Origin of the sequence: Streptomyces sp. NBC_01429, assembly GCF_036231945.1 — a bacterium.
Taxonomy (GTDB): Bacteria; Actinomycetota; Actinomycetes; order Streptomycetales; family Streptomycetaceae; genus Streptomyces.
Genome location: NZ_CP109599.1, coordinates 6,423,766 through 6,651,521, shown reverse-complemented (window position 1 = coordinate 6,651,521; position 227,756 = coordinate 6,423,766). Strand labels below are relative to the sequence as shown.

The window sequence follows — 227,756 nt, the reverse complement described above, 5'->3', positions numbered from 1 at the left end:
GGGCCGACGTCATCGACGGACTGCTGGAGAACGTCGTGATCGACGAGAGCGAAGGCGCGGTGGGGATGCTCCGCGGCCAGGACATACAGGAGACCCTGGTCGACGGGACCGCGTCCCCCGGCACCGAACCCGACCCGCTGGCCGGCCCGTTCGCGCACATCGTCGTGGACGAGGCCCAGGAACTGACCGACGCGCAGTGGCGGATGCTGCTGCTCCGGTGCCCGTCCCGGAGCTTCACCATCGTCGGGGACCGCGCCCAGGCCAGACACGGGTTCACGGAGTCGTGGCGGGAACGGCTGGAGCGGATCGGGCTCGACCGGATCAGCCTGGCCTCGCTGAACGTCAACTACCGGACGCCGGAGGAAGTCATGGCGGAGGCCGAGCCGGTCATCCGGGCCGTGCTGCCGGACGCCAACGTGCCGACCTCCATCCGCGGCGGCGTCCCCGTCGTCCACGGATCCGCCGCGGATCTGGGCACCGTCCTCGACACGTGGCTCGCCGCACATGCCGACGGGACCGCCTGTGTCATCGGCGATCCCGCGTTCCGGCCGACATCGCGCGTCCGGTCACTGACCCCGGAGCTGTCGAAGGGGCTCGAATTCGACCTGGTCGTCCTCGTCGACCCGGAGTCGTTCGGCGAGGGCGTCGAGGGAGCGGTCGACCGCTATGTCGCGATGACCCGAGCGACCCGGGAACTCGTCGTCCTCACCAGTTCCTGAGAGTCCCTGACGCGTTCCCGGCGCGTTCCCGGCGCGTTCCCGGCGCGTTCCCGGCGCGTTCCCGGCGCGTTCCCGGCGCGTTCCCGGCGCGTTCCCGGCGCGTTCCCGGCGCCGCTCGGAAAGAACGGCGCGTGACCAGAACGCGCGTCACTTCTTGGCGGCGGCCCAGGCGTGCTGTATCACCAGGTCGGCCTTGACCTCGGAGAGCTGGACGGCGACGGCCGACGGGGCCGTGCCGCCCCGGCCGTTGCGGGAGGCCAGGGCGCCGGGGACGTTGAGGACCGAGCGGACGTCGGGGGTGAGGTGCTCGGAGATCTTGGCGAACTGGTCGTCCGACAGCTCGTTCAGCTCGATGCCCAGCACCTCGCACTCCTTGACGCACTCCCCCGCGACCTCGTGCGCGACCCGGAACGGCACACCCTGCCTGACCAGCCACTCGGCGATGTCGGTGGCGAGGGAGAAGCCGGCCGGGGCCAGGGCCTCCATCCGCTCCCGGTGGACGGTCAGGGTCGCCATCATGCCGGTGAAGGCGGGCAGCAGGACCTCCAGCTGGTCGCAGGAGTCGAAGACCGGCTCCTTGTCCTCCTGGAGGTCCCGGTTGTACGCGAGCGGCAGGGCCTTCAGCGTGGCCAGCAGCCCGGTCAGATTGCCGATCAGCCGGCCGGACTTGCCGCGCGCCAGCTCCGCGATGTCCGGATTCTTCTTCTGCGGCATGATCGACGAGCCGGTGGAGAAGGCGTCGTGCAGGGTGACGAAGGAGAACTCCTTCGTGTTCCAGAGGATGATCTCCTCGGCGATCCGCGACAGGTTGACGCCGATCATCGCCGTGACGAAGGCGAACTCCGCGACGAAGTCGCGCGAGGCGGTGCCGTCGATGGAGTTGCCCACCGAGCCGCGCTCGAAGCCGAGGTCGGCGGCGACCGCCTCGGGGTCGAGCCCGAGCGAGGACCCGGCCAGCGCGCCGGAGCCGTACGGGGAGACGGCGGTGCGCTTGTCCCACTGCCGCAGCCGCTCCGCGTCCCGGGACAGCGACTGCACATGCGCCAGCATGTGGTGCGCGAACAGGACGGGCTGCGCGTGCTGGAGGTGCGTACGGCCCGGCATCGCGACCTCGGAGTGCGCCTCGGCCAGACCGACCAGCGCGTCCTGGAGGTCGGCGATCAGACCGCCGACGATCCTGGCGTGGTCGCGCAGATACATCCGGAAGAGCGTGGCGACCTGGTCGTTACGGGACCGGCCGGCCCGGAGCTTGCCGCCGAGGTCGGCGCCGAGCCGCTCCAGCAGCCCGCGCTCCAACGCCGTGTGGACGTCCTCGTCGGCGATCGTGCCGGTGAAGGAGCCGTCGGCCACGTCCGCTTCGAGCTGGTCGAGACCGGCCACCATGCGGGTCAGCTCGTCGGCGGTGAGCAGCCCGGCCTTGTGCAGCACCCGGGCGTGCGCGCGGGAGCCGGCGATGTCGTACGGCGCGAGCCGCCAGTCGAAGTGGACCGACGCCGAGAGGGCTGCCAGGGCGTCCGAGGGCCCGTCCGCGAACCGGCCGCCCCAGAGCCGGACATCACCGTTGTTGCTGCTCACTGCTGCGCTCCTTGGAGAGATCAGGGGAGAGTGCGGCCGCCTCTCCCCGCCACGGGGGATCGAATGTATCGCCAGCGGGCCAGCTCGTGCTTGACGGTGACGTTCACTGCCAGGCATAACCATGCATTGCTCCGCATGATTCGTCAATCTCGGAGAACTTTCGGAGATCTTCCGGGCCCGGTTGAACGTAGGGGCGCGCCGCCTCGTACCCCCCACCGAACGCAGGCGCCGCGTTGGTCAACCGAGGGAGAGCCGTCCGGTCACCGCCGGACGGACCCCTCGCTCCTCCCCTGATCCGAGTGAGGTTCCGCATGTCCAGGGCTCTTCCGAAGTACAACAAGCGCCGTGTCGTCATCGCCGGCGGCGCCGCCGCGGTCGTGCTGTCCGGAGCGGTGATCGTCGGCAACGCCATGGCCGGTGAGGGGCAGAGCGGCGAGACGAAGGCCGCCTCGCCCGGAACGGTGAGCTGCCCGGCCGTCGCGGCGAGCCTGCCCGCGATCCCCGCCTCGGCCCAGGCCGAGATCGACCGCAACCTCGCGCTGCTGGAGACCCAGATCGCCGAGGCCAACCAGCGGCTGATCAACACGGTCGGCCAGGGCGGCCCCAACTTCGTCCAGAACGCGATCGTCGGCCCGCTGAAGGACAAGCGCGTCGCCACCATCAACCGCATGGCCACCGCGATCGGCCGCACCGCCGCCAAGCCCGAACTGCCGGTCGACTCGCTCGCCACCTGCACCCTGAGCACGGCGGGCGGCGGCGAGCAGACGCCGAGCGCCCCAGCCACGACCCCGCCGGCCGCCGGCGAGGGGAACAACGGGAACGCGGGGAACGACGGCGGAACGGGCAACGGCGGGGAGACCGGCAACGACGGCGGCGGGAACACCGGCGCCGCCGGTACGGTCAACTGCCCGGCCGTCGCCCCGAGCCTGCCCGCCATCCCCGCCTCGGCCCAGGCCGAGATCGACCGCAACCTCGCGCTGCTGGACACCCAGATCGCCGAGGCCAACCAGCGGCTGATCAACACGGTCGGCCAGGGCGGCCCCAACTTCGTCCAGAACGCGATCGTCGGCCCGCTGAAGGACAAGCGCGTCGCCACCATCAACCGCATGGCCACCGCGATCGGCCGCACCGCCGCCAAGCCCGAACTGCCGGTCGACTCGCTCGCCACCTGCACCCTGAACAGCTGAACAGCTGACGGGCTGACCAGCAGACGCGGGGACCGGCCGGCCGACCGGCCGGTCCTCGCATCGTGATGCGCGCTCCGGTCCGTACACGATGGTCCGCGCGCTCCGAAGATCCGCGTGCGCGCGGCGACCGGCTGAACGCGGGCCGCGTTCGGCGCAGTGCGGGGGCTGCCGGGAGGCCGGGTCCGGGCCCGCCGCATACGGTCCTGCCCATGCGCACCGCTCTCGCACTCGCCGCCGCCCTGCTCACCGTCGTCACCGGCACGACGGCCGCCCGTGCCGCCGTGCCGGAACCCGCCGCCGGAGACTCCACCCAGCTGATCACCGCGGAGGCTCCGGACGCCTCCGCGACGACCGGCCGGCTGACCTGGTGGGACCGGCGCGACGACCGGTGGGTGGCGGCGGGTTCGGCCCCGGCGCGCTTCGGCGCGGGCGGGCTGGTCGACGGCGCGCACCGTACCCAGGGCACCTCGACCACCCCGACCGGGGTGTACGACCTGCCGTACGCGTTCGGCATCGCGCCCGAGCCCGCCGGGACGCGGTACGGCTACCGCCCGGTGACCGAGAGGTCCTGGTGGTGCCAGGACAACCGCTCGCGCGCGTACAACCGCTGGGTGGAGGGCCTGCCCGCGGACTGCCGTGCGGACGAGGCCGAGCACCTCGCCGACTACACGGCGCAGTACGACCTCGCCCTGGTGATCGGCTTCAACTACGACCGGCCGGTGCGCGGCCGGGGCGCCGGGATCTTCCTGCACGTCAACGGCGCGGGCGCGACCGCCGGTTGTGTCTCCGTACCCGAGGAGTCGATGCGCGCCGTCCTGGCCTGGGCCGATCCGGCCCGGCACCCGCGTATCGCCATCTCCGTGCGGGAGCCGACCGCTTCGTAGCCCGACGGCACGGACGCGCGCGCGTTCCGGCCATCACTCCGAGTATGCGAACGCCGTGGTTGAACCCACCGCCGCTCAAATCCGTATCGCCCGGCACGGAGGAAGAGTTGAGGTGCAGTTCCCGTGGCGATGATGCACAACGGCAGGGCCGCTCGGCGGCAGACCATGCGCGCGATCCGCCCGCAGCGGTCGGGGGCGCTGCCCCTGCTGGTGGCGTGCTGGGCAGGGGCGGCGGCCGTCATGGCGCTGTGGTGGCAGAACACCCTGGTCGTACGGATGGACCTGGCGGAATGGCTGACCGGGGCCGGCCGGCTGACCGGGCTGCTCAGCGGCTACGCGATCGCGATCGTCATCCTGCTGATGGCCCGCGTCCCGGCGCTGGAGCGGCGCGTGGGCTCCGACCGGGTGGCGCGGTGGCACGCGATCTGCGGAAGGTACTCGGTCAGTCTGCTGATCGCCCATGTCGGGCTGATCATCGGCGGCTACTCGGTCCAGTCCGGCACCGGGTTCGCCGACCAGACCGTCAGTGTCGTCACCGAGTTCCCCCGGATGATCGAGGCGGCCATCGGGACCGTGCTGTTCCTGGTGATCGGCTTCGTCTCGGTGGGGGCGGTGCGCCGCAAGGTCCGCTACGAGACCTGGTACTACCTCCATCTGCTCACCTACGCGGCGGTCTACCTGACCTTCTGGCACCAGCTCGCCACCGGCGCCGAGTTCGTGGGGAACGCGACGGCCAGGACGGCCTGGTACGTGCTGTACGGCGCTGCGGGCGCCCTGTTGCTCTGGTACCGCGTGCTGACCCCGGTCCGGCTCAACCTCGGCCATCGGATGCGGGTCGAGTCGACCGTGTACGAGGCGCCCGGAGTCGTCTCCGTACTGATCACGGGGCGCCGGCTGCACCGGATCGGCGCCCAGCCGGGCCAGTTCTTCCGCTGGCGGTTCCTCACCGACGGACTGCGCTGGAGCTCCAACCCGTACTCCCTGTCGGCGCCGCCGAGGCCCGATCTGCTGCGGATCACGGTCAAGGCGAACGGCGAGCACAGCGAGGCCCTGTCCCGGCTGGAGCCGGGCACCCGGATCTGGGCGGAGGGCCCCTACGGGGCGATGACGGCAGCCCGGCGCAGTCAGGAGAAGGTGCTGATGATCGCGGGCGGCGCCGGGATCACGCCGATGCGGGCGCTGTTCGAGACGCTGCCCGGCGAGCCCGGCGATCTGACGCTGCTCTACCGGGCCAGCAAGACCGAGGACCTGGCGCTCTGGCGCGAGCTGCGCGAGATCGCGTCGGCGCGCGGGGCGCGGCTGCTGTACGCGGTCAACGGGCCCGACGGTGTACGGCCCGAGATCACCCCGGCGCGGCTGCGCGAGCTGCTGCCGGACATCGGTGACCACGACGTCTATGTCTGCGGGCCGACCGGACTCGCCCGTCAGTCGTACGAGGCCCTGCGCGAGGCGGGCGTGCCCACCCGCCGTATCCACCACGAGTCCTTCGAGATGTGAGGCAGTCGATGAAGAGGAAGCACCCGCTCCGGCGGATCATGATCGGTGTCGCCGCTACCGCGTCGGGCGTCGTCCTGCTGCTCGCCCTGAAGCAGCCGGGGGGCACCCCGGTGGCCGGGGCCGCCGCTCAGACCGGCACCGGGGTCTCGGCCACGGCGGGCGGTCCGAGCGGGGCCCCGGGCGGGCAGACGGTGCTGGGGGACGCGGTGGACACCCAGTTCGGGCCGGTCCAGGTCCAGATCACCCTGAACGACGGCAGGATCGTCAAGGCGGAAGCGGTCCAGGCGCCCAAGGCGGACGCCCGCAGCCAGTCCGTCACGGCGGACGCGGTGCCCAAGCTGAACCAGGCGGCGCTCACCGCGCAGAGCGCCCAGGTCGACGCCGTCTCCGGCGCCAGCTACACCAGCAAGGGCTACCAGGAATCCCTCCAGAGCGCCCTCGACAAGGCGGGTACGGGGGCCGGGGCGGGTGCGGCCACGGGTACGGAGGCGCCGGCCGACCCGAGCGAGGGCGCGGACACGAGCGCGGGAGCGGACGGGGACGGGAACGGGGGCGCCGACACCGGTGGCACGACCGGCGGCACGACCGAGACCGCCGCGCCGGAGGCCGGGGCGCGGACCGTGCTGGGTGACGCCGTGAACACCCAGTACGGCCCGGTGCAGGTACAGGTCACCGTGGAGGGCGGCCGGATCACCCGGGCCGAGGCCGTCCAGGCGCCCAAGGCCGACGCCCGCAGCCAGTCCGTCACCGCCGACGCCGTACCCAAGCTCAACCAGGCGGCGCTCACCGCGCAGAGCGCCCAGGTCGACGCCGTCTCCGGCGCCAGCTACACCAGCAAGGGCTACCAGGAATCCCTCCAGAGCGCCCTCGACAAGGCGGGCCTGTGATCGAGTCCGACAGCGCGACCGCCGCTCCGGTGCGCCATGTCGAGGAGTCGATGGGCACGGTCTTCTCGTTCGACATCCGTGGGGTGACGGACGAGGCGCGGGTCCGCGCCGGGCTCCAGGCGGCCGTCGCCTGGCTGCACCGCGCCGACGAGATCTTCTCCACGTACCGCCCCGACAGCCAGATCACGCGGCTGGGCCGGGGGGAGCTGGAGCTGTCGGCGTGTGTGACCGAGGTGCCCGAGGTGCTGGAGCTGTGCGCCGGGGCGGAGCGGGAGAGCGACGGGTGGTTCACCGCCGGCTACGCGGGCGGTCTGGACCCGACGGGCCTGGTCAAGGGCTGGGCGGTGGAGCGGGCCGTCCGGATGATCACGTCGTCCGGGGCCGGCTCGGTGTGCCTCAACGGCGGCGGCGACATCCAGCTGACCGGCGGCCCCTGGCGCGTGGGCATCGCCGATCCGCTGCGCCCCGGGACGCTGGTGACGGTGGTGGCGGTCCAGGACGGCGGTCTCGGCGTGGCCACCTCCGGCCCGGCCGAGCGCGGCTGCCACATCGTCGACCCGCACACCGGCGCGGCCCCGGCCGACGGACTCGCCTCGATCACCGTGGTCTGCCCGGACGGGCTGACCGCGGCGGACGTGCGGGCGACGGCCGCGTACGCCATGGGCGGGCGGGCCCGCGACTGGCTGGAGGCGCTCCCCGGCACCGAGGGCTTCGCCGTCACCTCCGACGGCGCCACCTGGGCGACCAGCGGCTTCCACCGTTACACCGCCGAGGCGCGCGCGTAGCCCGGCGCCCGCGGGCGCCGGGCGGGCCGGGCGGGCCGGGCCGGGCGGCCGGCGGAACAGCCGCTCAGCGGTCGTTCTGCGCCAGCTTCAGCATGTGGTCGGCGAGCGCCTGCCCGCCCGCCGGGTCACGGCTGATCAGCATCAGCGTGTCGTCGCCCGCGATGGTGCCGAGGATGTCGCTCAACTCGGCCTGGTCGATGGCCGAGGCGAGGAACTGGGCCGCGCCCGGCGGGGTGCGCAGCACGACGAGGTTGGCCGACGCCTCGGCGGAGATGAGGAGTTCACCGGCCAGCCGGCGCATCCGCTCCTCCTTCGCCGACTCGCCCAGGGGCGCGTGGGGGGTGCGGTAGCCGCCCTCGCTGGGGACCGCGTAGATCAACTCGCCGCCGGTGTTGCGGATCTTCACCGCGCCCAGTTCGTCCAGGTCGCGGGAGAGCGTCGCCTGAGTGACGCTCAGCCCGTCGTCCGCGAGCAGTTTCGCCAGCTGGCTCTGCGAGCGCACCGGCTGCCGGTTCAGGATGTCGACGATCCGGCGGTGGCGGGCGGTTCTGGTCTGCGGCACGGACTGCCCGCCGTGCTCGTTCTCCTGGGCCTCGGTCATCGTCGTCTCATTCCCCTGATCGTCCTTCCGCGTACGCCTCGTCGAGGATGCCGGGCAGCGCCCGGAGCAGCGCGTCCACCTCGCCGTCGCCGATGATCAGTGGCGGCATCAGCCGTACGACATCGGGGGCGGGCGCGTTCACGAGGAACCCGGCACCCTGAGCCGCCTGTTGCACCTGGGGCGCGAGCGACTCGGTGAGCACGATACCCAGGAGCAGCCCAGCGCCACGGACGTGGGAGACCAGCGGGTGGCCGAGGGCCTCGGCCTCGGCGCGTACCCGCTCGCCGAGGCGCTTGACCTCGTCGAGGCGTCCGTCGGCCGCCAGTGTGTCGAGTACGGCGAGTCCGGCGGCGCAGGCGACGGGGTTGCCGCCGAACGTGGTGCCGTGCTGGCCGGGCTTGAGGAGATCGGCGGCGTCCCCGAAGGCGAGGGTGGCGCCGAGGGGCAGGCCGCCGCCGAGTCCCTTGGCGAGGGTGACGACATCGGGCTCGATGCCCTGGTGGGCCTGGTACTCGAACCAGTTGCCCGTCCGGCCGACGCCCGTCTGGACCTCGTCCAGGACGAGCAGGGTGCCGGTCGCGCGAGTGATCTCCCTGGCCGCTTCGAGGTAGCCCTTGGGCGGTACGACCACCCCGTTCTCGCCCTGGATCGGCTCGATGATCACGAGCGCCGTCTCCTCGGTGACGGCGGCCCGCAGCGCCTCGGTGTCTCCGTACGGCACGTGCGTGACCTCGCCGGGCAGCGGCAGGAACGGCTCCCGCTTGCCGGGCTGGCCGGTGAGGGCGAGCGCGCCCATGGTGCGGCCGTGGAAGCCGCCCGTGGTGGCGACCATGTGGCTGCGGCCGGTGAGCCGGCCGATCTTGAAGGCCGCTTCGTTGGCCTCGGCGCCCGAGTTGCAGAAGAAGACGCGTCCCGGCCGGCCGGAGAGCTGGATCAGCCGCTCGGCCAGCGCGATGGGCGGCTCGGCGAGGAAGAGGTTGGAGACATGGCCGAGGGAGGCGATCTGGCCGGAGACGGCCTCGACGACGGCGGGGTGGGCGTGGCCGAGGGCGTTGACCGCGATTCCGCCGACGAAGTCGGTGTACGGGGTGCCGTCGGCGTCCCAGACCCGGGCGCCCTCGCCGCGTACCAGGGCCAGGCCGGGCGTGCCGTAGTTGTCGGCCATCACGTTCTGCCAGCGCTGCGAAAGCTCCTGGTTGCCGCTCACTTCGTGCTCCCTTCCGGTCCGTCCGGCACGACCATCGTGCCGATTCCCTCGTCGGTGAAGATCTCCAGCAGGATCGAGTGCTGGACCCGTCCGTCCAGTACGCGCGCGGTGGTGACGCCGTTGCGCACGGCGTGCAGACAGCCCTCCATCTTGGGCACCATGCCGCTGGACAGCTCGGGCAGCAGCTTCTCCAACTGGCGGGCGGTGAGCCGGCTGATCACGTCGTCGCTGTTGGGCCAGTCCTCGTACAGCCCCTCGACATCGGTGAGGACCATCAGCGTCTCGGCGCCCAGGGCGGCGGCGAGCGCGGCGGCGGCCGTGTCGGCGTTGACGTTGTAGACGTGTCCGTCGTCGGCGCTGCGCGCGATGGACGAGATGACCGGGATGCGGCCGTCCGCGAGCAGCGCCTCGATGGCGCCCGTGTCGATCTCGGTGATCTCGCCGACCCGGCCGATGTCGACCGGTTCGCCGTCGATGAGCGGCCGGTGCCGGGTCGCTGTGATGGTGTGCGCGTCCTCGCCGGTCATGCCGACGGCGAGCGGGCCGTGCTGGTTGAGCAGCCCGACCAGCTCGCGCTGGACCTGGCCGGCCAGCACCATCCGTACGACGTCCATGGCCTCGGGTGTGGTGACCCGCAGTCCGGCCTTGAACTCGCTGACCAGGCCGTGCCGGTCGAGCTGCGCGTTGATCTGGGGGCCGCCGCCGTGCACGACGACGGGCTTGAGACCGGCCTGCCGCAGGAAGACGACGTCCTGGGCGAAGGCGGCCTTGAGTTCCTCGTCGATCATGGCGTTGCCGCCGAATTTGATGACGACGGTTTTGCCGTGGTGGCGGGTGAGCCAGGGCAGCGCCTCGATGAGGATCTGCGCCTTGGGCAGCGCGGTGTGCTTGCGGGCGGTCATGAGCTGTACGCGCTGTTCTCGTGGACGTAGTCGGCCGTCAGGTCGTTGGCCCAGATGACGGCCGACTCCGTACCGGCCGAGAGGTCGGCGGTGATCCGTACCTCGCGGTAGCGCATGTCGACCAGGTCGCGGTCCTCGCCCACCGAGCCGTCCTTGCAGACCCATACGTCGTTGATGGCGACATTGAGCCGGTCGGGGTCGAAGGCGGCGGCCGTGGTGCCGATGGCGGACAGGACGCGGCCCCAGTTGGGGTCCTCGCCGTGGATGGCGCACTTGAGGAGGTTGTTGCGGGCGATGGAGCGGCCCACCTCGACGGCGTCGTCCTCGGTCGCGGCGTTGATCACCTCGATGCGGATGTCCTTGGAGGCGCCTTCCGCGTCACCGATCAGCTGGCGTGCCAGGTCCGCGCAGACGGTACGGACGGCCTCGGCGAACTCGTCGTACGCGGGGGTCGCGCCGGAGGCGCCGGAGGCGAGCAGCAGCACGGTGTCGTTGGTGGACATGCAGCCGTCGGAGTCGACGCGGTCGAAGGTGGTGCGGGTGGCGGCGCGCAGCGCGGTGTCCAGCGCCGGGGTCTCGATGTCGGCGTCGGTGGTGAGGACGACGAGCATGGTGGCGAGGCCGGGGGCGAGCATGCCCGCGCCCTTGGCCATGCCGCCGACGCTCCAGGCCACTCCGTCGCTCTCGCCGCCGGCGACGGCGGTTTTGTGCACGGTGTCGGTGGTCTTGATGGCGATCGCGGCCTTCTCGCCGCCGTGCGCGGACAGCTCGGTGGCGGCCTTCCCGATGCCGGGCAGCAGCTTGTCCATGGGCAGCAGCAGGCCGATCAGACCGGTGGAGGCGACGGCGATCTCACCGGCGCTGTGCCCCTCCAGCACGGCCGCCGCGTGCTCGGCGGTGGCGTGGGTGTCCTGGAAGCCCTTCGGTCCGGTGCAGGCGTTGGCGCCACCGGAGTTGAGGACGACGGCGGTGACGGCGCCGCCCTTGAGCACCTGCTCGGACCAGAGGACCGGGGCGGCCTTGACGCGGTTGGAGGTGAAGACGCCCGCGGCGGCGCGGCGCGGACCGTTGTTGACCACGAGGGCCAGGTCGGGTCCGCCGTTCTCCTTGATTCCGGCCGCGATGCCCGCCGCCGTGAATCCCTTCGCTGCGGTGACGCTCAAGGTGCCACTCCGATCGTGGAGAGTCCGGTGTCCTCGGGGAGTCCGAGGGCGATGTTCATGCTCTGCACCGCGCCGCCGGCGGTGCCCTTGGTGAGGTTGTCGATGGCGCTGATCGCGATGACGCGGCCGGCGTGCTCGTCGTACGCGACCTGGACCTGCGCGGCGTTGGAGCCGTACACGGACGCGGTGGCGGGCCACTGCCCCTCGGGGAGCAGCCGGACGAACGGCTCGTCGGCGAACGCCTTCTCGTAGGCGTCCCGTACGTCCTGGGCGGTGGTGCCGGGGCGTGCCCTGGCGGAGCAGGTGGCGAGGATGCCGCGCGGCATGGGGGCGAGGGTGGGGGTGAAGGACACGGTGATCCGCTCCCCCGCCGCGGCGCTGAGGTTCTGGATCATTTCGGGGGTGTGCCGGTGGCCGCCGCCGACGCCGTACGGCGACATGGAGCCCATCACCTCGGAGCCGAGCAGATGCGGCTTGGCTGCCTTGCCCGCGCCGGAGGTGCCGGAGGCGGCGGTGATGACGGCCTCGGGCTCGGCGAGACCGGCCGCGTACGCCGGGAAGAGCGCGAGCGAGACGGCCGTGGGGTAGCAGCCGGGCACGGCGATCCGCCTGCTCCCGGCCAGCGCGGCGCGCCCGCCCGGCAGCTCGGGCAGCCCGTACGGCCAGGTCCCGGCGTGCGGGGAGCCGTAGAACCGCTCCCAGTCCGCCGCGTCCCGCAGCCGGAAGTCGGCGCCCATGTCGACGACGAGCACATCGTCGCCGAGCTGCTCGGCGACGGCGGCGGACTGCCCGTGCGGCAGCGCGAGGAACACCACGTCGTGCCCGGCGAGCACCTCGGCGGTGGTCGGCTCCAGCACCCGGTCGGCCAGCGGCGCCAGATGCGGCTGAAGCCCGCCGAGCGGCTGGCCCGCGTTGGAATTGCCGGTGAGGGCTCCGATCTCGATCCCGGGATGACCGAGCAGCAGCCGGAGCACTTCCCCGCCCGCGTATCCGCTCGCCCCGGCCACGGCGGCGCGAAGAGCACGTACAGCCATCGAAAAATCCTCCTCGGTAATGGCATGACTATACGTACGTACGCAGTTTTATGCAACGGGTGGCGCGGGGGCGCCCCGCGGACATCGGGGAGCGGTTGATCTCCACCCCCGATGTCCACCCATGGGTCCAGGTGCTCCGGGCCTCGTCGCAGCAGTCTTGGGGCATGACAACGACCGAGTGGATCACCGATATCGCCCTCGTCCTCATCGTCTTCCGGCAGCTGCGGGAAGGCCGGCTCGACCTCAAGTCCTTCCTGATCCCGCTGGGGATCGTGGCCTTCGTGGCCCACTCGTACCTGGACAGCGTTCCCACCGCGGGCAACGACCTGGTGCTGATCGGGGCCCTGATGAGCGTGGGTGCCGCGCTCGGCGTCGCCGGTGGCGTCTACACCCGGATCCGGACGGTCGGCGAGCACGTCCTGATCAAGGCCGGTGCGGTGTCGGCGATCCTGTGGGTCGTGGGCATGGGGGCGCGGATCGGTTTCCAGATGTGGATCGAGCACGGCGGTGGCGCCGACGACGTCGCCCGGTTCAGCATCGCCCACCAGATCACCAGCGACCAGGCTTGGGTGGCGGCGTTCGTGTTGATGGCAGTCACCGAAGTGGTCACCCGGCTGGCCACGATCTTCATACGGAGCCGGACCCGGACGGCGACCCGCCCCGTGCCCGTCTTCGACCGTACGGCCTGACCGTGCGTAATGTTCTGCCCGTGTCCGCGACCGAGAGCGCCCCGCCCCCCGGAAAGGCCGCGACCCGGGGGGCGGGCCCGCGGCCGGTTCCCGGACAGGATCCGCGGGTGCAGTGGGTGCTGACCCTCGCGGTCGTCGTCGCCGGAATCCTGACGATCCGGCCCATGGGCCTCAGCGGCCGGGGGCTGGCCGTCGCCGTCCTCTTCGTGATCAACTCCGCGGCGCTGCTGGCCCGGCGGCTGCCCGAGAACAGGGTCCCCAAGCACCTCGCTCTCGTCTGGCTGACCCTCGGCATCGTCGCCGCGGCCGCCCTGATCGGCGTCAGCCGCAGCGGAACGGGCTACCTTTTCGCCTTCTTCCTCGCCGGTCACATCGGATACCGGCTGGAGACCAGGCCCGCTCTCGTTCTCGCGGGGATGTGCAGTCTGCTCTGCGGCGGTGTCCTGTACTTCCACCTCGGTCCCGGGCACCACCTGCTGCCCTGGGCCCTCGGCCTCTCCACCGGCGCGCCGGTCCTGGTCGGCATCATCAACCGCGGTCAGCGCCGGGCCGTACTCGCGGCGATCGTGGCGGCGGAGTCGGCCGAACGCGCCGCCCGGGCCGAGGCCCGGACCGCCGTGCTGACCGAGCGCGGCCGGATCGCCCGGGACGTGCACGACGTCCTGGCGCACTCGCTGGCCGGGATCAACATGCAGCTGGAACTGGCCGACGCGCTGATCGACACCGGTGACCTGGAGAAGGTCCGGGAGGCCAACGACAAGGCCCACGGCCTGGTCAAGGAGAGCCTGAAACAGGCGCAGTGGACCGTGCACGCGCTGCGCGAGGACTCGCTGCCGCTGCTGGAGAGCCTGACCGCGATGCTCGAATCGTCGGGCCACCGTGACGCTCTCACCGTCACCGGAACCGTCCGTGAGGCGCCGGCCCGGGTGACCCAGAATCTGCTGCGGATCGCCCAGGAGGCGCTGACCAACGCCGCACGGCACGCTCCCGGGGGAGATGTCGGTGTGGAGCTGACGTTCGCCGTCTCGTCGACCACACTGAGGATCCGCAACCGCCCCGCCACCCGTGAGGTGAACGCGGGCGTCGGCAGCGGAATGGGGTTGATCGGCATGCGCGAACGCGTCGCCCTGCTGGGCGGAACCGTCACCACGGGCCCGGTCACCGAGGGACCGGACCAGGGCGGCTGGCAAGTGGAGGCAGTGATCCCGGGATGAGTGGACCGACCGAGAAACCGCAGCGGTTGAGGGTGATCGTCGCCGACGATCAGGCCGCCGTCCGGGAGCCGCTCGCCGCGGTCCTCGGGCTGTCCGAGGACATCGACGTGGTCGCGGCCGCCGCGGACGGGAGCGAGGTGCTGACGGCTGTCGCCTCCGGGCCGGTGGACGTCGTGCTGATGGACCTGCGCATGCCCGTGATGGACGGGATCGAGGCGACCCGTCGGCTGGGCGAGGAGTACCCGGAGGTGGCGGTGGTGGTGCTGACCACCTTCGCCGACGACGAATCGATCCTGGGCGCGCTGAGCGCGGGGGCCCGGGGCTACCTGACCAAGAACGCGGGGCGCCAGGACATCATCCGGGCGATCCGGGCCGCCGCCGCCGGTCAGTCCGTACTCGACCGCGAGGTCCAGGACCGGCTGCTCGCCACCGTCAGGACCAAGGCGCCGGTGCCGGGACAGTCCCTGCCCGAAGACCTCACACCCCGCGAACGCGAGGTACTCACGCTGATCGGCCGGGGCCTGCCCAACCGGGGCATCGCCGAGAAGCTCTTCATCAGCGAGGCCACGGTCAAGACCCACATCAACAACCTCTTCGCCAAAGCGGGGATCCGCGACCGGGCCGACGCCGTCCGTCGAGCCATCGAGGCGGGCCTGGCCTGACCTGCGCGCCCGCGTGCCCGCGTGCCCTTTGGAGCATGAGGCCGTTAGGGGTGTCGCGGACGCACTCGGCGTCCCGGCCGGAAGGATGCCCCATGTCCATGAAGCGCGTTGCCCGCCGCCTGCTGGTGCTGACGGCCACGGCGGCCACCGGTACGGGCGCGTTGAGTGTTCCGGCCGTCGCGAGCACGAACATCCTGGCGGCCGGCAATGCCGGCTACGACACCACGATGATCAACGAGGACCCTGAGGTCACGGCGGTCGGCGCGACGGCTTACGGCAGCGGGGTGGGCGGCGGTCCGGTCCAGCTGCCGGTGGACAGCCCCCAGAACCGCGGCGGCGGGGGCAGCCTGCTCTTCTCGGATCGCCGGCTGAAGACCGACGTGACCGCGGTGGTCTGGGAGCGATGAGCCACCGGCGGCTGCAAGGAGCCTCGGCCAGGACGACGAAGTCGCGGCCCCGCGAGCCCGGAGCCCTTGGGACGGCCGGAGTCCTTGGGACGCCCGGAGCCCTTGGGACGGCCGGAGCCCTTGGGACGGGCAGCACGGTGGCGGGCGGCCCCTTCAGCCCTTGACGGCCGCCGCGATCCGCAGCGCGGCCTGGTCGGGCGTGAGGTGCGTGGTGTCGACGACCTCGGCCTCGGCGTGCAGCCATGTGCGGGCCGCCTCGGCGTAGGGCTCCAGGTATTTGAGACGGAACGGGGAGTCGGGACCGAGAACGGTGTCGCCCGCGATGCGCCCGCGAAGGGTCTCCTGGTCGGCGTGGAGGACGAAGTGCCTTACCGGAATGGCATGTTGGGCGAGGCCCGCGCTGATCTCGCGCCAGTACCGCTCGACCAGGACAGTCATGGGCATCACCAGAGTGCCGCCGGTGTAGTCGAGTACACGGCGGGCGGTCTCGACCACGAGCGGCCGCCACGGCGGCCAGTGCTGGAAGTTGTCCGTCCCGGGCAGCCCGGGGGTGATGTCCATGAGTGTCTCGCCGACCTTCTCGGCGTCGAACACCCGGGAATCCGGGATCAGCTGCTGCACGAGTGCACTGGTCGTCGTCTTGCCTACGCCGTGGGTGCCGTTGAGCCATACGATCATGGGGCCCCACGCTAGCGCGGCGCGGGCCGCGGGAACGGGCACCGCGGAGCAGCGGCACGGCGTCGGTCTTTTTCCGGACGGCATTCTTTCCGGACGGCATTCTCCGGGACTTGTTCCGGACGGCTTTCTCCCGGACGGCTTTCTCCGGACAGCCCCTAGGAGGCGGCCTGGCTCAGGGCAGGGTCGGTGCGCCAGACGACGGCGAGTTCGGACAGCGGTACGCCCAGTACCTCGCTGAGCCGGACGACGGTACCGAACGCGGGCGTGGGCAGCCGGCCGGTCTCGATCTTGCGGAGGGTCTCCGGCGAGATCTCCGCCGCCAGGGCCACTTCGACAGGGCTGCGTCCGGCCCGGGCGGAGCGCAGCGCGGCCCCGAGGCGTCGGCCCGCCTCGATCTGTTCGGGGGCGAGCGGATAGCGAACCATGCGCACATGCTAGAGCGGCGGATGTCCGGCGGCAACCATCCCGCGCTCTGGTATAAATATACCTGTCGGTCGCCCCTGGAATCGAGGATCGCAGTGATCGAGCACAAATCCCCCCAAGACATCGAACGCATGCATGTCACCGGCCAGTTCCTCGGCCAGGTACTGGCCGAACTCGGCAACCTCGCCGCGGTAGGCGTCAACCTGCTGGACCTGGAGCACCACGCGCGCCGCCGGATCAAGGAGCGCGGCGCGGAGTCCTGCTACTGGGACTACGAGCCCTCGTTCGGCAAGGGTCCGTTCCGTAACGTGGTGTGCCTCTCGGTCAATGACGCCGTGCTGCACGGACTGCCGCACAGCTACACGCTGCGCGACGGTGATCTGCTGACCATGGACATGGCGGTGGTCATCGACGGCTGGGCCGCGGACTCGGCCCACTCCGTCGTCGTCGGCACCCCGGCCGCGGAGGACCTGCGGCTGATCGAGGCCACCGAGGTCGCCCTGGAGGCCGCGATCAAGGTCGCCCAGCCGGGCAACAGGCTCGGCGACATCTCGGCGGCCATCGGCAGGGTCGCCGCCGAGTACGGCTACCCGGTCAACCTGGAGTTCGGCGGCCACGGCATCGGCCGCACCATGCACGAGGACCTGCACATCCCCAACGACGGTCGCCCCGGGCGCGGTTGGAAGCTGCGACCCGGCCTGACGATCGCGATCGAGCCCTGGTTCGCCGCCGGTACCAACAAGATCGTCTTCGACCCGGACGGCTGGACGATCCGCTCGGCCGACGGCTCGCGCACCGCTCATTCCGAGCACACGGTCGCCATCACCGAGACCGGCCCGCTCGTACTCACCCGGCGCCCCGGGAGCGACAGGGAACGGACGGACCGGCGGGAGTCATCGGCGCCCGGACGCTGACGGCATCCGGCTTCAGAGGCCGCCTGCCGGAGCGCCCAGCTCACAACGACACAGATGATCAACCATCTGATTCTCCCGGGACTGGCCGAGCCGCCGCGGCTGGGCGAGGGTCTTCGCAAGAGGGTTCTCGTGCCCTCGAACCGCTGCCGCGCCGGGCGCCGCGGCGTACTTTCGGGAGAAGGAAGAATCCATGCGTGCCCTTGTGGTCGATCACAGCGAGGCCGGCCCCGTCCGGTTCGCCGATGTCGACGAGCCGAAGCCGTCAGCCGGTGAGGCACTGGTCGAGATCCGGCACATCGGTCTCAACCTCGGCGAGCTGAAGTACGCGGAACAGTGGCCGGCGGGCGCTGTGCACGGTCACGACGCGGCCGGCGTCGTCGTGCGCGCGGCCGCCGACGGCTCGGGACCGCCGGAAGGCACTCGTGTCGCGCTCGGGATGGCCCCGTACGCCTGGGCGGAGCGGGTAGCGGTCAGTCCTGAGTGGCTCGGCACCGTGCCCGAGGGCGTGGAGTCGGCCGACGCCGCCGCACTGGGGGTCGCCGGGGTCACCGCGCTGCGCGTGCTGCGGAGGAGTTCCGTGCTGGCGCGCCATGTTCTGATCACCGGCGCCGGCGGCGGGGTGGGGCACTTCGCCGTCCAGCTGGCCGCCCTGGCGGGCGCGCGGGTGACGGCGCTCGTCGGCTCTCCGGACAGGGCCGCCGGGCTCCGGGAACTCGGGGCCGGGCGTGTCATGTCCGACCTCGCCGATATCGAGGACCAGTTCGACTTCGTCCTGGATACGGTCGGCGGGCCGCGTCTCGCCCAGGTGTGGGGTCTCCTCGCCGAGGGCGGCGCCATCCATCTGGTCGGCCTCGCCTCGGGCCAGGACACCACGTTCCCCCAGGGATCCCTGTTCGGATTCGGCGAGCCCCGCACCATCAACACGTACGGCGACATGTCGCCGACCAGTAAGGACATGACGGATCTGCTGGGCCTCATGGCCGCCGGGAGACTGTCGGCGCGGATCGGGCTGCGGGGCGACTGGAAAGCGGTGGACGACGCCATCGGCGCGCTGTTCGCGCGGAAGGTGCACGGCAAGATCGTCCTCAATGTGACCTGACGACACCGCGCCCGTTCCCGCATGACGGCATCCGCGAATACGCGGGGGCCCGCCGGGGGTGGGACGAGAATGGACCCATGGACGTGCTCGCGGAAGCCTTGCGTGTCTCGGGCGCGCGGGGAGCGCTCGGCTTCATGCTGGAGGCCGGGGAGACCTGGGGGCTGTGGCTGGACGACTACCCGGGGGCGGCCCTGCACGTGGTGGCCCGCGGAACGCCGTGGTTCCACATCGCGGGCGAGCGCCCCGTACAGGCGCGGGCCGGGGACGCCGTCCTGCTGTCACCCGGCACCGCACACGGCATAGCCAGCGGTCCCGACGTGACGATGGGCGCCTGCGACGTGGAGTCGGCGGCCCGGGCCCGCGCCAACGGCAGCGTCTACCGGCTGGGCCTGCCACCGGCCCGGACGGAACTGATCACCGTGCACTACGAGCAGGATCCGGCGGTGAGCACCCCCGTACTCACCGCGCTCGCCCGGCCGATGCACATCGAAGCGCGCGAGAACCCCGGGCTCGAAAGGACCATCGAACTCCTCACCACGGAACTCGCACAGCCGCGGATCGGCACCACCGCCGCGGTCAACAGCATCGTCGACCTCCTGCTCATCCAGTTCATACGCGCCTGGCTGGCCCGCGCTCCGCGGGAACGGTCCGGCTCGTGGCTGGGCGCGATGCGCGACCCGGTCGTACGCGACGCCCTGGCGTGTATCCACGCTGAACCGGAACGCCCGTGGACCACGGAAACCCTGGCCACCACGATCAGCGTCTCCCGGGCGACGCTGTCCAGGCATTTCCGGGCCGCCCTCGGACAGACACCGGGCGCGTATGTGACGCAGTGGCGCATGGACCTGGCGTCCCTCCGGCTCCGCGACACCGACGAACCGGTCGAGGCGATATCCGGCGCGGTCGGATACGGATCCCCGCACGCCTTCAGCCGGGCCTTCCGCCGGGCGCGCGGCATGGCACCCGGCGAGTACCGCACCCACCTCCGCGCTCGGACGGGCCTCGGCCGGTAGAGCCACGGGGCCGGTAGAACCACGGGCCGACGCGGTGGCCGATGCCCCATCGGGGCCACCTGCCGGTCCGCCCACGCGGTCCGACCACGAGAGACGACGAAGGGCAAAGAGGGTTTCCCTCTCCTTGCCCTTCTCAACGTATAGCGCACCGGGGGGCTTGCGGCAAGGCCCCCGTCGTGGAGCAGAATGACCGGCCACGGCCTGGATCTGCGGAAACAGCGGATTCGAGAGGTACATGCGCTTCTGTTGGCGTATGCCGAGACCCGACGCGCGGGCGCGGGCGCGCGCCGATGGAGCGCGCGGGACGGCCGGCCGACATCCAATCTCGTGTGAATGGGCGTTTTGATGATTGACGTGATCGTGGTCGGCGGCGGACCGACCGGCTTGATGCTGGCCGCAGAGTTGCGGCTGCACGGCGTGCGCGTGCTCGTACTGGAGAAGGAGGCGGAGCCGACCGGTTTTGTCCGCGCGCTCGGCCTGCATGTGCGCAGCATCGAGGTGATGGACCAGCGCGGACTGCTGGAGCGGTTCCTCGCGCACGGCCGGCGGTACCCGGTCCGCGGTTTCTTCGCCGCCATCGACAAGCCCGCGCCGGACCGGCTGGACACCCGCCATCCCTACGTCCTCGGCATTCCGCAGCCCACGACCGATCGTCTGCTGGCCGAGCGCGCCACCGAGCTGGGCGCCGAGATGGAGCGCGGCCGCGAGCTGGTCGGGCTGAGCCAGGACGACCACGGGGTGACCGCCGAGCTGGCCGACGGCACGCGGCTGCGCTCGCGCTACCTCGTCGGCTGCGACGGCGGCCGCAGCACGGTGCGCAAGCTGCTCGGCGTCGGCTTCCCCGGTGAGCACTCCCGGGTCGAGACGCTGCTGGGCGAGATGGCGGTGGCCGAGGATCCGGCGACGGTCGCCGCCGTCGTCGCCGAAGTCCGCACGACCCAGAAGCGGTTCGGCGTCGGGCCCTTCGGGGACGGGGTGTACCGCGTCGTCGTGCCCGCCGAGGGGGTGGCCGAGGACCGCTCGGTCCCGCCGTCCCTGGAGGAGTTCAAGGAGCGGCTGCGGGCAGTCGCCGGCACCGACTTCGGCGTGCACTCCCCGCGCCGGCTGGCCCGGTTCGGCGACGCCACCCGGCAGGCCGAGCGCTATCGGACCGGCCGGGTACTGCTGGCGGGCGACGCGGCGCACATCCACCCGCCGGTGGGCGGGCAGGGGCTCAACCTCGGCGTCCAGGACGCGTTCAACCTCGGCTGGAAGCTCGCCGCCGAGGTCAACGGCTGGGCACCGGACGGTCTGCTGGACAGCTACCACACGGAACGGCACCCGGTGGCGGCCGACGTACTGAACAACACCCGCGCGCAGATGATGCTGCTGTCCACCGAGCCGGGCCCCCTGGCGGTGCGCGCGCTGCTGTCGGAGCTGATGGACTTCGAGGAGGTGAACCGGCACCTCGTCGAGAAGATCATCGCGATCGGGATCCGCTACGACTTCGGCGAAGGGGATCCCGAAGGGGCGGACGGAGACGGCACGGGGCACGGCACGGGGCACGAGCTGCTCGGCCGGCGGATACGGGACATGCGGCTGAAGCGGGGGCGCCTCTACGAGCTGACGCGCGGCGGCCGCGGACTGCTCCTCGACCAGACCGGCCGGCTATCCGTGGCGGGCTGGGCGGACCGGGTCGACCATGTCGTCGACGTCAGCGAGGAACTGGACGTGCCCGCGGTGCTGCTGCGGCCGGACGGCCATGTGGCGTGGGCCGGTGAGGACCAGCGGGAGCTGCTCGACCGGCTGCCGAAGTGGTTCGGCGCCGCCACCGGCACCTGAGAACGAGCCCCGGGACGGGGTATGAGCGCACGCGGCGCCGGGACGCGGTACGGCCCCGGCGCCGTGGCCTTGGGCTAGATGCCGAACGGTGCGGCGTAGTGGACGGTTCCGCCGGGCAGCGGATGGTCGGCGTCGAGGGCGAGGGCCATCATGGCCTCGTCCGGGACGTCGATGTCGAGCCCGATGCCGTACGCGGAAGCGCGCGTGAAGCCGAACCGCGGGTAGTACGCCGGGTGCCCGAGGACGGTGACGAAGCGCTCGCCCCGCTCCCCGGCGGCCCGCAACGAGGCACGGACCACGGCCGAGCCGGCGCCGGTCCTCTGGTACTCGGGCCGCACGGCGACGGGGGCCAGGCACAGGGCCGGGGTGTCGCCGATGCGGCAGCGGGTCAGCAGCGCGTGGCCGATGATCCCGCCGCCCGGGTCGGTGGCGACGACGGACAGCCCGTCGATCCACGCGGGGCCGGCGCGCAGGGCGTCGACGAGGTCGGCCTCCAGTGGAGTGTCGAACGCGGCGAGGACGACGGCGCGAATGGCGGGGATGTCGGCGCCGGTCTCGGCGCGCGTGATCCAGTTGATACTCATGGTGGACGAGGTCCGTTTCGTGTGGGTCCGTCAAGGTGTCGCCCCGCGAGCCGAGGCTCCTGGCGTGCGGCGAGGAGTGAGCCCCGGGGGGTGAGGTCAGGCCATGTCCCGGAGCGTGAGAGTGGTCCTGGCAGCGCACCCGGCAGCGGCCCTGAGCGCGGTCATCTGCCTCACCTCCCCGCTTCCCCTGATCCGGATCGGACACGAACGCCGCAGAACCTATCACCGGCTGTCACTCCGTCCCAGCGGCGGCTCGTCGCGGGTGCGCCGCCTCGTAGACTCGACGGATGAGCGCTCCCGATGCCGACACCCGTCCCGAGACTCGCCCCGAATACGACGGGACCGAAGAGCCCCCTGAGTACGACGAGTACGAGGAGTACGACGCGCACGAGGAGCCCCGCGAACACCACGAGCCCCACGAGCCCCACCGCGCGGAACCCGCGAGCGGCCCGGACGGCCCGGGCGGCGGGGGTGACGCGGGCGACGCCCTCGCGGTGCTGCGCCGCGTCTTCGGTTACGACTCGTTCCGCGGGAGCCAGCAGGAGATCATCGAGCATGTGGTCGGCGGCGGCGACGCCCTCGTCCTCATGCCGACCGGCGGCGGGAAGTCGCTCTGCTACCAGATCCCCGCGCTGGTGCGCAAAGGCGTCGGTGTCGTCGTCTCGCCCCTCATCGCGCTCATGCAGGACCAGGTCGACGCGCTGCGGGCGCTCGGGGTGCGGGCCGGGTTCCTGAACTCCACCCAGGATCTCGACGAGCGGCGGCTCGTGGAGAGCGAGTTCCTCGCGGGCGAGCTGGATCTGCTCTATCTGGCGCCGGAGCGGCTGCGCGTCGAGGCGACCGTACGGCTGCTGGAGCGCGGCACGATCTCCCTGTTCGCGATCGACGAGGCGCACTGCGTGGCGCAGTGGGGGCACGACTTCCGCCCCGACTACCTCGCCCTGTCCTCGCTGCACGAGCGCTGGCCCGATGTGCCCCGTATCGCGCTGACCGCGACCGCCACCGAGGCCACGCACGCCGAGATCGCCTCCCGGCTGAAGCTCCAGGACGCGCGCCATTTCGTGGCGAGCTTCGACCGGCCCAACATCCAGTACCGCATCGCGCCCAAGGACGACCCCAAGCGGCAGCTGCTGCATCTGCTGCGCACCGAGCACCCCGGCGACGCGGGGATCGTCTACTGCCTGTCGCGGGCCTCGGTGGAGAAGACCGCCGACTTCCTGGTGAAGAACGGGGTGGACGCGCTGCCGTACCACGCGGGGCTCGACGCCCGGGTACGAGCGGCGAACCAGTCGCGCTTCCTGCGGGAGGACGGCATGGTCATGGTCGCCACGATCGCCTTCGGGATGGGCATCGACAAGCCGGACGTACGCTTCGTCGCCCACCTCGACCTGCCGAAGTCCGTCGAGGGCTACTACCAGGAGACCGGACGCGCCGGACGGGACGGGCTGCCGTCCACCGCGTGGCTGGCGTACGGGCTCCAGGACGTCGTCCAGCAGCGGAAGATGATCGACACCTCCGAGGGCGACGACGCGCACCGGCGGCGGCTGGGCGAGCACGTCGACGCCATGCTCGCGCTGTGCGAGACGGTCGAGTGCCGGCGCGTCCAGCTGCTCGCGTACTTCGGCCAGCAGAGCACGGCGTGCGGCAACTGCGACACCTGCCTGACCCCCGCCGAGTCGTGGGACGGCACGGTCCCGGCGCAGAAGCTGCTGTCGACGGTGGTCAGGCTCAAGCGCGAGCGCAACCAGAAGTTCGGCGCCGGGCAGATCACGGACATCCTGCTGGGGAAGAAGACGGCCAAGGTCATCCAGTTCGACCATGACGCGCTCAGTGTGTTCGGTATCGGTACCGAGCTGCGCGAGGCGGAATGGCGCAGCGTGGCCCGGCAGTTGCTGGCGCAGGGGCTGATCGCGGTCGAGGGTGACTACGGGACCCTGGTCCTGACGGAGGGCAGCGGCGAGGTGCTGGGCGGGCGGCGGCCCGTCGCGCTGCGGCGCGAGCCGGAGCGGGCGGCGAAGGCCGCGCGCGAGAAGACGGCCAAGGCCCGCTCGGCGCCGGTCGATCTGCCGGCCGAGGCCGTGCCGGCCTTCGAGGCGCTGCGGGCCTGGCGGGGCGCCTCGGCGAAGGAGCAGGGCGTGCCCGCGTACGTCATCTTCCACGACGCGACGCTGCGCGCGATCGCGGTCCTGGGCCCCTCGACGCTCGCGGAGCTGGGCACGGTGACGGGGGTCGGCGAGAACAAGCTGGCGAAGTACGGGGAGCAGATCCTGGAGACGCTCGCCGCCGGTACCGAGTGAGGCGCGGTACGGGTACGGCGTGCCGCGCCGTACCCGTACCCCCCTCGTACCCCCCCCCGTACCGCCCGCCCCCGCCCCCGCCGGTCAGACCGGCGCCGGCTGCTCCGCCGCGTCCAGCCGGACCACGGTGTTGGTGACCCTGGCCCGCTCGGCGGCCCACACCACCCGGTGGGTGGCGAGGCTCTGCGCCGCGTCGGAGAGCAGGACCGAGCCGTCGCCGGTGGCGACGGCGGTCAGGAACGCCTCGGTCAGCGCCTCGTCACCGCCGCCGTGGCCGTCCGCCGCGGACGGTCCCGACATCTCCGACGCCTCCACCGCGTCCACGGTGCGGTCCTCGCCGGTGCGGAAGTCGACGATCCGCAGGGTGTGTCCGTCCCCGTCGACGAATCCGTGCGTGCCCATCAGCCGGGTGCGCCGGTGTTCCATCGGGGTGAAGGCGCTCATGGTGAAGGAGCAGGTAGCGCCGGAGGGGAACGACATGTTGACCACCTGGTGGTCGACCACGTCGTTGTCGCTCGCGTAGACGCACCGGCCGTAGGGCCCGGTGCGCAGCGCGTCGAGCACGGCTTCCTCGGTGTGTTCCTCGGTGACCGCCGACAGGGGCCAGAACTCCGCTTCCGGGTCGCCGAGGCAGTCGAGGTAGAGCCGCTTCGCCGAGTAGGGGCAGGTCGGTTCCAGCGGGCAGTCCAGGCAGCGGTTCGCGGCGCCCTCGGGGCGGTCCTCGGGGCGGAAATGGGTCAGACCGCCGAACGAGGCCACCTGGTCGGGGAGTTGGCCGAAGAGGTGGATCAGCCAGTCGATGTCGTGGCACGCCTTGGTCAGCAGCATGGGCGCCGAGGTGTCCTGGCGCCGCCAGTTCCCCCGTACGAAGGAGTGGGCGTGGTGCCACCAGCCGACCGGCTCCAGGTGCTGGACGCTGACGAGGCGGCCGATGGTCCCGCTCTCCAGCAGCCGGCGCAGGGCCAGGGTGTACGGGGTGTAGCGCAGCACATGGCAGACGGCCAGCATGATCCCGTTGCGCTCGGCCGCCTCGCTGATGGCGAGCGCCTCCGGCTCGCCGGTGGCCATCGGTTTCTCCAGCATGATGTGGTAGCCGAGGTCGGCCAGGCGTACGGCGGGGCCGGTGTGCAGCTGGTCCTGGGTGGCGATGATCGCCGCGTCGGCGAGGCGCGGCGACCGCGACAGCTCCGCCCAGCCCGGGTACACGTGCTCCGGGGGGATACCGAATTCAGCGGCGGCGGCCTCCCGGCGGAACGGATCCGGTTCGGCCACAGCGACGACCCGTCCCAGGCCCGACGCCACCGCGTGACGCGCGTAGGACTGCCCGCGCAGGCCGGCGCCGACCAGGGCTAGAGTCACCGAAGACATGGGGGTCCCTTCCAGAAATTACACCGGAGTCCCTCATTATTAGCTGTAACCAGGCCGACCTCAAGGGTGTGTGATGACCGAAAATCCGGCCGGCGGGGATCTCTCCCGGCTCCGCCGGCTCAACGCGCTGGCCGCGATCGGGGTGCTGCGCGGCGAACCGGCACTGACCCTGACCGAGATCGCCCGGCGCACGGGCCTGTCGCGGGCCTCCACCGAGGACGTCGTACGGGAACTGCTGGAGCGCGGCTGGGTGGTGGAGGTGGCTCCGGCGCCCGGCACCGTGGGCCGCCCCGCCCGCCGCTACCGCTTCCGGGCCGACGCCGGCCGGGTGCTCGGGGTCGACATCGGCGGCCACAAGGTGCTGGCCCTGGTGGCGGATCTGGACGGCGAGGTGCAGCACAGCGCCCGGGTCGCCGTCACCCCGTCGATGGGGCGCACCGAGCGGCTGGCCGCCGTGGACCGGGCCGTACAGGAGGCGCTGACCGGCTCCGGCACCCCCGCCTCGGCCGTGTGGGTGACCGGGGTGGCCACCACCGGGCTGGTCGACGGTACGGGCCGGGTGATGCTGTCCGAGGCGCTGCCCGAGTGGACCGGTCTCGATGTGGCCGCCCATGTCGGGGGGCTGGTGGCGGGCGCGATCCTGGTGGAGAACGACGGCAAGCTGGCGGCGCTGGCGGAGTCCTGGCGCGGGGTCGCCCGGCACGCCAAGGACGTGGTGTTCCTGCTGGCCGGGCTGCGTACGGGCACCGGCCTGATCATCGACGGCAAGCTCCACCGGGGCTTCGGGAACGCCGCCGGTGAGATCGGGGCGCTGCCCGCCGCCGGCTGGGAGCGCGCGCCGGGCCATCTGCGGTCCTGGCCCGGCGGCCGGCCGGCCGACGATCCGCACGCGGCGCCGGAGGACGTGTTCCGAGCGGCCCGCGAGGGGGATCAGAAGGCCCTGACGGCGGTACGGCGCTACGTGCGCGAGCTGGCCGTAGGCGCCTCGGCCCTGGTGCTCACCCTCGATCCCGAACTGGTCGTGTTCGGGGGCGGGTTCTCCCGGTCCGCCGATCTCATCGTGGAGCCGCTGCGGCGCGAGCTGGACCGCTGGTGCATCCGTACCCCCGAGGTCAGGATCTCCGCCTTCGGTGACGAGGGCGTGGCCCTGGGCGCGCTGCGGCTGGCGCTGGACCATGTCGACCGAGGTCTGTACGAACCCGGTGAAATCGCCGCACCGGAGAGCTTCCTGACGGCGCCTCGCCAGGGGCGGCGCCGCTCGGCCCTGTGACCCAATCGAGTCTTGACTTACTTTCCCTGGACTCCATCATTAGGCATTAACTTTCACGGCCCCGGACAGCGCATCGCTGTCCGGGGTCGGCCGTTGGTGCGTGGCGCCTGGTGCGCCTCGTTCATGAGGAGGTCCGGGCATGGGGAAGCTGGCGCGTGTCGGTGCGGCTCTGCTGGGGGTGGTGCTGTCGGTCTCCGGGTGTTCGGGCGGAGACCCGGCGGGGAGCGACGGCGACGGGAAGGCCGTGCTGTCGTACGCGATCTGGGACAAGAACCAGAAGCCCGTGATGGAGAAGCTGGCCAAGGAGTTCACCAGGACCCACCCGGACGTGACGGTCAAGGTGGGGCTCACCGCGTGGAGCGAGTACTGGGCCAAGCTGAAGACGGCCGCCACCGGCGGTGCGGCCCCCGACGTCTTCTGGATGAACGGCCCCAACTTCCAGCTCTACGCGTCCAACGGGGTGATCAGACCGCTGGACGAGAAGTCGGCCGAGGGGGACATCGACCTGTCCGTCTACCCCGAGCAGCTGGTCGATCTGTACACCTACGACGGCAAGCGCTACGGCCTGCCCAAGGACATGGACACGGTCGGGGTCTGGTACAACAAGGCGCTCTTCGACGCCAAGGGCGTCGCGCACCCGGCGGACGACTGGACCTGGAGCGACTTCAAGAAGGCGGCGGCCCGGCTCACCGATCCCGCGAAGGGGGTGCACGGCGCCGCGGCGCAGCTGACCAGCTTCCAGGAGTACCAGTACAACACCATCGCCCAGGCGGGCGGTTACGTCATATCCCCCGACGGCAAGAAGTCCGGGTACGACGATCCGAAGACCATCGAGGGCCTGCGCTTCTGGACGGATCTGATCGAGAAGAAGCAGTCGCCCGACCTCAGGACCATGACCGACACGGCCCCGCTCCAGCTGTTCGAGGCGGGCAGGATCGCCATGTACTGGGGCGGTTCGTGGAACGCGGGCGAGTTCTCCACGAACGAGTACACCAAGGACAAGGTGGATGTGGCGCCGCTCCCCCGGGGCGAGAAACGGGCCACCGTCATCCACGGGGTGGCCAATGTCGTCTCGGCCAGGACCGCCCACCCGCGCGAGGCCGAGGAGTTCGTCCGGTTCCTCGGCTCGAAGGAGGCCGCCGTCGCCCTCGGGAAGGCCGGTCCGCTGCCCGCCTACACGGGCACCCAGGACGGCTGGGTGAACGCGCATCCCCAGTTCGCGCTGCGCACCCTGCTGGACTCGGTCGACTACGCGGTGCCCTACCCCGTCTCGAAGAACACGGCCGCCTGGAACGAGGCGGAGCTGACCCATCTCACCAAGGCGTGGACCGGCGAGCAGACCGTCGCTGAGGCATCCACCGCTCTGGCCGGGGCGATGAACGACCTGCTCGCCAAGGAGTGAGATGACGTTTCGCTCCAGCCGTGAGTCCACGACCGGCGGCGGCCCCGGTCCCGGTCCCGATCCCGCACCAGCACCAGCACCCGGGTCCGCCCCGGCCCCGGCGCCCGCCGCGGTACCCCGGCCGGCCTCCGGGAGAACCCTTCTCGGCCGGGCCCTGCCGCGCCGGGACCGCGTGGCGGAGGCCCTGTGGGGGTACGCGTTCATCGCGCCCGTCGGCCTCGGTCTGGCCGTCTTCTACCTCTGGCCCGTCGTCCAGACCGGCTACTTCTCGCTCACCGAGTGGGGCGCCTTCGGCGGCCACACCTGGACGGGCCTCGACAACTACCGCCGCCTCCTGAGCGACCCGCAGGTCGGCACCTCCCTGCTCAACACCGTGACGTACACGGTGCTGGGGCTGCTGGCCATCCCCCTCGCGATCGTCTTCGCCGCGCTGCTCAACCGGGAGGGGCTGCGCGGGGTGGGCGTCTACCGGACGCTGTTCTTCCTGCCCGTCGTCACCATGCCGGTGGCCGTCGCCATGGTCTGGCGCTGGCTGTACAACGGCGACTACGGGCTGATCAACCACGTACTGTCGCTGGTCGGCATCGACGGCCCCAACTGGATCGCGGACCCGGACACGGCGATGTACGCGCTGGTCCTGGTGGGGATCTGGAGCAGCGTCGGCTACAACCTGATCATCTTCCTGGCGGGGATGCAGGCGATCCCCCAGGAGTACTACGACGCCGCGGCCATCGACGGGGCGGGTCCGGTGCGGCAGTTCCTGAGGATCACCGTGCCGCTGCTCTCCCCCACCGCGTTCTTCGTGTCGGTCATCTCGGTGATCGGCTCGCTGCAACTCTTCGACCTGGTCTACGTGCTGGCCGGCTCGGGGCAGAGCGCGCGCGCGAACCCCGCTTTCCCCCGGCTCCAGACGGTCGTCCAGCTCTTCTACGACCGGGCCTTCGTGACCAACGACCGCGGCTACGCGGCGGCGATCGTGATGCTGCTGCTGGCCGTCATCATCGCCCTGACCGCCCTCCAGTTCCGGCTCCAGAAGAGGTGGGTGCACTATGGCTGAGTCCCGGCCGCGGGCACGGACCAGGTCCCACATCGGGGTGCACGCCGTGCTGATCCCCGCCTCGCTGGTGATGATCGCGCCCTTCGTCTGGCAGCTCATCACCTCGCTCCAGACGCTCTCCGCCGCCACCCGGGTCCCGCCGTCGCTGCTGCCCGCCGGCCACTGGGAGAACTACGGCAAGGTCTTCGAACTGCTGCCGTTCGGCGACCAGTTCCTCAACACCGTACTGATGGCGGCCGGTCGTACGGCCGGGCAGATCCTGTTCTGCCCGCTGGCCGCCTACGCCTTCGCCCGGCTGCGCTTCCCCGGGCGGCAGACGCTGTTCGGGCTGTTCCTGTGCGTGCTGATGGTGCCACCGCAGCTGTTCATCATCCCGCAGTACCAGATCATGTCGTCCCTGGGCTGGCTCAACTCCCTCCAGGCGCTGATCGTTCCGGGCATGTTCAGCGCCTTCGGAGTCTTCCTGCTGCGGCAGTTCTTCCTCGGACTGCCGCCCGAGCTGGAGGAGGCGGCCCGCCTCGACGGCGCGGGGCCGTGGCGGATCTACTGGTCGATCATGCTGCCCCTGGCCCGTCCCGGGGTGATCGCGCTCTCCGTGCTCGCCCTGCTCTGGTCCTGGAACGATCTTTTCTGGCCACTGGTGGTCAACACCGATCCGGAAAAGATGACACTCTCCGCGGGGCTGGCGACGCTCCAGGGGCAGTTCCAGACCGACTATCCGGTGCTGATGGCGGGCTCCCTGCTGGCCTCGCTGCCCGTGATCGCCGTCTTCGTCTTCCTCCAGCGCCAGTTCATCCAGGGGATCGCGCACACCGGCGTCAAGGGCTGACCCCGCGCGGCCCGCCCCGCCGCATTCCTCCGGCCGTCGCGGCGGCCGGACCCCCCACCGGACCGGATCCCGAGGGACCACGGTCCCGACAGGAAAGGAACCAGCTCATGAAGAGACAGAACCCCGGCCGACTCGTCCTCAAGGGCCTCACCCTGATGGGCCTGGTGGGCACGCTGCTCGCCGGCGCCTCCCCCGCCTCCGCCCGGCTCGCCGGGACTGCGGGCGAGAGCGGGACGAGCGCCGCCTCGGTGACGTACACCCAGACCACCGAGAACTTCGCCAACCCCGAGCGCGGCCTCTACCGCCACCAGGGCGACTGCGACAAGAGCGACTTCAGCGCCGCCACCCTCCAGGGCTACCGGGTCAACGACTCGGTCTCGCTGGTGATGTGCGTCTTCTATCTCGCCGACTTCAAGAACAGCGCGATCAGCCGGACGGCGCTCGACCGGCTCCAGCGCCAGTTCGACACCGTGCGCGCCGCCGGACTCAAGACCATCGTCCGGTTCGCCTACACCGACTCCACCGACGGCGCCGACGCCACCAAGGACCGGGTCCTCTCCCACCTGGACCAGCTCGCGCCCTATCTGAGCGCCAACAGCGATGTCGTCTACCTCGTCCAGGCCGGGTTCGTCGGCGCCTGGGGCGAGGGGTACTACACCAAGAACTTCGGCGACGCGGGCAATGTCACCACCGCCGACTGGGCCAACCGCAAGGCCGTCGTCGACAAGACCCTCGGGGTGCTGCCCTCGACGCGGATGGTGCAGCTGCGCACGCCCAAGTACAAGCGCACCATGTACGGGACCACCGCGCTGCCCGCCTCCCAGGCGTACAACGGCTCGTCGGCCGCCCGGCTCGGCCACCACAACGACTGCTTCCTCGCCAGCGCCGACGACTACGGGACGTACGAGAACACCGCCGTCGAATACCCCTATCTGGCCGCCGAGACGAACCACCTGCCGATGGGCGGCGAGACCTGCGGCACCAACGCGCCCCGGACGAGCTGTCCCACCGCGCTGTCCGAGCTGAAGATGTTCCACTGGTCCTACCTCAACACCGACTACGAGCCGAACGTCATCAACGGCTGGCGCAGCGGCGGCTGTCTGCCCGAGATCACCCGTAGCCTCGGCTACCGCTTCGCCCTCCAGAGCGGTACGTACCCGACCACCGCGAGCCGGGGCGGCACCCTGCCGGTGAGCATCACCGTCAAGAACGACGGATTCGCGGCGCCGTTCAACCCGCGCGGCCTCGAACTGGTCCTGCGCAACACCGCCACCTCCCAGGTGTACCGGCTCGCGCTGACCGGCGACCCGCGCACCTGGCTCGCGGGCAGCACCACGACGATCGACCGGAGCGTGACCCTGCCCAGCACCCTGCCGGCGGGCAGCTACAGCCTGCTGCTCAACCTGCCCGACCCGGCGGTGCCGCAGAATCCGCTGTACTCGATCCGGCTCGCCAACGCCTCCACCTGGGAGGCGGCCACCGGCTACAACAACCTGCTCCAGACGGTCACCGTGAGCTGACCGGCTCCATGAGCTGACCGGCGTCCACGTCCGACCCGCTGAAGTCCCCGGCCGCCGGGGACTTCAGCGGCCGAGCGTCCCGTCGCAGGCCGTCCGCAGCCGCCGTACGCCCTCGGTGATCTGCCCGGCTCCCGCCACCGCGGCGAAGCTCAGCCGCAGATGGGCGGCGGGCGGCTCAGCGCCGAAGTACGGCCGGCCCGGCGCGACCGCGACGCCCGCGCGCAGGGCGGCGGAGACGACGGCCTGTTCGTCGGTGCCGTCCGGCAGGCGCAGCCAGAGGTGGTAGCCGCCGGCCGGGATGTGCGGGAGCGCGAGTTCGGGCAGCGCGGTGCGCAGCGCGGCGGTCATGGTGTTCCTGCGGTTCGTCAGCTCGGTGGAGAGGGAGCGCAGATGGCGGTTCCAGGCGGCGGATCCCACCAGTTCGAGCGCGGCTTCCTGGAACGGGCGCGGTACGAAGAAGGTGTCGACCACATGGATGGCGCGCAGCCGCTCCAGGACCGGGCCGCGCGCGACCAGCGCGGCGACCCGCAGGCTCGGGGAGGTCGCCTTGGTGAGCGAGCAGACGTGCACGACGACGCCGTGGGGGTCGTCGGCGGCCAGCGGTCCGGGCAGCGGGCCCGCGTCCTCGTGGACCAGCCGCCGTACGAAGTCGTCCTCCACGACGAACGCCCCGGCCTCCCGGGCGATCCGCAGCACCTCGGGCCGGCGGGCCGCCGAGAGCACGGCGCCGGTGGGGTTCTGGAAGAGCGGCTGGCAGATGAAGACCTTGGCGCCGGAGGCGCGGAACGCGGCGGCGAGCAGCTCGGGCCGTACCCCCTCGGCGTCCACCGGCACCGGTACGGGGCGCAGCCCGGCGGCGCGGGCGATCGCCAGCATCCCCGGGTAGGTGGGTGATTCGACGAGGAGGGGCGCGCCGGGCGGTGCGAGCGCCCGCAACGCGGTGGTCAGCGCGCTCTGGCCGCCCGCCGTGATCAGTACCTCGGCGGCGGTGCGGGTCTCGCCGATCCCCCGGGCGAACCAGTCGCGCAGCTCGGGCAGGCCGTCGACGGGCGGCCGGCCCCAGGCGCCCGGCCGTCTGCCGGCCCGCGCCAGGGCGGCGCCCATCGCCTGCTCGGGCTGGAGCGAGGGGTGCAGATAGCCGCCGTTGAACTCGATGACGCCGGGCGCGGGCTCGGCGAGCGTGACGAGCACCCCGGAGGCGTCGACGGCGCGCGGTACGGGTTCGGCCGAGGCGTCGGCGCTGAGGGTGACCTCCTGCCAGGAGGTGTCGCCGGGCGGGGGCGTCCCGGGTCTGGCGGGGGCGCGGAAGGCCCCGGCGCCGGGGCGGGTGGTCACCAGTCCTTCGGCGGCGAGCCGGGCGAGGGCGCGGGAGACGGTCACCGGCGAGACCCGGAAGCGCTCGACCAGAGCGCGGCTGGACGGCAGCTTTCCACCGGGTGAGTAGCGGTTCAACTCCGCCCGCAGGGAATTCGCCAGTTCGGACACGCTGCTACGCTCTTGCATGACAGCACAGAATAGCGCTACCGGCTCCGGTTCGATAGCAGTCGGCGAGGCTTCCGACAGCGGTCGCCGGGACGGCGGCGGCACCCTGCTCGCCGGGCTCGGCGTCCTGTCCTTCTCGCTCACCTTCCCGTCCACCGTGTGGGGGCTGGAGAGCTTCGGCCCCTGGTCCCTCGTCGCCGTGCGCGGCGTGCTCGCCGCGCTGCTCGCCGGCGGTTTCCTGCTGGCGCTGCGCGTCCCGCTCCCCGGGCGCCGCCACTGGGGCGGCCTCGCGGTGGTCGGCGGCGGCGTCGTGGTGGGCTTCCCGCTGCTGACGACGCTGGCGCTGGAGACCTCGACCACCGCGCACGCGGCCGTCGTGGTCGGGCTGCTGCCGCTCACCACCGCCGCGTTCGGCGCGGTGCGCACGGGCCGGCGGCCCTCCCGGAGCTTCTGGGTCGCCGCGCTGGCCGGCGCGGCCGTGGTGATCGCCTTCGCGGTCCAGCAGAGCGGCGGCGCCCTGTCCGCCGGGGATCTGTATCTCTTCGGCGCGCTGCTGGTCTGCGCTGCGGGCTACACGGAGGGCGGCAGGCTGGCGCGGGAGATGCCCGGCTGGCAGGTGGTCGGCTGGGCGCTGGTCGGCTGTCTGCCGCTCTCGGTGGCGGGCGCGGCGGTGGCGCTGTCGTTCGAACCGGTGCGCCTGACGGCCCACGGGGTGATCGGGCTGGTCTGGGTGGCGGCCGGTTCGCAGTTCTTCGGACTGTACGTCTGGTACCGGGGCATGGCGGCGATCGGTATCGCCAAGGCCAGTCAGCTCCAGCTCGCCCAGCCGGTGCTGACCCTGGTCTGGTCGGTGCTCCTGCTGGGCGAACACCTCACGCCCGCCGCGCCGCTGGCCGCCGTGGCGGTGCTGGTCTGCATCGTGGTCACCCAGCGAGCCCGCACGTAGTCCGCGGCGGCCGCTGCTCAGGGCGGCGGCACTCAGAGCAGCGGCGTTCAGAGCAGCGGCCGGGCCCGCTTGCGGTAGTGGTCGGCCACCACCCGGCTCATCGCGCCGATCGGGTCGGCCCCGACCTCCTTCGCGGAGAAGTAGCAGTGGCCGCGCACCCCCGGGTACTCCTTGGCGAGGGTGAGATGACGCGACAGCTCGGCCGGGTCCTGCCAGGCGGCGGGCTGGGCCGGGTCGCCCGCCTTGTAGAGCGCCTCGCCGATGTACAGGTCGACGCCCGTGCCGCGTACCACCCCGTCCCACCAGCGCAGCAGCTTCGCGTAGTCGCAGGCCGCGAAGCCGATGTTCCAGTACAGCTGCGGCACGATGTAATCGATCCAGCCCTTCCTGACCCACGCGCGGGTGTCGGCGTACAGGTCGTCGTACGTCTGGACGCCGCCCCTGGTGTCCGAGCCGAGCGGGTCGGTGGCGGCGTTGCGCCACACGCCGAAGGGACTGATGCCGAACCGTACGGCCGGCTTGGTCTTCTTGATCCGCTCGCCCGTCTCACGCACCAGCCGGTCGGTGTTGTCCCGCCGCCAGGCCGCCCTGCTGGAGAATCCCGCGCCGTGGCGCCGGTAGGCCGCGTCGTCGTCGAAGCTCTCGCCGGCGACCGGGTACGGATAGAAGTAGTCGTCCCAGTGGACGGCGTCGATGTCGTACCGCTCGACCGCGTCCAGCATCGCGTTCTGGACGAACGTCCTGACCTCGGGCAGGCCCGGGTTGTAGTAGAGCTTCCCGCCGTACGGGACGACCCACTCCGGGTGGACCCTCGCCGGGTGGGTCGCGATCAGCCGCCCGGGGTCGGTGTGGTTGGCGACGCGGTACGGGTTGAACCAGGCGTGCAGTTCCAGACCGCGCGCGTGCGCCTCCCGTACGGCCGTGCCCAGCGGGTCCCAGCCGGGGTCCTTGCCCTGGGTGCCGGTGAGGCACTGCGCCCACGGCTCGTACGGCGAGGGCCACAGGGCGTCGGCGGTCGGCCGGACCTGGAGGACGACGGCGTTCAGGCCGCGCCTGACGGCGGTGTCCAGGTGCTTGATCAGTTCGGTGCGCTGCGCGGCGGCCGTCAGCCCGGCCTTGGACGGCCAGTCCCGGTTGGCGACGGTGGCGATCCACATCCCGCGCAGCTCCGGGCGCGGTGCGCCGGGCCGTCCCGCCCCTGACCGCGCCTGCCCGACCGCGACCGCCGCGTCCCCGGCCGTCAGCAGGGCGGCGGCCATCCCCACCCCGGCGGCCACGAAGCCCCTCCTGCCGATCGGCCCCGCCCGCCGGCCGCCCGGACCCACCCGCTGGTCACTGCCTTGCTCCATGCGCCGTCCCTCGCCCGGTCCGTGCGGCCCGCCACCGGTTCCGGCGGCCCGCCCTGCTCTCTGGTCATGCCCGCCCCGGCCCACCGCCCACACCCCCCGGCGGAGTAACGTCCTGTCCCGGGCGGGCGCCGGAATCACCCGGGGGACCTGCCGGGACACGGACCAGCGAAAGGCACGATGTGACCGACACCCTGACCGATATCGTCCGCGTCGGAGTGGTGGGCTGCGGCCAGATGGGCGCAGGCATCGCGGAGGTCGCCGCCCGCAGCGGCCTGGAGGTCATGGTCGCCGAGACCACCGGCGAGGCACTGGAGATCGGCCGGACCCGGCTGCACAACTCGCTCTCCAAGGCCGCCGAGCGCGGCAAGATCACCGAGGAGGAGCGGGACGCGACGCTCGACCGGCTCAGCTTCACCACCGACCTCGGGGAGTTCGCCGACCGCGATCTCGTCATCGAGGCCGTCGTGGAGAACGAGCAGGTCAAGAACGAGATCTTCCGGGTGCTCGACCAGGTGGTGACCCGGCCGGACGCGATCCTCGCCTCCAACACCTCCTCCATCCCGCTGGTCAAGCTCGCCGTGGCGACCTCCCGCCCCGACCAGGTGATCGGGATCCACTTCTTCAATCCGGCCCCCGTGCAGAAGCTCGTCGAGCTGATCCCCGCGCTGACCACCTCCGAGGAGACGGTTCTGCGCGCCGAGGCCGTGGTCCAGGGCGTGCTGGGCAAGCACGCCATCCGCGCCCAGGACCGCTCGGGCTTCGTGGTGAACGCGCTGCTCATCCCGTATCTGCTGGCCGCGATCCGGATGTACGAGTCGGGCATCGCCAGCCGTGAGGACATCGACAACGGGATGGAGATGGGCTGCGCCCATCCGATGGGCCCGCTCAAGCTCGCGGATCTGATCGGTCTGGACACCGTGGCCTCGGTCGCCGACTCGATGTACGAGGAGTACAAGGAGCCGCTGTACGCCGCCTCCCCGCTGCTCCAGCGGATGGTGGACGCGGGCCGGCTCGGCCGCAAGACGGGCGCGGGCTTCTACGCGTACTCCGCCGTCTGACGCACCACCGTCGCTCCACCCGTACGGCCAGTGCCCCTCAGCGCCGCCCGCGCCGGCGCCGGGGGCGCTCGGACGGTTCGTACAGGCCCTGGGCGATCAGGCGTTGCTGACGGACACGTTCCAGGAACGCCGAGACGCCGAAGGTCGCGCCGATGCCCGCGCCGATCGCCACTCCGACGAGAGCCTCGGCCGGTCCGTCGACCGGCAGGACGGTCACGAGCGAGGCGAGGGTGAGCGGGGCGGCGGCGACAAGTCCCGTCCCCAGCGGGTGGCGTGCGACGAAGAGCTGGAACCGGGTCGGGGGCGTGTGCCCGCCGAGGAAGCGGTCCGTCTTCGCAAGGCTCTCGTTCACCTTGCGTCTGGTCAGTGGCATGGGGCGAGGATATCGGTACGGAAGGGCCCTTACCGACCCCTGCGCTACTCCCGGTAACCGCGATTCGCACGGCGTGTGCGAAGGGTGCGCGCATATGCCATCCACACACCCTGATGCCCTGTACCCAGGGGTAGTTGACTCGGTTTCACTCGGCCGGTGAACCACCGGCACCTTGGGACACTTCCCCGAACAGGAGCGGATCCGTGAACACCGACCCCGACCATTCCGCGGTCGCCGACGCAGAGTTACGCAGGAGTCTCGACGTCGGTCAGGCGAGGACCGACGGCAGAATGGCGTTGCTGGCGCAGCGCATCGACCAGACCGACAAGGACGTGGCCGATCTGGCCGTGCGCGTCGCGGCGCTGGAACAAGCCCGTTGGCCGCTGCCCGCCGTGGCGTCACTCTGCGCGCTCGGCGCGCTCGCGACGACGGTCTGGCAGGCCGTCGGCCGCTGAGGCCTTCGCCCGCCACGGCCTCAGTGGGCTACCCCAGGCGCAAGTGATGGAGCATCAGCAGCCCGGCCGTCATGTTGGCGGCCGGGATCTCGCCTTTGGCGATCATGTCCGGGATCAGTTTGAGCGGCACCCACTCCCGGCGCGAGGACTCGAAGTCGTCCTCGGGATGGCCCATGTACGTGGCCTCGTCGGACCAGTAGAGATGGTGCCGGGCGTCGCTCAGACCGTTGGACGGCTCGACGGTGAGCAGATGCCGGAGCGGGCCCGGGCGCCACCCGGTCTCCTCCTCCATCTCCCGCGCCGCCGCGGTCTCGATGTCCTCGCCGTCCTCGACGACCCCCGCGGCCAGCTCCCAGCCCCAGCTGTCGGTGATGAAGCGGTGCCGCCAGAGCATCAGCACCTCGTTGGCGGAGTTGACCGCGGTCGCCACGGCGACCGGGCGGAGCCGGATGAGGAAGTGGTCCAGATGCCGGCCGTCGGGGAGTTTGACGTCCGCCAGATTCACCTGGAACCAGCGGTTTTCATAGACGGTTTGTTCGCTTAGTTTCGTCCACTGCACGTTTCTGCCACCTTCCGACAAGTTGATGGCAATATCGCAGCAGCAGAACGAGCATGCGGGAACGCGCGGGGGGCTCACGAAGGGGCTCACGGAGACTTACAGCGGTACGCGCAGCGCCCCCTCGATCAGTTCCGCCGTCTCCTCGGCCACGGCCGAACCGCTGGCCACCAACTGCTCCCGTACGGCGCGCAGCCGGTCCCGCAGCCGCTGGGACTCCATGCCCATGGCCCGCTCCGCCATCTCCGCCGCGGTCCTGGCTGCCCGGTCCGGCTCGCCCTGCCGCAGCTCGATGTGGCTGAGCATCGCCAACCGGTGCACCCTGCCCCGGTCGTGCGCCGGAGTGTCCACGGCCGCCGTCGCGTGCACCCGGGCTGCCGCCAGATCACCGAGACTGAGGAGCGCCTCCGCCACCTGTACGTTGACCAGCCCCGGCTGTACGTAGCCGGTCTCGTCCGGCTCGCCGGCCGGGCGGATGCGCTCCGCCTCCGTCTCCGCCCGCCGGATGCAGCCCAGCGCGCCGCCGCCGTCGCCGAGATGGGCGTACGACTTGGCCTGCATCGCGTACAGATCGGCGGCGAGCGCCGGGGTGATCTGCCGGCCCGCCGTGCGCAGCGCGGCCTCCGCGAAGGCCACGGCCTGGCGGTACTCCCCCAGATACAGCGACTGGTTGACCAGCAGCGCGATGACATAGGCGCCCAGCCCCCGGTCGCCGCTGGCCTTGGCCAGCCGCAGCGCCTGGTGGAAGTAGCGCTGCGCGAGCCCGTGCGCGTCGGAGTCGTAGGCGCAGATTCCGGCCACCGCCACCAGTCCCCCGGTGGCGCGGTGCAGTTGACGGCCCAGCGCGTCGGTGTACCCGCCGCGCAGCAGCGGCGCGGCCTCCGCGTTGAGGAAGCGGACGATACGGGCCCGGGTCGCGACCCCGCCCGCCCTGCGGTACATCAACTCGTAGTGCGCCCTGGCCGATCGCAGCAGCTCGATGTCGGTGGGGCCGACCCGGTTGGACCCGCTGCGCGAGACGTCGGAGTCCTCGGGCGGGTTCTCCCACTCCCAGACGGGCATGACGGCGGGCGTACCGGTGACCGTGGGGGCGCCCACTATGTGCGGCCGTTGCTGTTCGTCGCTGCGCCACAGGGCGGTGGCGCGCTCCACGAAACCGGAGAGCGGTGTGCCGTGCGGGACGGGCGCCTCGCCCGCCACCCCGAGCCCGATGTCGTCGAGGGTGAGCGGGCGGTGCAGCCGGTCGCTCAGCACCACGCAGATCAGGTCGGGCACCTGGCCGCGTGGCCGCTGGCCCTTCAGCCACCGTGATACGGCGGTGTGTTCGTACCGCAGGGCGATCCCCTTGGTACGGCCCGCCTGGTTGACCCGGGCGGCGAGACCGGCATGGGAGATGCCCGCCTCGTCGAGCAGGGAATCGAGCAGAGAATTGGGCTGCATGTGCCCCTCCGGTGGCTCGGCCGAACCAGAGTAGTGGAACGGGAAACGCACGGGGTGTGAACGTAATGCCCGCTTCCGCGGCACGTGCACCCTGCCGCGGGCCCCTCCGGGGACGATTGACTGAATCGCCTCCTGAAAGAGGCGGCCGGGCCGTCGGCTCCCCCTCGTACAGTGCGACGGCCCGCACCCCGCACCGTCCGCCCTGCCGGAACCTGCCCGACGCTCCGACGGCAGGGCGGACGGGACCACGTGTCCGGCGCTCCTCCCCCGCCGTCACCGTCCCCGCCCCTCGTGGCAGGGGCGGTGGGAGGAGGCCGGGCGGGTGGGTCCCAGCACCGGCTCGCCGGACTGCGGGGGCACACGATCGCGCTCGTCGGTCGCGGGGCGGTCGTTGCGCAGGACGAGGAGCGCCATGTCGTCGGTGACCCGGCCGCCGGTATGGCGCAGCAGCGCGGAGTGGAGCTGGCGCACCACGGCGGCCGGCGGCAGCGGCGGTCCCGAGGCGGCGCGGGTGAGCGCTTCCGGCAGGCCGAAGAAGCGTCCGGCGGAGTCGCGGGCGTCCTCCGCGCCGTCGGTGTGCAGGACGAGCGTCTCGCCGGGCAGCAGCCGGCCGCAGCGGTACGGCGGCAGGCTGGCGGGCAGCGGTACGGTCCCCAGCGGGGGCAGCGGCTCGCCCGCGGCCAGCCGGGCGGCGCCTCTGCCCAGCCGATAGGGCCACGGATGGCCGCAGTTGAGCGCCCGCACCTCGGCGTCGGCGCCGATCTCCAGGAGCAGCAGGGTGACGAACTCCTCGGCCGACAGGCACTCCTGCTCCGCCGCGCCCGTCCCCGCCTGGCCGGCGGACGGGCGGCCCCCAACTGGTCCCGCAGCTGGCGCTGGTGGGCCCGGTCGAGGCGGCGCAGGACGCCGTCGAGGCCGGTCTCGTCGTACGCGGCCTCCCGGAAGCTGCCGAGGACCGCGGCGACCATGCCGATGGCCGGCAGCCCGTGGCCGCGCACATCGCCGATGACGACGCGGACGCCGTGCGCGGTGGCGACGGCCTCGTACAGGTCGCCGCCGACCTCGGCGCCCCGGGAGGCGGAGATCTGGCGGGCGGCGATGGTCAGCCCGTCCAGCCGGTGGGGCAGCGGGCGGATCAGCGTCTCCTGCGCGGCGCGCGCCACCGCCCGTACCTCGCCCAGCTCGCGCGCCGCCCGGCGCCGTAACCGCACCAGGAGATAGACCATCACCAGCACGAACGCCACGCAGGTCACCACGCGGGCGGAGAAGTTCTCGCGCGTGGTGGTCGGGCGGGTCAGCTCCCAGGTGACGACCAGGGCGAGCAGTCCGCCGGGCACCGCGCACTCGACGAAGCCCCAGGAGGCGGACGCCTCCTCCAGTTCGTCCCTGTACGGGTCGTGGGACGCGTCGTCCTGTGTCCTGGTCCGATTCATCCGCCGGTCCCCCTCGGCCGTCCGGCCGTACGGGCCTCCCGTCGGCACCACGCCGGGCTCGCGAACCGCCGTGCCGCTCCCGGGGCGTGTGGCGGAAGTCCCGCTGTCGTCGGTCGCCATGACCCGGCCATGACTCCCTCCTCCACCTCGCGGTGCCCGGCACCGGACCCGCTCGCCGTCCGGCCCGATCCGAAAACGCGAGCCTCTGAGCCGCGCGGCATATGTCGACCGACCTGGCCGGATTGATTGTGTCGATCACCGGAGCCCGTTGGCGAACCACGCCCGGCTTCCTCACTCGAACGAGTGAGGGGCGCGTCCAAGAATCAGGACGCGCCCCTCACCGGCGGGTTCTCCGTCGAACAACGCACCGAACGGCCAGGTCGGACCGTGGGCGCCGAGCCGAAGCTCAGGCGCCCCGCAGCACCGCCCCGGTCCGCTCGGCGGCCAGTGCCACCGCCGCGTCGCGCGCGGCCGTCGCCTCGTCGACCGTCAGTGTGCGGTCCGGCGCGCGGAACCGCAGGGCGTACGCGAGGGACTTGTGGCCCGCGCCGATCTGCTCCCCGGCGAACACGTCGAACAGCCGCAGGGACTCCAGGAGTTCCCCCGCGCCCTCGTGCAGCGCCCGCTCCACCTCGGCGGCCGGCACCTCGGCCGGGACGACCAGCGCCACGTCCTGGGTGGCGACCGGGTAGGTGGAGATCCTCGGCGCGCGCAGCGCGCCGGCGGACGCCTCTTCCAGCAGGTCGAGGTCGATCTCCATGGCGCTGGTGCGCTCCGGCAGGCCGAGCGCCTTGACCGCCCGGGGGTGCAGCTCCCCGGCGTGGCCGACGGGCGTCTCCACGCCGTCGATCACGACGGACAGCGCCGCGCAGCGGCCCGGGTGCCAGGGCTCGTACCGGCCGGCCCGCACGGTCAGCTCGACGCCGGCCTCACGGGCGACGGTACGGGCCGCCTCGACCGCGTCCGCCCACACCGAGGGCGTGCCCTTGCCCCACCAGCCGGCCCGCTCGCGCGCGCCGGTCAGGACGACGGCCGCGTGGCGCGGCTGGCGCGGCAGCGCGGTGTCGAGCGCGGCCACCTCCTCGTCGGTCGGACGCCGGTCGACCGGCAGCCGTAGCGGCACGGTCTCGTCCCCGGTGGGCCGGAAGACCAGGCCGGTCTCGAAGAGCGCCAGATCGTGCGAGCCCCGGCCGTCGTTGCGGCGCAGCGCGGTGATCAGGCCCGGCAGCAGCGTGGTGCGCAGCGCGGGTTCCTCGTCGGACAGCGGGTTGACGAGCGTGACCGTACGGCGGCGCTCGTCGGCGGCGGGCAGCCCGAAGGCGTCGAGTACGGCGGTGCCGGTGAACGGGTAGTTCAGCGCCTCGACATAGCCGGCGCCGGCCAGCGCGCGGCCGACCCTGCGGTGCAGCCGCTGGCGCTCGGTGAGGCCGCGGCCGGACGGCGGAGTGGGCAGCGTGGAGGGCAGGTTCTCGTACCCCTCCAGCCGGATGACCTCCTCGGCGAGGTCGTTGGGCGCGCCGAGGTCGGGGCGCCAGGACGGCACGGTGACGACCAGCTCGTCCTGCCCGTAGACGTCGCAGCCGATCTGCTGGAGCCGGCGTACGACGGTCTCGCGGCCGTAGGTCACGCCCGCGACGCGGTCGGGGTGGTCGGCGGGCATGGCGATGGTGTGCGGCGCGGACGGCGCGAAGATCTCGGTGACCCCGGCCTCGGCCGAGCCGCCGGCGAGGAGCACCAGCAGGTCGACGGTCCGCTGCGCGGCGGCGGCCGTGGCCTGCGGGTCGGTGCCGCGCTCGAAGCGCTTGGACGCCTCGGAGGGCAGCTTGTGGCGGCGCGCGGTCCTGGCGATGGAGATCGCGTCGAAGTGCGCGGCCTCGATGACCACCTCGGTGGTGCCCTGGGCCTCGCCGGTCTCCGGGTGGGCCGTGGTGTCGGCGATCTCGGTGTGGGCGCCGCCCATCACGCCCGCGAGGCCGATCGGCCCCCGGTCGTCGGTGATGACCAGGTCCTGGGCGTCCAGGACCCGGGCGACGCCGTCGAGCGTGGTGATCTTCTCGCCCTGCTGGGCGCGGCGGACCCCGATCGGCCCTTCGAGGCGCGCGCGGTCGTAGGCGTGCAGGGGCTGGCCCAGCTCCAGCATCACGTAGTTGGTGATGTCGACGGCGAGCGAGATCGGCCGCATCCCGGCCTTCTGGAGGCGGCGGCGCAGCCAGATGGGGCTGCGGGCCTCCAGGTCGAGACCGGTGACCGTACGGGCGGTGAAGCGGTCGCAGCCCCGGGGGTCGGCGATCTTCACGGGGTGGCCGTAGGCGTTGGGCGCGGGCACGTCGAGCAGCGCGGGGTCGCGCAGCGGCAGTCCGTAGGCGATGGCGGTCTCGCGGGCGACTCCGCGCATCGACAGGCAGTAGCCGCGGTCGGGGGTGACCGCGATGTCGAGGACCTCGTCCACCAGCTCCAGCAGGGCGATGGCGTCGGTGCCCGTCTCGTGCTCGGGCGGCAGCACGATGATGCCGCCGGTGCCGTCGTCGCCCATGCCCAGCTCGTCGCCGGAGCAGATCATGCCGTGCGAGGTCTTGCCGTACGTCTTGCGCGCGGAGATCGCGAAGTCGCCCGGCAGGACCGCGCCGGGCAGGACCACGACGACCTTGTCGCCGACGGCGAAGTTGCGCGCGCCGCAGACGATCTCCTGCGGCGCGCCGGTGCCGTTGGCGGCGCCGACGTCGACGGTGCAGAAGCGGATGGGCTTCTTGAAGCCCTCCAGCTCCTCGATGGTGAGGACCTTGCCCACGACGAGGGGGCCCTTGAGGCCGGCGCCGAGCTGCTCGACGGTCTCGACCTCCAGACCGGCGGAGACGAGCTTGGCCTGCACGTCACGGCCGGTCTCCGTCGCCGGCAGGTCGACGTACTCCCGCAGCCAGGAAAGCGGGACCCGCATCAGATCTCCATCCCGAACGGCCGGGTGAACCGGACGTCACCCTCGACCATGTCTCGCATGTCTTCGACGTTGTGGCGGAACATCAGCATCCGTTCGATGCCGAACCCGAAGGCGAATCCGCTGTACTTCTTGGGGTCGACGCCGCAGGCGGTGAGCACCTTGGGGTTGACCATGCCGCAGCCGCCCAGCTCGATCCAGCCCTCGCTGCCGCAGGTGCGGCAGGGCCGGTCGGGGTTGCCGACGGACTCGCCGCGGCAGACGTAGCAGACCATGTCCATCTCGGCGGACGGCTCGGTGAACGGGAAGAAGTTGGGCCGGAGCCTGGTCTTCATGTCCGGGCCGAAGAGCGCCTGCACCATGTGGTCCAGGGTGCCCTTGAGGTCGGCCATGGTGAGGCCCTCGTCCACGGCGATCAGCTCGATCTGGTGGAAGACCGGGGTGTGCGTGGCGTCCAGCTCGTCGGTGCGGTAGACCCGCCCGGGGCAGACGACGTAGACGGGCAGCTCGCGCGCCAGCAGCGAGCGGGCCTGCACCGGCGAGGTGTGGGTACGGAGCACGACGCCGGACTCGTCGCCCTCGGTGCCCTCGGGCCCCTGGACGAAGAAGGTGTCCTGCATCTGGCGCGCGGGGTGGTCGGGGACGAAGTTGAGCGCGTCGAAGTTGAACCACTCCACCTCGGCCTCGGGCCCCTCGGCGACCTCGTAGCCCATGGCCACGAAGACGTCCGTGACCCGCTCCATGAAGGTGGTCAGCGGGTGGCGGGCGCCGGCCGGGATCCGGTCGTACGGCAGTGTGACGTCCACCGCCTCCTCGACCAGGACCCGGGCGTCGCGCTCGGCCTCCAGCTCGCTCTGGCGGGCGGCGAGGGCCTTGCTGACGGCGCCGCGCGCCTGGCCCACGCGCTTGCCCGCCTCGGCCTTGGCCTGCGGGGGCAGCGCGCCGATCTCGCGGTTGGCGAGGGCGAGCGGCGACGTGCCTCCGGTGTGCGCGGTCTTCGCGTGGGCGAGCGCGTCGAGGTCACCGGCGGCGGCGAAGGCGGCGAGCGCCTCGTCCCGCATGCGCTCGATCTCTTCCGGTTTCAGTGCCTCGACCTCGACCGGGTCGTACGACTTGTTGGGTGCGGACATCTCTTCCCGTACTTCCGATTGGCTGGCGAAACGACCCTGCTCGATCACTGGGGGCGCGGAGGTGCCAAAGGTCGAGTCTAAAGGTCGTACGAAGGTGAGGGAGCCCGTGGGCGGCCCGGACCGGTCAGGACAGATGGGCCGGAGTGCCGACGGGCAGAATAAATCGGAACTCGGCACCGCCGCCGGGTCCCCGGCCGACGGTGATCGTTCCGCCGTGGGCCTCGACGATGCCCTTGACGATATACAGGCCGAGCCCGGTCCCGCCGCGCTTGCTGCCCCGCCAGAAGCGGGTGAAGACGCGGCTCATCGACTCCTCGGGAATGCCGGATCCCTCGTCGCACACGGTGACGGCCGTTCCCTTCTCCGTCCGGGCCGCGTGCTGGATCTCCGCGGCCGCCACCTCAATGGTGACGGTTCCCTCGCCGTGGCGCACCGCGTTTTCCAGCAGGTTGCCGAGCACCTGGTCGATCTTGTCGGGATCGGCCCACAGATCGGGCAGCGGTTGCAGGATCCGCACGAGGAAGCGGTCGGGCGACTGCCCGGAGGCGGTGTGCGACTGCACGTGGCGCGCGACGGCCGTGCCGACGTCGACGGGCTGGCGGCGCAGCTCCAGGCGCCCGGAGTCGATCCGGGAGATGTCCAGCAGCTCCGCGATCAGCCGGGTGACCCGGTTGGCGTCGGCGTCGACGGTCTCCAGCATCAGCCGCTTCTGGTCGTCGGTGAACCGCTCCCACTTGGCGAGCAGGGTGGCCGTGAACCCTTTGACGGAGGTCAGCGGGGAGCGCAGCTCGTGGGCGACGGTGGCGATCAGCTCCGCGTGGCTGAGTTCGGTACGGCGGCGCGCCTCGGTGCCGCGCACGCAGACGACCAGCCGGCGGACCGGACCGGTGGGGTACGCGCGGACGTAGCGCGCGGAGACCAGCACCTCGCGGCCGCCGGGCAGCAGGAGGTTGCGCTCGGGCTGGCCGACCCGGGTCGCGAGGCCGCCGTACGGATCGGTCAGGGCCCACCAGCGGCGGCCCTTGAGGTCCTCCAGCGGCAGGGCGCGCTCCAGCGGGTGGCCGAGGGCGTCGGAGCGGGGTATGGCGGTGATCCGGGCGGCGGCGGCGTTGAAGCAGACGACCCGGCCGGTCTCGTCGGCGACGATCAGCCCGTCGGGGAGGTCGTCGGGGTCGATCCCGGGCAGGCCGTCGGACTGGTCGGTCCCGGGGGCGCTCGCGAGGCGGCCGTCGGGGTCGTCCCCCGGCCCGTCCGAGCCGTTCCCGGGCGCGCGAGGTAAGGCTCCCCGGACAGCGGCGGATCCGCTCGCACCGACGGTCATGCCCGCACCCCACCTCTTCCGCGTAGCTCAGTGGGTCCCCGAAAGCGCAACAGTACTAGCTGTACGTGACGGAGCGGACCCCCTCAGCACGTACCGCGGACCCGCTGGGCGCGTGCGGAGGCGTAGAGACATACGGCCGCGGCGGTCGCGAGGTTCAGACTCTCGGCCTTTCCGTGGATCGGCACCCGTACGACGGCGTCGGCGAGAGCGCGGGTCTCGGCCGGCAGCCCCCACGCCTCGTTGCCGAAGACCCAGGCGGTGGGAGCGCCCATGGTGCCCGCGTCCAGCTCGTCGTCGAGGTCCTGGTCGCCCGCGCCGTCGGCGGCGAGGATCCTTACACCGGCGTCCTTGAGCCCCTGGACGGCCAGCTCGACGGGGACACCGACGGCGACCGGCAGGTGGAACAGCGAGCCGGCCGAAGCCCGAACCGACTTCGGGTTGTACAGGTCGACCGAGGCGTCGGTGAGGACGACGGCGTCGGCGCCCGCCGCGTCGGCGCAGCGCAGCACCGTACCGGCGTTCCCGGGGTCGCGGACGTGGGCGAGGACGGCGACGAGCCGGGGCCGGCTCCGCAGGATGTCCTCGAACGGCGAGTCGAGGAAGCGGCAGACGCCCAGCAGCCCCTGCGGGGTGACGGTCTGGGACACCTCGGCGAGCACCGTGTCGGGCGCGAAGTGGATCCGGGCGCCGGTGGCGCGCGCGGCCTCGACGATGTCGGCGTGGCGCTCGGCGGCCTCGGTGGTGGTGAACAGCTCGGTCAGCGTGGGCTCGCCGCCGTCCGCGCGGTGGGCCACCGCCTCACGTACGGCCTGCGGCCCCTCGGCGATGAACCGGCGTTCCTTGCCGCGGAAGGCCCGCTTGGCGAGCCGCCGCGCGGCCGTGACACGCGGGGAGCGCGGGGAGATCAGCTCGGGGGTGGCCATCGGCGGCGGACTCACTTCTCGTGGCGGGGTACGGGGTGGAACGCGCCGGACCCGCAGGCGTGATGCCTGCGGGTCCGGAGGGAGAGCACATGCTGCCTGACGGGTCAGGCGGCGGCCTTCGGAGCGTTGACGTCGCTCGGGAGGGCCTTCTGGGCGACCTCGACCAGCGCGGCGAACGCGTTGGCGTCGTTGACGGCCAGCTCGGCGAGGATCTTGCGGTCGACCTCGACGTTGGCGGCCTTCAGACCCTGGATGAAGCGGTTGTAGGTGATGCCGTTGGCGCGGGCGGCGGCGTTGATCCGCTGGATCCACAGCTGACGGAAGTCGCCCTTGCGCTTCTTGCGGTCGTTGTAGTTGTAAACGAGGGAGTGGGTGACCTGCTCCTTCGCCTTCCGGTACAGGCGCGAGCGCTGGCCGCGGTAACCGCTGGCCGCCTCGAGGATTGCCCGGCGCTTCTTGTGGGCGTTGACTGCCCGCTTGACGCGTGCCACGTGTTAACTCCTTGTAGCGGGACCGTGGTGGTACTCACACGGTCCGGAAACGAATGGGTCCCGGTCCTGCGCCGCGCCCCCGGTCACCGGGGGCGGCGGCGTCACTTGCCGAGAAGCTTCTTGATCTTCTTGGCGTCGCCCGGGGCCATCTCGGCGTTGCCGGTGAGGCGACGCGTCAGCCGCGACGACTTGTGCTCGAGCAGGTGGCGCTTGCCGGCCCGCTCCCGCAGCACCTTGCCGGAGCCGGTGATCTTGAAGCGCTTGCTGGCACCGCTGTGCGTCTTGTTCTTCGGCATGGCGCCGCTCTCTCCTCGTCGGTGGCGCTCCCAGCCGGTCGGATTCGACCGGCGCGCGGGCGCGTCAGATCTCTGGTGTGTGGTTCCGGGCGGAGCCGGGGGTCGCCTGGGTGGCGACCCCGCGGATCACGCGTCGGAAGATGCCTCGGCGGGAGCTTCGGCGGCGGCTTCGGCCGTGGCCTCGCCCGTCGCGTCCGCCGACTCCTCGGTCGCGTGGCCCTGACGCTCGGCCTTGCGGGCGGCCTGCGCCTCGCGAGCCTCGGCCATGGCCTCGGTCTTCTTCTTGTGCGGGCCCAGAACCATGATCATGTTCCGGCCGTCCTGCTTCGGGTTGGACTCGATGAAGCCGAGTTCCTCCACGTCCGAGGCAAGCCGCTGGAGCAGTCGGAAGCCAAGCTCGGGACGGGACTGCTCACGACCGCGGAACATGATCGTGATCTTGACCTTGTCCCCCTGCTTGAGGAACCGGACGACGTGACCCTTCTTGGTGTCATAGTCGTGCGGGTCGATCTTCGGCCGGAGCTTCATTTCCTTGATGACCGTGTGCGCCTGGTTCTTGCGCGCCTCACGGGCCTTCATGGCCGACTCGTACTTGAACTTCCCGTAGTCCATGAGCTTGCACACGGGCGGACGGGCTGTCGCCGCGACCTCGACCAGGTCCAGGTCGTACTCCTGTGCGAGTTCCAGGGCCTTGGCGAGCGGCACAATGCCCACCTGCTCGCCACTGGGACCGACAAGTCGCACTTCGGGAACGCGAATCCGGTCGTTGATGCGGGGCTCGGCGCTGATGGATCCTCCTCGGTAGCACCACACGACTGTCTGGCAGACAGCCGCGTAACGTCTGTTGACAGACCAACCGCGGCGGAACATAGAAAAGGCCCCGGACGGCACACAGGCAGCAGCTCCTTGAATACCGGAGCACCGCCGTGCACGAATCACGGGGCGCATCGGGCGGTTCCATCGTCCGTACGGAACGATGGGCACCACCTGACCGGTGACCCGCCGCCCGCGGAGGGCAGCCAGGTGGGAGATCGGAGCCTCCACTTGTGGGCCGGGCACACGCGTGTCCGGCCGGTCGTTACTCCAGGTTAGCAGCTCCCCCGGGCGGGCGCTAACCCGCTGCGTCCGGCCGGCTCCGCGCTCCGCCGCCCCGCTCCCGGGGACGGAAGCGCCCCGGCGTACGCCTATCGTGTGACGCATGAGCGACGCGACGACCCCACCCGAAGAATCTCCCGGCTACGACGCCATGGCCCGCGACATCGCGGAGGTCCCCGCCGTCGAGGTGATCGTCACGGTCGCGGTGAATCTGATGAGCGCGGCGGCCGTGAAGCTCGGGCTGACCGAGGAGGGCGACGCGCACAAGGACCTGGACGAGGCGCGCAAGCTCGTCCACGCGCTGGCCGGGCTGATGGACGCGAGCGCGACGGAGATCAGCTCCTTCCACGCGGCGCCGCTGCGCGACGGGCTGAAGTCGCTCCAGCTGGCCTTCCGGGAGGCGTCGCTCGTACCGGACGAGCCGGGTCAGGGCCCCGGGGAGAAGTACACGGGTCCGGTCTACGGCTGACGGCGCACGGCCGAGCGGGCCGCTCGGCTCCGCTCCGTCACCCGCGTATCCGTCACCCGCGCACGTAAAGGGGCTCGCCGGGCGGCGTGGCCTCGGCCGGCAGCAGTGCCAGGTCGAGTCCGCGCACCAGGCGGGCCCTCAGCACGTCGTCGGCCGCGAGCGCCTCGGCGATCCGGCGCGCGGTCTCGGCCTGCGGCGCGGCCGGGTCCAGGACGAGCGCGAGGATGCCGTCCGCGCTGCCCGGCCCGAGATACGCGCGCAGGACGGCGGTCTCGGCGGCGACGGCCGACCGTACGGCGGCGGTGACCGCCGGATCGTCCAGCGGGTCGGCGCTGGCCCGGCCCTCGGCGAGGGCCAGCAGGCCGGGGCCGGTGAGCTGGTACGTGACGGGCCCGGCCAGATCCAGCACCAGGGTGTCGGCCTTCTCGTGCGCGGCGGCTCGGAGCGCCTGGTGCAGCGGTACGGCCACGGGCCTGGCCCCGGCGTCCCAGCGGGTCAGCGCCTCGGTGGAGGTGAAGGCCGGCAGCGCCCGCCGGTCCCCCGACCGGAGCGTGGGCACGGCCATGTCGCTGTTCTTCTCCCGGCGCAGCCCGTTCTCGTCCTCCTCCGTCTCGCCGAGCACGGCGACGATGGGGACCAGCAGCCGGGCGTCCTTGAGCGCCGCCAGCACCCGCCCCTCGGCCCCCTCGGCGGTCCGGTCCTCGGCCCAGGCGGCGAGGGCCGCGGCGAGGGCGGGATCGGCGGTGCCGTCGTCGTCGGAGAAAGCGGATGCGGGGATGTTCTTGAGCGCCACGGGACGAGAGTAGACGGCGCCGGGGAACGTAGGGTCGTCGGGTGGATCTCTCGGTCGCCGCTTACGGCATGGACAGCGGGCGGGCGGTGGCGCACGGCGCGGACCGGGAGTACGTCACGGCCAGTGTGGTGAAGGTGGCGGTCCTCGCGGCGCTGCTGCTGCGGGCGCGGGACACCGGCGGGTGGCTGAGCGGCGAGGAGGAGCGTCTCGCGGCGGCCATGATCGAACGTAGTGACAACGACGCGGCGACGGCGCTGCGGGCGGCGGCCGGGGGTGTGGCGGGGCTGGACGCGGCGCACACGCGGCTGGGCATGACCCGGACGGCGGCGGCGCCCGCCTGGGGGCTGACCCGGACCACCGCGCACGACCAGCTGACGCTGCTGAAGGCGGTGTTCGGCGTGGATCCGGCGCTGGACGAGCGGTCGCGCCGCTGTCTGGTGAGGCTGATGGGCCGGGTGGTGCCGGGACAGGACTGGGGTGTGTCGGCGGCCGGCGGGGGCGGCGGCTGGGCGCTCAAGAACGGCTGGCTGCCGAGGGGCGCGGACGGGCTGTGGGTGGTGCACTCGGTGGGGCGGGTGCGGGGGTGTCTGGTCGCGGTCCTGTCGGACGGCCATCCTTCTTTGGAGGCGGGCATCGCCCGGGTCGAGGAGGCGGCGGTCGAGGCGGTCCGGGCCGTGGGGGCGGTCACCGGCGGTGCGGACGGCGCGGGCGACGCGGACCGGGGAGCTTGAGCGGCGCCTCAGCCCAGGGAGCCGGGTACGCCGATCCTTCGGACGCCGCGGCGCCACAGCAGCACCGCGCCGACGAGCAGCAGCGCCCCCGCCGCGCCCGCCGTGGGCGCGATCCAGGCGGCCGGTTCCGGGTCCTCGCGTGCGACGTCGGGGCCGTGGCCGAAGTACCGCTTGCCGTAGCTCGCGGCGCCCGCCGCCTCGCTCCTCAGGTCCGTACGGGGCAGCTTCGCGCCGGCCGCGATCGCGGCGGCGGGGTCGACCATTCCGTACCCCCTGGCGTCGTCGCGGCCGTCCTTCGGCGCGTCGCGCGCGGTGTCCGCGAGGAGCTTCTTGATCTGCGCGGGGGTGAGATCGGGGTGGGCCGAGCGGATGAGGGCGACCGCGCCCGAGACGAACGCGGCGGCGGCGCTGGTGCCCCAGCCCTCGTAGTAGCGGCGGTCGGGATCGGCGATGACGACGTCCACCCCGGGCGCGCTGACGGTGGCGTACCAGCGGCGGGTGGAGAAGGCCGCGTGGGTGCCGTAGCGGTCGACCGCCGTCACGGCGATCACGCCGGGGTAGGCGGCCGGGTACGAGATGTTGTCGCCCTTCTCGCCCCCGTTGCCCGCCGAGGCGACGACCACGGCCCCCTTGGCCAGGGCGTACTGGACGGCCGCGTCCTCGCCCGCTTCCGGGTGGGCGGACTCGCTGTCGTCGCCCAGGGAGAGGTTGATGACGTCGGCGCCCTGGTCGGCGGCCCACCGTATGCCCTCGGCGAGTGCTCCTCCTTTGGAGGAGCGTGCCTTCGCCCTGGCCGGGTCGGTGCCTTCGAGGATGACGCGGACGGGCAGGATCTTCGCCTCGGGCGCGATCCCCAGGACGCCGTCGGACCGGTCGAAGCCGTGGCCGTGTCCCGCGATGATCCCGGCCATGGCGGTGCCGTGCCTGGCCCAGGAGCGGTCGCCGCGTACCGCGCCGAAGCCGATCAGGTCCTTGCCCGCCAGCACCTGTCCCTCCAGGTCGGGATGGGTGTCGTCGACGCCGGTGTCCAGGACGGCGACCGTGATGCCCGTGCCCTGGGCGCTGCGCCAGGCCGCGTCGGTGTGCATCGCTTCCAGCGCCCACTGCTGGATCCGGATCGCGTCGGCGTGCGCGGGGGTGGCGGGGACGAGGAGGAAGGACGCGGCGGCGAGAACGGCGGCGACGCGGTGGCGCCGGCGCCCGGCGGTCCTGCGGGGCATGGGAATCCTCGTCCTCGGGGGCGTCGGGGGCGTGTTCCGGGTCACCGGGGCTCCGCCGTGGGGGCGCTGACGGCCTTGCGGACCCCTCGTTCGATACGGTCGGCGATGCCTTTCGCCTCATGGCCGAGCCCCGACTGCGCGGGCGCGGTGGTGGCTCCGGAGGCCATGGCCTCGCCGGCGGACTGCGGGGCGGTGACCTTGCGGCCGTCCGCGAAGCCGGAGACGCCGTACACGACGACGGGTGCGTCGGTGAGGACGTTCACCGACCAGCTGGCGCGCTGCGGGTCGCCGAACCCGGCGGCGGGGGTGCCCTTGACGGGCAAGGCGCGGGGCATCAGATCGGCGCGCCGGTCGAGTTTCTCGTCCCGGAAGCGGGCGCGCAGGGCGTCCATGGCGGCCGCGTCGGCCTTGGTGAAGACGAGTCCTACGGTGGTGACGCTGCTGGAGGTGGCGTCGACGTAGGTGGCGCGCAGCACCCGCTCGCAGCCGACCGGGCCCACCGTCCTGAGCAGCAGGGGGTCGAGGGCGGCGGAGCAGTCGCTGTCGGGGGCGACACCGACCCGCGTCCAGTCGCGGTCGGCGCCTCCGGGCCCGGCGCCGCCGCCGTCGAGGGTGCGCGGGAAGAGGGTGTCGACGGGGACGCTGTGCCAGAGGGAGCGTGCCGTGCCGAAGGTGTCCTGGGTGGCGGGTTCGGCCGCCGAGTCGCCGGTGAGCCAGGTGCCGGTCGCGGCGCCGCCGATCAGTCCGAGGCCGAGCACACCGCAGACGAGGGCGGCGGCGGTCCTGCCGGGGTGCCGGGGCTGTACGGGCACCAGGCGGGCGTGTTCCTCGGGTGTCCCGGCGTTTGCCGGGGCCCAGGCGTAGGAGGGGTGCGGGGCCGGGAACGGCGTCTCGGCCGTGCGTATGGGAGGGACCCGCTGCGCGGGAGCGACCGGTGGAGCGGGAGGGACAGGAGGAGCGGGGGGGACCGGCGGAACGGGGGGCGCCGCAGGTACGGGAGGTGCGGGGACGGCGGGAGGTGCGGGGGTGGGAGCGCTCTCGTGGCCCGTACGGCCGCCTTCGGTCGACGCGGGCGCGGGCGCGGGGCGCGGCGGGCCGTACGCGCGCTGCCGGCCCGTCGTGACGGGGGGCGGGCCGAACGAGGTGCGCGGGCGCGGCGGAGCGGTGGCGCCGCGTGGATCGGCCACCGGGCGGCGCTGGTCGGCGGCGGGGCGCGGAGGTGTGGCGGGAGGTTTGGGGACCGAGGCGGGAGGCGCGGCGGCGGAGTGCTGCGGGGGGATCCGCAGCGGGCCGGTCACCGGGTGCGGACCGTCCGTCCGCCTGGCGGTGGCCGCCGGTCCGCCGGCGCGCGGGACGTCCGGCGCCGGTTCGTCGGGCGCGGTGGCGTCCGTGGCCGGTGGAGCCGTGGGGCGCGGCGGCACGGGCGCGCGGGGTGGTACGGCGGCGCGTGGTGCCTCGGTGCTCATCCGCCCCCCTGTGCCGCTGTCCTGACCGATCGGTTCACCGCATGACCGATCACCTTACGGAAGAGGCCCGTTCGACGCGGCGTGTGCGTCACTCTACGGGCTGGAGGGGGCCCGGCGGGAACGTCCGCGGAGGCCGGTGGTGATCTGCCCCGAACGTCCCCCTACCGTGCGGTAGCAGGCTCTGGCAGGCTGCGGGCCATGAATCCGCGCGCCACTGACCGGGCCAGGTACGACCGGGCCACCGCTCATCTCGACGCACCGCTCGCCGTCGTGGATCTGGAGGCGTTCGACGCGAACGCCGACGATCTCGTACGGCGGGCCGGCGGCAAACCGATTCGGGTGGCGAGCAAATCCGTACGCTGCCGCGCGATGCTGGAACGGGTCCTGGCCCGCGACGGGTTCGCGGGGATCATGTCGTTCACGCTGGCCGAGTCGCTGTGGCTGGCGCGGGCCGGGTTCCAGGACGTGCTGCTGGCCTATCCGTCGGCGGACCGCGCGTCCTACGCGGAGCTGGCCGGGGACCCGGAACTCGCCGCCGCCGTCACGGTGATGATCGACGATCCGGCCCAGCTGGATCTCATCGACGCGGCGCGCGAAGGCGGCCGGGAGGAGCTGAGAGTCTGTCTGGAACTGGACACGGCCCTGCGGCTGCTCGGCGGACGGGTCAGGATCGGCGCACTGCGTTCCCCGCTGAGCGAGCCGGCCCAACTGGCCGAGCTGGCCAGGTCGATAGCCCGCCGCCCCGGATTCCGGCTGGTCGGGCTCATGGCGTACGAAGGTCATATAGCCGGGGTGGGGGACACCCTGGTGGGACGCCCGTTGCGGTCACGGGTGATCAGAGCGATGCAGTCCACCGCCCGCCGCGAGCTGGTGGAGCGGCGCGCGGCGACGGTCCGCGCGGTGCGCAGCGTCGCGCCCGCCCTGGAGTTCGTCAACGGTGGCGGTACGGGCAGTGTCCAGCACACGGCCGCGGAGGACGCGGTGACGGAGATCGCCGCCGGCTCGGGCCTCTACGTTCCGCGGCTCTTCGACAACTACACATCGTTCACGGGCCGTCCCGCCGCGCTGTTCGCCCAGCCCGTGGTGCGCAGGCCGGGCGTCGGGGTGGTGACGGTGCTCGGCGGCGGTTATCCGGCGTCGGGGGCGGCGGGCCGGGACCGGCTTCCCGTGCCGTATCTGCCGGAGGGGCTGCGCTTCGACGGCCAGGAGGGCGCCGGTGAGGTGCAGACCCCGCTGCTCGGCTCGGCGGCCGACGATCTGCTGATCGGCGACAAGGTGTGGTTCCGCCACGCCAAGGCCGGTGAGCTGTGCGAGCGCTTCGACACCCTGCGGTTGGTGGAGGGCGACCAGGTGGTGGCGACCGTACCCACGTACCGGGGCGAGGGGCTGACGTTCCTGTGAGCCCGGTCTCGTGAGCCGGCGCGGGTCAAGAGCCGACGGAGCTGCCCACGCCGCCCGAGCCGTCCTCGATCTGCCGGATGCCCTTGGTGATCGTGTCCATTCCGCCGACCGGCGGTCCGTCGGGGCCCGCGTCGAAGGCGAAGCGCACGATGATCAGTGACTCGGAGCCGACCGCCGAGGGGAAGACCAGCGACTGGACGTAACCGCCGGGCCCGGCGCCGGTGGTGACCCGCCACCGCACCAGGTGTCCGGTGCGGCCCGCGACCACGGCGGGCCCGGAGGTGAGCGTCTTGTGCGACGTGATGCCGCCGTGGCGGCTGATGCCGAGGCCGTCCTTGCCGTACGCGGCCTCGGCGGCCTTGGAGATGTCCTCCTCGGCCAGGTCCTTGGCGGACGTGCCCTCGGCCCCGCTCGCCGTGCGGGAGGAGACCGTGCCGTGGCGGCAGGTGCCGCCCGATCCGGGGCAGTCGACCAGGTCGACCGTCTTCATGGTCGGGGCGTCGTCGGCTCCGTAGTCCGGCTCCTCCCAGCCGTCCAGGATGGGCAGGGTGATGCCGTTCAACTGGTCGACCAGGACGGTCGGGTCGTCGGCCGGTACGGCGTCGGGCTCCGTGCCGGAACCCGCGCTCGGGCTCTTCCCGTCCGTGCCCGGGGAGACTCCGGGCTCGCCGCTCCGCGCGGCCGCTCCGCCGTCCGCCCGGTCGTCGCCCCCGGGTGTGAGCACGCCGGTGACCAGTGCGGTGACGACCAGAGTGGCGACGAGCGCGCACGCGCCGACGATCCACCAGGTCCGGGCGGCGCCGCTCGGCGCCGCGGCAACCGTCTGTTGGCCCACCGCCATCGCGTACGGCTGCTGTCCCTGGCCGTACTGCCCCGGGAACGGGGGCTGGAACGAGGGCTGGACCGGGTACTGCTGGGGCTGTTCGGGCGGGACGGCCCCGCCGAGCGGGCGGGCGTGCGCGGTCCAGGCGGTCCCGTCCCACCAGCGTTCGGTGGACGGGACCGTCGGATCGGGATACCAGCCGGGCGGGGTCGTCATGCTCATGCCCTCAGCGTAGGTCCTGCCCGGCCCCCGCTGGCCAGGGCCCTACACCGGGGTGACGTACGCCCCCGCGATCCCGCCGTCGACCAGGAAGTCGGTGGCGTTCACGAAGGACGCGTCGTCGCTCGCGAGGAACGCGACCGCGGCCGCGATCTCCTCGGCGGCGGCGAAGCGCCCCACCGGGATGTGCACCAGCCGGCGCGCGGCCCGTTCCGGGTCCTTCGCGAACAGCTCCTGCAACAGGGGGGTGTTGACCGGCCCCGGGCACAGCGCGTTGACCCGGATCCCCTCCCGGGCGAACTGGACGCCCAGCTCCCGGGACATCGCGAGCACTCCGCCCTTGGACGCGGTGTAGGAGATCTGCGAGGTCGCCGCGCCCATCCGCGCCACGAAGGAGGCGGTGTTGATGATGGAGCCCCGGCCCTGGCGCCGCATGTAGGGGATCGCGGCCTTGCAGCACAGGTACACGGAGGTGAGGTTGACCTCCTGCACCCGCTTCCACGCGTCGAGGCCGGTGGTGAGGATCGAGTCGTCGTCGGGCGGCGAGATGCCCGCGTTGTTGAAGGCGATGTCGACGCTGCCGTAGGTGTCGTACGCGGTCCTGAACAGCGCCTCGACCTGCTCGGCGTCGGTTACGTCGACCTGGACGAAGGTCCCGCCGACCTCCTCGGCCGCGGCCTTGCCCGCGGTCGCGTCGATGTCGCCGCAGACGATGTGCGCGCCCTCGGAGGCGAGCCGCCGTGCGGTGGCGAGGCCGATGCCGCTGCCGGCACCGGTGATGACCGCCGTACGGCCCACGAGCCGGCGGCAGACGATGTCGTTCTGGGGAGCGGTCATGGGTTCAGGCCTCCGTGCTGATGAAGACGTTCTTGGTTTCCGTGAAAGCGGTGAGGGCGTCCGGCCCGAGTTCCCTGCCGAGTCCGGACTGTTTGTAGCCGCCGAACGGTGTCCCGTAGCGGACGGCGCTGTGCGAGTTGACGGACAGGTTCCCGGCGGCGACGGCGCGCGAGACCCGCAGCGCGCGGCCCACGTCCCGGGTCCAGATCGACCCGGCGAGTCCGTACTCGGTGGCGTTGGCCAGCCGGACGGCGTCCTCCTCGTCGTCGAAGGGCAGCACGACGGCGACCGGCCCGAAGACCTCCTCGGTGGCCACCGGGGAGTCGGCCGCCGCCGCGGTGAGGACGGTCGGGGCGAACCAGAAGCCGGGGCCGTCCGGCGCGCTGCCCCGGATGCCCTGCGCGCCGTCGGGGACGTAGGACCGTACCCGCTCCAGCTGGGCCGCCGAGATCAGCGGGCCCATCTGGGTCTTCTCGTCGGACGGGTCCCCGACGACGACGGACTCCACGGCGGGGGCGAGCAGTTCCAGGAACCGGTCGTGGACCTCGCGCTGGACGAGGATGCGGGTACGGGCGCAGCAGTCCTGCCCCGCGTTGTCCAGGAAGGACATCGGCGCGCCCGCGGCGGCCTGTTCGAGGTCGGAGTCGGCGAAGACGATGTTGGGGCTCTTGCCGCCGAGTTCGAGGGTCACCCGTTTCACGAGTGAGCTGCTCCTCGCCATGATCCGTTTGCCGACCCGGGTGGAGCCGGTGAATACGATCTTGGCGACGCCCGGGTGGTCGACCAGCGCCTCGCCCGCGACGTCACCGGCGCCGGGCAGGACCTGGAAGAGGCCCTCGGGGAGCCCGGCCTCCAGGGCGAGTTCGGCGAGCCTGAGCGCGGTGAGCGGGGTGGTCTCGGCGGGCTTGAGCAGGACGGCGTTGCCCGCGGCGAGCGCGGGGGCGGTGGCCCAGGCGGCGATCGGCATGGGGAAGTTCCACGGAGCGATCACCCCGATGACGCCGAGCGGTTCGAGCAGGGTGAGGTCGACTCCTCCGGCGACGGGGATCTGGCGGCCGGTCAGCCGCTCTACTCCCCCGGCGGAGTAGTCCAGCAGATCACGGACGTTGCCCGCCTCCCAGCGGGCGTTGCCGATGGTGTGACCGGCCTGGCGGACCTCGGTCCTGGCCAGTTCCTCGCTGTGTTCGTCGACGACGACGGCGAACCGGCGCAGGGCCCTGGCGCGGTCGGCGGGGGCGAGCGCCGCCCATCCGCGCTGGGCAGCGGCGGCCCGCCGTACCGCCGCGTCGACCTCGGCGGGGGTGGTCGCCGCGATGGTGGCGACGGTCTCCCCGGTGGCCGGGTTGAGGATGTGGTGTTCGGCCACGTGTTGTTCCCGCACGTCGTCCCTCACAGACGTTCGAAGGAGCGGCGAAGCTCCCAGTCGGTCACCGCGGCGTCGAATGCCTCCACCTCGACGCGCGCCATGTTGCGGTAGTGCGCCACCACTTCGTCGCCGAAGGCGGCGCGGGCGACGGGGCTGTCCTCCCAGAGCGCGGCGGCCTCGTGCAGGGTGGTGGGGACCTGCTCGTAACCGGCGCTGTAGGCGTTGCCGGCGCACTCCTCGGGGAGTTCGAGTTCGTGCTCGATGCCGTGCAGTCCGGCGGCGATCAGCCCGGCGACGGCGAGGTACGGGTTGACGTCCCCGCCCGGCAGCCGGTTCTCGAAGCGCATGGACCGGCCGTGTCCGACCACCCGCAGCGAGCAGGTGCGGTTGTCATAGCCCCAGGCGACGGCGGTGGGGGCGAAGGAGCCCGGCTGGAAGCGTTTGTACGAGTTGATGGTGGGCGCGTACAGCAGGGAGAAGTCCCGCAGCGCGGCGAGCTGGCCCGCGAGGAAGTGGCGCATCACGGGCGACATGCCGCCGGGGCCGTCCCCGGCCATGACATTGGTGCCGTGCGTGTCCTGGAGCGAGAGGTGGATATGGCAGGAGTTGCCTTCGCGCTCGTTGTACTTGGCCATGAAGGTGAGCGAGACGCCCTCCTGCGAGGCGATCTCCTTGGCGCCGGTCTTGTATATGGCGTGCTGGTCGCAGGTGACGAGCGCCTCGTCGTATTTGAAGGCGATCTCGTGCTGGCCGGGGTTGCACTCGCCCTTGGCGGACTCGACGGTCAGTCCGGCGGTGGCCATCTCGTTGCGGATCCGGCGCAGCAGGGGTTCGACCCGTCCGGTGCCGAGGATGGAGTAGTCGACGTTGTACTGGTTGGCGGGGGTCAGCCCCCGGTAGTCGCTGTCCCAGGCCTGCTCGTAGCTGTCCTTGAAGACGATGAACTCCAGCTCCGTGCCGACGTGCGCGGTGAAGCCGTGTTCGGCGAGGCGCTCCAGCTGGCGGCGGAGGATCTGGCGGGGCGCGGCGACGACGGGCGAGCCGTCGTGCCAGGCGAGGTCGGCGACGAGCATCGCCGTGCCCTCGTTCCAGGGGACGCGGCGCAGGGTGGAGAGGTCGGGGCGCATGGCGAAGTCGCCGTAGCCGCGGTCCCAGGAGGACATCGCGTATCCGTCGACGGTGTTCATCTCGGTGTCGACGGCGAGAAGGTAGTTGCAGCCCTCGGTGCCGTGCTCCAGGACGTCGTCGAGGAAGAACGGAGCGGCGAACCGCTTGCCCTGGAGCCGGCCCTGCATGTCGGGGAAGGCCAGGACGACCGTGTCGATCTCACCGCTCGCCACGAGGACACGCAGTTCCTCGACGCTGAGCGGGGGTGTGCGGTCTGCCACGGGGTTACTCCTCCTTCGGTCAGCCGGAAGCCATAAGGTATGCCTGTAGACCATTGATTGGGAAGGGGAAACGGCGACGTGGCGAAGAAGGACGAGCCGACCGACCCGACGGAGGCGGATCCGCTGACTCCGGTACTGCGGCCCGTACGGGCGGGCAACGGCTTCGAGGAGGCGCTGGAGCAGATCCTCCGGATCGTCCGGCTCGGACTGGTGGCGGGCGGCGAACGGCTGCCCGCCGAGCGGGAGTTGGCCGAGCGGCTGGGGATCAGCCGGGTCACGCTCCGCGAGGTGCTCAAGGTCCTCCAGGACCAGGGGCTGCTGGAGAGCCGGCGCGGCAGGTACGGCGGGACGTTCGTGCGGCCGAGGCCCGACGCGCCTGCCCTGGGCGCCGAGGAGGAGCTGCGGCGCCGGGTGGCGGGCGTGGACATCGAGGACGTGCTGCGCTTCCGCGAGGTGCTGGAGGTCGGCGCGGCGGGGCTGTGCGCGGCGGACGGGCTGAGCGGGGAGCGGGCGCGGCGGCTGCGGGCGGCGCTGGCCGCGACCCGTGACGCGCCCCTGGCGGAGTACCGCAGGCTGGACACGCTGCTGCATCTCACCCTCGCCGAGCTGTCCGGGTCCGCGACCCTGACCGAGCAGTACGCGGCCGTCCGGGCGTCGGTGAACGATCTGCTGGACTGCATTCCGCTGCTCGTGCGGAACCTGGAGCACTCGCAGCGCCAGCACACGGCGCTGGTGGAGGCGGTTCTCGACGGGGACGCGGACGGGGCGCGCGAGATCGCCCGCGAGCACTGCGGCGGTACGGCGGCGCTGCTGCGGGGCTTCCTCAGCTGAGCGCCGGACCACCCCGGCCGCCCGATCCGGGTCGGGATCCGTGCCCGTGCGCCGCCCCCGTCCGATCCGTAACAACCGTTTAACGCATGAGCCTTGCGCGCGGCCATCCGGAGCGTAAAGGTGTGGCCTCACACCTTTACCCCGAGGCAGGAGCAGCTCATGTCCGACGGCACCGACGCGCTCACCCCACCGGCCGACACGGCCGACGGCGCCGACCAGCGGGACACCGACTATCTGAAACGGCGGGCGCTGCGGCGCGGCAGTGCGGGCTGGCTGCTGCTGACCGGTCTCGGGGTCGCCTATGTCGTCTCCGGGGACTTCTCCGGCTGGAACATCGGCCTCTCCGAGGGGGGCTTCGGCGGTCTCGCGATCGCCATGGTGCTGATGGGGGTGATGTACGCGTGCCTCGTCTTCTCGCTCGCCGAACTGTCCGCCATCCTGCCCACGGCGGGCGGCGGCTACGGCTTCGCCCGGCGCGCGCTCGGCACCTGGGGCGGATTCCTCACCGGCACGGCGATCCTCATCGAATACATCCTGGCTCCGGCCGCGATCTCCATCTTCATCGGTGAGTACGTCGAATCACTCCATCTCTTCGGTCTGACGGCCGGCTGGCCGGTCTATCTGGCCTGTTTCGTGATCTTCATCGGCATTCATCTCTGGGGCGTCGGCGAGGCGCTGCGCTTCAGCCTGGTGGTGACGGCCGTCGCGGTGGCGGCGCTGCTGATCTTCGCGGTCGGCGCCTTCACCGAATTCGACGCGAGCGGTCTCAACGACATCCCCGTGGACGAGGCCGCGTTCGGCTCGAACTCGTGGCTGCCGTTCGGTGTGCTGGGCATCTGGGCGGCGTTCCCGTTCGGCATGTGGTTCTTCCTGGGGGTGGAGGGGGTGCCGCTGGCCGCCGAGGAGGCCAAGGACCCGGTGCGTTCCATGCCGAAGGCGCTGTCGATCGCCATGGGCGTGCTCGTCCTGCTGGCGCTGGTGACCTTCTTCGCCGCGACGGGGGCGCGCGGCTCGGCCGCCGTCCAGGAGGCGGGCAATCCGCTGGTGGTCGCGCTCCAGGGGGACGGCGACCCGACTCCGCTGAGCCGGTTCGTGAACTACGCGGGTCTCGCCGGGCTCGTCGCGTCGTTCTTCTCCCTGATCTACGCCGGGTCCCGGCAGCTGTTCGCGCTCTCGCGCGCGGGCTATCTGCCCCGGTTCCTTTCCCTCACGAGCGGCCGCAAAGCCCCCTATCTGGGTCTGCTGATCCCCGGCGCGATCGGTTTCGCGCTGGCGGCGGCCACCGGGGACGGCGGCCGGATGCTGAACGTGGCGGTGTTCGGCGCGACCATCTCGTACTCCCTGATGGCCCTGTCCCATCTCGTGCTGCGCCGCCGCGAGCCGGACCTCCCCCGCCCGTACCGCACGCCCGGCGGGATGGTCACCTCCGGCGTGGCGTTCGTACTGGCGCTGTCCGCGCTGGTCGCGACGTTCCTGGTGGACAAGGACGCGGCCTTCATCGCGCTCGGGGTCTATGTCGTCGCCCTCGCCTACTTCACCTTCTACAGTCGGCACCGGCTGGTGGCCGCGGCTCCCGAGGAGGAGTTCGCGGCGCTGGCCGCGGCCGAGGCCGAACTCGAACGGGACCGATAGTGCGAACAGCGCGAGAAACAGCACGGAGGACGCGATCCATGAAGCCGCTCATCGGCGTCAGCACCTACCTGGAGGCGTCCGCCGCCTGGGGCGCCTGGGAGCTGCCCGCCGCCCTGCTGCCCGCCGGCTACCCCCGGCTCGTCCAGCGGGCGGGCGGCCTGGCCGCCATGCTCCCGCCCGACGCCGACCCCGGCGCCGCCGCTTCGGTGGTGGACCGGCTGGACGGGCTGGTCATCGCGGGCGGCCCCGATGTGGAGCCCGTACGGTACGGAGCCGACCGGGACCCGCGCACCGGGCCGCCGGCCCTGGAGCGGGACGCGTGGGAGCTGGCGCTCATCGGGGCGGCCCTGGCCTCCGGCACCCCGCTGCTGGGGATCTGCCGGGGCATGCAGCTGCTGAACGTGGCCCTGGGCGGCACGCTCGTCCAGCACATGGACGGCCACACCTCGGGGGTGACCGGCCGCTTCGGCGAGCACCCCGTGAAGCCGGTGCCCGGCACCCGCTACGGCGATCTGGTGCCCGAGGAGTTCACCGTCCCGACGCACCACCACCAGAGCGTGGACCGGCTGGGTACGGGGCTGACTCCCTCGGCGTTCGCGGCGGACGGCACGATCGAGGCAGTGGAACTGCCCGGCCCGGGGTGGGCGCTGGGCGTCCAGTGGCATCCGGAGATGGCCGAGGACACCCGGGTGATGGCGGCCCTGGTCGAGGCCGCGAGCACCCGGCCCGCCGGTGCCGGAGCGGGCGCGGGGTCAGCGGGCGCATAGGGCCACCGGACCACGGGGCCGGGAGTCAACAGGGGTCAGCCGGGGGGGCCGGGATCAGCCGGTAGTCCCCCGCATCATCAGGCCCGGGGTCCCGCGCGTCAGCGAGAGCAGATCGCGCGCGGGGCCCGCGGGCCGGGTGCCGGCCGGCCAGACCGCGCGCAGGTCGCGGCGCAGCCGTACGCCCGCCACCGGCACCGCGACGAGCCGGTGGGCCGCCAGCTCCTCGCCGACCGCCAGCTCGCTGAGCACGCAGGGCCCTGCCCCGCTCACCGCCGCCGCCTTCAACGCGGTGGTGGAGGCGAGTTCGAGCAGCGGCTCGGCCAGTCCTCCGTAGGAGGTGAGGCCGGCGTCCAGGACCTGGCGGGTGCCGGATCCGGGTTCCCGCAGGATGAGCGGGGTCCGGGCCAGCTCGGCCGGGTCGAGCGGGGCGCGGCGGCGGGCCCAGGGGTGGCCGGGGGCGGCGACGACGAGCAGCCGGTCGTGGCCGACGACGGCGGAGTCGAGCCCGTCGGGCGCGGCGAGCCCCTCCACGAAGCCGAGGTCCGCCTCGTGGCTCAGGAGCCGTTCCGCGACGGTGACGGAGTTGCCCGCGTGCAGCGAGACGGCGGTGTCGGGGCGCTCCCGGCGCAGCGCTATCAGCCAGCGCGGCAGCAGATACTCCGCGATCGTCATGCTGGCGGCGACCCGCAGCCGAGAGTCCCGGCGGCCCCGCAGCGCCTGCGCTCCCGCGTCGAACGCCTCGGCGGCCTCGACCACGCGCCGGGCCCAGTCGGTGACCAGCGTTCCGGCGTCGGTGAGGCGCGAGCCGCGGGGGGAACGGTCCACCAGGGCGACCCCGAGCAGGCGCTCCATGGCCCGGATCCGGCTGCTGGCCGCGGGCTGGCTGATGCCGGTCTCGCGGGCGGCCCGGCCGAGACTGCCGAGCCGGGCGACGGCGAGCAGCAGCTCCAGCGCGCCGAGGTCGGGCACCCGGTGGGCGAGCGGCGCGGCAACGGGGGCGCTGCGGTGAGGGGCGGGCGAGGCATCGGCCATAAGTCCAGGTTATGACCTCATAGGGAGAACGGGCCTGGTGGGGGCCGTACCGGAGGGCGAGGGTGGTCGCATGGCCCTTCTCGCGCGCCCCGGCGCGCACTGTGCAGCACGCCCCGCAGCACCCCGCACCACACCCCGCACCGCACCGACGGCGCGGCCGGCCTCCCGGAGGCGGCCGCCCGCGCTGCGGGATCTCGGACCCAACTGGTACGCGCCCGTCATGGGCACGGCGATCGTCGCCGTCGCGGGGGCCGGGCTGCGGGCCGGAGCGCCGGGACCGGCGGCCGGGATACCGGGGCTCGGGGCCGTGTGCGTGGTGATGTGGGCGCTGTCGGCGGTGCTGCTCGCGCTCGTGCTGAGCGCCCGCGCGGGTCACTGGCTGCGCCACCGCGACCGGGCCCGCGCCCAGCTCCTCGATCCGGCCGTGGCGCCCTTCTACGGATGTCTGGCGATGGCGCCGCTCGCCGTCGGTACCGCCACGCTCACCGTGGGGCGAGAGGTGCTGGGCGAGCGGGCCGCGGTCACCGTGGACGCGGTGCTGTTCGGTGCGGGGACGCTGCTCGGGCCGGCGCTCGCGGTGGCGATCCCGTACCTGATGGCCGTACGCCACCGGCTGTCGCCCGCGGACGTCTCCCCCGCCTGGCTGCTTCCGCTGGTGGCGCCCATGGTCTCGGCGGCGGCCGCCGCGCCGCTGGTGCCGTATCTGCCGGCGGGCCAGTGGCGCGAGGCCCTGCTGTACGGCGGTTACGGGCTGTTCGGGCTGAGCCTGTTCGCCACGCTGACGGTGCTGCCCCTGATCGTCGCCCGGCTGCTGCTGCACGGCCCGCCGCCGCTCGCGGCGACCCCGCTGCTCTTCCTGGTCCTCGGTCCGCTGGGGCAGTCGGCCACCGCGCTCCATCTGCTGGCCGGGGCGGCCCCCGGCGCCGTGGGAGCCTCCCAGGCGCGGGTGCTGGGCGCCTTCGCCCTGCTGTACGGGGTGCCGGTGCTGGGCTTCGCGCTGTTCTGGCTGGTGCTGGCGGCGGCGCTGGTGGTCCGGGCGGCCCGGCGCGGGATGCGGTTCACGATGACGTGGTGGGCCTTCACGTTCCCGGTCGGCACCTGTGTGACGGGTACGGCCGGTCTGGCGGGGCGCACGGGGCTGGTGGCGCTGGAGTGGCTGGCGGTGGGCCTGTTCGCGGCGCTGGTGACGGCCTGGGCGGTGGCCGCGTGGCGCACGCTGCGCGGGCTGCTGCGCGGCACCCTCCCGGCGGCTGCCGGGGCGGGGGCGCCCGCGCCGGCAGCGGCCCTCACCGCCTGACCGCGTCGGCGCCGCCTAGGGTCTTTCGTTTGGATCAGGCCGGATGAGGGAGCGGGGTCTGGTGCCGTGGATCGCAAGGCGGAGGAGGGAGCCCACGCGGAGCGGATGGGGTCTCCCCTGGTCGAGCGAAGCCGAGACCTTGGGGATGACTGACGACAACGCGGCGAGGCGCGGTGCCAGGGCTCGCGAGCCCGGCATGATCCAAACGAGAGGCCCTAGCTCTGGCGCCGGGGATCGACGGTCGCGTCGATGTGCTCCGCCACGGCGACCACCAGGATGCGGGTACCGGGCTCGGTCGCGCGCCACCGGTGGCGTACCCCGCCGGAGAGGTACAGCGTGTCGCCGCGCTCCAGCCGGTACGCGCGGCCTTCGGCCTCGACCTCGGCGGCGCCGTCGGCGATGTACATGATCTCGTCGTTGCGGTGCTGGTACTCGCGGCCGGTGTCCTGCTCGCCGGTGAACTCCTTGGCGTTCAGCTGGTGCCCGCCGCGCACCACCCGGCGCACCCCGGGACCGGGGTCGGGGGCCCGTACGACGTCGACGGTGCGCGCCGAGTCGGCGGCGGCGTGCAGCTGGGCGGGGGTCGTCTCCAGGGCGTCGGCGACCCGCTCCAGGGAGCGGATGCTCGGCCTGGCGCGTTCGTTCTCGATCTGGCTGAGGAAGGGCACGGACAGTCCGCTGCGGGCGGCGACCGCCGCCAGAGTCATCCCCAGGGACCTGCGCCGCCTGCGGACGGCCGCGCCCACCCTGAGCGCTTCCTTGTCGTCCATGACTGGCTCCCTCCCGACCGGATCGTCATCCTCTCAGAGTTGACGCCCGCACAAGAGCTGTCCTCAATGATGCGCGCGGCCGGGACGGAAGGGAAACACGCCGAAGGGGTGGGCTTCGCCCGATCGGGCGAAGCCCACCCCTGGTGCGCGGGTGCGTGAGCACGCGGGTTCATCCCACGCGCGGTCCGGCTACAGCGGAGCCATCTTGTCCGCCATGCCCGGATTATCACCCATCCAGGTCTTGACGGCCTCTTCCTCGTGCCCGGTGCCGGCCTTCTGGATCTCGTTCTCCAGGCTGCCGAGCTGGTCCTCGCTCAGCTTGAAGCCCTTGAACCACTTGGTCAGCTGCGGGTAGTTCTCCGGGAAGTCCTTGTGCGCGACCGTGGTGAGCCGGTCCCCGTCGCCGAAGGCCTTCCGCGGGTCCTTCAGCTTGGTCAGCTCGAACTCGTTGTAGGCCCAGTGCGGGGTCCACAGCGCGACCGCGATCGGCTCCTTCTTGGCGTACGCGCGCTTCAGCTCGGCGAGCATGGCCGGTGTGGAGCTGTCGACGACCTTGTACTCCTTGCCGAGGCCGTAGCCGGGCAGGACGTCCTCCTTGAGGACGTTCATCTCCTCGGTGCCGGGCTCGATGCCGACGATCCGGCCCTTGAAGTCGTCGCCGCGCCCCTTGAGGTCGGCGAGCGAGTCGACGCCCTTCACGTAGGAGGGCACGGCCACCTCGCGCGTGGTCGGTCCGTACCAGGAACCGAGCTGCGTGAGATCGTTCTTGTACTTGTCCCAGTAGCGCTTCTGCGCGTTGGGCAGCCAGGCGTCGAACTGGACGTCCACCTGGCCCCGGGACATCGCGGTGTACATCGGGCCGAGCTCGAACTGCTTGAGGTTGACCTTGTAGCCGCGCTCCTCCAGGACCGCCTTCCACAGGTAGGTGGCGGCGATGTCCTCCTCCCAGGGGAACCAGCCGACCTCCACCGTGCGCTCGCGCTCGTCCTTGCCGCCGCCCGCCGCCTTGGCGGAGGCGTCGTCACCGACGGGGGTCCACTTCTCGGCGACCCCGGGGTTCTCCTTGAGCCACTCGCGCACCGCGCTCTGCTCCTGGCCCTTCTGGGCCCCCTGGATCTTGGCTTCCAGGCTGGTGAGCTGCTTCTCGGTCATCTTGAAGTTCTTCAGCCACGAGGCGACCTGCGGGTTGTCCTCGGTGAAGCCCTTGCGCGCCAGGGTGTGCACGCCGTCGCTCTCCGCGCCGAACGCCTTCTTCGGGTCGGCGAGCTTGGTCAGGTCGTAGGTGTCGTACGCCCAGTGCGGCGACCAGAGCACGACAGCGACGGGCTCCTTCTTGGCGTACGCGCGCTTCAGCTCCGCGAGCATGCCGGTGGTGGAGCCGTCGATGAGCTTGTACTCACTGTCCAGGCCGTACGCCTTGAGGACCTTGTCCTTGAGCAGGCCCATCTCGCCGGCGCTGGGCTCGATGCCGATGATCCGGCCCTTGAAGGTGGAGCTCTTGCCCTTGAGGTCGGCGAGAGACTTGACGCCCTTCACGTACGAGGGGACGGAGATCTCCAGGGAGGTCTTGTCGTACCAGGCCCCCATGTCCTCCAGCCTGTCCTTGTACTTGGCCCAGTACGAGGCGTGCGTGACCGGCAGCCAGGAGTCGGTCTGGATGTCGATCTGACCGCCGGCCTGACCGGTGTAGAGCGAGCCGGCCTCGTACTGCCGGGCGTCGACCTCGTAACCGCGCTGCTCCAGCAGTTCCTTCCAGAGGAAGGTGGAGGCGATGCCCTCGTCCCAGGGGATGTACCCCATGCTGATCTTCTTGCCCTTGCCGACGTTGTCGGCGTCGGCGGTGGTGGAGGAGGACGACGAGCCGCCGAACAGGCCGATGCCGCCCGCGACGAGCGCGAGGACGAGCACACCGGCGATCGCGACGACGGGCTGCGGGCGGTGGTTCCAGATCTTCGCGCCGCCGGCCAGTTCCTTGGCCTTGTTCAGCGCGCGGCGGCCGACCGGGGAGACCTGGAGGCTCAGCGAACCGGTGATCCGGTCGAGGAACACGGCCAGGATGACCACGGAGAGACCCGCCTCGAAACCGAGACCGATGTCGATGTTGCCCAGGGCGCGGTACACGGCGCCACCGAGGCCGCCGCCGCCGACCATGCCGGCGATGACCACCATGGACAGGCCCAGCATGATGACCTGGTTGATGCCGGCCATGATCGTCTGAAGGGCCAGTGGCAGCTGGACCCGCAGCAGGGTGTTGCGGGGAGTGGTGCCGAACGCCTCCGCGGCCTCGACCAGCTCGCCGTCGACCTGGCGGATGCCGAGTTCGGTCATCCGGACGCCGGGCGGCAGGGCGAAGATGATCGTGGCGACGATGCCCGGGACCACGCCGATGCCGAAGAAGACCACACCGGGGATCAGATAGACCATGGCGGGCATGGTCTGCATCAGGTCGAGCACCGGCCGGACCACGGAGCTGACGGTCTTGGAGCGCGCCGCCCAGATACCGAGCGGCATCGCGATGACCAGCACGATGATGGTCGCGACGAGCACCAGCGACAGGGTCTCCATCGCCTCGCCCCACAACTCGATGGAGTCGATGAGGGCGAACCCGACGAAGGTGAGCGCGCCGGCGGACAGGCTGCGCAGCCACCAGGCCAGTACGGCGAAGATGCCCGCGAGGAGCAGGGGTTCCGGGGCCGACAGCACCGCGTTGATGCCGTCGTACATGCCGGAGACGACCGTGCCGATGAAGTCGAACAGCCAGGAAAGGTGGTTCTGGAGAAAGTCGACAGCGCTGTCGACCCAGTCGCCGAGATGGAGCCTAGGCACGTGCGACCGCCTTGTCAGCCGTGGCCGGGGTGGCCGCGGGAACGTCCGTGGGCGTCATCGGTTCGCCGAGCACGGCGAGCAGCCGGGAGCGCGGGACGACTCCGACGAGTTCACCCTCGTCGTCGACGACCGCGACGGCCACGCCGCTGGTCGAACAGGGCGTGAACAGCTCGATGATCGGCGTCGACTCGGGCACGGTGGCGGGGGCCGCGTCGATGACGTCCTGGGCCGTACGCAGTTCCTTGCCGTCGTCCGTGCGGGTGCCGATGACGGTGTCCGTGTCGGCCATGATCGCGCCGGCGGTGAGCACCCGGGAGCGGTCCACGTCCTGGGTGAAGGAGGCGACGTAGTCGTTGGCCGGGGTGACGAGGATGTCCTCGGCGCTGCCCAGCTGGACGATCGCGCCGTCGCGCATGACCGCGATCCGGTCGCCGAGGCGCATGGCCTCGTTGAGGTCGTGGGTGATGAACACGATGGTTTTTTTGAGCCGTTTCTGAAGCTGGAGCAGCTGGTCCTGCATGTCGCGGCGGATCAGCGGGTCGAGCGCGCTGAAGGACTCGTCCATCAGCAGCAGGTCGGCGTCGGTGGCGAGCGCGCGGGCGAGGCCGACGCGCTGCTGCATGCCGCCGGAGAGCTCGTCGGGCCAGGACGTCTCCCAGCCGCCCAGGCCCGTCATCTCCAGCGCTTCCGCGGCGCGCCTGTCGCGCTCCTCACGGGGCACTCCCTGCACTTCGAGCCCGTACCCGGCGTTCTCCAGAACGCTGCGGTGCGGGAAGAGCGCGAAGTGCTGGAAGACCATGCTGATCTTGGTGGAGCGGACATGCCGCAGGTCCTGCGGGCTCAGGGCGGTCAGGTCCTGGCCGTCGAAGAGAACCTGCCCCGCCGTCGGCTCCAGCAGCCCGTTGAGCATGCGAAGCAGCGTGGACTTGCCGGATCCCGACAGACCCATCACGACGAATATCTGGCCGGGCTCGACCGTGAACGAGGCGTCTATCACCGCGGCGGTCGTACCATCGGCACGCAGCTCGTCACGGTCCGTACCGTTCTTGAGCTTCGTCACGGCTTCGTCTGGTCGTCTGCCGAAGACCTTGTACAGGTGTTCGGCTTGCAGCCTGGACACATACACCTCACGCGTTGAACGGGAAACGGCCCGCCACCCCCGCGGGCGGGCCGTGGAGCGAGCGGGTTCGGCCCGCTGACCGGCCGCACTGCTTGAAATTGCAACCGGGTTCGCCCCGGGTCCGCGCCTGCCCCCACTTACGTGAGCCAAACAAAGGAGTGACCCACATCACACTCGCCGATGGGCATCTTGGCTCGTAAGTCTCTTTCGGCTATAAGCCCGTTACCGCCCGTGACGACGAGCGCCGGGCGGGACACCACCGGCGCACCGCGGCCGGAATTGTCAGTGGGGCGGGGCATGATCGGAGGCGTGACGCCACGCCTGATGCTCCTCGACAGCGCTTCCCTCTACTACCGCGCCTACTTCGGGGTCCCCGACTCCGTGAAGGCCCCGGACGGCACCCCGGTCAACGCGGTGCGCGGTCTGCTCGACTTCATCGCCCGGCTGGTCCAGGACCACCGCCCCGACCAGTTGGTGGCGTGCATGGACGCCGACTGGCGGCCGGCCTGGCGGGTGGAGCTGATCCCGTCCTACAAGGCCCACCGCGTGGCGGTGGAGCACGACGGGGACCCCGACGAGGAGGAGACCCCGGACACGCTGGCGCCGCAGGTCCCGATCATCGAGGCGGTGCTCGACGCGCTGGGCATCGCCCGGGTCGGCGTGGCGGGGTACGAGGCGGACGACGTGATCGGCACGCTCGCCGGAGCGGCGCGGGGCCCGGTGGACATCGTCACCGGCGACCGCGACCTGTATCAGCTGGTCGACGACGCCCGGGGCGTGCGGGTGCTCTACCCCGTGAAGGGGGTCGGGACGCTCCAGCTGACGGACGAGGCCCTGCTGCGTGAGAAGTACGGGGTGGACGGCGCCGGCTACGTGGATCTGGCCCTGCTGCGCGGCGACCCGAGCGACGGGCTGCCGGGCGTGCCCGGGGTCGGGGAGAAGACGGCGGCCAAGCTGATCGACGCGTACGGCGATCTGGCCGGGATCATGGCGGCGGTGGACGACCCGCGCTCGAAGCTCACCCCGGCGCAGCGCAAGCGGCTCGACGGGGCGCGGGAGTATCTGGCGGTCGCCCCGACGGTCGTCCGGGTCGCCGGGGACGTGCCGCTGCCGGAGTTCGACCCCGCGCTGCCCGCCGGGCCGCGCGATCCGGAGCTGCTCGACGCGCTCGCCGCGCGGTGGGGGCTGGGCGGATCACTGCGACGGCTACTCGCCACTCTTCAGCACTGAGTGTTAACTTAGGCATACCTAAGCTCATGCCAGTCGAGGGAGACCACCATGGCGGAGAAGCCGGCCCGTACGTCGCCGAAAGTCCATGAGGGACAAGTCCTGCGCACCGAGTGGATCACTCCGCACATGGTGCGCGTGGTCCTCGGCGGTGAGGGGCTGGCCGCCGTCCGGGCCGGCGAGTTCAGCGACCACTACGTGAAGGTGCTGTTCGACGCCGAGGGCGTGACCTACCCCGAGCCGTTCGACATGGACCGGATCCGCGCCGAGTTCCCGCGCGAGCAGTGGCCCGCCAACCGCACGTACACGGTGCGGAGCTGGGACCCGGCCACGCTGGAGCTGGCCATCGACTTCGTCGTGCACGGGGACCAGGGGCTGGCGGGCCCCTGGGCGGCGCGCGCCCGGGCGGGCGAGACCGTACGGCTGCTGGGCCCCGGCGGGCTCTACGTACCGGACCCGGCGGCGGACTGGCATCTGCTGGTCGGGGACGAGAGCGCCCTGCCGGCGATCGCCGCGTCGCTGGAGCGGATGCCGGCCGGCGCCGTCGTGCACGCCTTCGTGGAGATCTCGGACCCCGCCGAGGAGCAGAAGGTCACCGCACCGGACGGGACCGGAATCACCTGGCTGCACCGCGGGGACCGTCCGGTCGGCGAGGCGCTGGTCGCGGCGGTCCGCGCGCTGGACTTCCCCGCCGGTGACGTCCAGGCGTTCGTCCACGGCGAGGCCGGTTTCGTGAAGGAGCTGCGCCGTCATCTGCGTCTGGAGCGCGGGGTGGCGCGCGAGCGGCTGTCGATCTCGGGCTACTGGCGGCTCGGCCAGAGCGACGAGGCGTGGCGGGCCGTCAAGCGCGAGTGGAACGAGCAGGTGGAGCGGGAGCAGGAGCAGCCGGCCCCGTAGCCGCTGCGCCGACGTCCGCCCACCGGATCCCCGAAGGCCATTCGTACGTGTACTCCAGCGTGCGGGTGGCCTTTTCGGCGCGCCCGTGGCGGGGTGCCGGAGCGCACGCGTCTCTGCGGCACCTCGCGCGAATCCGACGGATATCGCACCGCCGTGCGAACATCGGCCATACCCATGAGCACCCCCGACCGGCCCATCCTCACGTCCCGACCAATCCGTGTGGGCACCGGCTCCGAATCCCCGGTGAAGTCTGTCCGGGTCGCGCTGCCCACCAGCGCGACCGGCCCGTCCCACCTGTGTCCGTACCGGAGGAAAGCCGCGTGAAAGAAGCCGTACAGATCGGAGGCACCGCATCGGCGGGGCCCGATCTACAGGATTTGCTGGTCCAGGTGGCCAGAGGGGACCAGGACGCCTTCTCCCGCGTGTACGACCAGGTCTGCGGCCCCGTCCTGGGGCTGGTGCGTTCCGTACTGCGCGACCCGGCCCAGTCGGAGGAGGTCGCGCAGGAGGTCCTGCTGGAGGTCTGGCGTACCGCGGCCCGCTTCCAGCCGAGCCGTGGCAGCGCCATGACCTGGGTGCTCACCCTCGCGCACCGCAGGGCGGTGGACCGGGTGCGCTCGGCCCAGGCGTCCAGCGACCGCGAACAGCGGGCCGCCCTGCTGGACCGCACCCCGGCCTACGACGAGGTCACCGAACAGGTCGAGGCGAGCCTCGAACGCGAGCAGGTGCGCCGCTGTCTGCGCACGCTGACCGAACTTCAGCGCCAGTCCGTGAATCTGGCGTACTACCAGGGCCTCGCCTACCGGGAGGTCGCCGAGCTGCTCTCGGTCCCGCTGGGTACGGTCAAAACCCGTTTGCGCGACGGTCTCATCCGGCTGCGTGACTGCTTGGGGGTGAACGCATGACCATCGCCGATCTGCACACGCTGACCGGTGCGTACGCGCTGCACGCGCTGGCGCCGCAGGAACGCGCCGAATTCGAACGCCATCTTGAGGCGTGCGAACCGTGTGCGCTGGAGGTACGCGAACTGGCAGCCACGGCCGCCAGGCTCGGCGGTGCCGTGGCCGTGACACCGCCGCCCGCTCTCAAGGAGCAGGTGCTGCGCCGGATCGCCACCGAGCGGCAGGACCCGCCGAAGGTGACGCCGCAGTCGCGCACGGCCGGCGGCGGAGCCGCCCGGGGACGGCTGCTCTCCCGCTTCGCGCTCGCCGCGTGCCTGGCCGGCGCCGTCGGGTTCGGTGGCATCGCGGTGTGGCAGCACCAGGAGGCGCGGGACGCCCGGCAGCGCGCGGAGGCGTCGCAGCAGCACTCCCAGGAGCTGGCCAAGGTGCTGGCCGCCCCGGACGCCAAGGTCGTCACGGGCGAGCTGACCGACGGCGCGACGGGCACGGTCGTGGTCTCCCGCAGCCGCGACAAGGCCGCGTTCATCACGTCGGGGATGCCGAAACCGCCCAGCGGCAAGGTGTACGAACTCTGGTACAACGATGGCGGCACCATGCGCGCCGCCGGACTGATGGACCCGACGACCGGCTCCGCATCGGTGCTGATGGAGGGCTCCGTGAAGGACGCGTCCGGAATGGGTATCACAGTGGAACCGGCCGGTGGCTCGAAACAGCCCACCTCCGACCCACTGGCCCTGATGGACTTCCCGAGCGCCTGATGGGAGCGTACGCATGAGCACAGCGGTGGTGTTGTTCACCTCCGATCTGCGGGTGCACGACCAGCCCGTGCTGCGCGCCGCGCTGGCCGGTGCCGACGAGGTCGTCCCGCTGTTCGTCGCCGACCCCGGCATCGCCGGGGCGGGCTTCGACGCCCCCAATCGCCGGGCCTTCCTCGCCGACTGCCTCGCCTCCCTGGACGCGGGGCTGCGCGAGCGCGGCGGCCGGCTGGTGGTCCGCGGCGGCGACCCCGTCGAACAGGTCTGCCGGGTGGTCCGCGAGAGCGGCGCCCGGCAGGTCCATGTCGCGGCCGGGGTGAGCGGGTACGCGTCGCGCAGGGAGGAACGGCTGCGTACGGAGCTGGCGCGCGCGGGGGCCGGGCTGACCGCGCACGACGCGGTGGTCACCGTGGTGCCGCCGGGGCAGATCGCCCCGGCGGGCAAGGACCACTTCTCGGTGTTCACGCCGTACTTCCGCCGCTGGGACGAGACGGGCGGCCGCGCGGTGGCCGCCGCGCCCCGGGCCGTCCGCGTGCCCGAGGGGATCACCGGCGAGCCGCTGCCGCAGCGGGACGCGGTCCAGGGGGTCTCCCCCGGACTCGCCCGGGGCGGTGAGGCCGTGGCACGCGAACGGCTCGCCGCCTGGGCGGCGGGCCGGATGGACGCGTACGAGGAGCGCCACGACGACCTGGCGGGCGACGCCACCTCCCGGCTCTCCCCGTACCTCCACTTCGGCTGCCTCTCCGCGACGGAGCTGGTGCGGCGGGCGCGGCGCCGGGGCGGGGCGGGCGCCGAGGCGTTCGTACGGCAGCTGGCCTGGCGGGACTTCCACCACCAGGTGCTCGCGGCCCGGCCGCGCGCCGCGTGGTCGGACTACCGCCCGCGCGGCGACCGGTGGCGTACGGACGAGAAGGAGATCACCGCCTGGCGCGAGGGGCGCACCGGATATCCGGTCGTCGACGCGGCCATGCGCCAGCTGCTGCACGAGGGCTGGATGCACAACCGGGGCCGGCTGCTGGTGGCGAGCTTCCTCACGAAGACCCTGTACGTGGACTGGCGGGTGGGGGCACGCCACTTCCTGGATCTGCTGGTGGACGGCGATGTCGCCAACAACCAGCTCAACTGGCAGTGGTGCGCGGGGACCGGCACGGACACCCGGCCCAACCGGGTCCTCAACCCGCTGATCCAGGCCAAGCGCTTCGATCCGCGCGGCGATTACGTCAGGCGCTGGGTGCCCGAGCTGTCCGGGCTGCCCGGCTCCTCGGTCCACCGGCCCTGGCAGCTGGCGGAGCGGGACCGGGCCCGGCTGGACTATCCGGACCCGGTCGTCGACCTCGCGGAGGGCAGGGAACGCTTCGCGCGCGCCCGCGGCCTCGACGGCGCCTAGGAAGGAGCGGGAACGGCCGTACCGGCGCGCCGGAACTCGCTCGGGCTGACGCCCCGGATCCGCTTGAACGCCACGCTGAACGCGAACGCGTCGGAGTAGCCCACCGCGCGGCCGATCTCGGCGACGGTCGCCGCCTCGCGCTCGGCCAGCAGGTCCGCCGCGAGCGTCATGCGCCAGCGGGTGAGGTAGGTCAGCGGCGGTTCGCCGACCAGGTCGGCGAACCGCTTCGCCAGGGTGGAGCGCGACACCCCGGTCCGCTCGCCCAGCGAGGAGACCGTCCAGGGCGCCGCCGGTTCGGCGTGCAGCAGCCGCAGCGCGTCGCCGACCACCGGGTCCCGCTGGGCGGCGTACCAGGACGGCGGCTCGCCGCCGGGCCGGTCGAAGTACTCGCGCACCGCGCAGACCAGCAGCCAGTCCAGCAGCCGGTCCAGGACCACCTGCTGGCCCGGGGTGTCGGCCGCGGCCTCGGCGGCGAGGTGCTCCAGTACGGGGTCGGCCTCGCCGCCGGAAGGCACCCGCAGCACGACGGGCAGCGCGTCCAGCAGCCTGCGGCTGATCTCGCCGCCCACCGGATAGGCGCCGACGATCAGCGTCGTCGCGCCGTCACCGGAGCCGTCGCCGCGGTCGCTCCAGCCGATCCGGTGCCGGGTCCCGCCCTGCTCGGGCGTCGCGCAGTGCTCGCCGCACGCGATCGGTTCGGCCCGGGTGCCGACCTCGTCGACGAAGCTGAACGGCGCGGGGCCCCGCACGATGACCGTCTCGCCGGCGCGGAGCTGTTCGGGCGGGCGGTGCTCCGGCACGATCCAGCCCGCCCCGCCGAGGACGGTGCACAACGTCAGCGGCGCACCGTCCACGAAGTGCAGCGCCCAGGGCGGGGACAGGATCGAGCTGCCGAACAACGAGCCCTGGGCCCGTATCCCGCGAAAGAGGTCACTGAACGCGTCCACCCCGCCGAGATTAGACGATGACAAAGGTGATCCGGCTCCTCGCCCATGGAACCGTCCGAGTGGGTGCCGTTGAATCGGTGTCATGAGCAACGACACCAACGACACCACTCTCGTCCTCGGCGCCACCGGCAAGACCGGCCGGCGGGTCGCCGCCCGATTGCGGCTGCGCGGCACACAGCTGCGCGCCGCCTCCCGGTCCAGCCGGACCCGCTTCGACTGGTCCGACCCCGACGGCTGGGACGCGGTCCTGCGGGGCGTCACCGCCGTCTACCTGGTACCCCCGTCCGTGCCAGGACCGGTGCACGAGTTCGTGGCGCGGGCCGAGGCCGCCGGCGTGCGTCGGCTGGTCCTGCTCTCCGGGCACCGCGCCGACGACTGGGGCGACTTCGCGTTCGGGCTGGACATGCGCTCGGCCGAGGAGGCCGTGCGCGGCTCGGCGCTGGAGTGGACCGTTCTGCGGCCGTCGAACTTCAACCAGAACTTCGACGAGGACTTCTTCCACGCCCCGCTGGTCGCCGGCGAGCTGGTACTCCCGGCCGGTGCGGTCCCCGAGCCGTTCGTCGACCTGGAGGACGTCGCCGACGCCGCGGCCGCGGTGCTCGCCGAGCCCGGCCGGCACGCGGGGCGGATCTACGAGCTGACCGGGCCGCGCGCGCTGACCTTCGCCGAGGCGGTCGAGCTGATCTCCCGGGCGTCCGGGCTGCCCATCACCTACAAGCGGGTCTCCGTCGCCGAGTACACCGCGTCGCTGGTCGAGCAGGGCGTGGGCGAGGACGAGGCCCATCACGTCGCCGTGATGTTCGACCTGCTGGAGAGCGGGGTGAGCGCCGGCACGGATGACGGTATCGCCACCGTGCTGGGGCGCGCCCCGCGCACCTTCGAGGACTACGTCGTGCGGGCCGCGGCGGCGGGAGCCTGGCGGTCCTGATCCGGCCGGATCAGGACCGAGGGACATCAGCTCCGCTTCGGCGGCAGCGGGAAGAAGCCGCTCGTACGGGCGGCGTACTCGGCGAAACCCGGCCGGTCGGCCATGTGCCGTTCCAGCAGCCGCTTCCCGCTGCCGTTGATCAGCAGGAAGCTCATGACCAGCGGACTCACGACGGTCGCCGCCGCTGCCGGCGGGGCGTCGCAGACGATCAGGAACAGCCCCCACCAGACACAGAAGTCACCGAAGTAGTTGGGGTGCCGCGTCCAGCTCCACAGTCCCCGGTCCATGACCCGGCCCCGGTTGGCGGGGTCGGCCTTGAACCGGGCGAGCTGGCGGTCGCCGACCGCCTCGAAGAACAGCCCGACCAGCCACAGCGCGGAGCCGGCGTACGCCACGGGACCGAGCGGTCCCGTGACGTACTGCGCCGCCTGGACGGGCAGGGAGACCAGCACCACCAGCGCGCCCTGGAGCAGATAGACCATGCGCAGGGCGTACAGGCTGCGGTTGCCGGGTGCCTTGGCGAGCATCGCCTCGTACCGGGCGTCCTCGCCGTGCCCGCGTCCGCGCGCCGCGATATGAGCGGCCAGCCGCAGCCCCCACACGGCGGTCAGGACGGTCACCAGCAGCCGCCGCGCGTCGTCGCCCTCACCCGCCGAGGCGGCGTACGAGACGAGCGCGACCGCCGTGAAGGCGATGCCCCAGGCGATGTCGACGATCCGGTGCAGCCCCCGGGCGACGGCGATCGCGAACGTCACCAGCATGACGGCGAGCGCGGCCAGCGCGACGGCGCCGATGCCCCGGCCGAACGCCGCCCACTCGAAGCCGCTCACCGGGCGCTGCCCTGGGTGTACCAGTCGCGGAGCGTGCCGGGCATCCCGCTCGCCCCCGTCTCCCGCGGCCGTACGGCGAGGATCTGGTCCACGCCCATCCGGCGCTCCTCGAAGGCGAGCGCGGAGCCGACCATGTAGAGCCGCCAGACACGCGCGGTCTGCTCACCGACGAGCGCCACGAACTCGTCCCAGCGGTCCTCCAGCGTCCGGTGCCAGGCGCGGATCGTCCGCGTGTAGTGCTCGCGCATCGCCTCCACCGCCCGTACCTCCAGACCGGCGGACTCCAGCAGCGCGACGGTGTCGCCGAGCGGACGCATGTGCATGTCGGGGGCGATGTACGACTCGATGAACGCGCCGCCGCCGGGCGCCGTGGTGCCCCGGGACATCTGCTGGACCAGCACCCTGCCGCCGGGACGCAGCATCCGGTGGAGGGTCGCGGTGAAGGCCGGGTACTCGGCGTCCCCGACGTGCTCGCCCATCTCGATGGTCGACACCGCGTCGTAGTCGCCGCCGGTGATGTCGCGGTAGTCGTGGTGCCGGACCTCGACCAGCTCCTCCAGACCGCGCTCCTCGACCCGCGCCCTGACGTACTCGGCCTGTTCCCGCGCGAGGGTCACCGCGGTGACCTTGACCTTGAACTCCTGGGCCGCGTACAGCGTGAGCGAACCCCACCCGCAGCCGATGTCCAGCAGCCGCGCGCCGGGGCGCAGATCGAGCTTGCGGCAGATCAGCTCCAGCTTGTCGCGCTGGGCGTCGGCCGGGGCGTGGTCCGGCGCTTCGCTGGTCCAGTAGCCGCAGGAGTACGCCATGGTCTCGTCGAGCAGCAGGGCGTAGAAGTCGTTGGAGAGGTCGTAGTGGTGGCTGATCGCCGCCCGGTCGCGCGCCTTGCTGTGCGGCGATCCGGTGAGGCGGGCCTGCGCGGCGGGCGCCGGTGGGCGCGGGCCGACGGCGCCCAGGCTCAGCGCGGTGCGCGCGGCCCTGGCGCGGTCGGCGACGGTGAGTTTCGGGGGGCGCAGACCGCGTTCGCGCACGGCGGACCAGATGGTGCGCAGACCGTCGGCGAGATCGCCCTCGAAGTCGATCTCCCCGGTGATGTACGCCTGGGCGAGGCCGAGTTCGTCGGGCTGCCAGACCAGTCGGCGCAGGGCGCGCCGCGAGCGCAGCACCACGACGGGGGCGTCCTCGGGGCCGGCCGCGGAGCCGTCCCAGGCGCGCAGCCGCAGCGGCAGCCGGCCGCCGAGGAACTGCTCCACCAGGGGGTAGAGGCGGTGGGCGGCTCCGGTCCGCGGCGTCCTGGGCGCCGTCCGGGTGGCGGTCATCAGGAGATCTCCTTGGTCAGCAGCATCTGCTGCACGTCGAGATAGCCGGAGCGGAAGCCCGCTTCGGAGTAGGCGAGGTAGAAGGTCCACAGCCGGCGGAAGACGGCGTCGAAGCCGAGCGCGTCGACCTGTTCGGCCCGTTCGGTGAAGGTCTCGCGCCACAGCCGCAGCGTCTCGGCGTAGTGCGGTCCGAAGCCGTCCCGGTCGGCGACGCGCAGCGCGGTGTGCTCGGCGGTGATCTGCTCTATGACCTCGACGGAGGGCAGGAACCCGCCGGGGAAGATGTACTTCTGGATCCAGGTGAAGGTGTCCTGGGAGGCGAGCATCCGGTCGTGCGGCATGGTGATCGCCTGGAGGGCGATCCGGCCGCCGGGCGCCAGCAGCCGGTCCAGCGTGCTGAAGTACTCCTGCCAGAACTCGGCTCCGACGGCCTCGATCATCTCGACGCTGACGATGGCGTCGAAGGAGCCCTCCACCTTCCGGTAGTCGCACAGCTCGACGGAGACCCGGTCGGCGAAGCCCGCGGCGGCGATCCGCTCGCGCGCCAGCTCGCGCTGCTCCTGGGAGAGCGTGACGGTACGGACCCGGGCGCCGCGCGCCGCGGCGCGCAGGGCCAGTTCGCCCCAGCCGGTGCCGATCTCCAGCAGCTCGGTGCCGGGGCCGACCCCGGCCTCGTCCAGCAGCCGGTCGATCTTGCGGTGCTGGGCGGCGGGGAGCAGGGACCGGTCCGCGGGGAAGCCGCGGAAGAGGGCCGAGGAGTACGAGAGGGTCTCGTCCAGGAAGAGCGCGAACAGCTCGTTCGACAGGTCGTAGTGGCGGCTGATGTTGTCGCGCGACCCCTCGGGGGTGTTGCGCTGCGCGGCGGGCTGCTTGGGCGCCCAGAGCCCGCGCAGCTTCTGCAACGGCTCGGGGACCAGGGTCGCGAGGCGCTCGGCGAGCACGGTCAGCACGCCGACCAGGTCGCGGGCCTCCCACTCGCCGGCCATGTACGACTCGCCGAAGCCGATGAGGCCGCCGACGCCGATCCGGCGGTAGAACGCCTTCGGGTCGTGGACCTCCATCAGCGGGCCGCCGAGACCGAGGGTCTCGTCGCCGTCGAGGCGTACGCGCAGCGGCAACCGGGCCAGCGCGTGCCGGACGAGGCGCTCGGACACGGCCGTGCGGAGCCACGACGCGGCAGGCCGACCGGCCACGTCGGGCCAGCGCCGCTCGTCCACGGCGGTGGACCGCGCGGTGGCCGCCGCCGGGGCCGGCGACTCGGGAGCCCGGGGAGATCCGGGGGAGGCGGGGGACACGGACACGCTCACTTCACACCCTCCTGGGGGCTGTGGTGGGGACGGGGACGTACGGGCAGCCGGCGCAGGTAGAGCCGGATGCCGTGCAGACGGATGCCGAGGGAGACGAGGGCGGTGGACCACGGGTGCCGCAGAGCGGTGCGGAGCAGGGTCCGGGTGGTGGCGGGGCGGCGTTCGCCCCGTACGGTCGCGGTGAAGGGGCGCCCCTCGGCACGCTCCAGCTGGACCGTGAGACTCAGCCGCTCCCCCGGTTCCGGCAGCCGCATCCGGTAGGCGCCGTCGACGGGGAAGAACGGGGAGACGTAGAACTCCTTGTCCACCGTGGCCCGTCCGCTCCCGTCGGGCCGCAGCAGATAGCAGTGCCGCTCGCCGTAGGTGTTGTGGACCTCGGCGACGACGCACAGCTGTTCGCCGTCGGGCCCGTGGCACCAGAAGAGGGTGAGCGGATTGAAGACATGGCCGAAGACCCGGGCATGGGCGAGCATCGTCACCCGCCCGCCGGCCAGGTCGATCCCCCGGGCGGCGAGGAATTCCTCCAGGCCGGCGCGGATGGTCGGCCGGGTGCCGCCGAAGTGGTCCCGGGCGTCGAACCGGGCGAGCGGGCGCAGCACGCGGGGCAGCGGCGGCGGCCGGTCGGGGTCGATCAGCCACATGTAGGTGCGGTGGCGCAGGGCGTAGCGGGTCGGCGCGGTCCTGACATGGCCGACCAGGCAGGTGTAGAGGGCCGGGACGGTGGTCACGGGCCGGACGGCGCTGCTCACCACGTCACTCCCAGGGCCGCCGCCGCGTCGACACCGGAGCGGCAGCCGTCCTCGTGGAAGCCCCAGCCGTGGTACGCCCCGGCGAAGGCCGTGACGGGGCCGCTGAGTGCGGGCAGTTCGCGCTGGGCGGCGACGGACTCGGGGGTGTAGACGGGGTGTTCGTAGACCATGCGGGCGAGGACGCGTTCCTCGTCGACCAGGTCGGCGCCGTTGAGGGTGACGACATGGGTCTCGGGCGCGTCGAGCCGCTGGAGCCGGTTCATGTCGTAGCTGACCCGTACGGCGTCGGCGCCCGCGTCGCAGGACGGCATCAGGTAGTTCCAGGACGCGCGGGCGTTCCTGGCGCGGGGCAGCACGCTCGTGTCGGTGTGCAACAGGGTGGGGTTGCGGGAGTAGGGGAACGCGCCGAGGACGCGGCGCTCGTCCTCGGTGGCGTCGGCGAGCATCCGCAGCGCCTGGTCGGGGTGGACGGCGACGACCACCGAGTCGTAGCGGCGGCCGGCGCCGTCGTCGGTGACGATCTCGACGCCGTCCGCGAGGCGGCGTACGGCCCGCACCGGTGTGTTGGTGTGCACGGTGTCCAGGCGTTTGCCGACCTGCTCCACGTACGCGCGCGAGCCGCCGCCGACCGTCCGCCACACCGGGGAGCCGCTGACGGCCAGCATGCCGTGGTGCGCCATGAAGCGGAACAGATAGCGGGCCGGGTAGCGCATCGCGGTCCGCGCGTCGCAGGACCAGACCGCCGAGACGACCGGGGTCATGAAGTGCGAGGTGAAGTAGGGGGAGAAGCCGCCCTCGGCGATGAACTCGCCCAGGGTCTTCTCCGCGCCGCCGCCGTCCTCGGCCGGAGCCGTCGCGAGGAGTTTGCGCGCGCGCCGGTGGAAGGCCGGCACCTCGGTGAGCAGCCGCAGATAGCGCGGGCTGAGCGCGTTGCGCCACTGGGCGAAGAGGCCGGCGGGGCCGCGCGCGCCGGCGTATTCGAGTCCGCAGCCGTCACACCGTACGGACATGCTCATCTCGGATTCCTGGGTGGCGACACCCAGCTCCTCGAAGAGCCTGAGCAGATACGGGTAGGTGCGCCTGTTGTGCACGATGAACCCGGAGTCGACGCGGTGCACCCGTCCGTCGGCCGACGGCACGTCGTGGGTGTGGGCGTGTCCGCCGAGCCGGTCGTCGGCCTCGTACAGCGTCACCTCGTGCGACCGCCGGAGCACATACGCGGCGGTCAGTCCCGCCACTCCGCTGCCCACCACGGCCGTACGCGGACGTTCGCCGCTCATTGCTACTCCCCTACATGTCCGGACGCCGGGGCAGAGCCCCTCTGAAGTGCATTCGATCCGGCGGGTCCCGGGGATTGGTGCGCGGTGCGATCTTTCTGCGCCCGGTACGTTTTTTCATTCGTTCGGGTTCACGACCAATCCGTTCGGCGAGCAGCCCCGAATGGCCGGTGTGAGCGAAGATCTGAGAGTTCCGGCCCCGCAGGCCAGTCCCCGTGACTGGCCGGCCCGACTGCTGCGTGCCGGCTGCGGCGCGCTGAGCGGGCTGATCACGGGGTTCACGGCGCTGGGCGTCGCGGAGCTGGTCTCGGCGGCCGTACGGCCTGAATCGAGTCCGGTCACCGCGGTCGGCGGTGCGGTCATCGACCTCACCCCGCCCGCCGTGAAGGACTTCGCCGTACGGAACTTCGGGACCAACGACAAGCTGGTGCTCCAGCTCGGCATCCTGGCCCTCCTGGCGCTCTTCGCCATGGCGGTCGGAGTGGCCGCGCTGCGCCACCGTCTGCCGGGTTCCGCCGCGGTCCTGGTCTTCGGCGCGATCGGAGCGGTGGCGGCGGTGAGCCGGCCCGACGGCGGTCTCCTCGACGCGGTGCCTTCGGTCGTGGGTGCTCTGGCGGCCTCGGCGGTGCTGTACGCGCTGACCGGCAGGCTCTCACTCCGTCCTTCGCCCGCCGCTGTGGCGGGCGGGGACGGAACCTTCGACCGGCGCGGCTTTGTGATCGCCGCGACGGCCGCGGTGGCGGCGTCGGCGGGAGCGGGTGTCCTCGGACGCCGGCTCAACGCATCGGGGGCGGCCGACGCCGTCGCGTCGCGCGCCGGTGTCGTCCTGCCGAGGCCCGCCTCACCGGCCCGTGCGGTGCCGGCGGGCGCGGATCTCGGAATCCGGGGCCTGTCCTCCTTCACGACGTCCAACAAGGACTTCTACCGGGTGGACACCGCGCTGGTGGTGCCCCGGATCGATGCCACCTCGTGGCGGCTGCGGATCCACGGCAAGGGCGTCACCAAACCACTGACGCTCAGCTACGACGATCTGCTCCGGCGGGAGTTGATCGAGCGCGACATCACCTTGACCTGTGTGTCCAACGAGGTCGGCGGTCCCTATGTGGGCAATGCCCGCTGGATCGGCGTCCGGTTGGCCGACCTGCTGCGCGAGGCCGGGGTGCGACCGCCGTCCAAGGGCGGCCCGGCCGACCAGATAGTGGCCCGTTCGGTCGACGGCATGACCATCGGCTCACCGGTGGAGACGGTGATGGACGGGCGTGACGCCCTGCTGGCGCTGGGGATGAACGGGGAACCGCTCCCCTTCGACCACGGCTTCCCGGTACGGATGCTGGTGCCCGGCCTGTACGGCTACGTCTCGGCCTGCAAGTGGCTTCAGGACCTGGAGATCACCACGTTCGCGGAGTACGACGCGTACTGGGTGAAGCGCAGTTGGTCCAAGGAGGCTCCCATCAAGACCGAGTCGCGGATCGACACGCCCCGGCCGTTCGCCTCGCCCAAGCCGGGCAGGGTGCCGGTCGCCGGGGTCGCCTGGGCCCAGCACCGGGGTATCGCCCGGGTGGAGGTCCGGGTCGACGGCGGCGACTGGCATCCGGCGAAGCTCGCGGCCGAGGACACCAAGGACACCTGGCGCCAGTGGGTGTGGGAGTGGCCGGCGACCAGCGGCAACCACACCCTGGAGGTCAGGGCCACCGACCGGGACGGCTACACCCAGACCTCCGAGCGCGTCGGGACCGTACCCGACGGCGCGACCGGCTGGCACTCGGTGGTGGTCGCCGTGACCTGACCGGGCCGGCGCCCTCACCTTCCGCGACACCGTGCTCCCACCACGGCACCGCCATGCCGGAGCGCGTCCCACAAACCACCACATAAGCCATGAACACCCCCCGTGTGCGGAACCGTCCGCGCATGACTTCCAAGGAGATACGACATGATCGCCACCCGTTTCCAGCGTGCCGCCATCGCCATCGTGGGCGCCGCTGTGCTGCCGCTGGCCCTCACCGCCTGCTCCAGCGACGACAGCAAGGACAGCAAGGACTCGGCGACCGCCGCGGCTCCCAAGGAGTCTGCGACGACCGCGGACGACTCGGCCGCCATGGGTGACCAGCCCTTCGGTACGGCCTGTGCCTCGGTGCCGAAGACCGGCGCCGGCAGCTTCGACGGCATGTCGAAGGACCCGGTCGCGACCGCCGCCTCCAACAACCCCGACCTGTCCACGCTGGTCACCGCGGTGAAGAAGGCCGGTCTGGTCGACACCCTGAACAACGCGAAGGACATCACGGTCTTCGCGCCGACCAACGAGGCGTTCGCCAAGATCCCGAAGGCCGACCTGGACAAGGTCCTCGCCGACAAGGACACCCTGACGAAGATCCTCACGTACCACGTCGTGGGCGAGAAGCTGGCCCCGAAGGCGCTGGACAGCGGCACCTTCCCGACCCTGGAGAAGAGCACGCTCACCACCAAGGGCTCGGGCGAGTCGTACACCGTGAACGACTCCGCGAAGGTCGTCTGCGGCAACGTGCCCACCGCCAACGCGACCGTCTACATCATCGACACCGTCCTGATGCCGAAGATGTGACCCGGCCCGTCCCCGCTCCGGGGACGAGGGCGTGAACACGGGAGCGGCCGGCGCGAGGGGATCGCGCCGGCCGCTCCCGGCCGCTGTCAGCGGTGACTTCGCGGGCGCGTCAGCCCACCGAGCTGTAGGCCACCACGCCGCGCAGCACGTCGTCGACCGCCTTGCGGGCGTTCTTCGCGACCGTGCTGTTCTCGCGCGGGGCCGCCGCGGCGATCTGGCCGAGCACGTCGATGACCTGCTTGCACCAGCGCACGAAGTCACCCGCCGGCATCTCCGCCTCGCGCAGCACCTCGTCGAGTCCCTTGCCGGAGGCCCACATGTGGACCGGCCAGGCGAAGCCGACATCGGGCTCGCGCTGTCCGACGCCCTCGGTCTGGCTGATCTTCAGGTCCTCCTCCAGGGCGTCGAGCCGGCCCCAGATGCGGACCATCTCGCCCAGCGCCTTCGCCGCCGCGCCGGAGGGCACCTTCGGCGCCACCGCGTCGTCGGCCTGCCGCGCCTCGTACACCAGCGCCGAGACACAGGCCGCCAGCTCGGCCGGGGAGAGCCCCTCCCACACGCCGTCGCGCAGACACTCGCTCGCCAGCAGGTCCAGCTCGCCGTAGAGCCGGGCCAGCCGGTTGCCGTGCCGCGTGACCTCGTCGCCGCGCAGATAGTCCAGCTCGGTGAGGAGGGCGACGATCCGGTCGAAGGTGCGGGCGATCGTGTTCGTCCGGCCCTCGATCCGGCGCTCCAGCTGCCGGGTGTCCCGCTGGAGCCGGTGGTAGCGCTCGGCCCAGCGGGCGTGGTCCTCCCGCTCGTCGCAGCCGTGGCAGGGGTGGGCGCGCAGCTCCGTGCGGAGCCGGGCGATCTCCCGGTCGTCCGCCGCCGCGGCCCGCTGCTTGCGGTGCCGCTCGGGCACGATGTGGCCGGCCTTGGTGCGCAGCGCGGAGGCCAGATCGCGCCGGGACTGCGGCGAGCGCGCGTTGAACGACTTGGGGATGCGCATCCGCTCCAGCGTCTCCACCGGCACCGGGAAGTCCATCGAGGCCAGCCGCTTGACCTGGCGCTCGGCGGTCAGCACCAGCGGACGCGGGCCCTCCTGGTACTCGAAGCCCCGGTGTCCGTTGGCCCGCCCGGCCGGCAGCCCGGGATCGAGCACCAGCGCGAGACCGGCGAACTTCCCGGTCGGCACATGGATGACATCGCCCGCCTTGAGCTTCTCCAGCGACGAGGCGGCCGCCGCCCTGCGCTGGGCCACGCCCTGTTTGGCCAGCTCCGTCTCGCGGTCCTTGAGATCGCGGCGCAGCCGCGCGTACTCCTCGAAGTCCCCGAGGTGGCAGGTCATGCCCTCGCGGTAGCCGTCGAGACCCTCCTCGTTGCGCTGGACCTGCCGGGAGATCCCGACGACCGACTTGTCGGCCTGGAACTGCGCGAAGGAGGTCTCCAGCAGCTCGCGCGAACGATGACCGCCGAACTGCTGTACGAGATTGACGGCCATGTTGTACGAGGGCCGGAAGCTGGAGCGCAGCGGATACGTCCGGGTCCCGGCGAGCCCGGCCAGCGCGCCGGGGTCCATGCCGCGCTGCCAGAGCACCACGGCGTGGCCCTCGACGTCGATGCCCCGGCGGCCCGCCCGGCCGGTCAGCTGGGTGTACTCGCCGGGGGTGATGTCGGCGTGCTGCTCACCGTTCCACTTGACGAGCTTCTCCAGGACGACGGACCTGGCCGGCATGTTGATGCCCAGCGCCAGCGTCTCGGTGGCGAAGACCGCCTTGACCAGGCCCCGGACGAACAGCTCCTCCACGACCTCCTTGAAGGTCGGCAGCATCCCGGCGTGGTGCGCGGCGATGCCCCGCTCCAGGCCCTCCAGCCACTCGTAGTAGCCGAGGACATGGAGGTCCTCGCCGGGGATGGAGGCGGTGCGCTCCTCCACGATCTCGCGGACCCGCTGGCGCGCGTCCTCGTTGTTGAGCCGCAGCCCCGCGTACATGCACTGCTGGACGGCGGCCTCGCAGCCGGCCCGGCTGAAGATGAAGGTGATCGCGGGGAGCAGTCCCTCGGAGTCGAGGCGATCGATGACCTCGGCCCTGGAGGGCGTCCAGATCCGGCCGCGCTGGCGCCGCTCGCGCTCGCGGTCCGCCTCGCGGACCATCTTGCCGCGCCGGCGCTCGCGCGGGTTGTACGTGCGCTGGTTCTCCATCCGGGCGAGCCGGACGAGATCCGGGTTGACCTCCCGCTTGGCGACGCCCCGGCCGCCGTGGTCGGTCTCCTCCTCGAACAGGTCGTACATCCGCCGCCCGGCCATCACGTGCTGCCAGAGCGGCACGGGCCGGTGCTCGGAGACGATCACTTCGGTGTCGCCCCTGACCGTGTCCAGCCAGTCGCCGAACTCCTCGGCGTTGGAGACGGTCGCCGAGAGCGAGACCAGGGTGACGGACTCGGGAAGGTGGATGATCACCTCTTCCCAGACGGCGCCCCGGAAGCGGTCGGAGAGGTAGTGCACCTCGTCCATCACCACATAGCCGAGCCCCAGGAGCGACCGCGAGGAGGCGTAGAGCATGTTCCGCAGGACCTCGGTGGTCATGACGACCACCGGAGCGTCCGCGTTCACGCTGTTGTCACCGGTCAGCAGGCCGACCTTGTCCGCGCCGTAGCGCTTGGCCAGATCGGTGTACTTCTGGTTGGAGAGCGCCTTGATCGGGGTGGTGTAGAAACACTTGCGGCCCTCGGCGAGGGCCAGGTGCACGGCGAACTCGCCGACGATCGTCTTGCCGGAACCGGTGGGCGCGGCCACGAGCACGCCCTTGCCCGACTCCAGGGCCCGGCATGCCTCGATCTGGAACGGATCGAGGCCGAAGTCGTACATCTCGCGGAACGGCGCGAGGGCCGTGGCCTGGTCGGCGGCACGGATCCGGGCAGCGGCATAGCGCTCGGCTGGGGAGAGGTCCTCTGTCATCTTGCGTTCGAGCCTACCCGCCACCTCCGACAGTCAGCCCGATCTTTAACCACGCTTGGGGCCCGCCGGTTCGTTCCGGCGGGCCCCACGGGGGTCGGTGATGCGGCGGCCGCCGGTCAGGTCACGTCGTCGTAGCCGTTCAGCCGGTCCGTACGGCCGCCGTCCGACTGGCCGGGCAGGGCGGGCCGGGAGGCGCCGGAGGTGACCTCTTCGACGGGCTCGGGCGTCAGGTCGAGGTCGGACGCCTCATCGTCGTCGAGATCGCGGTCCGGGTTGCCCAGCTGCCGGCGCCGGTCGTTGAGCAGCGAGAAGCCACAGGCCAGGAAGTACAGCACCGCGAGCGGGCCCGCGAGGACCAGCATGGAGATGGGGTCGCCGCCGGGGGTGGCGATGGCCGCGAAGATCGTCAGGCCGACGACCATGCCGCGCCACCAGCCGAGCATCCGCTTGCCGCTGAGCACCTTGGTCAGGTTGAGCAGGATCAGCAGGAGCGGCAGTTCGAAGGCGAGGCCGAAGACGATGACCATGCGCGTGATGAGGTCGAGGTAGTCATCGAGCGGCAGCAGGTTCTTGGCGTCTTCGGGGGTGAAGCTGAGCATGATCGATGCCGTCTCCGGCAGGATCGTGTAGGCCAGGGTCGCGCCGCCCAGGAACAGCGGGACGCCGAGCGCGACGAACCCGATCGCGTAGCGCTTCTCCTTGTTGTGCAGCCCGGGGGCGACGAACGCCCACAGCTGGTAGAGCCACACGGGGGTGGCGGCCAGCACGCCCGCCATCAGCGAGACCTTGAGCGCGATGGTGAAGGGCGACATCAGACCGCTGGTGACCATGTCGGCGCACGGCTTGCCGTTCACCATGGTCGTGGCGCCGTTCGCACAGCCGACCGACGTGAGGATCGGATCCATCAGGAACTTGAAGATCCGGGCCTGGAAGAACATCGCGATGATGATCGCGACAAGAATGGCCAGAACCGACTTCAGCAGACGATTCCGCAGCTCACGCAGGTGCTCCGTGAGAGGCATGCGCCCCTCGGTGTCTCTCTCCTGCTTCGGGGCAGACTTGCGCAACCCGCGTCCCTCGTCTCGTTCCGGCAAACGTCGATCTGGTCAGTGGTCGCGCGTCAGCTCTGCGTGGTGCGGTTCGGCTCGGTGACGGGACGGGCGCTGGTGACATCACCGGGCGCGGCCTGGATGGTGCGGGCGGCGGCCTGCGGCGGCGCGGCGTCCGCGGGCTCGGCGGCGGCCGGGGCGGGCTCGTCGTCCTTCTTCATGGCCTTGGCCTCGCTCTTGAGGATGCGGGCCGACTTGCCGAGCGAACGCGCCATGTCGGGCAGCTTCTTGGCACCGAACAACAGAACGATGATGCCGATGATCAGAAGGAGCTCGAGAGGCTTGAGATTGCCGATCATTGACGACTTCCTTCTCACTGGGCGGCTGGTGGGGGGCTGCCGGTACCGCCGAACGTACGTCTGGCCAGGATGCTCCCGGCGATCGTAACGTGCGGGGGTTAACGAAGGGCAATCCCCGTGCGTACTTCGGTATCCGTCCCCCGGCCCGGAAAAACCGGACCCGCTCAGCAGCGTACCCGCTGAAAACTCCGTACAGGAGGGGGCGTACTCGTGCGAAAACTATCGGAGCGCGTCCCCGGTGGCGGCCAGCCGGGTCGCCGCGCGCTCCAGTTCCTCGGTCGCCAGGCCGATCCGCTCCGAGGTGTCGGCGACCTGCCGGCCCAGCCGCTGGGCTTCGAGGAAGACACGGACCGCGAGCACACCGAGTACGGCGATCCCGCAGAAACCCAGGGCGATGGCGAGCATGGGCCAGAACATGGACAGAACCTCGACCGTTCTACGGAGGGCGGTGCGCACCGGTCAGCGGGGGCGCACCGAGGGTGCGGCTACGGCGTGGAGTGCAGGCGCAGCGTCCGCACTCCGCCGCCGGTGAGGAGTTCTATGATCCGCTCCCCCGCGGGCTTGCGGACGGCGGCTTCGCATTCGGGGCAGGTGAAGGAGTAGAAGGTGGTGCTGCGGCTGGCCCCGATCGCCAGCCGCAGCGCGCCCGCGGACAGCTCGAAGGCGGCGCGGCACTCGGGACAGGCGGCCTTGAAGAGGACCGGGATCACGGCCGAGAGCCCCGGCAGCCCAGAAGTCGCCGACATTGTTCGTGGTTCTCCCTCGTCGTCGTGCGTCGTGCGTCTTACCTGTGCGCCGTGCCGCTCAGCCCCGGCCTTCGTACGCGGCGAGCGCCTCGCCCGCCGCCCGCCGCGCGCTCTCGGCCACCTCCGGCGGGGAGACGATCCGGCCGTCCCCGCCGAGCCGCAGCGCGAGCCGCCCCAGCGAGGCGGGCTCGGGGGTGCGCAGCGTGATCCGGAGCCCGCCGTCGGGCAGCTCGACCGCGCTGTCGTGCGGGTAGTACTCGGCCACCCAGCGGCCGCCGGGACCCACCTCGATCACCACCTCGGGATCCTCCGCCGAGGGCTGCACCAGCCCCTCCGACAGATCCCGCAGCTCCAGCTCGGGCGGTGCGGCCGGGGCGTCCAGCAGCTTGATCTCGGCCACCCGGTCGAGCCGGAACGTACGCCGCGCCTCCGAGAGCCGGCACCACGCCTCCATGTAGGTGTGTCCCACGGCGAACAGCCGGATCGGGTCCACCTCGCGCTCGGTCAGCTCGTCGCGCGCCGGTGAGTAGTAGCGCAGCCACAGCCTGCGGCGCTCGGAGATGGCGCGGTCGACCTCGGCGAAGACCCCGCCCTCGGATTCGAAGATCACCGAGAGCCGGGAGCTGGCACCGGCCGCCTCGCCCGCCGCCGTCTCCAGCTTGGCGGTGGCCCGCAGCAGCGCCTCGCGGTCGCCCTCGCGCAGCCCCGGCAGGGTGGCGACGGCACGGGCCGCGACGAGCAGCGCCGTCGCCTCGTCGGCGGCCAGCCGCAGCGGCTCGGCCACGTCGTCCGGGTTGTGCCACCAGATGCGGTCGCCGTCGGTGTCGATGTCCAGCAGGTCCCCGCCCCGGAAGCTCGTCCCGCACATGGGCAGGACATCGAGGTCGGAGATCAGCTCGTCCTCGCTGATGCCGAAGGCGCGGGCGACATCGCTGACGTGCGCGCCGGGGCGCTCCCGCAGATAGGTCACCAGCGAGAGCATCCGCCGGGTCTGGTCGATGGCGTTGGCTGCCATGGTTGTACGAGTCCCCCTCAGCCCAGGGCCACGGCGCGCAGCCGTTCCAGGACATCGGCCCGCAGGTCAGCGGGCTCCAGTACGAGCACGTCCGGGCCGAACTCCACCAGCCAGGCGTCGAGTCCATGGCCGTACGGGATCTCCAGCTCGTCCCAGCCGTCGCCCAGCTCCCGCGACGACACCGCCCGCGCGCGCAGCGGATAGCCGCACCCGGCGCGCAGCCTGATCACCGCGGAGCGGGTCGCGGTCTCGCCCGCCCAGCTCTCCACGGTCTCCCTGACGGTGACCACATCGGGTACGGGCGCGCCGAAGACGCCCGCGCGGGAGCGGACCCGGCCGGTGATCCGGGAGAGCCGGAAGACCCGCTCGGCGCCCCGGTCCCGGTCCCAGCCCGCCAGATACCAGTGGCCGCGCCAGCACTCCAGCGTCCAGGGCTCCACCTGGCGCGGCTCGGCCGTGGCGGCGTTGGCCTTGCGGTAGTCGAAGGCGACGGGCCGCCGGTCCCGGCAGGCGAGCATCAGCGGCTCGAAGGCCGCCTCGTGGACGGGGATACGGGGCTCCAGCGCGCCGTGCCGCGCCTCGTACGAGTCCTCCGCCTCCGGCATCCCGGCGGCCCGCAGCTTCTGGAGCGCGCCGCTCGCCGCGCCCGCCAGCCGCGCCTGCTGCCAGACCTTGGCCGCCAGCCCCAGGGCGGCGGCCTCCTCGGCGTCGAGGGTGATGGCGGGCAGGCGGTTGCTGTCGCGGCGGGCCAGATAGCCCGCGTCGCCGTCCAGGCTCTCCACCGTCTCGATGACCAGGCCGAGTTCGCGCAGGTCGTCCTTGTCGCGCTCGAACATCCGGTTGAACGAGTCGTCGGTGCCCGCTTCCAGATACGCCTCGATGGAGCCCCGCAACTCACGCTTGCTGAGCGGGCGCCTGGTCCCGAGGAGACACAGCGCCAGATTCATCAGTCGCTCGGCCTTGGCAATGGCCATCGACGTCTCGCACCCCTTTTGATCGTGCCGCCTGCGCCCGCTGACCGTACCGCTCCGGGCTGTCGCCGCGAAAGCCGAGGGGGGCCGGGCACGGCGGAGGGCCCGTGCCGGACGGCACGGGCCCTCGTGTCCTGCCGCGTGTCTCAGACGGAGACGAGGTCGCAGACGAAGATCAGCGTCTCGCCGGGCGCGATGGTGCTGCCGGCGCCCCGGTCCCCGTAGGCGAGGTGCGCGGGGATGATCAGCTCACGACGGCCGCCGACCTTCATGCCCTGCACGCCCTGGTCCCAGCCCGCGATGACGTGTCCGGCACCGAGGGTGAACGGGAGCGGCGCGCCGCGGTTCCAGGAGGCGTCGAACTCCTCACCGGTGGAGAAGGCCACACCGACGTAGTGGACCTTGACGTTGGCGCCGGCCTGGGCCACCGGGCCGTCGCCCTCCCAGATGTCCTTGATCTGGAGATCGGCCGGCGGCTCGCCACCCGGGAAGTCGACCTCGGGCTTCTCGATGCTCACTGAACTGCTCCTCTAAATGATGAACGGGCAACCGGGACAGTCTTACACCTTCGCCAGGATGTCCACGGCGAACACCAGAGTGGAGTTCTTCGGGATGCCCTGCTGCTCCTGGTTGCCGAACGCCTGGTCCGGCGGGATCACGATCAGGACCCTGCTGCCGACCTTCTTGCCCACGATCCCCGACTTGAGGCCCTTCAGCGTGAGCTGCGGCAGCGGGAAGGTGGTGGTGTTGCCCAGCTTGTACGTGGATTCGAACTGCTTGCCGTTCTTCCAGAAGTACGCCGCGTAGTTCAGCACCACGGTGTCCGACTCCTTGACGACCTCGCCCTTGCTCTCCAGCACGTAGTCGGAGACCAGCTTCTTGGGCGGATCGGTCTTCGGGACGGTGACCTTCGGCTCCTTGCCGTCGTCGTTCGTCCCGACCACCGGCAGCGCCTTGTCGTCCTGCGGGACGACGGTGCCCTCGGCGGACTTCGGCACCTTGGTCGCCTTCAGGATGTCGACGACGAAGACCAGGGTGGAGTTGGGCTTGATGTCGCCCTGGCCCTGCGCGCCGTAGCCAAGGTCCGGCGGGATCCCCAGCTCGACGCGGCTGCCCACCTTCTGGCCTTCGAGACCCTGGTCCCAGCCCTTGATGACCATGCCGGCGCCGAGCGTCAGGTCGAACGGCTGCTTCCGGTCGAAGCTGTTGTCGAACGGCTTGGCCGAGTCCCAGCTCTGGCCCAGATAGTTGACCTGGATCGCTTCGCCCTTGGCGACCTTCGCGCCGTCGCCCTGGCTCAGGACATCGACCTTCAGCTCCTTCGGCGGTGTGCCCTCCCCCTTGTCGAGGGTCGGCTTCTCTCCGAACTTGGCACCCGCGCTGATGGCGGGGAGGCCGTTCTTGGACGGGGTGGAGTCGGAGCCTCCGTCGCCGCCGCACGCCGCACTCAGCAGCAGCACGGGGACAACGATGAGGCCGGCAAGTCGGCGCACGTGTTCCTCAGATCTCAGACGGCACAGTAGGCGCCCACTCTAAGGCGTGCCAAGGGCCCCGTACGCGATATGTACGGGGCCCGTGGCCGCCTTTCCCCCATGGGTGTCACATTGCGGCTCACATACCGGCGATGAGCTTTTCCACCCGTTCGTCCACGGACCGGAACGGGTCTTTGCAGAGCACCGTGCGCTGCGCCTGGTCATTGAGTTTGAGATGCACCCAGTCGACGGTGAAGTCCCTGCGCTGTTCCTGGGCGCGGCGGATGAAATCGCCGCGCAGTCGCGCCCTGGTGGTCTGCGGGGGCACCGACTTGCCCTCGAAGATCTTCATGTCATTGCAGATCCGGGCGGCCTGGCCCCGCTTCTCCAGCAGGTAATAGAGACCGCGACGACGGTGGATGTCGTGGTAGGCGAGGTCTATCTGAGCGACCCTCGGATGCGACATGGTCATGTTGTGCTTGGCCCGATACCGCTCGATGAGCTGGTATTTCATGACCCAGTCGATCTCGGTGCCGATACGGTCGAGGTCCTCCGCCTCGATCGCGTCGAGCGTGCGGCCCCACAGTTCCAGGACCTGTTCGACGGTGCCGGTACGGATTCCGCGGCGCTCCACGAAATCCACGGCTTTCTCGTAGTACTCGCGCTGGATCTCCAGGGCGGAGGCCTCCCGGCCGCTCGCCAGCCGGACCTTGCGCTGGCCGGTGAGATCATGACTGACCTCGCGGATCGCCCGAATGGGGTTCTCCAGGGTCAGATCGCGCATCACCGTGCCCGCCTCGATCATGCGCAGCACGAGGTCGGTGGCGCCGACCTTGAGCAGCATGGTCGTCTCGGACATGTTCGAGTCGCCGACGATGACGTGCAGGCGCCGGTAGCGCTCGGCGTCGGCGTGCGGTTCGTCCCTGGTGTTGATGATCGGACGGGAGCGGGTGGTGGCGGAGCTGACGCCTTCCCAGATGTGCTCGGCACGCTGGCTGGCGCAGTAGACCGCTCCCCGGGGGGTCTGGAGTACCTTGCCGGCACCGCAGATGAGCTGCCGGGTGACGAGGAAGGGGATGAGGATGTCCGCGAGCCGGGAGAACTCTCCGTGGCGGGCGACGAGATAGTTCTCGTGGCAGCCGTAGGAGTTTCCCGCCGAGTCGGTGTTGTTCTTGAAGAGATAGACGTCGCCCGCGATTCCCTCCTCGTGCAGGCGGCGTTCGGCGTCGACGAGCAGACCTTCGAGAATGCGCTCGCCCGCTTTGTCGTGCGTGACCAGTTCGGTCACGTTGTCGCATTCGGGAGTCGCGTATTCCGGATGCGAACCCACGTCGAGGTAGAGACGGGCGCCGTTCCGCAGGAAGACATTGCTGCTGCGGCCCCATGACACAACACGGCGGAAGAGGTAGCGCGCCACTTCGTCAGGTGACAGTCGGCGCTGTCCCCTGAACGTGCACGTGACGCCGTACTCGTTCTCCAGCCCGAAAATGCGGCGGTCCATGTCTGAACATTACGCCTGATGACCAGAGCTGAAACCGGGTTCGGCCGCACCGCTTGGATCATTTTCCGTCCGGATGGTGGCATCGGCCGGACGGACGGGAGCGGCGAGGACCCGCTGGGTGGTCAGCAGGACGAGCAGCGCGGCGATTCCGCCGGCCCCCGCGACGGCGAAGCTCGCGGCCGTGCCGCCGATCTCGACGGCGGGTCCAGCGATGGCCGTGCCGAGCGCCGAGCCGACGCCGAAGGTGGTCACGAGCCAGGAGAACGCCTCGGTGACGGTGCCGTGCGGGGCGTGCCGGTCGACGACGATGAAGGAGCAGGCGATGGCGGGCGCCAGGAAGACGCCGGCGAGGGCGCAGAGCCCGGTCATCGCGAGTACGCCGGGGGTGAGCGTCAGCGGCAGGTAGCACAGGGCCAGCAGCGCGACGATGGCCCGCAGCCGCCGTTCGGGGGTGCCGGCCCACTGCCTGGCCCCGTATCCCAGTCCGCCCACCAGCGCGCCGAGGCCCAGGGCGGCCATCAGCCAGCCGTAGACGGATTCGCGGCCCTGGTCGTCGGCGTACGCCACGCCCGCGACGGTGATCGAGCCGAGGGCCACCCCGATGAAGAGGAACGCGCCGAGGAGGGCGAGCAGTCCGGGTGAGCGCAGGGCGCCGAGCCAGTGCGCCTCGCGGGGCGCGGAGCGCCAGCGGCGGGAGGGCTCGGAGGCGACCACGGAGAGCGCGCCGCACACGCCGACGGCGTTGATGGCGAGCAGCGCGGCGGCCGGCGACCAGAGCGAGACCAGCAGCGTGACGAGCAGCGGGCCGACCGTGAACATGATCTCCTGGGCCACCGCGTCCATGGCGTACGCCCGGTGGACCCGGTCCTCGCCGCCGAGGACGCTGGGCCACAGCGCCCGCAGTCCGCCCTCCAGCGGTGGTGTGAACACACCGGCGACGGCGACGGCCGTGTAGGCGAGGGCAGGTGAGTCCGTTCCGGCGAGGACGAGCAGCACCACGCCCGCCGCGGAGACCACGGCCGCGGGCAGCTGCACCCGGGGCTGGCCGTACAGGTCCACGGCCCGGCCGAGCAGGGGCTGTCCGATCGCCGTGCCGATGCCGTAGACGGCCGCGAGCGCTCCGGCGAGGCTGTAGCTGCCGCCGCCCGCCCGGACGAGCAGGACGATCGCGATCGGCGCCGTGGCGCTCGGCAGCCGTCCGACCAGTGTGCCGGTCAGCAGCCTCGCGGCGTACGGCGCCTTGAGAATGTCCGCGTATCCGGTGGATCCGCCGGCCATGTTCCCGTCCCCTCGTTTCCTCGCCCGGCGCCATCGCGGGCGACAGGTTTTACGTATAACGTCGGCGTCATACGTACCATGAGCGCAGTCTGCGGGTCCACCGCGATTCTCACCGCACCACGGAGAACGACAGCGATGACAGAGCAGTCCGCCAGGCCGACCAGCAGGGATGTGGCACGGGCCGCGGGCGTGTCCCAGGCCACGGTCTCCCTCGTACTCGGCGGGAAGTGGCCGGGCCGGGTCTCGGAGCGGACCGCCGGGCTGGTGCGGGAGGCGGCACGGGCGCTCGGCTACCGGCCCAATCTCGCCGCGCGCAATCTGCGGCTCGGCACGACCAGGACGGCGCTGCTGGTGGTGCCGGCGCTCACCAACGAGTTCTTCGCGCGGGTCTACACCGGCGCGGCCGAGGTGGCCGCCGAGCACGGCTTCGGAGTGGTCCTCTACCCCTCACCGGCCGGGGTGGGACCCGCCCGGGACCCGTTCGCCTCGGCGCGGGCGGCGCTGGACGGGGTGATCGCCTCCTCCATGGCGGCCGACGCGCTCGACGCGATCCGGGGCTCGGACGGCGCGGATCTGCCCCTGGTGATGCTGGACAGCGATCCGGCGGCCCCGGGCGCGGCCGCTTGGGTGAACCTCGACATCGCCGACGGCATACGGCAGGTGACGGAGCATCTGCTCGGACTCGGCCACCGGCGGCTGCTCCATCTCGCCTCCGCCGTCTCCTCCTGGACCTTCGACGTCCGCTCCGACGCGCTGGCGCGGGCGGTACGGGGAGTGCCGGACGCGGTCGTACGGAGCGCGCACGCCCCGCTGGAGGTCGACGCAGCCCGGGCGGCCGTCGAGAGCGCCCTCACCGCGCCGGGCCCCCGGCCCACCGCGGTGGTCTGCGACGACGACATCCTGGCCGCGGGCGCCTGCAAGGCGGTACGGCGCCTGGGTCTGCGGGTGCCCGAGGACGTCTCCGTCGCCGGCTTCGACGATCTGGCGCTGGCCACGGCGGTGGAGCCGGAGCTGACGACGGTGCGGCTGCCGGCCGAACAGGTGGGCAGGCGCGGCATGTCGGCGCTGCTCAGGGTCCTGGACGGGCAGCGGCCGGAAACGGGTGACCTGCCGGTCTCCCTGGTCGTCCGCGGCTCGACCGCGCCGCCCAGGGAAGAGTCGGCGCAGCGGCTCTGAGCCCCTGCCCGGTGCCGGATACGCCCGTGCCCCCGGGGTCCGCGCGGGCGGTCCGGGGGCACGGGTGGAAGGTTACTTCTTGCCGTCGTCGGGCTTCTCGGCCTCGGTGGCCGTGTCGTCCGCCGCGGTGGCCGCCCCGCCGTCCGGCTCCTCGGTGTCCGAGGGCGCGTCCGTCGGGGTGGAGGCAGCGCCGTCCGCCTCCAGCAGCCGGGCGAGCTGACGGCCGACGATCCGCTTGAACTTGCGCTGCTGGGGCCGCGTACGGTCCAGGACCGCCACTTCGAGCCGCTCGGCGGGGATCTCCCGCTCACCGCCGTTGGTGTCCCTGGAGAGCGCCTGGACGGCCAGCTTCAACGCCTCGGCGAGCGACATCCCGTCCCGGTGGCGCTGGTCGAGATAGGTGCTGATCTGCTCCGAGCTGCCGCCGACCGCGACCGAGCCGTGCTCGTCCACGATGGATCCGTCGTGGGGCAGCCGGTAGATCTGGTCGCCGTCCACGGTGTCGCCCACCTCGGCGACGACCAGCTCGACCTCGTACGGCTTCTCCCCCGAGCTGGAGAAGATCGTGCCCAGCGTCTGGGCGTAGACGTTGGCCAGCCCACGGGCCGTCACATCGTCGCGGTCGTAGGTGTATCCGCGCAGGTCGGCGTAGCGGACACCGCCGATGCGCAGATTCTCGTACTCGTTGTACTTGCCGGCGGCGGCGAAGCCGATCCGGTCGTAGATCTCGCTGAACTTGTGCAGCGCGCGGGACGGGTTCTCGCCGACGAAGACGATGCCGTCGGCGTACTGGAGCACGACCAGGCTGCGACCGCGGGCGATGCCCTTGCGGGCGTATTCCGCCCGGTCGGCCATGGCCTGCTGGGGTGAGACATAGAACGGCGTCGACACCGGCTATCCGTCCCTTTCTGTCAGTGGCAGGTTCTGGTTCATCAGAGCAGGGCGGCGCGCGGGCCGTCGGGCTGCGTCAGTCGGCGTTCGAGGATCGCGCGGGCGATCTCGGAGGACTCGTCGTCGGTCAGCCGCCGGAAACCCTCGTCCGTGATGACCGTGACGATCGGATAGATCCGGCGGGCCACATCGGGGCCGCCCGTCGCGGAGTCGTCGTCCGCCGCGTCGTACAGGGCCTGGATGACCAGGGTGGTGGCCTGCTGCTCCGTCAGATCGTCGTGGTAGAGCTTCTTCATGGCGCCCCGGGCGAAGATCGAGCCGGACCCGGTGGACGCGAAGCCCGTCTCCTCGGAGCGGCCGCCCGTCACGTCGTACGAGAAGATGCGGCCCCGCTCGCGGTCCACGTCCCAGCCCGCGAAGATCGGGACGACGGCCAGGCCCTGCATGGCCATGGCGAGATTGGAACGGATCATCGTGGAGAGCCGGTTGGCCTTGCCCTCCAGGGAGAGCCGCACTCCTTCGACCTTCTCGAAGTGCTCCAGCTCCAGCTGGAAGAGCTTGACCATCTCCACGGCGAGCCCGGCGGTGCCCGCGATGCCCACGGCCGAGTACTCGTCGGCCGGGAAGACCTTCTCGATGTCGCGCTGCGCGATCATGTTGCCCATCGTCGCGCGGCGGTCGCCGGCGAGGACCACTCCGCCGGGGAAGGTCACCCCGACGATCGTGGTGCCGTGCGGCGCCTCGATCGCCCCCTGAAGGGGCGGCAGCGAGCGGTTGCCGGGCAGCAGGTCCGGTGAGTGGTGGGACAGGAAGTCCATGAACGAGGACGAGCCGGGCGTCAGGAAGGCAGCTGGTAGACGCCCGGTGCTACGAGTGTTGGCTTCCACGCGTTTCCCTCCAGGTATGCGACGGCCCGACGCGCGGTGAGGGATCGTCTCCCAACGTGCCGATGGCCGAATTGCAGTTGAAGCACATTACGCCACGGACCCTACCCGTCCCGTGGCGGTGATCCACCTGAACCGCGGGACCGGTCCCGCGACGGGGACGCGGGCCCCGCGCGCGGGCGCGACGCACCCCGCCACGGGGACCGCCGCACCGCGCCCGCCGTGGCGGGGGCAGTGCCTCACCCACCCCCGCCGTTCACATCCGTGGACTACTGTCCACCCTTTTGAACGAAGGAACGCACGAAGTCCTCGGCGTTCTCCTCCAGCACGTCGTCGATCTCGTCCAGAACGGAGTCCACGTCGTCCGACAACTTCTCCTGGCGCTCCTTGAGCTCCTCGGACGCCTGCGCGTCCTGCGCCTGCTCCTCGGTCTGCTCGGTGGAACGCGTCGCCTTCTGCTGTCCGCCGTCGGTGTCCTTGGCCGCCATAACCCTCACCCCGCTCGGTTCGCCCCGCTCGATGTGACCTACAAGATCCGACCCTACAAGGAGGGTCGGACATCGGCCCCGTGGTTCCTCAACGTCTTCAACGTCCGGGGGCCACCTCGATCATTCCCCGCGGGGACCCGTTTCAGCCTCCGGAGAGCACCCGGACCAGCTCCTCCGCCGTGCGGCAGCGGTCCAGCAGCTCCTTGACGTGGTTCCTGGTGCCGCGCAGCGGCTCCAGGGTGGGCACCCGCTGGAGCGAGTCGCGGCCCGGCAGGTCGAAGATGACCGAATCCCATGACGCGGCGGCGACGTCGTCCGCGTACTGCTCCAGGCAGCGTCCCCGGAAATACGCCCTGGTGTCCTCCGGCGGGCTGGTCCTGGCGCGCTCGACGTCCCGCTCGTCCAGCAGCCGCCGCATCTTGCCGCGGGCCACCAGACGGTTGTAGAGGCCCTTCTCGGGGCGCACGTCGGCGTACTGGAGGTCCACGAGGTGCAGCCGGGGCGCGTCCCAGTCCAGGCTGTCCCGGCGGCGGTAGCCCTCCAGGATCTCCCGCTTGGTGATCCAGTCCAGCTCGCCCGACAGGCTCATCGGATCGTTCTCCAGCCGGTTGAGCGTGTCCTCCCACCGGGCGAGGACGTCCTTGGTCTGCTCGTCGGCGTCGACTCCGTACCGCTCCTCGACGTACTTCCTGGCCAGCTCGTAGTACTCCATCTGGAGCTGGACGGCGCTGAGTGTCCGGCCGCTGCGCAGCGTGATCAGCTGCCCGAGGGTGGGGTCGTGCGAGACCTGGTGCAGGGTACGGACCGGCTGGTCGACGGCGAGGTCGACGTTGATGAAGCCGTCCTCGATCATCGAGAGCACCAGCGCGGTGGTGCCGAGCTTGAGGTAGGTCGAGATCTCCGACAGGTTCGCGTCACCGATGATCACGTGCAGCCTGCGGTACTTCTCCGCGTCCGAATGGGGCTCGTCACGGGTGTTGATGATGGGGCGCTTGAGGGTCGTCTCCAGCCCCACCTCGACCTCGAAGTAGTCCGCGCGCTGGCTGATCTGGAAGCCGTGCTCATGACCGTCCTGGCCGATGCCGACCCGGCCCGCGCCCGTCACCACCTGCCGGGAGACGAAGAACGGCGTCAGATGGCGCACGATGTCCGAGAAGGGGGTCTCCCGCTTCATCAGATAGTTCTCGTGCGTGCCGTAGGACGCGCCCTTGTTGTCGGTGTTGTTCTTGTACAGATGGATCGGCTGGGCGCCGGGGAGCTGCGCGGCCCGCTCGGCGGCCTCGGCCATGACGCGCTCGCCGGCCTTGTCCCACAGGACGGCGTCGCGCGGATTGGTGATCTCCGGCGAGCTGTACTCCGGATGGGCGTGGTCGACGTACAGCCGCGCGCCGTTCGTGAGGATCACATTGGCCAGGCCGATGTCCTCGTCGGTGAGCTGACTGGAATCGGCGGTCTCGCGGGCGAGGTCGAAGCCACGGGCGTCCCGCAGCGGGTTCTCCTCCTCGAAGTCCCAGCGGGCCCGCCGCGCCCGGTGCATCGCCGCCGCGTACGCGTTGACGATCTGGGACGAGGTGAGCATGGCATTGGCGTTCGGGTGACCCGGAACGGAGATTCCGTACTCCGTCTCGATGCCCATTACTCGCCGTACGGTCATGCGGCCCTCCTTGCCCGGCGGCGCTCCCCTCCGGGAACGGCGCTCAAGTACCGCTGCGTCCGAGCTGCGCGTGCGGTGCCCGGTCCCGCACCGCGTGACGCGGCGGTACGAACGAGACTAGAACGCCGCCGCGCCGGAGGGGAGATCATTTCCGTCATTGGCCTGGTGTGGTGGACGGTGCGGAGGTAGCGGGGGTGGTGGACAGGCGGAAAACAACCGGCTGCGGATGCCCTTCCGGACATCCGCAGCCGGTCCGCGCTCTACAGGTACTGACCGGTGTTGGCCACCGTGTCGATGGATCGTCCGGTGTCCGCGCCCTGCTTTCCGGTCACCAGGGTGCGGATGAAGACGATCCGCTCGCCCTTCTTGCCGGAGATACGGGCCCAGTCGTCGGGGTTGGTGGTGTTCGGCAGGTCCTCGTTCTCCTTGAACTCGTCCACGCATGCCTGGAGGAGATGGGAGACCCGAAGGCCCTTCTGATTGTGGTCGAGGAATGCCTTGATGGCCATCTTCTTGGCCCGGTCGACAATGTTCTGGATCATCGCGCCGGAGTTGAAGTCCTTGAAATAGAGGACTTCCTTGTCGCCATTGGCGTACGTGACCTCAAGGAAGCGGTTCTCCTCGGACTCCGCGTACATCTGCTCCACCACGGACTGGATCATTCCGTGGGCGGCGGCCTCCTTGGAGCCCCGGTGCTCGGAAATGTCGTCCGCGTGCAGCGGAAGGGTGGGCGTGAGGTACTTCGCGAAGATGTCCTTCGCGGCCTCCGCGTCCGGACGCTCGATCTTGATCTTCACATCGAGCCGGCCGGGCCGCAGGATGGCGGGGTCGATCATGTCCTCACGGTTGGAGGCGCCGATGACGATGACGTTCTCCAGGCCCTCCACACCGTCGATCTCGGCGAGCAGCTGCGGGACGATGGTGTTCTCCACGTCCGAGCTGACTCCGGAGCCACGGGTGCGGAAGAGGGATTCCATCTCGTCGAAGAAGACGATGACGGGAGTGCCCTCGCTCGCCTTCTCCCGGGCACGCTGGAAGACCAGGCGGATATGGCGCTCGGTCTCACCGACGTACTTGTTGAGCAGCTCGGGGCCCTTGATGTTCAGGAAGTAGCTCTTCCCGGCGGGCCGGCCGGTCACCTCGGCGACCTTCTTGGCGAGCGAGTTGGCCACGGCCTTGGCGATCAGTGTCTTGCCGCAGCCGGGCGGACCGTAGAGCAGGATGCCCTTCGGCGGCCGCAGCTCGTGCTCCTTGAAGAGATCCGGGTGGAGATACGGAAGCTCGACCGCGTCGCGGATCATCTCGATCTGGCCGCCCAGACCGCCGATCTTCTCGTAGTCGACGTCCGGGACCTCTTCGAGGACCAGCTCCTCGACCTCGCTCTTCGGAACCACTTCGTAGACATAGCCGGAGCGCGGTTCGAGCAGGAGGGCGTCGCCGGGGCGGATGGTGATGTCCAGCAGTGGCTCGGCCAGCCGCACCACCCGTTCCTCGTCGGTGTGCCCGACCACCAGGGCGCGCTCGCCGTCCTCCAGGATCTCCTTGAGGGTGACGATGTCCCCGGCGCGCTCGTACTCCATGGCCTCGACCACGTTGAGCGCCTCGTTGAGCATGACTTCCTGGCCGCGCCGCAGCTCTTCCAGCTCGACGCCAGGACTGACATTCACCCGGAGCTTGCGGCCCCCGGTGAAAATATCGGCCGTGCCGTCCTCATTGGCGTGCAGAAAGACACCGAAGCCGGCCGGTGGTTGCGCGAGCCGGTCGACCTCTTCCTTGAGGGCCACGATCTGGTCACGGGCCTCACGCAGCGTATTGGCGAGCCGCTCGTTCTGCGCGGACACACCCGCCAGATTCGTCTGCAACTCGACGATCCGCTCTTCGAGAATTCTCGTATGCCGCGGAGAGTCGGCGAGCTTGCGTCGCAGGACGGCGATTTCCTGCTCTAGATAAGCAACCTGGCCGGCTGGGTCTTCGGACCCCCGCCCGGGCCGGATGCCGCGGTTGATGTCGTCGTCGTGGGCTGCCACGGTCCTCACCTCCTCCAAGGGGAGCTGGACGCTTCCTGACCCTACCTGGGTGGGTGATGATTGAAACCCCTAGATCACAAAGACTGTCGGGGTGTGTCCGATCTTCACCCTTGCGCCCTCTCCCTCACGCGAAGGGAATACCCACCCAGCGGCGCCGGAAAGCGGCCGGTTGTATCGTCGAGGTGTTCAACACCCGTCAGGGCTGGCGCGACTTACTCAAAACGCACAGCCCGGCGCAGCAATGGCAGGAGAGATGACCGTGCAGCAGGAGGCTCCCACCGAAGGCGTCACCGAGACCGGTGAGCCGCTGGAGGTCTGGATCGACCAGGACCTCTGCACCGGCGACGGGATCTGCGCCCAGTACGCCCCGGATGTCTTCGAGCTGGACATCGACGGGCTGGCCTATGTGAAGAGCTCCGACGACGAGCTGCTCCAGGCCCCCGGTGCCACCACCCGCGTACCGCTGCCGCTGCTGCGGGACGTGGTGGATTCGGCCAAGGAATGTCCCGGCGACTGCATCCATGTGCGCCGGGTCACGGACCGGGTCGAGGTCTACGGACCCGACGCGGAGTGACCGGCGCGGAAGGTACAGCGGTGGAGACGGGCGACGCGGTGTGAGTGTTCACACACCGCGCGCGACGGGGCGCTCGCCCCGTACGAAGGTGCCGTTCTTCCAGTGCCAGGAGACATGCTCCTCCTGGTCGGGGCAGCAGCTCGGCACACCGGGGCCCGAGTAGCCGAGCAGGGTCGCCAGCACGATTCCGTCGCGTATCGCGAAGTCGGGGCCGACGCTCTGCTTCTCCCCCGGGTCCACGAGCGTCGCCACGACGCGGGGTTCGCCGCCCGCGCCCGTCAGTACGTAGACACCGCTGGGCGGGGTGCCGGAACCGGCTTCGCAGCGGACCACGGCCACGGTCTCCGGGACGCCGTCACCGTCGAGGTCCCCGTACGCCTTCTTCGTCACGACCGTGCCCGCTCCGCCGCACTCCAGCGGGAAGTCCACCGCCGCCGGATCGGGGGCGGGCGGCGCGGCCCGGCCGGGAGCGGCGGCCCGTACCTGGAGGTCGCCCGACTGGGAAGCGGTGGCGGCGCCGGGCTGCGACAGACTCGTCAGGGCCACGACACCGGCCATCGCGGTGGCGGTCGCGAGCCAGTGGATCGGCCGGGGCCGGGCATGCGCGAGGTCCGGAACGTCGGGGATCTGCACGCGGAGCGTCTCCTGTGAAGGCGGTGCCGACGGGTTTGATCGGGGGTGGAGGGAGACAGCATCGTGCCACACGTCACAGTGGGGCGGAACACTGGGGTCCGTAACAACCACGGTGCGTAGGGCCAACATAAGGAAGCCGCCGTCGAGTTCCCCCGGGACCGGGGGAACTCGACGGCGGCGACGGTGTGTTGGCGGCCGGGCCGGTCAGCGGGCCGCGCCTCCGCTGGCGCTGCCGGGACCGTCGTAGTCGTCGCCGTACGAGCCCTTGGAGGGGCGGCGGCGGCGCAACGGGGGCTCGACACCGTCCGCGAGGCGGCGGGCGGTCACCAGGAAGCCGGTGTGGCCGATCATCCGGTGGTCGGGGCGTACGGCCAGACCTTCGACGTGCCAGTTGCGGACCATCGACTCCCAGGCGGCCGGCTCGTTGAACGTGCCGAACTCCCGGATCGTCTCGACGGTGCGGGACAGCTGCGTGGTCGTCGCGACGTAGGCGCAGAGGATGCCGCCGGGCACGAGCGCCTTGGAGACGGCCTCGACGCACTCCCAGGGGGCGAGCATGTCGAGGATCACCCGGTCGACGTCCGTGTCCGACAGATTGTCCTGAAGGTCACCGACCGTCAGTTCCCAGGCGGGGTGCGGCTCGCCGAAGTAGCGCTCGACGTTCTGCCGGGCGATGTCGGCGAAGTCCTGGCGGCGCTCGTAGGAGTGCAGCATGCCCTGGTCGCCGATGACGCGCAGCAGGAAGCTGCTGAGCGAGCCGGAGCCGACACCGGCCTCGACGACACGGGCGCCGGGGAAGATGTCGGCGAAGGCCAGGATCTGGCCGGCGTCCTTCGGGTAGACCACCGCGGCTCCGCGGGGCATGGACAGGACATAGTCGGGGAGCAGGGGGCGCAGCGCGAGATAGGCGACGTTTCCCGTGGTACGGACAACACTGCCCTCGGGAGCACCGATCAGCTCGTCGTGCGGGAAGGACCCTTTATGGGTGTGGAAGTTCTTCCCGGCTTCGAGCGTGAACGTGTAGTGGCGTCCCTTGGGGTCGGTGAGCTGGACCTGGTCCCCGACCTTGAAGGGGCCGCGACGTCGGGCGGCACCGGTCGGTTCGGACATACGGTCAGCTTAACGCGTCTTTTTGAGGGCTCGGTTCGCCTCCGGGGTCACTGCGGGCGGGCCATCGCCGAGACGAAGGCGCGCTCCACGTCCGCCGTCGAGAGGACCCCGTAGATCTCCCCCGTCTCCTCCAGCACCAGGTACTCGGTGGCGGGGCTGGCCCTGAGCCGTTCCAGCAGCGCTTCGCCCGCGAGTTCCGCGGGCACCTTCATACCGTCCGTGAGGTCCTGGGCGAGGCCGCTGACGGCGACCCAGGGGCGGCGGTGCTGCGGGACCCCGACGATCGCGGACTCCCTGACGAGGGCCATCGGCTCGCCCTGGCCGTCCACGACCACCAGGGCGCGGGCGCCGGCCTCGTTGGCGCGGCGCAGGGCTTCGGAGAGCGGGGTGGCGGCCTCGACCGGGACGGCGCGCCGGGTGAGGGCGCGGGCCTGGAGTTCGGGGAGGTGCTCGCGGAGCCTGGCCATCCGGAGGCTGTTGCCCGCGCCGGTCCAGATGATCGCGGCGAGGATGGCGGCGAGGAGCGCGTCGGTGACGGTCTCCATGCCGCTGACGTCCCGCGTGGAGGAGGAGAGCGCGCTCGTACGGGTGAGCAGCGGGAGGCCGATCAGTACGGTGACGGCCAGCGCCCTGCCGACCCAGGCGGCGGCGACGGTGCCGCTCATGGGCTTGCCGGTGATCTTCCAGACCACGGCACGCAGCATCCGTCCGCCGTCGAGCGGCAGGCCGGGCAGCAGGTTGAAGGCCGCGACGATCAGGTTGGAGACCATCAGCCCCGCGAGCAGGACTCCGGGGACGGTACCCGGCTCGACGGTCAGCATGCAGAGGTAGAAGACGCCGGAGAGCACCAGCGAGAGCAGCGGTCCGACGAAGGCGAGGATGAACTCGCGGCCCGGTGTCTCGGTCTCCTTCTCGATCTCGGAGACGCCGCCGAAGAACTGGAGCTGAATGCGGCGCACGGGCAGTTTGAAGCGCAGGGCCGCGACCGTGTGCGCGAGTTCGTGCACGAGTACGGAGGCGTAGAAGGCGACGGCGAAGAACAGCGCCACCAGGTACCGCAGGTTGCCGAGCTCGGGAAGGACCCGGTCGAGTTGGCCGCCGAAGATCCAGGTGATGAGCGCGGCCACCACGAACCAGCTGGGGGCGACGTAGACGGGCACTCCGAAGGGGCGGCCCATGAGAATGCCACCGCCGGGATCTTCGCGGCGCTTCGGCTTACCGCCGGGGCCCGATTCCCCCTTGCCGGGCTGCGGCAGGTCGTTCTTGCCGCCCTCGTCGTCCTCTTTCACGGGTTCCCTTCGTCGGCAGGGTCGCTCGCTCGATCATGCGGTGCGAGAGGCTCCGTAGTCGATGGTATTCGTCTCGCTGTCAGTGTCGGGTCGTAGGGTCTGCGTCATGAGTACGAGCCTGCCGCCCTCCTCGCTGTCTCCGTCGCGCGCGAACGACTTCATGCAGTGCCCGCTGCTGTACCGCTTCCGGGTGATCGACAAGCTGCCGGAGAAGCCGAGCGAGGCGGCGACGCGCGGCACCCTGGTGCACGCGGTGCTGGAGCGCCTCTTCGACGCCCCGGCGGCCGAGCGCACCGCGCCGCGCGCCAAGGCGCTGGTGCCCGGCCAGTGGGACCGGCTCCTCAAGGCCAGGCCGGAGCTGTCGGAGCTGTTCGCGCAGGACGAGGAGGGCGAGCGGCTGGCGCGCTGGCTGGCGGAGGCGGAGCAGCTGGTCGAGCGGTGGTTCTCGCTGGAGGATCCGACCCGTCTGGAGCCGGCTGAGCGCGAGCTCTTCCTGGAGACGGAGCTGGATTCGGGGCTGCGGCTGCGCGGGGTGATCGACCGGGTCGACGTGGCCCCCACCGGCGAGGTGCGGATCGTCGACTACAAGACGGGAAAGGCCCCCCGTCCGGAGTACGCGGAGGGCGCGCGGTTCCAGATGACGTTCTACGCCCTGGTGGTGCGGCGGCTGAAGGGGGTGCTGCCGCGCCGCCTCCAGCTGGTGTACCTGGGCAGCGGCGAGGTCGTGACGTACGACCCGGTGGAGGCGGATCTCGACCGGGTGGAGCGCAAGCTGCTGGCGCTGTGGGAGGCGATCGAGCGGGCCACCGCGACCGGCGACTGGCAGCCCCGGCGCACCAAGCTGTGCGGCTGGTGCGACCACCGGGCGGTGTGTCCGGAATTCGGGGGTACGCCGCCGGTGTACCCGCTGAGTGTGCAGCGGCCGGAGGGCGTGGACGAGCCTGCGGGCGTACCGGAGAGCGTGTAGACGCCGCCCCGGGGAGCCGCGGGGCGGTCAGGCAGAATGGGCCGGGTCTAGTGCCCCTCCCGGCAAGGAGTCTCCTGTGACTGTCCGCGTCCTACTGGTCGACGACCAGCCGCTGCTGCGCACCGGATTCCGGATGATCCTGGAGGCGGAGCAGGACATCGCGGTCGTCGGCGAGGCCGGGGACGGTCTCCAGGCGATCGACCAGGTGCGCGCGCTCCAGCCAGACGTGGTGCTGATGGACATCCGGATGCCCCGGATGGACGGGGTCGAGGCGACGCGCCAGATCACCGGTCCCGGCCGGGACGGCCCGGCGAAGGTGCTGGTGCTGACGACCTTCGACCTCGACGAGTACGTGGTGGAGGCGCTGCGCGCGGGTGCCAGCGGCTTTCTGCTCAAGGACGCGCCCGCCAATGAGCTGGTGCAGGCCATCCGGGTGGTCGCGGCGGGCGAGGCGATGCTCGCGCCGAGCATCACGCGCCGGCTGCTCGACAAGTACGCGGATCATCTGCCGTCCGGCGAGGAGCCGCTGCCCGACACCCTGCACACGCTGACCGACCGCGAGGTCGAGGTGCTGAAGCTGGTGGCCCGCGGGCTGTCCAACGCCGAGATCGCGGCGGACCTGTTCGTCAGCGAGACGACGGTGAAGACGCACGTGGGCCATGTGCTGACGAAGCTGAGTCTGCGCGACCGGGTGCAGGCGGCGGTGTACGCGTACGAGAGCGGGCTGGTGCGCCCGGGCGCCCAGTAGGGCGCGCGTCTGTTCGGCGCGTGGGCGGCGCGGGCGCGGGGCGGGTACGGCGAAGGGCTGCCGGGGAGGTTCCCGGCAGCCCTTCGCGGTGTCCGACGACGGATCAGGAAGTGGCGGAGCCCCTGCGCAGCTCCCACAGGTGCAGCTCGGCGGAGGAGTTGACCGCCCACTCCACCCCGCCGATCTCGGTGCTCGACGCGACGTACTGCTTGCCCTGCCAGAGCGGCAGGAAGGGGACGTCCTCGGCGACGATGTCCTGGATCTCGCCGAAGGTCTTCGTGGCGGCGCTGCGGTCGGCTTCCTTGCGCGACTGCGGCAGCAGATCCTTGCGCAGCCTGGGGTTGTCGTACGGGCTGGAGAGGAAGTTGCCCTTGTCCAGGAAGGAGGAGCTATAGGTGTCCGGGTCCGGGAAGTCGGGGAACCAGCCCATGCCGTAGGCCGCGTACTCCCGCTTGACCTCCTTGGGGCGGAAGACCGACCACTCGGTGCCCTTGATCGTGATGTCGAAGAGCTTGCTGCCGTTGAGCTGGTCCCGGAGGGTCTCGAACTCCTTGGCCGTCGCAGAACCGTAGTGGTCGGTGGTGTAGTTCAGCGTGAGCTTCACCGGGGTGGTGATGCCCGCCTCTTGGAGCAGGCTCGCCGCCTTGGCCGGGTCGCCGTCGCCGTACTTGTTGAAGAACGGGTTGGTGTGCGTGGCGATGCTCGACGGGATGAGCGAGTAGAGCGGCTCGGCCATGCCGGCGTACACCTTGTTGATCAGCTGGCCGCGGTCGATGGTGTACGCCATCGCCTGGCGTACCGCCTTCTCCTTGACCGTCGGCGCCTCGGTGTCGAATCCGAGGTAGCGGATCTCCAGGCCGGGCATCTCGGTGAGCTGGATGTCGTCCTTGGGCTCCTCGATCAGCTGGCGCACCTGTTCGGGGGACATCGCGCGGGTCATCACGTCGATGTCGCCGCTCTCCAGGGCCTCGCCCATGGAGTCGGCGTCCTTGTAGGGACGGATCTCGACCTTGTCGTTCTGGGGCTTGACGGCGCCCTTGTAGTTCGGGTTCTTGGTGAAGACGGCCTTGACGACGGCGTCGTCCTTCAGCTCGGTCTTCATCGTGTACGGGCCCGAGCCGGTCAGGTCGAACCCGGTGCGGAACTTCTTCGCCGGGTAGTCCTTCGCGCTGAGGATGCCGGCCGGCGGGGTCGTCAGCTTGTACGGGAAGGTCGCGTCCGAGGACTTCAGATGGAAGATGATCCTGGAGTCGCCGTCGGTCTCCATGGTGTCGATGGTGTTCACGAGAGCGGCGATACCGCTGGGGTCATCGATGTCCAGGACCCGCTGGATGGAGTACTTGACGTCCTCGGCGGTGACGGGGTCTCCGTTGGAGAACTTGAGCCCCTCGCGCAGGGTGCAGCGGTAGCTCTCGTTCGCCCGGTCGGTGAACGAGCACTCGGAGGCGGCGTCGGGCATCGGCTTGCCACCACCGCGCGGGATGTACATCAGGTTCTGGACGACTTGGCGCAGCACGTTCCAGGTACCGGCGTCGTAGGCGAAGGCCGGGTCCAGAGGGGCGGGGGCATCCTTGGTGGCGATGTACTGGTCCGTGGTCCCCACGACAATGGCATCACCGCCGGAGCCACCGTCCGAGTCACCGCAACCGGCGAGCACGGGCGCAAGCAGGCCGATCACGACCGGCAGCACCAAAGTCTTGCGGTTCATCCTGGACGTACTCCCTCATCCGGCACTGAGATACGGCGGTGTTAGGAGACTCCGCCGCGTTACCCGGTCGGGGCAGTGCGATCGGGCCGGGATCCAGGGCGATCGGTCCTGTGTACATGGCGACTTGGGTGGCCGTCGGGACACGTCGTTGATGCGGCGAAGTACTCGCCACGAGATTAGTCGGAGGCACCGGGAATGCCGGAACGGGCCCGATCTGAAACGTAATCACACAGTGATCGACAATAGCGGCCAGTGAATATGCCAGCGCTGGAATGTTTCGTACACGCCTCCACCAATACGGACACAAGGGCACAGGAAGTGGCGCCCGAGGCGGCCATGGATCAGCCCCGCACGCCGCTGTCGACGAGAGAACAGGTGATAAAGGTCACTCACCCAGCATTTCGGCGCGGCTGCGATTGGCCCGACGGGACGGGCCGCGGCGTCACGGAAAATATCCGCGCCAATGCGATGCGTTCCCTTCCCGTATTCCGGCGCGACGCTCAGTGTGCGCGTCGGTCCATTTGCGTCATCAGATCGCGCAGGAATACCAGGTCGATGTCTTCGAGCGATCCCACGACGGTGCGGCCGGGCGCGGGGGCGATGGCGGCGACGGACGGTACGGCGACGACGGGGCAGCCCGCGGCCTCGGCGGCGGCCACTCCGGTGGCGGTGTCCTCGATGACGACGCACCGCGCCGGATCGGCGTTCAGCCCGCGCGCGGCGACGAGATACGGGTCCGGATGCGGCTTGGTTCGGGCAACCTCGTCGCCCGCTACGGTCAGCGCGAAGTTCTTCGGGCCCAGCGAGATCAGCACGCGGTCGATGATGCGCCGGTGCGAGGCGGAGACCAGTGCGGTGGGGACCTCGTGCGCGGCCAGCTCGGCGAGCAGGCGCTGAGCGCCCGGCATCAGCGGCACCCCGAGCCCGATGCGCTGCTCGAAGGTCTCGTTGAGGAGCACCGTCAGCTCGGCGAGGGGGATGGTGGCGCCGGTCGACTCGATGAGGAAGCCGGCGCTGCGGGTCATGGGCCCGCCGACCACCACATCGCGCCAGGACTCGTCGAGGACGTGACCGAGGGCCTTGAAGACCTCGACCTCCGCGTCCCACCAGAATCCCTCGCTGTCGACGAGTGTGCCGTCCATGTCGAGCAGAACACCCTGAAGGGCGGACCCTTCGGCCGTACGGGTCAAGGACGCGGGGACCGTACTGGTCATCCGGCACACCTCCATGGGGGACGAGAAGGCCGGTCACCTCTCCCGCGGGCTCTCCCCGCCGGGACAGGCGACCGGCCTGCACTGGACCGATAAGTGTACGACTCGTCCGCCGCGCGCGCCGCCCGGATTCCACCGGGGCGGCGGGCCGGCCCGGCGCGCGGCGGCGTACCCGGCTCAGCGCGCGTTGAAGTACTTCGCCTCGGGGTGGTGGATGACGATGGCGTCGGTGGACTGCTCGGGGTGGAGCTGGAACTCCTCGGAGAGCTGGACGCCGATGCGCTCGGGCTCCAGCAGCTCGGCGATCTTGGCGCGGTCCTCCAGGTCGGGGCAGGCGCCGTAACCGAGCGAGAAGCGCGCTCCCCGGTACTTGAGCGCGAACATGTCCTCGACCTCGGCCGGGTCCTCGCCCGCGAAGCCCAGCTCGGTGCGGACCCGGGCGTGCCAGTACTCGGCGAGCGCCTCGGCGAGCTGCACGGAGAGCCCGTGCAGTTCGAGGTAGTCGCGGTAGGCGTTGGCCTCGAACAGCTCCGCGGTCGCCCCGCCGATCTTCGAGCCGACGGTGACGACCTGGAGGCCGACGACATCGGTCTCGCCGGACTCCTCCGGGCGGAAGAAGTCCGCCAGGCAGAGCCGGCGGCCGCGGCGCTGGCGCGGGAAGGTGAAGCGGGTGCGCTCGGAGCCGTCGTCGTTCAGCAGGATCAGGTCGTCGCCCTTGGACACACAGGGGAAGTATCCGTAGACGACGGCCGCCTCCAGCATGTTCTGGGTGTGCATCTTCTCCAGCCAGCCGCGCAGATGGGGCCGGCCCTCGCTCTCCACCAGCTCCTCGTAGCTGGGGCCGCCCTTGCGGGACTCCTTCAGCCCCCACTGGCCCTTGAAGAGGGCGCCCTCGTCGAGCCAGGAGGCGTACTCCTTGAGCTGGATGCCCTTGACGACGCGGGTGCCCCAGAACGGCGGCTCGGGGACGGGGTTGTCCACCGCGACGTCCGAGCGGACGGCGCCCTCCTCGGGGCGCTCCTCCACCACGGTGCTGGGCACGGCCTTGACCCGGCGCTGCTTCAGGTCGGGGAGCACGGCGCCGGGGACGCCGCGCTTGACGGCGATCAGGGCGTCCATCAGGCGCAGGCCCTCGAACGCGTCGCGCGCGTAGCGGACTTCGCCCTCGTAGATCTCATGGAGATCCTGTTCGACGTAGGCCCTGGTCAGCGCGGCGCCGCCGAGGATCACCGGGTAGTCGGCGGCCATCCGGCGCTGGTTCAGCTCCTGGAGGTTCTCCTTCATGATCACCGTGGACTTGACCAGCAGACCGGACATGCCGATGACATCGGCCCGGTGCTCCTCGGCCGCCTCCAGGATCGCGGCGACGGGCTGCTTGATGCCGAGGTTGACCACGTTGTAGCCGTTGTTGGAGAGGATGATGTCGACGAGGTTCTTGCCGATGTCGTGGACATCGCCGCGGACGGTGGCGAGCACGATGGTGCCCTTGCCGTCGTCGTCGGTCTTCTCCATGTGCGGTTCCAGATACGCGACCGCGGTCTTCATGACCTCGGCCGACTGGAGGACGAACGGCAGCTGCATCTGGCCGGAGCCGAACAGTTCACCGACGACCTTCATGCCCTCCAGCAGCGTGTCGTTGACGATCTCGAGCGCGGGCCGGAGGGCGAGCGCCTCGTCGAGGTCGGCCTCCAGGCCGTTCTTCTCGCCGTCGATGATCCGGCGCTGAAGGCGCTCGTCCAGCGGCAGCGCGAGGAGTTCCTCGGCCCGGCCGTCCTTCATCGACTTGGTGTTGACGCCCTCGAACAGCTCCATCAGCTTCTGGAGCGGGTCGTACCCCTCGGCGCGCCGGTCGTAGATCAGGTCGTGGGCGGCCTTGACCTGCTCCTCCTCCAGCCGCGCGATCGGCAGGATCTTCGAGGCGTGCACGATCGCGGAGTCCAGCCCGGCCTTGACGCACTCGTCCAGGAAGACCGAGTTGAGGACGATACGGGCCGCCGGGTTCAGCCCGAACGAGATGTTCGACAGGCCCAGCGTGGTCTGGACTTCGGGGTGGCGGCGCTTGAGCTCGCGGATCGCCCCGATGGTGGCGATGCCGTCACCCCGGGACTCCTCCTGACCGGTGCAGATGGTGAAGGTGAGGCAGTCGATGAGGATGTCCGACTCGTGCACCCCCCACGTGGTGGTGAGGTCGGTGATCAGCCGCTCGGCGATGGCGACCTTGTGTTCGACGGTACGGGCCTGGCCCTCCTCGTCGATGGTGAGCGCGATCAGCGCGGCGCCGTGCTCGACGGCCAGCTCGGTGACCTTGGTGAAGCGCGACTCGGGTCCGTCGCCGTCCTCGTAGTTGACGGAGTTGATGACGGCCCGGCCGCCGAGCTTCTCCAGTCCGGCGCGCAGGACGGGCAGCTCGGTGGAGTCGAGCACGATCGGCAGCGTGGAGGCGGTGGCGAACCGGCCCGCCAGTTCGGCCATGTCGGCGACGCCGTCCCGGCCGACGTAGTCGACGCAGAGGTCCAGCAGGTGGGCGCCCTCGCGGATCTGGTCGCGGGCCATCTCCACACAGTCGTCCCAGCGGCCCGCCAGCATGGCTTCCCGGAACTTCTTCGAACCGTTGGCGTTGGTCCGCTCGCCGATCGCGAGATACGAGGTGTCCTGCCGGAACGGCACGGTCTGGTAGAGGGAGGCGGCGCCCGGCTCGGGGTGCGGGGTGCGCTCGGTCAGGGCCTTGCCCCTGACGCGCTCGACGACCTGGCGCAGGTGCTCCGGGGTCGTGCCGCAGCAGCCGCCCACCAGCGACAGACCGTATTCGCGTACGAAGGTCTCCTGCGCTTCGGCCAGCTCACCGGCGGACAGCGGGTAGTGCGCCCCGTCCTTGCCGAGCACGGGCAGGCCCGCGTTGGGCATGCAGGAGAGCGGGATACGGGAGTGGCGGGCGAGATAGCGCAGGTGCTCGCTCATCTCGGCGGGGCCGGTGGCGCAGTTGAGGCCGATCATGTCGATACCGAGCGGCTCCAGGGCGGTGAGGGCCGCGCCGATCTCCGAGCCGAGGAGCATCGTGCCGGTCGTCTCCACCGTGACGGAGCAGATGATCGGGAGGTTCAGTCCGGAGCTCTCCAGGGCCCGGCGGGCGCCGAGGACGGCGGCCTTGGTCTGGAGCAGGTCCTGGGTGGTCTCGACCAGCAGGGCGTCGGCGCCGCCGGCGATCATGCCCTCGGCGTTCTGCTGGTAGGCGTCGCGCAGGGTCACGTAGGGGGCGTGGCCCAGGGTCGGCAGCTTGGTGCCGGGACCCATCGAACCGAGCACCCAGCGCTGCTGTCCGGTGGAGGCGGTGAACTCGTCGGCGACCTCGCGGGCGATCCGGGCGCCCGCCTCGGCCAGCTCGTGGACACGCTCGGGGATGTCGTACTCCGCCAGCGCGGCGTAGTTCGTGCCGAAGGTGTTGGTCTCCACGCAGTCGACGCCGACGGCGAAGTACTCCTGGTGGACGGAGCGGACGATGTCCGGGCGGGTCACGTTGAGGATCTCGTTGCAGCCTTCCAGATCCTGGAAGTCCTCCATCGTCGGATCCTGGGCCTGGAGCATCGTTCCCATGGCGCCGTCGGCCACCACCACACGGGTGGCGAGTGCCTCGCGGAGGGCGTCGATACGGGTCCGGCTGTCGGTGGAGGGGGTCGGCGACGAGGCCATGAAAGTACTCCCGGGGCTGCGACGGCTGTCGGCTTTGCGCCCACCGGTGGCAGGCGCACCCGGCCAGCGTAGCCGGGACGGGCGCGGTCCGGTGCGGTGTCCCAGCGTGCGGACGGCATCCTGTGCACGGGAATCTCCCGGGCGCGCGGTCTTGACAGACCCTCTCCATGAGGAGAAAAGGTCGGCATCGACCGATAGTGTTCAGCATTGTCGAACGTAGTGGAGGTCCGGGTCCGATGGCGAAGAACATCCAGTCGCTGGAACGGGCGGCGGCCATGCTCCGACTGCTCGCGGGCGGCGAGCGCCGGCTCGGCCTGTCCGAGATCGCCTCCTCGGTGGGGCTGGCCAAGGGAACCGCGCACGGCATCCTGCGCACCCTCCAGGCCGAGGGCTTCGTCGAGCAGGACGCCGCCTCCGGGCGCTACCAGCTGGGGGCGGAGCTGCTGCGACTGGGGAACAGCTACCTGGACGTGCACGAGCTGCGCGCCAGGGCGCTCGTCTGGACCGACGACCTGGCCCGCTCCAGCGGCGAGAGCGTCCATCTGGGCGTCGTCCACCAGCAGGGCGTACTGATCGTCCACCATGTCTTCCGCCCGGACGACAGCCGCCAGGTCCTGGAGGTCGGCGCCATGCAGCCGATGCACTCGACCGCGCTGGGAAAGGTGCTGTCGGCGTACGACCCGGTGGCGCACAGCGAGGCGGTGGAGGGCGAGCGCGAGGCGTTCACCGCGCGCACCATCACCGCTCTGGCCGAGTTCGAGTCGGTGCTCGACCTGACCAGGGCGCGCGGCTGGGCCGCGGACGTCGAGGAGACCTGGGAGGGGGTGGCCGCGGTGGCCGCGCCCATCCACGACCGGCGGCGGATGCCGGTGGGGGCCATCGCCATCACCGGAGCGGTGGAACGGCTCTGCCCCTCGGGCGAACTGCGGCCCGAGCTGGTGGCCGCCGTACGCGAGTGCGCGCGGGCCGTGTCCCGGGACATCGGCGCCGGGCGCTTTTGAGCGGTATGCCCGATCATCGGTATTGATCGAGGTTTCGACCACCGAACTCTTGACGGAGGGTCGCCCCAAGGACAAAACTGCCGTTCAACGGTCGGCATTGTCGAACACTTGCCGGTAATACGAGTTAGTGTGTGACAACGCCATGGGCCGGCATCGCCCTCCCCATGAGGGCGCGGACCATCTGGTGCGAACCGGAGGTTTGTCCTCCCCCCTGGACGAAGGAGTCTCGGGTGTCCAACTTCGACATCTTCATAGGCGAGGTCACAGGTACCGCCCTGTTGATCCTGCTCGGTGGCGGCGTAGTCGCCGGGGTTGTTCTCAAGCGTTCCAAGGCCCAGAACGCGGGATGGCTGGCCATCAGCTTCGGCTGGGGCTTCGCCGTCATGGTCGGTGCCTATCTGTCGGCACCGCTCTCGGGGGCCCATCTGAACCCGGCCGTCACCCTCGGTCTCGCGATCGAGGGCGGCACCAAGTGGAGCGATGTCCCTCTCTACATCGGCTCCCAGCTGCTGGGAGCGATGATCGGTGCTTTCCTGGTCTGGGTGGCCTACCAGGGACAGTTCAAGGCGCATCTCACCGACCCGGAGATCGTGGCCTCGCAGCCGCGGGTCGAGGGGATGGTCGACCAGAAGTCGGCTCCCGCGGCGGGGCCCGTCCTCGGCATCTTCTCCACGGGACCCGAGGTCCGGAACGTGGCGCAGAACCTGCTCACGGAGGTCATCGCGACCTTCGTGCTGGTCATCGCGATCCTCACGCAGGGGCTCAACGACAAGGGCAACGGTCTCGGCGTGCTGGGGGTGCTGATCACCGCGTTCGTCGTGGTCAGCATCGGTCTGTCGCTGGGCGGCCCGACCGGTTACGCCATCAACCCCGCCCGTGACCTGGGACCGCGCATCGTCCACGCGCTGCTCCCGCTGCCCAACAAGGGCGGCTCCGACTGGAGCTACGCCTGGATACCCGTGGTGGCCCCGCTGATCGGCGGCGCGCTGGCCGGCGGCTACTACAACTGGGTCCTGACGTAATTCCCCCTCCCCTTCGCACCGAGCAGGAGCAGACACCGTGAGCGACGCAACCACCACCGGCACCTCCTCCCACGGGACGGGCCCGTTCATCGCGGCCATCGACCAGGGCACCACATCGAGCCGCTGCATCGTCTTCGACCGGGACGGCCGCATCGTCGCCGTCGACCAGAAGGAGCACGAACAGATCTTTCCCAAGCCCGGCTGGGTGGAACACAACGCCACCGAGATCTGGACGAACGTCCAGGAAGTCGTGGCCCGCGCGATCGAGAAGGCGGGCATCACGTCCGCCGACGTCAAGGCGATCGGCATCACCAACCAGCGCGAGACCACGCTCCTGTGGGACAAGAACACCGGCGAGCCCGTCCACAACGCCATCGTCTGGCAGGACACCCGTACCGACGCGCTCTGCCGGGAGCTGGGCCGCAACGTGGGCCAGGACCGCTTCCGCCGCGAGACGGGCCTGCCGCTGGCCAGCTACTTCGCCGGCCCCAAGGCCCGCTGGCTGCTGGACAACGTGGCGGGGCTGCGCGAGCGCGCCGAGCGCGGCGACATCCTCTTCGGCACGATGGACTCCTGGGTCATCTGGAATCTGACCGGCGGGACCGACGGCGGGGTGCACGTCACCGACGTCACCAACGCCTCGCGCACCATGCTGATGAACCTGCACAACCTCCAGTGGGACCAGAAGATCCTGGACTCCATGCAGGTCCCGGCCGCTATGCTGCCCGAGATCCGCTCCTCCGCCGAGGTGTACGGGCACGCCAAGGGCGGCGTGCTGGACGGCATCCCGGTCGCCTCGGCGCTCGGCGACCAGCAGGCGGCCCTCTTCGGCCAGACCTGTTTCGCCGAGGGCGAGGCCAAGTCCACGTACGGCACCGGCACCTTCATGCTGATGAACACCGCCGACAAGCCCGTCAACTCGTACAACGGGCTGCTGACCACGGTCGGCTACCGGATCGGCGACGAGCCGGCGGTGTACGCGCTGGAGGGATCCATCGCCGTCACCGGATCGCTGGTGCAGTGGATGCGCGACCAGATGGGCCTGATCAAGTCGGCGGCCGAGATCGAGACGCTGGCGTCCTCGGTCGAGGACAACGGCGGCGCGTACTTCGTACCCGCCTTCTCCGGTCTCTTCGCGCCGCACTGGCGCCCCGACGCCCGGGGTGTCATCGCCGGTCTGACCGGCTACGTCACCAAGGCGCACATCGCCCGCGCGGTGCTGGAGGCCACGGCCTGGCAGACCCGCGAGATCAGCGACGCGATGACCAAGGACTCCGGCGTCGAACTGACCGCGCTCAAGGTCGACGGCGGAATGACCTCCAACAACCTGCTGATGCAGACGCTCTCCGATGTCCTGGACGCGCCCGTGGTGCGTCCGATGGTCGCGGAGACGACCTGTCTCGGCGCCGCCTACGCCGCAGGACTGGCCGTGGGCTTCTGGCCGGACACCGACGCCCTGCGCGCCAACTGGCGCCGGGCCGCCGAGTGGACGCCCCGGATGGACGCGGCCGTACGCGACCGCGAGTACAAGAACTGGCTCAAGGCCGTCGAGCGGACCATGGGCTGGCTCGACAACGAAGACAGTTGAAACCGGACAGCTGACGAGCCGCAGAGCCGGCGAGAGCTGAAGAGGAGTTAAGTATGAGCACCCTGCAGAGCGTCCCCGCACTGGGGACGCACCCGGCCGGCGGTTCCCTGCCGAGCCGCGCCGAGACCCGGGACCAGCTGTCCAACGCGACATACGACCTGCTGGTGATCGGCGGCGGCATCCTGGGCATCTCCACCGCCTGGCATGCCTCCCAGTCGGGACTGCGGGTGGCCCTGGTGGACGGCGGCGACTTCGCCGGCGCCACCTCCTCCGCTTCCTCGAAGCTGCTCCACGGCGGACTGCGCTACCTCCAGACCGGCGCGGTCAAGCTGGTGGCGGAGAACCACTTCGAGCGGCGCGCGGTGTCCCGGCAGGTGGCGCCCCACCTGGCCAATCCGCTCACCTTCTATCTGCCGGTCTACAAGGGCGGCCCGCACGGCGCCGCCAAGCTCGGCGCCGGCGTCTTCGCCTACTCCGCGCTCTCCGCGTTCGGGGACGGCGTGGGCCATGTGATCAGCCCGGACAAGGCACGGCAGGCCGTGCCCGAGCTGCGCACGGACAACCTCAAGGCCGTGGCCGTGTACGGCGACGACCAGATGAACGACGCGCGGATGGCGCTGATGACGGTCCGCGCGGCCGTCGACTCCGGCGCCACCGTCCTCAACCACGTCTCGGTCACCGGGCTGCGCTTCACCCAGGGCCGGGTCACCGGCGCCGAGCTGAAGGACCGGCTCGACGGTACGGAGTTCGGCGTCGACGCCCGGCTGGTGCTCAACGCCACCGGCCCCTGGGTCGACCACCTGCGCAAGCTGGAGGACCCGAACGCGGCGCCCTCCATCCGGCTCTCCAAGGGCGCCCACCTGGTCCTCAAGCGCACCGCGCCGTGGAAGGCCGCGCTGGCGACGCCGATCGACAAGTACCGCATCACCTTCGCCCTCCCCTGGGAGGACATGCTGCTGCTCGGTACGACCGACGAGGAGTACGAGGGCGAGCCCGGCGACGTCGCGGTCAACGAGAAGGACATCCACCAGATCCTGGACGAGGCGGCCTTCTCCGTACGGGACCAGCAGCTCAGCCGGGATCTGATCACCTACTCCTTCGCGGGGCTGCGCGTCCTGCCCGGCGGCCCGGGCGACACCTCCAAGGCCAAGCGCGAGACGGTCGTGACGGAGGGCAGCGGCGGCATGCTGTCGGTCGCGGGCGGCAAGTGGACGACCTTCCGCCACATCGGCCGCACCGTCCTGAAGAAGCTGGAGTCCCTGCCGGGGCATCCGCTCGGGCAGGGCATGGAGCCGGTCTCCCAGCTGCCGAAGAAGCTTCCGCTGCCGGGCATCGCGAGCCCGAACGCCGTCGCGCACCGGCTGCTGATCGACGGCGGCGGTACGGGCCCGTCCATGGCGGTCGACACGGCCCGCCATCTCGCCACCCACTACGGGTCGCTGGCCTTCGACATCGTGCGGCTGGCGAACGAATACCCCGAGCTGGGCGAGCGGATCCACCCGGACGCCCCGGAGATCTGGGCGCAGGTCGTCTACGCCAGGGACCACGAGTGGGCCGAGACCGCGGACGACGTACTGCGCCGCCGTACCACCCTGACCATCCGCGGCCTGGACACCGACCCGATCCGCGCCAGGGTCGCGGAGTTGCTCGGCGAACGGGCCTGACCGGCGAGGCGTCGCGGGCGGTACCCGTCCGGGACGCCCCGTAGGCGCGATATGAGGGACGCTCCCCACGGGAGCGTCCCTCATCCGCGTTCGCGGCGCGCATAATGGGGCCGATACATCGGATGTCTGGAGGTCCCCGTGGCTGTTACCGACGAGGCCATCGAGAAGATCAAGGGAATGATCGTCTCCGGCGCGCTGCGGCCGGGCGACCGTCTCCCCAAGGAGAGCGAACTCGCCGCCGAGCTGGGGCTGTCCCGCAATTCGCTGCGCGAGGCGGTGCGGGCGCTCTCGCTCATCCGCATCCTCGACGTACGCCAGGGCGACGGCACGTACGTCACCAGCCTCGACCCGCAGCTGCTGCTGGAGGCGATCGGCTTCGTCGTGGACTTCCACCGGGACGACACGGTGCTGGAGTTCCTGGCCGTACGCCGCGTCCTGGAGCCCGCCGCCACGGCGATGGCCAGCGGCCGGATCACCGACGAGGAGCTGGACTCGCTCGACGCCCAGCTCGCCGCGCTGGGGCCGGAGCCCTCGGTGGAGGCGCTGGTGGCGGCGGACCTGGAGTTCCACCGGGAGATCGTGCGCCACTGCGGCAACACGGTCCTCTGCTCGCTCCTGGACGGACTCTCCGGACCGACCACGCGGGCCCGGGTCTGGCGCGGGCTGACCCAGGAGGACGCCGTCAGCCGCACGCTCCACGAGCACCGGGCGATCCTCTCGGCGCTCCGCGACCGGGACGCGGAGGCCGCCAGGTCCTGGGCGACCGTTCATATCGCGAGCGTCGAGATGTGGCTCAAGTCGGCGCTGTGACGTCCTGGGTCGTGACCAGCGGGCCGCGGCCAACCGGCCGCGGCCACCGGGCCGCGCGGCCTACGGCGCGGCGGCGGGGCGCAGCCGCAGTCCCTGCATGCCGCCGTCGACCGCGAGCGCCGTGCCCGTGACAGCGGCGGCGGACGGACCGGCGAGATAGGCGACGGCCGCCGCCACCTCGGCCGCGCCGACCAGCCGTCCGGTGGGCTGGCGCGCTTCGAGGGCGGCGCGCTCGGCCGCGGGGTCCTCGGCGCGGTCGAGCAGCCGGCCGACCCAGGGGGTGTCCGCCGTACCGGGGTTGACGCAGTTGACGCGGATGCCCTCGCGGACATGGTCGGCGGCCATCGCCAGGGTCAGCGAGAGGACCGCGCCCTTGCTGGCGCTGTAGAGGGCGCGCTGCGGCAGCCCGGCGGTGGCGGCGATCGAGCAGGTGTGAGTGATCGAGACGCAGCCGGGCCGCGCGCCGGCGGAGCGGCGCAGATGCGGCAGGGCGTGCCGGGCGGTGCGGACCATGCCGAGGACGTTGACGTCGAGGACCCGCCGCCACTCCTCGTCGGGGTTGTCGGCGACGGTGCCGACGGCGCCGATCCCCGCGTTGGACACGACGGTGTGCAGCGCGCCGAACTCCTCGGCCGCCCGGTCCACCGCCGCCCGTACCGCCGCGTCGTCGGTGACGTCGGCGGCGAGGGCGAGGGTTCCTGCGGGCGCCCCCTCGGTCTGCCGGTCCAGCACGGCGACCCGCGCGCCGCGCTCCAGCAGCAGCGCCGCGACGGCCGCGCCGATGCCCGAGGCACCGCCGGTGACCAGCGCGCCGAGCCCCTCGAAGTCCCTTGCCCCGGTCATGCGGTGGCCTCCTGGATCGTGCGGCGGGCCGCCCAGACGGGCCCGTCCGGATAGCTGTGCTCGGCGATGGAAGCGGGCAGCATCCGGGCGGAGAAGCCCGGTGCGGTGGGGGCGGTGTAGCGGCCGTCGGTGATCACCACGGGGTCGGCGAAGTGCTCGTGGAGGTGGTCGACGTACTCGATGACCCGGTCGTCCCGGCGCCCGGAGACGGCGATGTAGTCGAACATCGCGAGGTGCTGGACGAGTTCGCAGAGTCCGACGCCGCCCGCGTGCGGGCAGACGGGCACGCCGAACTTGGCGGCGAGCAGCAGGATCGCGAGATTCTCGTTGACCCCGCCGACCCTGGCCGCGTCGATCTGGACGTAGTCGACGGCCCCGGCCTGGAGCAGCTGCTTGAAGATGATCCGGTTGGCGGCGTGCTCGCCGGTGGCCACCTTGACCGGCTGTCCGGCCCGTACGGCGGCGTGCCCGAGGATGTCGTCGGGGCTGGTCGGCTCCTCGATCCAGTGCGGGTCGTACGGGGCGAGCGCGGCCATCCAGCGCAGCGCGTCGGGGACGTCCCAGCGCTGGTTGGCGTCCACGGCGATGCGGATGCCGGGGCCCACGGCGGCGCGGGCCAGCTTCATCCGCCGTACGTCGTCGTCCAGATCGGCGCCGACCTTGAGCTTGATCTGCTGGAATCCGTCGGCCACCGCCTGTTCGGCGAGGGTGACGAGCTTGGTGTCCGAGTAGCCGAGCCAGCCGGGCGAGGTGGTGTACGCGGGGTACCCGTCGGCGCGCAGCCGGGCGGTCCGCTCGGCGCGGCCGGGTTCGGCGGCGCGCAGGATCTCCAGCGCCTCGTCCGGGGTGAGCGCGTCGGTGAGGTGGCGGAAGTCGACGAGGGAGACCAGTTCCTCGGGTGTCATCGAGGCGAGGAACTCCCAGACCGGCAGGCGCGCGTTCTTGGCGGCCAGGTCCCAGGCGGCGTTGAGGACGGCGCCCGCCGCCATGTGCGTCACGCCCTTCTCGGGACCGAGCCAGCGCAGCTGCGAGTCGTGGGTGAGCGCGCGGGAGAGGGCGGCGAGGTCGGCGGCGGTGCGGGGCGCCGGGCGGCCGAGGACGTAGGGGCGCAGCGATTCGATGGCGGCGGCCATGACCTCGTTGCCGCGCCCGATGGTGAAGCAGAAGCCGTGCCCTTCCGGGCCGGCGGCCGAGTCCGGGCCCGAGGCGTCCGTACCGGTGGTACGGAGGACCACGTAGGCGGCCGAGTAGTCGGGATCAGGGTTCATGGCGTCGGAGCCGTCGAGCTGTTCCGAGGTCGGAAAACGGACGTCGTGAACCTCGAACCCGGTGACGGTCTGAGTCATGCGCGCCCCTCGATGAGAACATCGGATCTCTTGCGGTCATCCGATGTATAGCCTCGGAAGGGCCGGAGCGTCCAGGGCCGGGACGAAAATCAGGGGCAGCGCTCGGATGAATCCAGGGAGAAGTGGATAGGGAGAGGGGGAACTTTCTCCGTTCCGCGACCCGGTAGGGCGAAGTTCACCCGGCCGTGCACGGGGCTGCGGGCGGGGACGGGGAAAGCCGTAAGGTTGGTGCGTACGAAAGGGAACTTCGGAAGGAGGCACTGGGTGATCGAGCTCGACGGGGTTCCCGAGCTGATCGACCCGGTCATGGTGGCCGCGTTCGAGGGCTGGAACGACGCGGGCGACGCGGCCTCCACAGCGGTGGGTCATCTGCACCGGGAATGGAAGGGCGAGGTGTTCGCGGCGCTGGACGCCGAGGACTACTACGACTTCCAGGTCAACCGGCCGACGGTCTACCTGGAGGGCGGCCAGCGGAAGATCACCTGGCCGACCACCCGGCTCTCCGTGGTCCGCGTGGGCGGGGAGAAGCCCCGTGACCTGGTTCTGGTGCGCGGCATCGAGCCGTCCATGCGCTGGCGCTCGTTCTGCAACGAGCTGCTGGGCTTCGCCCATGAGCTGGGCGTGGAGATGGTGGTCATCCTGGGCGCGCTCCTCGGCGACACCCCGCACACCCGGCCGGTGCCGGTCAGCGGGGTCACCTCGGACGCGGACCTGGCCAGGACGATGGACCTGGAGGAGACCCGGTACGAGGGGCCGACCGGCATCGTCGGCATCCTCCAGGAGGCGTGCACGCACGCGGGCGTGCCGGCGGTGAGCCTGTGGGCCGCCGTGCCGCACTACGTCTCGCAGCCGCCCAACCCGAAGGCGACGCTGGCGCTGCTCAACCGTCTTGAGGATCTGATCGGTCTGCGGGTCCCGCAGGGCGAGCTGGCCGAGGACGCGCGGGCGTGGCAGCTGGGGGTCGATCAACTGGCCGCCGAGGACACCGAGGTGGCGGAGTACGTCCAGTCGCTGGAGGAGGCGCGGGACACCGCCGAGCTGCCCGAGGCGACCGGCGAGGCCATCGCCAGGGAGTTCGAGCGGTATCTGCGGCGTCGCGACGGCGGTCCGGGGCAGGCTCCCGGCAGTCATGCCACGGAGAGCGGTGACGGGACGTCATATCTGCGCGACACCCCGGGCACCGGGCGGGCCCGCCCGCAGAAGCCGCCGCGCGGAGGTCCCGACACGGGCAAGGACCCGGAGCAGGGACCCGATCCGGAGGCGGATCCGCCGGCCGACGAGGGCGATCCGCCCAAGGACTGAGGCGGAGCCGCACAACGCGGACAGCACGGACAGCGCGGAAGCACGCGCGTGGGAACGGAAGTGGGGCGGCGCCACCGGGCGCCGCCCCACCGTGTTGTCCGTGTCATCCGTACGACGTGGTGCCGTGCGTACGGTCCGTGCCGTGCGTGCGGTGCTACAGCGCGACGCCGAGCAGCGCGTCGACCGTGCGGGAGACCACGCCGGGCGCGCCCTCCTCCGTACCGCCCGTGGCGTCCTGGAGGGCGGCCCAGCGGTCGACGGCCGCGAGCGCCGCGGGTGCGTCGAGGTCGTCCGACAGCGCCTCGCGCACCTCTTCGACCAGCGCCTCGGCGGGCGGCCCGTCGGGCCGCGACACCGCGGCCCGCCAGCGCGCCAGCCGCTCGACGGCGTCCTGGAGGACCTGGTCCGTCCACTCCCAGTCGGAGCGGTAGTGGTGGGCGAGGAGCGCCAGCCGGATGGCCGCCGGATCCACGCCCTCGCGGCGCAGCGCCGACACGAAGACGAGATTGCCCCTGGACTTGGACATCTTCTCGCCGTCCAGGCCGACCATCCCGGCGTGCACATACGCGCGAGCGAACGGGTGTTCCCCCGTCAGCGCCTGGGCGTGCGAGGCGCCCATCTCGTGGTGCGGGAAGGCCAGATCGCTGCCGCCGCCCTGGACATCGAAGCCCATGCCCAGGTGGTCGAGCGCGATGGCGACGCACTCGATGTGCCAGCCGGGCCTGCCGCGACCCAGCGTGCCGCCGTCCCAACTGGGCTCGCCCGGCCGGGCGGCCAGCCAGAGCATCGGGTCGAGGGGGTTCTTCTTGCCGGGCCGGTCGGGGTCGCCGCCGCGCTCGGCCGAAAGCAGCCGCATCGCCTCGGCGTCGAGCCGCGACACCTCGCCGAAGTGCGGATCGGCCGCCACGGAGAAGTAGACGTCGCCGTCGAGTTCGTACGCGGCGCCGGCCTCGATCAGCCGCTCCACCAGCGGCACGATGCCCGGTATCGCCTCGACGGCACCGATGTAGTGCCGGGGCGGGAGCATGCGCAGGGCGGTCATGTCCTCGCGGAAGAGCGCCGTCTCGCGCTCAGCGAGCCCGACCCAGTCCTCTCCGTCGCGGATCGCCCGCTCCAGCAGCGGATCGTCGACATCGGTCACGTTCTGGACGTAGTGAACCTGCCGCTTCGTGTCGAGCCACACGCGCTGCACGAGGTCGAACGCGTTGTAGGTCGCCGCGTGACCCATGTGGGTCGCGTCGTACGGCGTGATGCCGCAGACGTAGATACGGGCGACGGGACCGGGCGCGAGGGTGACGCGGCCGTCGGTCGACGTGTCGTGAATCGAGAGGTCGCGGCCCTTGCCGGGCAGGGCGGGGACCTCGGAAGCGGGCCAGGCATGCATGTCATGAGCGTAACCGGATGGAACTTCCGGATACGAACCGGATACGCGGTGATGGCCGGTTGGGCCCTCTTGCGCGATGCGCCGGAAGCTGGTTCCGGGGTACGGCCGCAGGCCGCCCCGGCGGTCAGCGGCCCGCGCTCACACCGGAGGCCAGGGAATCGGCGGCCACTGTCCCGACGGCTCGGGGTGGCGGCCGGTGTGTCGCAGCTCACGGACCCGGGCGCGTACGGCGTCGGTCTCGGCCGCGGTGAGGAGTTCGGCCAGTCGGGTGGCGAGGGGCGTGCCGGGGGCGAGGGCGTCCGCGAGCCGGGCCAGTACCGCAGTCGCCTGGTCGGTCAGCGGCTCGCCCGCCCAGCCCCACAGCAGGGTGCGCAGCTTGTCGTCCGCGTTGAAGGTGACGCCGTGGTCGATGGCGTACAGCCGTCCGTCGGGCGCGGGCAGCAGATGGCCGCCCTTGCGGTCGCCGTTGTTGATCACCGCGTCGAGCACGGCGAGGCGCCGCAGCCGCTCGTCGTCGGCGTGCACCAGCAGGGCGGTCTTCCCCTCGCCGACCTCGGCGAGGCCGATGGCCTTCCAGCCCTCGCCCGGCTCCTCCTCCTCGATGAGGGCCAGCAGGGGCCCCGGGGAATCGGTGTCGGTGTCGGTGCCCGTATCGGAACCGGCGTCGGGCTCGGTGTCGATCCACAGCTGGCACATGCCCTCGCCGTACGGCCCGTCCCGCAGCACGGTCGGCGGAACGAGACCCCAGCCGGTCGCCTCGGAGACCTCGTACGCCGCCACCTCGCGCTGGGCGAGGGTCCCGTCGGGGAAGTCCCACAGGGGCCGCTCCCCCGCGACCGGCTTGTAGACGCAGTGGGCCTCCCTGCCCTCGTACGCGACGGAGCAGTAGAGCACCGCGTTGGACGCCTCACGGATCCGGCCCCGTACCGTCAGCTCCCCCTTGGCGAGCAGATCGACCACGCTCACGCTCCGCGGCGGTATCCGTTCTGGCGCGGGCATACGTGTCCTTCCGGGTCGAGCGGCAGGCTGCACAGGGGGCACGGCGGCCGGCCCGCGTTGACCACGTCCAGGGCGCGCTTGGCGAAGGCCCTGGCCTGGGCGCCGGAGAGCCGGACGCGGAGCATCGGCGGACCGTTCTCCTCGTCCTGGAGCAGCCGCTCCTCGGCCTCGGCCAGATCCTCGTCGGTGTCGGCCTCCAGCTCGACGAGCGCCTGCGCCTCGATGATCATGCGCTGCTCGTCGCCGTCCCAGGCCAGCGCCATGGTGCCGACCCGGAACTCCTCCTCGACCGGAGCGTCGAGCGGGGCGGAGTCGGAGATCTCGGAGGGCGCCATGGCCGGTACGGGGGCATTGCCCCCGGTGCGGCGCACGACCTCGTCGAGCAGCTCGTCGATGCGCTCGGCGAGCGCCGCCACCTGGGTCTTCTCCAGGGCGACGCTGGTGACGCGCCCGGCGGCGGAAGCCTGGAGGAAGAACGTACGGCGTCCAGGCAGCCCGACCGTACCGGCCACGAAGCGGTCCGGTGGGTCGTAGAGGAACACCTGACGGGACACGTCCTGTCTCCCTTGGAAAATCGTCGGAAACGGAAAATCAGCTACGGAACAGGGCGGACCGGGGGCCCGGGAAGGGCCGCCCTGATCGCGCGGACGGCGCGTCCACCCTACTGCGCCGATCGATCACGGTGCTCCCGCGCCGCCGCCCACCACCCCGGTCGCGCCACCGCCGCTCTCGCGCGGCGCCAGCCCGCCGAGATCCCCCGTGTCGCCGAGCCGCAGCACAAACGGGCGCAACCGGGTGTAACGGATGGCGGTCACCGAACACGGGTCCACATGGATCCGCTGGAAAAGATCGAGATGCATCCCCAGGGCGTCCGCCACAAGGGACTTGATGACGTCTCCGTGGGAGCACATCACGAAGACGGCGTCCTCGCCGTGCTCCTCCTCCACGCGCGCGTTCCACTCCCGTACCGCCTCGACCGCGCGTGTCTGCATCGCGCGCATCGACTCGCCGCCGGGGAACACGGCGGCGGACGGGTGCTGCTGGACGACCGCCATCAGCGGCTCGTCGGCCAGCTCGGCGAGCTTGCGGCCCGACCAGTCGCCGTAATGGCACTCGCCGATCCGCTCGTCGGTCCGTACCTCGGTCCCGGGCCTGGCGTCGAGCAGCGGCTGGAGCGTCTCCAGACAGCGCTGCAAGGGGCTGGAGACGACGGCGGCGAGCGGCACCCCCGCCAGCCGCCCCGGCAGCCCGGCGGCCTGCGCGGCGCCGCGCTCGTCGAGGGCGACGCCGGGCGTCCAGCCCGCGAGCAGCCCGGCGGTGTTGGCGGTGGACCGTCCATGACGTACGAGGATCAACGTGGCCATGCCCGCAAGCCTATGGCGCGTGCCGGATGCGCGGGGCGCCGGACGGAGGCCGCCGGGGGCCGCGGGTGGCCGGAGGAAGGTCGGGGGAGGTCAGGGGGTGCGGCCGGGACCGGAAAAGGGAAGAATGCCCGCCGTGATCGTGGACTGCGCCATTTACCGCGACGGACGCCGCACCGACGGGCCCGCCGACTTCTCCGACGCCCTCGCCGAGGCACGGGCCGAGGGCGACGCGTTCCTGTGGCTCGGGCTGCACGAGGCCACCCCGGCCGAGTTCGAGAGGGTGAGCGGCGAGTTCGGGCTGCATCCGCTGGCCGTGGAGGACGCGCTCACCGCGCATCAGCGGCCCAAGCTGGAGGTCTACGACGACTCGCTCTTCATGGTCCTCAAGCCGGTGGCCTACGACCCGCGGAGCGACGCGGTCACCACGGGCGAACTGATGGTCTTCATAGGGGACTCCTTCGTGGTCACCGTCCGGCACGGCGAGGGGGCCGCGCTGGCGGCCGTACGGCGGCGCCTGGAGGCCGAGCCCGAGGTCCTCAGACACGGCCCCACCTCCGTCATGTACGCGGTCAGCGACGCGGTCGTCGACCACTACATCGAGGTGGCCGGGGAGCTCCAGGTCGATCTGGAGGAGCTGGAGGCCGACGTCTTCGCGCCGGACGGCGGCGACAGCGGGCCCGGCACCCGGGCCGCCGGCCAGGGGACACCGACCGCCGCCCGGATCTACAACTTCAAGCGGCAGGTGCTGGAGTTCCGCCGCGCCACCGGGCCGCTGGGCGCGCCGATGGCCCGGCTGGCGGGCGCGGGGGTGCCCTTCGTCCATGAGCACGCGCAGCCGTTCTTCCGCGACGTCAACGACCATCTGCTGCACGCCAACGAGCAGGTGGAGGGGCTCGACCGGCTGCTCTCCGACATCCTCTCGGCGCATCTGGCGCAGATGGGCGTGCGGCAGAACGACGACATGCGCAAGATCTCGGCCTGGGCCGCCATGGCGGCCGTCCCGACGATGGTCGCGGGCATCTACGGCATGAACTTCAAGCACATGCCGGAGCTGAAGTACGTATGGGCCTATCCGACCGTGATCGTCTTCATGGCGGTCGTGGTCTTCGGCCTCTACCGGCAGTTCAAGCGGCGCGGCTGGCTCTGACCCGATCGCGCGGGCCGCTCGTCGCGTGAGCCGCTCAGAAGACCGGGGCCGCGGCCGCGGGACGGCCGAGGGGGTCGCGGCGCTCCGGCATCCTGAGCGTGACCATCCGGCGCCAGCCGACGAGGCGTTCGTACCCGTACATCGCGCGGATCCCCGCCGCGAGCAGCGCCGCCTTGGGCGGCGGCCAGCCCAGGAGGCGGCCCATCCGGTCCATCACGGCGAGGCTCACCTCCCGGTAGACCTCGATCTCGGCGAGGGCGCACTCGCGCAGCACCCGTTGGATCAGCGGGCCCCGGCCCGCCCGCGCCAGCCGCAGCAGCTCCTCGTTGCAGTAGGCGAGATGGTTGTCCTCGTCGGCGCTGATCGCCCTGACGGCCCTGCCGACCTCGGGATGGTCACCGAAGTACCTGACCAGCATCCTCATCTGGTCGGAGGCCCGCTGCTCGGTGATCCGGCTGTGCGCGAGGTAGACGACGACGTCCTCCTCGGTCAACGGCCGGTCCCCGCGCAGCTTGACGTGCGTGAGCCCGATGCCCCGCCGCTCCAGCAGCATCGTGTAGTCGGTCTCCGGCGGCACCTCGACGGGGTCGAGGCGGCGCTTGCGCAGCAGGGCGTCGAAGATCCGTCCGTGCTTGTCCTCGTCCGTGCCGTGCCGGGTGATCCTGGGGGCGAGGTCCCGCATGGACGCGGGCACCAGAGCGGCGATCCGGCTGTTCTCCCAGCCGCCCTGGGCCTCGCCGCTGGCCGCGATGGAGCAGAACAGCCGGTAGGAACGGTCGTTGTCCAGGATCTCCTGGAACAGACTCCGGGCCGAGAGCACCACTGCCGCCTCCATCGCCGCCATCCATCGGGACAGACCCCGAACAGACCCCCGGACATCGAGTCAAGAGGGGTACGGGGCGACCGGCAACAGGTGCGCCGTTCCGCTGAGCCGAAAGAAGGAGTACGGGGATCCGTCCGGCGCGTAACCGACGGCACCCGGAGGCGTTGTTGTAAGCGACGGCCGTGGCGGGGAAGACACCCCGAGCCCCCACCACGGCCGCGGACTCATGAGGCCAGGCCGGCCCGCTCCAGGGCCTGCGTGCCGACGCGCAGCGCGTTGAGCCGCTCGTCGAGGGTGAAGCCGGCCGGGGCGAGGGTCAGCGTGGTGACGCCGGCGGCGGCGTACTCCCGCATCCGGTCGGCGATCCGGTCGACCGTGCCCAGCAGCGTGGTCGAGTCGATCAGCTGGTGCGGTACGGCGGCCGCGGCGCCGTCCTTGTCGCCGGAGAGGTACTTGTCCTGGATCTCCGCGGCCTCCTTCTCGTACCCCATGCTCCCCGCGAGCCGGTTGTAGAAGTTCTGGCTGCGGCTTCCCATGCCGCCCACGTACAGGGCGGTGTACGGGCGGAACGTGTCGGCCAGCGCGTGGACGTCCTCGCCCACCGCGAGCGGGACGGTGGGACAGACGTCGAAGCCCTCCATGGTCAGCCCGGCCTTCGCGCGGCCCGCCCGCAGATGGCTGATCGCCGTCTCCTCCAGGTGCGCCGCCGAGGGGAAGATCAGCAGCGCGCCGTCGGCGATCTCCCCGGTCTGCTCCAGGTTCTTCGGGCCGATCGCGGCGATGTAGAGCGGGATGTGCTCGCGCTCCGGGTGGACGGTGAGCTTCAGCGGCTTGCCGGGGCCGCCGGGCAGCGGCAGCGTCCAGTGCGCGCCTTCGTAGGAGAGCCGTTCGCGGCTCATGGCCCGGCGGACGATCTCGACGTACTCCCGGGTGCGGGCCAGCGGCTTGTCGAACTTCACGCCGTACCAGCCCTCGGAGACCTGCGGTCCCGAGACACCGAGGCCGAGCCGGAACCGGCCGCCGGACAGGGAGTCGAGGGTGGCCGCGGTCATCGCCGTCATCGCCGGCTGGCGCGCCGGGATCTGGAGGATCGCGGACCCCACGTCGATGGACTCGGTCTGCGCGGCGACCCAGCTCAGGACGGTCGGAGCGTCGGAGCCGTACGCCTCGGCGGCCCAGCAGACGTCGTAGCCGAGCCGGTCCGCCTCCTGCGCGACCGCGAGATTGTCGCTGTCCATCCCCGCGCCCCAGTAACCGAGGTTGATGCCGAGCCGCATAGCCACTCCCTTGCCGAATACCGATGAGACACCGATGAGCCGATGACCCGATGAACGGGCACTGATTACCGATGAGTAACGTCCCTGTGTGCGGGACTCTAGCGCGCCGTCCCGGCATCCGTCAGGGCCCCGTTGTCCACAGGCTCTCTCGGCGTGGTGCCATGGCCAGTAATCTCAACGGCCATGGAGCAGAGGCATCTCGGCCGTACCGGCCTGCGTGTGTCCAGGATCGGGCTCGGCACCCTGACCTGGGGACGGGACACCGACGAACACGACGCCGCCGACCAGTTGAAGACATTCTGGGAAGTCGGCGGCACGCTGATCGACACGGCGGACGTGTACGGCGGCGGGGAGGCCGAATATCTGCTCGGCCGCCTCGTCGAACGGCTCGTACCGCGCCGGGATCTGATCATCGCGACGAAGGCAGGCAGTGTGCCCGATCCGTACCGCCGCTTCGACGGGTCGCGGGGGTATCTGCTCTCCGCGCTGGACGCGTCGCTGGAGCGGCTGGGGACGGACTACGTGGATCTGTGGCAGATCCACGCCTTCGACACCGACACACCGCTGGAGGAGACCCTCAGCGCGCTGGACATCGCGGTCACCAGCGGCCGGGCCAGATACGCGGGGGTGTCGAACTACTGCGGCTGGCAGCTGGCCAAGGCCGCCACCTGGCAGCTCGCCGCGCCCGGGATACGCACCCGGCTGGCCAGCACCCAGATGGAGTACTCACTGCTCCAGCGCGGAGTGGAGCGCGAGGTGCTGCCCGCAGCGAGCGACCTGGAGGTCGGGCTGCTGCCCTCGTCCCCGCTCGGCCGCGGGGTCCTCACCGGCAAGTACCGGCACAGCACACCGCCGGACTCGCGGGGCGCGTCCGAGCAGATGGCGCCGTTCGTCGAGCCTTATCTGGACGAGGCGGCGCGACGGATCGTGGACGCCGTCGTGACGGCCGCAGAGGGGCTGGCAGCGACGCCCCTGGAGGTGGCGCTGGCCTGGGTCAGGGACCGCCCCGGGGTCGTGGCGCCGATCGTGGGCGCGCGCAACGCACAGCAGCTCACGGCCGCGTTGTCAGTGGAGAGCCTTAGTCTTCCTGACGAGATCTGCCAGGCGCTCGACGATGTGTCGGCGCCCGTGCACCGCTATCCCGATCAGGACTGGAGCACGCTGTGAGTACGGACCGCGACCCCGCCGCCGTGGCGGAGGCCGAGCCGGTGCCCGAGCCCGCCGACCGGGCCGCCGACGACGCCACCGAGCCCGCGCCGGACGACGAAGGTACGAACGGCGAGGCTGCGAACGGCGGCGACGGTACGGAGCCCGGTGGCACGGACGCCGATGGCGCCGACTCCGGGGATACCGGCTCCGCCGGGGAGAAGTCCGGGGACGACGCCGAGGCCGCGGCCGCCTTGTCGGAGGCCGCGGCCGAGTTGGCCGCGCAGCGGGAGCTGCGGGAGCGGATCGAGCGGCGGAAGGCGGAGAAGGAGGGGCCGATCCCCGCCGGGACGAAGCTGAGCGGACAGGCCGCCGATCTGCTCGCCGCCGTACGGGCCATGGAGAGCGGCGCCCCCGTGGATCCGTCCCTGCTGGCGCGTGCGGCGCCCGAGCGGGCTCCCGAGGCCCCCGTCGGCCCGCCGCGGCCCGAGGCGTCCCCCGGGGCCCCGGGGGACGTCTCCGCGCCCTCCTCGGCCGGCGCCCAGGACCATGCCCCCGTCCACTCCGCGGCTGCCTCGTCCGGGGCGCGGGCCACACCGCCCGAGGCCATGGCCGCCGTCCGGGCCGTGCTCGGGGAGGGCGGCGCCCCGGAGGCGCTCGCCGGGCAGCTGTGCGACGCGCTCGGGGAGCGGGCCGCCGACGCGCTCCGCGAGAACCCGTGGCTGCTGCTCTCCGCTCCGGGGGTACGGCCTGAGCAGGCCGACGGATTCGCCCGGGCGCTGCTGGGGGCGGCGTGCGGCCCCGGTGACGAGCGCAGGGCCGCCGCGCTCGTCGGCCGGCTGCTGGAGCGCGCCGCGCTGCGCGGTCACACCGCGCTGGAGGCGTCCTCGGTGCGCGAGGCGCTCGCCGGGCACGCGGTGCCCGATCCGGACGCGGCGGTGCGGCACGCCGTCGCCGAGGGGGCCGTGCTGGTCTTCCAGGACGGTGCGCAGGACGGTGACGACGGTACGGAGTCGGCCCCCGGCGAGGAGGACAGCCCGGAGGCGGCCACGGACCACGCGCCGGCCTCGGTGCTGCTGGGACTCGACCGGTACGCGCTCGCCGAGGAGAGCCTCGCGGACGGGCTCGCGCGGCTGATCAAGACCGGCCAGGAAGTCTCCGGCGCCGCCGGGGAGTCCTGGGCCGAGGCGGCGGCCGGGGCCCCCTCCCCCTCGGCGGCCGAGCTGATCCGCGCCGTCGCGGGCCACGCGCTCGTGCTGCACACCGGCGGCGAGGCGGCGCGCGCCGAGCCGGTCGCCCTGGCCATGGCCGCGCGCGCTCTCGGGCTGCGCGCGCTCGTCGCGGTCCACAGCGAGAACGGCCGAGCGCGGCTGGGCGCCGACGTCGGCGCGGTCACCGTGGCCGGGCTGCTCGCCGGGGCCCAGGGCCCGGGGCGGGACGCCGAGGGCGCCTTCGCGCTGGACCTCCTCGTGGTGCTGGACGCGCCGCAGCTGGACGTGGAGACGGCCGCGATGCTCGTGGAGTCGCTGCCGGACGCCGCCCGGCTCGTGCTCAGCGGCGATCCCGGGGTGCTGTGGTCGGCGGGAGCGGGCCGGGTGTTCGGGGATCTGCTCGCGGCCGGAGTGTGTCCGCGCGTCGCCTCCCGTACCCCCGATCCCGGACCGGTGGGCGAGCTGGTGTCGGGGATCGGCATCGGCGAGCTGAACCAGGTCGAGGCGCCCGGCAAGGAGGTGGTGATCGTCCCGGTCCGTGACGCGGGCGAGGCCGTGCACCGCACGGTGCAGCTGGTCGCCGAGTCGGTGCCGCGCGCCTTCGGCGTGGAGCCGGGACAGACGCAGGTCATCACGGTGGGCCATGGCGGCTCCGCCGGTACGCGCGCCCTGAACGCGGCCCTCAAGCAGCGGCTCAATCCGGGTCCCGGCGCGTTCGGCGGCTTCGACCCGGGCGACAGCGTCGCCTACGTACCGGCGCCGGGCCGGACCCTTCGCGGCACGGTGCTCTCGGCGGACGCCGAGGGGCTGCGGCTGGACTGCGCGGGCGAGGCTGTCGTCGTCCCCCGGGACCGCGTCGAGTCGGCCGTACGCCACGGCTGGGCCCTCACCGCGCACCAGGCGGCGGGGATGCGCTGGCCCGCGGCGGTCGTCGTACTCCCGGGCGACGCGGCGCCGGGTCTCAGCCGCCCCTGGGTCTACACGGCCTTCGGCCGGGGCGAGCGCCATCTGTCGGTGGTCCACGGCGTCGACCAGGCGCTGGCCCGCGCCGTGGCGGACATCCCCTCAGAGGACCGCACCACCCGGCTGCGTCCGCTGCTGGAAGCGCTGCTGGCTCCGGCGGCACAGCCGGGGTGATGCCCGGCGCCGGCCCCTCCCGGGCGCGCCGTGCCCCGGGGGGGCGGACCGGCGGGAGGGCGGCGGACCGGCGGCCCCGCGCGGATGCCGCCGGAGCCGTCAGGCGTCCTGTTCCTCCAGGTCGTCCAGGTCCGCGTCGAGGTCGTCCTCGTCGAAGACCGCGCTGACGTCGAACCGGCACACCACCTGCTGGGGGTCCGCCTGCTCGAAGGGGGCCGACAGCCACTCCCCCGGTTCCGAGAGTTCGTCCGCCGCCGCGACCCAGAGTGTGGAATCGCCCTCTTCGAGGCCGAATTCCTTGTGCCGGGAGGCGATCTCGTCCGGTTCGTACTCGCCGAAGAGCACTCCGAGCGCGGCGTGCACACTGCCGCCCACCACGGCTCCGGTGTCACTGTCGCGCTCCACATCGGCGATGCGCTGTGCCTGTGCGAGCAGCCGCTGCGGCTCCGCCACCGCGTAGTCACGCCGGATCAGCACGCTGAGGGCGTTGGGCTCCTCGGGACCGTTGTAGGGCGGCAGGGAGTCGTCCGGGTCCGGGATCTCGAAGGGGGTGACCTCGTCGTAACGGTTGTAGAGCCGCTCGTCGTAGACCTCGGCGGCGACGGCGAGGGCGTTGAACGCGTCGGAGACCGCCGGGTCGTCCTCGCCCGTACGGTGTTCGACCGCTGCCAGGTGGCGGTCCAGGGCGGCCTTGACCGCCTCGGCGGCAGCGCGTACCTCGGCAGCGGTGGGCTGCGCAGCATCAGACATAGTGCAGACGCTATCCGTACCGGGGCTCTGCCCGCACAATAGATGCGATGCCGGAATACGAATTTGTCGACGTGTACGTGCCGCGCGGGGTCTCCCGCAAGGATGCGGCCCGTCTGCTCACCGATCGTGCCGAGTACGGGCACTGGGAACTGGACCGTCTGAGTCTGCACCGGGACGGCAGCCGCAGAGTGCGGCTGCGCCGGCGCATCATCCGCCAGGTGCGCGCCACCTGGTGAGCACGGCGGAACGGGCCCCGCTGTTGCGGAGCCCGCCCTTGGTGTCCTCTCGCGACGCCGACCACGGCCACTGACCGCGAGAGCGGCCGGTGCGTGCCGTGTCCGCGCCGCGTGCGTTCTCCCCGCCTGCGTCCGACTACGCGGAGGCGCGGGCGCGGCGGTAGAGGATGGTGCCCGCGAGCAGCATGCCGGCGCCCACCGGGATCGCGATGCCGAGGCCACCGGCACCGGTCGACGCGAGCAGCTCCTTCTCTGCCTCCGGCTTGGTCTCCGGCTGCGCGACGGTCTGCGTCTCCGGGGTGTTCGGAGTGTGCGGAGCCGGCGGGACGGTGCGCGGCTCGGTCGGCTCACCGGGCTTGCCCGGGGTGCCGGGCTCACCGGGCTTCTCGGGCTGGACCGGCGGCGGGGTGACGGGCGACTCGACGTTCGCGCAGCCGTTGCCGAAGGTGGGGTTCAGCAGCCCGACCACGTCGATGCTGTTGCCGCAGGCGTTGATGGGGATGTCGATCGGCACCTGGACGTTGTTGCCGGAGCCGACGCCCGGCGAGTTGGCCGTACCGCTCCCGGCGTGCGACCCGCCCGCGTGCGAGCCGCCGGCCGGCACGGTGTGCGTGGCGCCGGGGTGCGAGCCGCCCTCGTGGGAGCCGCCGTGTGCCGGAGTGGTGTGGGCGCCGCCGCCGTGCGCGTCACCGTATCCGCCGGACGGCTTGCCCGACGTGTTGGCGCACTTGTTGCCGAAAGCCGGGTTGAGCACCCCGACGACATCGACGGTGTTGCCGCACACATTGACCGGAACGTGCACCGGCACCTGGACGTTGTTCCCGGACAGCACGCCCGGAGAATTCGCCGCGGTGCTACCGGCTCCGGCGTCCGCCTGCGCGTAGCCGCCGCCGAGGGCGAGCACGCCGCCCGCCGCCGCCACGGTGATCAGGCTCTTGCGCGTGACCTGCCTCATTGCTTCGATCCCTGCCTTCTGCCTTGGTGACTGCCCTGGGCATCGGTGCCGGGGCAGGATGCCCAGCGGCCCCGGAGCGCAAGGCGCGCGCTCCGGGGCCGGGGCCGGGCTCAGACCCTCACGGGCGAGAGCTACGACGTCACTTGTTGATGCAGACGTTGCCGAAGCTGGGGTTCAGCAGCCCGATCACGTTGATGGTGTTGCCGCACACGTTCACCGGAACGTGAACGGGGATCTGGACAACGTTGCCCGAGAGCACACCGGGGGAACCGACGGCGGCGGCCTGCGCACCGGAGTCGGCGACGGCCATGCCCGCGCCCGCGAGCACGAGACCACCGGTGACAGCCGCAGCAGCGACGACCTTCTTGATCATTCTTCCTCCTTGGAGAGCACATGCGGCCCCAGCCGCGGACCGCACATCTGTAACGAGGAAGGATCAAGGAGGCTACGACCGTTTGGCGGCATTCACTCTTCTGCGGTGCATACGCACACGCTGGCGAATTACGGAGCGGTCGGACGCCCCCGCCACCCGGCGGTGATCCGGGCGCGCTCCCGCCACAGCCGCACCCCGGGCCCGTCCGGATCCCACCGCCGGCAGAAGCTCTCGAACCACGCGCACCGGTCCGTCGGCGTGGCGTGGATACGGCTCAGGACCTCTCCGCACGCCCGCAGGACCGCGGCCGCGTGCCCCGCGTCCAGCAGCTCCTGTCCGGGCGTTCCGGGGACGAAGCCGAGTGTGAGGGTGCGGATGTCCGCCCCGAGGACGGGCGGCACCGGCAGCCGGCCGCGCAGCCGGGTCAGCGGGAGCCGTTCGCGGTCGAGCCTCAGGGCGGAATCGGGGCCGTCGTAGGTCTTCTCCACGACGGCCCCGTCACCGGCCGTGCGATTGGTGCAGCCGTGCGACAGCGGACGCACCGGCCGCTCGTCAGCTGTGGTCGATGAACCGGTCCAGCACGCGCACACCGAACTTGAGGCCGTCCACCGGCACCCGCTCGTCGATGCCGTGGAACATCCCGGCGAAGTCCAGCTCCGGCGGCAGCTTCAGAGGGGCGAAGCCGAAGCCGCGGATGCCGAGGTCGTCGAAGGACTTGGCGTCCGTACCGCCCGACAGCATGTAGGGAACGGCCCGCGCGATCGGGTCCTCCGCCGAGAGCGCCGTCTGCATGGCGTCCACCAGCTTCCCGTCGAAGCTGGTCTCCAGCGCCTTGTCGCCGTGTACGTCCTCGCGCTTGACCCGGGGGCCGAGGATCCGGTCGAGGTCGGCGAGGAACTCCTGCTCGTACCCCGGCAGGAACCGGCCGTCGACGTGGGCGGTGGCCTGGCCGGGGATCACGTTCACCTTGTAGCCGGCGCCGAACATGGTGGGCGCCGCCGAGTTGCGCAGGGTGGCGCCGATCATCTTCGCGATACCGCCGAGCTTGGCGAGCGTGGCGTCCATGTCCTCCGGGTCGAGCGGGGTGCCGAGCGCGTCGGACAGCTCGTCCAGGAACGACCGTACGGTCTTGGTCACCCGCACCGGCCACTGGTGCCGGCCCAGCCGCCCCACGGCCTCGCACAGTTCGGTGATCGCGTTGTCGTTGTTGGTCATCGAGCCGTGGCCCGCGGTGCCGTCCACCGTGAGCCGCATCCAGTGCATGCCCTTCTGGGCCGTCTCGACCAGATAGAGCCGCAGGTTCTCGTTGACGGTGAAGGAGAAGCCGCCGACCTCGCTGATCGCCTCCGTGACGCCCTCGAAGAGCCCGGGGTGCTTGTCGACCAGGAACCGCGCGCCGTACGTACCGCCCGCCTCCTCGTCGGCGAGGAAGGCGAGCACGATGTCGCGCGGGGGCTTGCGACCGCTGCGCATCCGGTCCCGTACGACCGCGAGGGTCATCGCGTCCATGTCCTTCATGTCGACCGCGCCCCGGCCCCACACGCAGCCGTCCGCGATCTCACCGGAGAAGGGATGGTGGCGCCAGTCCTCGGCGTTGGCCGGGACGACATCGGTGTGCCCGTGGATGAGCAGGGCCGGCTTGGAGGGGTCCTCGCCCTCGATCCGGGCGACGGTGGAGGCGCGGCCCTTGTGCGACTCGAAGATCTGCGGTTCGAGCCCCACCTCGGCGAGCTTCTCCGCCACGTACTCGGCGGCGGCCCGTTCCCCGGGTCCCGAGTGGTCGCCGTAGTTGCTGGTGTCGATCCGGATCAGATCACGGCAGAGGTCGACGACCTCGTCCTCGCCCGAAACGGTCCTGCCCGCGTTCGGCTCGCTCACGCTGCTCACTCCCACGGTCATCACTGGTGGTCCTCGGCCCGGTCCCGGGCTGCTGGTCCCTCACATACTCCCGCGATCCACTCCGGCGCCCAAGGCCGGACCCCGCCCGTCACACGCCCGTCACACAGGACCGGGCCAGGACCGGACCAGGACCGGGCCGTGATCGGGCACCCCCGAATGTTTGCTATGGTTTTCCACGTCGGAACGCCCCAGGGCGGCCCGGCAGACACCTGGTCCGGGTGGCGGAATGGCAGACGCGCTAGCTTGAGGTGCTAGTGCCCTTTATCGGGCGTGGGGGTTCAAGTCCCCCCTCGGACACCAAGGTCATCCGACCAAATGAAGCCGGTCAAAGCGACGCTATGTCGCTTTGACCGGCTTTGTTGTTGTGGTGGACGTGATCTGGCCCTCTGTGGGTTCGCAGAGGGCCGGATGTGTTTGTGCTGGTCAGGTGTGGTGTGTGGGGTGGGGTGAGTTAGCTTTCGGGGCTTGGGTTGGGGAGGTAGCCGTTGGGGGTCCAGTGGTGGGGGTTCTTGAGTGTGTGGCGGTTGGAGGACCGGCGGCGGGCGGGGAGGTCGCCTGTCTGGAGGGTGTCAAGCCAGCTTGCGAGTTTGCGGTGGTTGGCGTGGGCGAGTTGGAAGGCCAGGAGGAGCGACTGGGCAGCGATGCCGCGGATACGGCGGGTGCGGCTGCGTTCGATGGCTTCGTGGTCCTTGGCGTAGGCGTTGAAGTGTTCGACGCGGTTGCGCAGGCGGAAGTAGTGGTGGACCCAGGGGGCGAGGCCGTGGTCGAGTTCCTGCCAGTAGCGGATGCCGGTGTCGCGGGCGAAGGTGAGTGACTGTTTGCGGCAGATCTCGGGCGGTCCTGCGGGGGTGGGGGTGATGTCGACGACGGGCAGGTGGTGGCCCTTGCCGAGGCTGCGCGCTTTGAGGGGGCAGGCGACGGTGGGGTGGGTGCCGGCGGCGGGGCAGAGCATGCGGCGGGCGCCGCGCTGGTCGGGGGCGGCTTTGGGGCGCAGCCGGTAGGCGGCGCGTGCGTGGATGCGGGTGTGCCAGGTGGCCTGGTCGATCTTCTTGGCCAGGAGGTCGGCGGTGGTGGTGATGAGGGGTTCGGGAAGGCTGGGGCAGTACCAGGTGCCGTCGATGAGGAGAGCGCCGGCGTGGGATTCCTGGATGCCGAGCTGGTCGGTGCGGTAGTCCCAGACGGGTTTGTAGCCGAGGTCACGGACGGGGATGTGGAAGTCCTCGGGCTTGGCGGCGTTGTAGGCGCGGTCGGCGGCGAGCCAGCCGGGTTGGTAGCCGCGCCGGGCGATGTTGCGCAGGGCGGTGACGGCGTTGCCTGCCGGGTCGTGGCCGGGTTTGTGGAGGGTGAAGGCGAGGGTGAGGGCGGGCAGCCGCAGGTCGTCCGTGTGGGTTGGTGGGGGTGTGCCGCCGCGGGGTGTGGTGGAGGTGGCGCCGGTGACGACGAGGGTGGCTTCGTAGCCGTAGAGGATGCGTTTGGCCTTCTTCGGCTTCCCGGTGCCGGTGGGTGTGTCGGCGGGGTCGCGGTGGTTGCCTTCGCGGACGTAGAAGGCGGCATCGGGGTCGGTGGAGGTGTGCGGTGCGGTGGTGCTGACGCCGCGTGAGAATGTGCGGATCGGGGTGGCATCCACGGCGGCCGAGCCGTCCCAGAACTCTTCGATGACGGGCCTGGCGGGGGCGAGGGAGGCTTCGAGGAGGCGGTTGGTGATCTCGACGAGCAGGCGGCGGCGTGCGGCGAGTCCTTCCGGGTCTGCCTCTTGCTCCATGCGCAGTGCGGCGGCGCGCGTCAGGCGGTGTTTGGGCAGTGGGGAGGGGTCCATCACCGCTTCGGCTGCGTGGAAGGCGCGCCGTACGGCGAGGTAGGCGGCTTCGAAGCCGGCTGCGTCGTCGGGCCAGGCGGGCAGGGCGAGTTGGGCGCGGGTGGCGGGGGTGAGCTGTTGGGCGAGGATGTCGGCGACCTCGGCGAGGACGACGCGTCCCTGGTTGCGCCAGGAGTCGAGGGTCATGGCGATGAACAGGGCGTGGAGGCTGATGGTGCGGGTGCGGCCTGCGGGGGATTTGCGGGCGCGCTGCTGTGCGTGGTGCAGCAGAGGGATGATGCCGGAGCGGTCGACGAACTGGCGGGCGCGGGTGAATTCGGCGGCCCTGACGCTCTGGCGGCGCTCGCGCAGCTGCTTCAGCCAGGTGGGTGTGCCGGCGCAGTGGCCGGGGCGCGGGGTGCGGGCTGTGGTCACGGCATCTCCCTGAGGACGGTGTGGGCCTGCTCGGCGCTGGTGCCTGCGAGGTAGGGCAGGAGGCGGGAGAGGGCGTGGAGCGAGTCGAGGCCCGCCGCGGCGAGCAGGACGGGCAGGGGGATGGGGACGTTCATGCGTTCCACCAGCCAGGTGGCGCGGCAGCGGCCCATGACCAGGCGCGGCACCCGCGGGTCCTGGTTGGTTCGGTAGACGAGATCGGTGATGGTGTTGCTCTTGCGCGCGAAACAGCCGGGACGGAAGAGGAACCGCTCCTGGGCGTGGCGGGCCGCGTCCGCGAGCGTGCGTTCGTAGGGCCGTGAGCAGATGACCAGGCGCGCGCGTCTGCCGCGGACGGCCAGGACGCAGGTGCCGTCGTCCAGTACACGGATGTCGGGGCCGCGTAGCGGGATGACTTCGGAGGTGTCGAGTCCGCAGCCGAGTCCGAGTGCCAGCAGGAGGCGCAGGCCCCTGCGTAGTTCGTCGGTGGACTGGCCGCCGGCCCAGGCCCACAGTCCGGCTTTCTGGTGGGGGGTGTAGGGCTGGGAGGGGTCGGAGGCGCCGAGCGCTACGGGGCGGCCGCCGGGGAGGTCCGGGCCGTAGACGGCGTGGCGGATCGTGGTGAGGCAGGCCCGGTAGTTCGCACGGCAGGACTTCTTCACATTCAGGCAGCCCGTCGCGGTGAAGTGCTCGACCATGGACGGCTCCAGCCAGCGCCGGGCATCGGCGGGAATGCCCAACTGGTGGGCGAAGACGGCGAGGCGGGTCAGGGCGGTGAGGAGGTCCCGGGCGCGGTGGGTGGTGAGGGGTGCGGCGCGCGAGACGGTGGCGCGGACCTCGTCGGCGACGTGTTCCCAGGCCGGTGGCGCGTTGACGGGCCGGTACTGAGCGATACGACGCTCCATCAGCATCCTCCAGACAAACACCCCGGAAGGGATGCTATTGGAATACCATGCTGGGTGCTGGGGGATGCCGTGCGACCTGGGAGATCCGGATGGGTGAGACTGGGGCGCGTGCCCCAAGGAGACAGCCGTTCCGTCCGCCCCCGTGGATTCGTTCAGGCCGGGCCCTGGCCGCGAGCCGCGTTGACTGACCATCACGGCGCCAAGGTCGCCCAGGCGTTGGCCCTCGCGCTGGCCTGCGCTCTGGAGAGCACCGGATGGTCGGTGGCCGAACTGGCCCGCCGCAGCGGGGTCAGCAGGCTGACGATCGCCAATGTCATGGAGGGGCGGGTCTGGCCGGACCTGCTGACCATCGCCAGTCTGGAGCGGGCGCTGGAGTGCGACCTGTGGCCGGGGCGGGGTGTGTGAGGTGGTGCGCCTGTGCGGCGCGGGAGAAGGCGGTGCCATCAAAGCCGTCCTTGGCCGGGCGGGCCCATTTCCGGCGGCCACCCGTAGGGATGACGGCACGGCCGAACCTGGCGGCATGGCGCGATGTTCGCGCTATGGTGCCGGAAACGGCCGGGCCGCGGTGACGGGCCCGCTGTTCCGTCGTTCGACGGGACGCGGGCCACTGTGAGAAGAGGTCTGCTCAGGTCCGGGGCCGTTGAGGGCCGTCGCCAACTCCTACATCGGCGGCGGCCCGTCCCCGTTCCCGAGCACGGTCAGCTCGTGGGTGCCTCCTTCGGGGGCCGGGTCGACTCGGGGCGGTGGTAGACCACGGCGCGCGGGTGGAGTTCGGTCTTCACCAGCAGCCCCTGGCTGGTCATCTGATCCAGGATGGGCCGCAGACTTCGCAAGTTGTCGTGGCCGATCTCCGAAGCGACACTGCGGGCCGTCAGGTGTGCCCCGGGCCTGAACCCCGTGAGGATGGATTCCACCCGCTCGTAGAGCGTCGGCTCCGCCCCTGCCTTCGGGCCGTCGACCTGACGCGGGGGTGGGACATACCCCGCACCGCCGCGCTCACTGTCACCGCCGGCGCCCTCGCCCGGCGGGGGCGCCGGCGCGTCACATCCTGCCGACGGGCGGGACGTGTCACGGTTGCCACCCGGCCCGCGCTTCTGCCCTCCGGCAGGCGAGGCCGCGCCGCTCCCGCCGCCGTCCGACGGTTCGCCGGGCGGGTCGGGCGATGTTCTGCCGCCAGGATCAGGCGGACGCCGGCCGCCGGGCGGGACCGTGGGCAACGGCGGTACGTTTTCAAGCCACTGACGTAGCGTGCGCGACCGGACGATGTACGCCTCGGCCCCCTCTTCGAGCCCCCTGAGCAACGCCGCGGCGGCTGGCGGATCGGCCAGCGCGGCTTCCCAGGTCAGGCTGATCCTGTCCATGCGCAACACCCTAAGGCTCCGGTCACGTTCTGCGACCACGCAATCACCTCCCGCCACCCTGATGAGTGACCGCACCCTCACCGCGACGACGCGCGCAACCCACAGGGAATACGGAATCCGCAGGCTTCCGGCGATACGCGAGGCGCCTGTCGAGGGTCGGTCCGCAACCCCCGGGCCCACACGGACGCATCCCTTGGGATGCCATTTCAATAGCATGCGCGCAGAGTGGCCGTCATGGAACTCTCCGCTATCCGGCCGCGCGGCGTGGCCGGCCTGGCCCTCGTGGACCGCTCACCGGCCGGAGTGCTGCTGCACGATCACATCCTCTTCTGGCAGCCCCCCGAGATCGGGGTGCGTGCCGGACAGTCCTGCCACACCGCTGCCCGCATCGCCGCCCGTCGATGGTGGGGCCTGCCGGACGCGCAGGTCGCCCGGACCGTGGGGACTCCTTGGGTACGCACCCCTGCTGCGGCGGACCCCGGCCGCGTCGAGCGGCGGCTCCTCCTCGTCATGCTGCCGCCCGGCACGCCGCGTCCGCCCGCCGGCCCCGGTACGGCCTGGTGGCCGCTCGCACGGCTGCTCGCCGGGGAGGCGGCCACCCGCCCAGCCGAACTCCCGGCTTTCCTCGACGGCTACCTCCAGGGCGTTCTGCCCGACGGGCGGCAGGCCCTGGAGTGGTAGCAGCCGTGTGCGGACCTTCACCAGTACGGGGGACGGGAGGGGCGAACGACTTTGCGCGGACGGGGGGCGCGGCTTACCGTGCCCGTCGTGGAGACTCTTCGGTCCTGGTGCGATGTGAAGACCCCGGCCGACGCGGAGGCCCTGCGGGTGGAGTTCGACCGCCGCGCCAAAGCGGCAGCGGCCCAGGCGCGGATGTACGAGCGACTGCGTGACACGGTGGCCGACATTCCCCGCCTGGGGCAGATGTGGGACGAACTGGTCACCAACCCACCCGACCTGACGGTCGCCCCCGGCACCACCGCACCGGCCCCGCCCTCACCCTCCCCGACAGCGGAGGCACTGGACACCGGGAAAATCCTTGCTCTCATGGGCCAAGCCCCACGCCGGCTGTGGTCAGCCGAAGACGTCCGCGCGGCTCTCGGCGCTCTCTCGCGCCGGAACGTCCGCCGGGCTCTGCGCGACCTGGCCGACCAGGGCCTGCTCGAAGAAGTCCAACGCAAGGCCCGGCACATCCTGTTCCGTATCCCGCCCACCACGCCCGCCTGAGCATGTGAACGGGACCTGTACAGGGTGGTGGGCCCATCGGCCCCGCAGTCTGGCCCCGGTGGCACTCCCTCAAGGCCCCCCATTCTGGGCAGGGTGGGGAAAGCGGCGCCTTCCAGGGTCGTCGCCGGCAGGAGGCAATGTCATGAGCGGTGTCAGTCAGGGGATACCTGGGTTCGGGCCGGTTGTCGTCGGTACGGACGGTTCGAGGACGGCGGCGGAGGGTGTGCTGTGGGCAGCGGGTGAGGCCGCGGCGCGCGAGCAGCCTCTGACCGTCGTGCACGCGATCGGCGTCGAGCAGGCCGGGTATCTGGCCTACGACCGTTCTCGTTCCATCCTCGATGCCGCCGAGCGGGTGCTCGACGAGTCGGTGGCGCGGGTGTCGCAGCGGTACCCCGGGGTGGCCGTCACCACAGGCTGAGCCGGGACGAGCCGGCGGAGAGCCTGCTGGAAGCGGCCGACGGCGGCACGATCGTGGTCGGCTCTCGGGGACGCGGTGGTTTCGCCGCCCTCCTCCTGGGGTCGGTCGGGCTCCGCGTCGCCGCTCGCGCGCACGGGCCCGTCGTCGTCGTACGGGATGCGGCCGAGGCCCCGGCAGGTGTCGTACTGGCGACGGCACGGACGGCGGTGCTGCGCGGGTCCTCGCTGCGGGTGGTGAGCGTCTGGACGTTCCCGCCGGACGTGGGCGGCATGGCGGCGCTGGAGACCGCCGCGACGGTTCGCACGGTCGCCCCTGTCCGGGAGGAGTTTCCGGACCTCGTGATCACGGAGGAGGCCGTCCGGGCCTGGTCCGTCGCCGGGGCGCTGGTCGAGGCGTCCGCCGCAGGCCCGCTCACCGGATCGATTCACCGCTGGGGCCTGTCACCCACCCGGTCGTTCTGGTCCCTCGCTGACGGACCGGCGCTCGGACGCGACGTCAGCCGGCCGTTGCCCGCAACTCGATGCGCCGGCCTGTCATGCGTATGGGAACGATGGACAGCCACTGGCGGCGGCCGCCGCCGGCCCAGGGCATCGTCCGGGCGAGCTGGTCGAGTCCGCGAGCGGCAGCATCGCCGGTCACGGCGCGGGCGACACCGACGATGTTGATGCTCCAGCCCTGATGTGACGTCTCGTCGACATGGTCGACCTCGAACACGACCTCCTGCTCGGCCGCCGAGGCGGCGGCACTGCCCGGGGCCGTCCGGTACGCCAAATTGCCGCTGGTGTACAGGTAGTTGAGTGGAATGATCGCGGGTCCGGTCCGGGTCCGGATCGCCAGTCGGCCGATTCCTTGCGACGGCAGCAGAGCGCGGCACTCGTCCCGGCTCAGCAGTTCGAGTCGCGGTGTTCGCGTGTCGCTGTCGCTGCCGGTCGTGTTACCGCCGGTGTGGTGTGGTGAGGGGTTCGGCCAGGCGGCCGTCAGCGCGTCGGCCGTGGTGTCCAGCGCGTGGGCCAGCCGCAGCGTGAGCCCGGTGCTGGGGAGTACCTGTCCCTCCTCCACGTACCGCAGGTAGCCCGGGGCGGATCCGACGAGTTCGGCCACTGTCTCGCGGGTGAGTCCCAGTTGTTCACGGCGGGCGGTGATCCGTGCGCCGAGGCCGGTTTCCTGCTTGGACATGGTGGTCACGTCCTCATCTCGTGGTCGGTCTCCGCTGACAGGCTCACCGCCGGAACGACGGCGACCGGGCACGGGGCATGGTGCAGCATCGCGTGGTTGACGCGTCCGAGCTGGAGGCCGACGGCACCGTGCCGCCGCCGGGCACCGACCACGAGCAGATCGGCGCTGGCCGCCTCCTCCAGCAGTGTCTGGTGTGCCGTTCCCTGTACGGCTTTCCGGTGCGGGAGCACTTCCGGGTAGGCGGCGAGGACGACGCCCAGGACCCGGTCCAGGCTCTCTTCCGCCTGACGGCGGCAGATCTTCTCCTGCGCGCCGCCCGGCTGCGGGTACGGCATGTTCTCGCGGGCGGGGCTGCGCCAGGCGCGTACGGCGAGGAGTTCGCAGCCCCGCGCGCGGGCCGCGCGGAAGGCGAAGTGCGCGGCGGAGGTGGACCCGGTGGACTCCCCGACGCCCAGGACCACCCGCTGGAAGGCGCCCCGCCGGTTGGGCTCCTCGCCGCGGGCCACCACGACCGGGCAGCGGGCCCGCGCCGCGACCGCCAGACCCACGGAGCCCAGGAGCATGCCCGCGACCGTGCCGTGGCCGCGCGGTCCCACCACGAGCAGGGTGGCTTCCCGGCTCTCGGCCAGGAGGGCCGCCACCGGGTCCTCGGGCTGTACGTCGGTGGACACCTTCACGTCGGGGGCGAGCTGGTTGACCCGCTGCGCGGCGGAGGCGACGAGGTTCTCGGCGTAGATCTGCTCGGAGGGGCGGTCCGGGCCACGGCTTGGCCACACTCCTTCGTAGCGTTCCCAGAGTGACGCGTGGACCAGGCGGAGCGGCAGGCCGGTACGTTCCGCTTCGGCGGCTGCCCAGTCGACCGCCCACAGGCTGCCTTCCGATCCGTCGATTCCCACGACCACGGGGAGCTCCATCGCTCCCACCGCCTTCCCTGCCTTTGTGTGAAACAGCCGGCCGGTGCCGGTCAGTCCTCGATCGTCAGCACCTCCTGTACGGGGCGGCGCGGCGAGCTGGGTCCCCGGGGGCCGTAGCCCAGTCGGAGAACCATCTGCGCGTGGCCGGCGCCCGTGAGCGGGTCGCGCAGCAGCCACCGCAGGTCGGGGCGTTCGACGGCCTGGGTGGCGAAGGAGGCGACCAGCCCGTGCAAGGTGGCCAGCAGAAGGACACGTTCCAGCGCCTGCCCCGCCCGCAGCCAGTCGGCCGGTTCGTCGGCGGCTGTGCTCAGCAGTGCGAGGCGGGGGTGCTTTTCGAAGTCGGCCAGCGGGCGGCCGGGGTGCGCGGTCCGGCCCGCGAAGTCACGGGTGGGGGCCCCGCCGGCCGCCTTGCGCGGTCCGAAGGCGTAGTCCGGTACCCCGTCGGTGGGTGCTTCGGTATGGGCGTCCCGGGTCCAGCGTTCCGTCTCGGCGCTCTTGTCGGCGTCCATGAGGTCGTAGCCCTTCGCGTCGCGGGTCAGATCCAGTACCGCCTGAAGGTGGGGTTCTCGCAGGAAGGCGAGTTCGGCGCCCTCCTCGCGCGCGGCGTTGTGGAGCGCGGCGCGGACGTCCTGCGGTATCTCCTGGCCGGTGTAGGGGTAGCGGCTGGTATGACGGTCGCGGATGGCCGGGTACAGGACTGCCATCGCGCCGGGTGCCGCGCTCGGCGGCGCGGCGGGGGACGCGGCCGGTGGCGCCCCGGTTCGTACGGTCGCCAGCAGCTCCGGAACGGCCGGGTCGGGCAGGAGTGCCGTCACCGGGTTCCGGCCCGCATGCGCGACAGCGACCCGCAGGTTCAGCAGGGCGGCGCCGCAGCCGATGTGCAGACCGCGCGTGGTGGGGTCCGCGTACGGCATGACGCGCCCGGGATCGGCGAAGAGCGCGAAGGTGCCACTGCCCGTCGCGTAGCGGAACCGCCACGGCTGCGCGTTGTGCATCGACGGCGCGGCTGTGGCGTCGGACACGAGACCGGCCACTGCCGTCACGTCCAGTCCTTGTGCGAGCACGGGGGCCTCCCGGGTGGTTCTGTCCTTGCCTTCCAGCGTGGTGTCGGGGTGGGGATCCGGGCAGGGGCCGGTGGGTCCCCGTCGCGAGACCTACCGGCCCTCGCTGGGGCCGAGTGGCTCATGCCGCACGGTCGCGGTGGCGCGGACCCTGGAGGGGAAGCCACGGCTCCCACGGTCCGTGGCCGGGAAGGGTCCCACGGTCCGTGGCTGGGAAGGGAGTGAGGACATGGAACACCGGAGAATCGGTGAACTCATGACCCGCGATGTGGTGAGCGTACGGCTCGGTACACCGTTCAAGGAGATCGCCAGGGCGCTGTCGGACAACGGGGTGAGCGCCGTGCCGGTACTCGACGAGGCGGGGCGACCGGCCGGCATCGTGTCCGAGGCCGATCTGCTGCGCAAAGCAGCCGGCCGGCCCGACCCGTCGGGGCTGACGCCTCTGCCGCACCTGGAGGCGTGGGAGCGTGCCAGGGCCGAGGGGCGTACCGCCGGGGAGATCATGTCCGCTCCGGTGATCTGCGCGCGCCCCGACTGGACCGTCGTGGAGGCCGCCCGTCTCATGGCGGTGCAGAACGTCAAACGGCTGCCCGTGGTGGACGAGGCGGACCGGCTGCTGGGCATCGTCAGCCGCGCTGATCTGCTGCGGGTGTTCCTGCGGCAGGACCACGCCATCCGCGAGGAGATCTCCCACGACGTCCTGTCCGGAACGCTGGGGCTGGCACCCGGCGCCGTCACGACGGATGTCAAGGAGGGCCAGGTGACGCTGCGCGGCACGGTGACGGAGAAGCGTCTGATCCCGGTGCTGGTACGGCTGTGCGCGAGCGTCGACGGCGTCGTCTCCGTCTCCCACGAACTCACGCACCCGGCGGACGACGACGGCGCCTCCCGTGCCCGAGGGGACCGGTCATGAACCCCGTCGTCACCGTGGGCCTGGACGGCTCACCGGAATCGCTGTCCGCCACTCACTGGGCCGCGCAGGAGGCCGAGAGCCGCGGCGCGACCCTGCGCCTGCTCCACGCGTGGGTGCTGCTGTCCGCCGAACCGGCGGAGTCGATCCGGCCGGATCGGCCGTCCGGCCAGAACTACTGGGCCGAGCACATCCTGCGGGAGGCGCTCGGCATCGTCGAGGAGCACCACCCGGGGCTGCCCGTCGTCGAGGATCTGGTGGCCCAGGACCCGGTGCACGCCCTCCTGGACGCAGCCGCGGAGTCCGAGCTGCTCGTCCTCGGCTCCCGGGACATGGCCCCACTGGCCAGCTACTTCCTCGGAGACATCGGCCTGAGCGTCATGTCGCGCTGCGACATCCCGACAGCCCTCGTCCGCGCCCGGGAGGACACGGCGCCCGTCACGGACGACGGCGATGTGGTGGTGGCGCTGGGACTGCACGGCCCCTGCGACGAACTGTTCGCCTTCGCCTTCGAGACGGCGTCCCGGCGCGGTGTCGCGCTGCGCGCCGTCCACGGAAGGAATCTCCTGCCCGCCCACGCGTATACCCGCCGCGGCCAGGATCCGGACATCGCCGAGGAGACGGCGAAGGACGCCCGCCAGGAACTCGCCGAGGCCCTGCGGCCCTGGCGCGAGAAGTTCCCGGACGTGCCCACCACCAGCACCGTGGCGATGGAGAGCCCGGCACGCGCGGTGGTCCGGGGCGCCGTGGGTGCCGGACTCCTGGTCGCCGGCCGCCGCAGGACCAGACCCGCTTTCGCACCGAGGGTCGGGCATGTTCTCTCGGCGGCCGTGCACCACGCGGCGTGCCCCGTGATGATCGTCCCGCACGGATGAGGAGCCACAGCACCTGGTCGCACCCGCGCAGGAGAGGCCGGGTCGCCCCCGTACGCGTACAGGAGGTACATCATGAAGGCACTTGTCTTCCACGGTCCCGGACAGTCCTCCTGGGACGATGTCCCCGACCCCGCGATCAAGGACCTGGCCGACGCGATCATCCGGGTCGACGCCGTCACCATCTGCGGCACGGATCTGCACATCCTCAAGGGGGACGTCCCGGAAGTCGCCCCCGGCACCGTGCTCGGGCACGAAGCCGTGGGCGAGGTGGTCGAGGTGGGGCGGGATGTCCGTACCGTACGCCCCGGGGACCGGGTGCTGGCCTCCTGTATCTCGGCGTGCGGGCGCTGCCGGTTCTGCCGTGAGGCCCGCTACGGGCAGTGCCTCGGCGGCGGGGGCTGGGTACTGGGCCATCTGATCAACGGGACGCAGGCCGAATACGCCCGGCTGCCCTTCGCCGATCTCAGCGTCCATCCGCTGCCAGGAGCCCTGGCGAGCAAGGACGCCGTGCTTCTCGCCGACATCTTCCCGACCGCCTACGAAGTGGGAGTGCTCAACGGCTGTGTGCGGCCCGGCGATACCGTCGTCGTGGTCGGCGCGGGACCCATCGGACTGGCCGCGATCGCGACGGCCGGACTGTTCAGCCCCGGCCGGATCATCGCGATCGACCTGGCCCCCTCCCGCCTGGAGCACGCGCGCCGGCTCGGTGCCGACGCCGTGGTGAACGCCGCCGAGGACCCCGAGAGCCTGGTGGCCGAACTGACCGGGGGCACCGGAGCCGATGTGACCATCGAGGCGGTGGGCGTACCGGAGAGCTTCGAGATGTGCACCCGGATGGTGCGCCCCGGCGGGCACGTCGCCAATATCGGGGTCCACGGCAAACCTGCGGTGCTCCATCTCGAAGACCTCTGGATCAAGGACCTCACGCTGACCACCGGGCTGGTGGACACCTTCTCCACCCCCACACTGCTGGGGATGACGGTCGCGGGCCGGCTGCCCACCGCGTCGCTGGTCACACATGGTTTCGCACTGGACCGGATGGAGGAGGCGTACGGCGTGTTCTCCGCTCCGTCGGACAGCGGAGCCCTGAAGGTCGTCCTGGAACGTTCCGCCGCGTGACAGAGGTGCCCCTACGTAACGCAGGCGGCCCGAGGAGAGGTGGACACCATGCCGGAGAACCCGGGGAAAACCCCGGCGCGAGCCCCCGAGGGCTCGGCCACGCACCGGTCCGACCTGGGCCGGCGGATCGTGACACGGCGGAAGGAGCTGGGGCTCACGCGCGAGGACGTGGCGCTGCGCGCCGGCTCGGCCCCTGGATACATCCAGTACGTGGAGGAGGGATCGGCAGCGCCCGGAACCGGCTTCCTGCTGCGTCTCGCGGACGCGCTGGAGACCACGGTCGGAGAGCTGGCGGGTGCCGCGGCCGATCTTCCCGCCGGGATCGGCCGGGCGGGCCTTGTGCCGGAACTGGTCACGCTGAGTTCCGAGGAGTGCCATGGGCTGCTGTCGACCCACGGGGTGGGGAGAGTGGTGGTGACCGTCGGCGATGATCCGGCGGTCTTCCCGGTGAACTACACGGTCGACGGTGACCTGGTGGCATACCGTACGGCACCGGGAGCCCCGCCCTCAGCGGCGGTGGGCCGGTCGGTCGCCTTCGAGGTGGACCATATCGACGACGCGTTCAGCCAGGGATGGAGCGTTCTGGTCGTCGGCGACGCACAGGTGGTCACCGACCCGGGGCAGGTGCTCCGGCTGGAGGAGAAGGCACACACCACGCCGTGGGCGGGCGGCGAGCGCGGACTGTGGATCGCTGTCGCTCCCCGGCAGATCACCGGACGCCGGATTCTCGCGCGCCGCAGCCGCTGACGGCCGTGGTCATGGACGGAGAGTGGCACGCTTCCAGTCACACCATGGTCGGGTGAGCGGGACCGGCCAGTTCGACGATGTCGTCCGAGGCGACGTCGTGCAGGCGAATGGCCAGATCCTCCAGCGCGCGGCTGGCCGCGAGTTCGTCGCCGATCTCCGGGACCGCGCGGTCGACCGGATTGCGCCGGGCAGCTCCGTTCCCCGCGATGTGCGAGGTGTCGTCGGTAGTCAGGACCGCCCTGGCCCTGGTGTTGTCGTCGTCTTCCGTGAGGCAGATCTGCACGGACCACTGCTTGGTGCGCATGGCTGTCGCTCCCGCCGTCACTGGCTTCGGGGACTCACCATCGAGTCTTCGCGTCCACCTCGCGTCGGGGTAGGGCCGGTCGGGTCCGGGATGCCGGGATACCGATGGTCGCTACCTTGGAAGGAGGCCCGGTGTCGAGGGCCGGACGTCATCCGGGCCGGCGACCTGGGCGGAGGAAACGGTGGGCGACGACGCGAGCCCCGGTCCTGACGCGGGCACTGTCCGGCGGGGCGATGCCCTGCCGAACGAGCTGCGGGCGCGGCTGGACGCCGTGCGGCACGACGCCCCCGAGTCCGCGCAGAGCCTGCTGGAGGCCGTGCTCTCGATCGGGCGTGAGCTGGATCTGGCGCAGGTGCTGCGGCACATCGTGGAGGCCGCCGTGGTCCTGGTCGACGCCGAGTACGGCGCGCTGGGCGTCATCGGGGAGGACACCACGCTCTCCCGGTTCGTACCGGTCGGCCTCACCGAGGAGCAGACCCGGGTCATTGGACACTTTCCCGAGGGCCACGGGCTTCTCGGCGAACTGATCCGGCACCCCGAGCCGCTGCGGCTGCGGGAACTGGACCGCCATCCGGCGTCACAGGGTTTTCCGCCCCGCCACCCGCCGATGCGCTCCTTCCTCGGAGTGCCGGTGCGGGTGCGTGACGAAGTCTTCGGCAACCTCTACCTCACCGAGAAGCGTGGCGGCCGGGACTTCGACGGTGAGGACGAGACCGTCCTGACCACGCTGGCCGAGGCCGCCGGCGTGGCCATCGACAACGCCCGCCTGTACGAGCGGGCCCGTGACCGGCAGCGCTGGCTGGAGGCCAACGCCGAGATCGTGGCGAGTCTGCTCTCCGGCGCGGACGAGACACGGGTGGTGCCGCTGATCGTGGACCACGCGCGCCGCATCCTGGCCGCGGACCTGGGCGTGCTGGCGCTCCCCGACCACGCCGGTGACGTGCTGCGGGTCGTGCTGGCCACCGGGGTCGAAGCCGACGCCCACGACGGCCTGGTGCTGCCCCGGGAGGGTTCCTTCGTCGGCGCCGCCCTCCACGCGGGGCGCCCGCTGGTCAGCGCCGATATCGAGCACGACCCGAGGATCTCGGCCGGGCCGCCGAGGTGGGCGGGACTGGGGCCGGCCGTCGCGGTGCCGATGATCGCCGACGACGGGGCGCGGGGCGTACTGCTGCTGGCCCGGGTACGCGGCGGCCCCCCGTTCACCGAGGCAGGGACGGCGCCGCTGCTCGCCTTCGCCGGGCAGGCCGCGCTGGCCATGGAGCTGGCCGGGCGACGGCGTTCCGCCGAGCAGCTCACGCTCCTGGAGGACCGCGACCGGATCGCCCGCGACCTGCATGACCTCGCCATTCAGCGGCTGTTCGCCACCGGGATGACGCTCCAGAGCGCCGTACGGTTCGTCGACCACCCGGCGGCGCGGGAGAGGCTGCTGCGCGCGGTGGACGACCTGGACGAGACCATCAAGATCATCCGATCGACCATCTTCGGCCTGCGCTCCCACACCACCGGAGGCGCGCGGCAGGGGCTGCGGCTGCGGATCACTCTGCTGGTGGAGCAGGCGGTACGCTCTCTCGGCTTCACGCCTTCACTGCGCATGGAGGGGCTCGTTGACACGGACGTGCCGCAGGAGACCGGCGAGCACGCCGTCGCCGTGCTGAACGAGGCGCTGAGCAATGTCGCCCGGCACGCGCACGCCACCGGCGTGGAGGTGTCTCTGGTCGTACGGGAGGGCCGGCTCACGCTGACGGTCACGGACAACGGCGCCGGGATCGCGCCGGGCGGCCACCGCGGCGGCCTGGAGAACCTCGCGAGCAGGGCGCGGAGCCTGGGCGGGGAGATGACCGTCACCGCACCGGAGGAGGGTGGTACGCGGCTGATGTGGACGGTTCCGGTCACCCCCGTCGCTCCAACGGGTCCGCGCTGAGCCCGTACCCCCGGCGTACAGCACCGCGCCCGTACACCCCGGCGTTCAGCGCGGTGCGCAACCGTGGCCAGGGTCCGCCGGGTGCGGCACAGCCTGGGTGGCGAGGACCGCGGCCTGGATCCGCCGCTCCACGCCCATTTTGGCCAGCAGTCGCGAGATGTGGTTCTTGACCGTCTTCTCCGACAGGTAGAGGCGCTCGCCGATCTGGCGATTGGTCAGTCCTTCCCCGATCAGGTCCAGAATTTCCCGTTCGCGGGGGGACAGGCCGCTCAGCGCGTCGGGTTCCCGCTCCTCCTCGGGGTCCCCGCCGCGCAGGCTGTTCATCAGCCGGGCCGTCGTCGCCGGGTCCAGCATGGACCGGCCGGAGGCGACCGTGCGCACGGCGGCCACCAGATCCGCTCCCTTGATCTCCTTCAGGACGTATCCGGCCGCGCCCGCCATGATCGCGTCGAGGAGCGCGTCGTCATCGTCGAACGAGGTGAGCATCAGGCAGGCGAGGCCGGGCAGCCGCGAGCGCAGTTCCCGGCAGACGGTGATCCCGTCGCCGTCCGGCAGCCGTACGTCCAGAACGGCGACGTCGGGCCGGAGCGCGGGCCCCCGGGCCAGCGCGTGGTCGCTCGATCCGGCTTCGCCCACCACCTTGATGTCCGGTTCCGCGTCGAGCAGATCCCGCACGCCGCGCCGGACCACTTCGTGATCGTCGACCAGGAACACCCGGACCGGCCGAAGCGGTGAGAACTCCCGCACCTCGTCCATGTCGATCCTCCGCGCTGTCAAGGGGCCGGCCACCAGCCTCCGTCCCATCCTGGCCCCGTCTCCGGGGGCGTGCCATGGGCCGACCGGTCCCCGGCACCCCGCCGGGCGGTTTCACCGGGCCGGGCCGCTGCCCTGCGGTCCGTAGAGATCCAGCATGCGGGTACGGCTCGCCCGCAGCCGTAGGGCCACGACCTCGGCGACCCCCCGGTAGACGGCGCGTCCGAACACCGGGTCCGCCTCGCACAGGGCCCGTACGAGTGTCGCGTCGAACTCCTCGGCCTCGACCGGTCGGACCGCCTCGGCGCCCAGGTGCCAGGTGTACGGCGGCAGCAGCCATGACCAGCCGAGCAGATCGCCTGAGCCCAGCGTGCCCACCACGGCCGCGTGCCGGCCGGGCACATGCAGGTCGAGCGCCACCTGGCCCCGGCGGATGATCCAGAACCGGTCGGCCCAGCGGCCCTCCTCGAAGATGCGCGTGCCGTCCGGGAAGGACACGTCCACGGCCAGCCGCCGCAACCTCTCACGCCCCTCGGCCGGCAACTGGTCGAACACATACCTCGTCATGGTCATGGCGCGCACCTCGGTTCCTGCGGATCATCCCTCGTGCCGGACGTCGCTTCCAGCGTCCGACGCGGGCGGTGTCCGCCGCATGGGCCGACCGGGGCGGCGGCGCGGGGCCACCCCACCCCCGTACAGCACCGCTCCGTACCCCGAACGGCCCTAGCCGGAGAATCCGGCCTGCCGCGACGCTGGGTGTACATCCACCCTCGTGGAGGCAGCCATGCACGCGACGAGCGCAGCCGCACCCGCATCGCACGCACCGTCCGTACCGTCTGTACCGCCCGTGGTGGGCGACGAGGAGCTGGCGGCGCTGGTCGCCCACTGGCGGGCCGCGAACTACCTGGCGGTCGGACAGATATATCTGCTGGCCAATCCCCTGCTCACCGAGCCGCTGCGCCCCGAGCACATCAAACCCCGGCTGCTCGGCCACTGGGGCACCTCCCCGGGACTGAACCTGGTCCACACCCACCTCAACCGGATCATCAGGGCGCGCGGACAGGACGCGATATGCGTCTGGGGGCCCGGCCACGGCGGTCCCGCGGTGCTGGCCAACTCCTGGCTGGAGGGCAGCTACACCGAGACCTATCCGGACATCGGCCGGGACGTGGCCGGCATGGCCCGTCTCTTCCGGCAGTTCTCCTTCCCCGGCGGCGTACCCAGCCATGTCGCACCCGAGACACCCGGCTCGATCCACGAGGGCGGCGAACTGGGCTACTCCCTCTCCCACGCCTACGGCGCCGCGTTCGACAACCCGGACCTGCTGGTCGCGTGCGTGATCGGCGACGGGGAGGCGGAGACGGGACCGCTGGCCGCGTCCTGGCACTCCAACAAATTCCTCGACCCGGTGCGTGACGGCGTGGTCCTGCCGATCCTGCACCTCAACGGCTACAAGATCGCCAACCCCACCGTGCTCGCCCGCATCCCGGAGACGGAACTCGACGAACTGCTGCGCGGCTACGGCCACGAGGTCCTGCACGTCACCGGCGACGACCCGGACACGGTCCACCGCGCCATGGCCGAGGCCATGGACACCGCGCTGGACCGGATCGCCGGCATCCAGCGCGCCGCCCGGCAGATGGGCATCACCGTACGGCCCCACTGGCCCGTGATCGTCCTGCGTACGCCCAAGGGCTGGACCGGCCCCGTCACCGTCGACGGGGTGCCGGTCGAGGGGACCTGGCGCGCCCACCAGGTGCCGCTGTCCGCCGTACGGGAGAACCCCGAGCATCTGCGGCAGCTGGAGGCGTGGCTGCGCTCGTACCGGCCTGAGGAGCTGTTCGACCACGAGGGCCGGCCACGCCCGCAGGTTCTCGCCTGCGTCCCCGACGGCGCGCGCAGGCTCGGTGCCACCCCGCACGCCAACGGCGGTCTGCTCCTGCACGACCTGCCGGTCCCGGCCCTGGAGCCGTACGCCATGCGGGTGGAGCGGCCCGGCGCCACAGCGCACGAGCCGACGCGGGTCCTGGGCGAGCTGCTGGAAGCGGTCATGGAGGCGACGCGCGGGCGCCGGGACTTCCGGGTCGTCGGACCGGACGAGACGGCCTCCAACCGGCTCCAGGCCCTGTACGGGGCCACGGGAAAGGCATGGCGGGCCGAGACCCTCGGCACCGACGAGCAACTGGACCCACACGGCCGGGTCATGGAGATCCTCTCCGAACACACCTGCCAGGGCTGGCTGGAGGGCTATCTCCTCACCGGCCGACACGGGCTCTTCTCCTGCTACGAGGCGTTCGTCCACATCGTCGACTCGATGGTCAACCAGCACATCAAGTGGCTGAAGGTGTCCCGCGCGCTGCCCTGGCGGCGCCCGGTCGCCTCGCTCAACTACCTGCTCACCTCGCATGTCTGGCGCCAGGACCACAACGGCTTCTCCCACCAGGACCCCGGCTTCATCGACCACGTACTCAACAAGGCACCCGAGGTCGTACGGGTCTACCTGCCGCCGGACACCAACACCCTGCTCTGTGTGGCCGAACATATCCTGCACAGCCGCGACTACGTCAATGTCGTCGTCGCCGGGAAGCAGCCCTGCTTCGACTGGCTCACCCTGGACGAGGCGCGTTCCCACTGCGCGCGGGGAGCCGGCGTCTGGGAGTGGGCCGGGACGGAGCGGGAGGGCGAGGAACCCGATGTGGTGCTGGCCTGCGCGGGAGATGTCCCGACCCAGGAGGTGCTGGCCGCCGCCCTGCTGATCCGCCGCTATCTGCCCCGGCTCGCGGTCCGCGTCGTCAACGTGGTCGATCTGGCCCGGCTGCTGCCCGCGTCGGAGCATCCGCACGGACTGTCCGACAGCCAGTACGAGGCACTGTTCACCCGCGACAAGCCGGTGATCTTCGCCTATCACGGCTACCCGTGGCTGATCCACCGCCTCGCCTACCGCCACCCCGGCCACGCGAATCTGCATGTCCGCGGCTACAAGGAGTCGGGCACCACCACGACCCCCTTCGACATGGTGGTCCGCAACGATCTGGACCGCTACCGGCTGGTCATGGACGTCATCGACCGCGTCCCCGGTCTGGCGGTACGCGCCCCCCACGCCCGGCAGGCCATGGAGGACGCCCGTCTGCGCCACCACGCCTGGATCCGCGAACACGGCACGGACCTGCCCGAGGTGGCCGACTGGACCTGGCAGCCCGTACCCGTCCCGCCGGTCCCCCGGGGCACCGGGGCGCCGTCGCGATGAGCCGCCCGGCGCACCCGGCCGCCGTGCCAGCCCTGCGTTCCGTGCGCGCCGTCGTCTTCGACACCGACGGGGTCGTCACCGACTCCGCCGGAGCACACTCGGCGGCGTGGAAAGGCGCGTTCGACGTGTGTCTGATCCCGGCCGGCCTGGCACCTTTCGACCCGGTCGACGACTACCGCCGCTACGTCGACGGCAGGTCACGCCAGGACGGGACCGCCGCGTTCCTGGCGGCCCGCGGACTCGCGCTCCCCCTCGGCACACCGGACGACCCACCGGGAACGGGAACCGTGGGAGCGGTCGCGGCCCGCAAGGAACGGTTGTTCACCACTGGCCTGCGCGAACGGGGCGTCGACGCCTGGCCCGGGACCATACGCCTGCTGCGGGAGCTGCGCCACGGTCGGGTGCCGTGCGCGGCTGTGTCCGCGTCCCGGCACGCCTCTGAACTGCTTTCATCAGCAGGCGTGTTGGACCTCTTCGAGGCCGTCGTGGATGGCAACGAGGCCCAGCGGCTGCGGCTGCCGGGAAAGCCGGACCCGGCGCTCTTCCTGGAAGCGGCGCGTCGTCTTCAGGTTCCCCCGCGAAACGCGGCGGTCGTCGAGGACGCGCTCGCCGGTGTCGAGGCGGGCCGGCGCGGTGGCTTCGGCCTGGTGATCGGGGTGGACCGCACGGCCGGCCCGACGAGCGCGGCGGACCTGCGCCGCCACGGCGCCGACCTGGTGGTCACCGATCCCGGCGAACTGCTCCTGCCAGGCCACGAGGAGCGATGACCATGGGCGCCTGGGAGTGGACGTACGAGGGGTACGAGCCGCAGGACGAGCGGCTGCGCGAAGCGCTGTGCACCCTGGGCAACGGATACGTCGCGACCCGGGGCGCGGCCTCCGAGAGCCCGTCGGGACCGGCGCACTATCCGGGCACGTACGTGGCGGGCTGCTACGACCGGCTGGTCTCCACCGTCGCCGGACGGCAGGTCGAGAACGAGGACATGGTCAATCTGCCGGACTGGCTGCCCCTGCGCTACCGCATACGCCCCGACGCCGGGCCTCCGGGCCCCTGGCTGTCCCCGGACAGCACCGAACTCGTCGCACACCGCCAGACACTGGACCTGCGGCACGGCACCCTCACCCGCCGCTCGCTCTACACGGACCCGGCCGGGCGCCGGCTGACCGTGGAGCAGTGCCGGCTCGTCCACATGGGAGACCCTCATCTGGCCGCGCACCGCACCTCGTTCACCGCCGAGGGGTGGTCCGGGGCCGTGGAGGTCGAGTCCCGCCTGGACGGCGATGTGCGCAACGCGGGAGTCGCGCGGTACGGCGCCCTCGCCCAGCGGCATCTGACCGACTGGCGGACGGGCGGCGAGCACAGCAGCACGGACGACACGGGCGGGGACACGGTGTGGCTGCGCTGCCGTACCGGCGAATCCGGCATCCGTATCGCGCTCGCCGCGCACACCCTGGCGCCCGGACACCCGCGTCTTCCCATCCGCACCGGGCTGAGGGAACGGCAGACCGTCCAGACCCTGATGATCCCCGTCGTAGGCGGGGAGAGCGTGAGCGTGGACAAGACGGTCGCGCTGTACACCTCCCGCGACCCGGCGATCGGCAGCCCCCGGCAGGCCGCTCTCGCGGCCGTACGGAACGCCCCGGCCTTCCCCGCCCTGCTGGCCTCGCACCACCGTGCCTGGGAGGACATCTGGCGGCAGGCGACCCTCGACGTCCCGGGCGAGGCCGGACGGATCCTGCGCCTGCACCTCTTCCACGTACTCCAGACGCTCTCCCCGCACACCGCCGAACTGGATGCCGGCGTGCCCGCGCGAGGGTTGCACGGCGAGGCATACCGGGGCCATGTTTTCTGGGACGAACTGTTCGTCCTGCCCTTCCTGAACCTGCACTTCCCCGAGGTCTCCCGGGGCCTGCTCCACTACCGCCACCGGCGTCTCGGCGCCGCCTGCCGCGCGGCGCGCGCGGCAGGCCACAGCGGCGCCATGTATCCGTGGCAGAGCGGGAGCGACGGCCGCGAGGAGACACCCGAGCTGCATCTCAACCCGCGCTCGGGGCGCTGGCTTCCGGACCACTCCCGGTTGCAGCACCATGTCGGCTCGGCGGTCGCGTACAACGTGTGGCAGTACTGCCAGGCCAGCGGCGACACCGAGTTCCTGCACACCAAGGGCGCCGAGACGCTGCTCCAGATCGCCCGCTTCTGGGCGAGCCGCGCGGAGTGGGACCCCTCGCTCGGCCGGTACCGGATCCGTGGTGTCGTCGGCCCCGACGAGTACCACGACGCCCTTCCCGGCGCCGCCGCTCCCGGCCTCGACGACAACACCTACACGAACGTCACCGCCGCCTGGGTACTGTCCCGGGCCCTGGAACTGTCCCGCGCGCTTCCTGTCCCGAGGCGCCAGCAGCTCTTCGAACATCTGCGGATCGACCCGGCGGAACCGGACCGCTGGGAGGAGGTCGCCCACCGGCTCCACGTGCCGTACCACTCCGGTGTCATCAGCCAGTTCGCCGGATACGAGGACCTCACCGAACTCGACTGGGACAGGTACCGGAAGCGGTACGGGGACATCCGGCGCCTCGACCGCCTCCTGGAGGCCGAGGGCGACACCGTCAACCGCTACAAAGCGTCCAAACAGGCCGATGTGCTGATGCTCGGCTATCTCTTCTCACCGGCCGAACTCGCCGGACTCTTCGAGCAACTCGGCCACCGGCTCGACGACGACACCTGGCGGAACACCGTCGACTACTACCTGCGCCGCACCAGCCACGGCTCGACGCTCAGCGCCCTGGTCCACGCGTGGGTACTGGCCCGGGTCCACAGGGACGAAGCATGGACCTACGCCGAGGAGGCCCTCACCGGGGACGTGGCCGATGTCCAGGGAGGCACCACGCAGGAAGGCATCCACCTCGGCGCGATGGCCGGCACCCTCGACTTCGTACAGCGCGGCCTGACCGGTCTGGAGACCCGCGACAACGCCCTGTGGCTGGACCCGGCACCCCTGCCCCAGCTGTCGAAGTTCCGGGTCGCGATCCGCTACCGCAACCACTGGAACGTCGACCTGCTCATCGGCACACAGCGGGTCAGCATCGGCGTACCGGACTCGGCCGAGGATCCCGTCCACGTCATGCTCGCGGGCCGAGGGTTCACCGTCGCTCCGGGCACCGTGCGCAGGCTCGCCCTGCCCGGCACCTGAGCGGTCACATGTCAGCCAGCGGCGGCGGGAGTGTCAGGGTGAACACGGTGTGTCCGGGGACGCTCTCCACCTGGATCGTGCCGTGGTGGGCGGCCACCACCGCGTGGACGATGGCGAGCCCCAGCCCGGTGCTGCCGCCCGTGCGGGAGCGGCTGTGGTCGGCCCGTACGAACCGGCCGAAGACCTCGGGCCGGAGCTCCTCGGGGATGCCGGGGCCGTTGTCCGCCACAGTCAGCCGGACGGCGTCCGGGCCGGCGGTCAGCCGGACGGAGACCTCGGTGCCGGCGGGGGTGTGGGAGCGGGCGTTGGCGAGGAGGTTGCCGATGGCCTGCTGAAGGCGGTGTTCGTCTCCCTCGACGAGCACCGCGTCCTGCGGCAGGTCGAGCAGCCACCGGTGGTCAGGGCCCGCGGCCCGTGCGTCGTCCGTGGCGTCGAGCACCAGCCGGGTGAGATCCACCGGGCCGTGGTCGAGGGCGCGGCCCGCGTCGATGCGGGCGAGCAGGAGCAGGTCGTCCACGAGTCGGCTCATGCGTTCCGATTCGGCCTGGATACGGTCCAGCGCCCGCCGGACCCCGGGCGGTACGGGCCCTTCGTGGCGCAGGGCGAGTTCCGCGTGACCGCGGATGTTGGCCACCGGGGTGCGCAGTTCGTGGCTGGCGTCGGCGGCGAAGTGCCGCAGCCGTTCCTCGCTGGCCTGGCGCCGCTCCAGGGCATCGCCGACGTGGCCGATCATGCGGTTCACGGCGGTGCCGACCCGGCCGACCTCGGTGCGCGGGTCGGTGACCGCGACAGGGGCGGGCATGGCGACATCCCCGCCGGCGAGCGGCCGTTCGGCGACACTCATGGCGGTGGCGGTAACTCTGCGCAGAGGGCGCAGCGAGAACCGTACCCACAGCGCCGCGGCCGTACCGGTGACGGCGAGCGCGATACCGAAGACCGCCGCCTCGACCCCTTCGAGACGGTGCACCGTCTCCTCGACGGGACGCAGCGGCAGGCCGGTGACCAGGACGTCCTTGTCGTCGCCGGCGACGGCCGAGAGCCGGTACGCGCCCAGGGCGGACAGCCGCAGCGTGTGCCCTCTCCCGTCGACGGGCAGCGCGGCCAGGGCCCGGCGGTCGCCGGAGGTGAGCGGCACCGGGCTGTCCGCCTCGTCCTTGACGACGGCCGCCTGGGTGGCGCTGCCGCCCAGCAGCCGCGCTCCGAACGTGCCTTCCGACTGCCCGCGGGTGTCGGGCCGGTTGTCGGCGTCCGGCCTGCTCTCGTGCTCCAGGCTGGCAGCGAACCGTCCGCCCGACGCGGCGAGCTGCTGGTCGAGCCGGCGGACGAGAAACCCTTCGAGCGCGACGACCGTGGTGACGCCCACCGCCAGACACGCCAGCGCGAGCAGCGCGACGAGCCCGGTGGTCAGCTGGCCGCGCAGGGTACGCGGGAGGAGGCGTCTCACCGGGGTCCCGGCTTGAGCACGTATCCCACACCGCGCACGGTGTGGATCATCGGCGGGCGTCCCGCGTCGATCTTCTTGCGCAGATAGCTGATGTAGAGCTCGACGACATGCGCCTGGCCGCCGAAGTCGTACGACCAGACCCGGTCGAGGATCCGCGACTTGGACAGCACACGGCGGGGATTGCGCATCAGGAACCGGAGCAGTTCGAACTCGGTACGGGACAGATCGACGAGATCCCCGCCACGGGTCACTTCCCTGGCCTCCTCGTCCATCACCAGATCACCCACCACCAGCAGATCCCCTGCCGGCTCGCGCGCCACGCCCGCGCGGCGCAGCAGGCCGCGCAGCCGGGCCAGCACCTCCTCCAGGCTGAACGGCTTGGTCACATAGTCGTCGCCGCCCGCCGTGATGCCCGCGATACGGTCCTCGACGGAGTCCCGGGCGGTCAGGAACAGCACGCACACGTTCTCCAGTTCCGCGCGCAGCGCGCGCAGCAGGCGCAGGCCGTCCGTGTCCGGCAGCATCCAGTCCAGGACGACCGCGTGCGGACGGAAGGCACGGGCCTCGGCGAGGGCGGAGGCGCCGTCGCCCGCGGTGCGGACCTGCCAGCCCTCGGCCGTCAGGACACCGGAGAGGACCTCGGTGAGGTCGGGCTCGTCGTCCACGACCAGGATCCGTACGGGCTTGCCGTCCCCGCCGAGCAGACGGCGCGGTGTGTGGTGGTTGTCCATGATGTGTCCAGCATCCCCTGCGGGTAGGCAGGTCCGGCTCTGGGCTCGCTCTGAGTTTCCTCTCAATCCGCGCCGGGGCGGCCGGCTTCAGAGAGTCCTCAGAGGTCGCGTTGCGACGCTGGCGGTCCACCACCGCCGAAGAGAGGCCCCCATGAGTACCGGAACCCACGCGCGCCACGGTACGGACCGCGCCCCGCGTCGGGGACCACGACTGTCCGGCCGGCCGCGTTCGCTCGTACCGCCGCTGGTGCTGTGCGTGATCTGGGGCGGAGCGGCCGGGGTGCTCGGTCTGTGGTGGAGCGACACGGCATCGGTGGTGGGCGCGGCCGGCTGGCTGACGGACGCGGGGCGGATCACCGGGCTGCTGGCGGGGTACGCGTGCGCCGTGCTGGTGGCGCTGATGGCGCGTGTCCCGCTCCTCGACCACAGCATCGGCAGCGACTGGCTGGCGCGCTGGCACGCGATGGGCGGCCGGTACACGATCTCGCTGGTCGTCGCCCATGTCGTACTGATCATCTGGGGCTACTCCCTCACCACGCACACCGGTGTGGTGGACCAGACGACCACGCTCGTCCTGCACTACCCCGACATGCTCAAGGCCACCGCCGCCACCCTGCTGCTGATAGGCACCGCGTTCGTGTCGGCGCGGGCCGCCCGCCGCAGACTGCGCTACGAGACCTGGCACCACCTCCACCTCGCCACGTACCTAGCGGTGTTCCTCGCCTTCTCCCACCAACTGAGCAACGGCGCCGACCTCGTGGGCAACCGCGCCGCCCAACTCGCCTGGTACGCCCTCTACCTGGGGGCGGCGGCCCTGATCCTCTGGTACCGCTTCCTGACGCCCGTACGGCGCAACCTGCGCCACCGGCTGCGCGTCACCCAGGTCGTCCCCGAGGCGCCGGGCGTCGTCTCCGTCCATCTGACCGGCGAGCGTCTCGGTGAACTGGGCGCGCTGCCGGGCCAGTTTTTCCGCTGGCGCTTCCTCGCCCCCGGGCTCTGGGCTAGTGCCAACCCGTACTCCCTGTCCGCACCGATGCGGGACCGTCGGCTGCGCATCACCGTGAAGGACTCGGGCGACCACAGCGGCGCGCTGGCCCGGCTCAGGCCCGGTACCCGGGTCTGGGCGGAGGGACCGTACGGCGCGTTCACCGAGGTGCGGCGCCGTTCCCCGAAAGTGCTGCTGCTGGCGGGCGGCGTCGGGATCACTCCGCTGCGGGCGCTCTTCGAGACGCTGCCGGGCGAGGTGACACTCGTCTACCTGGCCCGGCGGCCCGAGGACCTGGCGCTGCGCGGGGAGCTGGACGCGATAGCCGCCGCGCGCGGCGCCACCGTCCACTGCTTCGTCAGCGAACCCGCGGCCCACTCGCTGCCGCTGACCGCCCGCGCGCTGAACGCGCTGGTGCCGGACCTCGCCGCGCACGAGGTGTATCTCTGCGGCCCTCCCGGGATGACGGACGCCGCCAAGCGGGCCCTGCACCGGGCCGGGCTACGGCGCCGCCACATCCACCACGAGTCGTTCGAGTTCTGAGGAGAACCCCGTGCGCCGAGCCGTCCTCGCCGCCGCGTCGACCGCCACCCTGGTCGTCCTGCTGCTCACCCTCAAACCCCACCAGAGCGACCGGCCGGCCCTGGCGGTACCCGCACCGAGCGGCACGGCGACGGCATCCCCCGCGCCGGGCGCCTCCCCGCGGGCCGGCGCGTCCACGGCCGGGGGCACCGGGGGTACGTACACCGGCGACCCGGTGAACACCCAGTACGGCACGGTCCAGGTGTCCGCCACGGTACGAGCCGGGAAACTGACCGCCGTCAAGATCCTCCAAGCCCCGTCCGGCGACGGCCACAGCCGGCGGATCGCCGACTACGCGGTACCGCGCCTGAACCAGGAGGCGCTGGCAGCCCACAGCGCGCACATCGACTCCGTCTCCGGCGCCAGCTACACCAGCCAGGGCTACATCGACTCACTCCAGAGCGCACTGGACAAGGCCGGTGCCTGACCAGGGACGCGGCCTGCGCCACGTGGAGCACGTGATGGGCACGGTCTTCTCCTTCGACATCCGTGACCCGCGCACCCCCGCGATCCAGCGGGCGCTGCGCGAGGCGGTGCGCCGGCTCCACCACGTCGACGCGACCTACTCCACCTACCGCCCCGACAGTGCCGTCAGCCGGCTCGCACGCGGCGAACTGACACCCGACCGCTGCTCGCCGGAGGTGCGTGAGGTACTCGCCCTGTGCGACGACGCCGTACGCGTCACCGACGGCTGGTTCAGCCCGCTGGCGGGCGGCACACTCGATCCGTCCGGGCTGGTCAAGGGCTGGGCCGTGGAACACGCCTCACGGATCCTGTACGAGGCCGGCGCCCGCAACACCTGTGTCAACGGCGGCGGCGATCTCCAGCTGAGCGGCGAGCCGTCCCCCGGCGCCCCCTGGCGCATCGGCATCGCCGACCCCCTGCGTCCCGGCGCCCTGAGCACCGTGGTGACCGGACGCGACTTCGCCGTCGCCACCTCTGGTACGGCCGAACGCGGCGCCCACATCCTCGACCCCCACCACGGCACCACGGCGGCGGGCCCCGCCTCCCTCACCCTGACCGGCCCCCGGCTCACCATGACCGACGCCTACGCGACCGCCGCCTATGCCATGGGCGCCCGGGCACAGGACTGGCTGGAGAACCTCGACGGTTACGAGGGCTTCGCCCTCACCGCCGACGGCGGCACCTGGCGCACCAGCGGCTTCCCCGGCACCGCGCCCCCGGCAGCGGATCAGAGCTGAGCCCCCGCACCGGGCGCCCGCATCGAGGCGGCACGCGGCCCGACCAGATCACACTGGACGTCCACGACCCCCTCGACCGCTCTGGCCAGCCGGGCGGCGACCGGGACGAGCGCTGTGTCCCGGACGGTGCCGCTCAGTGTGACCACACCGTCGGTGACAGAGACGTCCACGCTCCCCCGGGACACCCGGAAGAGTTGCTCGACCACGTCCTTGCGTACTTCCTGCGCGAGATCCTCGTCCGACCGGAGAAACACCTTGAGGAGATCCGCACGGCTGACGATGCCCCGGAGCATTCCCTCTCCGTCGACGACGGGCAAGCGCTTCAGCGTCCGCTGTGCCATCGTCCGAGCGGCCTGTGCGAGGGTGGCGTCCTCCCGGACCGTGACGGCGGGGACGCTCATCAGTTCCTCGGCGGTCAAGGCTCCGGCCTTGCGCATGTCTTCGAGGCGTCGCATCTGCTCCATGCGGCTGGGGTCGGCGTCCCGGAACTCCTCCTTGGGAAGCAGATCGGCTTCCGACACCACCCCGACCACTCTGCCGTCGCCCGCCAGGACCGGTACGGCGCTCACCTTCCACTGCCTCAGGGTCTCGACGATTTCCTTGAAGCCCGCCCGCGGTCCGACAGCGACCACCGGGTTTGTCATGACGTCGCTCACCAGGCACGGCGTGTGCGGCATGTCTCCTCCTCGCCCCGGATACCGGGGGTTACGCCCCACCACGTTTCCTCACTGCAAGCGTGAACGGGCCGGAACTCTCATGGCCAGGGGCCGGACGGCCCTCACAGAGCCGTCCGGCCCAGCCGGCGGGCCGTATGGTCTCCCAACGGCCCGCCCGGTCCGTGGGAGGTCCGGAACAGGGGAGCTGAGGCTCGGGTCGGGGCCTGTCCGGCTCCGTCCGGCGTGGTCAGCCGCGCGGGACCACGGCGACCGGGCAGGGAGCGTGGTGCAGGACCGCGTGAGTGACCCGCCCCAGCGGTGCGCCGATACGGTGCGCGGGCCTGCGGGCACCCATCACCAGCAGGTCCGCGCCTGCCGCCTCCTCCACCAAGGCCCCGGCGACCGACGTGGCCCGGACCGTTCGCACGGTGACCGTGAGTTCGGGGAAGTCGTTCCGGACCGGTTCGACCATGTGCGACGTGGCCTCGCTCTCCGCCTCGGCCAGGCCGCTGACGTCGTCGACCATCGTCGCCATGGACCCCACGTTCTGGAGGAACAGCCAGACACCGACCACCCGGAGGGCCGCACGACGCGACCGCGCGGTCCGCGCGGCGTACATCAGGGCTTCCCGGTCACCGTCGTCCCGGACCGCGACCGTCACGAACCCGCCCGCGGCTTCCCCGACGCGGCGCACCACAACCACCGGGCCCCTGGCCCGCGCGGCGGTACGGAGTCCGACCGAGCCGATGAGCAGGGCGGCGAACCCGCCCAGCCCCCGGGAGCCGACCACGACGGTTCCGTCGGCCCCCGCCTCCTCCAGCAGGCTGTCCGCCGGCTCGTCCCGGCTCAGCACCGTGGAGACTGCGAGGTCCGGGTGCTCGCGCTGCACCTGCGCGGCCGCGGTGTCGAGGGTCTGCCGAGCCTCGCGGAGGACGGTATGGGTGTCGTCGAAGGCCAGATACCGGGCCTGTTCGACTCCGATCGCGTGGACGACGGTCAGGGACCGGTTCCGTGCCGTCGCCTCGTCGGCAGCCCAGAGCACCGCCCTGGTGGCGTGGTCCGAACCGTCGGTGCCGACCACCACCGGTCCGAGATCCCCCCTACCGAGCGCACCGCCGTCCTTCGCGCTGCCGTCCATGACTGCCTCCTGATCCGACACCTGGAGAGGAACATGAGGATCGCTCCCCGTCCCGCCGCTCCACAGGGATGAGCGGCGTGTGCTGACGACTCGCTCCGATCGCGATGGGTGAGTGGCGCGGCACGAGTGAAGGCCGCTCGCCCAGTCAGGCCGCTCGGCCGCGCCATCGGACGCTCTCCATGCTGCATGCCTGCCTCTCGCCCCGCGAATCGGGCGGGAAATCGGGCCGGACCATGTCGCGGAACAAGCGCCTATCCACCCACGTCGTTCCCTGAGTGCGCGCGCCATTCCTGGTACGCGGCGACGGCGGTCGGCAGTGTCGGGAAGATCAGACCGGTGCCGATGGCCGCGGTCAGGCCGTAGGCGTCCAACTGGTCGCGCAGCCCCTGTTTGACCCGGGCCATGGCGAATACGATTCCCCGCTCGGTCGTTTCACGACGGAGTTCCTCCATGGAGTCCAGTGCGGTGATGTCCACCTCCACATTGGCCTCGGCGTTGAGGACGAGCCAGAACACGGGTTCGGACTGATTGTCCAGGGCTGCCAGGGCGCGGTGCTTGAAGTTCTCGGCGTTGGCGAAGAAAAGGGGCGAGTCGTAGCGGTAGACCACCAGTCCGGGGACGGTACGGGCCTTCGGATAGTCATCGACGTCGTGCATGCCGGCCACCCCGGGCACGACCCCCTCGACGGCATCGTGGGGGGCGGGCGATCCGGCTCAGGAGTTCCGCCACGGACAGGGCCACGGCGATGAGTACCCCGTAGAGAATGCCGAGAGCGAGTACGCCGAGCAGACAGCCCGTCGCCAGAAGGAACTCCCGGCGCCGGAAAGCTGCCAGCCTGCGGAACCCCGCCAGATCGATCAGCCGCACCGCGGCATAGACGACGAGTGCCCCCAGCACGGGAACCGGGATGCGACTCAGGGCGGGGCCCAGGAACAGCAGTGTGCCGAAGACGGCCGCACCGGCTACGAGCGAGTACACCTGGGTGCGTGCTCCCGCCGACACGGCGAGAGCCGTTCGGCTGGCACTGCTGCTCACCGGGAAGCCGTGGAGGAGACTCGCGCCCACGTTCGCGGCGCCCAGGGAGAACAACTCCCGATTCGGGTCGAGCCTCCCGTGCTCGCCACGTCCGGCGAAGGCGCGCCCGGTCAGGATGACATCGCTGTACCCGACGAGCAGGACACTCAGCGCGGGCACCAGCAGGCGGGGCAGCTCACCCAAATCGGGCAGCGCTGGGACGGGCAGCCCGGACGGGACGGTTCCGACCACCGCGATCCCGTGGTCCTCCCAGCCGAAAAGCGCGACGACGACGCTGCCCAGCACCACGGCGAGCAACGGCCGGGGAACCGCCGGCCACCAGCGGGGGCGCGACAAAGAGAAGGACGAGGAGAGCGGCGCTGAAGGCCAGGGTCACCGCCTCGGCACGGGAGAGGTGGCGCAGAAAGGAGAGCAGTGGGGGGAAGAAGCCCGAGCCTGTCGTCGGAACGCCGGTGAGTTTGGGCAGCTGGTCCACGATCATGAGCAGGGCGATCCCGGTCAGATAACCGACCAGGACCGGCCGTGACAGCAGGTCGGCGATGAACCCGAGCCTGGCGGCCCATGCCACCAGACACACCAGCGCGACCGCGGCTGCGAGCCCGGTGGCCAACGCCCCGTATCGTCCGGGATCCCCCGCCGCGAGCGGCCCGACCACGGCCGCGGTCATGAGCGCGGTGGTCGACTCCGGACACCGCGGTCATGAGCGCGGTGGTCGACTCCGGACCGACCGACAGGAGCCGGGACGAACCGAACAGCGCGTAGAGCACGAGCGCCGGCAGAACCGCCCACAGCCCCGTGACCGGCGGCAGCCCCGCGACACTCGCGTACGCCATGACCTGAGGCACGAGGTACGCCGCGACCGTGACCCCGGCCAGCAGGTCTCCCCGCAGCCATGAGCGCCGATAGCCGGTCAGCAGCGCGGCACCCGGTACCGGAGCCGATGCCACCTCCCGCCGTCACCGAAATGCCGGGGCACGAGTCTCCCTCCACCACTCGGTCTTCAGCATCCCGCCGGGGGCGGGCGGGCGCGAGGGCACCACTGCCGGCGGCCCACGGACACTCGGCGACCGCTCGCCCCGGCAGATGACGGCCGCACCCTCCCCGGATCTCCCGACAGCTCGCCCATTCGTGTCAGAACATTCATGCTGGAGGAGACGAGCCCGCCACCTCAGGGGTCCGGCCCGCCCTCGCCCGCAAGACAAGCGCCCCATCCACAAAAAGCGACCCCGTCCCGGTCGGCACAGGACGCACCGGGAGAGCGGCCGCAGGGACAACGCACACGAGGAAGCCGCAGCACATGGCCGAACCATCCGAAACTCCGGCCGGCACGGGCAGACCCCTTCCGGCGCTCATGACGTTTCTCGGCGGTGTGGGCACGGTCACCGGAAGCAAGTTCCTGGTGGAGGGCGAACACTCGCGCATTCTGGTCGACTGCGGGCTCTTCCAGGGGCTCGCCGATCTACGGCGCCGTAACTGGCGTCCGCTGCCCTGCGATGCCCGGGACATTCACGCGGTGATCGTGACCCATGCCCATCTGGACCACTGCGGCTACCTCCCCCGGCTCGTCCGGAACGGATTCCGGGGGCCCATCCTGACCAGCGCCTACACCGCCCGGCTGGCAGAGATCGTGCTCCGCGACAGCGCGCGGCTCCAGACCGAGGCGGCTCAGCACGCCAATGAGCACGGCTGGTCCAAGCACCGCCCCGCCCAGCCGCTGTACGACGACCGCGATGTCGACCGGACCGTGACGTTCTTCGACCCGGTGAGCATGAACACCGAGGTCGAGATCATGTCGAGGACACGGCTGGCCCTGCACCCGGCCGGTCATATCCTCGGCTCGGCGTGGGCCCGTCTCACCCTGGACGACGGACACACCCTCGCCTTCAGCGGAGACCTCGGCCGTCCCGGCCACCCCTTGCTGAAGCCCGCTGAGCCCTTCTCCGGCGCGGATGTCCTTCTCATGGAATCCACCTACGGCAACCGCCGCCACGACGACGAGACCGGCCGGACATGCTTCGCCGATATCGTCGGCCGGACGATCCGGCGCGGCGGCATCGTGGTCGTACCGGCGTTCGCCCTGGACCGTACCGAAGTCGTCCTCCACGAACTCTCCGTCCTGCGGCGAAAGAACATTCTGCCCGCCGCGGTGCCTGTCTTCGTCGACAGCCCCATGGCCCTGGCCGCGCTGGAGGTGTACCGGGAAGCCGTCCGGGCACGGGCGCCCGAACTGCGCGACGGCATCTCGGCCGACGGCACGGACGACCTGAGCCCCGAGCCCTTCCTGGCCGCTCGCTCCGTCCGGGAGTCCATCGCCATCAACGAGGCGACAGGACCGGCCGTGATCGTGTCCTCGGCCGGCATGGCAACCGGCGGACGCGTCGTCCACCACCTGCGGCGTCTGCTGCCCGACCCGCGCAATGCCGTCGCCATCGTGGGCTTCGCCGCCGAGGGCACCCGCGCACGCGATCTGGTTGACGGAGCACGCACGGTGAAAATGTTCGGCGAGTACGTGCCCGTGCGCGCCGAAGTCGCCGACGTACCCCACTTTTCCGCGCACGCCGACGCCGCACAGATCATCGAATGGCTTCGCAGCGCACCCCCACCGCACACGACCTACCTGGTCCACGGCGAGCCCGATGCCTCAGCGGCGCTGCGCGAACGCATCGACCACGAACTGGGCTGGGCCACCGTCGTGCCACGCTCGGGAGAAGCCGTCCTGATCCGGTGAGCCGAGGCCGGCACGGTACGCGCAGCGGCGGCCGACCGCGCCCCGCCCGACGACGCCGACCGATATTCCGGGAGCGCGCGGGTTGACTGCGATCGGCTCGCTCCTGCCTGAACAGACGCTCTTTCTCGAAGAGTTGGAGCTGGCGGAACCATGTCCCGTACGGATGGGGAGCCGAACCGGACGCCGGGAGCGACCGCTCCGCCCGTACTAGCGCGTCGCCACCGCATCGCCTGCTGCCTGAAGGCGCCGGAGACTTGGATACTCAGCCGATCTCGGGGAAGGATACGTCGGGCATCCCTGCCTGCGGAGCGCGCGTGCAGCAGACGTGACCAGACCAAAGGGAAACGATCTTGAGCTGGGAGGGAATCACTCCCAGCAGGATCGCTCATAGCGGCAGGTCAACGAATTGTGTCGGTTGGCCACCAGCTGAACCCCCTGTTCATCGGGGGTTTTCTGCATTTCTGGGCTGTGACAAGGCCACCCGCATGGCCAACAGCCCGGTCATCGGTTGTGCCGTACCGCCTTGTCGGCCTTCCTGAATTCGGCCGCGACGTCCAAGAGCGACTGCCGGTCGCACGGTTCGTAGCTCAGCATGGCGTCGATCACCGTCCCGAAGGGGGCCGGCAGATCGAAAGGGCGCCGCTTGTTGTCCACCACGGCCCGACGCTGCACCGGCCGTTCCGCGTCGTCGGGACAGACCATGGCCCTCATGGCTGTGGCGGAGATCAGCAACGACCCACCGAGCGCGTACACGTCAGCGCTGGGGGATGGGGCGGCGGTCCACGCCGGGACCGGTCCACTCACTCGTGCCGAAATCCCTGAGCGGTGCCGTACGGCCTCCCGTCGTCACTGTCGCACTGGGATACGCCGCCGTTCGCGACGGCCAGGAACTTGCCCTGGACGACGTACCCCGCGTCCCGGATGGCCGCCTTGGCCTCCGTGAGGGACCAGGCCGGCCGGCCTCCCTTTTCGGGGTGCGGGTTGTGGTGCGGGAAGCGGCCCGCGATGCCTCGAAGAGTTCGCGCGACTCCCGCGTCGGGAAGGACTTCGACGTCAACACCGGTCCCTGGGAGATGCGGCTCATGGACCCGTCCACCAACAAGGCCACGGTGGAGCGGTACAGTCGGCCTCCTGAGCAGGGGGGTTGTCTCCCGCTTCTTCCCCAGGACATCCCAGCCCCTCCAGGATTCGCCGTGAACGCCCTGATCCCCCGCCCGCCCATGGAGATCGCGCCCGGCGCCGTGCACGTGCCCGGCTGGCTGGGCCTCGACCAGCAGCGCGAGCTTGTCGTCGCGTGCCGGGGGTGGGCCACCGGGCCGGTGCCGATCCGGTACACGAAGCTGCCGCGCGGGGGTGTCATGTCGGTGCGGACCGTGTGTGTGGGCTGGCACTGCGGGAAGTGGAGTACGGAACGCAGAAGCCCCGGCCGCCCCCTGGGGTTGGGGTGACCGGGGCTCCCTAGCGGGTGAGGTATGCCGACCTTCACCCGCCCCTTCCCCGCACGGGGCCTGTGATGAGCAGCGTGCGGGGGCTCAGCGCTCCGTCCGTGCCGACCGGGGGATTGGAAGCACGGACGGAGCTGTCAGGCGGTCTTCAGCGCAGCCGTTCCCGTTCGGCCCGGGACTCGCGAACCCCCTCGCGCCAGCGGCGGAGGAGTTCCGTCCCGTCTGCACAGGGCTTGTCGAGCTTGCACGGCTCGCACTCTTCGACGTGAGCGATCCGGAGACGGTATATGGCCTGCACGCGGGCATTGATGGCCTTGATCGTGGTCGTCACGACCGCCTCCTCTTCGCATGCGGGTGCCGGCCGATCTCGATAGCCAGATCCAGGGCATGCGACAGGTCGTAGGCGGGGCTCGTGACGTCTGTCGCCTGCCTCCACTGCTTGGCGAGTGCCTCGCAGACGTCGCATCCACGGGCGGGCTCGGGCGCCTTATGGACGGCGGGCTCCATGAGTTGTACCGGGGGCGTCATATGCCGCTGTCGGTATTCAGTAAGGTGGTTCACGTCGATCGCTCCTTCGAAGCGTCGTCCACGTCCCGGGTCGTTCACGCGATGCCGGGACACTTGCGTCACGGGTACCTACGTAGACCGTCGTCCACTCGAAGGGACGTCAGAACTGACATGCCGGGGACTTCTAGTGCTCCAGGGGATACCGTCCTAAGTGGCCCAAACGTCCCTGGGGGAAGCCTTGAATACGACGCTGCGAGACGCTATCTCCGACGCCAACATGACCCGCTCCAAGCTCGCCCGTACAGTCGGAGTGACCAGTAAGACGGTGGAACGATGGCTCTCCGACCCAACGCGCGTCCCGCATCCGGAAACGCGTCAGGAGGTAGCGGAGGCGTTGGGAGTGAGTGCGGAAGTGCTGTGGCCGAAGGCTATCCGTAGCGCCATCAAGACGGGTCCGGAGAGGGAAATCGTCGCCGCCTACCCCTATCGGAACGCGTGCCCTACGTCCGTATGGGGACGCCTCATCGACGGTGCCTCCACATCCATCATCTTCGCTGGCTATACGAACTACTTCGTATGGCAGGAGCATCCACGACTTGCCGCACGTCTCAAGGCTAAGGCTGCGTCGGGATGCTCCGTGCGGTTCCTTGTGGGTGATCCGGACTCACAAGTGACCCGACGTCGAGAAGAGATCGAAGGCGTGCCCCTGACGGTCGGAACCCGTATCCGCATCACCTTGGATGCCCTGTCCAAGATGGGTGACGCGCCAGGCATTGAAGCTCGATTCTCGGACGATCACATTGCGCTCTCCGTCTTCACCTTTGACGACGAAATGCTAGTAACACCCCATCTGTCCAGCTTGCTTGGTCATGAGTCGCCCATGCTGCACTTGCGCCGACTGGGAGACGACGGCCTGTACGACCGCTTCGCAAGCCACGTGCTCGCACTCTGGGAAGACGGGCGCACGGTCGTCGGTTAGATCGGCCACCCGAGCGCCCGCGCGCGACGTCGCCAGGAACGCCCGTGCTGGGGCGTACAGAAGCGCTTGATCTTCCCGGGGCCGGGAACCTGCGCCACCTCCGCGCCGCACTGCGGGCACTCAACGGGCTGGCTCTTGGAGGGGAGTCCGTAGGTCATGGTGTTCTGCCTCTCTCTAAGGTCTGGGAGCCCTGTACGGCCTCATGCCGACGCCGTACAGGGTGAGTTGGAGCGGGGCGCCCCCAAGCCGGGAGCGCCCCTGTGTGCGTGCGTCAGCGACCGCCAGTGTTCAGGCCATCAGCCATGGCCAGGTCGTGGATGTCGATCTCTGTCCGGACGATGTCCGTGATCTCCCGGGTGCCGACGTAGACCTTCACGTCGGCGTGGAGCTGCGTTCCCGCCGCACTGCGGGACGTGTAGATGTCCCGGGCGCTGGCCTGTGTGCGCGCCATGGAGGCCGACTCCGTGGAGGAGTAGACCTGAGCGGGGTGAAGGAAACGCACCAGCTCGGGGCCGTTCTCGCCCACCCACGCCATCTCTCCCAGTGCGGGGAAGCCGCCGGAGGCGTACCCGCCAGGTCGGTTGTAGGCCGAGGGGAGTGAACCGTACTGCGCCAGGGCGTACGTCATCGACGAGTAGATGTTCGCCAGCGGGTTCGTCGACACCCCGTACTGCTTCGGCCCGGTGCCCTTGTACTTACCGGCGAAGCGCTCGAAGGTCGGGCGAATGACTTGCATGAGGCCCACCGATGGGTGGCCGTTCAGCCAGTTGACATCCCACTTGTTGACGGCGTTGGGGTTGCCGCCTGACTCTTGCTGCATCCGTCGGAGCGTGATGTCCGTGTAGCTCTTCGGCTGACCGACCTGCGCAAGTGCCTGCTGCACGACGCCCCGCCACTGACTGACGCCAGCAGACGGCTTGTAGGACGTCGAGCCACCACCCAGGAACTGCATCGGGTCGATGGCGGCGCCGTTGCGACGGGCTTCGAGGTGGAGGTGGGGCCCGGTGACGTTGCCTGTGGCTCCCACGGCGCCGATCCGCTGCCCGCGGGTCACGGTCTCGCCAACCTTCGTGGCGATCTGCGAGAGGTGGGCGTACAGGGAGGTCAAGCCCTTGCCGTGATTGATCATCACGTGGTTGCCATAAGGACCCCCGCCTTGGGCGAGAGCGACCTTACCGACGTCGACCGCCTTCACGGCTGCGCCAACTGCGGCGGGGAAGTCGAGGCCGGTGTGCTTGCCACTGCTCCACATGGAGCCGGATTTCCCGAAGGGAGTTCCAAACGGGGCGTTGACTGGCTTCATCCAAGAGCCGCCACCATCACCCCCGCCGAATCCGATGAGCGAGAGAGCTCGGTCCTTGAGCGAGGAGATCATCTTGCCGGGGATCTTGGCAACAGCCTTACCCCATTGTCCGGATCCGATGTTGGCGACCTTCTCTTTCACCCACGACGTCGCGCGATCGAAGAGCTTCGCCGGGTTGAGCGTGTCGAGAACGCCCGTTGTCTTGTCCTTCAGCCAGCCAACGACGCCGCCGTCCCTGAACGCTGGCATCCCTGACGCAATCGCTCGCTGAACGCCGCCGATGCCACCAGAACGGGCAGCGGCGTTCCAAGCGTTGATACGTTCCGCACCGATTGCCCGGGTCCATTCAGGACGCATCACCGCTTCACCGCCACCAACGGCGATGATGCGGTCGTCACGTCCCGGGGAATAGCCGGACATGATGCCGCCAGTGTGATATCCCTCGGGGTGGAACGGCTTCAACGGGTCAGCACCGGTAAGCTTGGCAACCTTCTCCCAGAGGGGGACGATCGCACCGTTGTACACCGTGTCGATTACGAACTTCACAGGGCCTTTCGTGTGCCCCTTGATTTTCGTCCACGCCTTTTGGATCAGTCCCTGAGCGGAATCGAAGCTGTCAGCGACGAGCCGAATTGCCGACCGGATGTTGTCGAACGGCTTCTTAATTCCGACGTTATACAGCCACTTGGCGCCGTCACCGATCTTGCTGAACGCGGGGCTGATACCTTCCTTCCAGAACCACTTGGCCCAGCCGCCAAGGGTCTTCAGTTCTCCCGCAATGTCGCGCAGATGCGGGCGGAGGTACTTTTCCCAGAGAACTCGGGAAGCCTCTCCCACCAGGGAGAACGCCGGTCCAATGGCCTTATTCCATAGCCACTTGGCAACTTCACCGAGAGCCTTGAAGGCGATATAGGCGGGGGTGAGGAAGAGAACGATCAGCGCCGTGACGATGGGCTTCGATGCCTTACCGATGGCGTCGAATGAAGGACGGATTGCTTTGTTCCAAAGCCATACGGCTGCGTCGCCAATAGCCTGTAGCCCTGCCCAAATTCCGTCGAATGCCGGATTAAGGACCGAGCCCCAGAGGAAAGAGGTCGCCTCTTTCAGGAAAGCCCAGGTTCCATCGACGGCAGCACGGAACCAGTCGACCTTGTTGTAGGCCAGTACGAGGCCAGCCGCGAGCAATCCAACGACGATTACCACGGCGCGGATAATGGGCAGGATACCCGTCGCGGACAGAACGGCACCGAACCCGCCCGTTGTGATCGCAGCGACGATCATGACGGCGTTGTAGATGCCCATCGCGACGCCGAACGCCGCCATGCCCAAGGCAATTGCCTTCTGTGCCGCCCACATTCCCCACAACGCTTGTACAACGCCCGGGGAGTTAGTCGCCAACGACGAGATCGCGTCAAGCACTGGCGATACCAGGCCGAACATCGTCGTTGAGAGAGGCGCAACGGCCTTCGTCAGGTCCAGCGCTGTACCAAGGATGTCTCCGATGAATTCCGCTAGACCGGGGGACGTCTCCTTGACGTAGTCCAGGAATTTTTCGAACTTGGGCGAGCCTTTGAGGCTGCTTCCCCACTTGGCGAATCGCTCTGTGATCCGATCCGATTCGTCAGCGATTCCCCCCATATGCGGGAGGAAGGCGTCGATGATTCCGGCGATGCCCTTGATGGTGTTGCCGAACGCCACGCCGAACCCGACGAGAGCCGGTTCCGCAGAGGTTTTCAGATCCTTCGTGAAGGAGCGCCAGAAAGGCGTCTTGAGCTGTTTTTCTGCCTTGTCGTACAGGGTGGTAATGGCCCCCGCCGCAGACTCCACCAGCGGCGTGAAGCCCGGAAGAGCCGACGTCGCGTCGGTGACCCCTCGGGTGAAGAGGGGAAGGACCGTCGGCTCAAGTGACCTCGACCAGTCACTGAACGCGCTCTTCAACCCCTTGGGGCCCGCGAAGGCGTCGAACAGGTCCCGAGCCTCTGGCGTCATTGCCGCAAGTGCCTTGCGGTACTCGTCCTGCTTGCTGATGGCGTTCGTTGTCGTGTCCATCGACGACAGGCGGGCCGACTCGATGCCCCGCTCAGCCGACGTGATGGACTCAGCAGCCGCCGTCTGTGCGTTGGCTGCGTTCTCGACGGCGTCGGCAACCCGCCGCTGAGCGTCGGCCACGGAGCGGGCAGCGTCGGTCTGTGCCCGCGCTGACTTCCGCTGTGCCTCCGCGACGTCGGCCGACCGCTCGATGAGCGTCCGCTGGGCGTCGGCGACACCTTCCGTGCGGTCCCGCACGGCCCGCTGAGCCGCTGCCACGCGATCCTGTGCCGCGACGACCTGAGCGTTGCCGTCGACGCCCGCCCGCTGCTGCTCGGCCTGCGTCTTGCGCAGTTCAGCGAGCGCCTTTTCCTGGTCGGCGTATCGCTTGACGGCCTGGTCAGAGGCGAGTTGAGCGCGCTCGACTTGCAGCTCCGTCGACCTCGGGTCGTTCATGACCCGCTGAAGCTCTAGCTGTGCCTCTTCAACGCGCAGCGTGGCCTCACGCTGATCCAGCATCCCGTCAAGGAGCCGGTCGTTCAGCGCCGCTAGCTGCGCCTCTGCGTCGGCTCGGGCCTCTGTGAGCGCCTTCTGAGCGCTCGTGGCGTCGCGCTGGGAGTCGGTGAGCGCCTCTTCCGCACGGGACACGTTCCGGTGAGCGTCCGCCAGGGACTGCTGTGCGCGGCGGATGGTCTCCGCGGCCTGACGTCGGCTGTCTGCCGCACGCTGGACAGCGTCAGAAACGCCCCGCTCGGCATCTTCGATAGCCCGGTTGGACTGAGCGATCGAGCGAGCGGCGTTGCGGTGTGCGGCCGTCAACGTCTGCTGTGCCGATGCCTGTTGGAGCGCTGAGGATGCGGCCTTCTTGGCGATCGATGCGCCCCGGTCCGTGGCGCTCGACGACTCGTTCTCCGCCTCCGTCTTGAGCTTGACGACGTCGGCCACGCCCTTGATGGCGGGGATCGACGCGAGGGCCAGGGATCCCAGGGCGGCCGTTCCAGCCGTCGCCATGGCGACCACGGCGCCTGTGCCGGCCAAGAGGACAGGTCCCAGAGGGATCGCAGCCAAGGCAGCGATCTGGATTCCCAGGTGAAGGAGTGCGTTCGTCGCGCCGCTCGTGTCGACATGGACCTTCACCCGGGGGTCGCGAGCGTCGACGGCTGCAATCGCCGCATGGATCTGAGCGAGCTGCGCGCGAGCGGCAGCAGTGTCCGCACGGACCTGTACGTTCGGGTGCTGGGCTCCGAGCCTCTTCAGCTCCGCTTCGATGCGGCGGATCTGAGCGGAGGCAGTAGCGGCGTCGATGTCGATACCGATCCGCTTGTTGGAGAGCTGCTCCATCTTCGCCCGGAGGCGCGCGAGTTCGGCGTCAACACCTGTGTCGCTCAACCGGACGTCCAGCTTCGGCATGGCCTTGAATGCCGCCGTCAGCTTGTTGCGCAGGGAGCGACTGAACGCCCCGCCTGCGTCGTCACCCTGACGGGCCGCCGCTCGGGTGGCTGCCTGTCCGCCGCGGGTCACTGCGTCGGGCAACGTGATGACGATGTGACGCGAGATCTGGTCGCCCATGCGCTCGCCGGCCTGACGTCCGACACGGTCCGCGGCGGGGAGTACGGCCGCCAGGAGGCGGCTGTGAAAGTTGGTGACGATCGGGATGACGTCGACAGCGGCTTGACCGACGACGTTAGGCATCAGCGATCACCTCGAAGTCCACTTCCGACGCGTTCTCGCGAAGATCGAGAAGGGCCTTGAGGGCATACAGACGTCGGGCCTGACGCTCGATGGCGGTTGAGTACGTCGACTGAGCGACGATGACCGCCGCTCTCGTCCAGTCCTGGCACGACCGGGAGCAGTAGGCGGACACGTCCAGCGCGCCGTCTTCGGTGAGCAGGGGTTCGGGGTGGAACGTGCAGTCTGGGCGCAGGCAGCGCGCCGGAGGGGTGTTCATGTGCGCCTCTCGGGGCATGCAGAACGCCCCTCAGTGCGTCACTGAGGGGCGTTCTAGGGGGTCGGGTGGTCTACTGCCGGAAGCGGCTCGCGACGTCGTCCATGGCGTTCGACAGGACGCTGTAACGGGGCGTTCGTCCGCTCCCGTACTCGACGACGAGAGCGTACGGCGCGGTGTTGATCACTCGCGCTCCCGCACGCTGGCGCGGCTGGCCCTTCCAGGGGACGTTCTTCATCAGCGGCAAGACGTCAAACGAACTCTTGTAGAGCCCTGAGTGACTGTCGGTACTCGGGTTGCCGACTGGGGCACGCACGATGGCAGCGGCCATGATCTCCACGGCTGCGTTGCGGCATTCGCGCTGTACGCCCGGGAGCTTGAGCAGCTTCGCGATACCCGAGTAGGACCCGCGGTATTTGGAGCGGAAGGCTTGGGTCACGCCTCCTCCGTAAGTAGTTGCTAGATGCAGCTTCCGAACGGTAATAAGCCGTCTGACCTGCGTGTTTTACCAATGCTTTACACTGTCTGGAATCGATCTTGCGCCTATCGGGCGCGCGCTCCAGGGTGACGATCCATCGCACGAGGCGGGCCAGAGGGCCTCAGAACAGCCCCAGGGGGCCCGAAAAGGCCGCTCTGAGGGCTACCGGGTCGACCTCCAACCGGTAACCGGACCGCGCGTCCCAGCCCACCTTCGGTGAGGAGAGACCATGATCAGGGACCACCCCCCTGGGTGATCATGGTCGAAATTCCATGATCACCCAGGCCGTTTCAAGATCGTTCGAGGGAGGGTCGCGCCGTCGGTCCGCACGCCTTCATCACAGGCTGTCCCACCTCGTCGGCGTACGCCTGACGCGCGTTCAACCAGCGTCGCCATGCCGTCACGACGAGTGGGCTGTTCCAGCCGCTCTCTTCCACCTCGTCGCACGCAGAGGCGCTCAGCCACTCGTACACGAGGCACCTGCGTAGCTCAGGCGGGCACGAGGGACGCGCGGTGCCACGCAATCCCCCACGCTGCGCCCTGCGCGCTAGCTGCGCCTCTCGCCGTGCACTCATGCCGTCAGCCGGGCGTAACGCTCACTGATGTCCGACACGTCCGCCTCGTACACCTCGCCCATGTCAGCGTCCACTGTCTCCAGCGTCCACCCGAGCGTGCGCAGGCCCGCGGGAGACAGACCGAGTGCCTCGCTGATGTGCCGTGCCTCCTGCGTCAGCCCTGCCGTGGCACGGCCCGTCAGGTTGCTGTACACCACCCGCACGTACGTTGCGACGAGCGGGACGAACGCGTCGGACCACTGCGTCGCCTGCGGGCTCTCCCACAGCTCCGCCCACATGGCCCGCTCGTGCTCGCTCCACGCCACACCTGACGGCAGGTCCGGCGCCGGCAGGTCACAGCCGGACAGGGGCAGCACCACGGCTGAGGCGGCCGACGCTCTGTTGCCCCGGTGCGCCCGGCTGTACCGCTTCGACGCATCCTGTCTGGGTCCAGGTGAAACCATGGCTCCCCCTTCCTGAAAACACGAGGGGCCCCGTCGACGTGATGAGGCCCCGGGATCGTCAACCAGCGATGGCCAGCACGGCGTTAGGATGGATGGTCCATGACTTGTCGTCAGCGTCCTCCACCACGATCGCGTCGCGCGGGGTGCTCGCGCCCGCAGGCCATCCGGACGGCTGCCCGCTGAAGCCAGTGAGGGTTCCCGTCAGATCGTCCCCGTTCGACAGGCGAAGGGTCACGGCCTGGCCGATGAGCGCGGTCGCGCGACGGAGGATCTCGTCAGTGCGCCGCTCCTGGTTGTGGAAATAGTCGCTCATCGTCCGGCCTCCATGGTGTATCCGCGCTCCGCGTACGGGTTGGTGACCCGTCCCGTGGTCGTTCGCTGCGGAACGGGCGGACGGTTGCCCTCGTCGTCGATGCCGTGCCTCGCCCGGTAGCGCGCCGTACCCGCGCTGACGGTTCCGGCGCTGCTCCCGACGTCGGAGCCACGGCCGCCCACACGGGGCGCCTGCGGGACAGGGCTGACGGCGGACAGTTCCGCGGCGAACGCCGTTGCGTCGGCCGTGATGGCCGCCTCATCGACGCCGCAGAGGCGCGCGGACTGTTCCACCGTCAGACCGGCGGTCAGGCCGGCACGGAGCTTGGCCAGCTCAAGTTCAGCCCCCGCGAGGGGCGCCGGGTTGATCGCTCCGGACATGGTGATACCTCTCAGTTGATGTAGTTCTCGATGGACTTCGGACCGGGCTTGCGAGCGTGGACCGGTCGGGGCTTCGGCTCCGGGGCGGGCGGCGTGACTTCGACCCTCGGGGTGAAGTCAAGGATGGGCAGCGCGTCGGTTTCGGCGTGCCGGCTCTCGTACGCGTCCTGGGCGAAGATCACGTCCTCCACCGAGTCAGGCACATAGGCGACGCCGTTCATCTGCGCGAGCCATACGAGATGTCCGACGGAGTAGCGGCGCTCCTGCATGGCCAGGAACTGTTCCGCGGGTGTGTCGTCAGAGATGCCGTCCACGTCTCCGAACCCACTGTCCTTGGCGCGCTGATAGAGGCTGTCCGGGCCGGTCAACTCTCCCAACCTCAGCCCTTCCCATTGCGCTTCGCGGATCCCCACCAGGACGGGCACGAGCGCACGCAGGGCCGTGAATGCCTCTGCGGCCTTCCCACCGGCCGTCAGCGCCTGATCGGCGGTGCGGACGTCGCCCACGTTGTCCGTGTGCTTTCGAGCGTCGGATAGGAGCGCGGAGAGCTGCTCTCCCAGTGCCCCCAGGATCTGGGAACGGTGCATCTCCGCGAGGGCCACCAGAGCGTCTCTGGAGACGAACCGGCGGTTCAGGGTGAGGAGCTGCCCGCGGACGGCGTGGGCGCCCACGGCCCGCGTGTAGGCGTCCCGCGCGCGCTCGTTGACGTCGTCCGGCCACGTGCCCGTTTCCAGGTACTCCGTCAGCGCCTCGTCAGCCACGCGCGCCGCCTCCGCCTCCGGTTCGGGAGCGTCGGGAAGACTTCGCAGGAGCGACGCTACGCGCTCCTTGTGTGCCTCGTGCTGGGCGATCTCCGGTACCGACGCGTACGCGTCTCGGAGTTGCTTGTTCATAGGGTCCTCTCTAACTACAACTCAGGCCCTTACCGACGTCCGGCAAGGGCCTGCGGATATGGGTGCTGAGCGCCTCTCAGGAACGCTCCCAGTACTCCGTAGTGGCGAAGTAGGCGGAGCGCTCTATACGGCGCTCACGGCGCCGCTGAAGGATGATCGGAGAATTCTCCGCATAGCGGGCACGTTCAGCGGCTGCACAACACTCGCGACAACGACGCTTCACCCCGAAACGGGCCGTCGCGTCGCGCGGGTAGTAGTGATCTGTCAGAGGCAGCACCCGCCCACATGGACCGGTGCACGGCGGGGGCGGCTGGACGTCGACGTTTCTCATGGCTTCTCCGTGTTCTGGCTGCCTGCCTGTCTGTCGATCTACGGGTAAAAAGGGGGGACCGCCCGGAGGCGGTCGAAAGATCAAGATCCCGGCGGGGAGCACGTCGACGCGACTGGAGGAGAGTCCACCCGCGCCGACGGCTCGACCCGCCGGGAAGCGCCCGCATCCGTCGAGAGGCGAACGGGGGGCGCAGTCCGTGAGGGGTGCGGAGTGCGCTACTCGTCAGCTCCGGATCTTCCCCTCTACCTTAGTTATGTGGGGCGCGCGACGCCCCATACGGCCCGTAAGCGGCAATATCGGGCTCAACGCCTAGATACTGTTACAGAACCGAGACGCTTGAGCACCCCATCCCCAACCGTCACCACGCTGCGTAACGTCGCCCCGGAGTGTCTCCGTGCGCAGGGTCGGATGCGACGAAAGCCCCTGCATGCCCCCAGGAGCGCCTGCGGGCGCCCCGGCTTCACCGAGTGCCAGAGGGTGGATAGGGGGCCGCAGGGAGCCACGCAGGTGCCCTCTCGGGCGTCCAGTGGTTTCGCGTCCCGCACCCCTCGTCACTCCGCACCCTCCACGTCGGCCAGGGCCTCCGCGACAAACTTCGTTCAAATCAACGAACTAGAGGGGTATTTTCCTTTCTCCTTAACGCGCGTTAGAGGAAAGTGAACTAGGGGTCCAGTTTGTTGATTTGAACGAGATCTGGACCCACCGTCAACACAGTGTCACCAACTCTCCACATCTCATCACTCTCCGCACTGGACATCCGTTCGCTAAGCGGAGGAAGAGGCCCCGCTTCGACGTCGGAGGGGGCGCGGAGGCGTCCAAGCCAGCTCGCCCCGGGAACGCATGGAGGCCGACCGCCCCGTGAGGGGAGGCCGACCATCCGTGACATTGCGTGATCAGATGGCGCGGTACTCCGCGCGGGGGTCGGCCCACTGTGCAGCCGTCAGGCACTCACGGCACACCCGGTAGAACGTCGGGCCGACCGCCACCGTCGCCGTCTCGTCCCACCCGATCCATTCGCCACAGTGAGAGCAACCCGACGCGATTCCCGCGCAGTCACCGCACGCCGCCTCCCCGTCCGACGTGACGCGCTGGACGACGCTCAGACGCTGCCCGCACGGACACCGCTCCGTCGCACCGGCCGCCTCCACCACCTCCACCCCGATCGCCAGCGCCTCAGCGGCCAGCACGAGGGGCGACGCGTTCCGCATGTCCGCCATCCGTCCCCACACCACGACGACGGTGAAGTCCGTAACGCTGAAGTCCGCGTGCGTGGCATAGGTGGCGGGGATGCCGAACTCCTCCGCGACGTCCAGGGCGAACCCCCGGAGACTGTCTACGTCGTCAGGCGTGTCGACGCAGCCGAGGACGAGAGCGTGAGGAGCGGCGGGAGCGTCGTCCGCCAGGCACGACGGATGCGCGGGGGTGAGTCCGGACTCCGCCGTAAGAGCCGCAACGAGCGGGAACTGAGAGTCGACCGACGCCTTCACGGCCTCCAACTCCAGCGTCTCCAGCTTCCCCCGGCAGTTGTCGCACCGCGACGTCAGCGCGCGGCCATAGGTCTCGTCCAGCGTCTTGAACGTGCCGTGAGCGGCCGTGTAGTCGCGGGGGCGGATCGTCTTGCGGCAGATCGCCACCGGGCGACCGTCGGCGTCGATGCGGAAGGCGTGCCAGATGCTGCCCGTGTTCGTCAGGGACCAGACCTTGCCGGCGACATCGACGAGAGTGATGGAGGACATAAGATTCTCCTTGCAGTGAGATCAAAGGGCCCGTCGCTCCGCCAAGATCAGCGGGCTCTTTGTCTTGCTCAGTTCCGGGTGTGGTCACACCTTATGTGGAGGTGTGGTCACACCGCAACCCATGAACCGGCTTGGGTGTGTCTACACCCCTGCTACGGTCGTGGCATGCCTAACCAACCGAAGACTCCCGCGAGTCGCTTCCGCATCGATCGAGAACTCTGGGACGCGTTCGGCGAGTCCATGCCCGACGGTATGGACCGGTCCGACGTACTGCGACGATTCATCACGTGGTGGTGCACGCGGCCCGAGTCGGAACTTCCTGAGCGGCCACCTGCGGGACCGTGGAGCGCTGTCTAGACTGCCAAGCAAGAGACCCCCGGCGCTGCCTGCCGGGGGTCTCTGTGTGTCTCTGGGCGCGTCAGGGAGCTGCCTGGAACGCCGCTTCGTCCTTTGCGTCCTCTTCCGGGTCCACATGGTTGCCGATGCTGAACGTCAGGCGGGATTCATCCAGTCCTGACACGTCGCCGTGCGCTCCGACGCTCAGCCGCACAACCGCTCCGACGTCCATCAGCATCCGACGGTGCTCCAGCGGGTCACTTGTGGCGTCCCATGCCGCCTTGTTGGTCTTCTCCCCGTACACCCGCTCGACACGGGGCGGGACAGCCTCCGCGCTCTCCAGGGTGGCTAGGCGAGACTCCAGCGCCTGCGCTCGATCCTTCCACTCCTTCTGCCCTGCCTTGGACTTAAACAGGTCCCGGTCTTCCATGTACTGACGAAGCTCTTCCTGGACCTCTGCGGCTTCCGCAGTTGGGTCGTAGCCTCCGTGGACCACGTCTGTGTACTCCCTGATGAACCCGACGGCTTCCAGATACTTGCGAGCCGCGAACTCCTCCACCCAGTCGGCGCGCATCGACGGCTTGTGAGGGCAGGCAGACCCTCGGGTTCGGCTGTTGCACTCGTACCGAGGATTGGCGTTCGGCCGTGCCTTCGGTGGCGGCTTCCGATACATGCGCTGCCCGCAGTGCCCGCACAGAAGCACCCCCAGAAGCATTGCCTTTGTGTCCCTTCGCGTCAGGCCGGCGTTGCCTCCTGCCCGCTTGGACAGCTCCGCCTGTACGGCGTCGTACGTCGCGCGGTCGATCAAAGGCGGACCTACCTGACGGGGCGCCCCGGTCGCGAGGTCTCGGAGCGGCTTCCCTTGGTGCATGAGCTGACCGAGGATGGCAGGCGAGGTCAGGATGTGCCGCACCGTGGTGTCCAGCCACGGCGACCCCAGCTCATCCCGCTGCTCCCGACGTCGCGCGTGATCCCTGGGGGCGGGTGCCTCTTCATCGGCTGTCAGAGTGCGCGCGACCTCTGCGGCGGACGTCCCCGCCAGTACCCGGCGGACCATCCATCTGACTGTCTCGTGGGCCTTGTCGTCGATCTCCAGCACGAACCCTTTCCCCCTCGGGTTCTTCACGAGTCGATACCCGTACGGTGCTTGGCCGCCGGGCCACCGAGTCATGGAGCGCATGGCGGCCCGTGCGCCCGTGACTCGCTCCTTGATGGCCTGCGCCTCCATCTGCGCGGCGAAGGCCAGAAGCATCATGATCAGCTCACCGAACGGGCTGCTCATGTCCAGCTCGAATACTCCCCCCGCCGGGCCCTCGGCGAAGATCAGCCGCTTCCGGTGCTGCTTCGCCCAGCGCGCCAGCTCTGCCATATCGGCCATGGACCTGACGGCTCGGTCCAGCCGCCACCAGACGATCGCGTCGAACTCGTGCGGCCGACGCAGCCAGTCACCCAACTGAGGCCGATCGAAGGGGCCCACCTTGGACGCACTGACGTTCAGGTCCTCAGCCCAACCGACGATGTTCAGCCCAAGTGCGTCGGCTGCGGCTTCGTTTGCGTCACGCTGCCTTCCGGGAGATGTCGTGTGGTCGTGGTTCGCGGACAGCCGGATAGCTGCAAGTGCGCGGACCAGTGATGTGGTTGCCATCTCCGTATACTACTTGCCTGAGTGTGTGGGCTGGCACTGGCAGCCGTACCGGTACAGCAGGACGGCCGACGACGTGAACGGCCGGCCGGTCGCCGCGTTTCCCGGGTGGATGGCCGAGCTCGGGCGGCGGGCGCTCGTGGAGGCGTACGGGGATCCGGCGGCGGGCGACGGGTACGCGCCCGACACCGCGCTGATCAACTTCTATGACGGCGAGTCCCGGATGGGCATGCACCAGGACAAGGACGAGCGCTCCAGTGCTCCCGTCGTCTCGCTCACCATCGGGGACAGCTGCCTCTTCCGGTTCGGCAATACCGAGACCCGCGCCAAGCCGTACACCGACGTCGAACTCGCCTCCGGCGACCTGTTCGTCTTCGGCGGCCCGTCCCGCTTCGCCTATCACGGCGTGCCGAAGGTGTATCCGGGTACCGGCGATCCGGCGACCGGGCTCGCCTCCGGGCGGCTGAACATCACCATGCGGGTCACCGGGCTGCCCCCGGAGCCCGGCCCTCGGGAGGGCTGAATCCCCGTGCCCGGCGGCCGGGGCGTCAGCGCACGCGCCGGGCCGGGGGCGGTCCGCCCGCCGCGAGGGGTGAGCGGGCCAGTTCCAGACAGCCCACCGCGATCAGGGCGATGCCGGCGAACTGCGGCAGCAGCCACCAGCCGGTGCGCAGGCTCTCGCCGAACAGCGTGACCCCGTACGCGACGCTGATCAGCGCGTCCCCGAGGGTGAGCATCGGCTGCGAGGCGGCCAGGGAGCCCGCCTGGAGGGCGTTCTGTAGCAGGAACAGCGCCCCCACGCCGGCCACGGCCGTGGCGTAGAGCTGCCAGGAGGCGACCAGGGCGCCCACTCCACCGGTGTCGAGCCGGGCCACGGCGTCCTTCATCAGGGCCGCCGTCAGCGCGTATCCGCCGGCCGCCGCGAGCCCCAGGGCTGCGGCCCGCGCGTTGCCGTGCAGCCGCAGGGACCAGAGGATCAGGGCTGCTTCGGCGGCGCAGGTGATGAGCAGCGCGGGGATCCAGGAGGTACCGCGCACGGTGTCACTGCCGCCGCCCGGGGCCGCCGTGGCCATCGCGAGGGCCAGACCGCAGGTCACGGCGGCGACTCCGTACCAGGTGGAGCGCGGCAGCCGCCTCCGGAAGAGCAGACTGGCGAGGAGCAGGGTGGAGGGCAGCTCCATCACGAAGATCGGCTGGACGACGGCGATCGGGCCGGTGGCGAGCGCGATCGCCTGGCAGACCGCGGCCACCAGGACCAGACCGATCCCGGCCAGCCACACCTTCTGCCGCAGCAGTTTCCGGATCAGCGAGAAGCGCATGGCCGCCCGGTCGGGGACGGTGGACGCGGCACGGCGCTGGAGCACCGAGGCGGAGCCGTTGCTGATCGCGGTCAGGACGGCGAACAGGACACTGATCACCGGCCCATCATGCGGGCGGCGGAGGCCGGAACCGGGCTCAGCCCGCCGGACCGGGACCGAACGAGGTACGGGGCGGCGGTCGGTCGGGGCCGGTCTGGCCGGACTCACACCCCGGTCGGGGCCGCTCGGGCCGGACTCACACCCCGGTCGGGGCCGCTCGGGCCGGTCGCACGCCCTGGCCGGGGCCGCTTGGGCCGGTCGCACGCCCTGGCCGGGGCCGCTTGGGCCGGTCGCACGCCCTGGCCGGTCGCACACTCTCGGCCGCGCCCGGCCGAGCGCGCGCCGGGCCGCCGCCGATCCGTCGTATCCGTGCGCTCGGCGCCTCTCGGTGCGCCCGGTCCGTATATCCGTACGCTCAGCCCGCGCTCACCGCGCGGCGCAGTGTCTCCGCGCCCAGCCGGGTCGCGCCGATCCTCGTCTCCGGCGCGAGCAGGGCGGTGCGGACAGGACCGCCCGCGGCGAGGTGCCGGTCGTACGGCAGGACGACGACCCGTACCCCCGTCTCCTCCAGATGGCGGGTGGCCGCCTTCACGCCGAAGTTCGCGTCCGGCGAGGAGACCGTGAGCGCGATCACGGTGGTGGCGAGTACGGGGCCGGGCAGGCCCGCCATCCAGTCGAGCACCGCGCGGGTGCTGCTGACGCCCTCCAGCGTGGCCGGCGCGACCAGCACCCGGGCGTGCGCGGTGTCCACGGCGGTACGGGCCAGCTCGCCCGGCAGCGTCTCGCAGTCGACGACCGTCACGCCGAAGCGGCGGCGCAGCGCGGCCATGACGGTCCGGTACTCGGCGATGCCGAGCGGGGCGCCGATGCGGCCCTGGCTGCCGGGCAGCAGCCAGCCGCCCTCCAGCGGGACCAGATAGCCGGTGATGTCGGTGAGTTGCATCGCGTACGGGGACGGCGCGAGGATCCGCGCGAGATCGGCGCAGCTCCAGCGCACGGCCTCGGCGCCGAGCCGGGTGGGGAGGGTGCCGAGCGCGGAGTCGGCCTCGACGGTGACGACCGGGTCGTGGCGGTAGTGGTTGAAGGTGCGGCTGAGCAGGGCGGTGACGGTGGTCTTCCCGGCGCCGCCGCGGATGCTGGTCACCACGATCTGGCGTCCGGTGGTGAGCGGGTACTGCAACTCCTCAGCGATACGGGCCTCTTCGGCGATCTCACGGGTGGTGGAGCCGAGGAGGGCGCGGGCGGCGCGGGTGGAGCGGCGGACCAGGGAATCGCCGTGCCGGGGCCGGCCCGCCGCCTCGGCCAGGGAGGGCGCGGTGACGGCGACGGTCTCGGGGGCGGGGAAGGGCGGCGGCGGAGGCGGGACCGTGTCCGTCGCCGGGGCGGGCACGGCGTCCCGCGGCGGAGCGGTGTCCTGTACGGGCACCTGCTCCCCGCCCGCGTCCTGACGTATGTGCCCGCTGTCCTGACCGGACATTCCGAATCCCCCTCTGGTCTCTGAACCGTGATCAAAAACTGCCGGGCAGCAGCCCGTGGACACCGAACACACCGGCCGCAGCCGCGAGCAGCGCGATCACACCGGCGTACTCCGCCGCGTCCCCGGTCCGCCGCAGCCGCGCCCGTAACCGTTCGCCGGACTCCCCGCCGAACCCGAGGAGCGGGGCGGCGGCCAGGGCGAGGGGCAGCAGCAGCGGCCAGGCTCCGGACGTGTGCTCCAGCCACAGCGCGGTCAGCCGCAGCGCGAGCACGAGTCCGGCGGCGCGCACGGCGGACGCTTGGGCCGTCGGCGGGAAGGCGCGGGCGCGCAGCGGCAGCAGCACGGCGAGTACGACGGCCGTCGTGACCGTCCAGCCGTCCGGTGCGCGGACGACGAGGAGCCCGGCCGCCGTCGCCGAGACGGCGAGGACGACGGTGGCGGGCAGCAGCCGCCGGTGTGTGGCGGTGAGGGCGACGGCCACCTGATGGCGGCTCACCGACGCCCCGGCCGAGCGGCGGTCGTCCAGCCTGGTGAGCCCGGCGCCCATCAGCGCCAGCCTGGGCAGGGCGCCGAGGCCGAGGACGGAGGCCACCGCGAGTACGGTGCCCAGCCCGGCCTGCGATGGCGCGCTCTGCGCACCGCCCAGGAGGGCGGCCACGGCCTCCCAGCCGAGGGTGGTGACCGCCAGGGCGCCGGCGCCCGCCAGCACACCGCGCCCCGCCACCACGAACCGGCCGAGCAGCGCCAGGGTCAGCGTCACCGCGCAGGCCACCGCGCCCGCGCGCGTCGTCCCCGGCCAGTGGTGGGCGTCGGCGAGCGCCCAGGCGCCGAGGGTCCCGAGGGCTCCGCCGGTGAGCAGCAGTGTGGCCGCGAGCCCACGTCTCCCGGAGCGCCCCGCCGCGACCCCGCCGGCGGCGAGCGGCAGCGCGGCGACCGGGAGTGCCGCGCCGAGTGCCTCGGGCGCGAACTCCCCGCGCGCGAGCAGCGCGACGGCCACCGCCATGGAGACGGTGGTGAGCCCGGCCATGACGCGCGCGGCCGGGCGGCCAGGGGCCGTGTCGCGAAGATTGCCGGGGGCTGTGTTGCCAGGGACCGTGTCGCAAAAGTTGCCGGGGGCCGTGTTGGCAGGGGCTGCGTCGTAAAGGGCCGTGTCGCCAAGGGCCGCGGTTCCGGGGGCCTTCGGCCTCGCGCCGGAGCCGCCCGGTGGGCGCTCGGGCCGCCGGATCCGTGCCCGTACGTCCGGGTGCCGCTCGTCGTCGGCCAGCGGGACCCGGCTCGCTTCAGTGCCGCTCATCGCCCCCACGCTCACCATGTGATCCCCGAACCTACCATCGGCCCCTCAGCCGCCGGTCAGCCCCAACAGCCGCCGCATACGGGCGTACTTGGCGGTGAGCCGCTCCCCGGTCGCCGGGTCGAGCACGGCGAGCCGGTCCGGATCCGCGTTGTGCGCGAGGTCCGCCTCCTTGATGAGCGGCGCGCCGGGAACGGCGAGGATCCGGGCGGCGTACTCCTCGGGGGGTTCGCCGGGGCGCTTGGTCATGGCCAGCACCATGGTTTTGACGCCGGTCGGGAGCGCCGCCCCGTCGAGCCACGCGCGGGTCAGCGCGCCGTCCTCGATCGCGTCGTGCAGCCAGGCGGCGGCGATCTGCTCCGTACTGCCGCCGCGCCGCGCGACCCCGTCCGCGACCGCCGCCAGATGCTCCGCGTAGGGGCGGCCCGCCTTGTCCGTCTGCCGCGCGTGCGCGCGGCGGGCGATCGCTTCCACCTCGTCCAGGCTCAGAAACTCTTCCATCGTCCGATGATCACACCGTCCGGGAGTCCGGGCCGACCCCGAACCGGCCGGTACACTCCGGGCCCGTGGCCCGCAGACACCGACCCCCGCCGCCCGCTCCGCTCCCCCAGCGCGACGGGATCGACCCGGTACGGCTGCGGCTGCCCGCCGATCCCGGTGGGGCGTGGCCGACCGTACGGGACCATCTCGTGGCGCGGTTCGGGGCGGCGATCGGCGGCGCGCGGATCGACGCGATGCTGCGGGAGGGCCGGTTCGTGGCGGCGGACGGGCCGGTCACCGGCGCCGAGCCGTACACGCCGGGACGGTACGTCTGGTTCCACCGGGACTTCGCCGCCGAGGAGCGGGTGCCGTTCGAGGTCGGGATCGTGTACCGGGACGAGCGGATCGTCGTCGCCGACAAACCGCACTTCCTCGCCACCACCCCGCGCGGCGGCCACATCACCGAGACCGCGCTCGCCCGGCTGCGGCGCGGCCTCGGCCTGCCGGAACTCCAGCCGGCGCACCGGCTGGACCGGCTGACGGCGGGTCTGGTGCTCTTCGTCGTACGGGCCGGGGACCGGGGCGCGTACCAGACGCTGTTCCGGGACCGGGCGGTGGGCAAGGAGTACGAGGCGGTGGCGGCGTACGACCCCGCCGTGCCGCTGCCCGTCACCGTGCGCGGCCGGATCGAGAAGGAGCGCGGGACGCTCGCCGCGCGCGAGGTCCCCGGCGAGCCGAACAGCGAGAGCCGGATCGAGCTGCTGGAGCACCGGGGCGGGCTGGGCCGGTACCGGCTGCTGCCGGCCACCGGCCGTACCCATCAACTGCGGGTCCACATGAACAGCCTGGGGCTGCCGCTCCTGAACGACCCGCTCTATCCGGTGGTTCGGGAGGACAGCCCCGAGGACTACGGGCGGCCCCTGCAACTACTTGCGAAGACACTGGAGTTCACCGATCCGGTGACCGGTGTCCCGCTGCGCTTCACCAGCAGGCTGCGGCTGGTTCGGTGGCCCCGCTGAATCGGCTCAGTGGCCGCGGCGGATCCACTCCCCCAGGTGCGGGGACTCGGCGCCGATGGTGGTCGAGTCGCCGTGTCCGGTCCGTACGACGGTCTCCGGCGGCAGGCTCAGCAGCCGGTCGCGGATCGAGTCGACGATCGTCGGGAAGTGCGAGAACGACCGGCCCGTGGCGCCGGGGCCGCCCTGGAAGAGCGTGTCGCCGGTGAAGACCGTCGACAGCTCCGGGGCGTAGAGGCAGACCGCGCCCGGCGCGTGGCCGGGTGTGTGCAGCACGGTCAGGGTGGTCCCGGCGACCGAGAGCGTCCCGCCGTCGGTCAGCACACGGTCCGGGATCTGCTCGGGGTAGGTCTGCTTCCACAGCGGCAGATCGTCCGGGTGCAGCAGTACGGGCGCGCCGGTGGCGGCGGCGAGCGCCGGGGCGGCGTCGATGTGGTCGTTGTGCGCGTGCGTGCAGACGATGGCGCGCAGCGTACGGCCGCCGAGCGCGTCCTCGATGGCGGCGGCGTCATGGGCGGCGTCGATGACGATCGCCTCGGAGTCGTCCCCGACGATCCAGACGTTGTTGTCGACGTCCCAGCTGCCGCCGTCCAGCGAGAAGGTGCCGGAGGTGACGAGATGGTCGATACGGACGCTCATCAGAACACCACCACGGAACGCAGGACATCGCCCTCGTGCATCCGGGCGAACGCCTTCTCGACGTCGCCGAGGCCGATGGTCTCGGTGACGAAGGCGCCGAGGTCGATCCGGCCCTGCTGGTGCAGGTCGACGAGCATCGGGAAGTCCCGGGACGGCAGACAGTCGCCGTACCAGGAGGACTTGAGGGAGCCGCCGCGGCCGAACACGTCGAGCAGCGGCAGTTCGAGCTTCATCTCCGGGGTGGGGACGCCCACCAGGACGACCGTCCCGGCCAGGTCGCGGGCGTAGAACGCCTGCTGGTACGTCTCGGGGCGGCCGACCGCCTCGATGACGACGTCCGCGCCGAAGCCGCCGGTCAGCTCGCGGATCGCCTCGACGGCGTCGGTGGAGCGGGAGTTGACGGTGTGGGTGGCGCCCATCGACTTCGCCGTCTCCAGCTTGCGGTCGTCCACGTCGACCGCGATGATCCGGGCCGCGCCCGCCAGCCGCGCGCCGACGATCGCCGCGTCCCCGACGCCGCCGCAGCCGATGACCGCGACGGAGTCGCCGCGGCCGACCTGTCCGGTGTTGATGGCGGCGCCGATACCGGCCATCACACCGCAGCCGAGCAGCCCGGCGACGGCCGGGGAGACGCTCGGGTCGACCTTGGTGCACTGACCGGCGGCGACCAGGGTCTTCTCGGCGAAGGCACCGATCCCGAGGGCCGGGGACAGCTCCGTGCCGTCCGTCAGCGTCATCTTCTGCTTCGCGTTGTGCGTGTTGAAGCAGTACTGCGGCCGGCCACGCAGGCACGCGCGGCAATTGCCGCACACCGCACGCCAGTTGAGAATGACGAAGTCGCCGGGGGCGACCTCGGTGACACCTTCGCCGACCGACTCCACCACGCCCGCGGCCTCATGACCGAGGAGGAAGGGGAACTCGTCGTTGATGCCGCCCTGCTTGTAGTGCAGGTCGGTGTGACAGACGCCGCACGCCTGCACCTTCACCACGGCCTCGCCGGGCCCCGGATCGGGTACGACGATCGTCTCGACCCGTACCGGCTCGTTCTTGCCGGGGGCGACGACCCCTTGCACCTGCTGCGCCATGCCAGGACCTGCCTCTCCTCGTACCTGGGGACACCTCGAACGGTTCGTCCCCTGTGCCTCCCACTATCCCGTGCCGGGGGCGGTGCGAGCAGCACCGGTGTGCGCGTCAGGGGGCCAGTACGTCGAGTTCGTGCAGGGCGCCCACGGCGATCTCCCTGGTCAGCTCCTGCGCGCGAGCGGCGTCGCCCTCGCGGATGGCCTCGGCGACTCCCACATGGAGGGTGACAGCGGCGGGGTCAGGGTCCGCGAACATCACCTGGTGCCGGGTGCGTCCGGTGAGCACCTCGGCGACCACGTCGCCGAGCCGGGCGAACATCTCGTTGCCCGACGCGTTCAGCACCACCCGGTGGAAGGCGATGTCGTGCACGAGGTACTCGGGCAGCCGGCCGCCCCGGGAGGTGGCGACCATGCCGAGCGTCTGCTCGGTGAGGGCCGCGCACTGCTCGGGGGTGGCGTGGCGGGCCGCGAGTCCGGCGGCGACCGGTTCGACCGCGGAGCGCAGCGTGGTCAGGGAGCGCAGCTGGCGCGGCCGGTCGGAGCCCGCGAGCCGCCAGCGGATGACGCGCGGGTCGTAGACGTTCCACTCCTCGGTGGGCCGTACGGTCACGCCCACCCGGCGCCGGGACTCGACCAGATGCATGGATTCGAGGACGCGGACGACCTCGCGGACGACCGTGCGCGAGACATCGAAGCGCTGGGCGACCTCGTCGGTGCGGACGACGCTGCCCTCGGGGTATTCGCCGGCGGTGATGGCGAGACCGAGGGTGTCCAGCACACGGGTATGCAGGCCCCGGCCTTCTGTGGTCATGGAGCAAGCCTACGGGGCCCATCCCGGCGATATTAAGTACGACGTTTATGTCACAGCCACTTGAATAAGTCGTACCTTATGGGTTTCAGTAGCGCGACGGACTCGTGTCCGCGCTGGACCGCTGGACCGCTGGACCGCTGGACCGATGGACCGATGGACCGATGGACCGATGGACCGATGGACCGATGGACCGATGGACCGATGTCGAGGAAGACAGCGAGGCAACCGATGAGCACCCCCCACGTCGTCGTGGTGATGGGCGTAGCAGGGACCGGCAAGACCACGGTCGGGCCGCTGCTCGCCGACGCGCTGGGCGTCCCGTACGCCGAGGGCGACGACTTCCATCCGCCGGCGAACATCGCCAAGATGTCCGCCGGGACGCCGCTGGAGGACAGCGACCGGTGGCCCTGGCTGGAGGCGATCGGCCTCTGGGCGCACGGCCGGGCCGGTCTCGGCGGGGTGGTGAGCAGCTCCGCGCTCAAGCGGGCCTACCGCGACCGGCTGCGGGCCGAGGCCCCCGGCGCGGTCTTCCTGCATCTGACCGGCGACCGGCCGCTCATCGAGCGGCGGATGGGGCAGCGCAAGGGGCACTTCATGCCCACCGCGCTGCTGGACTCGCAGTTCGCCACGTTGGAGAACCTGGGCGCGGACGAGGCGGGCGTCGCCGTCGACGTGTCCGGCACCCCCGAAGAAATCACCGAACGAGCCGTGGCCGCGCTGCGCCGGCTCGAAAGCTGAAGGAAGTTCCCGTGACTCCCCTGACCGGTCTCAGTGTCGAGACACTGGCAGCGGACGCCGCCGATCCGATCACCTCTGCCGGCAACGCGCAGCTGGGGATGGCGGTTCTCGCCGGTATCGCCGTCATCGTCCTGCTCATCACCGTCTTCAAACTGCATGCCTTCCTGGCCCTGACCATCGGCTCGCTGGCGCTCGGCGCCTTCGCGGGGGCTCCGCTGGACAAGGTCATATCCAGCTTCACCACCGGACTCGGCTCCACGGTCGCGGGGGTGGGGGTGCTGATCGCGCTCGGCGCGATCCTGGGCAAGCTGCTCGCGGACTCCGGCGGGGCGGACCAGATCGTCGACACGATCCTGGCGAAGGCGGGCGGACGGGCGATGCCCTGGGCGATGGTCCTCATCGCCTCGGTGATCGGGCTGCCGCTCTTCTTCGAGGTCGGCATCGTGCTGCTGATCCCGGTGGTGCTGCTGGTCGCCAAGCGAGGCAACTACTCCCTGATGCGGATCGGCATCCCGGCGCTGGCCGGGCTCTCCGTGATGCACGGTCTGATCCCGCCGCACCCCGGCCCGCTGGTCGCGATCGACGCTCTCGGCGCCAACCTCGGTGTGACGCTGGCGCTGGGCGTGGTGGTCGCCATTCCGACGGTGATCATCGCGGGTCCCCTCTTCTCCCGGTACGCCGCGCGCTGGGTGGATCTGCCGGTGCCGGAGAAGATGGTGCCCGAGCGCACCTCCGACGATCTGGAGCACCGTCCGAGCTTCGCCGCGACCGTCTCCACGGTGCTGCTGCCCGTCGTGATGATGCTGGGCAAGGCGCTCGTCGACATCGTCGTGGACGACCCGGCCCACCTGGTCCAGCGGGTCGCCGATGTCGTCGGTTCGCCGCTGGTCGCGCTGCTGGCCGCCGTGATCGTCGGCATCTTCACGCTGGGCCGCGCCGCCGGGTTCACCAAGGACCGGATCTCCTCGACCGTCGAGAAGTCGCTCGGCCCGATCGCGGGCGTGCTGATGATCGTCGGCGCGGGCGGTGGCTTCAAGCAGACGCTGATCGACTCCGGCGTGGGCGAGATGGTGCTGGACATCTCCAAGAACTGGTCGATCCCGGCGCTGCTGCTGGGCTGGCTGATCGCCGTGGTGATCCGGCTGGCCACCGGTTCGGCGACCGTGGCGACGATCTCGGCGGCGGGCCTGGCCGCGCCGCTCGCGGCGGACATGTCCACGACGCACGCCGCGCTGCTGGTGCTGGCGATCGGCTCGGGCTCGATCTTCTTCAGCCATGTGAACGACGCCGGGTTCTGGCTGGTGAAGGAGTACTTCGGCATGAGTGTCGGCCAGACGATCAAGACCTGGTCGGTGATGGAGACGCTGATCTCGGTGGTGGGCGTCTGCTGCGTGCTGCTGCTGTCCCTGGTGTTGTAGCGACCGCATCAGCGCACGCGGCCGCCGCAGTGGGCGGGGCGGGTCACTCCTCTTTCCACAGGGGGTGTTCCCGCTCCGCCCACTCCCGTTCCACCGACCCGGTGCGCATCCCGCGCCGGGCCCCCGGATCCCCGTACGCCTTGACGATGTGCCCGGTCAGTACGGCGCCTACGGCCAGCGCCAGCCAGTCGTGGACGAACGTGGCGGCGGTGCGCCACAGCACCGGGGCGAACCCGGTGAACCACATCAGCAGGCCGGTGCCGAGCATCACCAGCACGGCGCCCGCGATCCACGCCGCGTAGAGCTTCTGCCCGGCGTTGAACTTGCCCGCCGGGCGGGCGGCGGGGCGCGGGTCGCGGCGCACTGCCGCGCGCAGCCACTCCTTGTCGTACGGGAAGAAGCGGTTGAGCCGGCGCAGGTCTGCGCGGAAGGCCCGCGAGGCCAGCCCGAGCAGTACGGGTACGGGCAGCAGCAGCCCGGACCATTCGTGGACGGTGACGACGAGCAGGCGGCGGCCGACGAGTTCGGCGAGCTGCGGCACGTACAGAAACGCCGCGCTCGTCACGCACAGCAGCATCAGCGCCCCGGTGACGCGGTGCACCCAGCGCTCGGCGCGGCTGAAGCGCCGGATCCGGCCGGCGGGCGGCGGTTCAGACGGTCGGGGTGTCGTCGCGGCCGTTGGACCGGCCGACCCAGGCGTCGACGTCATAGCCCAGCTCCTCCCAGTAGCCGGGCCGGACGTCGGACGTCACGGAGATCCCGGAGAGCCATTTCGCCGACTTGTAGAAGTACATCGGCGCCACATAGAGCCGGACGGGGCCGCCGTGCGCGTGCCCGATCGGCTCGTCCCGCATGCTGAGCGCCACCAGGACATCGGCGCGGCGGGCCTGCTGGAGGGTGAGGCTCTCGCTGTACGTCCCGTCGAAGCAGGTGAACCGGACCGCCCTGGCCTCCGGCCGTACCCCGGCGGCGTCGAGGAGCCGGGAGAGCCGTACGCCCTCGAACGGGGTGTCGGGAACGCGCCAGCCGGTGACGCACTGCACGTCGTGGACGATCCGGTTCCTCGGCAGCTTGCGCAGCGCTTCGAGGGTGTACGTGGCGGGCCGGTCGACCAGGCCGTCGACGCGCAGCCGGTAGTTCTCCGGGCCCTTGCGGGGGACGGAGGAGGCGACCGAGTAGTAGCGGAAGCCGCCGCCGTTGGGCAGCAGGCCGGTCAGCCCGGTCGGATCCTTGTCCGCCGCCGCGCCGAGCATCCCCTCCAGGCCGTTCTGGAGCGTGGGCGCGGCGGCGAGCGCGGCGCCGCCGAGGCCGAGCATGGAGAGCACCACCCGGCGCCCCACGGGTGTGCCCCCGGACTCGCCCCCGGACTCGCTGTGTTCATGGGTCACCCCATGAATGGAACACCCGCCGCCCCCGAAAGTCAGGGGGTGGCGGGTGTTCGTCACACTTTCGTCCGCCCGCGGGGCGCTCCCGCGTTCAGCCGGTGGTGGTCCGCTCCGACCGCGCCTCGGCCGCCTTCTCCAGCTGGAACGCCTCGTTGCCCAGCCCGATCCTGGCATGCACCTCGGGCTTGAAGGAGCGCAGCACCAGCCCGTAGACGATCCCGCCGACGAGCGCGAGACCGATCAGGCCGGGCAGCATCCAGCTGAGCGCGGAGCCGGGACCCGCGTCGATGAGGATGCCGAAGTCCTTGACGGTGTAGATCGCGATCCCGACGAGCGCGACGATCGCGATCCCCGAGGCGACCAGTCGCGGGGCGTGGGCACGTCCAGCGCCGCGCCGTACGAAGAAGACGATGACGGCGCAGGAGGCGAGCGCCATCAGGGTGATGATGCCGAGCGCGCCGACGCTGCCCATCCAGGTGAACAGCCGCAGCACCGGCGCCGTCGGGTCGCCGTTGGGCTTGTCGTCGGTGAGCGCGAAGGCCGCGATGGCGCCCACCGAGATCAGCGACTGGAGGACGGAGCCGACGGCCGGCGCCCCGCTGCCCCTGGTGGTACGGCCGAAGGTCGCGGGCAGCAGGCCCTCGCGCCCCATCGCGAAGGCGTAGCGGGCCACGACGTTGTGGAAGCTGAGCAGCGCGGCGAACATGCCCGTCACGAACAGGACGTGCAGGAGGTCGGCGAAGGTGGTGCCGAGCCGCTCCTCGGTGAGCCCGAAGAGGAGTCCGGGGCCCTGTTCCGCCGAGACGGCGACGATCGAGCCGGGCCCGGCGGCCACCGTCAGCGCCCAGGCGCTCAGGGCCAGGAAGGACGCGGCGTAGCCGACGGCGAGGAACATGACGCGCGAGACGACGATCTGCGGACGGCTCGTCTCCTCCGCGTACACCGGGGCCTGTTCGCAGCCGACGAAGGCGGCGACGCAGAAGCAGAGCGCGGTGCCGAAGCCCGCGCCGGTGACATTGGCCGGGTCGAAGGCGGCCAGGGACAGCCCTTCCTCGCCCGGGTCGGCGACGACGGCGATGTCGAAGATCACCACGAGAACGCACTCGATGGCCAGCAGGACGCCGAGCACCTTGGCGTTCAGGTCGATCTTCAGCCAGCCGAGCACCCCGACGAGCGCGGCGGCGAAGAGGGCCGGTACCCACCACGCCATGGAGATGTCGAGATAGGTGGCGAAGAGGCCGGAGACCTCGAAGCCGAGCAGGCCGTAGACGGCGAACTGCATGGCGCTGTACGCGACGAGGGCGAGCACCGAGGCCCCGGCGCCGGTCGTCGGGCCGAGCCCGCGGGCGATGTACGCGTAGAAGGCACCGGCGTTGTGGATGTGCCGGCTCATCTCCGCGTAGCCGAAGCTGAACAGCACGAGGACGATGCCGAGGATGACGTAGAGCAGCGGCTGTCCGACGATGCCCATGACCCCGAAGACGGTGGGCATGACCCCGGCCACGACGAGCATCGGCGCGCTGGCGGCCACCACGGAGAGCAGCAGGCCCACCGTGCCGAGCCGGTTGGCGCGCAGCGCCCGGTCCTGGCCCTTGTACGTGTGGATCTCTCCCGTGTCCGGTGTGGCTTCGCTCGTACTCGATCTGCCCGTCGACATGACAGGGGTGTTCCTTTCCGCAGAGGGAGGGTGGTGTCCAAGCAGCGGGGGGTTCAGACGGAGCCGAGCGCCTCGTTGCGCGCGGCGACGAATGCCTGGTGCGGGTCCCGGTCCGGGTAGGACCAGGGAGCCGGGGTGATGTGGCCGCCGATGCGCTGGAACAGCGCGGCGGCCTCGGCGACCCGTCCGTCGTGGAACTGCGCGTGGGCCAGGAAGTTGAGGTCGACGCGGTTGCGCGGATGGATGTCGTTCTCCCACTCCAGCCACCAGTCGAAGGCGGCCTTCAGGACCTGGCGGGCGCGGCGCCCGGTCCAGTGGCCGGAGGAGGCCGGATCGGCGGGCTCGTGCCCGGCGCCGGCGAGGACCCGGTAGCGCTCGGCGTGGGCGACGACGGGGAGGATCGCGAGCGGCGAGTCGGCGGGGGCCTGTTCCGCGGCCCAGGCGGCGAAGTCGTAGACCTCGTGGAGCGGGTCCTGCCCCGTGTCGGCGTGCCGTTCGGCGAGGCGGGCGGCCATCAGGTGATGGGCGTGGTGGTGATCGGGGTGGCGGGTCCTGACCTCGTCGAAGAGGCGCGAGGTCTCCGCCTCCGTGCCGAGGGTGCGGGCCAGCAGCAGCAGTCCGAGCCAGGGCGTGGGGTCGGCGGGGGCCAGCCGGATCGCGTCGCGGCAGGCGCTGCGCGCGTTGCCCTCCTTCTCCTTGCCGCGCAGGACGCCGAACACACTGGCGCAGGCGAGCAGGGCGGTCGCGTCGGCGCTGCCGGGCTCGACCATGAGCCAGTCCCGGGTCCAGGCGACGGCGCCGGACGCCTGGGCGAGGACGAGTACGCGGTGGCCTCTGCGGTCCCAGTCCTGACCGGTGACGGCGAGCAGGGTCCGCGCCTCCGACCAACGGCCCTGGGCCAACTGGTCTCTGACAGCGGCGAGTTCGACGTCATCCAGGGCCGGATCGAAGAAGTGGTCGGGGTGCGGGCCCCGTCTTCGTAAGCGGCCCAGGGGCGGCGGAGGCGGAGACATCCGCGGTTTCCCTCCAGGCACATGCACGAGCAATGATCGCGGACAGCAAATCGGTAGCCAGCGCCTCACGTCAAGTAATTACCTGGTGCAAATTGTCGTCAACTATGCTTTACAGCAGGTTGGTTACTCTGCGGTACGAATCCGGCCGTGCCCGTTCGGGCAGCTCCGGCGGCACGAACCCCAGGTCATGAGCGGCCCGTCCGGCCCCGGGATCGCCCGGTGCGGTCACGGAACGTATTGCCCGCCCGGAGCCGGGCACGGAGACTCCCGGCGCCCAGCCCGGAGACGCCCGGAACAAGGCCCAGAGCCTCCCGGAACCGGGCCCGGAGACGCCCGGGCGCCGGGCTCCGTGCCGCCGGGCGGGCTCCGGCGCCGCCCGGCGCGGTCACCTGACGCCCGGCGCGGTCACCTGACGGCCTGCGCCGCCGCCCGTCCCGCCGTACGGCCCGAGAAGATGCAGCCGCCGAGGAAGGTGCCCTCCAGCGAGCGGTAGCCGTGCACCCCGCCGCCGCCGAAGCCGGCCGCCTCGCCCGCCGCGTAGACCCCCGGCAGCGGGTCGCCGCTGCCGGTCAGGACCCGCGAGGACAGGTCGGTCTCCAGGCCGCCGAGCGACTTGCGGGTCAGGATGTTCAGCCGAACGGCGATCAGCGGGCCCGCCTTCGGATCCAGGATCCGGTGCGGCGCCGCCGTCCGGATCAGCTTGTCGCCGAGATACTTCCGGGCCCCGCGCACGGCCGTGACCTGGAGGTCCTTGGTGAAGGGGTTGGTGATCTCGCGGTCGCGCGCGGTGATCTCCCGGCGCAGCGCCGCCTCGTCGATCAGCGATTCCCCGGTGAGCGCGTTCATCCCGCGCACGAGCGCGCCCAGGTCCTTCTCCACGACGAAGTCGACGCCGTTGTCCATGAACGCCTTCACCGGCCCCGGCACGTCCGCGCGCGCCCGCCCGAGCACGTCGCGGACCGACTTGCCGGTCAGATCGGGGTTCTGCTCGGAGCCGGAGAGCGCGAACTCCTTGCCGATGATGCGCTGGTCGAGGACGAACCAGGTGTACTCGTGGCCGGAACGCATGATGTGTTCCAGCGTGCCGAGGGTGTCGAAGCCGGGAAAGAGCGGTACGGGCAGCCGCCGCCCGCGCGCGTCCAGCCAGAGCGAGGACGGCCCGGGGAGGATCCGGATGCCGTGCCGGGCCCAGATCGGGTTCCAGTTCTCGATGCCCTCGGTGTAGTGCCACATCCGGTCGCCGTTGATGTGCCGGGCGCCCGCCGCCTCGGCGACGCCGAGCATCAGCCCGTCGACGTGCGCGGGCACTCCGGAGAGCAGCTTGCGCGGCGGGGTGCCGAGCCGCTCGGGCCACTGCGCGCGCACCAGGTCGTGGTTGCCGCCGATACCGCCCGACGTGACGATCACGGCCTGCGCCTTGAGCGAGAACTCCCCGGTGACGGTGCGGCTGCTCGCGGTGCCGCGCGCGGCGTCGCTCGGCTCCAGGATCTCCCCGGTCACGGTGTCGACGGCGCCCGCCGTACTGGACAGACCGGTCACCCGGTGCCGGAAGCGCAGCGTCACCAGCCCCTGGGCGACGCCCTCGCGCACCCGTCGTTCGAACGGCGCGACCACACCGGGTCCGGTGCCCCAGGTGATGTGGAAGCGCGGTACGGAGTTGCCGTGCCCGGTGGCGTCGTACCCGCCGCGCTCCGCCCATCCGACCACCGGGAAGAACCGGATGCCCTGGCCGTGCAGCCAGGCGCGCTTCTCACCGGCCGCGAAGTCCACGTACGCCTCGGCCCACTTGCGCGGCCAGTGGTCCTCCGGGCGGTCGAACCCGGCCGTGCCGAGCCAGTCCTGGAGGGCGAGATCGCGGCTGTCCCTGACGCGCAGCCGGCGCTGCTCGGGCGAGTCGACGAGAAAGAGACCGCCGAAGGACCAGTGCGCCTGTCCGCCGACCGACCGCTCGGGCTCCTGGTCGAGGACGATGACGGACCGGCCCGCCTCGGCCAGCTCAGCGGCGGCCACCAGCCCCGCGAGGCCCGCCCCGATCACGATCACATCAGCGTCGTACGCCATGGCATCCATCCTTCGCGGGCTTCACGGGCGGGGCGGGTGAGTGGTCCGATCTTCCGTACGGGCGAGTAACGAGTCAACTGGTTGGATGGACGACATGAGTGACACGCAGAATCCCGCCGAGGAGATCCTCGACATCGTCGACGAGAACGACCAGGTCCTCGGGCAGGCGCCGCGCGGCGAGATGTACGCGAAGGCCCTGCGTCACCGCTGCGTCTTCGTGTTCGTACGGGACGCGCGGGACCGGGTCTTCGTCCACCGCAGGACGCCGCGGAAGATGGCCTTCCCGTCGCTGTACGACATGTTCGTGGGCGGGGTCGTCGGCGCGGGCGAGAGCTATGACGACGCGGCGCTGCGGGAGGCCGAGGAGGAGCTGGGGGTGACGGGTCTCGACCGTCCCGTGCCGCTGTTCCCGTTCCGGTACGACGCGCCGGACGGCTCCTTCCGGGAGAACGCGTACGTGTACGAGGTGCGCTGCGCGCTCCCCGTCCGCCCGCAGCCGGAGGAGATCGACTGGCACACCTTCCTGCCCGAGGAGGAGCTGGTGGACCGGCTGGGTGAGTGGGAGTGGGTGCCGGACGGGCTGGCCGCGTACGAGCGGCTGCGGGCGCTGCGCGCCGGGGGCTCCGCGTAAAGTGCGGCATGTGAGCGATTTCGTACGGAACCTGCGGCTGTGGTTCGCGCCGCGGCGCGTCGCCGAGGAGGGCGACACCCCGGACTACCGCTTCTCCCTCGCCAACGAGCGCACGTTCCTGGCCTGGATCCGTACGGCGCTGGCCCTGGTCGGCGGCGGCTTCGCGGTCGACCAGTTCCTGCCGGACCTGCGCTGGGGGGTACGGGTCGGGCTCGCGGTGGCGCTGCTCGCGGCGGGAGCGCTGTGCGCGCTGCGGGCGGTGAGCCACTGGATCCGCTGCGAGCGCGCGATGCGTCGCAAGGAGGATCTGCCGGTCTCCGGCTTTCCGACGCTGCTGAGTCTGGCGGTGGCGCTGGTGGCCGTGGCCATGCTGGTGATCGTGGTGCTGGGACGGGCGGGCTGATGGCGGCGGGAGCCGCCGGAGCCGCAGGAGCGGTCCAGGACAGGGATCCGGGGCTCCAGCCGGAACGGACGCGGCTGGCGTGGCGCCGTACGACGCTCTCCTGCACGGTGGTGGCCGTGCTCGCGGCCCGGCAGGCGATCCACGGCGGCGCCACCCCGGCCGGGCTGACCGCCGCCGCGCTGAGCGCCCTGCTGTGGCTGGGATTCCTGGGCGTGGCACACCGGCGGGTGGTGGCGCTGACGGCCGCGCGGCCCCGCGTGCTGCCGGCGGGCGGCGCGGTGACGGTGGTGGTCTGCACGGTCCTGCTGGCGGTGTGCGCGGTGTCGATCATGCTGTGACCGGTGGCTTCCCGGGCCTCGCCGGCCATCTCGACGGCTCCGAGGACTCCGAGGACTCAGTCGACCGTGACGACGACCTTGCCCCCGGCGCCGCCCGCCTCGTTGAAGCGGAACGCCTCCGCCGCCCGTTCCAGCGGGAACGTCCTGGCGACGCCGACCTCCAGCACGCCGTGTTCCGCGAGGGCGGCGAGCGCCGCGAGGTCCGCCGGGTCGGCCCGCGCGAACGCGTAGCCGCCGCCCAGCTCCGTGACCCCGCCGTCGGCGATGGAGGCCAGCCGGCCGCCGGGCGCGAGCAGCGGCGGGGTGGCCCGCAGCAGATCGCCGCCGATGATGTCGAACGCCGCGTCCACCCCGTTCGGCGCGAGCGCCCGCACCTGCGCCCCGAGTTCGTCGGGGCCCTCGCCGTACCGTACGGGCTCGCCGCCGAGCGCGCGGATGTGCTCCTGCCCGGACTCGCGGGCGGCGCCGATGACCCGGGCGCCGAGATGCCGGGCGAGCTGCACGGCCATCGACCCGACCGCGCCCGCCGCCGCGTGCACCAGCACCGTCTCACCGGCGCGCAGCCGCAGGACCCGGTGCAGCACCTGGTAGGCGGTGAGCCCCACCAGCGGCAGCCCGGCCGCCTCGGCGAAGCTCAGGGCGCTCGGCTTGCGGGCGAGGGTGCGCACCGGGGCCGCGACGTACTGCGCGAAGGTGCCGCGCGACAGGAAGTCCTCCCGTACGTACCCGATGACCTCGTCCCCGGCGCCGAACTCGGTCACGGCCGCCCCGGGCCTGGCCACGACCCCGGACACGTCCCAGCCGGGGATCACCGGGAAGACCGGTTCGAGGATCCCGTCGAGATATCCCTCCCGGCACTTCCAGTCGACGGGATTCAACGCCGCGGCCCGCACCTCGACCAGCACGGAATCGGGTCCGACCCTGGGCTCGGGGCGCTCTCCGTACTCCAGGACGTCCGCTCCGCCGTAGCGGCTGTAGCTGATGGCCTTCATGCTCCGACACTCCGACGCCCACGGCCGGTCCGCAAGCCGGGACCGGCCGCGTCCGCGCGCCGTCAGGCGGTGATCGCCGCGTAGGGCGGCAGCATGGCGCGGGGATCCCGGCCGGTCTTCCAGAGCCCGATCAGAACGGCGGTCATGGCCTCCAGTTGGTCCGCCCGGTCGAGACCACCGGCGGTCAGCGGTACGCAGCCGGTGTCCCGGACCAGGATCCGTACCAGTTCCGGCGCGTCCGCGCAGCGCCCCCGCCGCGTCGGCCGCGTCGGCCGGGACGTCGGCGACCGCGTGAGCCGTTCCCGTACGGTTCCCGCAGGACGTCAGGCGGGCGCCCGGTAACCATTCGGTGCCCCGCGCGGCTGGTACGAAGGCTCGGCACGCGTGTCCCGGGAGGCAGTGGTGGAAAGAGTGCTCGCGGACTGCCGGTCGAGGCTCGGCTTCGATCTGCTGGGGAACACCTGGAACCCGGTGGTTCTCCACGCGCTCGCGGAGGGGCCGCGCCGTCCGTGCGAACTGCGTGCGGAAATCGGCGGCATCAGCGCCAAGGTGCTCACCGGGACCCTTCGGCGGCTGGAGGGGTACGCGCTGGTCGAGCGCCGCGCGTACACGCCGCCGTCGCCCCGGGTCGAGTACGCGCTCACCGGTCTGGGCCGCAGCTTCCTGGAGCCGATCCGGGCGCTGGGCCGCTGGTCGGCCGAGTACGGCGACGCGTTCGTCGCGGCGCAGGGGTGGGACGACGGCTGATCCGTGGCCGGCTCGTGGCGGGGGCCGGCTCGTGGCGGGGGCCGGCCGACGGCTGGTGCCCCCTCCCGGAGCCGGCCGGGCCCCCGATTTCGGTGACGGACCGTCGAATGGCAGGCTCGGGGCGACCGTAGTCCCGACCAGGGGGAGCCGCCGTGGCCGCCACCGATCCGTACACCGTCCGCCTCACGCCCGAGGTGTACGCCTATGTCCAGCCGGACGGCGGCTGGTGTCTGAACAACGCGGGATTCATCAGCGACGGAGAGTCCACGCTGCTGGTCGACACGGCGGCCACCGAGCGGCGGGCGCGGGCGCTGCGGGAGACCGTGCTGGCGGCCGGGGTGCCGCTGCCGCGCACCGTCGTCAATACGCACCACCACGGCGATCACACCTACGGCAATGGCGTGTTCACGCCGGAAGCCGTCGTGATCGGCCATGACTCCTGCCGCAGCGAGCAGTTCGCGGCCGGGCACCAGCTGCATCTGATGTGGCCGCAGAACGACTTCGGCGACATAACGATCACCGCGCCGACCGTGACGTACAACGACCGGCTCACGGTCCATGTGGGCGGGACCGAGGTGCGGCTGATCCACCCGGGGCCGGCGCACACCATCGGTGACACGATCGTCCATCTGCCCGAGCAGTCCATCGTCTTCACCGGTGATCTGGTCTTCCGGGGCGGGACCCCGTTCCTGGCCATGGGTTCGCTGCGCGGGTCGCTGCGCGCGCTGGAGCTGCTGCGCTCGCTCGACGCGACCCATGTCGTGCCGGGCCACGGACCGATCGGTGATCCGTCGGTGTACGACGGGACGGAGCGCTATCTGCGGTACGTGGGCGAGCTGGCCGCCAAGAGCCACACCAAGGGCCTGACGCCGCTGGAGGCCGCACGGTCGGCGGATCTCGGGGAGTTCGCCGCGTGGCGGGAGAGCGAGCGGCTGGTGGCCAATGTCCACCGGGCGTACGCGGAGCTGGAGGGCCTGCCGGAGGGTTCGCCGCTCGACGCGGCGGCCGTGTTCGCGGACATGACCGCGATGAACGGCGGGGTCCCCGTGGCCTGTCACGCCTGACGGGCGGGCGGACCGGCGTCGGCGGGGATCCGGGCGCCGCACGCGGGAACGGGCCTGCGGGGGCATGGGCACTGGACGACATACCGACTGGTCGGCATCATGAGGGGCGACCGCGACCGCCGGTCCGCCGCCCGCACGCATGGAGGTACGCCGATGCGCCCAGCCCCGCCGCCCGGACTCGACCCCGAGCGGCTGCGCGGCCATCTCGACCGCGCGCTGCCCGGTCTGGTGGGCGGCGCGCTCGACGCGCGGCTGATCGAGGGCGGCCGGTCGAATCTGACGTACACCGTCACGGACGGCACCGGGCGCTGGGTGGTCCGCAGGCCGCCGCTCGGCCATGTGCTCGCCACCGCGCACGACATGAGGCGCGAGTACCGGGTGATCGCGGCCCTGCACCCGACGGCCGTGCCGGTGCCGGAAGCGCTGCTGCTGTGCGAGGACGAGTCGGTGCTCGGCGCGCCGTTCTACGTGATGGAGTACGTGGCGGGCACCCCGTACCGCACGGCCGAGCAGCTCGCCCCGCTCGGTCCCGCGCGCACCCGTGCCGCCGTCCTCGCGCTGGTCGACACCCTGGTCGAGCTGCACGCCGTCGAGCCCGGCGCGGTCGGCCTCGCGGACTTCGGACGCCCCGACGGTTTCCTCGACCGGCAGCTGCGCCGCTGGGGCAAGCAGCTCGACGGCTCGCGCAGCCGCGAACTGCCCGGGATCGACGAACTGCACGGGGCCCTCGGCCGGTCGCTGCCCCGCTCCCCCGCGCCCACCGTGGTCCACGGCGACTTCCGGCTCGACAACGTGCTCATCGGCGAGGACGACCGGATCAAGGCGGTGCTCGACTGGGAGATGTCCACGCTCGGCGACCCGCTGACCGATCTGGGGCTGCTGGTGATGTACAGCGCGCCGCTCGATCTGCCGGGCTCCCCGATCAGCACGACGGCCGGCGCGGCGGGCCATCCCTCCGCCGCCGAGCTGATCGAGCGGTACGCGGCGGGCTCGGGCCGGGACACCTCGGCCATCGACTGGTACACGGCCTTCGCCTGGTTCAAGCTCGCCGTGATCCTGGAGGGCATCCACTACCGCTACACCCTGGGGCAGACCGTGGGCCCCGGCTTCGACCGGATCGGTGATCTCGTCCCCGTCTTCATCCGGCACGGCCTCACCACCCTCCAGCTCCAGGAAGGCTGAGTACCCCTCATGGACTTCGCATTCGACGCCCGCACCGAAGAACTGCGCACCCGGCTGCTCGCCTTCATGGACGAGCGGGTGTACCCGGCCGAGGCCGTCGCGCAGGAGCAGCGCTCGCGGCTGGCCGACCCCTGGGACACCCCGGCGGTCGTGGCTGAGCTGAAGGAGGAGGCGCGCCGACGGGGGCTGTGGAACCTCTTCCTGCCCGATCAGGAGTACGGCGCCGGGCTGACGAACCTCCAGTACGCGCCGCTCGCCGAGATCACCGGCCACTCGCCGCAGCTGGCCCCCACCGCGCTGAACTGCGCGGCGCCCGACACCGGGAACATGGAGGTGCTCGCTCAGTTCGGCTCCGCCGAGCAGCGCAAGCAGTGGCTGGAGCCGCTGCTCGCGGGCGAGATCCGGTCGGCGTTCGCGATGACGGAGCCCGAGGTGGCCTCGTCGGACGCCACGAACATCCGCACGGTGATCAGGCGCGACGGTGACGACTACGTCATCGACGGCCGCAAGTGGTACATCTCCGGGGCCATGAACCCGGAGTGCGCGATCTTCATCGTGATGGGCAAGACCGACCCGGACGGCGCCGATCCGCGCCGCCAGCAGTCGATGATCCTGGTCCCGCGCGACACCCCGGGGCTCGAAGTCCGCCGCGCCATGCGGGTGTACGGGTACGAGGACCACGCGCACGGCGGCCATGCCGAGGTCGTCTTCGACCAGGTCCGGGTGCCCGCCGCCAACCTCGTCGGGGAGGAGGGCGGCGGCTTCGCCATCGCCCAGGCCCGGCTGGGCCCCGGCCGTATCCACCACTGCATGCGGCTGATCGGGATGGCCGAGCGCACCATCGAGCTGATGTGCCGCCGGGCCGTGTCCCGTACGGCCTTCGGCAAGACGCTCGCCCAGCAGGGCGTGGTCCAGAACTGGATCGCGGACGCCCGGGTGACCGTCGAGCAGCTGCGGCTGCTGGTCCTCAAGACGGCCTGGCTGATGGACACCGTGGGCAACCGGGGCGCGCACACGGAGATCCAGGCCATCAAGATCGCCACCCCCCGCGCGGTGGTCGACATCATCGACTCGGCCGTCCAGCTGTACGGCGCGGGCGGCGTCAGTCAGGACTCCCCGCTGGCCGAACTGTGGGCCTCCGCCCGGACCCTGCGCCTCGCGGACGGGCCCGACGAGGTGCATCAGCGGTCACTGGCCCGCCGCGAACTGAAGAAGCATCTTCAGTAGTCCGCCGACGGCGGCGGGAGCAGGCCGAGCGACTGGGCACGCATGACCGTGGAGAGCCGGTCGCACGTGCCCAGCCGCCGATAGAGGGATTCGATGTGCTTGTGGGCGGTGCGCGGTGAGATGTGCAGCCGATGGGCGATCGCGGTGGCGGGCAGCGCCTTCGCGAGCAGGGTGAGCACGGCGAACTGACGTGGTGTGATCCCCTCCTCCGCCGCCCGTTCGGCCGGTGGAGCGGGAGCCGTCGCGACCGGGCCGGACCCGACGGGCCCCGCCGGGACCCGGGCGGCGGCTTCGCGCCACTGGGCGAGAGCGCGGTAGTGGGCGTCGATGCTCACGAGCAGCGGCTGCACCCGGCGGGCGTAGGCGAGTTCCTCCGGGGTGAAGTCGTCCCGGACATGGTGGAGTACGAAGCCCCGGGCGGCTCCCGCGGGCGCGGGCAGCGGGATGCCGAGCATATGGGCGCCGAGTGTGCCCCGGGCCAGGCTGTGGCTCTCACTGCGCAGCCAGGCCCGCTCGCCCTTGATCCGACTGGCCGACCGGGGCGTACGGTCCCCGCTCGTGGCGTAGTGCTCCACGAGCGGGTTGCCCAGGCGGACATGGCGCACCGCGAGGGAGTCCAGATACTCCCGGGAGACATCGCCGGCGGACTTCCAGGAGACCACCCGCCCGGTGCGCTTCGCGCGGTGGAACTCCGAGAGGGAGACGGCCGGCGCGTGCAGCCCCCGGGCCAGCTCGGAGAGCACGAGGGGCCAGTGCGGCTCCGGGTCGGCCCGCTCCAGGACGGAGACGGCGAGCCCCAGCATATGGGCGTAATCACGCCACAGGGCCGTGCCCATCGCCACCCCCGCACTCTCGCACCCGTGCATCCCCGACGACTCCGAACGGTAGCCGTACGAACCGAAATCGACACGCTCCGTGTTCATTCTGCCGCACCACTCGACAGAGAGAAAGATCGCGTGACGACAGAGCCGAGCGGGGAAAGGGCGAGCCACGCGCCGGCCCCCGGCGCCGCGCACGTGGGGCGCGCGACGACGGGAACCGTAACTCCGGGTGTGGGCCCGGAGGTTGCCCGGCCGACGGCTGTCAGCAGGGCACGACGTAGTAGACCTGGGTCCAGGTCGCGGTGCCCGTCTGGGGCGCCCTGGAACTCCAGCGCTCGGTGCGGTTGGAGTTCAGGAAGCGCGCCACGGTGCCCGAGGTCTGGTTGTTGTTGAAGGTGCCGTCCCCGGTCCAGGGCATGTTGTAGGTCCCGCAGCGGAAGAAGTCGAGCACGTCACCGCCGCGGTACAGACACAGGTGCCCGTAGCCGCACGCGGCGGGCAGAGCGCTGCGGGCCGCCGGGGAGGCCAGGTCGTGTGCGAATCCCTGCCCCGGCGCCGCGACCGTCAGCTCGCCGCCCGGCACCGCGATCCTGTTGGCGGAGATCTGTCTGCTCCCCTCCTCCCGGGCGAGATAGCCGTCGACCTCGGCCTGCAACTCACCGGCCTGCGCGGGCGTCAGACCGGCCCGGTACGTCTGCGCGGCAAAGGTCGTCCGGACCTCGTCCGGCGCGGCCTGCGCCCCGGCCGTCGGCGCCACCGGCACACCTGCCGCGAGCGCACCCGCCGCGAACACTCCGACCGTGGCCCTCATCATGAACGTACGGATCTTGTTCAACGGTCCCCCTCACATCACCCGCACGGAACTCCTGACGTTCCGTAGCCGGACACCACTCATGGTGACGAATCGGCTCGGGCGCCCGCAATGCGTACAAGTACGTAGGGGAGGACGGTTTCGCGCGGGGACGGCCGCTTATGGACGCAGTGCCCGCAGCAGCAGGTCCGCGAGGTGGTCCGCGACCTGCTGCGGGGTGAGCGGGCCGTCCGGGCGGTACCAGGTGGACAGGTGGTGGACCGAGCCGAAGTGGTAGTCCACCACCAGGTCGGCGGGGGTGGCGGTGGAGAAGACGCCGCCGCGCTGGCCCTCCTCGACCAGCGCGCGGAATCGCTCGTGGTAGCGGCGCCGTTCCTGCCGTACCCGCTTGTTCTTCTCCGGGCTCAGGTGGTGCATGGAGCGGAAGAAGATCGCGGCGTCGTCCAGGTTCTCGATCGTCGTCACGACGACGTCCGCCGCGGCGGCGCGCAGTCGGCGCTCCACCGGCCCGTCGGCGTCGGCGAAGGCGTCCAGGCGCTCCTGCTGGAGCCGGAGCACGCGGGCGTAGACCTCCTGGAGGAGATCCTCCTTGGAGCCGAAGTAGTGGTAGAGCGCGCCCTTGGTGACCCCCGCCGCCTCGACGATCTCCTGGACCGAGGTGCGGTCGTAGCCGCGCTCGGCGAACAGCCGGGTGGCGGCGGCCAGCAGCCGCTGGGGTACGGGGGTGCCGTCCCCGTCCGTCGTTCTCGCCATGCTCGGCCACCCGCCTTCCGCTCCGTGCCGTGCCGTGCCGTGCGGCGTTCGGCCGCTCTCCCCGTCCGACGCCTACGGCAGGGAACGCAGTTCCCGTCTGAGGATCTTCCCACTCGTGGTCTTGGGCAGCTCGGGCAGGATCTCGACCTCGCGCGGGTACTTGTACGCGGCGAGCCGCTCGCGGCAGTACGCGCGCAGTTCGCCGGGGTCCACCGTGGCGCCGGGGCGCAGGCTGACGTACGCCTTCACGCTCTCGCCCCGGTAGGCGTCGGGGACGCCGACCACGGCCGCCTCGCGCACCTCGGGGTGGCCGTAGAGCACGTCCTCGACCTCGCGCGGCCACACCTTGAATCCGGAGGCGTTGATCATGTCCTTCTTGCGGTCGACCACGTAGAGCCAGCCGTCGCGGTCCATGAAGCCGATGTCACCGGTGCGCAGTTCGCCGTCCGGGAACGTGGCGGCGGTCGCCCCGGGCGCCCGCCAGTAGCCGGAGACGACCTGCGGGCCGCGTACCGCGATCTCGCCCTGCTCGCCGAAGGGCACGTCAGCGCCCCGCTCGTCGATGATCCGCACGACCGTGTCGGGCCCCGGCGCGCCCACCGAGAGCGTGCCGGAGACCGGATCCACCGGCGCGAACCTCTCGGGGGGTACGGCGGCGCAGGGCGCGGTGCACTCGGTGAGCCCGTAACCGTTGCGGATGTACGGGCCGATGTCCGCGCGGAACTTCTCGACCAGCGCGGGCGGCAGTGGCGCGCCGCCCGAGGAGATCACCCGGAACGAGGAGAAGTGCTCGCGGGTGACGTCCGGGTGGGCGGCGAGCGCCATGAAGGCGGTGGAGGGGCCGACGGTGTACGCGGGCCGGTGCTCGGCGAAGGCGTCGAGGACCACGCCGGGGTGGAAGCGGTAGGCCAGGGCCAGGGTGCCGGCGTTGGCGAAGCAGGCGGCCAGTTCGCAGACCAGGCCGGTGATGTGGAAGAGGGGCGCGAGGGCGAAGTAGCAGGAGCCCTCGTCCACGGGGTGGCCGGTCCGCTGGCGCTCGGCGTTGTACATGATGTTGCCGTGGGCGTTCATGGCGCCCTTGGGGGTGCCGCTCGTACCGGACGTGTAGCTGATCAGCGCCGTGTCACCGGCGGCCGGATCGCGGCCGGCGGGCGCGGCGAGACCGGCGCGGGCGACGGCCAGCAGGTCGTCGGCGTCGCCGGGCGGGGGCTGCCGCGTGAAGCCGAGGACGCGGGTGTCGTCGCGGGTCTGGAAGTCCAGCTCGCAGGCGGTGAGGGCGATCCGTACGGGCGAGGCGGCGGCCGTGTCGCGCAGGAAGGCGTCCCAGCCGCGGTCCGCGCAGATCACCGCCGTCGCCTCGGCGTCCCGCAGGACATGGGCGACCTCGGCGGACTTGTACATGGGGTTGACCGGTACGACGACCGCGCCGGCCTTCCAGGCGCCGAGCAGCGCGAGGACGAAGTGCGGGGTGTTCTGGAGCATGATCGCGACCCGGTCGCCCGGCTCCAGGCCCCGGGCGGCGAGATGGCCCGCCACGGAGTCGGACAGCGCGTCGGTCTCGCGGTAGTCGAGGCGGCCGTCGAAGTAGGCGAGCGCGGTGCGCCCGGGTACGCGGGCGGCGGCGGCCCGGAAGGCGTGGACGACGGAGGGCGGTGGGTCGAGGGGGGCCCGCTGGGCCGCGCTGAGCAGGCCGAGCCAGGGCTGGGCCGCGTAGACCGAACCGCCCGTGTCCTGGCCGTTGTCGCGTATCCCGCCGTCCGGTGCCGGGGTCATGCGCCGCCCTCTTCCCAGGTGCGCTGGACCCCGTTCATGGACTTCAGCCAGCGATCGGTGTCACCGGCGCGCGCCCGGAAGTAACCGGCCACCTCGGGGTGCGGCAGTACGAGGAAACGATCCTCCGCCATGGCCGCGAACAAGGCGTCGGCAACGGCCTCGGGTTCGATGGCGGTCGGCATCAGCACCAGTTCCCCGGCGCTTCCGGTGGAGATGAGCATGTCCGTACGGACCCCCTGCGGACAGATGGCGTGGACCTTGAGGCCCCGGTGCCGGTAGGTCAGCGCGAGCCATTCCGCGTACGCGAGGGCGCCGTGCTTGGTGACACTGTAAGGCGCCTCGCCGATCATGGTGAGCAGCCCGGCGGCGGAGACGGTGGAGACGAACCGGCCGCTGCCGCGCTCCAGCCAGGCCGGGATGAGCGCCCGGCTCGCCCGAACGTGCGCCATCACGTTGACGTCCCAGGCCGTCGCCCAGACCTCGTCGTCGGGCAGCGTACGGCCGGGTGGCGAGCCGACTCCGGCGTTGGCGCAGTAGATGTCGACGGTGCCGCCGAGCGCCTCGCGGGCGTCCTCGACGATCAGGGAGGCATCGCCGGGAACCGCGACGGCACCGATCTCGGCGGCGACGGCACTGGCCTTCTCCGCGTCGAGGTCGTTGACCACCACCCGGGCCCCCTCGGCGGCGAATCTGCGGGCGAGCGCGGCGCCGATGCCGCCGCCCGCCCCCGTGACCACAACCCGCGCACCGCGTACCGCGTCCATCAGGCCCCGCCTTTCCGGCGTTCCGGTTCCACGCTGCCGACCGCAGTGTCGACCCGAGCAGACTAACCAGTCGGTATGTAGCGGGGGAAGAGGCCGGAGCGGCGGCGGGGCGCCGGGTACGCCTCGTTCCCCCGGCCCGCCGCAGGCGTTAGCGTGCGTGGCCATGACGGCGTCCGATCACGGAGGTGGCGCGATGAACCTGTCCAGACGGGGCCTGCTGGGCGCGGGCGGGATGGCGGGAGCACTGGCGGTGAGCGGCGCGTCCTCCGCACACGCCGGAGACGCGCACCCCGGCGACGCGCACGCCGGAGACGCGCACCCCGGTCACGCGCGCCCCGGTCACGCGCGCCCCGGCGACGCGGCGCGCGTACGCACCGGCTTCGACCGGCTCGCCGCCGACGGCTACCAACGGCTGTCGGGGCAGAAGGTCGGCGTCGTCACCAACCCGACCGGGATCACCCCCGACGTACGCCACATCGTGGACGTCATGCACGCCGACCGACGGGTCGACCTGATCGCGGTCTTCGGCCCGGAACACGGCTTCCGGGGGACGGCCCAGGCGGGCGGCTCCGAGGGGCGGTACGACGATCCGGCGACCGGGCTGCCGGTCTACGACACGTACCTGAAGAGCGGCGGGCCGCTGGCGGACGTCTTCACCGCCTCCGGCGTCGACACCGTCGTCTTCGACATCCAGGACGCGGGCGCCCGTTTCTACACGTACATCTGGACGCTGTACGACTGCATGGAGGCGGCGGCCGGGGCGGGCAAGCGCTTCGTCGTGCTGGACCGGCCCAATCCGGTGACCGGGCGCGCGGCCCTCGGGCCGGTCCTGCGCCGCGAGTTCGCCACCTTCGTCGGCCGCGAGCCGATCGCCCAGGCGCACGGCATGACCGTCACGGAGCTGGCGCGGCTGTTCAACGGCGAGTTCCTGGCGCGGCCCGTACAGCTGGAGACCGTCCCCATGTCGGGCTGGCGGCGCGGTGACTTCTTCGACGCGACAGGGCTGCCCTGGGTGCCGCCGAGCCCCAACATGCCCACCCCCGACACCGCACTGGTCTACGCGGGGACCTGCCTCTTCGAGGGCACGAACCTCTCGGAGGGCCGCGGTACCACCCGCCCGTTCGAACTGCTGGGCGCGGAGGGCATCGACGGGAGGTGGGCCGAGGCGGCCAACGCCCTGTCCCTGCCGGGCGTGCGCCTGCGCGAGGCGTACTTCGCGCCGACGTTCTCCAAGTTCGAGGGCCGCACCGTCGGCGGCGTACAGCTGCACGTCCACGACCGCGCGGCCTTCGACCCGGTGCGCACCGCGATCGCCCTGCTGGTGACGGCGAGGCGGACATGGAGCGGCTTCGCCTGGCGCGCCGACCACTGGATCGACAAGCTGACCGGCTCCACCGGCGTCCGTACGATGATCGACGCGGGCGCGGACACGGACGAGATCGTCGGGGCCTGGCGGGACGAACTGGCCGCGTTCCGCGCCGTACGACGGCAGTACCTGCTCTACCGGTGACAGGACGGACCTGACACCGGGCCGGCCGGAGGTCCGGACCGGCCCGGCGTCAGGACCTGCCCGGTGTCAGGCCGCGTGCTGATACGCCGGGTAGGTCAGATAACCCGCGTCACCGCCCTGGTAGTACGTGGCCTCGTCGACGGGCGCGACCGGGAGTCCCGTACGCAGCCGCTCGACCAGGTCGGGGTTGGCGATGAAGCCGCGGCCGAAGCTGATGAGGTCGGCGCCGAGGCCGAGCCAGCGGTCGGCGTCGGCCCGCTCGGTCTGCTTCGGCCCCATCGGGAACACCGGGTTCATGACGAGGGTGCCGGGCCACGCGCGGCGCAGGTCGCGCAGCACGTCGTCGCCGATGGTGGCTTCGAGGTGGACGTACGCGACCTCCAGGCGGGCCAGCTCGGTCAGCAGCGCGGTGTGGAGCTGGAGCGCGTCGTGCTCCTCCACTCCCCAGAACCCGCCGCCCGGGGAGAGGCGGATGCCGGTCCTGTCGGCGCCGACGGCCTCGACGGTCGCGGACACCGCCTCGACGGCGAACCGGATCCGGTTGGCCACCGAGCCGCCGTAGCGGTCCGAGCGCAGGTTGCCGTTGGACGACAGGAACTGCGAGATGAGGTAGCCGTTGGCGCCGTGCAGCTCCACGCCGTCGAAGCCCGCGTCGACGGCGCGCCGGGCGGCCGCGCCGTACGACTCCGCGTGCTCGGGCACCTCGGCGGTCTCCAGGGCGCGCGGCACCGGCGCGGGCTGCGGGCCCGAGGGGGTGAACACGTCACCGACGGCGGCCACGGCCGAGGGCCCGACCGGCCGGGTTCCGATCGTCTCGGGGTGGGAGACCCGTCCGCCGTGCATGAGCTGCGCGAAGATCCGTCCGCCGTTGGCGTGCACGGCGGCGGTCACCGGGCGCCACGCGGTGACCTGCTCGTCGGTGTGCAGCCCCGGTGTCCCCGGGTTGGACTGCCCGATCAGGCTCGGCTGCACCCCCTCGCTCACGATCAGCCCGGCCGTCGCCCGCTGGGCGTAGTACGTCGCCATCGACGGCGTCGCCAGACCGCCGGCGGCGGCCCGGACCCGTGTCATCGGGGCCATCACCACGCGGTTGGGCAGGGTCAGTCCGCCGAGCCGGTAGCTGCTGAAAAGGGTCATCGCGCAGATCTCCTCGTTCCGTGGCGCCCAGGTCACGGGCACAGCGACTACGCTAGAACCTCACATTGATGTCAGAGGCAAGTCCTGTGCCGCGCATCACATCCGGGAGGCCCCAGGTGCGTATCGGAGAGCTGGCGTCACGGGCCGGAGTGAGCATCCGGTCCTTGCGCTATTACGAGGAGCAGGGTCTGCTCGCCAGCGTCCGCAGCACCGGCGGGCAGCGGCATTACCGGGAGGACGTCGTCGAACGGGTGGCGTTCATCCAGCGCCTGTACGCCGCGGGGCTCTCCAGCAGCACCATCGCCGAGCTGCTGCCCTGCGCCTACGCGCCCAGCGAGGCGAATTCCGACGCCGCCATGGAGCGCATGGCGCAGGAGCGCGAGCGGCTCTCGCGGCACATCGCCGACCTCGTCCGCACCCGGGACACCCTCGACGGGCTGATGGCCACGGCCCGGGAACACCGCGAGACCCTGCGGCCGTCGGTGGCCGGACCGTAGGCGATACGGTCCGGCCACCCGCGCCGGTCCCGCCCCGGGGGCGGTGGGCGGTCAGCGGTGCGAGGGGAACTCCACCACCTGCTGATACGTCGGCCTGTTCTGCCAGTTGACCTTCGGGTGGCTGATACCTCCCAGCGCGCTGTGGATGATCGAGTCCGTGCACCACTGGTCACCGGCCGAGCAGTTCTCGTCCCCCGGGTAGACCTCCTTGACCGGTACGGCCGCCGCCGTCTTCAGGGTGGACAGGAGCGTCTCGCGGCACGCGGCCGGGGAGCCGTCCCCGCAGTACGTGACCGGGGCCGGTGCCAGGACCGGGTCGCCGAGGACCTGGCGCAGGTCCTTGTCGACATAGCCCCACCATCCGTACTGGAACGACGAGCCGCTGTGCGCGCCCGTCGGACCGTGGCTCGACGCCGGGGATTCGTCGATCTGGAGCGACGCGGTGAGCGCCTCGTAGAGCCCGCTCCCGAGGCCCGGCCTGTACTGGGCCTCGACCAGCCGGGGCCACCAGGCGTCCATGATCCGCACGGCGGCGGCGTCGGTGTAGACGTGCGAACCCTGCTTGGTCTCCTTGCGCGGCGATCCGGCGGCGCGCCAGCTCTCCAACTGCTGGACGACGGTGTTCAGCGCCGTGTCGGTGACGGGCGCGGAGCGGATCACCTTGAGCAGCGTGGGCAGCACCTGCTCGCCCCGGAGGTCGGTCACCGCCGCGTCGGCCATCGCGCGGGTGAGCGAGGCACGGGTGACGCCGCCCTTGGCCACCAGCGCCTTGACCCGGTCGTCGAGCAGATCACCGCGGTGCACCGCGCCGTAGCCGAAGCCCGCCGCGTCGTACTCCTTGGCCTGCCGGTTGTTCCAGGAGATGTAGTAGTCCTGTCCGACGGACTGCGGATGCTGGGCGAAGGGCGTGTAGGACGCGGTGTTGTGGGCCGGGTCGAACCCCTGCCACTCGTACGCCTGCTCGGCCTTCACCGGAAGCGAGGCGTCGACTCCGGCCGCCCGCACCGGATTGAGGCCGCTGTTGAAGTAGCCGGCGGTGCGGGAGTCGGCGTAGAACCAGTTGAAGGCGTAGCCGATGTGGTGCGCGGCCTGCTGGAAGGAGGCGGCGTCCTTGACGTACCCGGGGTCGTTGAGCATCTGGAAGCCGATGATGGAGTCGGCCTCGTGCCGGTAGGTGGTGCGCAGCGAGGTGTACGCGACGGGCTTGCCGCCGACGGTCGCGCGGTGGGTGACCATGCCGTACTTCGTGCGCCAGACCTGGAGCCGGTACGAGCCCTCGGCCGTGGAGTCGGCGGTGGTCGGTTTCCAGGCGTTCTTGCGCTCCATCTTCTCCATCGGGGTGCAGACGGAGCGGTAGAGGTACGAGGTGGACGCCTTGGTCGGCGTGGCGCCGCCCGGCTCGCACAGCTCGACGGCGTACGTGTCGGTGATGTCCTGCTGCGCGGAGGTGGCGCTCCAGGCGTAGTCCTGGCCCCGGCCCATCTGGACGTACATGCCGACGCCCGCGAAGGCCACTCCGCGTGCGCTGATGCCGGGGCCCTGAAGCTCCTGGAGCATCATCAGCTGTGGCGCGAAGTAGCCGGTTTGCGGTCCGAACACGGCGATGGGGTTGCCGCTGGCGGTGTGCTGCCCGGAGACCAGCAGCGCGTTGGACATCCCCTTCTTGGCGGAGAGCGCGCCGGCCGGGACCACCCCGTCGTCGAAGATCCCCTGGAGCGGCTCCAGCTCGTCGGGGGCGCTGACGGGGGCCTTGGCGTTGGTGACGGCCGAGCCCGTCCGGTCGTAGACCAGCGGTTCGGCCTGGACGGAGCCCGCGTCGGGCAGGGCCGTGCCGCGCGGGTTCGCGGGCTTCCGCGCGTACGGGAAGCTGGTGCCGTCGTGGATGGTGAGGACGGCCTCGGGGTCGTCGCGCTGGCGGAACGACTCCCAGACCTCGGTGCCCTTGGCCACGCCGTACTTCTGCTGCGCCGCGAGGAGCGAGAGGGCGGCCTGCACCTCGCCGCCGCCTCCGCCGCCGAACTGGCCGCCGACGACGGAGGCGATGGAGATCAGGTCGGTGATCTTGAAGGGCTGGATCTCACCGACGTTGGTGATCGAGTCGATCTTGCCGGTGAGGACGTACTCGCCGGGGAAGTAGCGGCCGTCCTTGGACTTCTGGCGGTAGGAGTTGATGCCGTCGACATACGCCTGGGCGTCGGCCATGGCCAGCTCGCCGCGCTCGCCCCCGGTGGTCCTGATCCGTTCGACCTGGGCCTCGTAGTCGGCTTCCGTGTACGGGGCGGAGGGCCAGAACTGCTGCTCCAGGCCCTGGTTGGAGAGGGCGCCGCCGGCGAAGGAGGTCAGTTCGCCGCGGCCGATGTGGCGGAAGAGGTCCATCATCCAGAGGCGGTCCTGCCCGGCGGCGTACCCGGCGCCGAACTCGGTGCCGTAGCGGGTGGTGCCCTTGATGTGCGGGACGCCGGTCTTCTTGTCCCGGGTGATCGTCACGTCCTCGCGCGGGGAGGTGACGGATTCGACCTGGCCGGAGGGGACGCCGAAGGAGGCGTCGTTGAAGAAGTCGGTGATCTTGGCGTCGGTGAGTCCGCTCTGCCCGGCCACCAGGGAGTCGTAGCGGGCGAGCTGGTCGGAGGCGTGGGCCGGGAAGGTGCCGAAGATCTTGTTGCCGAGGATGTCGGCGAGGGTGGCGTTGCCGTTGGCGCCGGGCGGCAGGATGTCGGCGCACTGCCCCTGACAGTGGTCGGTGTCGTCGGCGGCCGGGGCGGCGGGCGCGGCCTCGGGTGCGGGTGCGGCGGTGGCCGGCCCCTGCGGGAGCAGCAGGGCGGCGCCCAGCGCGAACACCGCGACGGCGGTGGCGGCGGCTCTGGTTCCGGTACGGCCGGTGCCGGTTCCCGTTCGGCCGGCTCCCGTTCTCGTGCGGCCGGTTCGGGCTCTGGCGCGGCCGGTGCCGGCGGCGCGGTCGGCTCGTGGGGTGCGTCGTCGCATGGAGGCTCCTCGGGGAGGCGGGTGCGCCGGAGGTTACCGCCGGTATGACTCGCCAGTAAGGTGAACATCGGTCACGTTTCCCGCGTCATCTCCCGTCCACTTCCTGTGAATCCGCCTCGAAAACCGCTCGATAACAGCCGAAATGCCGGAGTTCATGGGTGCCATCTGTTTTTTGATGGAGCCGAATGGGGCAGGCGTACGTCCATTCCTCAACGCCGAGAAGCGACGGAGGTGGCACGCGATGGCCGGGTTCCGGAGTCTTGCGAGACAGGTGCGCGATCCGCGGTGCGATCTGGCCTTGCGACGGTATTCACTGCGCAAGTGCCTGGAACGATTCGCCCCTTACGGGCACCGGGCGACCTGGGATCACCTGTGCGCGAGGCACAGCATCGACCCCGAGGACAGGGCGCCCGACCCGGCGCGGCTGACGGCCGCGCTGGACGAGCTGGAGGACGCGCGGGCCGTGTGGCTCGCCTACGAGCTGGAGTTCGCCGAACGCCGCAGGCGCGAGAAGCACGACGGGCTGCGCAGGCCCGGGAGCTTCGACGACTGGCACCGGCGCACCTGGGGCGGGAACGGCGTCGCCCGCTGCGACGATCCGGCGGTCCATCCCTCCGCGTCGCTCGGCGAGGTGCTGCGCCGGCTGATCTCCGGACTGGAGACGGGCCCGGGGGCCGGCTGCCCGGTCTGCGGGCGGCACGGAATCGTCTGGCGCCCCGATCTGTCCGGCGCCCCGTGGTCGGGACCCGTCTGCACGGGGTGCGGCATCGTCGTACCGCTGCCGGTACTCACGAACGAGGCCCTGGCACGGGCGAAGCGGGTACGGCTGAGGGATCTGGCGTCGGTGGCGTGAGACCTGCGGGGGCGGGCTGAGGACACGTCCCGGCCCCCGCGGTGTCCATGACGAACGAGCGGACCGGACGGCCGCCGTCAGGAGGTCGCGTCAGGGCCCGCCGACGCGTGCGGCCCCTCCGGCGCGTGCGGCCCCTCCGGCGCGTGCGGCTCCCCCGACGCACCCGGTTCCTCCGACGCGTGCGAACTCTTCGACGCACCCGGCTTTTTCGACGTACCCGGCTCGTCCGTCCGGCGGGGCTCCTTCGGGACGCGGCGCTCCGCGAGCAGGCGTGAGCCCGTCATCCGGTCGCCGAAGGCGTCGTCGGGGTTGGACAGGACGCAGGTCTCCAGGGAGAGACAGCCGCAGCCGATGCAGTCCGTCAGGTGGTCGCGCAGCCGGCCGAGCCGCTTGATGCGCTCGTCCAGCTCCGCGCGCCAGGCCAGGGAGAGCCGCGCCCAGTCGTCGTGGGTGGGGGTGCGCTCCTCGGGGAGTTCGCCCAGCGCGTCCCTGATGGTCGACAGAGGGATACCGACCCGCTGGGCGGCGCGCACGAAGGCGACGCGGCGCAGCGTGTCACGCGTGTAGCGGCGCTGGTTGCCGCTGGTCCTGCGGCTGCGGATGAGCCCCTTGGACTCGTAGAAGCGCAGGGCCGACACGGCGGCGCCACTGCGCGCCGACAGCTGGCCGACGGTGAGCTCCTGGACCTTTTCCGGAATCTGTGACACGCCTCCGACCCTAGGCCCTGCCTGACGCCCCTCCCGGCGAGCGCCGGTGAACGGATCGCTCCCGGCGCGGGTCGACCCGCTGGTACATTGCTATGCATGGAACGCGGTAAGGCAAGTCGCCAGGCGCCGGAGAAGGTCGAGAGCCAGCTCCGCAAAGGGGTTCTGGAGTACTGCGTCCTGGCCCTCATGCGCGACGGTCCCCGCTACGGGGTCGAACTGCTGAACGAGTTGCAGGAGACCGGCGCCCTGGCGACCAGCCAGGGCACGGTCTACCCACTGCTGTCACGGTTGCGGCGCGACGAACTCGTCGTCACCACCTGGCAGGAGTCCACCTCCGGTCCGCCACGGAGGTACTACGAACTGACCGAGGCCGGGCACGCGGCGCTCGCCGAGTTCGCCGGGATCTGGCCAGGATTCCGCGACTCCGTCGACCGCCTCCTCAAACCGGCCACCGGGCATCGGCACCATCCCGCGAAGGAACACCCGTGAAGACCAAGGACACCCTCGTCCAGGACTACCTGGCGGCCGTCGAACGCGAGAGCGCGGCGCTGCCCCCAGGCGCCCGCCAGGAACTCGTCGCCGACCTGGCCGAGCACATCGAGGTCGCGCTCGCCGAACGCCCCGGCGCCGTCCGCGAGATCCTCCAGGAAGTGGGCGACCCCCGCACGATCGCCGGCACGGCGCTCCAGGAACTCGGCCACACCCCGGGCGCACCCGTCCGCAAGCCCGGCCGGCGCCGCTCCCCGGCCTGGCTGCCGATCGCGCTCCTGCTGATCAGCGCCGTCCTGCCCTACACGGGAGGCATCGCCCTCTGGGCCTGGCTCGCCGTCATCGCCAAAATCGCGGCCGTCGTGATGGTGTGCCGCTCCCGGCACTGGACGGCGGCCCGGAAGTGGACCGGCCTCACGCTGACCGTCTTCGTCCCCGTGGCCGCTCACGTCACCTGGTACGCGCTCGTCGTCGTCCCCGACAACAGCTCCGCGATCGAGACGTGGCGCTGGACGGCCGTCGCCCTGGTGCTCGTCCTGACGCTGGTCGGCGCCGGGTGGCTGTGGCGCACGAAGCGCCCCTGAGCCACCGTCGTCGTTGACAGGAGCACTCCCGCCCAACATGCTGAGCAAGCGCTTGGACATCCACCGAGGAGCGCAGCCCCGAACAGCAGGGAGCAGGAAGAATGGCCGAGCCGAGAATCTTCACCTCCGCGGCGGAGTTGCTGGCCGGGACGGGCGAGCAACTGGGGCACAGCGGCTGGCTGGAGATCGACCAGAAGCGCGTCGACCTCTTCGCCGAGGCCACCGGGGACCATCAGTGGATCCATGTGGACCCGGAGCGGGCCGCGGCCGGGCCGTTCGGCACGACGATCGCGCACGGCTATCTGACGCTGTCGCTGCTGCCCGTGCTCGTACCGGAGATCCTGCGGGTGGAGAACGTGCGGATGGCCGTCAACTACGGCACGAACAAAGTCCGTTTCCCCTCCCCCGTGCCCGTCGGCTCGCGGCTGCGCGCTTCGGCCGTCCTGAAGGACGCCGTGGAGGCGGGCGGCGGTGTGCAGGTCACGGCCCTGGTCACGGTGGAGCGCGAGGGCGGCGAGAAGCCGGCCTGCGTGGCGGAGTCCGTGTCCCGGTACTACTTCTGAGCCGGGGCGCGCCGTCCGCGCGCCGAGACCATCCGCAGGACGAGATCGGCGTAGAGCGCGCCGACCTCGTCGGGGGTCCGCGGCCCCGTCGCGTTGAACCAGCGCGCCACATCGATGCAGAGCGACAGCACGGCGAGCGTGGTGCCCGGCACGTCGGGGACGTCGAACTCCCCGTCCCGTACGCCGTCGAGCAGGATGCGCCGGACCGCCGCACCGCTGCTGCGGCGCAGCTCCACGATCTCCGCGCGGTGCTCGGCGCCGAGCGCGTCGAGTTCGTACTGCACGACGCGCGCGGTGGTGTGCCGCTCCGCGTGCCAGCGGACGAAGGAGCGCACGGCGCCCGCGAGCCGTTCCGACGCCGTGCCCTCGGCGTCCGCCGCGGCCGTCAGCAGCGCCAGCGCGCTGTCGTGGCCGATACGGCTGATCCGGTGGAGCAGCTCTTCCTTCGTCTTGAAGTGGATGTAGAGCGCCGCCGGGCTCATCCCGGCGCGGCCGGCGATGTCGCGGGTGGTGGTGGCGTGGTAGCCGCGCTCGGCGAACGCTTCGACGGCGGCGACCAGCAGCTTCCTGGCCGCCTCCGGGGTCACCTCGCCCCACGGCGGGTTCTCGCCGTCCGCCGCCTGCTCCGCCGTACGCATCGCTCGCCCCTCTCGTTCGGCCGCCCATTCGATCAGGAGGCACACCCTACCCCGAGGGTGAGCAAGCGCTTAGAGCTACGCAGGCCGTCCCTGGGCTTCTCAGAGCTTCTGGAAGGGGTCGTGGTCGGCGAGCATCTTCTCCAGTCTGGCCTGGTCGACCCGGCTGACGATCTGTCCGGCCTCCTGCCGGTCCCTGATCACCTTGGCCAGGGTGAAGGCCGAGGTCGTCAGATAGAGGACGGCGATGCCGAGGAAACCGCGCACCCAGGCGCTGGCTTCGAGCTTGAGGACGCCGACGGTCACGGCGACGACGGCGAGGGCGAAGGAGGCCACGGCCTGTACGTAGAAGGCGGCGGTGCTCTGCTGCTGAACAGGTGTGTCGGTCATGGGTCCAGGATCGGCGGCCCGGCTGGGGGCCACATCGGTACACGTACTCACCTCGCGCACTGAGTACGGGAGGCGGCCCGCTGCGGTGCTGCGCCCCGGGGGGGCCGGGCGGCGGGACGGCGCCCGGGGCCCTGCCCGTTCGGGTCGGCGGGACCTACGATGTGCGCCATGGCCCGACCGCGCAAACCCCTGCTCAGCAGAGACCGCATCGTCGCCGCGGCCGGCGCGCTCGTGGACGCGGAGGGGCTGGAGGCGGTCTCCACCCGGCGGCTGGCCGCCGAGCTGGGGGTGAGCGGCCCCTCTCTCTACAACCACTTCCGCACCAAGGACGAGATCCTCGAAGCCGTCGCCGACGCCGTCAGCGCCCAGGTCGATCTGTCGATGTTCGAGGAGGGCGACGGCCGCGACTGGCGCACCGCGCTGCACGACTGGGCCCGCTCCTACCGCGCGGCCCTCACCGACCATCCGCACATCGTGCCGGTGCTCGCCCGGGGTCCCGGCCGGCGTCCGGCCGGGCTGCGGGTGGCCGACGCCGTGTTCGGCGCGATGGTACGGGCGGGGTGGCCGCCCGCGCAGGCCACCTCGATCGGGGCGCTGATGCGGTACTTCATCACCGGCTCCGCGCTCGGCTCGTTCGCCCGGGGCTTCGTGGACGACGCGGCGGCGTACGACCCGGCAGACTATCCGCATCTCGGCCGGGCGCATCTGCTCGCCGAGCGGCAGCGGCAGGTGGACGAGGGCGCGTTCGAGACCGGGCTGCGGGCGCTGCTGGACGGCCTCGCGCTCCGGTACGAACAGTACGAGCGGGAAGAGCGCTGACAGGAACGGTGGAACGGTACGAGGAGGGACGCGCGGCGCCCGGCGGTGGCCAGGGCGGTGGCTAGAAGACCACCAGCGCCCGGCCGCCCCGGCCCGCGAGCATGTTCTCGAAGGCGGCGGGGATGCCGTCGAGACCGATCCGTTCGGTGACCAGCGCGCCCAGGTCGAACCGGCCGGCTCCGATGTGACCGGCGAGCACCGGCAGATCCTTCGCCGGGTCGCTGTTGCCGTAGACGCAGCCGGAGAGCGTCCGGCCCCAGTGGAACAGCTCCAGCGCGTTGAAGGTGACCAGCTGGTCCTTGCCGCCGATGCCGACGACCGTCGTACGGCCGCCGCGCCGGGTGGAGTCCCAGGCGGCGCGGATGGTGACGGCGCGGCCGACGCACTCGACGGCCACATCGGCGCCCCGGCCGCCGGTGAGCTTCCGGATGTCCCTGGCGGTGGTGTCGGAGGCGACGACGTACTCGGTGGCTCCGGCCGCGCGGGCCAGCGCCTCCTTCTCCGGCGAGACGTCGACGGCGACGACCGTACCGGCCCCGGCGATCCTGGCGGACTGGAGCACGGCCAGGCCGACCCCGCCCACGCCGAACACCGCCACGGACTCGCCCTCGCGGACGCGTGCCGCGTGGTGGACCGCGCCGTAACCCGTCAGGACCGCGCAGCCGAGCAGCGCCGCGTCCGTGAGCGGGATGCCCTCGGGCAGTGGCAGGACACAGTTGGCCGCGACGACCGTCTCCCGCGCGAAGGCCCCCACGT

Annotated in this window: 209 protein-coding genes, 1 tRNA gene and 4 pseudogenes (2 of these 214 only partly in view); 90 read left to right on the top strand and 124 right to left on the bottom strand. The window is 71.4% G+C overall.

Annotated features, from left to right (window positions below):
• Positions 1-719 carry the end of an RNA polymerase recycling motor ATPase HelR gene (helR, locus tag OG627_RS29360; RefSeq protein ID WP_329070188.1) on the top strand. The gene continues 1,432 nt to the left of window position 1, outside the view, so only the last 719 of its 2,151 coding nucleotides appear in the window; the start codon falls outside the window, past its left edge; its stop codon occupies positions 717-719.
• Between the two features lie 147 nt (positions 720-866).
• On the opposite strand, the gene argH is transcribed toward helR, so the two are convergent.
• Positions 867-2,294, bottom strand: a complete 1,428-nt coding sequence (gene argH, locus OG627_RS29355) for an argininosuccinate lyase (RefSeq protein ID WP_329070186.1) — start codon at positions 2,292-2,294, stop codon at positions 867-869.
• A 311-nt stretch (positions 2,295-2,605) separates the two neighbouring features.
• On the opposite strand from argH, the gene OG627_RS29350 reads away from it, so the two are divergent.
• The 5 genes from OG627_RS29350 (at position 2,606) to OG627_RS29330 (ending at position 7,534) form a co-directional block, all read left to right on the top strand.
• Entirely contained in the window at positions 2,606-3,481 is an 876-nt protein-coding gene (locus OG627_RS29350) for a hypothetical protein (protein WP_329070184.1), read from the top strand.
• A 209-nt stretch (positions 3,482-3,690) separates the two neighbouring features.
• Complete coding sequence (locus OG627_RS29345) at positions 3,691-4,365, top strand: L,D-transpeptidase family protein (RefSeq protein ID WP_329070182.1); 675 nt, start codon at positions 3,691-3,693, stop codon at positions 4,363-4,365.
• Between the two features lie 129 nt (positions 4,366-4,494).
• On the top strand, positions 4,495-5,862 hold the full coding sequence (locus tag OG627_RS29340) for a ferredoxin reductase family protein (protein ID WP_329073080.1): 1,368 nt from the start codon (positions 4,495-4,497) through the stop codon (positions 5,860-5,862).
• An 8-nt stretch (positions 5,863-5,870) separates the two neighbouring features.
• Complete coding sequence (locus OG627_RS29335) at positions 5,871-6,749, top strand: FMN-binding protein (protein ID WP_329070180.1); 879 nt, start codon at positions 5,871-5,873, stop codon at positions 6,747-6,749.
• A 50-nt stretch (positions 6,750-6,799) separates the two neighbouring features.
• On the top strand, positions 6,800-7,534 hold the full coding sequence (locus tag OG627_RS29330) for an FAD:protein FMN transferase (protein WP_329073078.1): 735 nt from the start codon (positions 6,800-6,802) through the stop codon (positions 7,532-7,534).
• A gap of 64 nt (positions 7,535-7,598) precedes the next feature.
• Here OG627_RS29330 and OG627_RS29325 read toward each other — a convergent pair whose 3' ends face one another.
• From OG627_RS29325 to argC, 5 genes are read right to left on the bottom strand one after another with little or no spacing between them, the layout of a single operon-like run.
• Positions 7,599-8,135 carry an arginine repressor gene (locus tag OG627_RS29325; RefSeq protein WP_329070178.1) on the bottom strand — a complete coding sequence of 179 codons (537 nt, stop codon included), beginning with the start codon at positions 8,133-8,135 and terminating at the stop codon, positions 7,599-7,601.
• A gap of 7 nt (positions 8,136-8,142) precedes the next feature.
• Entirely contained in the window at positions 8,143-9,342 is a 1,200-nt protein-coding gene (locus tag OG627_RS29320) for an acetylornithine transaminase (protein ID WP_329070176.1), read from the bottom strand.
• Complete coding sequence (gene argB / locus OG627_RS29315) at positions 9,339-10,244, bottom strand: acetylglutamate kinase (protein ID WP_329070174.1); 906 nt, start codon at positions 10,242-10,244, stop codon at positions 9,339-9,341. Before argB ends, OG627_RS29320 begins: the two co-directional genes overlap by 4 nt.
• Positions 10,241-11,407 carry a bifunctional glutamate N-acetyltransferase/amino-acid acetyltransferase ArgJ gene (argJ, locus tag OG627_RS29310; protein WP_329070172.1) on the bottom strand — a complete coding sequence of 389 codons (1,167 nt, stop codon included), beginning with the start codon at positions 11,405-11,407 and terminating at the stop codon, positions 10,241-10,243. Before argJ ends, argB begins: the two co-directional genes overlap by 4 nt.
• Positions 11,404-12,441, bottom strand: a complete 1,038-nt coding sequence (gene argC, locus OG627_RS29305) for an N-acetyl-gamma-glutamyl-phosphate reductase (RefSeq protein WP_329070170.1) — start codon at positions 12,439-12,441, stop codon at positions 11,404-11,406. Before argC ends, argJ begins: the two co-directional genes overlap by 4 nt.
• Positions 12,442-12,605: 164 nt before the next feature.
• Here argC and OG627_RS29300 point away from each other — a divergent pair, with 164 nt between their 5' ends.
• From OG627_RS29300 to OG627_RS29285, 4 genes are all read left to right on the top strand, one after another.
• Complete coding sequence (locus OG627_RS29300) at positions 12,606-13,130, top strand: hypothetical protein (RefSeq protein WP_329070168.1); 525 nt, start codon at positions 12,606-12,608, stop codon at positions 13,128-13,130.
• Positions 13,131-13,237: 107 nt separating this feature from the next.
• Complete coding sequence (locus OG627_RS29295; RefSeq protein WP_329073076.1) at positions 13,238-14,344, top strand: sensor histidine kinase; 1,107 nt, start codon at positions 13,238-13,240, stop codon at positions 14,342-14,344.
• On the top strand, positions 14,341-15,006 hold the full coding sequence (locus OG627_RS29290) for a response regulator transcription factor (protein ID WP_329070166.1): 666 nt from the start codon (positions 14,341-14,343) through the stop codon (positions 15,004-15,006). Before OG627_RS29295 ends, OG627_RS29290 begins: the two co-directional genes overlap by 4 nt.
• A 92-nt stretch (positions 15,007-15,098) precedes the next feature.
• A complete protein-coding gene (locus OG627_RS29285) occupies positions 15,099-15,413 on the top strand; it encodes a hypothetical protein (protein ID WP_329070164.1) in 315 nt (104 codons plus the stop codon).
• Positions 15,414-15,566: 153 nt separating this feature from the next.
• On the opposite strand, the gene OG627_RS29280 is transcribed toward OG627_RS29285, so the two are convergent.
• Complete coding sequence (locus OG627_RS29280; protein WP_329070162.1) at positions 15,567-16,091, bottom strand: ATP-binding protein; 525 nt, start codon at positions 16,089-16,091, stop codon at positions 15,567-15,569.
• A gap of 155 nt (positions 16,092-16,246) precedes the next feature.
• Positions 16,247-16,516, bottom strand: a complete 270-nt coding sequence (locus OG627_RS29275) for a helix-turn-helix transcriptional regulator (RefSeq protein WP_329070160.1) — start codon at positions 16,514-16,516, stop codon at positions 16,247-16,249.
• A 93-nt stretch (positions 16,517-16,609) separates the two neighbouring features.
• Here OG627_RS29275 and map point away from each other — a divergent pair, with 93 nt between their 5' ends.
• The 4 genes from map (at position 16,610) to rox (ending at position 21,361) form a co-directional block, all read left to right on the top strand.
• Positions 16,610-17,428: a type I methionyl aminopeptidase gene (gene map, locus OG627_RS29270; protein WP_329070158.1), complete on the top strand. Its 819-nt coding sequence runs from the start codon at positions 16,610-16,612 to the stop codon at positions 17,426-17,428.
• A 190-nt stretch (positions 17,429-17,618) separates the two neighbouring features.
• The gene (locus OG627_RS29265) at positions 17,619-18,527 is read left to right on the top strand and encodes a zinc-binding dehydrogenase (RefSeq protein WP_329070156.1); all 909 of its coding nucleotides are present in this window, start codon (positions 17,619-17,621) and stop codon (positions 18,525-18,527) included.
• A 77-nt stretch (positions 18,528-18,604) separates the two neighbouring features.
• A complete protein-coding gene (locus OG627_RS29260; protein WP_329070154.1) occupies positions 18,605-19,540 on the top strand; it encodes an AraC family transcriptional regulator in 936 nt (311 codons plus the stop codon).
• A 345-nt stretch (positions 19,541-19,885) separates the two neighbouring features.
• On the top strand, positions 19,886-21,361 hold the full coding sequence (gene rox, locus OG627_RS29255; RefSeq protein ID WP_329070152.1) for a rifampin monooxygenase: 1,476 nt from the start codon (positions 19,886-19,888) through the stop codon (positions 21,359-21,361).
• A 74-nt stretch (positions 21,362-21,435) separates the two neighbouring features.
• On the opposite strand, the gene OG627_RS29250 is transcribed toward rox, so the two are convergent.
• Positions 21,436-21,945 (bottom strand): GNAT family N-acetyltransferase, encoded by a 510-nt coding sequence (locus OG627_RS29250; protein WP_329070150.1) that lies wholly within the window; start codon positions 21,943-21,945, stop codon positions 21,436-21,438.
• A gap of 287 nt (positions 21,946-22,232) precedes the next feature.
• On the opposite strand from OG627_RS29250, the gene recQ reads away from it, so the two are divergent.
• Positions 22,233-24,242 carry a DNA helicase RecQ gene (gene recQ, locus OG627_RS29245; protein WP_329070149.1) on the top strand — a complete coding sequence of 670 codons (2,010 nt, stop codon included), beginning with the start codon at positions 22,233-22,235 and terminating at the stop codon, positions 24,240-24,242.
• An 84-nt stretch (positions 24,243-24,326) separates the two neighbouring features.
• On the opposite strand, the gene OG627_RS29240 is transcribed toward recQ, so the two are convergent.
• The gene (locus OG627_RS29240; RefSeq protein WP_329070147.1) at positions 24,327-25,610 is read right to left on the bottom strand and encodes a Gfo/Idh/MocA family protein; all 1,284 of its coding nucleotides are present in this window, start codon (positions 25,608-25,610) and stop codon (positions 24,327-24,329) included.
• A 73-nt stretch (positions 25,611-25,683) separates the two neighbouring features.
• Between OG627_RS29240 and OG627_RS29235 the strand changes: the two genes are divergently transcribed.
• The 5 genes from OG627_RS29235 (at position 25,684) to OG627_RS29215 (ending at position 31,688) form a co-directional block, all read left to right on the top strand.
• A complete protein-coding gene (locus OG627_RS29235) occupies positions 25,684-26,880 on the top strand; it encodes an ROK family transcriptional regulator (RefSeq protein WP_329070145.1) in 1,197 nt (398 codons plus the stop codon).
• A 139-nt stretch (positions 26,881-27,019) separates the two neighbouring features.
• Positions 27,020-28,282 (top strand): ABC transporter substrate-binding protein, encoded by a 1,263-nt coding sequence (locus OG627_RS29230; RefSeq protein WP_329070142.1) that lies wholly within the window; start codon positions 27,020-27,022, stop codon positions 28,280-28,282.
• A gap of 1 nt (position 28,283) precedes the next feature.
• Complete coding sequence (locus OG627_RS29225) at positions 28,284-29,339, top strand: carbohydrate ABC transporter permease (RefSeq protein WP_329070141.1); 1,056 nt, start codon at positions 28,284-28,286, stop codon at positions 29,337-29,339.
• Positions 29,332-30,168, top strand: a complete 837-nt coding sequence (locus tag OG627_RS29220; RefSeq protein WP_329070138.1) for a carbohydrate ABC transporter permease — start codon at positions 29,332-29,334, stop codon at positions 30,166-30,168. Before OG627_RS29225 ends, OG627_RS29220 begins: the two co-directional genes overlap by 8 nt.
• A 107-nt stretch (positions 30,169-30,275) precedes the next feature.
• On the top strand, positions 30,276-31,688 hold the full coding sequence (locus OG627_RS29215; protein ID WP_329070136.1) for a DUF4832 domain-containing protein: 1,413 nt from the start codon (positions 30,276-30,278) through the stop codon (positions 31,686-31,688).
• 63 nt (positions 31,689-31,751) lie between these two features.
• Here the strand turns inward: OG627_RS29215 and OG627_RS29210 are convergent, their stop codons facing one another.
• A complete protein-coding gene (locus OG627_RS29210; protein WP_329070133.1) occupies positions 31,752-33,191 on the bottom strand; it encodes an aminotransferase-like domain-containing protein in 1,440 nt (479 codons plus the stop codon).
• Here OG627_RS29210 and OG627_RS29205 point away from each other — a divergent pair.
• Entirely contained in the window at positions 33,190-34,116 is a 927-nt protein-coding gene (locus tag OG627_RS29205) for a DMT family transporter (RefSeq protein WP_329070131.1), read from the top strand. The two genes, OG627_RS29210 and OG627_RS29205, sit on opposite strands and share 2 nt — an antisense overlap.
• 47 nt (positions 34,117-34,163) lie before the next feature.
• Here OG627_RS29205 and OG627_RS29200 read toward each other — a convergent pair whose 3' ends face one another.
• Positions 34,164-35,465, bottom strand: a complete 1,302-nt coding sequence (locus OG627_RS29200; protein ID WP_443073558.1) for a glycoside hydrolase family 10 protein — start codon at positions 35,463-35,465, stop codon at positions 34,164-34,166.
• A 191-nt stretch (positions 35,466-35,656) separates the two neighbouring features.
• Here OG627_RS29200 and OG627_RS29195 point away from each other — a divergent pair, with 191 nt between their 5' ends.
• Positions 35,657-36,523 (top strand): 3-hydroxybutyryl-CoA dehydrogenase, encoded by an 867-nt coding sequence (locus OG627_RS29195; protein WP_329073072.1) that lies wholly within the window; start codon positions 35,657-35,659, stop codon positions 36,521-36,523.
• A gap of 37 nt (positions 36,524-36,560) precedes the next feature.
• On the opposite strand, the gene OG627_RS29190 is transcribed toward OG627_RS29195, so the two are convergent.
• Entirely contained in the window at positions 36,561-36,896 is a 336-nt protein-coding gene (locus OG627_RS29190) for a hypothetical protein (protein ID WP_329070129.1), read from the bottom strand.
• Between the two features lie 203 nt (positions 36,897-37,099).
• Between OG627_RS29190 and OG627_RS29185 the strand changes: the two genes are divergently transcribed.
• Positions 37,100-37,351 (top strand): hypothetical protein, encoded by a 252-nt coding sequence (locus OG627_RS29185; protein WP_329070127.1) that lies wholly within the window; start codon positions 37,100-37,102, stop codon positions 37,349-37,351.
• Between the two features lie 28 nt (positions 37,352-37,379).
• Here the strand turns inward: OG627_RS29185 and OG627_RS29180 are convergent, their stop codons facing one another.
• From OG627_RS29180 to infC, 10 genes are all read right to left on the bottom strand, one after another.
• Complete coding sequence (locus OG627_RS29180) at positions 37,380-37,910, bottom strand: NUDIX hydrolase (RefSeq protein WP_329070125.1); 531 nt, start codon at positions 37,908-37,910, stop codon at positions 37,380-37,382.
• 96 nt (positions 37,911-38,006) lie between these two features.
• Positions 38,007-39,347, bottom strand: coding sequence for a transcriptional regulator (locus OG627_RS29175; protein ID WP_329070124.1), 1,341 nt, complete (start codon positions 39,345-39,347; stop codon positions 38,007-38,009).
• A gap of 273 nt (positions 39,348-39,620) precedes the next feature.
• Positions 39,621-40,091, bottom strand: coding sequence for a PP2C family protein-serine/threonine phosphatase (locus OG627_RS35585; RefSeq protein WP_443073557.1), 471 nt, complete (start codon positions 40,089-40,091; stop codon positions 39,621-39,623).
• Between the two features lie 1,095 nt (positions 40,092-41,186).
• Positions 41,187-43,715 carry a phenylalanine--tRNA ligase subunit beta gene (gene pheT, locus OG627_RS29165; RefSeq protein WP_329070122.1) on the bottom strand — a complete coding sequence of 843 codons (2,529 nt, stop codon included), beginning with the start codon at positions 43,713-43,715 and terminating at the stop codon, positions 41,187-41,189.
• Positions 43,715-44,842 (bottom strand): phenylalanine--tRNA ligase subunit alpha, encoded by a 1,128-nt coding sequence (gene pheS, locus OG627_RS29160; RefSeq protein WP_329070120.1) that lies wholly within the window; start codon positions 44,840-44,842, stop codon positions 43,715-43,717. Before pheS ends, pheT begins: the two co-directional genes overlap by 1 nt.
• A 124-nt stretch (positions 44,843-44,966) precedes the next feature.
• The gene (locus OG627_RS29155; RefSeq protein ID WP_329070117.1) at positions 44,967-46,163 is read right to left on the bottom strand and encodes a sensor histidine kinase; all 1,197 of its coding nucleotides are present in this window, start codon (positions 46,161-46,163) and stop codon (positions 44,967-44,969) included.
• An 83-nt stretch (positions 46,164-46,246) separates the two neighbouring features.
• Positions 46,247-47,086, bottom strand: a complete 840-nt coding sequence (locus OG627_RS29150) for a TrmH family RNA methyltransferase (protein WP_329070115.1) — start codon at positions 47,084-47,086, stop codon at positions 46,247-46,249.
• 104 nt (positions 47,087-47,190) lie between these two features.
• Positions 47,191-47,577, bottom strand: a complete 387-nt coding sequence (gene rplT, locus OG627_RS29145) for a 50S ribosomal protein L20 (protein ID WP_114626556.1) — start codon at positions 47,575-47,577, stop codon at positions 47,191-47,193.
• Between the two features lie 101 nt (positions 47,578-47,678).
• On the bottom strand, positions 47,679-47,873 hold the full coding sequence (gene rpmI, locus OG627_RS29140) for a 50S ribosomal protein L35 (protein ID WP_030560333.1): 195 nt from the start codon (positions 47,871-47,873) through the stop codon (positions 47,679-47,681).
• A 126-nt stretch (positions 47,874-47,999) separates the two neighbouring features.
• A complete protein-coding gene (gene infC / locus OG627_RS29135; protein ID WP_114626555.1) occupies positions 48,000-48,686 on the bottom strand; it encodes a translation initiation factor IF-3 in 687 nt (228 codons plus the stop codon).
• Positions 48,687-49,071: 385 nt separating this feature from the next.
• Between infC and OG627_RS29130 the strand changes: the two genes are divergently transcribed.
• Positions 49,072-49,437, top strand: a complete 366-nt coding sequence (locus OG627_RS29130; protein WP_329070107.1) for a DUF1844 domain-containing protein — start codon at positions 49,072-49,074, stop codon at positions 49,435-49,437.
• 52 nt (positions 49,438-49,489) lie between these two features.
• On the opposite strand, the gene OG627_RS29125 is transcribed toward OG627_RS29130, so the two are convergent.
• The gene (locus OG627_RS29125; protein ID WP_329070105.1) at positions 49,490-50,230 is read right to left on the bottom strand and encodes an SseB family protein; all 741 of its coding nucleotides are present in this window, start codon (positions 50,228-50,230) and stop codon (positions 49,490-49,492) included.
• A gap of 41 nt (positions 50,231-50,271) precedes the next feature.
• On the opposite strand from OG627_RS29125, the gene OG627_RS29120 reads away from it, so the two are divergent.
• Positions 50,272-50,961, top strand: a complete 690-nt coding sequence (locus OG627_RS29120; RefSeq protein WP_329070103.1) for a serine hydrolase — start codon at positions 50,272-50,274, stop codon at positions 50,959-50,961.
• Positions 50,962-50,969: 8 nt separating this feature from the next.
• Here the strand turns inward: OG627_RS29120 and mycP are convergent, their stop codons facing one another.
• Together mycP and OG627_RS29110 are read right to left on the bottom strand one after the other, a co-directional pair.
• The gene (mycP, locus tag OG627_RS29115) at positions 50,970-52,181 is read right to left on the bottom strand and encodes a type VII secretion-associated serine protease mycosin (RefSeq protein ID WP_329070101.1); all 1,212 of its coding nucleotides are present in this window, start codon (positions 52,179-52,181) and stop codon (positions 50,970-50,972) included.
• A gap of 41 nt (positions 52,182-52,222) precedes the next feature.
• Positions 52,223-53,086, bottom strand: coding sequence for a hypothetical protein (locus OG627_RS29110; RefSeq protein ID WP_365385499.1), 864 nt, complete (start codon positions 53,084-53,086; stop codon positions 52,223-52,225).
• 121 nt (positions 53,087-53,207) lie between these two features.
• Here OG627_RS29110 and OG627_RS29105 point away from each other — a divergent pair, with 121 nt between their 5' ends.
• Together OG627_RS29105 and OG627_RS29100 are read left to right on the top strand one after the other, a co-directional pair.
• On the top strand, positions 53,208-53,672 hold the full coding sequence (locus OG627_RS29105) for a hypothetical protein (protein WP_329070097.1): 465 nt from the start codon (positions 53,208-53,210) through the stop codon (positions 53,670-53,672).
• A gap of 173 nt (positions 53,673-53,845) precedes the next feature.
• The gene (locus OG627_RS29100) at positions 53,846-55,048 is read left to right on the top strand and encodes an amino acid deaminase/aldolase (protein WP_329070095.1); all 1,203 of its coding nucleotides are present in this window, start codon (positions 53,846-53,848) and stop codon (positions 55,046-55,048) included.
• Positions 55,049-55,073: 25 nt separating this feature from the next.
• Here OG627_RS29100 and OG627_RS29095 read toward each other — a convergent pair whose 3' ends face one another.
• From OG627_RS29095 to OG627_RS29080, 4 genes are read right to left on the bottom strand one after another with little or no spacing between them, the layout of a single operon-like run.
• Positions 55,074-56,093, bottom strand: coding sequence for a DUF2510 domain-containing protein (locus OG627_RS29095; RefSeq protein WP_329070093.1), 1,020 nt, complete (start codon positions 56,091-56,093; stop codon positions 55,074-55,076).
• A 42-nt stretch (positions 56,094-56,135) separates the two neighbouring features.
• Positions 56,136-56,927: a 3-oxoacyl-ACP reductase gene (locus OG627_RS29090; RefSeq protein ID WP_329070091.1), complete on the bottom strand. Its 792-nt coding sequence runs from the start codon at positions 56,925-56,927 to the stop codon at positions 56,136-56,138.
• Between the two features lie 4 nt (positions 56,928-56,931).
• Complete coding sequence (locus OG627_RS29085; protein ID WP_329070089.1) at positions 56,932-58,293, bottom strand: aldehyde dehydrogenase family protein; 1,362 nt, start codon at positions 58,291-58,293, stop codon at positions 56,932-56,934.
• Between the two features lie 23 nt (positions 58,294-58,316).
• Complete coding sequence (locus tag OG627_RS29080; RefSeq protein WP_329070087.1) at positions 58,317-59,681, bottom strand: glutamine synthetase family protein; 1,365 nt, start codon at positions 59,679-59,681, stop codon at positions 58,317-58,319.
• A gap of 78 nt (positions 59,682-59,759) precedes the next feature.
• On the opposite strand from OG627_RS29080, the gene OG627_RS29075 reads away from it, so the two are divergent.
• The 3 genes from OG627_RS29075 (at position 59,760) to OG627_RS29065 (ending at position 62,911) form a co-directional block, all read left to right on the top strand.
• On the top strand, positions 59,760-60,512 hold the full coding sequence (locus OG627_RS29075; RefSeq protein ID WP_329070085.1) for a FadR/GntR family transcriptional regulator: 753 nt from the start codon (positions 59,760-59,762) through the stop codon (positions 60,510-60,512).
• 159 nt (positions 60,513-60,671) lie between these two features.
• Positions 60,672-62,144, top strand: coding sequence for an ethanolamine permease (gene eat / locus OG627_RS29070; RefSeq protein ID WP_329070082.1), 1,473 nt, complete (start codon positions 60,672-60,674; stop codon positions 62,142-62,144).
• Between the two features lie 38 nt (positions 62,145-62,182).
• Positions 62,183-62,911, top strand: coding sequence for a gamma-glutamyl-gamma-aminobutyrate hydrolase family protein (locus tag OG627_RS29065; protein WP_329070080.1), 729 nt, complete (start codon positions 62,183-62,185; stop codon positions 62,909-62,911).
• A gap of 54 nt (positions 62,912-62,965) precedes the next feature.
• Here OG627_RS29065 and OG627_RS29060 read toward each other — a convergent pair whose 3' ends face one another.
• On the bottom strand, positions 62,966-63,943 hold the full coding sequence (locus OG627_RS29060; protein WP_329070079.1) for a LysR family transcriptional regulator: 978 nt from the start codon (positions 63,941-63,943) through the stop codon (positions 62,966-62,968).
• Between the two features lie 70 nt (positions 63,944-64,013).
• On the opposite strand from OG627_RS29060, the gene OG627_RS29055 reads away from it, so the two are divergent.
• Complete coding sequence (locus OG627_RS29055; protein WP_329070077.1) at positions 64,014-65,240, top strand: TDT family transporter; 1,227 nt, start codon at positions 64,014-64,016, stop codon at positions 65,238-65,240.
• Positions 65,241-65,455: 215 nt separating this feature from the next.
• Here the strand turns inward: OG627_RS29055 and OG627_RS29050 are convergent, their stop codons facing one another.
• The 3 genes from OG627_RS29050 to OG627_RS29040 all read right to left on the bottom strand — a co-directional run bounded on the left by OG627_RS29050 (position 65,456) and on the right by OG627_RS29040 (position 69,956).
• On the bottom strand, positions 65,456-66,010 hold the full coding sequence (locus OG627_RS29050) for a helix-turn-helix domain-containing protein (protein ID WP_329070075.1): 555 nt from the start codon (positions 66,008-66,010) through the stop codon (positions 65,456-65,458).
• A gap of 189 nt (positions 66,011-66,199) precedes the next feature.
• Positions 66,200-68,836: an ABC transporter permease/substrate binding protein gene (locus tag OG627_RS29045; RefSeq protein WP_329070073.1), complete on the bottom strand. Its 2,637-nt coding sequence runs from the start codon at positions 68,834-68,836 to the stop codon at positions 66,200-66,202.
• A complete protein-coding gene (locus tag OG627_RS29040; RefSeq protein ID WP_329070071.1) occupies positions 68,829-69,956 on the bottom strand; it encodes a quaternary amine ABC transporter ATP-binding protein in 1,128 nt (375 codons plus the stop codon). Before OG627_RS29040 ends, OG627_RS29045 begins: the two co-directional genes overlap by 8 nt.
• Positions 69,957-70,280: 324 nt before the next feature.
• Here OG627_RS29040 and OG627_RS29035 point away from each other — a divergent pair, with 324 nt between their 5' ends.
• The 5 genes from OG627_RS29035 (at position 70,281) to OG627_RS29015 (ending at position 75,124) form a co-directional block, all read left to right on the top strand.
• Complete coding sequence (locus OG627_RS29035; RefSeq protein ID WP_329073070.1) at positions 70,281-71,186, top strand: 5'-3' exonuclease; 906 nt, start codon at positions 70,281-70,283, stop codon at positions 71,184-71,186.
• Between the two features lie 48 nt (positions 71,187-71,234).
• The gene (locus tag OG627_RS29030) at positions 71,235-72,080 is read left to right on the top strand and encodes a siderophore-interacting protein (protein WP_329070069.1); all 846 of its coding nucleotides are present in this window, start codon (positions 71,235-71,237) and stop codon (positions 72,078-72,080) included.
• A gap of 320 nt (positions 72,081-72,400) precedes the next feature.
• Complete coding sequence (locus OG627_RS29025) at positions 72,401-72,985, top strand: sigma-70 family RNA polymerase sigma factor (RefSeq protein ID WP_329070067.1); 585 nt, start codon at positions 72,401-72,403, stop codon at positions 72,983-72,985.
• Entirely contained in the window at positions 72,982-73,740 is a 759-nt protein-coding gene (locus OG627_RS29020) for an anti-sigma factor (RefSeq protein WP_329070065.1), read from the top strand. Before OG627_RS29025 ends, OG627_RS29020 begins: the two co-directional genes overlap by 4 nt.
• 13 nt (positions 73,741-73,753) lie before the next feature.
• A complete protein-coding gene (locus OG627_RS29015; protein ID WP_329070061.1) occupies positions 73,754-75,124 on the top strand; it encodes a cryptochrome/photolyase family protein in 1,371 nt (456 codons plus the stop codon).
• On the opposite strand, the gene OG627_RS29010 is transcribed toward OG627_RS29015, so the two are convergent.
• Entirely contained in the window at positions 75,121-76,071 is a 951-nt protein-coding gene (locus OG627_RS29010) for an AraC family transcriptional regulator (protein WP_329070059.1), read from the bottom strand. The two genes, OG627_RS29015 and OG627_RS29010, sit on opposite strands and share 4 nt — an antisense overlap.
• An 82-nt stretch (positions 76,072-76,153) precedes the next feature.
• Between OG627_RS29010 and OG627_RS29005 the strand changes: the two genes are divergently transcribed.
• On the top strand, positions 76,154-76,999 hold the full coding sequence (locus OG627_RS29005) for an NAD(P)H-binding protein (RefSeq protein WP_329070057.1): 846 nt from the start codon (positions 76,154-76,156) through the stop codon (positions 76,997-76,999).
• A gap of 26 nt (positions 77,000-77,025) precedes the next feature.
• Here the strand turns inward: OG627_RS29005 and OG627_RS29000 are convergent, their stop codons facing one another.
• The 5 genes from OG627_RS29000 to OG627_RS28980 are packed head-to-tail and all read right to left on the bottom strand — an operon-like array spanning position 77,026 to position 82,484.
• Entirely contained in the window at positions 77,026-77,829 is an 804-nt protein-coding gene (locus OG627_RS29000) for a DUF1295 domain-containing protein (protein WP_329070055.1), read from the bottom strand.
• Positions 77,826-79,148 carry a cyclopropane-fatty-acyl-phospholipid synthase family protein gene (locus OG627_RS28995; protein WP_329070053.1) on the bottom strand — a complete coding sequence of 441 codons (1,323 nt, stop codon included), beginning with the start codon at positions 79,146-79,148 and terminating at the stop codon, positions 77,826-77,828. The genes OG627_RS29000 and OG627_RS28995 overlap by 4 nt, the downstream gene beginning before the upstream one ends.
• The gene (locus OG627_RS28990; protein ID WP_443073556.1) at positions 79,148-80,455 is read right to left on the bottom strand and encodes a class I SAM-dependent methyltransferase; all 1,308 of its coding nucleotides are present in this window, start codon (positions 80,453-80,455) and stop codon (positions 79,148-79,150) included. The genes OG627_RS28995 and OG627_RS28990 overlap by 1 nt, the downstream gene beginning before the upstream one ends.
• Positions 80,452-81,204: a DUF1365 domain-containing protein gene (locus OG627_RS28985; RefSeq protein WP_329070051.1), complete on the bottom strand. Its 753-nt coding sequence runs from the start codon at positions 81,202-81,204 to the stop codon at positions 80,452-80,454. The genes OG627_RS28990 and OG627_RS28985 overlap by 4 nt, the downstream gene beginning before the upstream one ends.
• Positions 81,201-82,484, bottom strand: a complete 1,284-nt coding sequence (locus OG627_RS28980) for an NAD(P)/FAD-dependent oxidoreductase (protein WP_329070049.1) — start codon at positions 82,482-82,484, stop codon at positions 81,201-81,203. The genes OG627_RS28985 and OG627_RS28980 overlap by 4 nt, the downstream gene beginning before the upstream one ends.
• A gap of 232 nt (positions 82,485-82,716) precedes the next feature.
• Between OG627_RS28980 and OG627_RS28975 the strand changes: the two genes are divergently transcribed.
• Together OG627_RS28975 and OG627_RS28970 are read left to right on the top strand one after the other, a co-directional pair.
• Positions 82,717-84,267 (top strand): molybdopterin-dependent oxidoreductase, encoded by a 1,551-nt coding sequence (locus tag OG627_RS28975; protein WP_329073066.1) that lies wholly within the window; start codon positions 82,717-82,719, stop codon positions 84,265-84,267.
• 144 nt (positions 84,268-84,411) lie between these two features.
• Positions 84,412-85,059 carry a fasciclin domain-containing protein gene (locus tag OG627_RS28970; RefSeq protein ID WP_329070047.1) on the top strand — a complete coding sequence of 216 codons (648 nt, stop codon included), beginning with the start codon at positions 84,412-84,414 and terminating at the stop codon, positions 85,057-85,059.
• Positions 85,060-85,168: 109 nt separating this feature from the next.
• Here OG627_RS28970 and OG627_RS28965 read toward each other — a convergent pair whose 3' ends face one another.
• From OG627_RS28965 to OG627_RS28915, 11 genes are all read right to left on the bottom strand, one after another.
• Positions 85,169-87,997, bottom strand: coding sequence for a DEAD/DEAH box helicase (locus OG627_RS28965; protein WP_329070046.1), 2,829 nt, complete (start codon positions 87,995-87,997; stop codon positions 85,169-85,171).
• Positions 87,998-88,113: 116 nt separating this feature from the next.
• Positions 88,114-89,064 (bottom strand): twin-arginine translocase subunit TatC, encoded by a 951-nt coding sequence (gene tatC, locus OG627_RS28960; RefSeq protein ID WP_329070044.1) that lies wholly within the window; start codon positions 89,062-89,064, stop codon positions 88,114-88,116.
• A 53-nt stretch (positions 89,065-89,117) separates the two neighbouring features.
• Entirely contained in the window at positions 89,118-89,405 is a 288-nt protein-coding gene (gene tatA / locus OG627_RS28955) for a Sec-independent protein translocase subunit TatA (protein WP_329070042.1), read from the bottom strand.
• Positions 89,406-89,624: 219 nt separating this feature from the next.
• Entirely contained in the window at positions 89,625-89,822 is a 198-nt protein-coding gene (locus OG627_RS28950) for a hypothetical protein (protein ID WP_329070040.1), read from the bottom strand.
• A gap of 68 nt (positions 89,823-89,890) precedes the next feature.
• Positions 89,891-90,151: a hypothetical protein gene (locus tag OG627_RS28945; protein ID WP_329070038.1), complete on the bottom strand. Its 261-nt coding sequence runs from the start codon at positions 90,149-90,151 to the stop codon at positions 89,891-89,893.
• A 58-nt stretch (positions 90,152-90,209) separates the two neighbouring features.
• Positions 90,210-91,166 (bottom strand): helix-turn-helix transcriptional regulator, encoded by a 957-nt coding sequence (locus tag OG627_RS28940; protein WP_329070035.1) that lies wholly within the window; start codon positions 91,164-91,166, stop codon positions 90,210-90,212.
• Positions 91,167-91,183: 17 nt separating this feature from the next.
• Positions 91,184-92,140 (bottom strand): helix-turn-helix transcriptional regulator, encoded by a 957-nt coding sequence (locus tag OG627_RS28935; protein ID WP_329070033.1) that lies wholly within the window; start codon positions 92,138-92,140, stop codon positions 91,184-91,186.
• A 143-nt stretch (positions 92,141-92,283) separates the two neighbouring features.
• Positions 92,284-92,655 carry an FKBP-type peptidyl-prolyl cis-trans isomerase gene (locus tag OG627_RS28930; RefSeq protein WP_329070031.1) on the bottom strand — a complete coding sequence of 124 codons (372 nt, stop codon included), beginning with the start codon at positions 92,653-92,655 and terminating at the stop codon, positions 92,284-92,286.
• A gap of 42 nt (positions 92,656-92,697) precedes the next feature.
• On the bottom strand, positions 92,698-93,630 hold the full coding sequence (locus OG627_RS28925; protein ID WP_329070029.1) for an FKBP-type peptidyl-prolyl cis-trans isomerase: 933 nt from the start codon (positions 93,628-93,630) through the stop codon (positions 92,698-92,700).
• Positions 93,631-93,748: 118 nt separating this feature from the next.
• A complete protein-coding gene (gene pafA, locus OG627_RS28920) occupies positions 93,749-95,110 on the bottom strand; it encodes a Pup--protein ligase (protein WP_329070027.1) in 1,362 nt (453 codons plus the stop codon).
• A gap of 9 nt (positions 95,111-95,119) precedes the next feature.
• Positions 95,120-96,388, bottom strand: a complete 1,269-nt coding sequence (locus OG627_RS28915) for an MFS transporter (RefSeq protein ID WP_329070025.1) — start codon at positions 96,386-96,388, stop codon at positions 95,120-95,122.
• A gap of 135 nt (positions 96,389-96,523) precedes the next feature.
• Here OG627_RS28915 and OG627_RS28910 point away from each other — a divergent pair, with 135 nt between their 5' ends.
• Positions 96,524-97,564, top strand: a complete 1,041-nt coding sequence (locus OG627_RS28910; protein WP_329070023.1) for a LacI family DNA-binding transcriptional regulator — start codon at positions 96,524-96,526, stop codon at positions 97,562-97,564.
• A gap of 72 nt (positions 97,565-97,636) precedes the next feature.
• Here the strand turns inward: OG627_RS28910 and prcA are convergent, their stop codons facing one another.
• From prcA to arc, 6 genes and pseudogenes are all read right to left on the bottom strand, one after another.
• Positions 97,637-98,455, bottom strand: coding sequence for a proteasome subunit alpha (prcA, locus tag OG627_RS28905; protein ID WP_329070021.1), 819 nt, complete (start codon positions 98,453-98,455; stop codon positions 97,637-97,639).
• 41 nt (positions 98,456-98,496) lie between these two features.
• Positions 98,497-99,342, bottom strand: a complete 846-nt coding sequence (prcB, locus tag OG627_RS28900; RefSeq protein ID WP_329070019.1) for a proteasome subunit beta — start codon at positions 99,340-99,342, stop codon at positions 98,497-98,499.
• Positions 99,294-99,481 (bottom strand): annotated as a pseudogene (locus tag OG627_RS28895) (endonuclease domain-containing protein); the annotation flags it as partial. The pseudogene OG627_RS28895 and the gene prcB, both read right to left, overlap by 49 nt.
• A 127-nt stretch (positions 99,482-99,608) precedes the next feature.
• The gene (locus OG627_RS28890) at positions 99,609-99,827 is read right to left on the bottom strand and encodes a ubiquitin-like protein Pup (protein WP_329070017.1); all 219 of its coding nucleotides are present in this window, start codon (positions 99,825-99,827) and stop codon (positions 99,609-99,611) included.
• Positions 99,828-99,969: 142 nt separating this feature from the next.
• Complete coding sequence (gene dop / locus OG627_RS28885) at positions 99,970-101,481, bottom strand: depupylase/deamidase Dop (protein ID WP_329070015.1); 1,512 nt, start codon at positions 101,479-101,481, stop codon at positions 99,970-99,972.
• A gap of 260 nt (positions 101,482-101,741) precedes the next feature.
• Entirely contained in the window at positions 101,742-103,508 is a 1,767-nt protein-coding gene (arc, locus tag OG627_RS28880; RefSeq protein ID WP_329070013.1) for a proteasome ATPase, read from the bottom strand.
• Positions 103,509-103,761: 253 nt separating this feature from the next.
• Here arc and OG627_RS28875 point away from each other — a divergent pair, with 253 nt between their 5' ends.
• Entirely contained in the window at positions 103,762-104,082 is a 321-nt protein-coding gene (locus OG627_RS28875) for a ferredoxin (RefSeq protein WP_329070011.1), read from the top strand.
• A 48-nt stretch (positions 104,083-104,130) separates the two neighbouring features.
• Here OG627_RS28875 and OG627_RS28870 read toward each other — a convergent pair whose 3' ends face one another.
• The 3 genes from OG627_RS28870 to OG627_RS28860 all read right to left on the bottom strand — a co-directional run bounded on the left by OG627_RS28870 (position 104,131) and on the right by OG627_RS28860 (position 107,114).
• Positions 104,131-104,715 (bottom strand): hypothetical protein, encoded by a 585-nt coding sequence (locus OG627_RS28870; protein WP_329070009.1) that lies wholly within the window; start codon positions 104,713-104,715, stop codon positions 104,131-104,133.
• Between the two features lie 204 nt (positions 104,716-104,919).
• Positions 104,920-105,825 (bottom strand): tRNA (adenine-N1)-methyltransferase, encoded by a 906-nt coding sequence (locus OG627_RS28865; protein WP_329070007.1) that lies wholly within the window; start codon positions 105,823-105,825, stop codon positions 104,920-104,922.
• Positions 105,826-105,872: 47 nt separating this feature from the next.
• Complete coding sequence (locus tag OG627_RS28860) at positions 105,873-107,114, bottom strand: site-2 protease family protein (protein WP_329070005.1); 1,242 nt, start codon at positions 107,112-107,114, stop codon at positions 105,873-105,875.
• A 61-nt stretch (positions 107,115-107,175) separates the two neighbouring features.
• Between OG627_RS28860 and OG627_RS28855 the strand changes: the two genes are divergently transcribed.
• Positions 107,176-108,081, top strand: a complete 906-nt coding sequence (locus OG627_RS28855) for a RecB family exonuclease (protein ID WP_329070003.1) — start codon at positions 107,176-107,178, stop codon at positions 108,079-108,081.
• 76 nt (positions 108,082-108,157) lie between these two features.
• Complete coding sequence (locus OG627_RS28850; protein ID WP_329070001.1) at positions 108,158-108,829, top strand: response regulator transcription factor; 672 nt, start codon at positions 108,158-108,160, stop codon at positions 108,827-108,829.
• Positions 108,830-108,932: 103 nt separating this feature from the next.
• Here the strand turns inward: OG627_RS28850 and OG627_RS28845 are convergent, their stop codons facing one another.
• From OG627_RS28845 to metH, 3 genes are all read right to left on the bottom strand, one after another.
• Entirely contained in the window at positions 108,933-110,537 is a 1,605-nt protein-coding gene (locus OG627_RS28845; protein ID WP_329069999.1) for an ABC transporter substrate-binding protein, read from the bottom strand.
• 500 nt (positions 110,538-111,037) lie between these two features.
• Positions 111,038-111,751 (bottom strand): HAD family hydrolase, encoded by a 714-nt coding sequence (locus OG627_RS28840; protein ID WP_329069996.1) that lies wholly within the window; start codon positions 111,749-111,751, stop codon positions 111,038-111,040.
• 174 nt (positions 111,752-111,925) lie between these two features.
• Entirely contained in the window at positions 111,926-115,435 is a 3,510-nt protein-coding gene (metH, locus tag OG627_RS28835; RefSeq protein WP_329069994.1) for a methionine synthase, read from the bottom strand.
• A 236-nt stretch (positions 115,436-115,671) separates the two neighbouring features.
• Between metH and OG627_RS28830 the strand changes: the two genes are divergently transcribed.
• The 5 genes from OG627_RS28830 to OG627_RS28810 all read left to right on the top strand — a co-directional run bounded on the left by OG627_RS28830 (position 115,672) and on the right by OG627_RS28810 (position 121,520).
• A complete protein-coding gene (locus tag OG627_RS28830; RefSeq protein ID WP_329069992.1) occupies positions 115,672-116,436 on the top strand; it encodes an IclR family transcriptional regulator in 765 nt (254 codons plus the stop codon).
• Positions 116,437-116,666: 230 nt separating this feature from the next.
• The gene (locus OG627_RS28825) at positions 116,667-117,458 is read left to right on the top strand and encodes an MIP/aquaporin family protein (RefSeq protein WP_329069990.1); all 792 of its coding nucleotides are present in this window, start codon (positions 116,667-116,669) and stop codon (positions 117,456-117,458) included.
• Between the two features lie 37 nt (positions 117,459-117,495).
• Positions 117,496-119,046 carry a glycerol kinase GlpK gene (gene glpK, locus OG627_RS28820; protein ID WP_329069988.1) on the top strand — a complete coding sequence of 517 codons (1,551 nt, stop codon included), beginning with the start codon at positions 117,496-117,498 and terminating at the stop codon, positions 119,044-119,046.
• Positions 119,047-119,099: 53 nt separating this feature from the next.
• Positions 119,100-120,710, top strand: coding sequence for a glycerol-3-phosphate dehydrogenase/oxidase (locus OG627_RS28815; RefSeq protein WP_329069986.1), 1,611 nt, complete (start codon positions 119,100-119,102; stop codon positions 120,708-120,710).
• Positions 120,711-120,848: 138 nt separating this feature from the next.
• Complete coding sequence (locus OG627_RS28810; protein ID WP_329069983.1) at positions 120,849-121,520, top strand: FadR/GntR family transcriptional regulator; 672 nt, start codon at positions 120,849-120,851, stop codon at positions 121,518-121,520.
• Positions 121,521-121,580: 60 nt separating this feature from the next.
• Here the strand turns inward: OG627_RS28810 and OG627_RS28805 are convergent, their stop codons facing one another.
• Entirely contained in the window at positions 121,581-122,363 is a 783-nt protein-coding gene (locus tag OG627_RS28805) for an SDR family NAD(P)-dependent oxidoreductase (protein WP_329069981.1), read from the bottom strand.
• Positions 122,360-123,709 carry an enolase C-terminal domain-like protein gene (locus OG627_RS28800; RefSeq protein WP_329069979.1) on the bottom strand — a complete coding sequence of 450 codons (1,350 nt, stop codon included), beginning with the start codon at positions 123,707-123,709 and terminating at the stop codon, positions 122,360-122,362. The genes OG627_RS28805 and OG627_RS28800 overlap by 4 nt, the downstream gene beginning before the upstream one ends.
• A 264-nt stretch (positions 123,710-123,973) precedes the next feature.
• Between OG627_RS28800 and OG627_RS28795 the strand changes: the two genes are divergently transcribed.
• Positions 123,974-125,011, top strand: a complete 1,038-nt coding sequence (locus tag OG627_RS28795; RefSeq protein ID WP_329069977.1) for a PAC2 family protein — start codon at positions 123,974-123,976, stop codon at positions 125,009-125,011.
• Between the two features lie 154 nt (positions 125,012-125,165).
• On the opposite strand, the gene mshC is transcribed toward OG627_RS28795, so the two are convergent.
• The 4 genes from mshC to OG627_RS28775 all read right to left on the bottom strand — a co-directional run bounded on the left by mshC (position 125,166) and on the right by OG627_RS28775 (position 128,758).
• On the bottom strand, positions 125,166-126,395 hold the full coding sequence (gene mshC, locus OG627_RS28790; RefSeq protein WP_329069975.1) for a cysteine--1-D-myo-inosityl 2-amino-2-deoxy-alpha-D-glucopyranoside ligase: 1,230 nt from the start codon (positions 126,393-126,395) through the stop codon (positions 125,166-125,168).
• Between the two features lie 138 nt (positions 126,396-126,533).
• Positions 126,534-127,394: an SCO1664 family protein gene (locus OG627_RS28785; protein ID WP_329069972.1), complete on the bottom strand. Its 861-nt coding sequence runs from the start codon at positions 127,392-127,394 to the stop codon at positions 126,534-126,536.
• Complete coding sequence (locus OG627_RS28780; RefSeq protein ID WP_329069970.1) at positions 127,358-127,948, bottom strand: DUF3090 domain-containing protein; 591 nt, start codon at positions 127,946-127,948, stop codon at positions 127,358-127,360. Before OG627_RS28780 ends, OG627_RS28785 begins: the two co-directional genes overlap by 37 nt.
• 123 nt (positions 127,949-128,071) lie before the next feature.
• Positions 128,072-128,758 (bottom strand): histidine phosphatase family protein, encoded by a 687-nt coding sequence (locus tag OG627_RS28775; RefSeq protein ID WP_329069968.1) that lies wholly within the window; start codon positions 128,756-128,758, stop codon positions 128,072-128,074.
• A gap of 124 nt (positions 128,759-128,882) precedes the next feature.
• On the opposite strand from OG627_RS28775, the gene OG627_RS28770 reads away from it, so the two are divergent.
• Positions 128,883-129,905, top strand: a complete 1,023-nt coding sequence (locus OG627_RS28770) for a magnesium and cobalt transport protein CorA (protein WP_329069966.1) — start codon at positions 128,883-128,885, stop codon at positions 129,903-129,905.
• A 34-nt stretch (positions 129,906-129,939) separates the two neighbouring features.
• Here the strand turns inward: OG627_RS28770 and OG627_RS28765 are convergent, their stop codons facing one another.
• Together OG627_RS28765 and OG627_RS28760 are read right to left on the bottom strand one after the other, a co-directional pair.
• Positions 129,940-130,725, bottom strand: a complete 786-nt coding sequence (locus OG627_RS28765; protein ID WP_329073065.1) for a ferritin-like domain-containing protein — start codon at positions 130,723-130,725, stop codon at positions 129,940-129,942.
• 227 nt (positions 130,726-130,952) lie between these two features.
• Positions 130,953-132,005: an LLM class F420-dependent oxidoreductase gene (locus OG627_RS28760; protein WP_329069964.1), complete on the bottom strand. Its 1,053-nt coding sequence runs from the start codon at positions 132,003-132,005 to the stop codon at positions 130,953-130,955.
• Positions 132,006-132,188: 183 nt separating this feature from the next.
• On the opposite strand from OG627_RS28760, the gene OG627_RS28755 reads away from it, so the two are divergent.
• Positions 132,189-133,172, top strand: a complete 984-nt coding sequence (locus OG627_RS28755; RefSeq protein WP_329069963.1) for an aldo/keto reductase — start codon at positions 132,189-132,191, stop codon at positions 133,170-133,172.
• The gene (locus tag OG627_RS28750) at positions 133,169-135,499 is read left to right on the top strand and encodes a helix-hairpin-helix domain-containing protein (protein ID WP_329069961.1); all 2,331 of its coding nucleotides are present in this window, start codon (positions 133,169-133,171) and stop codon (positions 135,497-135,499) included. The genes OG627_RS28755 and OG627_RS28750 overlap by 4 nt, the downstream gene beginning before the upstream one ends.
• A gap of 99 nt (positions 135,500-135,598) precedes the next feature.
• On the opposite strand, the gene OG627_RS28745 is transcribed toward OG627_RS28750, so the two are convergent.
• Positions 135,599-136,249, bottom strand: coding sequence for a hypothetical protein (locus tag OG627_RS28745; protein WP_329069959.1), 651 nt, complete (start codon positions 136,247-136,249; stop codon positions 135,599-135,601).
• A gap of 47 nt (positions 136,250-136,296) precedes the next feature.
• Here OG627_RS28745 and OG627_RS28740 point away from each other — a divergent pair, with 47 nt between their 5' ends.
• A complete protein-coding gene (locus tag OG627_RS28740) occupies positions 136,297-136,485 on the top strand; it encodes a DUF5703 family protein (protein ID WP_329069957.1) in 189 nt (62 codons plus the stop codon).
• Positions 136,486-136,621: 136 nt separating this feature from the next.
• Here OG627_RS28740 and OG627_RS28735 read toward each other — a convergent pair whose 3' ends face one another.
• From OG627_RS28735 to OG627_RS28720, 4 genes are all read right to left on the bottom strand, one after another.
• Positions 136,622-137,440, bottom strand: coding sequence for a chaplin (locus OG627_RS28735; protein ID WP_329069955.1), 819 nt, complete (start codon positions 137,438-137,440; stop codon positions 136,622-136,624).
• A gap of 139 nt (positions 137,441-137,579) precedes the next feature.
• Positions 137,580-137,813 carry a chaplin ChpH gene (chpH, locus tag OG627_RS28730; RefSeq protein WP_329069953.1) on the bottom strand — a complete coding sequence of 78 codons (234 nt, stop codon included), beginning with the start codon at positions 137,811-137,813 and terminating at the stop codon, positions 137,580-137,582.
• 128 nt (positions 137,814-137,941) lie between these two features.
• Complete coding sequence (locus tag OG627_RS28725; RefSeq protein WP_329069951.1) at positions 137,942-138,355, bottom strand: phosphotransferase; 414 nt, start codon at positions 138,353-138,355, stop codon at positions 137,942-137,944.
• Between the two features lie 10 nt (positions 138,356-138,365).
• A complete protein-coding gene (locus tag OG627_RS28720; protein ID WP_329069950.1) occupies positions 138,366-139,691 on the bottom strand; it encodes a M20/M25/M40 family metallo-hydrolase in 1,326 nt (441 codons plus the stop codon).
• Positions 139,692-139,924: 233 nt separating this feature from the next.
• Here OG627_RS28720 and OG627_RS28715 point away from each other — a divergent pair.
• Positions 139,925-140,012 (top strand) — tRNA-Leu (locus tag OG627_RS28715).
• Positions 140,013-140,163: 151 nt separating this feature from the next.
• Here OG627_RS28715 and OG627_RS28710 read toward each other — a convergent pair.
• Together OG627_RS28710 and OG627_RS28705 are read right to left on the bottom strand one after the other, a co-directional pair.
• A complete protein-coding gene (locus OG627_RS28710; RefSeq protein ID WP_329069948.1) occupies positions 140,164-141,942 on the bottom strand; it encodes a hypothetical protein in 1,779 nt (592 codons plus the stop codon).
• Positions 141,939-142,844, bottom strand: coding sequence for a hypothetical protein (locus OG627_RS28705; protein ID WP_329069946.1), 906 nt, complete (start codon positions 142,842-142,844; stop codon positions 141,939-141,941). Before OG627_RS28705 ends, OG627_RS28710 begins: the two co-directional genes overlap by 4 nt.
• A gap of 180 nt (positions 142,845-143,024) precedes the next feature.
• Here OG627_RS28705 and OG627_RS28700 point away from each other — a divergent pair, with 180 nt between their 5' ends.
• From OG627_RS28700 to OG627_RS28685, 4 genes are all read left to right on the top strand, one after another.
• A complete protein-coding gene (locus OG627_RS28700; protein WP_329069945.1) occupies positions 143,025-143,249 on the top strand; it encodes a helix-turn-helix domain-containing protein in 225 nt (74 codons plus the stop codon).
• 1,190 nt (positions 143,250-144,439) lie between these two features.
• Positions 144,440-144,886 (top strand): hypothetical protein, encoded by a 447-nt coding sequence (locus OG627_RS28695; RefSeq protein WP_329069943.1) that lies wholly within the window; start codon positions 144,440-144,442, stop codon positions 144,884-144,886.
• A gap of 87 nt (positions 144,887-144,973) precedes the next feature.
• Positions 144,974-145,432 (top strand): hypothetical protein, encoded by a 459-nt coding sequence (locus tag OG627_RS28690; RefSeq protein WP_329069941.1) that lies wholly within the window; start codon positions 144,974-144,976, stop codon positions 145,430-145,432.
• A gap of 142 nt (positions 145,433-145,574) precedes the next feature.
• Positions 145,575-145,850 (top strand): universal stress protein, encoded by a 276-nt coding sequence (locus OG627_RS28685; protein WP_329069939.1) that lies wholly within the window; start codon positions 145,575-145,577, stop codon positions 145,848-145,850.
• Positions 145,851-146,345: 495 nt separating this feature from the next.
• Here OG627_RS28685 and OG627_RS28675 read toward each other — a convergent pair whose 3' ends face one another.
• From OG627_RS28675 to OG627_RS28665, 3 genes are all read right to left on the bottom strand, one after another.
• Positions 146,346-147,026 carry a helix-turn-helix domain-containing protein gene (locus OG627_RS28675; protein ID WP_329069936.1) on the bottom strand — a complete coding sequence of 227 codons (681 nt, stop codon included), beginning with the start codon at positions 147,024-147,026 and terminating at the stop codon, positions 146,346-146,348.
• Between the two features lie 5 nt (positions 147,027-147,031).
• The gene (locus OG627_RS28670; RefSeq protein ID WP_329069934.1) at positions 147,032-147,928 is read right to left on the bottom strand and encodes a universal stress protein; all 897 of its coding nucleotides are present in this window, start codon (positions 147,926-147,928) and stop codon (positions 147,032-147,034) included.
• Positions 147,929-147,990: 62 nt separating this feature from the next.
• A complete protein-coding gene (locus OG627_RS28665) occupies positions 147,991-149,004 on the bottom strand; it encodes an Acg family FMN-binding oxidoreductase (protein WP_329069932.1) in 1,014 nt (337 codons plus the stop codon).
• A gap of 226 nt (positions 149,005-149,230) precedes the next feature.
• Here OG627_RS28665 and OG627_RS28660 point away from each other — a divergent pair, with 226 nt between their 5' ends.
• From OG627_RS28660 to OG627_RS28645, 4 genes are all read left to right on the top strand, one after another.
• Complete coding sequence (locus OG627_RS28660; RefSeq protein ID WP_329069930.1) at positions 149,231-149,914, top strand: CBS domain-containing protein; 684 nt, start codon at positions 149,231-149,233, stop codon at positions 149,912-149,914.
• Positions 149,911-150,786, top strand: coding sequence for a universal stress protein (locus OG627_RS28655; protein WP_329069928.1), 876 nt, complete (start codon positions 149,911-149,913; stop codon positions 150,784-150,786). The genes OG627_RS28660 and OG627_RS28655 overlap by 4 nt, the downstream gene beginning before the upstream one ends.
• Positions 150,787-150,858: 72 nt before the next feature.
• Positions 150,859-151,905, top strand: coding sequence for an alcohol dehydrogenase catalytic domain-containing protein (locus OG627_RS28650; protein WP_329069926.1), 1,047 nt, complete (start codon positions 150,859-150,861; stop codon positions 151,903-151,905).
• A gap of 48 nt (positions 151,906-151,953) precedes the next feature.
• Entirely contained in the window at positions 151,954-152,652 is a 699-nt protein-coding gene (locus OG627_RS28645; RefSeq protein ID WP_329069924.1) for a pyridoxamine 5'-phosphate oxidase family protein, read from the top strand.
• A gap of 37 nt (positions 152,653-152,689) precedes the next feature.
• Here OG627_RS28645 and OG627_RS28640 read toward each other — a convergent pair whose 3' ends face one another.
• The gene (locus OG627_RS28640; protein ID WP_329069922.1) at positions 152,690-152,956 is read right to left on the bottom strand and encodes a DUF1876 domain-containing protein; all 267 of its coding nucleotides are present in this window, start codon (positions 152,954-152,956) and stop codon (positions 152,690-152,692) included.
• A 181-nt stretch (positions 152,957-153,137) separates the two neighbouring features.
• Between OG627_RS28640 and OG627_RS28635 the strand changes: the two genes are divergently transcribed.
• Positions 153,138-154,877 carry a GAF domain-containing protein gene (locus OG627_RS28635; protein ID WP_443073555.1) on the top strand — a complete coding sequence of 580 codons (1,740 nt, stop codon included), beginning with the start codon at positions 153,138-153,140 and terminating at the stop codon, positions 154,875-154,877.
• A 45-nt stretch (positions 154,878-154,922) separates the two neighbouring features.
• Here the strand turns inward: OG627_RS28635 and OG627_RS28630 are convergent, their stop codons facing one another.
• Both OG627_RS28630 and OG627_RS28625 read right to left on the bottom strand, forming a co-directional pair.
• Positions 154,923-155,633, bottom strand: a complete 711-nt coding sequence (locus OG627_RS28630; protein WP_329073060.1) for a response regulator transcription factor — start codon at positions 155,631-155,633, stop codon at positions 154,923-154,925.
• Positions 155,634-155,744: 111 nt separating this feature from the next.
• Positions 155,745-156,203, bottom strand: a complete 459-nt coding sequence (locus tag OG627_RS28625; RefSeq protein ID WP_329069920.1) for a Crp/Fnr family transcriptional regulator — start codon at positions 156,201-156,203, stop codon at positions 155,745-155,747.
• 211 nt (positions 156,204-156,414) lie between these two features.
• Here OG627_RS28625 and OG627_RS28620 point away from each other — a divergent pair, with 211 nt between their 5' ends.
• From OG627_RS28620 to OG627_RS28610, 3 genes are read left to right on the top strand one after another with little or no spacing between them, the layout of a single operon-like run.
• On the top strand, positions 156,415-158,877 hold the full coding sequence (locus OG627_RS28620) for a phosphoketolase family protein (protein WP_329069918.1): 2,463 nt from the start codon (positions 156,415-156,417) through the stop codon (positions 158,875-158,877).
• The gene (locus OG627_RS28615) at positions 158,874-159,644 is read left to right on the top strand and encodes an HAD family hydrolase (RefSeq protein WP_329069916.1); all 771 of its coding nucleotides are present in this window, start codon (positions 158,874-158,876) and stop codon (positions 159,642-159,644) included. The genes OG627_RS28620 and OG627_RS28615 overlap by 4 nt, the downstream gene beginning before the upstream one ends.
• Complete coding sequence (locus OG627_RS28610) at positions 159,641-162,067, top strand: glycoside hydrolase family 65 protein (protein ID WP_329069914.1); 2,427 nt, start codon at positions 159,641-159,643, stop codon at positions 162,065-162,067. Before OG627_RS28615 ends, OG627_RS28610 begins: the two co-directional genes overlap by 4 nt.
• Positions 162,068-162,071: 4 nt before the next feature.
• Here the strand turns inward: OG627_RS28610 and OG627_RS28605 are convergent, their stop codons facing one another.
• On the bottom strand, positions 162,072-163,511 hold the full coding sequence (locus OG627_RS28605; protein WP_329069912.1) for a sensor histidine kinase: 1,440 nt from the start codon (positions 163,509-163,511) through the stop codon (positions 162,072-162,074).
• On the bottom strand, positions 163,508-164,242 hold the full coding sequence (locus OG627_RS28600; protein WP_329069910.1) for a response regulator transcription factor: 735 nt from the start codon (positions 164,240-164,242) through the stop codon (positions 163,508-163,510). The genes OG627_RS28605 and OG627_RS28600 overlap by 4 nt, the downstream gene beginning before the upstream one ends.
• 151 nt (positions 164,243-164,393) lie before the next feature.
• Here OG627_RS28600 and OG627_RS28595 point away from each other — a divergent pair, with 151 nt between their 5' ends.
• Genes OG627_RS28595 through OG627_RS28585 form a run of 3 tightly spaced genes read left to right on the top strand, consistent with a single transcriptional unit; the run spans position 164,394 to position 167,011 of the window.
• A complete protein-coding gene (locus OG627_RS28595; RefSeq protein ID WP_329069908.1) occupies positions 164,394-165,770 on the top strand; it encodes a ferredoxin reductase family protein in 1,377 nt (458 codons plus the stop codon).
• 10 nt (positions 165,771-165,780) lie between these two features.
• On the top strand, positions 165,781-166,236 hold the full coding sequence (locus OG627_RS28590; protein ID WP_329069906.1) for an FMN-binding protein: 456 nt from the start codon (positions 165,781-165,783) through the stop codon (positions 166,234-166,236).
• Positions 166,229-167,011: an FAD:protein FMN transferase gene (locus OG627_RS28585; RefSeq protein ID WP_443073554.1), complete on the top strand. Its 783-nt coding sequence runs from the start codon at positions 166,229-166,231 to the stop codon at positions 167,009-167,011. The genes OG627_RS28590 and OG627_RS28585 overlap by 8 nt, the downstream gene beginning before the upstream one ends.
• Here OG627_RS28585 and OG627_RS28580 read toward each other — a convergent pair.
• The 3 genes and pseudogenes from OG627_RS28580 to OG627_RS28570 form a co-directional block, all read right to left on the bottom strand.
• A complete protein-coding gene (locus OG627_RS28580; RefSeq protein ID WP_329069904.1) occupies positions 167,002-167,688 on the bottom strand; it encodes a CBS domain-containing protein in 687 nt (228 codons plus the stop codon). The two genes, OG627_RS28585 and OG627_RS28580, sit on opposite strands and share 10 nt — an antisense overlap.
• Positions 167,689-167,914: 226 nt before the next feature.
• On the bottom strand, positions 167,915-168,805 hold the full coding sequence (locus OG627_RS28575) for a universal stress protein (RefSeq protein ID WP_329069903.1): 891 nt from the start codon (positions 168,803-168,805) through the stop codon (positions 167,915-167,917).
• A 251-nt stretch (positions 168,806-169,056) separates the two neighbouring features.
• Positions 169,057-170,816 (bottom strand): annotated as a pseudogene (locus OG627_RS28570) (SulP family inorganic anion transporter).
• A gap of 321 nt (positions 170,817-171,137) precedes the next feature.
• On the opposite strand from OG627_RS28570, the gene OG627_RS28565 reads away from it, so the two are divergent.
• Positions 171,138-172,568 carry an MBL fold metallo-hydrolase gene (locus tag OG627_RS28565; protein WP_329069901.1) on the top strand — a complete coding sequence of 477 codons (1,431 nt, stop codon included), beginning with the start codon at positions 171,138-171,140 and terminating at the stop codon, positions 172,566-172,568.
• 501 nt (positions 172,569-173,069) lie between these two features.
• On the opposite strand, the gene OG627_RS28560 is transcribed toward OG627_RS28565, so the two are convergent.
• Positions 173,070-173,372, bottom strand: coding sequence for a hypothetical protein (locus tag OG627_RS28560; RefSeq protein WP_329069899.1), 303 nt, complete (start codon positions 173,370-173,372; stop codon positions 173,070-173,072).
• A gap of 389 nt (positions 173,373-173,761) precedes the next feature.
• Between OG627_RS28560 and OG627_RS28555 the strand changes: the two are divergent.
• Positions 173,762-173,959 (top strand): annotated as a pseudogene (locus OG627_RS28555) (alpha-ketoglutarate-dependent dioxygenase AlkB); the annotation flags it as partial.
• 202 nt (positions 173,960-174,161) lie between these two features.
• On the opposite strand, the gene OG627_RS28550 reads toward OG627_RS28555, so the two are convergent.
• Entirely contained in the window at positions 174,162-174,344 is a 183-nt protein-coding gene (locus OG627_RS28550) for a hypothetical protein (RefSeq protein WP_329069897.1), read from the bottom strand.
• A 387-nt stretch (positions 174,345-174,731) separates the two neighbouring features.
• Here OG627_RS28550 and OG627_RS28545 point away from each other — a divergent pair, with 387 nt between their 5' ends.
• On the top strand, positions 174,732-175,499 hold the full coding sequence (locus tag OG627_RS28545) for a helix-turn-helix domain-containing protein (RefSeq protein ID WP_329069895.1): 768 nt from the start codon (positions 174,732-174,734) through the stop codon (positions 175,497-175,499).
• Positions 175,500-175,770: 271 nt separating this feature from the next.
• On the opposite strand, the gene OG627_RS28540 is transcribed toward OG627_RS28545, so the two are convergent.
• From OG627_RS28540 to OG627_RS28500, 9 genes are all read right to left on the bottom strand, one after another.
• The gene (locus tag OG627_RS28540) at positions 175,771-180,522 is read right to left on the bottom strand and encodes a peptidoglycan DD-metalloendopeptidase family protein (protein WP_329069893.1); all 4,752 of its coding nucleotides are present in this window, start codon (positions 180,520-180,522) and stop codon (positions 175,771-175,773) included.
• A complete protein-coding gene (locus tag OG627_RS28535) occupies positions 180,515-180,778 on the bottom strand; it encodes a hypothetical protein (RefSeq protein ID WP_329069891.1) in 264 nt (87 codons plus the stop codon). The genes OG627_RS28540 and OG627_RS28535 overlap by 8 nt, the downstream gene beginning before the upstream one ends.
• Positions 180,779-180,848: 70 nt before the next feature.
• Entirely contained in the window at positions 180,849-181,214 is a 366-nt protein-coding gene (locus OG627_RS28530) for a hypothetical protein (RefSeq protein ID WP_329069889.1), read from the bottom strand.
• 610 nt (positions 181,215-181,824) lie between these two features.
• Positions 181,825-182,271, bottom strand: coding sequence for a phage terminase small subunit (locus tag OG627_RS28525; protein ID WP_329069887.1), 447 nt, complete (start codon positions 182,269-182,271; stop codon positions 181,825-181,827).
• Between the two features lie 58 nt (positions 182,272-182,329).
• Entirely contained in the window at positions 182,330-182,584 is a 255-nt protein-coding gene (locus OG627_RS28520) for a hypothetical protein (protein ID WP_329069886.1), read from the bottom strand.
• Positions 182,581-182,964, bottom strand: a complete 384-nt coding sequence (locus OG627_RS28515; protein ID WP_329069884.1) for a hypothetical protein — start codon at positions 182,962-182,964, stop codon at positions 182,581-182,583. Before OG627_RS28515 ends, OG627_RS28520 begins: the two co-directional genes overlap by 4 nt.
• An 11-nt stretch (positions 182,965-182,975) precedes the next feature.
• On the bottom strand, positions 182,976-183,857 hold the full coding sequence (locus tag OG627_RS28510) for a hypothetical protein (RefSeq protein ID WP_329069883.1): 882 nt from the start codon (positions 183,855-183,857) through the stop codon (positions 182,976-182,978).
• A 1,224-nt stretch (positions 183,858-185,081) separates the two neighbouring features.
• The gene (locus OG627_RS28505; protein ID WP_329069881.1) at positions 185,082-185,924 is read right to left on the bottom strand and encodes a hypothetical protein; all 843 of its coding nucleotides are present in this window, start codon (positions 185,922-185,924) and stop codon (positions 185,082-185,084) included.
• Between the two features lie 418 nt (positions 185,925-186,342).
• A complete protein-coding gene (locus OG627_RS28500; protein WP_329069879.1) occupies positions 186,343-187,905 on the bottom strand; it encodes a recombinase family protein in 1,563 nt (520 codons plus the stop codon).
• Between OG627_RS28500 and OG627_RS28495 the strand changes: the two genes are divergently transcribed.
• Positions 187,868-188,425: an alpha-ketoglutarate-dependent dioxygenase AlkB family protein gene (locus tag OG627_RS28495; protein ID WP_443073658.1), complete on the top strand. Its 558-nt coding sequence runs from the start codon at positions 187,868-187,870 to the stop codon at positions 188,423-188,425. The two genes, OG627_RS28500 and OG627_RS28495, sit on opposite strands and share 38 nt — an antisense overlap.
• 25 nt (positions 188,426-188,450) lie before the next feature.
• On the opposite strand, the gene OG627_RS28490 is transcribed toward OG627_RS28495, so the two are convergent.
• The 4 genes from OG627_RS28490 to OG627_RS28475 form a co-directional block, all read right to left on the bottom strand.
• Positions 188,451-189,320, bottom strand: coding sequence for a DMT family transporter (locus OG627_RS28490; protein ID WP_329069875.1), 870 nt, complete (start codon positions 189,318-189,320; stop codon positions 188,451-188,453).
• Positions 189,321-189,675: 355 nt separating this feature from the next.
• Positions 189,676-190,737: a type VII secretion protein gene (locus OG627_RS28485; protein WP_329069873.1), complete on the bottom strand. Its 1,062-nt coding sequence runs from the start codon at positions 190,735-190,737 to the stop codon at positions 189,676-189,678.
• A 31-nt stretch (positions 190,738-190,768) separates the two neighbouring features.
• The gene (locus OG627_RS28480; protein ID WP_329069871.1) at positions 190,769-192,031 is read right to left on the bottom strand and encodes a type VII secretion integral membrane protein EccD; all 1,263 of its coding nucleotides are present in this window, start codon (positions 192,029-192,031) and stop codon (positions 190,769-190,771) included.
• Between the two features lie 45 nt (positions 192,032-192,076).
• A complete protein-coding gene (locus OG627_RS28475) occupies positions 192,077-192,529 on the bottom strand; it encodes an HD domain-containing protein (RefSeq protein WP_329069869.1) in 453 nt (150 codons plus the stop codon).
• Positions 192,530-192,594: 65 nt separating this feature from the next.
• On the opposite strand from OG627_RS28475, the gene OG627_RS28470 reads away from it, so the two are divergent.
• On the top strand, positions 192,595-193,527 hold the full coding sequence (locus OG627_RS28470; protein ID WP_329069866.1) for a pseudouridine synthase: 933 nt from the start codon (positions 192,595-192,597) through the stop codon (positions 193,525-193,527).
• A 6-nt stretch (positions 193,528-193,533) separates the two neighbouring features.
• Here the strand turns inward: OG627_RS28470 and OG627_RS28465 are convergent, their stop codons facing one another.
• The 3 genes from OG627_RS28465 to OG627_RS28455 all read right to left on the bottom strand — a co-directional run bounded on the left by OG627_RS28465 (position 193,534) and on the right by OG627_RS28455 (position 196,056).
• The gene (locus OG627_RS28465; RefSeq protein ID WP_329069864.1) at positions 193,534-194,163 is read right to left on the bottom strand and encodes an MBL fold metallo-hydrolase; all 630 of its coding nucleotides are present in this window, start codon (positions 194,161-194,163) and stop codon (positions 193,534-193,536) included.
• Positions 194,163-195,248, bottom strand: coding sequence for an S-(hydroxymethyl)mycothiol dehydrogenase (locus tag OG627_RS28460; RefSeq protein ID WP_329069862.1), 1,086 nt, complete (start codon positions 195,246-195,248; stop codon positions 194,163-194,165). Before OG627_RS28460 ends, OG627_RS28465 begins: the two co-directional genes overlap by 1 nt.
• Positions 195,249-195,354: 106 nt before the next feature.
• Complete coding sequence (locus OG627_RS28455) at positions 195,355-196,056, bottom strand: FadR/GntR family transcriptional regulator (RefSeq protein WP_329069860.1); 702 nt, start codon at positions 196,054-196,056, stop codon at positions 195,355-195,357.
• Positions 196,057-196,284: 228 nt separating this feature from the next.
• On the opposite strand from OG627_RS28455, the gene OG627_RS28450 reads away from it, so the two are divergent.
• Together OG627_RS28450 and OG627_RS28445 are read left to right on the top strand one after the other, a co-directional pair.
• Positions 196,285-196,794 carry a gluconokinase gene (locus OG627_RS28450; RefSeq protein WP_329069858.1) on the top strand — a complete coding sequence of 170 codons (510 nt, stop codon included), beginning with the start codon at positions 196,285-196,287 and terminating at the stop codon, positions 196,792-196,794.
• Between the two features lie 20 nt (positions 196,795-196,814).
• Positions 196,815-198,212: a GntT/GntP/DsdX family permease gene (locus OG627_RS28445; protein ID WP_329073056.1), complete on the top strand. Its 1,398-nt coding sequence runs from the start codon at positions 196,815-196,817 to the stop codon at positions 198,210-198,212.
• A gap of 43 nt (positions 198,213-198,255) precedes the next feature.
• Here the strand turns inward: OG627_RS28445 and OG627_RS28440 are convergent, their stop codons facing one another.
• The 5 genes from OG627_RS28440 to OG627_RS28420 form a co-directional block, all read right to left on the bottom strand.
• A complete protein-coding gene (locus tag OG627_RS28440; RefSeq protein WP_329069856.1) occupies positions 198,256-198,921 on the bottom strand; it encodes a cytochrome b/b6 domain-containing protein in 666 nt (221 codons plus the stop codon).
• Positions 198,863-199,528, bottom strand: coding sequence for a molybdopterin-dependent oxidoreductase (locus OG627_RS28435; protein ID WP_329073054.1), 666 nt, complete (start codon positions 199,526-199,528; stop codon positions 198,863-198,865). The genes OG627_RS28440 and OG627_RS28435 overlap by 59 nt, the downstream gene beginning before the upstream one ends.
• A 160-nt stretch (positions 199,529-199,688) precedes the next feature.
• Positions 199,689-201,254, bottom strand: a complete 1,566-nt coding sequence (locus OG627_RS28430; RefSeq protein WP_329069853.1) for an APC family permease — start codon at positions 201,252-201,254, stop codon at positions 199,689-199,691.
• A 53-nt stretch (positions 201,255-201,307) separates the two neighbouring features.
• Positions 201,308-202,267, bottom strand: a complete 960-nt coding sequence (locus tag OG627_RS28425; RefSeq protein WP_329069852.1) for a hypothetical protein — start codon at positions 202,265-202,267, stop codon at positions 201,308-201,310.
• A gap of 405 nt (positions 202,268-202,672) precedes the next feature.
• Positions 202,673-204,328 (bottom strand): FAD-binding dehydrogenase, encoded by a 1,656-nt coding sequence (locus OG627_RS28420; protein WP_329069850.1) that lies wholly within the window; start codon positions 204,326-204,328, stop codon positions 202,673-202,675.
• A 94-nt stretch (positions 204,329-204,422) separates the two neighbouring features.
• On the opposite strand from OG627_RS28420, the gene OG627_RS28415 reads away from it, so the two are divergent.
• Genes OG627_RS28415 through OG627_RS28405 form a run of 3 tightly spaced genes read left to right on the top strand, consistent with a single transcriptional unit; the run spans position 204,423 to position 205,700 of the window.
• The gene (locus OG627_RS28415; RefSeq protein ID WP_329069848.1) at positions 204,423-204,959 is read left to right on the top strand and encodes an NUDIX hydrolase; all 537 of its coding nucleotides are present in this window, start codon (positions 204,423-204,425) and stop codon (positions 204,957-204,959) included.
• Positions 204,960-204,969: 10 nt separating this feature from the next.
• Positions 204,970-205,362 (top strand): YidH family protein, encoded by a 393-nt coding sequence (locus OG627_RS28410; RefSeq protein ID WP_329069846.1) that lies wholly within the window; start codon positions 204,970-204,972, stop codon positions 205,360-205,362.
• On the top strand, positions 205,362-205,700 hold the full coding sequence (locus tag OG627_RS28405) for a DUF202 domain-containing protein (RefSeq protein WP_329069844.1): 339 nt from the start codon (positions 205,362-205,364) through the stop codon (positions 205,698-205,700). The genes OG627_RS28410 and OG627_RS28405 overlap by 1 nt, the downstream gene beginning before the upstream one ends.
• Positions 205,701-205,756: 56 nt before the next feature.
• Here the strand turns inward: OG627_RS28405 and OG627_RS28400 are convergent, their stop codons facing one another.
• Positions 205,757-206,692 (bottom strand): NADP-dependent oxidoreductase, encoded by a 936-nt coding sequence (locus tag OG627_RS28400; RefSeq protein ID WP_329069842.1) that lies wholly within the window; start codon positions 206,690-206,692, stop codon positions 205,757-205,759.
• A gap of 402 nt (positions 206,693-207,094) precedes the next feature.
• On the opposite strand from OG627_RS28400, the gene OG627_RS28395 reads away from it, so the two are divergent.
• The 4 genes from OG627_RS28395 (at position 207,095) to OG627_RS28380 (ending at position 210,912) form a co-directional block, all read left to right on the top strand.
• Entirely contained in the window at positions 207,095-207,439 is a 345-nt protein-coding gene (locus tag OG627_RS28395) for a winged helix-turn-helix transcriptional regulator (RefSeq protein ID WP_329069840.1), read from the top strand.
• Positions 207,440-207,591: 152 nt separating this feature from the next.
• Positions 207,592-208,503: an MBL fold metallo-hydrolase gene (locus tag OG627_RS28390; RefSeq protein WP_329069838.1), complete on the top strand. Its 912-nt coding sequence runs from the start codon at positions 207,592-207,594 to the stop codon at positions 208,501-208,503.
• Positions 208,504-208,656: 153 nt separating this feature from the next.
• Positions 208,657-209,685, top strand: a complete 1,029-nt coding sequence (locus OG627_RS28385) for a phosphotransferase family protein (RefSeq protein ID WP_329069836.1) — start codon at positions 208,657-208,659, stop codon at positions 209,683-209,685.
• A gap of 9 nt (positions 209,686-209,694) precedes the next feature.
• A complete protein-coding gene (locus OG627_RS28380; protein WP_329069834.1) occupies positions 209,695-210,912 on the top strand; it encodes an acyl-CoA dehydrogenase family protein in 1,218 nt (405 codons plus the stop codon).
• On the opposite strand, the gene OG627_RS28375 is transcribed toward OG627_RS28380, so the two are convergent.
• The 5 genes from OG627_RS28375 to OG627_RS28355 all read right to left on the bottom strand — a co-directional run bounded on the left by OG627_RS28375 (position 210,906) and on the right by OG627_RS28355 (position 215,834).
• Positions 210,906-211,835, bottom strand: coding sequence for a helix-turn-helix transcriptional regulator (locus tag OG627_RS28375; RefSeq protein ID WP_329069832.1), 930 nt, complete (start codon positions 211,833-211,835; stop codon positions 210,906-210,908). The genes OG627_RS28380 and OG627_RS28375 overlap by 7 nt on opposite strands.
• Positions 211,836-211,995: 160 nt before the next feature.
• Complete coding sequence (locus tag OG627_RS28370) at positions 211,996-212,568, bottom strand: hypothetical protein (RefSeq protein ID WP_329069830.1); 573 nt, start codon at positions 212,566-212,568, stop codon at positions 211,996-211,998.
• 135 nt (positions 212,569-212,703) lie between these two features.
• Positions 212,704-213,297, bottom strand: coding sequence for a TetR/AcrR family transcriptional regulator (locus tag OG627_RS28365; protein WP_329069828.1), 594 nt, complete (start codon positions 213,295-213,297; stop codon positions 212,704-212,706).
• A 72-nt stretch (positions 213,298-213,369) separates the two neighbouring features.
• Positions 213,370-215,070, bottom strand: coding sequence for a class I adenylate-forming enzyme family protein (locus tag OG627_RS28360; protein WP_329069826.1), 1,701 nt, complete (start codon positions 215,068-215,070; stop codon positions 213,370-213,372).
• Positions 215,067-215,834 carry an SDR family oxidoreductase gene (locus OG627_RS28355; protein ID WP_329069825.1) on the bottom strand — a complete coding sequence of 256 codons (768 nt, stop codon included), beginning with the start codon at positions 215,832-215,834 and terminating at the stop codon, positions 215,067-215,069. The genes OG627_RS28360 and OG627_RS28355 overlap by 4 nt, the downstream gene beginning before the upstream one ends.
• Before the next feature lie 193 nt (positions 215,835-216,027).
• Between OG627_RS28355 and OG627_RS28350 the strand changes: the two genes are divergently transcribed.
• Positions 216,028-217,344 (top strand): exo-beta-N-acetylmuramidase NamZ family protein, encoded by a 1,317-nt coding sequence (locus tag OG627_RS28350; protein WP_329069823.1) that lies wholly within the window; start codon positions 216,028-216,030, stop codon positions 217,342-217,344.
• 66 nt (positions 217,345-217,410) lie between these two features.
• Here OG627_RS28350 and OG627_RS28345 read toward each other — a convergent pair whose 3' ends face one another.
• Positions 217,411-218,481, bottom strand: a complete 1,071-nt coding sequence (locus OG627_RS28345; RefSeq protein ID WP_329069821.1) for an alkene reductase — start codon at positions 218,479-218,481, stop codon at positions 217,411-217,413.
• A 116-nt stretch (positions 218,482-218,597) separates the two neighbouring features.
• Between OG627_RS28345 and OG627_RS28340 the strand changes: the two genes are divergently transcribed.
• On the top strand, positions 218,598-218,978 hold the full coding sequence (locus OG627_RS28340) for a MerR family transcriptional regulator (protein WP_329069819.1): 381 nt from the start codon (positions 218,598-218,600) through the stop codon (positions 218,976-218,978).
• Positions 218,979-219,029: 51 nt separating this feature from the next.
• On the opposite strand, the gene OG627_RS28335 is transcribed toward OG627_RS28340, so the two are convergent.
• On the bottom strand, positions 219,030-221,960 hold the full coding sequence (locus OG627_RS28335) for a penicillin acylase family protein (protein WP_329069817.1): 2,931 nt from the start codon (positions 221,958-221,960) through the stop codon (positions 219,030-219,032).
• Positions 221,961-222,201: 241 nt separating this feature from the next.
• Here OG627_RS28335 and OG627_RS28330 point away from each other — a divergent pair, with 241 nt between their 5' ends.
• Positions 222,202-222,813 (top strand): hypothetical protein, encoded by a 612-nt coding sequence (locus OG627_RS28330; protein WP_329069815.1) that lies wholly within the window; start codon positions 222,202-222,204, stop codon positions 222,811-222,813.
• A 230-nt stretch (positions 222,814-223,043) separates the two neighbouring features.
• Here the strand turns inward: OG627_RS28330 and soxR are convergent.
• Positions 223,044-223,520: pseudogene (gene soxR / locus OG627_RS28325) on the bottom strand (redox-sensitive transcriptional activator SoxR); the annotation flags it as partial.
• Between the two features lie 96 nt (positions 223,521-223,616).
• On the opposite strand from soxR, the gene OG627_RS28320 reads away from it, so the two are divergent.
• From OG627_RS28320 to OG627_RS28310, 3 genes are all read left to right on the top strand, one after another.
• Positions 223,617-224,009, top strand: coding sequence for a PadR family transcriptional regulator (locus OG627_RS28320; protein WP_329069812.1), 393 nt, complete (start codon positions 223,617-223,619; stop codon positions 224,007-224,009).
• Complete coding sequence (locus tag OG627_RS28315; protein ID WP_329069810.1) at positions 224,006-224,593, top strand: DUF1700 domain-containing protein; 588 nt, start codon at positions 224,006-224,008, stop codon at positions 224,591-224,593. The genes OG627_RS28320 and OG627_RS28315 overlap by 4 nt, the downstream gene beginning before the upstream one ends.
• A gap of 101 nt (positions 224,594-224,694) precedes the next feature.
• Positions 224,695-225,156 (top strand): MaoC family dehydratase, encoded by a 462-nt coding sequence (locus OG627_RS28310; RefSeq protein ID WP_329069808.1) that lies wholly within the window; start codon positions 224,695-224,697, stop codon positions 225,154-225,156.
• On the opposite strand, the gene OG627_RS28305 is transcribed toward OG627_RS28310, so the two are convergent.
• Complete coding sequence (locus OG627_RS28305) at positions 225,147-225,794, bottom strand: TetR/AcrR family transcriptional regulator (protein ID WP_329069806.1); 648 nt, start codon at positions 225,792-225,794, stop codon at positions 225,147-225,149. The genes OG627_RS28310 and OG627_RS28305 overlap by 10 nt on opposite strands.
• A 99-nt stretch (positions 225,795-225,893) precedes the next feature.
• Positions 225,894-226,181 carry a YiaA/YiaB family inner membrane protein gene (locus OG627_RS28300; RefSeq protein ID WP_329069804.1) on the bottom strand — a complete coding sequence of 96 codons (288 nt, stop codon included), beginning with the start codon at positions 226,179-226,181 and terminating at the stop codon, positions 225,894-225,896.
• Positions 226,182-226,349: 168 nt separating this feature from the next.
• On the opposite strand from OG627_RS28300, the gene OG627_RS28295 reads away from it, so the two are divergent.
• Positions 226,350-227,000: a TetR/AcrR family transcriptional regulator gene (locus OG627_RS28295; protein ID WP_329069802.1), complete on the top strand. Its 651-nt coding sequence runs from the start codon at positions 226,350-226,352 to the stop codon at positions 226,998-227,000.
• Positions 227,001-227,061: 61 nt separating this feature from the next.
• Here the strand turns inward: OG627_RS28295 and OG627_RS28290 are convergent, their stop codons facing one another.
• Positions 227,062-227,756, bottom strand: the 3' portion of a protein-coding gene (locus tag OG627_RS28290) for a zinc-binding dehydrogenase (protein WP_329069800.1). It continues 385 nt past the right edge of the window; the window shows 695 of its 1,080 coding nt (coding positions 386-1,080); the start codon falls outside the window, past its right edge — the gene reads right to left on this strand; it ends in the stop codon at positions 227,062-227,064.

Excerpts from the sequence above, each read along its gene's own strand:
- OG627_RS29350 (WP_329070184.1), top strand. The coding sequence starts at position 2,606 with ATGTCCAGGGCTCTTCCGAAGTACAACAAGCGCCGTGTCGTCATCGCC.
- OG627_RS29345 (WP_329070182.1), top strand. The coding sequence starts at position 3,691 with ATGCGCACCGCTCTCGCACTCGCCGCCGCCCTGCTCACCGTCGTCACC.
- OG627_RS29340 (WP_329073080.1), top strand. The coding sequence starts at position 4,495 with ATGATGCACAACGGCAGGGCCGCTCGGCGGCAGACCATGCGCGCGATC.
- OG627_RS29335 (WP_329070180.1), top strand. The coding sequence starts at position 5,871 with ATGAAGAGGAAGCACCCGCTCCGGCGGATCATGATCGGTGTCGCCGCT.
- OG627_RS29330 (WP_329073078.1), top strand. The coding sequence starts at position 6,800 with ATGGGCACGGTCTTCTCGTTCGACATCCGTGGGGTGACGGACGAGGCG.
- OG627_RS29325 (WP_329070178.1), bottom strand. The coding sequence starts at position 8,135 with ATGACCGAGGCCCAGGAGAACGAGCACGGCGGGCAGTCCGTGCCGCAG.
- argB (WP_329070174.1), bottom strand. The coding sequence starts at position 10,244 with ATGACCGCCCGCAAGCACACCGCGCTGCCCAAGGCGCAGATCCTCATC.
- argC (WP_329070170.1), bottom strand. The coding sequence starts at position 12,441 with ATGGCTGTACGTGCTCTTCGCGCCGCCGTGGCCGGGGCGAGCGGATAC.
- OG627_RS29300 (WP_329070168.1), top strand. The coding sequence starts at position 12,606 with ATGACAACGACCGAGTGGATCACCGATATCGCCCTCGTCCTCATCGTC.
- OG627_RS29290 (WP_329070166.1), top strand. The coding sequence starts at position 14,341 with ATGAGTGGACCGACCGAGAAACCGCAGCGGTTGAGGGTGATCGTCGCC.
- OG627_RS29285 (WP_329070164.1), top strand. The coding sequence starts at position 15,099 with ATGTCCATGAAGCGCGTTGCCCGCCGCCTGCTGGTGCTGACGGCCACG.
- OG627_RS29280 (WP_329070162.1), bottom strand. The coding sequence starts at position 16,091 with ATGATCGTATGGCTCAACGGCACCCACGGCGTAGGCAAGACGACGACC.
- OG627_RS29275 (WP_329070160.1), bottom strand. The coding sequence starts at position 16,516 with ATGGTTCGCTATCCGCTCGCCCCCGAACAGATCGAGGCGGGCCGACGC.
- OG627_RS29265 (WP_329070156.1), top strand. The coding sequence starts at position 17,619 with ATGCGTGCCCTTGTGGTCGATCACAGCGAGGCCGGCCCCGTCCGGTTC.
- OG627_RS29260 (WP_329070154.1), top strand. The coding sequence starts at position 18,605 with ATGGACGTGCTCGCGGAAGCCTTGCGTGTCTCGGGCGCGCGGGGAGCG.
- rox (WP_329070152.1), top strand. The coding sequence starts at position 19,886 with ATGATTGACGTGATCGTGGTCGGCGGCGGACCGACCGGCTTGATGCTG.
- OG627_RS29250 (WP_329070150.1), bottom strand. The coding sequence starts at position 21,945 with ATGAGTATCAACTGGATCACGCGCGCCGAGACCGGCGCCGACATCCCC.
- recQ (WP_329070149.1), top strand. The coding sequence starts at position 22,233 with ATGAGCGCTCCCGATGCCGACACCCGTCCCGAGACTCGCCCCGAATAC.
- OG627_RS29240 (WP_329070147.1), bottom strand. The coding sequence starts at position 25,610 with ATGTCTTCGGTGACTCTAGCCCTGGTCGGCGCCGGCCTGCGCGGGCAG.
- OG627_RS29235 (WP_329070145.1), top strand. The coding sequence starts at position 25,684 with ATGACCGAAAATCCGGCCGGCGGGGATCTCTCCCGGCTCCGCCGGCTC.
- OG627_RS29230 (WP_329070142.1), top strand. The coding sequence starts at position 27,020 with ATGGGGAAGCTGGCGCGTGTCGGTGCGGCTCTGCTGGGGGTGGTGCTG.
- OG627_RS29225 (WP_329070141.1), top strand. The coding sequence starts at position 28,284 with ATGACGTTTCGCTCCAGCCGTGAGTCCACGACCGGCGGCGGCCCCGGT.
- OG627_RS29220 (WP_329070138.1), top strand. The coding sequence starts at position 29,332 with ATGGCTGAGTCCCGGCCGCGGGCACGGACCAGGTCCCACATCGGGGTG.
- OG627_RS29215 (WP_329070136.1), top strand. The coding sequence starts at position 30,276 with ATGAAGAGACAGAACCCCGGCCGACTCGTCCTCAAGGGCCTCACCCTG.
- OG627_RS29205 (WP_329070131.1), top strand. The coding sequence starts at position 33,190 with ATGACAGCACAGAATAGCGCTACCGGCTCCGGTTCGATAGCAGTCGGC.
- OG627_RS29210 (WP_329070133.1), bottom strand. The coding sequence starts at position 33,191 with ATGCAAGAGCGTAGCAGCGTGTCCGAACTGGCGAATTCCCTGCGGGCG.
- OG627_RS29200 (WP_443073558.1), bottom strand. The coding sequence starts at position 35,465 with ATGGAGCAAGGCAGTGACCAGCGGGTGGGTCCGGGCGGCCGGCGGGCG.
- OG627_RS29190 (WP_329070129.1), bottom strand. The coding sequence starts at position 36,896 with ATGCCACTGACCAGACGCAAGGTGAACGAGAGCCTTGCGAAGACGGAC.
- OG627_RS29175 (WP_329070124.1), bottom strand. The coding sequence starts at position 39,347 with ATGCAGCCCAATTCTCTGCTCGATTCCCTGCTCGACGAGGCGGGCATC.
- pheT (WP_329070122.1), bottom strand. The coding sequence starts at position 43,715 with ATGCGGGTCCCGCTTTCCTGGCTGCGGGAGTACGTCGACCTGCCGGCG.
- pheS (WP_329070120.1), bottom strand. The coding sequence starts at position 44,842 with ATGTCCGCACCCAACAAGTCGTACGACCCGGTCGAGGTCGAGGCACTG.
- OG627_RS29155 (WP_329070117.1), bottom strand. The coding sequence starts at position 46,163 with ATGACCGTCGGTGCGAGCGGATCCGCCGCTGTCCGGGGAGCCTTACCT.
- OG627_RS29150 (WP_329070115.1), bottom strand. The coding sequence starts at position 47,086 with ATGGCCACCCCCGAGCTGATCTCCCCGCGCTCCCCGCGTGTCACGGCC.
- rpmI (WP_030560333.1), bottom strand. The coding sequence starts at position 47,873 with ATGCCGAAGAACAAGACGCACAGCGGTGCCAGCAAGCGCTTCAAGATC.
- OG627_RS29130 (WP_329070107.1), top strand. The coding sequence starts at position 49,072 with ATGAGCGACGCGACGACCCCACCCGAAGAATCTCCCGGCTACGACGCC.
- mycP (WP_329070101.1), bottom strand. The coding sequence starts at position 52,181 with ATGCCCCGCAGGACCGCCGGGCGCCGGCGCCACCGCGTCGCCGCCGTT.
- OG627_RS29100 (WP_329070095.1), top strand. The coding sequence starts at position 53,846 with ATGAATCCGCGCGCCACTGACCGGGCCAGGTACGACCGGGCCACCGCT.
- OG627_RS29095 (WP_329070093.1), bottom strand. The coding sequence starts at position 56,093 with ATGAGCATGACGACCCCGCCCGGCTGGTATCCCGATCCGACGGTCCCG.
- OG627_RS29090 (WP_329070091.1), bottom strand. The coding sequence starts at position 56,927 with ATGACCGCTCCCCAGAACGACATCGTCTGCCGCCGGCTCGTGGGCCGT.
- eat (WP_329070082.1), top strand. The coding sequence starts at position 60,672 with ATGTCCGACGGCACCGACGCGCTCACCCCACCGGCCGACACGGCCGAC.
- OG627_RS29065 (WP_329070080.1), top strand. The coding sequence starts at position 62,183 with ATGAAGCCGCTCATCGGCGTCAGCACCTACCTGGAGGCGTCCGCCGCC.
- OG627_RS29060 (WP_329070079.1), bottom strand. The coding sequence starts at position 63,943 with ATGGCCGATGCCTCGCCCGCCCCTCACCGCAGCGCCCCCGTTGCCGCG.
- OG627_RS29055 (WP_329070077.1), top strand. The coding sequence starts at position 64,014 with ATGGCCCTTCTCGCGCGCCCCGGCGCGCACTGTGCAGCACGCCCCGCA.
- OG627_RS29050 (WP_329070075.1), bottom strand. The coding sequence starts at position 66,010 with ATGGACGACAAGGAAGCGCTCAGGGTGGGCGCGGCCGTCCGCAGGCGG.
- OG627_RS29035 (WP_329073070.1), top strand. The coding sequence starts at position 70,281 with ATGCTCCTCGACAGCGCTTCCCTCTACTACCGCGCCTACTTCGGGGTC.
- OG627_RS29030 (WP_329070069.1), top strand. The coding sequence starts at position 71,235 with ATGGCGGAGAAGCCGGCCCGTACGTCGCCGAAAGTCCATGAGGGACAA.
- OG627_RS29020 (WP_329070065.1), top strand. The coding sequence starts at position 72,982 with ATGACCATCGCCGATCTGCACACGCTGACCGGTGCGTACGCGCTGCAC.
- OG627_RS29015 (WP_329070061.1), top strand. The coding sequence starts at position 73,754 with ATGAGCACAGCGGTGGTGTTGTTCACCTCCGATCTGCGGGTGCACGAC.
- OG627_RS29005 (WP_329070057.1), top strand. The coding sequence starts at position 76,154 with ATGAGCAACGACACCAACGACACCACTCTCGTCCTCGGCGCCACCGGC.
- OG627_RS28995 (WP_329070053.1), bottom strand. The coding sequence starts at position 79,148 with ATGACCGCCACCCGGACGGCGCCCAGGACGCCGCGGACCGGAGCCGCC.
- OG627_RS28980 (WP_329070049.1), bottom strand. The coding sequence starts at position 82,484 with ATGAGCGGCGAACGTCCGCGTACGGCCGTGGTGGGCAGCGGAGTGGCG.
- OG627_RS28970 (WP_329070047.1), top strand. The coding sequence starts at position 84,412 with ATGATCGCCACCCGTTTCCAGCGTGCCGCCATCGCCATCGTGGGCGCC.
- OG627_RS28965 (WP_329070046.1), bottom strand. The coding sequence starts at position 87,997 with ATGACAGAGGACCTCTCCCCAGCCGAGCGCTATGCCGCTGCCCGGATC.
- tatA (WP_329070042.1), bottom strand. The coding sequence starts at position 89,405 with ATGATCGGCAATCTCAAGCCTCTCGAGCTCCTTCTGATCATCGGCATC.
- OG627_RS28950 (WP_329070040.1), bottom strand. The coding sequence starts at position 89,822 with ATGTTCTGGCCCATGCTCGCCATCGCCCTGGGTTTCTGCGGGATCGCC.
- OG627_RS28945 (WP_329070038.1), bottom strand. The coding sequence starts at position 90,151 with ATGTCGGCGACTTCTGGGCTGCCGGGGCTCTCGGCCGTGATCCCGGTC.
- OG627_RS28940 (WP_329070035.1), bottom strand. The coding sequence starts at position 91,166 with ATGGCAGCCAACGCCATCGACCAGACCCGGCGGATGCTCTCGCTGGTG.
- OG627_RS28935 (WP_329070033.1), bottom strand. The coding sequence starts at position 92,140 with ATGGCCATTGCCAAGGCCGAGCGACTGATGAATCTGGCGCTGTGTCTC.
- pafA (WP_329070027.1), bottom strand. The coding sequence starts at position 95,110 with ATGGACCGCCGCATTTTCGGGCTGGAGAACGAGTACGGCGTCACGTGC.
- OG627_RS28915 (WP_329070025.1), bottom strand. The coding sequence starts at position 96,388 with ATGGCCGGCGGATCCACCGGATACGCGGACATTCTCAAGGCGCCGTAC.
- OG627_RS28910 (WP_329070023.1), top strand. The coding sequence starts at position 96,524 with ATGACAGAGCAGTCCGCCAGGCCGACCAGCAGGGATGTGGCACGGGCC.
- OG627_RS28890 (WP_329070017.1), bottom strand. The coding sequence starts at position 99,827 with ATGGCGGCCAAGGACACCGACGGCGGACAGCAGAAGGCGACGCGTTCC.
- dop (WP_329070015.1), bottom strand. The coding sequence starts at position 101,481 with ATGACCGTACGGCGAGTAATGGGCATCGAGACGGAGTACGGAATCTCC.
- OG627_RS28875 (WP_329070011.1), top strand. The coding sequence starts at position 103,762 with ATGACCGTGCAGCAGGAGGCTCCCACCGAAGGCGTCACCGAGACCGGT.
- OG627_RS28865 (WP_329070007.1), bottom strand. The coding sequence starts at position 105,825 with ATGTCCGAACCGACCGGTGCCGCCCGACGTCGCGGCCCCTTCAAGGTC.
- OG627_RS28855 (WP_329070003.1), top strand. The coding sequence starts at position 107,176 with ATGGTATTCGTCTCGCTGTCAGTGTCGGGTCGTAGGGTCTGCGTCATG.
- OG627_RS28845 (WP_329069999.1), bottom strand. The coding sequence starts at position 110,537 with ATGAACCGCAAGACTTTGGTGCTGCCGGTCGTGATCGGCCTGCTTGCG.
- OG627_RS28840 (WP_329069996.1), bottom strand. The coding sequence starts at position 111,751 with ATGACCAGTACGGTCCCCGCGTCCTTGACCCGTACGGCCGAAGGGTCC.
- metH (WP_329069994.1), bottom strand. The coding sequence starts at position 115,435 with ATGGCCTCGTCGCCGACCCCCTCCACCGACAGCCGGACCCGTATCGAC.
- OG627_RS28830 (WP_329069992.1), top strand. The coding sequence starts at position 115,672 with ATGGCGAAGAACATCCAGTCGCTGGAACGGGCGGCGGCCATGCTCCGA.
- OG627_RS28815 (WP_329069986.1), top strand. The coding sequence starts at position 119,100 with ATGAGCACCCTGCAGAGCGTCCCCGCACTGGGGACGCACCCGGCCGGC.
- OG627_RS28805 (WP_329069981.1), bottom strand. The coding sequence starts at position 122,363 with ATGACCGGGGCAAGGGACTTCGAGGGGCTCGGCGCGCTGGTCACCGGC.
- OG627_RS28800 (WP_329069979.1), bottom strand. The coding sequence starts at position 123,709 with ATGACTCAGACCGTCACCGGGTTCGAGGTTCACGACGTCCGTTTTCCG.
- mshC (WP_329069975.1), bottom strand. The coding sequence starts at position 126,395 with ATGCATGCCTGGCCCGCTTCCGAGGTCCCCGCCCTGCCCGGCAAGGGC.
- OG627_RS28785 (WP_329069972.1), bottom strand. The coding sequence starts at position 127,394 with ATGCCCGCGCCAGAACGGATACCGCCGCGGAGCGTGAGCGTGGTCGAT.
- OG627_RS28775 (WP_329069968.1), bottom strand. The coding sequence starts at position 128,758 with ATGGCCACGTTGATCCTCGTACGTCATGGACGGTCCACCGCCAACACC.
- OG627_RS28770 (WP_329069966.1), top strand. The coding sequence starts at position 128,883 with ATGCCCGCCGTGATCGTGGACTGCGCCATTTACCGCGACGGACGCCGC.
- OG627_RS28760 (WP_329069964.1), bottom strand. The coding sequence starts at position 132,005 with ATGCGGCTCGGCATCAACCTCGGTTACTGGGGCGCGGGGATGGACAGC.
- OG627_RS28755 (WP_329069963.1), top strand. The coding sequence starts at position 132,189 with ATGGAGCAGAGGCATCTCGGCCGTACCGGCCTGCGTGTGTCCAGGATC.
- OG627_RS28745 (WP_329069959.1), bottom strand. The coding sequence starts at position 136,249 with ATGTCTGATGCTGCGCAGCCCACCGCTGCCGAGGTACGCGCTGCCGCC.
- OG627_RS28740 (WP_329069957.1), top strand. The coding sequence starts at position 136,297 with ATGCCGGAATACGAATTTGTCGACGTGTACGTGCCGCGCGGGGTCTCC.
- OG627_RS28735 (WP_329069955.1), bottom strand. The coding sequence starts at position 137,440 with ATGAGGCAGGTCACGCGCAAGAGCCTGATCACCGTGGCGGCGGCGGGC.
- chpH (WP_329069953.1), bottom strand. The coding sequence starts at position 137,813 with ATGATCAAGAAGGTCGTCGCTGCTGCGGCTGTCACCGGTGGTCTCGTG.
- OG627_RS28705 (WP_329069946.1), bottom strand. The coding sequence starts at position 142,844 with ATGGAGCGTCGTATCGCTCAGTACCGGCCCGTCAACGCGCCACCGGCC.
- OG627_RS28695 (WP_329069943.1), top strand. The coding sequence starts at position 144,440 with ATGGAACTCTCCGCTATCCGGCCGCGCGGCGTGGCCGGCCTGGCCCTC.
- OG627_RS28685 (WP_329069939.1), top strand. The coding sequence starts at position 145,575 with ATGAGCGGTGTCAGTCAGGGGATACCTGGGTTCGGGCCGGTTGTCGTC.
- OG627_RS28675 (WP_329069936.1), bottom strand. The coding sequence starts at position 147,026 with ATGTCCAAGCAGGAAACCGGCCTCGGCGCACGGATCACCGCCCGCCGT.
- OG627_RS28660 (WP_329069930.1), top strand. The coding sequence starts at position 149,231 with ATGGAACACCGGAGAATCGGTGAACTCATGACCCGCGATGTGGTGAGC.
- OG627_RS28655 (WP_329069928.1), top strand. The coding sequence starts at position 149,911 with ATGAACCCCGTCGTCACCGTGGGCCTGGACGGCTCACCGGAATCGCTG.
- OG627_RS28650 (WP_329069926.1), top strand. The coding sequence starts at position 150,859 with ATGAAGGCACTTGTCTTCCACGGTCCCGGACAGTCCTCCTGGGACGAT.
- OG627_RS28645 (WP_329069924.1), top strand. The coding sequence starts at position 151,954 with ATGCCGGAGAACCCGGGGAAAACCCCGGCGCGAGCCCCCGAGGGCTCG.
- OG627_RS28640 (WP_329069922.1), bottom strand. The coding sequence starts at position 152,956 with ATGCGCACCAAGCAGTGGTCCGTGCAGATCTGCCTCACGGAAGACGAC.
- OG627_RS28630 (WP_329073060.1), bottom strand. The coding sequence starts at position 155,633 with ATGGACGAGGTGCGGGAGTTCTCACCGCTTCGGCCGGTCCGGGTGTTC.
- OG627_RS28625 (WP_329069920.1), bottom strand. The coding sequence starts at position 156,203 with ATGACCATGACGAGGTATGTGTTCGACCAGTTGCCGGCCGAGGGGCGT.
- OG627_RS28620 (WP_329069918.1), top strand. The coding sequence starts at position 156,415 with ATGCACGCGACGAGCGCAGCCGCACCCGCATCGCACGCACCGTCCGTA.
- OG627_RS28615 (WP_329069916.1), top strand. The coding sequence starts at position 158,874 with ATGAGCCGCCCGGCGCACCCGGCCGCCGTGCCAGCCCTGCGTTCCGTG.
- OG627_RS28610 (WP_329069914.1), top strand. The coding sequence starts at position 159,641 with ATGACCATGGGCGCCTGGGAGTGGACGTACGAGGGGTACGAGCCGCAG.
- OG627_RS28600 (WP_329069910.1), bottom strand. The coding sequence starts at position 164,242 with ATGGACAACCACCACACACCGCGCCGTCTGCTCGGCGGGGACGGCAAG.
- OG627_RS28595 (WP_329069908.1), top strand. The coding sequence starts at position 164,394 with ATGAGTACCGGAACCCACGCGCGCCACGGTACGGACCGCGCCCCGCGT.
- OG627_RS28580 (WP_329069904.1), bottom strand. The coding sequence starts at position 167,688 with ATGCCGCACACGCCGTGCCTGGTGAGCGACGTCATGACAAACCCGGTG.
- OG627_RS28575 (WP_329069903.1), bottom strand. The coding sequence starts at position 168,805 with ATGGACGGCAGCGCGAAGGACGGCGGTGCGCTCGGTAGGGGGGATCTC.
- OG627_RS28565 (WP_329069901.1), top strand. The coding sequence starts at position 171,138 with ATGGCCGAACCATCCGAAACTCCGGCCGGCACGGGCAGACCCCTTCCG.
- OG627_RS28540 (WP_329069893.1), bottom strand. The coding sequence starts at position 180,522 with ATGCCTAACGTCGTCGGTCAAGCCGCTGTCGACGTCATCCCGATCGTC.
- OG627_RS28535 (WP_329069891.1), bottom strand. The coding sequence starts at position 180,778 with ATGAACACCCCTCCGGCGCGCTGCCTGCGCCCAGACTGCACGTTCCAC.
- OG627_RS28525 (WP_329069887.1), bottom strand. The coding sequence starts at position 182,271 with ATGGTTTCACCTGGACCCAGACAGGATGCGTCGAAGCGGTACAGCCGG.
- OG627_RS28520 (WP_329069886.1), bottom strand. The coding sequence starts at position 182,584 with ATGAGCGACTATTTCCACAACCAGGAGCGGCGCACTGACGAGATCCTC.
- OG627_RS28515 (WP_329069884.1), bottom strand. The coding sequence starts at position 182,964 with ATGTCCGGAGCGATCAACCCGGCGCCCCTCGCGGGGGCTGAACTTGAG.
- OG627_RS28510 (WP_329069883.1), bottom strand. The coding sequence starts at position 183,857 with ATGAACAAGCAACTCCGAGACGCGTACGCGTCGGTACCGGAGATCGCC.
- OG627_RS28505 (WP_329069881.1), bottom strand. The coding sequence starts at position 185,924 with ATGTCCTCCATCACTCTCGTCGATGTCGCCGGCAAGGTCTGGTCCCTG.
- OG627_RS28500 (WP_329069879.1), bottom strand. The coding sequence starts at position 187,905 with ATGGCAACCACATCACTGGTCCGCGCACTTGCAGCTATCCGGCTGTCC.
- OG627_RS28485 (WP_329069873.1), bottom strand. The coding sequence starts at position 190,737 with ATGTCCGGTCAGGACAGCGGGCACATACGTCAGGACGCGGGCGGGGAG.
- OG627_RS28480 (WP_329069871.1), bottom strand. The coding sequence starts at position 192,031 with ATGAGCGGCACTGAAGCGAGCCGGGTCCCGCTGGCCGACGACGAGCGG.
- OG627_RS28475 (WP_329069869.1), bottom strand. The coding sequence starts at position 192,529 with ATGGAAGAGTTTCTGAGCCTGGACGAGGTGGAAGCGATCGCCCGCCGC.
- OG627_RS28465 (WP_329069864.1), bottom strand. The coding sequence starts at position 194,163 with ATGAGCGTCCGTATCGACCATCTCGTCACCTCCGGCACCTTCTCGCTG.
- OG627_RS28460 (WP_329069862.1), bottom strand. The coding sequence starts at position 195,248 with ATGGCGCAGCAGGTGCAAGGGGTCGTCGCCCCCGGCAAGAACGAGCCG.
- OG627_RS28455 (WP_329069860.1), bottom strand. The coding sequence starts at position 196,056 with ATGACCACAGAAGGCCGGGGCCTGCATACCCGTGTGCTGGACACCCTC.
- OG627_RS28450 (WP_329069858.1), top strand. The coding sequence starts at position 196,285 with ATGAGCACCCCCCACGTCGTCGTGGTGATGGGCGTAGCAGGGACCGGC.
- OG627_RS28440 (WP_329069856.1), bottom strand. The coding sequence starts at position 198,921 with ATGACGTCGACGCCTGGGTCGGCCGGTCCAACGGCCGCGACGACACCC.
- OG627_RS28435 (WP_329073054.1), bottom strand. The coding sequence starts at position 199,528 with ATGCTCGGCCTCGGCGGCGCCGCGCTCGCCGCCGCGCCCACGCTCCAG.
- OG627_RS28430 (WP_329069853.1), bottom strand. The coding sequence starts at position 201,254 with ATGTCGACGGGCAGATCGAGTACGAGCGAAGCCACACCGGACACGGGA.
- OG627_RS28425 (WP_329069852.1), bottom strand. The coding sequence starts at position 202,267 with ATGTCTCCGCCTCCGCCGCCCCTGGGCCGCTTACGAAGACGGGGCCCG.
- OG627_RS28420 (WP_329069850.1), bottom strand. The coding sequence starts at position 204,328 with ATGGCGTACGACGCTGATGTGATCGTGATCGGGGCGGGCCTCGCGGGG.
- OG627_RS28415 (WP_329069848.1), top strand. The coding sequence starts at position 204,423 with ATGAGTGACACGCAGAATCCCGCCGAGGAGATCCTCGACATCGTCGAC.
- OG627_RS28405 (WP_329069844.1), top strand. The coding sequence starts at position 205,362 with ATGGCGGCGGGAGCCGCCGGAGCCGCAGGAGCGGTCCAGGACAGGGAT.
- OG627_RS28400 (WP_329069842.1), bottom strand. The coding sequence starts at position 206,692 with ATGAAGGCCATCAGCTACAGCCGCTACGGCGGAGCGGACGTCCTGGAG.
- OG627_RS28385 (WP_329069836.1), top strand. The coding sequence starts at position 208,657 with ATGCGCCCAGCCCCGCCGCCCGGACTCGACCCCGAGCGGCTGCGCGGC.
- OG627_RS28380 (WP_329069834.1), top strand. The coding sequence starts at position 209,695 with ATGGACTTCGCATTCGACGCCCGCACCGAAGAACTGCGCACCCGGCTG.
- OG627_RS28375 (WP_329069832.1), bottom strand. The coding sequence starts at position 211,835 with ATGAACACGGAGCGTGTCGATTTCGGTTCGTACGGCTACCGTTCGGAG.
- OG627_RS28365 (WP_329069828.1), bottom strand. The coding sequence starts at position 213,297 with ATGGCGAGAACGACGGACGGGGACGGCACCCCCGTACCCCAGCGGCTG.
- OG627_RS28360 (WP_329069826.1), bottom strand. The coding sequence starts at position 215,070 with ATGACCCCGGCACCGGACGGCGGGATACGCGACAACGGCCAGGACACG.
- OG627_RS28355 (WP_329069825.1), bottom strand. The coding sequence starts at position 215,834 with ATGGACGCGGTACGCGGTGCGCGGGTTGTGGTCACGGGGGCGGGCGGC.
- OG627_RS28350 (WP_329069823.1), top strand. The coding sequence starts at position 216,028 with ATGAACCTGTCCAGACGGGGCCTGCTGGGCGCGGGCGGGATGGCGGGA.
- OG627_RS28345 (WP_329069821.1), bottom strand. The coding sequence starts at position 218,481 with ATGACCCTTTTCAGCAGCTACCGGCTCGGCGGACTGACCCTGCCCAAC.
- OG627_RS28335 (WP_329069817.1), bottom strand. The coding sequence starts at position 221,960 with ATGCGACGACGCACCCCACGAGCCGACCGCGCCGCCGGCACCGGCCGC.
- OG627_RS28330 (WP_329069815.1), top strand. The coding sequence starts at position 222,202 with ATGGCCGGGTTCCGGAGTCTTGCGAGACAGGTGCGCGATCCGCGGTGC.
- OG627_RS28320 (WP_329069812.1), top strand. The coding sequence starts at position 223,617 with ATGGAACGCGGTAAGGCAAGTCGCCAGGCGCCGGAGAAGGTCGAGAGC.
- OG627_RS28310 (WP_329069808.1), top strand. The coding sequence starts at position 224,695 with ATGGCCGAGCCGAGAATCTTCACCTCCGCGGCGGAGTTGCTGGCCGGG.
- OG627_RS28305 (WP_329069806.1), bottom strand. The coding sequence starts at position 225,794 with ATGCGTACGGCGGAGCAGGCGGCGGACGGCGAGAACCCGCCGTGGGGC.
- OG627_RS28300 (WP_329069804.1), bottom strand. The coding sequence starts at position 226,181 with ATGACCGACACACCTGTTCAGCAGCAGAGCACCGCCGCCTTCTACGTA.
- OG627_RS28295 (WP_329069802.1), top strand. The coding sequence starts at position 226,350 with ATGGCCCGACCGCGCAAACCCCTGCTCAGCAGAGACCGCATCGTCGCC.